This is a genomic window from Pseudomonas frederiksbergensis (assembly GCF_003732665.1).
GTDB classification, from domain to species: domain Bacteria; phylum Pseudomonadota; class Gammaproteobacteria; order Pseudomonadales; family Pseudomonadaceae; genus Aquipseudomonas; species Aquipseudomonas frederiksbergensis_G.
Window position 1 is genome coordinate 1 of sequence record NZ_MOBP01000002.1, and the last position, 224,801, is coordinate 224,801.

At 59.1% G+C, this 224,801-nt stretch carries 226 protein-coding genes, 1 tRNA gene and 3 pseudogenes (1 of these 230 running past the window's edge); 125 read left to right on the forward strand and 105 right to left on the reverse strand.

Going from position 1 to position 224,801, the window contains the following annotated elements:
• Nucleotides 1–298: 298 nt before the first annotated feature.
• The gene (locus BK665_RS02845; RefSeq protein ID WP_123402768.1) at nt 299–841 is read left to right on the forward strand and encodes a hypothetical protein; all 543 of its coding nucleotides are present in this window, start codon (nt 299–301) and stop codon (nt 839–841) included.
• 195 nt (nt 842–1,036) lie between these two features.
• Nucleotides 1,037–1,783 carry a hypothetical protein gene (locus tag BK665_RS02850; protein WP_123402769.1) on the forward strand — a complete coding sequence of 249 codons (747 nt, stop codon included), beginning with the start codon at nt 1,037–1,039 and terminating at the stop codon, nt 1,781–1,783.
• On the opposite strand, the gene BK665_RS02855 is transcribed toward BK665_RS02850, so the two are convergent.
• Nucleotides 1,775–2,710 carry a reverse transcriptase family protein gene (locus BK665_RS02855; protein ID WP_123402770.1) on the reverse strand — a complete coding sequence of 312 codons (936 nt, stop codon included), beginning with the start codon at nt 2,708–2,710 and terminating at the stop codon, nt 1,775–1,777. The genes BK665_RS02850 and BK665_RS02855 overlap by 9 nt on opposite strands.
• A 312-nt stretch (nt 2,711–3,022) precedes the next feature.
• On the opposite strand from BK665_RS02855, the gene BK665_RS02860 reads away from it, so the two are divergent.
• From BK665_RS02860 to BK665_RS02895, 8 genes are all read left to right on the forward strand, one after another.
• Nucleotides 3,023–3,979, forward strand: a complete 957-nt coding sequence (locus tag BK665_RS02860; RefSeq protein WP_259699566.1) for an endonuclease domain-containing protein — start codon at nt 3,023–3,025, stop codon at nt 3,977–3,979.
• Nucleotides 3,980–4,257: 278 nt separating this feature from the next.
• Complete coding sequence (locus tag BK665_RS02865) at nt 4,258–4,815, forward strand: hypothetical protein (RefSeq protein ID WP_123402771.1); 558 nt, start codon at nt 4,258–4,260, stop codon at nt 4,813–4,815.
• Between the two features lie 390 nt (nt 4,816–5,205).
• A complete protein-coding gene (locus tag BK665_RS02870; protein ID WP_123402772.1) occupies nt 5,206–5,478 on the forward strand; it encodes a hypothetical protein in 273 nt (90 codons plus the stop codon).
• Nucleotides 5,479–5,576: 98 nt separating this feature from the next.
• Nucleotides 5,577–5,978: a GFA family protein gene (locus BK665_RS02875; protein WP_123403109.1), complete on the forward strand. Its 402-nt coding sequence runs from the start codon at nt 5,577–5,579 to the stop codon at nt 5,976–5,978.
• A gap of 275 nt (nt 5,979–6,253) precedes the next feature.
• Nucleotides 6,254–6,691 carry a phage infection protein gene (locus tag BK665_RS02880; RefSeq protein WP_123402773.1) on the forward strand — a complete coding sequence of 146 codons (438 nt, stop codon included), beginning with the start codon at nt 6,254–6,256 and terminating at the stop codon, nt 6,689–6,691.
• Between the two features lie 146 nt (nt 6,692–6,837).
• Nucleotides 6,838–7,383: a PAAR domain-containing protein gene (locus tag BK665_RS02885; RefSeq protein WP_123402774.1), complete on the forward strand. Its 546-nt coding sequence runs from the start codon at nt 6,838–6,840 to the stop codon at nt 7,381–7,383.
• A gap of 10 nt (nt 7,384–7,393) precedes the next feature.
• Nucleotides 7,394–8,176: a hypothetical protein gene (locus BK665_RS02890; protein WP_123402775.1), complete on the forward strand. Its 783-nt coding sequence runs from the start codon at nt 7,394–7,396 to the stop codon at nt 8,174–8,176.
• Nucleotides 8,161–8,520: a DUF7079 family protein gene (locus tag BK665_RS02895; RefSeq protein ID WP_123402776.1), complete on the forward strand. Its 360-nt coding sequence runs from the start codon at nt 8,161–8,163 to the stop codon at nt 8,518–8,520. Before BK665_RS02890 ends, BK665_RS02895 begins: the two co-directional genes overlap by 16 nt.
• A gap of 225 nt (nt 8,521–8,745) precedes the next feature.
• Here the strand turns inward: BK665_RS02895 and BK665_RS02900 are convergent, their stop codons facing one another.
• From BK665_RS02900 to punC, 4 genes are all read right to left on the reverse strand, one after another.
• Entirely contained in the window at nt 8,746–9,111 is a 366-nt protein-coding gene (locus tag BK665_RS02900; protein ID WP_123402777.1) for an avidin-fold protein, read from the reverse strand.
• Between the two features lie 175 nt (nt 9,112–9,286).
• Nucleotides 9,287–11,872 carry a bifunctional diguanylate cyclase/phosphodiesterase gene (locus BK665_RS02905; RefSeq protein ID WP_123402778.1) on the reverse strand — a complete coding sequence of 862 codons (2,586 nt, stop codon included), beginning with the start codon at nt 11,870–11,872 and terminating at the stop codon, nt 9,287–9,289.
• A 322-nt stretch (nt 11,873–12,194) separates the two neighbouring features.
• Nucleotides 12,195–12,497 carry a hypothetical protein gene (locus tag BK665_RS02910; protein ID WP_123402779.1) on the reverse strand — a complete coding sequence of 101 codons (303 nt, stop codon included), beginning with the start codon at nt 12,495–12,497 and terminating at the stop codon, nt 12,195–12,197.
• Between the two features lie 101 nt (nt 12,498–12,598).
• On the reverse strand, nt 12,599–13,795 hold the full coding sequence (gene punC / locus BK665_RS02915; RefSeq protein WP_123402780.1) for a purine nucleoside transporter PunC: 1,197 nt from the start codon (nt 13,793–13,795) through the stop codon (nt 12,599–12,601).
• Between the two features lie 122 nt (nt 13,796–13,917).
• Here punC and punR point away from each other — a divergent pair, with 122 nt between their 5' ends.
• On the forward strand, nt 13,918–14,859 hold the full coding sequence (punR, locus tag BK665_RS02920; protein ID WP_123402781.1) for a DNA-binding transcriptional activator PunR: 942 nt from the start codon (nt 13,918–13,920) through the stop codon (nt 14,857–14,859).
• On the opposite strand, the gene BK665_RS02925 is transcribed toward punR, so the two are convergent.
• On the reverse strand, nt 14,828–15,148 hold the full coding sequence (locus BK665_RS02925; protein ID WP_123402782.1) for a DMT family transporter: 321 nt from the start codon (nt 15,146–15,148) through the stop codon (nt 14,828–14,830). The two genes, punR and BK665_RS02925, sit on opposite strands and share 32 nt — an antisense overlap.
• Before the next feature lie 58 nt (nt 15,149–15,206).
• A complete protein-coding gene (locus tag BK665_RS02930; protein ID WP_123402783.1) occupies nt 15,207–15,662 on the reverse strand; it encodes a carboxymuconolactone decarboxylase family protein in 456 nt (151 codons plus the stop codon).
• A gap of 201 nt (nt 15,663–15,863) precedes the next feature.
• Here BK665_RS02930 and BK665_RS02935 point away from each other — a divergent pair, with 201 nt between their 5' ends.
• The 3 genes from BK665_RS02935 to BK665_RS02945 all read left to right on the forward strand — a co-directional run bounded on the left by BK665_RS02935 (nt 15,864) and on the right by BK665_RS02945 (nt 18,566).
• Complete coding sequence (locus BK665_RS02935; protein WP_123402784.1) at nt 15,864–16,478, forward strand: FMN-dependent NADH-azoreductase; 615 nt, start codon at nt 15,864–15,866, stop codon at nt 16,476–16,478.
• Nucleotides 16,475–17,878 carry a MocR-like pyridoxine biosynthesis transcription factor PdxR gene (gene pdxR / locus BK665_RS02940; RefSeq protein ID WP_123402785.1) on the forward strand — a complete coding sequence of 468 codons (1,404 nt, stop codon included), beginning with the start codon at nt 16,475–16,477 and terminating at the stop codon, nt 17,876–17,878. Before BK665_RS02935 ends, pdxR begins: the two co-directional genes overlap by 4 nt.
• 94 nt (nt 17,879–17,972) lie before the next feature.
• Complete coding sequence (locus BK665_RS02945) at nt 17,973–18,566, forward strand: LOG family protein (RefSeq protein ID WP_123402786.1); 594 nt, start codon at nt 17,973–17,975, stop codon at nt 18,564–18,566.
• A gap of 121 nt (nt 18,567–18,687) precedes the next feature.
• Here the strand turns inward: BK665_RS02945 and BK665_RS02950 are convergent, their stop codons facing one another.
• Nucleotides 18,688–19,599 (reverse strand): LysR family transcriptional regulator, encoded by a 912-nt coding sequence (locus BK665_RS02950; protein ID WP_123402787.1) that lies wholly within the window; start codon nt 19,597–19,599, stop codon nt 18,688–18,690.
• A 133-nt stretch (nt 19,600–19,732) separates the two neighbouring features.
• Here BK665_RS02950 and BK665_RS02955 point away from each other — a divergent pair, with 133 nt between their 5' ends.
• From BK665_RS02955 to BK665_RS02985, 7 genes are all read left to right on the forward strand, one after another.
• A complete protein-coding gene (locus tag BK665_RS02955; protein ID WP_123402788.1) occupies nt 19,733–20,137 on the forward strand; it encodes a RidA family protein in 405 nt (134 codons plus the stop codon).
• 295 nt (nt 20,138–20,432) lie between these two features.
• Nucleotides 20,433–21,290 (forward strand): hypothetical protein, encoded by an 858-nt coding sequence (locus BK665_RS02960; RefSeq protein ID WP_123402789.1) that lies wholly within the window; start codon nt 20,433–20,435, stop codon nt 21,288–21,290.
• Between the two features lie 248 nt (nt 21,291–21,538).
• Entirely contained in the window at nt 21,539–22,915 is a 1,377-nt protein-coding gene (locus BK665_RS02965; protein ID WP_123402790.1) for a pyridoxal-phosphate dependent enzyme, read from the forward strand.
• Nucleotides 22,912–24,090: a cystathionine gamma-synthase gene (locus tag BK665_RS02970; RefSeq protein ID WP_123402791.1), complete on the forward strand. Its 1,179-nt coding sequence runs from the start codon at nt 22,912–22,914 to the stop codon at nt 24,088–24,090. The genes BK665_RS02965 and BK665_RS02970 overlap by 4 nt, the downstream gene beginning before the upstream one ends.
• Before the next feature lie 424 nt (nt 24,091–24,514).
• Nucleotides 24,515–25,294 carry a S6 modification regulatory phosphodiesterase RimA gene (gene rimA, locus BK665_RS02975; RefSeq protein WP_123402792.1) on the forward strand — a complete coding sequence of 260 codons (780 nt, stop codon included), beginning with the start codon at nt 24,515–24,517 and terminating at the stop codon, nt 25,292–25,294.
• A 61-nt stretch (nt 25,295–25,355) separates the two neighbouring features.
• Complete coding sequence (locus BK665_RS02980) at nt 25,356–25,715, forward strand: phosphonate transporter (RefSeq protein ID WP_123402793.1); 360 nt, start codon at nt 25,356–25,358, stop codon at nt 25,713–25,715.
• 2 nt (nt 25,716–25,717) lie between these two features.
• Nucleotides 25,718–27,007, forward strand: coding sequence for a sensor domain-containing diguanylate cyclase (locus tag BK665_RS02985; RefSeq protein ID WP_185076410.1), 1,290 nt, complete (start codon nt 25,718–25,720; stop codon nt 27,005–27,007).
• 116 nt (nt 27,008–27,123) lie between these two features.
• On the opposite strand, the gene BK665_RS02990 is transcribed toward BK665_RS02985, so the two are convergent.
• Complete coding sequence (locus BK665_RS02990; protein ID WP_123402795.1) at nt 27,124–27,639, reverse strand: winged helix-turn-helix transcriptional regulator; 516 nt, start codon at nt 27,637–27,639, stop codon at nt 27,124–27,126.
• A gap of 99 nt (nt 27,640–27,738) precedes the next feature.
• Here BK665_RS02990 and BK665_RS02995 point away from each other — a divergent pair, with 99 nt between their 5' ends.
• From BK665_RS02995 to BK665_RS03005, 3 genes are all read left to right on the forward strand, one after another.
• Nucleotides 27,739–28,377 (forward strand): cysteine hydrolase family protein, encoded by a 639-nt coding sequence (locus BK665_RS02995; protein ID WP_123402796.1) that lies wholly within the window; start codon nt 27,739–27,741, stop codon nt 28,375–28,377.
• Nucleotides 28,374–29,939: an aldehyde dehydrogenase (NADP(+)) gene (locus tag BK665_RS03000; RefSeq protein ID WP_123402797.1), complete on the forward strand. Its 1,566-nt coding sequence runs from the start codon at nt 28,374–28,376 to the stop codon at nt 29,937–29,939. Before BK665_RS02995 ends, BK665_RS03000 begins: the two co-directional genes overlap by 4 nt.
• Before the next feature lie 219 nt (nt 29,940–30,158).
• The gene (locus BK665_RS03005; protein ID WP_123402798.1) at nt 30,159–30,989 is read left to right on the forward strand and encodes an alpha/beta fold hydrolase; all 831 of its coding nucleotides are present in this window, start codon (nt 30,159–30,161) and stop codon (nt 30,987–30,989) included.
• 642 nt (nt 30,990–31,631) lie between these two features.
• On the opposite strand, the gene BK665_RS03020 is transcribed toward BK665_RS03005, so the two are convergent.
• Nucleotides 31,632–32,558: a Gfo/Idh/MocA family protein gene (locus BK665_RS03020; RefSeq protein ID WP_123402801.1), complete on the reverse strand. Its 927-nt coding sequence runs from the start codon at nt 32,556–32,558 to the stop codon at nt 31,632–31,634.
• Between the two features lie 114 nt (nt 32,559–32,672).
• Nucleotides 32,673–33,545, reverse strand: a complete 873-nt coding sequence (locus BK665_RS03025; protein WP_123402802.1) for a DNA/RNA non-specific endonuclease — start codon at nt 33,543–33,545, stop codon at nt 32,673–32,675.
• 478 nt (nt 33,546–34,023) lie between these two features.
• Here BK665_RS03025 and BK665_RS03030 point away from each other — a divergent pair, with 478 nt between their 5' ends.
• Together BK665_RS03030 and BK665_RS03040 are read left to right on the forward strand one after the other, a co-directional pair.
• Nucleotides 34,024–34,986, forward strand: coding sequence for a LysR family transcriptional regulator (locus tag BK665_RS03030; RefSeq protein ID WP_123402803.1), 963 nt, complete (start codon nt 34,024–34,026; stop codon nt 34,984–34,986).
• Nucleotides 34,987–35,441: 455 nt separating this feature from the next.
• Nucleotides 35,442–36,089 (forward strand): HD domain-containing protein, encoded by a 648-nt coding sequence (locus BK665_RS03040; protein ID WP_123402804.1) that lies wholly within the window; start codon nt 35,442–35,444, stop codon nt 36,087–36,089.
• A gap of 81 nt (nt 36,090–36,170) precedes the next feature.
• Here BK665_RS03040 and BK665_RS03045 read toward each other — a convergent pair whose 3' ends face one another.
• The 3 genes from BK665_RS03045 to BK665_RS03055 all read right to left on the reverse strand — a co-directional run bounded on the left by BK665_RS03045 (nt 36,171) and on the right by BK665_RS03055 (nt 38,711).
• Complete coding sequence (locus BK665_RS03045; RefSeq protein ID WP_123402805.1) at nt 36,171–37,208, reverse strand: GGDEF domain-containing protein; 1,038 nt, start codon at nt 37,206–37,208, stop codon at nt 36,171–36,173.
• 194 nt (nt 37,209–37,402) lie between these two features.
• Entirely contained in the window at nt 37,403–37,798 is a 396-nt protein-coding gene (locus tag BK665_RS03050; protein ID WP_123402806.1) for a RidA family protein, read from the reverse strand.
• Nucleotides 37,791–38,711: a LysR family transcriptional regulator gene (locus tag BK665_RS03055; protein WP_123402807.1), complete on the reverse strand. Its 921-nt coding sequence runs from the start codon at nt 38,709–38,711 to the stop codon at nt 37,791–37,793. Before BK665_RS03055 ends, BK665_RS03050 begins: the two co-directional genes overlap by 8 nt.
• A 105-nt stretch (nt 38,712–38,816) precedes the next feature.
• On the opposite strand from BK665_RS03055, the gene BK665_RS03060 reads away from it, so the two are divergent.
• Nucleotides 38,817–40,250, forward strand: coding sequence for an aldehyde dehydrogenase family protein (locus BK665_RS03060; RefSeq protein ID WP_123402808.1), 1,434 nt, complete (start codon nt 38,817–38,819; stop codon nt 40,248–40,250).
• Here BK665_RS03060 and souR read toward each other — a convergent pair.
• The 3 genes and pseudogenes from souR to BK665_RS03075 all read right to left on the reverse strand — a co-directional run bounded on the left by souR (nt 40,243) and on the right by BK665_RS03075 (nt 43,842).
• A pseudogene (gene souR / locus BK665_RS03065) lies at nt 40,243–41,225 on the reverse strand (transcriptional regulator SouR). The gene BK665_RS03060 and the pseudogene souR sit on opposite strands and share 8 nt — an antisense overlap.
• A 278-nt stretch (nt 41,226–41,503) precedes the next feature.
• Entirely contained in the window at nt 41,504–42,907 is a 1,404-nt protein-coding gene (locus BK665_RS03070) for an MFS transporter (RefSeq protein ID WP_123402809.1), read from the reverse strand.
• A gap of 476 nt (nt 42,908–43,383) precedes the next feature.
• Nucleotides 43,384–43,842: a metallophosphoesterase family protein gene (locus BK665_RS03075; protein ID WP_123402810.1), complete on the reverse strand. Its 459-nt coding sequence runs from the start codon at nt 43,840–43,842 to the stop codon at nt 43,384–43,386.
• 194 nt (nt 43,843–44,036) lie between these two features.
• Here BK665_RS03075 and BK665_RS03080 point away from each other — a divergent pair, with 194 nt between their 5' ends.
• The gene (locus BK665_RS03080) at nt 44,037–44,288 is read left to right on the forward strand and encodes a DUF6555 family protein (RefSeq protein WP_123402811.1); all 252 of its coding nucleotides are present in this window, start codon (nt 44,037–44,039) and stop codon (nt 44,286–44,288) included.
• Nucleotides 44,289–44,301: 13 nt separating this feature from the next.
• Here the strand turns inward: BK665_RS03080 and BK665_RS03085 are convergent, their stop codons facing one another.
• Complete coding sequence (locus BK665_RS03085) at nt 44,302–44,703, reverse strand: VOC family protein (protein ID WP_123402812.1); 402 nt, start codon at nt 44,701–44,703, stop codon at nt 44,302–44,304.
• A 17-nt stretch (nt 44,704–44,720) separates the two neighbouring features.
• Complete coding sequence (locus BK665_RS03090; RefSeq protein WP_123402813.1) at nt 44,721–45,464, reverse strand: SDR family NAD(P)-dependent oxidoreductase; 744 nt, start codon at nt 45,462–45,464, stop codon at nt 44,721–44,723.
• 138 nt (nt 45,465–45,602) lie between these two features.
• Between BK665_RS03090 and BK665_RS03095 the strand changes: the two genes are divergently transcribed.
• Nucleotides 45,603–46,517, forward strand: a complete 915-nt coding sequence (locus BK665_RS03095; RefSeq protein WP_185076412.1) for an AraC family transcriptional regulator — start codon at nt 45,603–45,605, stop codon at nt 46,515–46,517.
• 320 nt (nt 46,518–46,837) lie between these two features.
• On the opposite strand, the gene BK665_RS03100 is transcribed toward BK665_RS03095, so the two are convergent.
• Nucleotides 46,838–47,722 carry a manganese catalase family protein gene (locus BK665_RS03100; RefSeq protein WP_123402814.1) on the reverse strand — a complete coding sequence of 295 codons (885 nt, stop codon included), beginning with the start codon at nt 47,720–47,722 and terminating at the stop codon, nt 46,838–46,840.
• Nucleotides 47,723–48,105: 383 nt separating this feature from the next.
• Between BK665_RS03100 and BK665_RS03105 the strand changes: the two genes are divergently transcribed.
• A complete protein-coding gene (locus tag BK665_RS03105; protein ID WP_123403112.1) occupies nt 48,106–48,354 on the forward strand; it encodes a hypothetical protein in 249 nt (82 codons plus the stop codon).
• An 84-nt stretch (nt 48,355–48,438) separates the two neighbouring features.
• Here BK665_RS03105 and BK665_RS03110 read toward each other — a convergent pair whose 3' ends face one another.
• Together BK665_RS03110 and BK665_RS03115 are read right to left on the reverse strand one after the other, a co-directional pair.
• Nucleotides 48,439–49,038: an NADPH-dependent F420 reductase gene (locus tag BK665_RS03110; protein ID WP_123402815.1), complete on the reverse strand. Its 600-nt coding sequence runs from the start codon at nt 49,036–49,038 to the stop codon at nt 48,439–48,441.
• A gap of 71 nt (nt 49,039–49,109) precedes the next feature.
• A complete protein-coding gene (locus BK665_RS03115; RefSeq protein ID WP_123402816.1) occupies nt 49,110–49,844 on the reverse strand; it encodes an SDR family NAD(P)-dependent oxidoreductase in 735 nt (244 codons plus the stop codon).
• 112 nt (nt 49,845–49,956) lie between these two features.
• Between BK665_RS03115 and BK665_RS03120 the strand changes: the two genes are divergently transcribed.
• A complete protein-coding gene (locus tag BK665_RS03120; protein WP_123403114.1) occupies nt 49,957–50,319 on the forward strand; it encodes a winged helix-turn-helix transcriptional regulator in 363 nt (120 codons plus the stop codon).
• A gap of 260 nt (nt 50,320–50,579) precedes the next feature.
• Nucleotides 50,580–50,984 (forward strand): hypothetical protein, encoded by a 405-nt coding sequence (locus BK665_RS03130; protein WP_123402817.1) that lies wholly within the window; start codon nt 50,580–50,582, stop codon nt 50,982–50,984.
• Nucleotides 50,985–51,086: 102 nt separating this feature from the next.
• On the opposite strand, the gene BK665_RS03135 is transcribed toward BK665_RS03130, so the two are convergent.
• From BK665_RS03135 to BK665_RS03150, 4 genes are all read right to left on the reverse strand, one after another.
• Nucleotides 51,087–51,995 (reverse strand): LysR substrate-binding domain-containing protein, encoded by a 909-nt coding sequence (locus BK665_RS03135; RefSeq protein WP_123402818.1) that lies wholly within the window; start codon nt 51,993–51,995, stop codon nt 51,087–51,089.
• 155 nt (nt 51,996–52,150) lie between these two features.
• Nucleotides 52,151–52,630 carry a nuclear transport factor 2 family protein gene (locus BK665_RS03140; RefSeq protein WP_123402819.1) on the reverse strand — a complete coding sequence of 160 codons (480 nt, stop codon included), beginning with the start codon at nt 52,628–52,630 and terminating at the stop codon, nt 52,151–52,153.
• Nucleotides 52,631–52,725: 95 nt separating this feature from the next.
• Nucleotides 52,726–53,766: an alpha/beta fold hydrolase gene (locus BK665_RS03145; protein WP_123402820.1), complete on the reverse strand. Its 1,041-nt coding sequence runs from the start codon at nt 53,764–53,766 to the stop codon at nt 52,726–52,728.
• Between the two features lie 332 nt (nt 53,767–54,098).
• Nucleotides 54,099–55,328, reverse strand: a complete 1,230-nt coding sequence (locus tag BK665_RS03150; protein ID WP_123402821.1) for an MFS transporter — start codon at nt 55,326–55,328, stop codon at nt 54,099–54,101.
• A 126-nt stretch (nt 55,329–55,454) separates the two neighbouring features.
• Here BK665_RS03150 and BK665_RS03155 point away from each other — a divergent pair, with 126 nt between their 5' ends.
• The 7 genes from BK665_RS03155 to BK665_RS03185 all read left to right on the forward strand — a co-directional run bounded on the left by BK665_RS03155 (nt 55,455) and on the right by BK665_RS03185 (nt 62,447).
• Nucleotides 55,455–56,234: an AraC family transcriptional regulator gene (locus tag BK665_RS03155; protein WP_123402822.1), complete on the forward strand. Its 780-nt coding sequence runs from the start codon at nt 55,455–55,457 to the stop codon at nt 56,232–56,234.
• A 198-nt stretch (nt 56,235–56,432) separates the two neighbouring features.
• Nucleotides 56,433–57,356, forward strand: a complete 924-nt coding sequence (locus tag BK665_RS03160; protein ID WP_123402823.1) for a LysR substrate-binding domain-containing protein — start codon at nt 56,433–56,435, stop codon at nt 57,354–57,356.
• 132 nt (nt 57,357–57,488) lie between these two features.
• A complete protein-coding gene (locus BK665_RS03165) occupies nt 57,489–58,352 on the forward strand; it encodes an alpha/beta fold hydrolase (protein ID WP_123402824.1) in 864 nt (287 codons plus the stop codon).
• Nucleotides 58,353–58,573: 221 nt separating this feature from the next.
• Nucleotides 58,574–59,800, forward strand: coding sequence for an MFS transporter (locus BK665_RS03170; RefSeq protein WP_123402825.1), 1,227 nt, complete (start codon nt 58,574–58,576; stop codon nt 59,798–59,800).
• Between the two features lie 242 nt (nt 59,801–60,042).
• Nucleotides 60,043–60,789: an SDR family oxidoreductase gene (locus BK665_RS03175; RefSeq protein WP_123402826.1), complete on the forward strand. Its 747-nt coding sequence runs from the start codon at nt 60,043–60,045 to the stop codon at nt 60,787–60,789.
• A gap of 159 nt (nt 60,790–60,948) precedes the next feature.
• A complete protein-coding gene (locus tag BK665_RS03180; RefSeq protein ID WP_123402827.1) occupies nt 60,949–61,833 on the forward strand; it encodes an alpha/beta fold hydrolase in 885 nt (294 codons plus the stop codon).
• Nucleotides 61,834–62,123: 290 nt separating this feature from the next.
• Nucleotides 62,124–62,447: a hypothetical protein gene (locus BK665_RS03185; protein WP_123402828.1), complete on the forward strand. Its 324-nt coding sequence runs from the start codon at nt 62,124–62,126 to the stop codon at nt 62,445–62,447.
• A gap of 57 nt (nt 62,448–62,504) precedes the next feature.
• On the opposite strand, the gene BK665_RS03190 is transcribed toward BK665_RS03185, so the two are convergent.
• From BK665_RS03190 to BK665_RS03210, 5 genes are all read right to left on the reverse strand, one after another.
• Entirely contained in the window at nt 62,505–63,131 is a 627-nt protein-coding gene (locus BK665_RS03190) for a LysE family translocator (protein WP_123402829.1), read from the reverse strand.
• Nucleotides 63,132–63,198: 67 nt separating this feature from the next.
• Nucleotides 63,199–64,197, reverse strand: coding sequence for a bile acid:sodium symporter family protein (locus tag BK665_RS03195; protein ID WP_123402830.1), 999 nt, complete (start codon nt 64,195–64,197; stop codon nt 63,199–63,201).
• 103 nt (nt 64,198–64,300) lie between these two features.
• On the reverse strand, nt 64,301–64,576 hold the full coding sequence (locus tag BK665_RS03200; RefSeq protein ID WP_123402831.1) for a hypothetical protein: 276 nt from the start codon (nt 64,574–64,576) through the stop codon (nt 64,301–64,303).
• Between the two features lie 21 nt (nt 64,577–64,597).
• Nucleotides 64,598–65,536, reverse strand: a complete 939-nt coding sequence (locus tag BK665_RS03205) for a methyltransferase (protein ID WP_123402832.1) — start codon at nt 65,534–65,536, stop codon at nt 64,598–64,600.
• Nucleotides 65,533–66,942, reverse strand: a complete 1,410-nt coding sequence (locus BK665_RS03210; protein ID WP_123402833.1) for an iron-containing redox enzyme family protein — start codon at nt 66,940–66,942, stop codon at nt 65,533–65,535. Before BK665_RS03210 ends, BK665_RS03205 begins: the two co-directional genes overlap by 4 nt.
• Before the next feature lie 415 nt (nt 66,943–67,357).
• Between BK665_RS03210 and BK665_RS03215 the strand changes: the two genes are divergently transcribed.
• Entirely contained in the window at nt 67,358–68,020 is a 663-nt protein-coding gene (locus BK665_RS03215; RefSeq protein ID WP_123402834.1) for a glutathione S-transferase family protein, read from the forward strand.
• 133 nt (nt 68,021–68,153) lie between these two features.
• On the opposite strand, the gene BK665_RS03220 is transcribed toward BK665_RS03215, so the two are convergent.
• The 3 genes from BK665_RS03220 to BK665_RS03230 form a co-directional block, all read right to left on the reverse strand.
• On the reverse strand, nt 68,154–68,534 hold the full coding sequence (locus BK665_RS03220; RefSeq protein ID WP_123402835.1) for a c-type cytochrome: 381 nt from the start codon (nt 68,532–68,534) through the stop codon (nt 68,154–68,156).
• 66 nt (nt 68,535–68,600) lie between these two features.
• Nucleotides 68,601–68,804: a hypothetical protein gene (locus BK665_RS03225; RefSeq protein WP_123402836.1), complete on the reverse strand. Its 204-nt coding sequence runs from the start codon at nt 68,802–68,804 to the stop codon at nt 68,601–68,603.
• A 129-nt stretch (nt 68,805–68,933) separates the two neighbouring features.
• Nucleotides 68,934–69,254 carry a hypothetical protein gene (locus BK665_RS03230; protein WP_123402837.1) on the reverse strand — a complete coding sequence of 107 codons (321 nt, stop codon included), beginning with the start codon at nt 69,252–69,254 and terminating at the stop codon, nt 68,934–68,936.
• Between the two features lie 192 nt (nt 69,255–69,446).
• Between BK665_RS03230 and BK665_RS03235 the strand changes: the two genes are divergently transcribed.
• A complete protein-coding gene (locus BK665_RS03235) occupies nt 69,447–70,352 on the forward strand; it encodes a SphA family protein (RefSeq protein WP_259699568.1) in 906 nt (301 codons plus the stop codon).
• A 404-nt stretch (nt 70,353–70,756) separates the two neighbouring features.
• Here BK665_RS03235 and BK665_RS03240 read toward each other — a convergent pair whose 3' ends face one another.
• Nucleotides 70,757–71,845 (reverse strand): polyamine ABC transporter substrate-binding protein, encoded by a 1,089-nt coding sequence (locus BK665_RS03240; protein WP_123402839.1) that lies wholly within the window; start codon nt 71,843–71,845, stop codon nt 70,757–70,759.
• A gap of 51 nt (nt 71,846–71,896) precedes the next feature.
• Nucleotides 71,897–73,198 (reverse strand): NAD(P)/FAD-dependent oxidoreductase, encoded by a 1,302-nt coding sequence (locus BK665_RS03245; protein ID WP_123402840.1) that lies wholly within the window; start codon nt 73,196–73,198, stop codon nt 71,897–71,899.
• A 157-nt stretch (nt 73,199–73,355) separates the two neighbouring features.
• Here BK665_RS03245 and BK665_RS03250 point away from each other — a divergent pair, with 157 nt between their 5' ends.
• The gene (locus BK665_RS03250) at nt 73,356–74,240 is read left to right on the forward strand and encodes a LysR family transcriptional regulator (RefSeq protein ID WP_123402841.1); all 885 of its coding nucleotides are present in this window, start codon (nt 73,356–73,358) and stop codon (nt 74,238–74,240) included.
• A gap of 336 nt (nt 74,241–74,576) precedes the next feature.
• Nucleotides 74,577–74,891 (forward strand): annotated as a pseudogene (locus BK665_RS03255) (alcohol dehydrogenase); the annotation flags it as partial.
• A gap of 8 nt (nt 74,892–74,899) precedes the next feature.
• Here BK665_RS03255 and BK665_RS03260 read toward each other — a convergent pair.
• Complete coding sequence (locus BK665_RS03260; protein WP_123403116.1) at nt 74,900–75,430, reverse strand: MarR family winged helix-turn-helix transcriptional regulator; 531 nt, start codon at nt 75,428–75,430, stop codon at nt 74,900–74,902.
• A 107-nt stretch (nt 75,431–75,537) separates the two neighbouring features.
• On the opposite strand from BK665_RS03260, the gene BK665_RS03265 reads away from it, so the two are divergent.
• A complete protein-coding gene (locus BK665_RS03265; RefSeq protein WP_123402842.1) occupies nt 75,538–76,344 on the forward strand; it encodes an SDR family NAD(P)-dependent oxidoreductase in 807 nt (268 codons plus the stop codon).
• Nucleotides 76,345–76,384: 40 nt separating this feature from the next.
• Here the strand turns inward: BK665_RS03265 and BK665_RS03270 are convergent, their stop codons facing one another.
• The 4 genes from BK665_RS03270 to BK665_RS03285 form a co-directional block, all read right to left on the reverse strand.
• Entirely contained in the window at nt 76,385–77,317 is a 933-nt protein-coding gene (locus tag BK665_RS03270) for an alpha/beta fold hydrolase (RefSeq protein ID WP_123402843.1), read from the reverse strand.
• 50 nt (nt 77,318–77,367) lie between these two features.
• Nucleotides 77,368–77,979: a TetR/AcrR family transcriptional regulator gene (locus BK665_RS03275; protein ID WP_123402844.1), complete on the reverse strand. Its 612-nt coding sequence runs from the start codon at nt 77,977–77,979 to the stop codon at nt 77,368–77,370.
• A gap of 88 nt (nt 77,980–78,067) precedes the next feature.
• Nucleotides 78,068–79,045, reverse strand: coding sequence for a saccharopine dehydrogenase family protein (locus tag BK665_RS03280; RefSeq protein ID WP_123402845.1), 978 nt, complete (start codon nt 79,043–79,045; stop codon nt 78,068–78,070).
• 104 nt (nt 79,046–79,149) lie between these two features.
• Nucleotides 79,150–79,899 (reverse strand): glucose 1-dehydrogenase, encoded by a 750-nt coding sequence (locus BK665_RS03285; RefSeq protein WP_123402846.1) that lies wholly within the window; start codon nt 79,897–79,899, stop codon nt 79,150–79,152.
• A 154-nt stretch (nt 79,900–80,053) separates the two neighbouring features.
• Here BK665_RS03285 and BK665_RS03290 point away from each other — a divergent pair, with 154 nt between their 5' ends.
• Entirely contained in the window at nt 80,054–80,923 is an 870-nt protein-coding gene (locus BK665_RS03290; protein WP_185076422.1) for an AraC family transcriptional regulator, read from the forward strand.
• A gap of 98 nt (nt 80,924–81,021) precedes the next feature.
• Here BK665_RS03290 and BK665_RS03295 read toward each other — a convergent pair whose 3' ends face one another.
• From BK665_RS03295 to BK665_RS03320, 6 genes are all read right to left on the reverse strand, one after another.
• Nucleotides 81,022–81,360, reverse strand: a complete 339-nt coding sequence (locus BK665_RS03295; RefSeq protein ID WP_123402848.1) for a hypothetical protein — start codon at nt 81,358–81,360, stop codon at nt 81,022–81,024.
• 245 nt (nt 81,361–81,605) lie between these two features.
• Nucleotides 81,606–81,680: transfer RNA gene (locus tag BK665_RS03300), tRNA-Gln, on the reverse strand.
• An 89-nt stretch (nt 81,681–81,769) separates the two neighbouring features.
• Nucleotides 81,770–82,882, reverse strand: coding sequence for an agmatine deiminase family protein (locus tag BK665_RS03305; protein WP_123402849.1), 1,113 nt, complete (start codon nt 82,880–82,882; stop codon nt 81,770–81,772).
• Between the two features lie 14 nt (nt 82,883–82,896).
• Entirely contained in the window at nt 82,897–83,994 is a 1,098-nt protein-coding gene (locus tag BK665_RS03310; RefSeq protein ID WP_123402850.1) for an extracellular solute-binding protein, read from the reverse strand.
• Nucleotides 83,995–83,996: 2 nt separating this feature from the next.
• A complete protein-coding gene (aguB, locus tag BK665_RS03315; protein WP_123402851.1) occupies nt 83,997–84,905 on the reverse strand; it encodes an N-carbamoylputrescine amidase in 909 nt (302 codons plus the stop codon).
• Between the two features lie 4 nt (nt 84,906–84,909).
• Nucleotides 84,910–85,953, reverse strand: a complete 1,044-nt coding sequence (locus BK665_RS03320) for an agmatine deiminase family protein (RefSeq protein WP_123402852.1) — start codon at nt 85,951–85,953, stop codon at nt 84,910–84,912.
• Between the two features lie 134 nt (nt 85,954–86,087).
• Here BK665_RS03320 and BK665_RS03325 point away from each other — a divergent pair, with 134 nt between their 5' ends.
• Both BK665_RS03325 and BK665_RS03330 read left to right on the forward strand, forming a co-directional pair.
• The gene (locus BK665_RS03325; protein ID WP_123402853.1) at nt 86,088–86,942 is read left to right on the forward strand and encodes a LysR substrate-binding domain-containing protein; all 855 of its coding nucleotides are present in this window, start codon (nt 86,088–86,090) and stop codon (nt 86,940–86,942) included.
• A 146-nt stretch (nt 86,943–87,088) separates the two neighbouring features.
• Nucleotides 87,089–87,361 carry a DUF2790 domain-containing protein gene (locus BK665_RS03330; protein ID WP_123402854.1) on the forward strand — a complete coding sequence of 91 codons (273 nt, stop codon included), beginning with the start codon at nt 87,089–87,091 and terminating at the stop codon, nt 87,359–87,361.
• Nucleotides 87,362–87,408: 47 nt separating this feature from the next.
• Here BK665_RS03330 and BK665_RS03335 read toward each other — a convergent pair whose 3' ends face one another.
• From BK665_RS03335 to BK665_RS03355, 5 genes are all read right to left on the reverse strand, one after another.
• Nucleotides 87,409–88,341, reverse strand: coding sequence for a LysR family transcriptional regulator (locus BK665_RS03335; protein WP_123402855.1), 933 nt, complete (start codon nt 88,339–88,341; stop codon nt 87,409–87,411).
• A gap of 145 nt (nt 88,342–88,486) precedes the next feature.
• Nucleotides 88,487–89,437 (reverse strand): aldo/keto reductase, encoded by a 951-nt coding sequence (locus tag BK665_RS03340; protein WP_123402856.1) that lies wholly within the window; start codon nt 89,435–89,437, stop codon nt 88,487–88,489.
• Nucleotides 89,438–89,468: 31 nt separating this feature from the next.
• Nucleotides 89,469–90,932: an efflux transporter outer membrane subunit gene (locus tag BK665_RS03345; RefSeq protein ID WP_123402857.1), complete on the reverse strand. Its 1,464-nt coding sequence runs from the start codon at nt 90,930–90,932 to the stop codon at nt 89,469–89,471.
• 20 nt (nt 90,933–90,952) lie between these two features.
• Nucleotides 90,953–92,407 carry a DHA2 family efflux MFS transporter permease subunit gene (locus tag BK665_RS03350; protein WP_123402858.1) on the reverse strand — a complete coding sequence of 485 codons (1,455 nt, stop codon included), beginning with the start codon at nt 92,405–92,407 and terminating at the stop codon, nt 90,953–90,955.
• Nucleotides 92,407–93,534 carry an HlyD family secretion protein gene (locus tag BK665_RS03355; RefSeq protein WP_123402859.1) on the reverse strand — a complete coding sequence of 376 codons (1,128 nt, stop codon included), beginning with the start codon at nt 93,532–93,534 and terminating at the stop codon, nt 92,407–92,409. The genes BK665_RS03350 and BK665_RS03355 overlap by 1 nt, the downstream gene beginning before the upstream one ends.
• 226 nt (nt 93,535–93,760) lie before the next feature.
• On the opposite strand from BK665_RS03355, the gene BK665_RS03360 reads away from it, so the two are divergent.
• Both BK665_RS03360 and mug read left to right on the forward strand, forming a co-directional pair.
• Nucleotides 93,761–94,384 (forward strand): TetR/AcrR family transcriptional regulator, encoded by a 624-nt coding sequence (locus BK665_RS03360; RefSeq protein ID WP_123402860.1) that lies wholly within the window; start codon nt 93,761–93,763, stop codon nt 94,382–94,384.
• Between the two features lie 9 nt (nt 94,385–94,393).
• Nucleotides 94,394–94,939 (forward strand): G/U mismatch-specific DNA glycosylase, encoded by a 546-nt coding sequence (gene mug / locus BK665_RS03365; protein ID WP_123402861.1) that lies wholly within the window; start codon nt 94,394–94,396, stop codon nt 94,937–94,939.
• Here mug and BK665_RS03370 read toward each other — a convergent pair.
• Nucleotides 94,898–95,833 (reverse strand): Ppx/GppA family phosphatase, encoded by a 936-nt coding sequence (locus tag BK665_RS03370; protein ID WP_123402862.1) that lies wholly within the window; start codon nt 95,831–95,833, stop codon nt 94,898–94,900. The two genes, mug and BK665_RS03370, sit on opposite strands and share 42 nt — an antisense overlap.
• Before the next feature lie 190 nt (nt 95,834–96,023).
• On the opposite strand from BK665_RS03370, the gene ppk2 reads away from it, so the two are divergent.
• Nucleotides 96,024–96,941 (forward strand): polyphosphate kinase 2, encoded by a 918-nt coding sequence (gene ppk2, locus BK665_RS03375; RefSeq protein WP_123402863.1) that lies wholly within the window; start codon nt 96,024–96,026, stop codon nt 96,939–96,941.
• A 171-nt stretch (nt 96,942–97,112) separates the two neighbouring features.
• The gene (locus tag BK665_RS03380; protein WP_123402864.1) at nt 97,113–98,777 is read left to right on the forward strand and encodes a sensor domain-containing diguanylate cyclase; all 1,665 of its coding nucleotides are present in this window, start codon (nt 97,113–97,115) and stop codon (nt 98,775–98,777) included.
• 863 nt (nt 98,778–99,640) lie between these two features.
• Here BK665_RS03380 and map read toward each other — a convergent pair.
• The gene (gene map / locus BK665_RS03395; protein ID WP_375538923.1) at nt 99,641–100,441 is read right to left on the reverse strand and encodes a type I methionyl aminopeptidase; all 801 of its coding nucleotides are present in this window, start codon (nt 100,439–100,441) and stop codon (nt 99,641–99,643) included.
• A complete protein-coding gene (locus BK665_RS03400) occupies nt 100,438–100,689 on the reverse strand; it encodes a ParD-like family protein (RefSeq protein ID WP_123402866.1) in 252 nt (83 codons plus the stop codon). The genes map and BK665_RS03400 overlap by 4 nt, the downstream gene beginning before the upstream one ends.
• A gap of 24 nt (nt 100,690–100,713) precedes the next feature.
• Here BK665_RS03400 and BK665_RS34405 point away from each other — a divergent pair, with 24 nt between their 5' ends.
• Nucleotides 100,714–100,872, forward strand: coding sequence for a hypothetical protein (locus BK665_RS34405; RefSeq protein WP_185076414.1), 159 nt, complete (start codon nt 100,714–100,716; stop codon nt 100,870–100,872).
• A 244-nt stretch (nt 100,873–101,116) separates the two neighbouring features.
• Here the strand turns inward: BK665_RS34405 and BK665_RS03405 are convergent, their stop codons facing one another.
• Both BK665_RS03405 and ptrR read right to left on the reverse strand, forming a co-directional pair.
• Nucleotides 101,117–101,452 carry a hypothetical protein gene (locus tag BK665_RS03405; RefSeq protein WP_123402867.1) on the reverse strand — a complete coding sequence of 112 codons (336 nt, stop codon included), beginning with the start codon at nt 101,450–101,452 and terminating at the stop codon, nt 101,117–101,119.
• Between the two features lie 100 nt (nt 101,453–101,552).
• Nucleotides 101,553–102,431: a putrescine utilization regulator PtrR gene (gene ptrR / locus BK665_RS03410; protein ID WP_123402868.1), complete on the reverse strand. Its 879-nt coding sequence runs from the start codon at nt 102,429–102,431 to the stop codon at nt 101,553–101,555.
• A 100-nt stretch (nt 102,432–102,531) separates the two neighbouring features.
• Here ptrR and BK665_RS03415 point away from each other — a divergent pair, with 100 nt between their 5' ends.
• The gene (locus tag BK665_RS03415; protein WP_123402869.1) at nt 102,532–103,923 is read left to right on the forward strand and encodes an aldehyde dehydrogenase family protein; all 1,392 of its coding nucleotides are present in this window, start codon (nt 102,532–102,534) and stop codon (nt 103,921–103,923) included.
• Between the two features lie 24 nt (nt 103,924–103,947).
• Here BK665_RS03415 and BK665_RS03420 read toward each other — a convergent pair whose 3' ends face one another.
• Nucleotides 103,948–104,853, reverse strand: a complete 906-nt coding sequence (locus BK665_RS03420; RefSeq protein WP_123403120.1) for a bifunctional helix-turn-helix transcriptional regulator/GNAT family N-acetyltransferase — start codon at nt 104,851–104,853, stop codon at nt 103,948–103,950.
• Nucleotides 104,854–105,408: 555 nt separating this feature from the next.
• Between BK665_RS03420 and kdpF the strand changes: the two genes are divergently transcribed.
• From kdpF to BK665_RS03450, 6 genes are read left to right on the forward strand one after another with little or no spacing between them, the layout of a single operon-like run.
• On the forward strand, nt 105,409–105,501 hold the full coding sequence (gene kdpF / locus BK665_RS03425) for a K(+)-transporting ATPase subunit F (RefSeq protein WP_123402870.1): 93 nt from the start codon (nt 105,409–105,411) through the stop codon (nt 105,499–105,501).
• Nucleotides 105,498–107,270: a potassium-transporting ATPase subunit KdpA gene (gene kdpA / locus BK665_RS03430; RefSeq protein WP_123402871.1), complete on the forward strand. Its 1,773-nt coding sequence runs from the start codon at nt 105,498–105,500 to the stop codon at nt 107,268–107,270. Before kdpF ends, kdpA begins: the two co-directional genes overlap by 4 nt.
• Before the next feature lie 10 nt (nt 107,271–107,280).
• Entirely contained in the window at nt 107,281–109,359 is a 2,079-nt protein-coding gene (gene kdpB, locus BK665_RS03435) for a potassium-transporting ATPase subunit KdpB (protein ID WP_123402872.1), read from the forward strand.
• 12 nt (nt 109,360–109,371) lie between these two features.
• The gene (gene kdpC / locus BK665_RS03440; RefSeq protein WP_123402873.1) at nt 109,372–109,944 is read left to right on the forward strand and encodes a potassium-transporting ATPase subunit KdpC; all 573 of its coding nucleotides are present in this window, start codon (nt 109,372–109,374) and stop codon (nt 109,942–109,944) included.
• A 26-nt stretch (nt 109,945–109,970) separates the two neighbouring features.
• A complete protein-coding gene (kdpD, locus tag BK665_RS03445; RefSeq protein WP_123402874.1) occupies nt 109,971–112,667 on the forward strand; it encodes a two-component system sensor histidine kinase KdpD in 2,697 nt (898 codons plus the stop codon).
• Nucleotides 112,664–113,353, forward strand: a complete 690-nt coding sequence (locus BK665_RS03450) for a response regulator (RefSeq protein WP_123402875.1) — start codon at nt 112,664–112,666, stop codon at nt 113,351–113,353. Before kdpD ends, BK665_RS03450 begins: the two co-directional genes overlap by 4 nt.
• Before the next feature lie 1,003 nt (nt 113,354–114,356).
• On the opposite strand, the gene BK665_RS03465 is transcribed toward BK665_RS03450, so the two are convergent.
• The 4 genes from BK665_RS03465 to BK665_RS34410 all read right to left on the reverse strand — a co-directional run bounded on the left by BK665_RS03465 (nt 114,357) and on the right by BK665_RS34410 (nt 117,880).
• Entirely contained in the window at nt 114,357–114,836 is a 480-nt protein-coding gene (locus tag BK665_RS03465) for a VOC family protein (RefSeq protein WP_123402881.1), read from the reverse strand.
• Nucleotides 114,837–115,335: 499 nt separating this feature from the next.
• Nucleotides 115,336–116,187 carry an urea carboxylase-associated family protein gene (locus BK665_RS03475; RefSeq protein ID WP_123402885.1) on the reverse strand — a complete coding sequence of 284 codons (852 nt, stop codon included), beginning with the start codon at nt 116,185–116,187 and terminating at the stop codon, nt 115,336–115,338.
• Between the two features lie 15 nt (nt 116,188–116,202).
• A complete protein-coding gene (locus BK665_RS03480) occupies nt 116,203–116,844 on the reverse strand; it encodes a GntR family transcriptional regulator (RefSeq protein ID WP_375538924.1) in 642 nt (213 codons plus the stop codon).
• Nucleotides 116,845–117,163: 319 nt separating this feature from the next.
• Nucleotides 117,164–117,880 carry a hypothetical protein gene (locus tag BK665_RS34410; RefSeq protein WP_185076416.1) on the reverse strand — a complete coding sequence of 239 codons (717 nt, stop codon included), beginning with the start codon at nt 117,878–117,880 and terminating at the stop codon, nt 117,164–117,166.
• 173 nt (nt 117,881–118,053) lie between these two features.
• Between BK665_RS34410 and msrA the strand changes: the two genes are divergently transcribed.
• Complete coding sequence (msrA, locus tag BK665_RS03490) at nt 118,054–118,560, forward strand: peptide-methionine (S)-S-oxide reductase MsrA (protein WP_123402889.1); 507 nt, start codon at nt 118,054–118,056, stop codon at nt 118,558–118,560.
• A gap of 145 nt (nt 118,561–118,705) precedes the next feature.
• Entirely contained in the window at nt 118,706–118,999 is a 294-nt protein-coding gene (locus BK665_RS34715; RefSeq protein ID WP_123402891.1) for a hypothetical protein, read from the forward strand.
• A gap of 27 nt (nt 119,000–119,026) precedes the next feature.
• Here BK665_RS34715 and BK665_RS03500 read toward each other — a convergent pair whose 3' ends face one another.
• Nucleotides 119,027–119,410 carry a RidA family protein gene (locus BK665_RS03500; protein WP_123402893.1) on the reverse strand — a complete coding sequence of 128 codons (384 nt, stop codon included), beginning with the start codon at nt 119,408–119,410 and terminating at the stop codon, nt 119,027–119,029.
• A gap of 219 nt (nt 119,411–119,629) precedes the next feature.
• Here BK665_RS03500 and BK665_RS03505 point away from each other — a divergent pair, with 219 nt between their 5' ends.
• The 7 genes from BK665_RS03505 (at nt 119,630) to BK665_RS03535 (ending at nt 123,840) form a co-directional block, all read left to right on the forward strand.
• The gene (locus tag BK665_RS03505; RefSeq protein WP_123402895.1) at nt 119,630–120,082 is read left to right on the forward strand and encodes an Ohr family peroxiredoxin; all 453 of its coding nucleotides are present in this window, start codon (nt 119,630–119,632) and stop codon (nt 120,080–120,082) included.
• 73 nt (nt 120,083–120,155) lie between these two features.
• The gene (locus tag BK665_RS03510; RefSeq protein WP_123402897.1) at nt 120,156–120,608 is read left to right on the forward strand and encodes an Ohr family peroxiredoxin; all 453 of its coding nucleotides are present in this window, start codon (nt 120,156–120,158) and stop codon (nt 120,606–120,608) included.
• A gap of 128 nt (nt 120,609–120,736) precedes the next feature.
• Nucleotides 120,737–121,195, forward strand: coding sequence for a MarR family winged helix-turn-helix transcriptional regulator (locus BK665_RS03515; RefSeq protein WP_123402899.1), 459 nt, complete (start codon nt 120,737–120,739; stop codon nt 121,193–121,195).
• On the forward strand, nt 121,192–121,509 hold the full coding sequence (locus BK665_RS03520; RefSeq protein ID WP_123402900.1) for a DUF7693 family protein: 318 nt from the start codon (nt 121,192–121,194) through the stop codon (nt 121,507–121,509). The genes BK665_RS03515 and BK665_RS03520 overlap by 4 nt, the downstream gene beginning before the upstream one ends.
• Before the next feature lie 79 nt (nt 121,510–121,588).
• A complete protein-coding gene (locus BK665_RS03525; RefSeq protein WP_311198550.1) occupies nt 121,589–122,284 on the forward strand; it encodes a tRNA (adenine(22)-N(1))-methyltransferase in 696 nt (231 codons plus the stop codon).
• Between the two features lie 135 nt (nt 122,285–122,419).
• On the forward strand, nt 122,420–122,860 hold the full coding sequence (tspO, locus tag BK665_RS03530; RefSeq protein ID WP_123402904.1) for a tryptophan-rich sensory protein TspO: 441 nt from the start codon (nt 122,420–122,422) through the stop codon (nt 122,858–122,860).
• A complete protein-coding gene (locus tag BK665_RS03535) occupies nt 122,860–123,840 on the forward strand; it encodes an alpha/beta hydrolase (protein WP_123402906.1) in 981 nt (326 codons plus the stop codon). Before tspO ends, BK665_RS03535 begins: the two co-directional genes overlap by 1 nt.
• A gap of 17 nt (nt 123,841–123,857) precedes the next feature.
• Here BK665_RS03535 and BK665_RS03540 read toward each other — a convergent pair whose 3' ends face one another.
• Complete coding sequence (locus BK665_RS03540) at nt 123,858–124,766, reverse strand: LysR family transcriptional regulator (RefSeq protein WP_221179244.1); 909 nt, start codon at nt 124,764–124,766, stop codon at nt 123,858–123,860.
• 94 nt (nt 124,767–124,860) lie between these two features.
• On the opposite strand from BK665_RS03540, the gene BK665_RS03545 reads away from it, so the two are divergent.
• Nucleotides 124,861–125,523, forward strand: a complete 663-nt coding sequence (locus BK665_RS03545; protein ID WP_123402908.1) for a peroxiredoxin-like family protein — start codon at nt 124,861–124,863, stop codon at nt 125,521–125,523.
• Nucleotides 125,524–125,582: 59 nt separating this feature from the next.
• Entirely contained in the window at nt 125,583–126,686 is a 1,104-nt protein-coding gene (locus BK665_RS03550; RefSeq protein ID WP_123402910.1) for an NADH:flavin oxidoreductase/NADH oxidase, read from the forward strand.
• 277 nt (nt 126,687–126,963) lie between these two features.
• On the opposite strand, the gene BK665_RS03555 is transcribed toward BK665_RS03550, so the two are convergent.
• Nucleotides 126,964–127,617 carry a hydrolase gene (locus tag BK665_RS03555; RefSeq protein WP_123402912.1) on the reverse strand — a complete coding sequence of 218 codons (654 nt, stop codon included), beginning with the start codon at nt 127,615–127,617 and terminating at the stop codon, nt 126,964–126,966.
• 263 nt (nt 127,618–127,880) lie between these two features.
• On the opposite strand from BK665_RS03555, the gene BK665_RS03560 reads away from it, so the two are divergent.
• The 8 genes from BK665_RS03560 (at nt 127,881) to BK665_RS03595 (ending at nt 133,446) form a co-directional block, all read left to right on the forward strand.
• On the forward strand, nt 127,881–128,777 hold the full coding sequence (locus BK665_RS03560; RefSeq protein ID WP_123403124.1) for a LysR family transcriptional regulator: 897 nt from the start codon (nt 127,881–127,883) through the stop codon (nt 128,775–128,777).
• A 50-nt stretch (nt 128,778–128,827) separates the two neighbouring features.
• Nucleotides 128,828–129,130, forward strand: coding sequence for an ArsR/SmtB family transcription factor (locus BK665_RS03565; protein WP_123402914.1), 303 nt, complete (start codon nt 128,828–128,830; stop codon nt 129,128–129,130).
• A 63-nt stretch (nt 129,131–129,193) separates the two neighbouring features.
• Nucleotides 129,194–130,168, forward strand: a complete 975-nt coding sequence (locus tag BK665_RS03570) for a zinc-dependent alcohol dehydrogenase family protein (RefSeq protein WP_123402916.1) — start codon at nt 129,194–129,196, stop codon at nt 130,166–130,168.
• Nucleotides 130,169–130,209: 41 nt separating this feature from the next.
• A complete protein-coding gene (locus BK665_RS03575) occupies nt 130,210–130,545 on the forward strand; it encodes an antibiotic biosynthesis monooxygenase family protein (protein WP_123402918.1) in 336 nt (111 codons plus the stop codon).
• A 414-nt stretch (nt 130,546–130,959) separates the two neighbouring features.
• A complete protein-coding gene (locus BK665_RS03580; protein ID WP_123402920.1) occupies nt 130,960–131,283 on the forward strand; it encodes a hypothetical protein in 324 nt (107 codons plus the stop codon).
• Nucleotides 131,284–131,507: 224 nt separating this feature from the next.
• On the forward strand, nt 131,508–132,050 hold the full coding sequence (locus BK665_RS03585) for a DUF3455 domain-containing protein (RefSeq protein WP_123402922.1): 543 nt from the start codon (nt 131,508–131,510) through the stop codon (nt 132,048–132,050).
• Between the two features lie 107 nt (nt 132,051–132,157).
• On the forward strand, nt 132,158–132,724 hold the full coding sequence (locus BK665_RS03590) for a sigma-70 family RNA polymerase sigma factor (RefSeq protein WP_185076418.1): 567 nt from the start codon (nt 132,158–132,160) through the stop codon (nt 132,722–132,724).
• Nucleotides 132,721–133,446, forward strand: coding sequence for an anti-sigma factor (locus BK665_RS03595; RefSeq protein WP_123402926.1), 726 nt, complete (start codon nt 132,721–132,723; stop codon nt 133,444–133,446). The genes BK665_RS03590 and BK665_RS03595 overlap by 4 nt, the downstream gene beginning before the upstream one ends.
• A gap of 173 nt (nt 133,447–133,619) precedes the next feature.
• Here the strand turns inward: BK665_RS03595 and BK665_RS03600 are convergent, their stop codons facing one another.
• Both BK665_RS03600 and BK665_RS03605 read right to left on the reverse strand, forming a co-directional pair.
• The gene (locus BK665_RS03600) at nt 133,620–136,133 is read right to left on the reverse strand and encodes a sigma factor-like helix-turn-helix DNA-binding protein (protein WP_123402928.1); all 2,514 of its coding nucleotides are present in this window, start codon (nt 136,131–136,133) and stop codon (nt 133,620–133,622) included.
• Between the two features lie 5 nt (nt 136,134–136,138).
• On the reverse strand, nt 136,139–138,388 hold the full coding sequence (locus tag BK665_RS03605) for a DEAD/DEAH box helicase family protein (RefSeq protein ID WP_123402930.1): 2,250 nt from the start codon (nt 138,386–138,388) through the stop codon (nt 136,139–136,141).
• Between the two features lie 219 nt (nt 138,389–138,607).
• On the opposite strand from BK665_RS03605, the gene BK665_RS34195 reads away from it, so the two are divergent.
• From BK665_RS34195 to BK665_RS03625, 4 genes are all read left to right on the forward strand, one after another.
• Entirely contained in the window at nt 138,608–139,033 is a 426-nt protein-coding gene (locus tag BK665_RS34195) for a hypothetical protein (protein ID WP_148053190.1), read from the forward strand.
• A gap of 130 nt (nt 139,034–139,163) precedes the next feature.
• Nucleotides 139,164–140,300, forward strand: coding sequence for an FAD-dependent oxidoreductase (locus BK665_RS03615; RefSeq protein WP_123402934.1), 1,137 nt, complete (start codon nt 139,164–139,166; stop codon nt 140,298–140,300).
• A gap of 129 nt (nt 140,301–140,429) precedes the next feature.
• Entirely contained in the window at nt 140,430–141,290 is an 861-nt protein-coding gene (locus tag BK665_RS03620; RefSeq protein ID WP_123402936.1) for a CAP domain-containing protein, read from the forward strand.
• Nucleotides 141,291–141,434: 144 nt separating this feature from the next.
• The gene (locus BK665_RS03625; RefSeq protein ID WP_123402938.1) at nt 141,435–142,808 is read left to right on the forward strand and encodes an MFS transporter; all 1,374 of its coding nucleotides are present in this window, start codon (nt 141,435–141,437) and stop codon (nt 142,806–142,808) included.
• A 63-nt stretch (nt 142,809–142,871) separates the two neighbouring features.
• On the opposite strand, the gene BK665_RS03630 is transcribed toward BK665_RS03625, so the two are convergent.
• On the reverse strand, nt 142,872–143,912 hold the full coding sequence (locus BK665_RS03630; protein WP_123402941.1) for a gamma-aminobutyric acid-binding protein: 1,041 nt from the start codon (nt 143,910–143,912) through the stop codon (nt 142,872–142,874).
• A gap of 304 nt (nt 143,913–144,216) precedes the next feature.
• Here BK665_RS03630 and BK665_RS03635 point away from each other — a divergent pair, with 304 nt between their 5' ends.
• Nucleotides 144,217–144,732 (forward strand): GNAT family N-acetyltransferase, encoded by a 516-nt coding sequence (locus BK665_RS03635; protein WP_123402942.1) that lies wholly within the window; start codon nt 144,217–144,219, stop codon nt 144,730–144,732.
• A 15-nt stretch (nt 144,733–144,747) separates the two neighbouring features.
• Nucleotides 144,748–146,154, forward strand: a complete 1,407-nt coding sequence (locus BK665_RS03640) for a M15 family metallopeptidase (RefSeq protein ID WP_123402944.1) — start codon at nt 144,748–144,750, stop codon at nt 146,152–146,154.
• 1 nt (nt 146,155) lies between these two features.
• Here the strand turns inward: BK665_RS03640 and aepX are convergent, their stop codons facing one another.
• From aepX to BK665_RS03670, 6 genes are all read right to left on the reverse strand, one after another.
• Entirely contained in the window at nt 146,156–147,046 is an 891-nt protein-coding gene (gene aepX / locus BK665_RS03645) for a phosphoenolpyruvate mutase (RefSeq protein WP_123402946.1), read from the reverse strand.
• A 72-nt stretch (nt 147,047–147,118) separates the two neighbouring features.
• The gene (locus BK665_RS03650; protein ID WP_123402948.1) at nt 147,119–147,964 is read right to left on the reverse strand and encodes a hypothetical protein; all 846 of its coding nucleotides are present in this window, start codon (nt 147,962–147,964) and stop codon (nt 147,119–147,121) included.
• A gap of 55 nt (nt 147,965–148,019) precedes the next feature.
• Nucleotides 148,020–149,168, reverse strand: coding sequence for a pyridoxal phosphate-dependent aminotransferase (locus BK665_RS03655; RefSeq protein WP_259699569.1), 1,149 nt, complete (start codon nt 149,166–149,168; stop codon nt 148,020–148,022).
• A gap of 121 nt (nt 149,169–149,289) precedes the next feature.
• Entirely contained in the window at nt 149,290–150,528 is a 1,239-nt protein-coding gene (locus BK665_RS03660) for an MFS transporter (protein ID WP_123402952.1), read from the reverse strand.
• A 55-nt stretch (nt 150,529–150,583) separates the two neighbouring features.
• The gene (locus BK665_RS03665; RefSeq protein ID WP_123402954.1) at nt 150,584–151,408 is read right to left on the reverse strand and encodes a hypothetical protein; all 825 of its coding nucleotides are present in this window, start codon (nt 151,406–151,408) and stop codon (nt 150,584–150,586) included.
• A gap of 34 nt (nt 151,409–151,442) precedes the next feature.
• Nucleotides 151,443–152,654, reverse strand: coding sequence for an MFS transporter (locus BK665_RS03670; RefSeq protein ID WP_123402956.1), 1,212 nt, complete (start codon nt 152,652–152,654; stop codon nt 151,443–151,445).
• A 95-nt stretch (nt 152,655–152,749) separates the two neighbouring features.
• Between BK665_RS03670 and BK665_RS03675 the strand changes: the two genes are divergently transcribed.
• The 3 genes from BK665_RS03675 to BK665_RS03685 all read left to right on the forward strand — a co-directional run bounded on the left by BK665_RS03675 (nt 152,750) and on the right by BK665_RS03685 (nt 154,983).
• Complete coding sequence (locus tag BK665_RS03675) at nt 152,750–153,667, forward strand: LysR family transcriptional regulator (RefSeq protein WP_123402958.1); 918 nt, start codon at nt 152,750–152,752, stop codon at nt 153,665–153,667.
• Nucleotides 153,668–153,892: 225 nt separating this feature from the next.
• Nucleotides 153,893–154,498 (forward strand): SCO family protein, encoded by a 606-nt coding sequence (locus BK665_RS03680; protein WP_185076420.1) that lies wholly within the window; start codon nt 153,893–153,895, stop codon nt 154,496–154,498.
• Nucleotides 154,498–154,983 carry a copper chaperone PCu(A)C gene (locus tag BK665_RS03685; RefSeq protein WP_123402960.1) on the forward strand — a complete coding sequence of 162 codons (486 nt, stop codon included), beginning with the start codon at nt 154,498–154,500 and terminating at the stop codon, nt 154,981–154,983. The genes BK665_RS03680 and BK665_RS03685 overlap by 1 nt, the downstream gene beginning before the upstream one ends.
• 99 nt (nt 154,984–155,082) lie before the next feature.
• Here the strand turns inward: BK665_RS03685 and BK665_RS03690 are convergent, their stop codons facing one another.
• The 8 genes from BK665_RS03690 to BK665_RS03730 all read right to left on the reverse strand — a co-directional run bounded on the left by BK665_RS03690 (nt 155,083) and on the right by BK665_RS03730 (nt 163,143).
• On the reverse strand, nt 155,083–156,528 hold the full coding sequence (locus tag BK665_RS03690) for a SulP family inorganic anion transporter (RefSeq protein ID WP_123402962.1): 1,446 nt from the start codon (nt 156,526–156,528) through the stop codon (nt 155,083–155,085).
• Between the two features lie 266 nt (nt 156,529–156,794).
• On the reverse strand, nt 156,795–158,216 hold the full coding sequence (locus BK665_RS03700; RefSeq protein WP_123402965.1) for a sensor histidine kinase: 1,422 nt from the start codon (nt 158,214–158,216) through the stop codon (nt 156,795–156,797).
• Nucleotides 158,213–158,875, reverse strand: coding sequence for a response regulator (locus BK665_RS03705; protein ID WP_123402967.1), 663 nt, complete (start codon nt 158,873–158,875; stop codon nt 158,213–158,215). Before BK665_RS03705 ends, BK665_RS03700 begins: the two co-directional genes overlap by 4 nt.
• An 11-nt stretch (nt 158,876–158,886) precedes the next feature.
• On the reverse strand, nt 158,887–159,531 hold the full coding sequence (locus tag BK665_RS03710; RefSeq protein WP_123402969.1) for a tetratricopeptide repeat protein: 645 nt from the start codon (nt 159,529–159,531) through the stop codon (nt 158,887–158,889).
• Nucleotides 159,528–160,337 (reverse strand): SDR family oxidoreductase, encoded by an 810-nt coding sequence (locus BK665_RS03715; RefSeq protein WP_123402971.1) that lies wholly within the window; start codon nt 160,335–160,337, stop codon nt 159,528–159,530. The genes BK665_RS03710 and BK665_RS03715 overlap by 4 nt, the downstream gene beginning before the upstream one ends.
• Nucleotides 160,324–160,998 carry an iron-containing redox enzyme family protein gene (locus tag BK665_RS03720; protein WP_123402974.1) on the reverse strand — a complete coding sequence of 225 codons (675 nt, stop codon included), beginning with the start codon at nt 160,996–160,998 and terminating at the stop codon, nt 160,324–160,326. The genes BK665_RS03715 and BK665_RS03720 overlap by 14 nt, the downstream gene beginning before the upstream one ends.
• Nucleotides 160,995–162,476: an AMP-binding protein gene (locus BK665_RS03725; protein WP_123402976.1), complete on the reverse strand. Its 1,482-nt coding sequence runs from the start codon at nt 162,474–162,476 to the stop codon at nt 160,995–160,997. The genes BK665_RS03720 and BK665_RS03725 overlap by 4 nt, the downstream gene beginning before the upstream one ends.
• On the reverse strand, nt 162,466–163,143 hold the full coding sequence (locus BK665_RS03730; protein WP_123402978.1) for a thermostable hemolysin: 678 nt from the start codon (nt 163,141–163,143) through the stop codon (nt 162,466–162,468). Before BK665_RS03730 ends, BK665_RS03725 begins: the two co-directional genes overlap by 11 nt.
• Before the next feature lie 188 nt (nt 163,144–163,331).
• Between BK665_RS03730 and BK665_RS03735 the strand changes: the two genes are divergently transcribed.
• Nucleotides 163,332–163,904 carry a cytochrome b gene (locus BK665_RS03735; RefSeq protein WP_123402980.1) on the forward strand — a complete coding sequence of 191 codons (573 nt, stop codon included), beginning with the start codon at nt 163,332–163,334 and terminating at the stop codon, nt 163,902–163,904.
• 51 nt (nt 163,905–163,955) lie between these two features.
• Here the strand turns inward: BK665_RS03735 and BK665_RS03740 are convergent, their stop codons facing one another.
• From BK665_RS03740 to ggt, 9 genes are all read right to left on the reverse strand, one after another.
• Nucleotides 163,956–164,414, reverse strand: a complete 459-nt coding sequence (locus BK665_RS03740) for a GNAT family N-acetyltransferase (protein ID WP_123402982.1) — start codon at nt 164,412–164,414, stop codon at nt 163,956–163,958.
• Nucleotides 164,415–164,649: 235 nt separating this feature from the next.
• Nucleotides 164,650–166,467: an amidohydrolase gene (locus BK665_RS03745; RefSeq protein WP_123402984.1), complete on the reverse strand. Its 1,818-nt coding sequence runs from the start codon at nt 166,465–166,467 to the stop codon at nt 164,650–164,652.
• A 132-nt stretch (nt 166,468–166,599) separates the two neighbouring features.
• The gene (locus BK665_RS03750) at nt 166,600–167,610 is read right to left on the reverse strand and encodes a helix-turn-helix transcriptional regulator (protein WP_123402986.1); all 1,011 of its coding nucleotides are present in this window, start codon (nt 167,608–167,610) and stop codon (nt 166,600–166,602) included.
• 114 nt (nt 167,611–167,724) lie between these two features.
• On the reverse strand, nt 167,725–168,936 hold the full coding sequence (locus tag BK665_RS03755; RefSeq protein WP_123402988.1) for a multidrug effflux MFS transporter: 1,212 nt from the start codon (nt 168,934–168,936) through the stop codon (nt 167,725–167,727).
• On the reverse strand, nt 168,929–169,906 hold the full coding sequence (locus BK665_RS03760; protein WP_123402990.1) for a diiron oxygenase: 978 nt from the start codon (nt 169,904–169,906) through the stop codon (nt 168,929–168,931). Before BK665_RS03760 ends, BK665_RS03755 begins: the two co-directional genes overlap by 8 nt.
• Entirely contained in the window at nt 169,906–170,991 is a 1,086-nt protein-coding gene (locus BK665_RS03765; RefSeq protein WP_123402992.1) for a SagB family peptide dehydrogenase, read from the reverse strand. Before BK665_RS03765 ends, BK665_RS03760 begins: the two co-directional genes overlap by 1 nt.
• Before the next feature lie 691 nt (nt 170,992–171,682).
• Entirely contained in the window at nt 171,683–172,303 is a 621-nt protein-coding gene (locus BK665_RS03770) for a YajG family lipoprotein (protein ID WP_123402994.1), read from the reverse strand.
• Nucleotides 172,304–172,447: 144 nt separating this feature from the next.
• Nucleotides 172,448–172,981, reverse strand: a complete 534-nt coding sequence (locus BK665_RS03775) for a cysteine hydrolase family protein (RefSeq protein ID WP_123402996.1) — start codon at nt 172,979–172,981, stop codon at nt 172,448–172,450.
• Between the two features lie 69 nt (nt 172,982–173,050).
• Complete coding sequence (gene ggt, locus BK665_RS03780) at nt 173,051–174,778, reverse strand: gamma-glutamyltransferase (protein WP_123402998.1); 1,728 nt, start codon at nt 174,776–174,778, stop codon at nt 173,051–173,053.
• A 148-nt stretch (nt 174,779–174,926) separates the two neighbouring features.
• On the opposite strand from ggt, the gene BK665_RS03785 reads away from it, so the two are divergent.
• A complete protein-coding gene (locus BK665_RS03785) occupies nt 174,927–175,442 on the forward strand; it encodes a methylated-DNA--[protein]-cysteine S-methyltransferase (RefSeq protein WP_123403000.1) in 516 nt (171 codons plus the stop codon).
• 133 nt (nt 175,443–175,575) lie between these two features.
• On the opposite strand, the gene BK665_RS03790 is transcribed toward BK665_RS03785, so the two are convergent.
• The 4 genes and pseudogenes from BK665_RS03790 to BK665_RS03805 all read right to left on the reverse strand — a co-directional run bounded on the left by BK665_RS03790 (nt 175,576) and on the right by BK665_RS03805 (nt 178,650).
• Nucleotides 175,576–176,169 (reverse strand): NUDIX domain-containing protein, encoded by a 594-nt coding sequence (locus BK665_RS03790; RefSeq protein WP_123403002.1) that lies wholly within the window; start codon nt 176,167–176,169, stop codon nt 175,576–175,578.
• Between the two features lie 143 nt (nt 176,170–176,312).
• Nucleotides 176,313–177,314, reverse strand: a pseudogene (locus BK665_RS03795) (chitinase); the annotation flags it as partial.
• Between the two features lie 42 nt (nt 177,315–177,356).
• Entirely contained in the window at nt 177,357–177,992 is a 636-nt protein-coding gene (locus BK665_RS03800; protein WP_123403006.1) for a lytic polysaccharide monooxygenase auxiliary activity family 9 protein, read from the reverse strand.
• A gap of 220 nt (nt 177,993–178,212) precedes the next feature.
• On the reverse strand, nt 178,213–178,650 hold the full coding sequence (locus BK665_RS03805; protein WP_123403008.1) for a hemerythrin domain-containing protein: 438 nt from the start codon (nt 178,648–178,650) through the stop codon (nt 178,213–178,215).
• 144 nt (nt 178,651–178,794) lie between these two features.
• Between BK665_RS03805 and BK665_RS03810 the strand changes: the two genes are divergently transcribed.
• Complete coding sequence (locus BK665_RS03810) at nt 178,795–179,226, forward strand: GNAT family N-acetyltransferase (RefSeq protein ID WP_123403010.1); 432 nt, start codon at nt 178,795–178,797, stop codon at nt 179,224–179,226.
• A gap of 118 nt (nt 179,227–179,344) precedes the next feature.
• Here the strand turns inward: BK665_RS03810 and BK665_RS03815 are convergent, their stop codons facing one another.
• Nucleotides 179,345–179,695, reverse strand: coding sequence for a hypothetical protein (locus BK665_RS03815; RefSeq protein WP_123403012.1), 351 nt, complete (start codon nt 179,693–179,695; stop codon nt 179,345–179,347).
• Nucleotides 179,696–179,844: 149 nt separating this feature from the next.
• Between BK665_RS03815 and BK665_RS03825 the strand changes: the two genes are divergently transcribed.
• The 9 genes from BK665_RS03825 to BK665_RS03865 all read left to right on the forward strand — a co-directional run bounded on the left by BK665_RS03825 (nt 179,845) and on the right by BK665_RS03865 (nt 184,829).
• Nucleotides 179,845–180,090 carry a hypothetical protein gene (locus tag BK665_RS03825; RefSeq protein ID WP_054053620.1) on the forward strand — a complete coding sequence of 82 codons (246 nt, stop codon included), beginning with the start codon at nt 179,845–179,847 and terminating at the stop codon, nt 180,088–180,090.
• Between the two features lie 21 nt (nt 180,091–180,111).
• Nucleotides 180,112–180,441, forward strand: a complete 330-nt coding sequence (locus BK665_RS03830) for a DUF6388 family protein (RefSeq protein WP_123403014.1) — start codon at nt 180,112–180,114, stop codon at nt 180,439–180,441.
• 35 nt (nt 180,442–180,476) lie between these two features.
• The gene (locus tag BK665_RS03835) at nt 180,477–181,181 is read left to right on the forward strand and encodes a YoaK family protein (RefSeq protein ID WP_123403016.1); all 705 of its coding nucleotides are present in this window, start codon (nt 180,477–180,479) and stop codon (nt 181,179–181,181) included.
• 177 nt (nt 181,182–181,358) lie between these two features.
• Nucleotides 181,359–181,751 carry a sulfurtransferase complex subunit TusD gene (gene tusD, locus BK665_RS03840; protein ID WP_123403131.1) on the forward strand — a complete coding sequence of 131 codons (393 nt, stop codon included), beginning with the start codon at nt 181,359–181,361 and terminating at the stop codon, nt 181,749–181,751.
• Between the two features lies 1 nt (nt 181,752).
• A complete protein-coding gene (gene tusC / locus BK665_RS03845) occupies nt 181,753–182,115 on the forward strand; it encodes a sulfurtransferase complex subunit TusC (protein ID WP_123403018.1) in 363 nt (120 codons plus the stop codon).
• Nucleotides 182,115–182,408 (forward strand): sulfurtransferase complex subunit TusB, encoded by a 294-nt coding sequence (gene tusB, locus BK665_RS03850; RefSeq protein ID WP_123403020.1) that lies wholly within the window; start codon nt 182,115–182,117, stop codon nt 182,406–182,408. The genes tusC and tusB overlap by 1 nt, the downstream gene beginning before the upstream one ends.
• Nucleotides 182,405–182,740 (forward strand): TusE/DsrC/DsvC family sulfur relay protein, encoded by a 336-nt coding sequence (locus BK665_RS03855; RefSeq protein ID WP_123403022.1) that lies wholly within the window; start codon nt 182,405–182,407, stop codon nt 182,738–182,740. The genes tusB and BK665_RS03855 overlap by 4 nt, the downstream gene beginning before the upstream one ends.
• On the forward strand, nt 182,737–183,738 hold the full coding sequence (locus BK665_RS03860) for a glycosyl transferase family protein (protein ID WP_123403024.1): 1,002 nt from the start codon (nt 182,737–182,739) through the stop codon (nt 183,736–183,738). The genes BK665_RS03855 and BK665_RS03860 overlap by 4 nt, the downstream gene beginning before the upstream one ends.
• A gap of 89 nt (nt 183,739–183,827) precedes the next feature.
• The gene (locus tag BK665_RS03865; RefSeq protein WP_123403026.1) at nt 183,828–184,829 is read left to right on the forward strand and encodes a glutathione S-transferase family protein; all 1,002 of its coding nucleotides are present in this window, start codon (nt 183,828–183,830) and stop codon (nt 184,827–184,829) included.
• Between the two features lie 119 nt (nt 184,830–184,948).
• Here the strand turns inward: BK665_RS03865 and cysG are convergent, their stop codons facing one another.
• The 6 genes from cysG to BK665_RS03900 form a co-directional block, all read right to left on the reverse strand.
• On the reverse strand, nt 184,949–186,343 hold the full coding sequence (gene cysG, locus BK665_RS03870; RefSeq protein WP_123403028.1) for a siroheme synthase CysG: 1,395 nt from the start codon (nt 186,341–186,343) through the stop codon (nt 184,949–184,951).
• Entirely contained in the window at nt 186,344–187,624 is a 1,281-nt protein-coding gene (serS, locus tag BK665_RS03875) for a serine--tRNA ligase (RefSeq protein WP_123403030.1), read from the reverse strand.
• Nucleotides 187,625–187,640: 16 nt separating this feature from the next.
• On the reverse strand, nt 187,641–188,015 hold the full coding sequence (crcB, locus tag BK665_RS03880; protein ID WP_123403032.1) for a fluoride efflux transporter CrcB: 375 nt from the start codon (nt 188,013–188,015) through the stop codon (nt 187,641–187,643).
• Nucleotides 188,015–189,337, reverse strand: coding sequence for a replication-associated recombination protein A (locus BK665_RS03885; RefSeq protein ID WP_010458909.1), 1,323 nt, complete (start codon nt 189,335–189,337; stop codon nt 188,015–188,017). The genes crcB and BK665_RS03885 overlap by 1 nt, the downstream gene beginning before the upstream one ends.
• Nucleotides 189,338–189,492: 155 nt before the next feature.
• A complete protein-coding gene (lolA, locus tag BK665_RS03895) occupies nt 189,493–190,116 on the reverse strand; it encodes an outer membrane lipoprotein periplasmic chaperone LolA (RefSeq protein WP_123403034.1) in 624 nt (207 codons plus the stop codon).
• Between the two features lie 66 nt (nt 190,117–190,182).
• Entirely contained in the window at nt 190,183–192,588 is a 2,406-nt protein-coding gene (locus BK665_RS03900) for a DNA translocase FtsK (protein WP_123403036.1), read from the reverse strand.
• 307 nt (nt 192,589–192,895) lie between these two features.
• Between BK665_RS03900 and trxB the strand changes: the two genes are divergently transcribed.
• The 4 genes from trxB to infA all read left to right on the forward strand — a co-directional run bounded on the left by trxB (nt 192,896) and on the right by infA (nt 195,695).
• Complete coding sequence (gene trxB / locus BK665_RS03905) at nt 192,896–193,855, forward strand: thioredoxin-disulfide reductase (RefSeq protein WP_123403038.1); 960 nt, start codon at nt 192,896–192,898, stop codon at nt 193,853–193,855.
• 64 nt (nt 193,856–193,919) lie between these two features.
• Nucleotides 193,920–194,600 carry a leucyl/phenylalanyl-tRNA--protein transferase gene (gene aat / locus BK665_RS03910; protein ID WP_123403040.1) on the forward strand — a complete coding sequence of 227 codons (681 nt, stop codon included), beginning with the start codon at nt 193,920–193,922 and terminating at the stop codon, nt 194,598–194,600.
• A gap of 57 nt (nt 194,601–194,657) precedes the next feature.
• Nucleotides 194,658–195,365, forward strand: a complete 708-nt coding sequence (locus tag BK665_RS03915; RefSeq protein ID WP_123403042.1) for an arginyltransferase — start codon at nt 194,658–194,660, stop codon at nt 195,363–195,365.
• A 111-nt stretch (nt 195,366–195,476) separates the two neighbouring features.
• On the forward strand, nt 195,477–195,695 hold the full coding sequence (gene infA, locus BK665_RS03920) for a translation initiation factor IF-1 (RefSeq protein ID WP_002553999.1): 219 nt from the start codon (nt 195,477–195,479) through the stop codon (nt 195,693–195,695).
• Nucleotides 195,696–195,972: 277 nt separating this feature from the next.
• Here infA and clpA read toward each other — a convergent pair whose 3' ends face one another.
• Nucleotides 195,973–198,243: an ATP-dependent Clp protease ATP-binding subunit ClpA gene (gene clpA / locus BK665_RS03925; protein ID WP_123403044.1), complete on the reverse strand. Its 2,271-nt coding sequence runs from the start codon at nt 198,241–198,243 to the stop codon at nt 195,973–195,975.
• A 30-nt stretch (nt 198,244–198,273) separates the two neighbouring features.
• Entirely contained in the window at nt 198,274–198,657 is a 384-nt protein-coding gene (gene clpS / locus BK665_RS03930) for an ATP-dependent Clp protease adapter ClpS (protein ID WP_034146919.1), read from the reverse strand.
• 225 nt (nt 198,658–198,882) lie between these two features.
• Here clpS and BK665_RS03935 point away from each other — a divergent pair, with 225 nt between their 5' ends.
• A complete protein-coding gene (locus tag BK665_RS03935) occupies nt 198,883–199,170 on the forward strand; it encodes a cold shock domain-containing protein (RefSeq protein ID WP_123403133.1) in 288 nt (95 codons plus the stop codon).
• Nucleotides 199,171–199,234: 64 nt separating this feature from the next.
• Here the strand turns inward: BK665_RS03935 and icd are convergent, their stop codons facing one another.
• Complete coding sequence (icd, locus tag BK665_RS03940) at nt 199,235–200,491, reverse strand: NADP-dependent isocitrate dehydrogenase (RefSeq protein ID WP_010458895.1); 1,257 nt, start codon at nt 200,489–200,491, stop codon at nt 199,235–199,237.
• A 493-nt stretch (nt 200,492–200,984) separates the two neighbouring features.
• Between icd and BK665_RS03950 the strand changes: the two genes are divergently transcribed.
• From BK665_RS03950 to nuoM, 21 genes are all read left to right on the forward strand, one after another.
• The gene (locus BK665_RS03950; protein ID WP_123403048.1) at nt 200,985–203,210 is read left to right on the forward strand and encodes an NADP-dependent isocitrate dehydrogenase; all 2,226 of its coding nucleotides are present in this window, start codon (nt 200,985–200,987) and stop codon (nt 203,208–203,210) included.
• Between the two features lie 175 nt (nt 203,211–203,385).
• Nucleotides 203,386–203,832 (forward strand): NUDIX hydrolase, encoded by a 447-nt coding sequence (locus tag BK665_RS03955; protein ID WP_123403050.1) that lies wholly within the window; start codon nt 203,386–203,388, stop codon nt 203,830–203,832.
• Between the two features lie 59 nt (nt 203,833–203,891).
• Nucleotides 203,892–205,037 (forward strand): tRNA 2-thiouridine(34) synthase MnmA, encoded by a 1,146-nt coding sequence (gene mnmA / locus BK665_RS03960; RefSeq protein WP_123403052.1) that lies wholly within the window; start codon nt 203,892–203,894, stop codon nt 205,035–205,037.
• A complete protein-coding gene (gene hflD / locus BK665_RS03965; protein WP_123403054.1) occupies nt 205,034–205,657 on the forward strand; it encodes a high frequency lysogenization protein HflD in 624 nt (207 codons plus the stop codon). Before mnmA ends, hflD begins: the two co-directional genes overlap by 4 nt.
• A gap of 126 nt (nt 205,658–205,783) precedes the next feature.
• A complete protein-coding gene (purB, locus tag BK665_RS03970) occupies nt 205,784–207,154 on the forward strand; it encodes an adenylosuccinate lyase (RefSeq protein ID WP_123403057.1) in 1,371 nt (456 codons plus the stop codon).
• A gap of 86 nt (nt 207,155–207,240) precedes the next feature.
• On the forward strand, nt 207,241–208,410 hold the full coding sequence (locus BK665_RS03975) for a ribosomal protein uL16 3-hydroxylase (protein ID WP_123403060.1): 1,170 nt from the start codon (nt 207,241–207,243) through the stop codon (nt 208,408–208,410).
• On the forward strand, nt 208,403–208,828 hold the full coding sequence (locus tag BK665_RS03980) for a GNAT family N-acetyltransferase (RefSeq protein WP_123403063.1): 426 nt from the start codon (nt 208,403–208,405) through the stop codon (nt 208,826–208,828). The genes BK665_RS03975 and BK665_RS03980 overlap by 8 nt, the downstream gene beginning before the upstream one ends.
• A gap of 215 nt (nt 208,829–209,043) precedes the next feature.
• Nucleotides 209,044–209,805: a secretin N-terminal domain-containing protein gene (locus BK665_RS03985; RefSeq protein WP_123403067.1), complete on the forward strand. Its 762-nt coding sequence runs from the start codon at nt 209,044–209,046 to the stop codon at nt 209,803–209,805.
• Between the two features lie 475 nt (nt 209,806–210,280).
• The gene (gene aceA, locus BK665_RS03990) at nt 210,281–211,606 is read left to right on the forward strand and encodes an isocitrate lyase (RefSeq protein WP_123403070.1); all 1,326 of its coding nucleotides are present in this window, start codon (nt 210,281–210,283) and stop codon (nt 211,604–211,606) included.
• A 643-nt stretch (nt 211,607–212,249) separates the two neighbouring features.
• Nucleotides 212,250–212,663, forward strand: a complete 414-nt coding sequence (locus BK665_RS03995) for an NADH-quinone oxidoreductase subunit A (RefSeq protein ID WP_003223812.1) — start codon at nt 212,250–212,252, stop codon at nt 212,661–212,663.
• A gap of 10 nt (nt 212,664–212,673) precedes the next feature.
• Nucleotides 212,674–213,348 (forward strand): NuoB/complex I 20 kDa subunit family protein, encoded by a 675-nt coding sequence (locus tag BK665_RS04000; protein WP_008146035.1) that lies wholly within the window; start codon nt 212,674–212,676, stop codon nt 213,346–213,348.
• 72 nt (nt 213,349–213,420) lie between these two features.
• Nucleotides 213,421–215,205: an NADH-quinone oxidoreductase subunit C/D gene (gene nuoC, locus BK665_RS04005; RefSeq protein ID WP_123403071.1), complete on the forward strand. Its 1,785-nt coding sequence runs from the start codon at nt 213,421–213,423 to the stop codon at nt 215,203–215,205.
• Nucleotides 215,206–215,207: 2 nt separating this feature from the next.
• Nucleotides 215,208–215,705: an NADH-quinone oxidoreductase subunit NuoE gene (gene nuoE / locus BK665_RS04010; RefSeq protein WP_123403073.1), complete on the forward strand. Its 498-nt coding sequence runs from the start codon at nt 215,208–215,210 to the stop codon at nt 215,703–215,705.
• Nucleotides 215,702–217,057, forward strand: coding sequence for an NADH-quinone oxidoreductase subunit NuoF (gene nuoF, locus BK665_RS04015; RefSeq protein WP_123403075.1), 1,356 nt, complete (start codon nt 215,702–215,704; stop codon nt 217,055–217,057). The genes nuoE and nuoF overlap by 4 nt, the downstream gene beginning before the upstream one ends.
• 137 nt (nt 217,058–217,194) lie before the next feature.
• Nucleotides 217,195–219,909, forward strand: a complete 2,715-nt coding sequence (nuoG, locus tag BK665_RS04020; RefSeq protein ID WP_123403077.1) for an NADH-quinone oxidoreductase subunit NuoG — start codon at nt 217,195–217,197, stop codon at nt 219,907–219,909.
• Complete coding sequence (nuoH, locus tag BK665_RS04025) at nt 219,906–220,913, forward strand: NADH-quinone oxidoreductase subunit NuoH (protein ID WP_028623953.1); 1,008 nt, start codon at nt 219,906–219,908, stop codon at nt 220,911–220,913. Before nuoG ends, nuoH begins: the two co-directional genes overlap by 4 nt.
• 12 nt (nt 220,914–220,925) lie before the next feature.
• Complete coding sequence (gene nuoI / locus BK665_RS04030) at nt 220,926–221,471, forward strand: NADH-quinone oxidoreductase subunit NuoI (RefSeq protein WP_177331423.1); 546 nt, start codon at nt 220,926–220,928, stop codon at nt 221,469–221,471.
• 9 nt (nt 221,472–221,480) lie between these two features.
• The gene (gene nuoJ / locus BK665_RS04035) at nt 221,481–221,984 is read left to right on the forward strand and encodes an NADH-quinone oxidoreductase subunit J (RefSeq protein WP_123403079.1); all 504 of its coding nucleotides are present in this window, start codon (nt 221,481–221,483) and stop codon (nt 221,982–221,984) included.
• Between the two features lie 2 nt (nt 221,985–221,986).
• The gene (gene nuoK / locus BK665_RS04040; protein WP_007905077.1) at nt 221,987–222,295 is read left to right on the forward strand and encodes an NADH-quinone oxidoreductase subunit NuoK; all 309 of its coding nucleotides are present in this window, start codon (nt 221,987–221,989) and stop codon (nt 222,293–222,295) included.
• The gene (gene nuoL, locus BK665_RS04045; protein ID WP_123403081.1) at nt 222,292–224,145 is read left to right on the forward strand and encodes an NADH-quinone oxidoreductase subunit L; all 1,854 of its coding nucleotides are present in this window, start codon (nt 222,292–222,294) and stop codon (nt 224,143–224,145) included. Before nuoK ends, nuoL begins: the two co-directional genes overlap by 4 nt.
• 40 nt (nt 224,146–224,185) lie before the next feature.
• On the forward strand, nt 224,186–224,801 hold the start of the coding sequence (nuoM, locus tag BK665_RS04050) for an NADH-quinone oxidoreductase subunit M (RefSeq protein WP_123403083.1). Its footprint extends 917 nt past the window's final position; 616 of the gene's 1,533 nt are visible here — the first part of the coding sequence; its start codon is at nt 224,186–224,188; the stop codon falls past the right edge of the window.

Genomic DNA, 224,801 nt, shown 5'->3' on the forward strand with positions numbered 1-224,801 from the left:
CCCTGCAGTTAAAAACTGCAGGGAGAGTTGGCTTTTAGCCTTGACTGGAGACCGGCTAATGGGAGTCCCCTTTTCTTGTGGATTGCGGTCCTTCACCACAGACTTTTATCGGCCAGAAGCGGACTTCCGACTGCGTCCGTGGTAAAAAAGCATTCGGCAAGATCTGGAGCGCCAAGGCCCAAGCCATTTGGAAGCCGGCTCTCGACAGAATTGATGGTACTAAAAGTTGGTCAATTCGCGGCGTAGAAAAATCGGAATCATATAGAATTGGCCTTTTAAGCATCTAGATGGATCTATTATGTCTCAGTCAACCGAATTAACTGGTGGCGCCGGGTTTGTCTATGAAAGCCATGTTGCTGCATATTTCATGTCTGCCCTTCTTGCGGAGACCGTCAGGCCTCCATTGCAAAGTAAAATAAAGAGTGTACGTCTTCAACAAGCTGCTATGGGCGCTCCTCTTGATGATGTCATTATCGTATTTGATACTTTAATTCAGATGAAGGCGCACTTCCAAGTCAAGCGCAGCCTCATCATATCCTCATCTAAGACCAATGAAGATTTCAAGGGGATTGTTGTTAATTCCTGGAAGACCTACATTAATTCAAAAAAAGAAAATCGTAATGACATTTATGGAGCGCTAACGGACGAAATAGCAAGCTCATCCCTGAGAAATGTTCAAACTGTCTGTGAAAGCGCACGAAGTAGCGAGAGTAGCGACTCATTTTGGGCTATTGAAGCTCAGGCTAGCGTAAAATTCAGAGAGTTCATTGATGTACTACGTAATATCTTAGATGGCGCACAGATCCGGAGGACCCCGCACGAATTATATGAATTTCTCTAAGGGCTTCATATAGAGTCTTTAAGAGTCATGACATCGGGCTCTCCATTGCTCACGTCAGCGATAAACGAACTTAAGACAGTGCTTAGGGCAGAACATCGCGCGACCGACCTATGGGAAACTCTTAAAGGAATAGCAAGAGAAGGAGCGGGCCAAGCTGCCACTTACAACAAACGGTCACTTCAACGAAAATTGGTATTGTTTTCCTTCAAAGACATAGCTGTTGAGCAAGAAGTAAAGACGAAACTAGGACCGTCAAGAATTGGAAACTTGGAGGCCACCCCAATTACATGCTCTCTTGCCTTTTCGCACATTAGTATCGAGCAGAGCGATGTCGCGCTTACCGCATTAATTGTAACAGACGAACCTGAAGCGTTATCTAATCAGATACAGTCTTGGAAAGAGCTCGTTGCTCGGAGCGCATTAATCCCTGATGCGAATAGGTCTGAGATTGCTCGAGAACCACTAAAAAATATAGTCGCGCAGCCTGTATTAGCACATATCCTCCTTCAGAACTTGGCTGTGGCAGACTTTTCTGCCTATGTTTATTATGCGCGAAAGATAAATATTGAAAATTGGGATGAAACCAGATACGAACTTGAATTTAAGACACTGCCCTTGCTTCACAGATTGAGCAGCAAGCGCGAATTGATTGATGAGCTTCTCACTACTGAGGTAAACGCCAAACGATTTTCAGACGCTGCCATAAAACTTGTAGCTGAAAACTATCACCGTGAAATCGAAAGCCCAACACTAAAAACCAGTACTGGAAAAACTTCAGCAATTAAAGAGCTTGCGGATATTGTCGCTAAAATAACTGCTAGCTTCATCGCGGGTGATCAAGTTGCAGTTGCCCAGATTGGCTATATTAAGACGAGAATTAGATATGGCGAGAATGTTGTTACGAGGGAAAAACACTTGCGAGATCGTAATCCGCTAGCGTAACTGCCTCAAAAGTCTCCATAGCTTTTTAGCGAACTCTGGCTCAATTGAGTATGCATAAGCTATCATACCTTTCATTTGGGCCCAAGAAGGTGTAATTGCATCTACTCGTCGACTTCTTTCAAAGTGCTCTTTTCCATATTTGCTTGCGTAGTAGACTGCAAGCCTGAGCCTCCTTTTCAATTTTTTTGGAAGTCTTGGTTTTTCTCGATCAACTACGGATAGTCCTGTGACAAACTGTCTCGAACCACGTCGCTGGACATAACAGCCGCTGTCTCTTAGTTCAAAACCGTTGTATTTAACAATCTGGCTAATAGCGCTAATATCTGGCGTTTCCTCCCCTGACATGGTCATATTGTCCGCGTAGCGACTATATATGCAGTCATGGGTGGAGGCTAAATCTAGCATCGCTTGATCCAACCCCTTGCAAACTAGATTCGAAATTGTCGGACTGCAGCGAGTTCCTTGACGCAAGAATCCGTCAATGGTTGAAATCCGTGCTAGCAATTCTGAAATTTCAGGGGTCGCTCCAATTGTTAAAAAAGCTTTCGCAATTTGTTGTTCTGTAATTACGTTGAAAAAATTTCTTATATCCGCGTGAAGGATTAAGCTTTTACGGAGATGGAGCTCAGCGTTTGTTAGGGTCGAGCGTCCCTTGAGAAACCCTTGTACGTGCGCACCAAAGCTAGCGCTGTTCGTGACCAACATCGAAACAGATCGGTGGAGCTGGGTGACCCACTTATGGTTTGCCTTATAGACCTCTCTAAATTCCCCTTTACGGTTTCTTCCGCGTTTTGGGATTTCGAGCTTCTCGTAGAACCCTTCCTGGCAATCCGAAACTGCGTATTCGATTATTTTTGACTCGCTCACACCTACCGCGTGAGCTAGCTCTTGGGTGGAATGAATGTCTTTCAGGCGTCTTGTAGTCATTAGAGGCTGCAGAGAATGAGGGGCGGCTGGATGGAATATGTAAGACCTCAAAGATCGGGCACGGACTCATGCCCACGGACATAACCGCGGTCAGTCATCCAGCCGCCACGGTGAATCTACCATACCTTGACTGGAATGTGGATGTCGTCTCCGATTCGCTCTCCTTCTTTAGTCGTATGCCTCATAAGAAATGCTAGGAGACTGGCTCAAAAACGAAATCCTGAACAGATCCCAAAGCAACGCGTGAGCCTCAGCCACTAGACATTGATCACCTGAAAGTTGAAAGTGTGTTTTTCGCAATCGGAAAGCTACATGATGAAAAACTTGGGCCATCCCATGTCGACACCGCCGAGTTGGTTTCACGATCGAGGGCCATCCCCTATTGAGGACGAGTTCAGCAAGGCTGCTTCTGACTTCGCGGGCCTGATTGAAAGAGAACATTGGTTTGGTGACGCGGATAAGCACCATCGTTATCGGGTGGATTTCATATTAAAAGATGCGCGACTCATCATTGAGCTTGATGGTCATTCATCACATTCAACAAGAGATCAGTTAGAGAAGGATGCTGTCAGACAACGCTATCTAAGCCGAGCCGGCTACACTGTGATCCGTTTCACAGGACGAGAAATCGTCAGAGACGCGCAGGGGTGTGTTTCAGAGGTGCGTCAGATGTACGAAGAGCGCATGCAGCGCGCTCCTGCTAAGTTTCGAGTCATGTACATTGACTACTCATTTGTCAACAAGCAGATGAATGAGGCTCTAAAATTTTACCGGGGAATTCACCCTAGCAAGGAACTCACCTTCCAGCCGCTTGAAAAAATCATCCCTCATGCAATTGAGTGGTTGCATGAAAAGTCATTTGTCACGGCCTTCGTATTCTGTCCAGCTGAACTACGCAGTGAAATAGAACATTTGAATGCAACTATCTTGGAATATGACAAGGGTGAAATCAAATTCAGCATTTTGGCAAGTGAATTTTACTCGATGGACTTGGGCGAACACCTAGAAAGTTTTGCTCACTTTTTTGACGAGTTCATGGTGATCGCTGATGATCCAATCTATCGAGACCCCATTCGTGCCGTACTGCCAGCGAAGATTACTGAAAAAACCGTCGGAGCTTACACTCACAAATATCTTGCGAATGCCAAACTTTTACGTTTAGGCAATGACGAGACCTCCTTCGCCGGTACCGAGTTGGCTTACGTACGCTGGCAAGACATATTCTACCCAATCGGATTCGCTTTGGGGCTGAGCAGATACGAACTTTAGTTATTTGAACGATAGTTTTTCGAGGTGAATGGTACGCAGAGGATGGGGTAGTCATGAGCTGCTGGCTTATTCCGATCTCTGCAATAGCAGGCGACCGCTTTTGGCTCTTTCCAGACTATCGCTACCGTCAGCGTTTGGATGGAAGCAGCTCCCGGGTCGCAACTCCGTTTCTAAACGTAAGATGCCCTTTGCAAAAGTTAGGGGGGGCAAGCCTGAGTCGGCTAAAGCGTAATGCCGCAAGCTCTGCCATTCACTAATTGGAAAAGGAGAACAGCGCGATGGATATGGCCGGTAGTGGAGGAATCATGACCTACGTGAATGCAGCGATAGCTTTAGTGGCGCTGTACCTGAGTATACGTAACCGAAAAACTCAGATAGCGATGTATCGGCTGACTCAGTCGACGCACTGGAGCAGCACGAACGATTTTCATGTGATCAGCGCCGAGCAACTAGATGGCTCGGTTTTAGTTAAGTTGGTTTTCTTTAACCCCGGGTCGGTGTCAGCAGTGATACAAAGCTTAGCTGTTTATGAAATCCCCCGCCCAGTCTGGTGGTTACCACGCCGACTGGATTGGTTACGAAGGAAACGTCTAGAACTTGCAAAATGGTGGCCTACCAGAGACGAGGAGGAGAAAATACCTCGCTTATTTGCAGATAAGTATCAGGAGCTGATGGTGAAAGAAAATCGAGTAATCCTTGTGAGATTCCCTGGCATGATCAATCGGCTTACTCATGCGTTTGAACTGAAAACCAATCATGGTTTGATCACGACGTGGTATGCCCTTGACTTCGTAGAAAAGGGATTTGCGTATCAATCCCATCGAAATTTCAGATAATGATAAACGATGGTCAGTATTTGCTTGGAAAGGCAGCCGCGTCGATGATTAGAAATGCGCGTATGAAGTGAGGGATGTAGCTTGCGGAACGCTGAGCAACCCTTATTTTTCCCGAAGCGGACTATACGCGAACGTCCGCTATTGGCCGAAAGCAGTCGTTGCCGAGCGACCGATTAGGATCGAACACGAATTCCCGATCCTACGCTCCAGACCTGCCCACTCCAAACTCCTGCCTACAATCCATAACCGTCCTACAACAACCTCGGAAATTACGCCTATCCCCATGAGGCGATAAAATTTACAGTCATCCCGTCCCCTACAAAGCGACCAGGTTTGGCGACCTGCAGATCGGATCAGTCCTTTACTAAAATCTGATTCGGAGTTTCACCTATGGAAAGATACATGCCTATCACCGGAATCGACCTGGTCCCGGCGTCCCTACTCATCGACACCCAAGCCCCCCTCGACGTTTTGCAAGCCATGGCGGATTACCGCATTCGCACGGTCACGCAGGTGTTGGAGAACATCGCTTATCGCGCCGAGATTGGTTGTGACACGGTGGTGTTGGCGGATTTCTCCAAGTTGTTGGTCATTCCGTTGCGCGACGGGTGTGATTTGATGGATGTGATCGGTCGGCGCTTGCGGGCGCAGGTTAAGGAGTAGTAAGAGCGGGCGCTGTGATGGCGCCCGTTTTTTGTGTCTGTGATGCCGTAGGATTGCGGGCTTGCTTCTCCTCTTCTTTTTTTGAGTGACCGATGAACATGGATGAGTTTCATCAAGGCAGTTGTCTCTGCGGTGCCGTGACCTATGAGGTTTCGGGTGAGTTGAACGCGGTGTCGCACTGTCATTGCGCCATTTGCCGGAAGGCCCATGGGGCTGCGTTTGCGACGTATGCCAGTGCGCCGAGGTCGGCGGTTTCGATTGCGAGTAGCGTGGAGGCGCTCAGGCGTTTTCAGTCGTCGGCGGGGGTGACGCGGCAGTTTTGTTCTAACTGTGGCACTTCGTTGTTTTGGTCGGATTCCAATGGTGCGTTTGCGGATTGGATTTCGATTGCGGTGGGGACGCTGGATACGCCGTTTCGGGCGCAGAAGCAGCGGCATACCTGTGTTTCGCAGAAGGCTTTGTGGTTTGAGATTGGGGATGAGTGGCCGCAGGAGGGTTGAGGGTTTCGGCGGTGATGCGGTCGTAAACCCTGCGAATGGCTTTTCCTGTTGGATTGCGGTTGCAGGTTTTGGGGCTGCTTCGCAGCCCAACGGGGGCAAGCCCCCTCGCCACAGGGGGATCGAGTTGATGGCGGGATTATCAACCTTACCGATGGCCCATTCTGCCAACCATCATTGCTGTCGATGGTCACCATCACGTCAATGAAGTTCTCATAAAAAATCCCCGGCGTAACATCCGCTCCATACCCAACTAACAACACCCGGAGCACACGATCATGAAACGCCAACTCTTCCTCAGCATCGCTTTCTCGGTTTTCGCAGTTAACGCTTTTGCCGCTTCGTCTCACACCATGGTCGCTGAAGGCGGCTCGGATCGGTTGATTGAAAGCCGTGTGGCTGAGGGTGGTTCGGATCGCTTGATCGAGAATCGTGTGGCTGAAGGTGGTTCGGATCGTCTGATCGAAAAACGCGTCGCTGAAGGTGGTTCGGATCGTCTGATCGAAAAACGTGTTGCTGAGGGTGGTTCGGATCGTTTGATCCAGAATCGCGTCGCTGAAGGTGGTTCGGATCGTTTGCTGGAAAAACGCGTTGCCGAAGGTGGCTCTGATCGTTTGATCCAGAATCGCGTCGCTGAAGGTGGTTCGGATCGTCTGATCCAGAACCGCGTCGCTGAAGGTGGGTCTGACCGTCTGATCCAAAACCGCACCGCATGAATGAATGCCTCTAACGCAGTCCCTAACAAAGAGCCCGGCCTAATCAGCCGGGCTTTTTCATGCCGTCAATTCTAAAAGCTGTGGGCCACCTTTAAAAACAAGTCTGATACAGTCACCCGAATAAATTCTTTGACAGGAAGTCAAGCATGGCGAAGCCCGCTGCACGTATCACGGACCCCACCAGTTGCCCCGTGCCAGGGCATGGCCCCAAATCGATTGCCTCCGGTTCTTCAAATGTGTTCTTCGACGGCCTTTCAGCAGCACGCAAGGGCGACACCTGTACCTGCGGCAGCGCTCTAGCCTCGGAGGTTTCAGGAACGGTATTCATCAACGGTAAGAATGCCGCGCTGGTAGGCACCGTGGGTGCCCATGGCGATGTCGTAATCGCTGGTTCGGGTACGGTGATCATCGGCGATTCCCATACAGTGGCACCGTTTACTCCTCCTATCCCTATGATCCTCTACGGGAACTGGATCAGCTTCAAGATTCCCGCAGAAGAAAGCTATGAAGGGTTTGCTTGCACAGCTCACTTTGACGATGGCTCTTCCATGTCCGGCGTTTTCGACGCAAAGAACTCGGTCAAATTTTCCAATCCCACCGGAAAAACATGTCATACCTTGGAATTCGCCAGACACGAGGACACCTGCACAACGGCAGGTATCGACGGATTGCTGAACGACATTTTGGGATAAGGAGATTCTCGTGACAGAACCGAATCTGGTAACCGGAAGCTACGTCGTTAAAAATGAACATACGCTCACCCAGTCCCCACTTGAGATGGCGGTTGCGGGTATGGAAGGTGCTGCAACTCGTTTTTCCATTGATGCCATCAAGGACGAACGAGTCCGCGCGAGTTATGAGAGCAACATTCGGCGGATGTCGCAGCAGATTTTTGCAGACGTAAGGGCTGGCAACATCACTGTTGAAGACGGTACAAAGTTCAGCAATGAGATGCGTAACAAAATTATGTTCGAACACCGCAAGCTGACCTCTGCACAGGGCTTGGCCATCGTTCAAAAGAAGAAAAGGGCTGGCAAAACACACATCGACGTCTTGAACGAAAAATCACAAGCCCAGTTCAACAAGAACTACGAACAACTTTCAAAGCTTCAACAAAAAGAAGTCCTGTACAGAGCACTTGAGCGGTCCGGCAGCGCCAATACAAACTTCACCGCTGGCACCAAAATCATGACGGCGATGGGCAAAGTCGGCATCATCCTGACGGCTGTAATAGCCACCTATCAAATTCTGAATGCCGACGACAAACCCAAGGAAACGGCTCGTCAGGCCACCATCCTTGGTGGTGGCGCGGCGGGTGGTTTTTTTGCGGGTTTGGGTATATCGACTATTTGCGGTCCGGCAGCGCCCGCCTGCGCTATCGCTGTTGTGCTCATTGGCAGCATCGCAGGTGCCATTGCGGGCGGAGTCGCAGCTGATACTTTCGACGCAGAGCTAGAGGAGCTTGCCCATTGGGACATCTTCTAACCGCTACTGAAAGAGCGAGCGTTCAGATCGCGCTGGCGGAGGCGTTTGTGGATAGCGCTGTCGATTATGCCTATATAGCTGAACGAATCAGGGGCTACGACCTGAAAGTCGTGGAGGATATCCTGTACTCAGAAGTCGCACCTGTGTGCTTCAGTAACCTCGAAACGCCAGTCCCTCCCATTTGGACTGGCTTCAAAGATGAATGGCTACTGGATGAAATAGCCAAGGAAGTTGCAGCGCGAGAAAACAGTTGGTTACGACGTAATGTCGACTTACTAAAGGTCACGTGGCTGCGGTACAGCTACGGCTACATCTGGAAGGAGATTATGAAATTCATAAACTAGATGAAGCGGTCCCATCATAGAAAACACCAAATCCTTTCAAGCATTGTTTCCGCGGTTTTTTCGGTTGACGCTTATACCGCTTCTTGTGCTCAACAGGCTGTCGCTGAAGGTAGCTCGGGCTATCTGATCCAAAACCGCAACGCATGAATGAATGAATGCCCCTAACGCAGTCCCTAACAAAAAGCCCGGCCTAATCAGCCGGGCTTTTTCGTAGCTGAAGCACCACTACGCAACAACCTCAACATAACTAGACTCCCCACCCCCACTCGCCCCCGACAACCAACCCCAGACAAACGCCAGCGTCGTGCGCCCTGCGTGGTCTACACCAACCGTGCCGCGAGACCAGCCAGCCAGCATCTCCCCTTCCGTCGTCAAGCACTGAAACAGCAGTTCAATGGTATCGGCACCTGTCACGCGCCCGACTTGTTGGCCGGTGCGGATCCGGCCGCCCTGGTAAGTGCCCGAGATGGCATCGCCCTCGACTTCGTAATGAAACACAGTGCCCGCACCGGATACCCCATGGGTGTTGCCCGCTACGGTAAATCGGCGATTGTGCAAACGCTCGCTGATTTGAGAAAAGGGAGTTTCCATAAATGTCGCGTCCTTGAGTCGAGAGGTCTGTTCCTGCTTTCGAGGATCTTAATTGATTACGTTGGCTGCCACCGAAGCGACGCACTCCAGACGATAAAAGCCCGGCCTAATAAGCCGGGCTTTTTGATGCCGAGAGACAACCGTCGCCCGTTGAGGCGCGTTTGGGCGCTGGGATTTAAACGTTGCTTCGGGTGCCTGCAGACTCGGTGGCGTCCAGCAACGCGTCGAACGCGTCAATATCCAGCGGCCGGCTCAGGAAATAGCCTTGGCCTTCGTCGCATGCCACGGCTTTGAGCAGTTGCAGGTGTTGGCCGGTTTCTATGCCTTCTGCCGTCACGGTCAGCGATAACGCGCGCCCCAGGCCCACGATGGCCTGGACAATGGCTTTGTCATCGTCACTTTCCACCAGTCGGCTCAAAAAGCTGCGGTCGATTTTCAAACCGTCGAATGGGAAGGCGCGCAAGTAGCTCAGTGACGAGTATCCGGTGCCAAAATCGTCCATGCATATGCGCACACCGAGGCGTTTGAGCGTTTGCATCAGCTCAAGTGCGCCAGCGGCATCGTCGAGCATGACGCTTTCGGTGATTTCCAGCTCGACTCGGGTGGGGTCTATGCCAGAGTCATGGAGTGCTTTCTGAATGCGCCCAATCAGATTGCCTCGTTTGAACTCGATGGGTGAAAGGTTGACGGAAACGAACAGTTTTTCCGGCCACTGTGCGGCGCATCGGCAAGCGGTATTGAGAACCCAGTCGCTCAGGGAGAGAATCAGCCCGGACTCTTCTGCAATCGGGATAAACGTGTCGGGAGGTATCAGGCCGCGCTCTGGATGTTGCCACCGCACCAACGCTTCGGCACCGACCATTTGCCCGTCAGCGATACGATAACGGGGCTGGAAATGCAGGCGGAGTTCACCGTGTTTGATGGCAAAACGCAGGTCGCTTTCCAGACGACGGCGTTCAATGATCCTCGCGTTCATGTCCCCCGCGTAAAAACGCCAGGTGTTGCGACCTGCTGATTTGGCTTCGTACAGCGCTATATCCGCGTAGCGCAGCAACTCGGCGGCCTCGAACGCGTCCGTTGGCGCCATCGCGATGCCGATGCTGGCGCTGACGAACACTTCCTGCTCGTCGATGGCGATAGGCCGCTCGATGGACTCGATCAGGCGATGACAGAGTGCCTCGACTTCATCCTGAGAGTTCACGTCGGTGAGGATCAAGACAAACTCATCCCCACCGATACGGGCGACAAGGTCGCCATCGCGAACGCAGGCAGCCAGGCGGCTGGAGACTTCATTGAGTACCAGATCTCCGGCAGCATGCCCCAGTAAGTCGTTGACCGGCTTGAAACGATCCAGGTCCAGGCTCAGCATGATCAGCGGTTGCTCTACCGTCGGCAGCGCCTTGAGTTTGCCATCGAGAAATTCCTGAAGACGCGTCCTGTTGGGCAAGCCGGTCAAGGCGTCATGTTGCGAGAGGAATTCGATTCGCCGACGGGACTCAACCTCCTCCGTCACATCGGTCGCGGTGCCGCGGAATCCGCCCTGGGTCATTTCTCGCGCCGAAAGGCGAGTGATGCGCTCGCGATCCTGGGTGTCGATGTAGCGGCACTGGACGCTGATGTCCGGACGACGGTTCGGGATGCTGAGCCACTGGGATAAGGTGCCTAATTCGGTGCCCAACAGATCGTCGATCAGCGCACCGACCCACGCGTCCCTGGAAAGCCCCGTAACCACTTCAAATCGCTCGGACAAAAAGGTCAGGCGCCAGTCAGAATCGATTTCCCATACCCAGTCCGAGCTGGCTTCCACGACGTCGCGAAAACGCGCTTCGCTGATGGCCAGGGCGTCTTGACTGCTCTGCAGCGACGCATAGCTGGCGTCGAGTGCGAGTGCGCCAGCGGTCGTGCGCCGCAAAATGGCCCAGGTCATCAGCCACACCAGCAGCGCGGCGACGCCAATCAACGGCAGGCCAATTCCCAATAAGCGCAGGCCTGGCTGTGACGAACTCCAATGCAGGGTGCCGGCAGCACCGTTATCGCCCAATGGCAGAAGCGAAATCGCGTCCTTTTCGTCGGGGGTGGCGACATGCAAACGAGAGACGCCAAATTCATTGCCGATCAGTTCAAGTTTGGTGCTGTTCAACATATCCACGAAAACCAGCACTGAGGGCGGCCGGTCATCAGGCACCACGGTCGGATCAGTTCCCGGAGTAATCGCTGCTGCCGCGACCAGAACGGGGTTGCCTTTGACATTGATAAAGGCCGTTATCGGCGTTTCCGTTTCCGCACCGGTACGCGCCTTATCGAGAATGCCGACAATGGATTGATCGAGCCAATCGGCAACTTCTACGGGTTTGAGTTCACCCTTGATCACGGAGTAAACGGTGCGATTGACGTCGTTGACGACAAACACTCCCTGCATACCGAAATCTGCGTAAAGCGTTGAACCAATGTTTTGCCGGACGTAGGCCCAATCGGTGTCCACTTCAGCATGCAGGTGCTTGTAAGCATCCCCCCAAAATGCGTAATCCTTGACCGTCGAGCGCATAGACTTTTCCAGCGATTGCATAGCCTTCTTCGTGTAAAACGCACTTTCAATCTCTTCCGTGCGGTCGAGATCATGGGCCAAATAAATGAGTGAAAGGCTGGCCAGTACAAATACGGCAGCCAACAACGCCACAAACTTGAACAGGGAGCCGCGTGCCAGCGACAGGCTTGAGCGATTGGTGAAGGTATGGACGATAGTAGCGAGATTATTCGACATGGTTTCCCGCTTTTCTTGGAGGCGAGTCGGTTGCATATAACCCTATCGGCTGCGTTGACAGAATGGTGAGTACCCCGATTTTCTTGGCGCCGTTTATAAATACTCTCCAAGAGGCTAGCTCAGTATTTCCCCTTTACCTTGGGAGAGGTGATTTACGGTTTATCTGCAGACCGACCGATCAGCTCCCTGTCCTGAAGCGCTGCTAGGCGACAAGTTCAAGTTAGCTGGGCTCCCCGCTTCAGCCCGCGCCCCAATCTGTGAACTTGAGACGAAAAAAAGCCCGGTCTAAAGAACCGGGCTTTCTTGTGCCTGAAATCAGGTCTTAGTGCGCGTTGAACAACATAAATACACCCATCACCGCCCACAGCACGGACACGTACTGCATCGGCACAAAGAACAGTGTGTGCTTTTTGCGGAAGATGACTTCGCCACCGGTGTCTTTGTCGATGTAGGTTTTGCCCGGTTGGTTGTTCATGCGATGGCCAACGTAGGCGTTGGCAGCAGCGCCAACCAACAGGCCGACACCCAGCCCGAGCCCGTTGGGCAGTCCGGCGAAAGGGATGATGCACAGTAGCGGGATTACAACAGCGAGAAGACCCCATCCTTGCCAAATTACAAAAAACATAACGCGTCCCTGGTTAATTTTGAGGCGCGCAATCTAACAAAAAAACGGTTGCTGCGGTAACAATTTGAAATCAATTAGCCATCTACCGTAGCGAAAATAAATCAGTCCCCTTTTTGTAGTTCGAATCGTTTTGTTTCGGCCCGCTTGCGCCCTTGCATCCAATACCCCAGCGCCGCCACCGGCACTGTGCCCAACATCACCACCACCGCGATCTGCAACGGCTGTTCGATCCATGTCGACACCAGCAGGCTCGCGCCGAAACACGCGCCCAGTTGCAATGCGTTTTGCAGCGCTGCGGCTTTGCCGGAATTTTCCGCAAAGGGGGTCAGAGCGTTGGTAATGATGATCGGGAAACTGGCGCCGTTGACCAGGCCCATCAGGCAGAACGGGATCAGCAGCGTGGTCAGGGTCGGCGTGGTTAATGTTGCCACCAGGTACAGCGCGATCAGGCTCACGCAGTAGGCGAGGATCATCCACGGCAGCATGAGGTGGCCGCTGATCCGCTGCAGCAGACTGCGGCAACTGAAGCCGCCGATCAAAAATCCGAGGGTGGGCAATGCGTAGCTCAGGCCGATGTCGCTGGGGCTGTAGCCCATGCCGCCGAGGATGAAGGGGGATGCGGTGAGCCAGGCGAAGAACGCGGCAGAGCAGGCAGCGTAGATCAGGACGTTGCCGCTGAAGGCCGGGGATTTGAGGAGTTGTCCGAAACTGAGGCGGGAGCGTTCGCCGTTGGCTGTCAGGCGTTTCGCAGTGGTTTTGAGTAGCAATGTGGGAATCAGCAAAGCGACGCTGACGCCGAGCAGTACGGCAAAAATCGACAACCAGCCCCAGTGATTAAGTAGCAATGCACCCAGTAACGGCGCGAGTGCCGGTGACAGGGACATCAGCGGAATGATCCCGGCGAACAGGCGATTGGCCTGGTGCGGCGGATAGCGGTCGATCACCAGCGCTTGCCAACTGACCGCCGCCGAGCACACGCCGATGGCCTGGATAAAGCGCAGCACCCACAGTTGCACGTCGGTCTGGACCCAGAACATGCCCAGGCAGCCCAGGGCAAACAGGCTCAGGCCCATCAGCAACACCGGTTTGCGGCCGATGCGGTCGGACATCGGCCCCCACAACAACTGCCCGACGGCAAAACCGGCGAGGAAAATACTGAGGCTCGCGCCCACCGCGCCGGCGGACAAATGCAATTCGCCGCCAATAACACCGAATGCCGGCAGGTACATGTCCATGCCCAAATAGCCGAGCATGCTCAGCCCGATCAGGTAACAGGTGAAGCCAAACGAGTTTTTCATCAACGCCCTAACTGAATCTTCAATCAAATAATTTGTTAGCAGCGTGCCATTATGGGTGGTGAGCATTTCGTGTGAAGCGCTAATAATTGGACGCTCTTATCAATATTTTTGAAGGCAACTGAATGTGGTCTGAATATTCCCTGGATGTGGTCGATGCCGTGGCCCGGCATGGCAGCTTCAGCGCGGCGGCCCAGGAGTTGCACCGCGTGCCGTCAGCGATCAGTTACACCGTGCGCCAATTGGAGCAATGGCTGGCGGTGCCGTTATTTGTGCGCCGGCATCGCGATGTCGAGCTAACGCCCGCCGGCAAGCTGTTTATCGAGCAGAGTCGCGGGGTGATGAAGTCGATGCTCGACACTCGCCGTTTGTGCCAGCAAGTGGCCAATGGCTGGAGCGGTCAGTTGAAAGTGGCGGTGGATGCCATCGTCAAACAGGAACGCTGCCGGCAATTGGTGCTGGATTTTTATAAGCAGTTTCCTGACGTGGAACTGCTGCTCGGCTACGAAGTGTTCAACGGCGTGTGGGACGCCCTCGCCGATGAGCGCACCGATATTGTGATCGGCGCCACCAGCGCGGTGCCGGTGGCCAGTCATTACAGCTTTCGCGACATGGGCCTGTTGAACTGGTTGTGCGTGGCCAGCGCCGCGCATCCGTTGGCGGCAATGCCCGGACCGCTGGACGACGACCAACTGCGCCCCTACCCCGCGCTGTGCATGAACGACACCTCGCGCCACCTGCCGAAACGCGACACCTGGTCGCTGGATAATCAGCGGCGTTTGGTGGTGCCGAACTGGGCCTCGGCCCTGGACTGTTTGCGCGAAGGTCTGTGCGTGGGCATGGCCCCGGCGCACTTGATGCTGCCGCTGATCGAGCAGGGCGAACTGGTCGCCCTCAACCTGCAACGGCCGTTCGCCGCCAGCCCGTCGTGCGTGGCCTGGAATCAGAACAAGCATTCGCCGGCCATGGCCTGGTTGCTGGATTATTTGGGGGATGCCGAGACGATGAATCAGGAATGGTTGAATGGTGCACCGATCAATTCGCCGACACCAACTTCAACCCGATAACCCCACCCAGGATCAGCGCGATGCACAGAAGCCGCAGCGGTGAAGCGGAGTCGCCCAAGATCGCCATGCCGAGAATCGCGGTGCCCGCCGCGCCAATGCCGGTCCAGACTGCATACCCCGTGCCCACGGGCAATGAGCGAAGCGCCAGTGACAGCAGGAAAACGCTCGACACGCCGGTGGCGGCGGCGATGAGGCCGGGGGTCAGTCGGGTGAAGCCGTCGGAGCCTTTCATTGCGAAGGCGAAGGCGATTTCGAGAATGCCGGCGAGGCCCAAGAGTAACCATGCCATGGTGACAGTTCCTTTCGTTGAGTAAGTGAGCGCCCCATCGAGGCGCTCATCTGGAGGGTCAGGCCTGGGCAGCCGCCGCCGGGATCGAGCGGAAGGTGATGCCGAAACGGTTGAACGCGTTCATCAGGCCGATGGCGTAGGTGAGGTCGGTGAGTTCTTTGGCGTTGAACTCGGCGGCGGTGGCCTGGTAGTCCGCGTCTGGCACGCCGGTTTCGGCGACCAGGGTCACGGTTTCGGCCCAGGCCAGGGCGATGCGCTCACGGGTGGTGAACACGGCGCCGGAGTCGCGCCACACCGGCACCAACACCAGTTTTCCCACGCTGACGCCGAGTTTGATCAGGTCCCGGGAGTGCATGTCGATGCAGTAGGCGCAGCCGTTGAGTTGCGAGACCCGCAGGTAGACCAGATCGATCAGTTCGTGGGGCAGACCGCTTTTTTGCACGGCCATGTACACGCCGCCGAAGGCCTTGTAACCGTCGGGCGAAGCGCTGGCGTAGTCGATGCGATGGGTCATGATGAATCCTCGTGTTGATTGATTTGAGGACTCCATCGTGGGGCGTCATGGCCTAGCGAAGAAGGTCCATGATTTGGCTTTTGCAGTGGACCATGCTGCTGACATTCTTGGCCCAGTCGTTAAGACCATTCATGGATCTTTTGGCTAGGTCATGGGCTTCGTAGCATGGGGCCTCTTTCGATAACCTTGAAGTGAGCCACCATGAACATCCTCCACGTCAGTTGCAGCCCGCGCGGTAAGGCGTCCGAAAGCTATCGGCTCTCGCAATCCGTGATTGGCCATTTATTGAAGAAATATCCCGACGCTGAGTTGATCAACCGGGCGGTGGGCGCTGGCGGAATTCCCCATGTCGATGAGAACTACGCGATCTCCCAGCAATCGCTGGAGGACATTGCTGAGGAGGGTTCTTTTATCCCGTCCGACATGCTGATTAATGAACTGAAAAGCGCGGATGTGCTGGTGATCAGCACGCCAATGCACAACTTCACTGTGCCGTCGGCGTTGAAGGTGTGGATCGATCACGTCGCCCGGGTGCGGCGCACGTTTAATGTCGGCGCCCAGGGCAAAACCAGCTTGTTGAGTGATCGCCCGGTGTTTGTGGCCATTGCGTCGGGCGGGCGATTCTCCGGGGAGCGGGCACGTCAGCCGGACTTTCTGACGCCGTATCTCAAAGCCGTGCTAAACATGATCGGGTTGCATGACCTGCATTTCTTCACGGTCGAAGGCACCGCCCTTGGCCCGGACGCGGTGGCTGAGGCTCGCGCCGCAACCACTCTGGCGCTACAGGCACATTTCCAACCTCACGAGGCGCAATGACTGGCAAAGCTTTTTCACCCCTGGACCCAACGTCCAAGGAACCGATCTACCGGCAGATCTACTGGCGGTTTCGCGCCGCGATCACCGATGGCGCGCTGACACCGGGCGAACGGATTCCGGCGGCCCGGGCCTTGGCTAAAGAACTCGGCCTGGCCCGGGGCACCATCGACACCGCCTATTCGTTGCTGACCGCTGAAGGCTACATCCAGGCGCGCGGCCAGGCCGGCACGGTGGTGGCGCCGGGGATCAATGTGCGGGCGCCCTCTTCGTCTGCGCAGCGAACCGTCGCAAACACTTCGATCCGAGACAAAGCACCGATCCTGCCGTTTCAAATGGCTTTGCCGGCACTGGACGCGTTCCCCCGCAAAATCTGGGCGCAAATCGGCGCCCGTTGCGTGCGCGCCACGCAGGTGTCGGACATGGCCAACCCGTCGGTGTATGGGCTGGAATCGCTGCGCATCGCCATCGCCACTTACCTGCAAGTCGCCCGGGGCATTACCTGCGCACCGTCCCAGGTGTTTATCACCTCGGGCTACCGCAACACCCTGGCGCTGATCGCCCATTCGCTGCTCAAACCGGGCGACCGCGTTTGGGTGGAAGATCCGGGATATTTGCCTACCCGGCAGTTGCTCGGACATCTGCAAATTGAAGCCGAACCGGTCCCCGTCGATCAGGACGGCATGCGAGTAACTGAGGCCGTGAACAACTCGATGGGCGCCCGCGCAGCCGTGGTCACGCCGGCACACCAGAGCCCTTTGTGCGTGTCGCTTTCGCTACCGCGCCGCTTGGAATTGCTGGAGTGGGCAAGCCGCGAGCAGGCGTGGATTGTCGAGGACGACTACGACGGCGAGTATCGCTACGTCAGCCGCCCGTTGCCCGCGCTCAAAAGCCTGGATCAAGAGGGCCGCGTCCTCTATGCCGGCACCTTCAGCAAAGTGCTGTTTCCGGGGATCCGCCTCTCGTACCTGGTGGTGCCGCCGGCGCAGGTCGAGCGCTTTGAACACATCGGCCAGACCTTCCTCGGCGGCTGTCCGGAACTGACCCAGGCCATCGTCGCGACGTTTCTCACGGAGGGGCATTTCGCCCGGCATATCCAGCGGATGCGCAAGCTCTACGGTGAACGTCGGGAGGCGACGGCGCGGGGGTTGAAGGCTGTTCTGGGTGAGCGCATTCGCATTGATGCGCAGCCCGGTGGCATGCATCTGATCTTGAGATTGACGGATCACCAGTCTGATCGCCTGCTGGTCGAGCGGCTTCAGCAGGCCGGGATTTATGCCGAAGCGTTGAGCGATTTCAGTGTCCGTGGCCAGACCGATTCGGCGTTGTTGCTCGGCTTCGCGAATATCGATTCACAAGCTACTGCCGAGCGTCTTGGCCAGCGAATCCTGGAATTGTTGTAGCCCATGGCCCAATCAATCTTTTGATTCTTGGCGCTGTTGCCCCGAGCCCGCAAACCGCAGGATGGGGCGCTCGCTCTCAACCGGACCGTTTCCGATGCCCTCCTCACTTCGCAGCATTGCCGTTTTCTCCGGCTCCAACTTCGGCTTCAACCCCGCCTACGCCGAAGGCGCCCGCGCCCTGGGCCGGGAAATCGGCAGGCGCGGCTTGCAACTGGTGTATGGCGGCACCGACCGGGGTCTAATGGGCATCGTCGCCGACGCCGTGCTCGCCGAGGGTGGCGAAGTGGTCGGCATTATTACCCGCTACCTGCACGACCTCGGCCACCTGCACGGAGGCTTGACCCGACATGAAATAACCGCCGACATGCGCAGCCGCAAGACCCGCATGAGCGAATGGGCCGACGCCTTTATCGCCCTGCCCGGCGGCCTGGGGACCTTTGAAGAACTGTTCGAAGCCGCGACCCTGACGCAACTGGGCGAACACCGCAAAGGGGTGGCTTGCCTGAACATCGGCAACTTTTTCAACCCGGTGCGCAGCCTGCTGGAACACGCAGTTAAAGAGGGCTTCATGAAAACTGAGCACAGTGAAATGCTGATCTTCGACACGGACCCGGCGGCGCTGATTGATGCGCTGGAACAGTGGCAAGCACCCAGCGTCAATAAATGGATCGGCCCCGGGAAATCCTGAACCCACCACCTATCCCCCTGTGGGAGCGGGCTTGCTCGCGAAGGCGGAGTGTCAGCCGATGCAGATGTTGACTGACACTCCGCATTCGCGAGCAAGCCCGCTCCCACATTGGTTTTGTGTGTTAGCTGACGGGTGCATGCTCAGCCATCAACTCGGCCACCCAATCAATAAACACCCGCAGCTTGAGGCTGATATGCCGGTTCGGCGGGAACGCCACGTACAGCGGCATCGACTCCAGCCGCCAATCCCCGAACAACCGCACCAGTTCACCCCGCGCCTCTGGTTCCTTGGACATGTACTCGGGCAACCACAAAACCCCCATCCCCGCCAGGCCCGCCGCGAGGTAGGCATTGCCATCGTCGACCGCCAGCACGTAGCGGCCCTTGATCTGCAGCTTTTCGTTGTGGCGACTCATGGCATAGGGCAAGGCCCTGCCCGTGCGCGCCCAGAGGAAACCGACCACACGATGGTCTGACTCTTCCAGCTCCAGCGGATGCAGCGGCGTGCCAAGCCGTGCCAGGTAACTTGGCGCCGCAAACACCCCAAGCTGCAAATCACCGACCCGCCGCGCCATCAATGACTGATCGGTTAGCTCACCACCGCGCACCACGCAATCGACGTTCTCGCCGATGATATCGACGATGCGGTCGCTGACGCCCATGTCGATCTGGATGTCCGGGTAGCGCGCATGAAACGCCGGCAATGCGGGCATCAGGATCAGCCTGGCCAACGGGCTGGGTACATCCACCCGCAGTCGGCCCCTGGGCAGGACAGCGGCGCCGGACAGACTGGTCTCGGCGTCGTCCATGTCCGCCAGCAGCCGCACCACCCGCTCATAGAACGCTGCGCCGTCGGCGGTGACGTTGACCTTGCGCGTGGTGCGGTTGAGCAACTTGACCCGCAACCGCGCCTCCAGTTGCTGCACCAGTTGCGTCACGCTGGTTTTGCTCATGTGCAAAGTCTCGGCAGCCTTGGTGAAACTGCCCGTCTCCACCACCCGCGCAAACGCCTGCATTGCATCAAAACGGTCCATTCTCGCCCCGGATTGTTTGGGTTTTACAAACAGTGATAGCCAAGGTTGCTCGTTTATCGGGCCGGCGCAAGTCCTTACAGTCAGTTCATCGTTAATTGCGGGTCACTGTTGACCTGCCGATGGAGGCACTTTTATGACTCAGCGTGACGTGGTTTTCCCGCCTGGACGCCAGGCACTTTATGAACGCAATCGCTATTCGCCGGCGATCAAGTCCAATGGCTTTTTGTTTGTGTCGGGACAGGTCGGCAGCAAGGAAGACGGCTCGCCCGAGCCAGACCTTGAGGATCAGGTGCGACTGGCGTTCAACAACCTGAACGCGATCCTGAACGCGGCCGGTTGCACGTTCGACGACGCGATTGATGTAACGGTGTTTATCGTCAATCCGGAAGAACGGTTTGAAAAAATCTGGAAGGTCGTGCCGGAGTTCTGGGGCAATGCGCCGCACCCGACGATTACCTGCGTCGGCGTCACTTGGCTGTATGGTTTCCAGTTCGAAATCAAAGTCATCGCCAAGCTGCCCGAAACCACCACCAACTGACCCGTCCACCCCCATCAACTGTGGGAGCGGGCTTGCTCGCGAAGGCGGAGTATCAGCCAACATTTGCATCGGCTGACACACCGCCTTCGCAAGCAAGCCTGCTCCCACGGTAGTGATTAGCGGCGGGATAAATCAGCGGGTACAACTCCGTTGCCCCGTTTACGGACTACTGATTACCACCTGTCGGGACTGTCAGATCTGACAGGTGAATTGGACTGCGCAACCCCGTAAAAATCGGAACAGGTGAGCTACCGTCATCGTGACAATGCTTCCCGACACCGCAGGGGCAACCGCAATGAAAAATCTGATTTGCTGTCCAGTGACTGTTCTGCTTGCATCATTAGTTTTGTCGGGGTGCAGCACCCCGCCCAAAATCCTTTACACGGACTATAAAAACAACACCGGGAAGCTCTATCCGGATTACGAAGGCCTGGTTAAATACAACTTGGCGGCGTCTATTTTGTTAATCAAAGAGCAAGACAACGAGATAAAAATCGCTTCGATACCAGTGGAATCAGACAAATTGCTGGTCCTTCATCCGGCGGATACTTGGGGTGTCACCACACACTTGAAGGTCGCGAAGATTCCCAATACCAATCTTCTAAAGCAGGTTGATATTGAGGTTGAAGATAAGCGCAAGGCAATCATTGAACAGATTGGATCAGCAGGGGCAGCCCTCGTCGGAGCACTGGGGATCGCGTCTGCGACAGGGGTGAGTTTGCCGTTGGCCATCGATACCCAAGTATTTTTGCAGCCCCCGAAGCCGGAAGCTTTAACGGTCACGGGTAGCGTCGAAAATCCCTCCAACGCGTTTGATATGAAAATCGACCCTGTCCCTATTGGTTCAATACCCTATGACGACTTTATAAAAAAAGCGTCCGTGGATAAACAATCGGTACTGGCCTATTCGGCCTGTCGTCATGCGACGGTGACTATTACTGTCGCAGGTTCCAAGATGAAGTTTTCAACCATAGTTGCCGATCCAAACTTTGTGCAACTGGCCGCACTGCCCACCAAGGGTTCCGTGACCATGCACTCTGAATGTGGCGTGGACACCTCAGACGTGCCCGGTTCGGCTTCGACATCTACAGAGCTGATCAGCACTTTCATCAACCAGGCAAAAGCAGTTCGAGACGCACGGCCGACCAAATAGACGAATTGGACGCTACAGAGCCAGTTCTTGGTCCACACAAGCAGCGAACAGACGCTAAACATCGACGCCGCGTTCCCGATCTGGGGCCGCGGCGTTTTTCGTTGAGCGAACTTCGTCGCGTTGTTACCGAATGGCGACACTTGGTTGCGGTCGGCGCTGGCCCGGCCTATGGTCGAAGCGAGTTTTTTCACTACTGACGGGCGTGCGATGACTCGCAGCCCATCGCTGTCAATCCAGGAGGTGACGACATGCCCACCAACACCCGCCCCGCCGTGCTCGAACTGATCGGCAATACGCCGCTGGTCCGCGTCAGCCGCTTCGATACCGGCCCGTGCACGCTGTTTCTCAAACTTGAATCGCAGAACCCCGGCGGTTCGATCAAGGACCGTATCGGCTTGGCGATGATCGACGCCGCCGAACGCGACGGTCGGTTGAAACCCGGTGGCACCATCGTCGAAGCCACCGCCGGCAACACCGGTCTGGGCCTGGCGCTGGTGGGTCGCGCCAAGGGTTATCGCGTGGTGCTGGTGGTGCCGGACAAGATGTCCACCGAGAAGGTTTTGCACTTGAAGGCCATGGGCGCCGAAGTGCACATCACCCGCTCCGATGTCGGCAAGGGCCATCCCGAGTATTACCAGGATGTGGCCGCACGCTTGGCCAAGGAAATTCCCGACGCGTTCTTCGCCGATCAATTCAACAACCCGGCCAACCCCTTGGCCCACGAATGCAGCACCGCGCCGGAGATTTGGGCACAGACCCAGCATGACCTGGATGCGATTGTGGTCGGCGTCGGTTCCGCCGGGACCCTGACCGGACTGACCCGTTTCTTCAAGCGTGTGCAGCCAAACCTGGAAATGGTCCTGGCCGATCCGGTCGGTTCGGTGATGGCCGAATACAGCCGCAGCGGCACCCTCGGCAAGCCCGGTTCCTGGGCGGTGGAAGGCATTGGCGAGGACTTTATTCCGTCGATCACCGACCTCTCCAGCGTGCGTCACGCTTACTCGATCAGCGATGAAGAAAGCTTCGACCATGCGCGCCAATTGTTGCGCGCCGAAGGTATTCTGGGTGGCTCGTCCACCGGCACCTTGCTCGCTGCGGCGCTGCGTTATTGCCGCGAGCAAACCGAACCGAAACGGGTGGTCACGTTCGTCTGCGACACCGGCACCCGCTACCTGTCGAAGGTCTACAACGACCAATGGATGAACGACCAGGGCTTGCTGCAATACAAACGCTACGGCGACCTGCGTGACCTGATTTCCCGGCGCTTCGAGGATGGCCGGGTGATCAGCGTCGGCCCGGACGACACGCTGCTCACCGCGTTCCAGCGCATGCGCCTGGCGGATGTGTCGCAACTGCCGGTGCTGGTGGACGGGCAAAAACTGGTCGGCGTGATCGACGAATCCGATATTCTGCTGGGCATGCAGGAAGACGCCTCACACTTTCGCTTGACCGTGGCCAGTGCCATGACCGACAAGGTACAAACCCTGCCGCCCGGCGCCAGCCTGGCTGAACTGCAAGCCGAGCTCGACCGCGGACTGGTGGCGATCATCGCCGACGCCTCGGGCTTCCACGGCTTGATTACCCGCGTCGACCTTCTCAATCATCTACGGAGATCCCTTACATGAGTCAGCACGATGAAACCGGTGCGCCACGCGCCTTCGCCACTCGGGTGATCCACGCCGGGCAGGTGCCGGACCCGTCCACCGGGGCGCTGATGCCGCCGATCTACGCCAACTCCACCTACTTGCAATCAAGCCCCGGCGTGCACAAGGGCCTCGACTACGGCCGCTCGCACAACCCGACGCGTTTTGCCCTGGAGCGCTGCGTCGCCGACCTCGAGGGCGGCACCCAGGCCTTCGCCTTCGCGTCCGGGCTGGCGGCGATTTCCACCGTGCTCGAACTGCTCGACGCCGGCTCGCACATTGTCTCCGGCAATGACCTGTACGGCGGCACCTTCCGCCTGTTCGACAAAGTACGCCAACGCAGCGCCGGGCATCGCTTCAGCTACGTCGACCTGACCAACCTGGCGAACCTCGAAGCCGCGTTGCAGGACGACACGCGGATGGTCTGGGTCGAAACCCCGAGCAATCCGCTGCTCAGCCTCACCGACCTCAGCGCCATCGCCCGCCTGTGCCGCGACCGCGGCATCATCTGCGTGGCCGACAACACCTTTGCCAGCCCATGGATCCAGCGTCCACTGGAACTGGGCTTCGATATCGTCGTGCACTCGACCACCAAATACTTGAACGGTCACTCCGACGTGATCGGCGGCATCGCCATCGTCGGGCAAAACCCGGAACTGGCCGAACGCCTGGGCTTCCTGCAAAACTCGGTCGGCGCCATCTCCGGCCCGTTCGACGCCTTCCTCACCCTGCGCGGCGTAAAAACCCTGGCCCTGCGCATGGAACGCCACTGCAGCAACGCCCTTGAACTGGCGCAATGGCTGGAAGCCCAACCGCAAGTGTCCCGCGTCTACTATCCGGGCCTGCCCTCGCACCCGCAGCACGAACTGGCACGCCGGCAGATGCGCGGTTTTGGCGGCATGATCTCCATCGACCTGAACACCGATCTGGCCGGAGCCCGACGCTTCCTGGAGAACGTGCAGATTTTTGCTTTGGCCGAGAGTCTGGGCGGCGTGGAAAGCCTGATCGAACACCCGGCGATCATGACCCATGCGAGCATTCCAGCGGAAACGCGGGCGCAGTTGGGGATTGGCGATGGGTTGGTGCGGTTGTCGGTGGGGGTTGAGGATGTGGAGGATTTGCGGGCTGATTTGGCGCAGGCATTGGCGCTGATTTGAAGGATGGGCCGAAAGTCGCCGGTTGAGACTGGCGGCTTTCGGCCCAGCAACGCTCGCGACCAGGAACACGTCAACGCTGTTTTTACAGCCTCTGGGCTCATAGCGGCCCGTCATTTTTCCCAAATTCCGCCGCATAGCCTCGCCCTTATCGACTAATAGTTCTCTCTATTAAAAAAGTTTAGCGGCGTGGATTTAGGTTAAGTGTCTAAGCCATAACCTTTTTTGACCTCACCACGTTTTTTCAAAGACTAAATATCGTCAATTATCGGTCGATGAGAAGCAACATAAGAATAAACTGCTATAGTAAAAACGCCCAGTCGAGTCATTACAAACCCCTCCACAGTTAATTTGTTGTTTATTTCGATGCCTAGACCTTAATTAGAATACCCAACATAAAAACGGCAACTAATTCTTGGAGCTCGACGTGACAACTTTCCCACGCTCATTGACTTCGCCCAACGGTTGCCAAGGTTGCAAAAGCACTTCTGAGCAGGATTTAGATTTTACGTTCGCTTTTCAGCCGATTGTGGATGTGCGCGATCAATCGGTTTTTGCACATGAGGCGTTGGTGAGAGGCATTAATGGTGAGGGGGCGTTGTCAGTACTGGAGAAAGTAAACGATAACAACCGTTATCGGTTCGATCAACTTTGCCGCCTACGGGCTATTTCCACTGCGGCGCAACTTGGAATGACGCAACACCTGTCGATTAACTTTCTTCCTAACGCGGTCTACCGTCCAGAACTGTGCATTAGAAGCACGCTGGACGCCGCACAATTTCATAACTTCCCACTTGATCGGCTGATATTCGAGACTGTTGAAAGCGAATACGTTGATAACAATCACCATCTGACCAACATTCTGCGCGAGTACCGGGAGTTGGGATTCAAAACAGCCATTGATGATTTTGGCTCAGGTTATTCAGGACTCAAGCTGCTGGCAGACTTTCAACCGGATCTTATAAAGCTCGATATAGAGCTCGTGCGTAATATCCATCGTGATCGTTCCCGACAGTCAATAATCCGAGGTGTTGTCATTATATGTGCAGAACTGGGTATTGAAATCATTGCAGAAGGCGTCGAACATGCCGAGGAACGGGATTTTCTCACCGACTGCGGAGTTTATTTAATGCAGGGATTCTGGTTCGCCAAGCCTGCATTTCAAGCAATGGCTGTGGTCGCTCCCAAGGCATGGCATAAAGCATAGATTACACCGCCCAGCGGGGGCGTTCTCAAATCGATATTTTACTGTGTGAGAGATTAGGGAAATGAATCTTAAGTTCGAAGAAACATCGATACAAGCATTGCTGGACGCGCCTGACAAACTGGACACTCTGAACTACGGCATCATTGGCTTTAACGACGCTTCAGAGGTGGTCATCTACAATACTTTAGAAGCTTCACGCGCGGGTTTACGACAGGCACGGGTCTTGGGAAAGAATTTATTTTTGGAAATTGCACCTTGCATGAATAACGCCATGGTCGCTCAAAGATTTGAGAATGAGCCTGAGTTGGACGTGATCATTTCTTATGTTCTGGCGCTTAGAATGCGGCCTATCCCTGTCAGGTTAAGACTGCTTAAAAAAACCAATAACAACACCCGCTTCCTGCTGGTTGAATGGGCATAAACATGAGTGACATCGAGCAGGATAATGACTCCCTCGAGTCAGAGTACGAAGCGTTACTCTCATTTATGTATCTATCACCCGTAGGCCTGGTTAGAACTAACCCCAGCGGAAAAATTGATATGCTCAATCCCATGGCAACACAACTGATGATGCCATTGGTTAAGGCTATTGGCCTTGAGAATCTGTTCGAAACACTTGCGTGCGTTGCGCCTGAACTACGTAACCTTGTGACAAGTTTCAGGGAATCATGCGGATCAATCTGTGTAAACCATAGAATTCATGTGACGTCCGCCGCCGACGGAGGCGTTGTACTGGCCTGTACTATCGTGAAGGTCAACGACGATGTTTTGATAACAGTTCTGACTGATATCTCTTGCCAAGTCGCAACTGAACGGAGACTAAGACAAACCGATTCATGGCTTGACGCCATTTATACTGTTGTTAACGATTTCGCAGTCCTCGGTTTGACCAAGCAAGGAGAGATTAATAGTTGGAGCCCCTCAGCGGAGCGTTTGACGGGGTACTCGGAATCCGAGGCTATAGGTGAGACGTTGCGCCACTTCTGTAATCTTTCCGCCTTGGATGCGCACGTATTAGGTGAACATCTGGCCTTCGCACGTGAGGAAGGTTGGCATTCACGGGACTATGATTGCCAGCACAAATCAGGACACCATTTTTTTGCTCAGGCAATGATTGCCGTTTTGCGTGAAGAGGATGATGAGTTTTCTGGCTATACCGTGGTGTTCAGGGATATTACCGAGCGAAAGGTGTCGAGCGAGAATCTGGCCGACTTGTTAACTAAAGACCACCTCACAGGTGCAGTTAACCGCGCTCATTTTTTCAACCTTGCGGAGAAAGAATTTGCGCGAGCGACTCGATACAGGCAGTCGATATCGATAATCATGTTAGACGCCGACCACTTCAAACTGGTCAATGATAGTTGGGGGCATCCGATTGGCGATGACGTTCTGAAGTCGATTGTTAAAATTATCCAGGGAATTCTTCGGCCCGCAGATACTGTAGCCCGGTTTGGCGGAGAAGAGTTTGTAATTATGCTGCCTAATACCAACAGCCTCGAGACGTCCATTATTGCTGAGCGACTCAGAAGCAGCATTGAGGCATCAGGCGTCGATGCGGGTGGTGAGGAAGTTAAAATCACAGTCAGTATTGGGTGTGCGTCAATGACCGAATCGCGGCCCACTCTCAAGCAGTTATTAGTCTCCGCAGACAGTGCGCTCTATCAAGCAAAATCCAAGGGTAGAAACTGTATCGTTGATATTGGTGACATCTAATTAATGGCGTCTCGTGGGGTAACACGAGACAGGCAAGTGAACTACCAATATTCCTAGAGGGCTTTGTATTTCTCTCGACCTGGCTGCCTGGTGTTTCCCGCCCACCGCATCAAGCCTCATCCTGACGACTTGATTCGATTTCCCTTGAAGGCCTCCCCCCGTGCCTTTCGTTCTGCGGTGTAGGCCGCACCGGGTTCGCTGATCAACTCTTCACGGCGCAAGTACTCACCACAGTGTTCGCAAAGCGGCCCCAGCCCGGCCGGTTCGCCACAGGTTTTGTGGGTATACACGACCGCCAACCCCTCCTCTTGCGACTTGCACCAGGTTTCTCCCCAGGCGCGCAGTGCCATGACCACAGGATAGAAGGCTTCCCCTTTCGCCGTGAGGTGGTACTCGTAGCGCAGCGGCCGTTCGCTGTAGGGGCGGCGTGCGACGAGACCGTCTGCCTCCATGTTTTTCAGACGCGCGGCGACCATCTGCGGGGTCCCTGCGGTCTGCGCCTGGATCTCGTCGAAGCGATGGCTGCCCATGAACAACTCGCGCAAAACCAGCACGGTCCAACGGTCGCCTACGATTGCCTCGGCCCGGGAAATCGGGCAAAGGGTTTCGGGAGCACTTGTGTTTACCGACATAAGGACTTGCCTCTTTTACAGTTACTATGATTATCATATCAGCAAGGCATCAAGACAAGCTCACGACGCCGATCACCTAAAATCCCTGGAGAAATCGCGATGTCGAACACCCACTATCCCCTGGACAGAACCGCCTATCTGCTGGTCGATCCTTACAATGACTTCCTCTCGGAAGGCGGGAAAGTCTACCCGTTGATCGAACCGATCGCCGAGCAAGTGGGCTTGCTCGATAATCTTCGCGCCCTCGACCGCGCCGTCCGTGCCCTGGACATTCCGGTGGTCATCGTACCGCACCATCGCTGGGAGCAAGGTGACTACGAAAACTGGGATCATCCAAGTCCCACGCAGTGCAAGATCATGCACATGCATCACTTCGCACGCGGGGAATGGGGCGGCGAATGGCACCCCGATTTCGCGCCAAAGGACGGTGACATCGTGGTTCAGGAGCATTGGGGCTCAAGCGGTTTTGCCAATACCGACCTTGATTTTCGCCTCAAGCAGAAAGGCATCACCCACGTGATCATCGTTGGCCTGCTGGCCAATACGTGCATCGAGGCCACGGCCCGTTACGCGGGCGAGCTGGGCTATCACGTGACATTGGTGCGTGATGCGACCGCCGCCTTCAAACCGGAAATGATGCATTCCGCCCATGAACTGAACGGCCCCACCTTCGCCCACGCGATTGTGACAACTGACGAACTCATCGCCACCCTGACTCAGCCGCAGGTGAAGCCATGAAACTGACAGGACATCTGATCATCGGGGCAAGCGATGTCGGCGCCACCGAAGGCACGATGAAGGCGCTCAACCCGGCGACCAACCAGTTGATCGAGCTGGATTTCGCCCTGGGCGGAGCGGCGGAAGTCGACCGGGCCGCGACACTCGCCGACGAGGCTTTTGACGCCTACAGCCATACCTCGCTCGCCCGGCGTGCGGCGTTCCTCGACAGCATTGCCGACAATCTCGACGCCGTCCGTACCGAGCTGGCCGCACGCGCCGCCCTCGAAACAGGTCTGCCCGAGGCCCAGCTTGAGGGCGAGGCGGCAAAAGCGGCCACGCAGTTCCGCCAATTCGCGGATGTCGTGCGCAAAGGGCGATTCCTGCAACTGGCCGTCGATCCGGCACAGCCTGATCGCCTGCCCCGCCCCCGCATGGATCATCGCCTGCAGAAGATCGCCATCGGCCCGGTGGCCATATTTGGTGCGAGCAACTTTCCCATTTCATACTCGGTCGCGGGTGGCGATACCGCTTCGGCGCTGGCAGCAGGCGCAACCGTTATCCTGAAGGCACACAACGCGCATCCCGGCGCATCGGAAATTCAGGCTCGGGCGATTCGCAAAGCGGTGCAAGAGCACGAACTGCCCGAAGGCGTGTTCTCGATGGTGCGCGGCAGCGGTAACGCCATTGGGGAAGCGCTGGTCGATCATCCGCTGGTCCAGGCGGTGACGTTCACCGGCTCGGAACGGGGCGGCATGGCGCTGTATCGCCGCGCCCAGCAGCGCCCGGACCCCATTCCGGTGTTTACCGAGATGACCAGCGTCAACCCGACGTTCATCCTGCCCCACGCCCTGGCCACACGCGGCGCACAGATCGGCGACGGGTTTGTCGAGCGCATGCTGGTCAATGTGGGGCAAGCCTGCCTGAAACCGGCCATCCTGATCACGATCGAGGGTGATGGCTTTGAGGCGCTGCGAGCCGCGATGGTCAAGCGCGTGAACGAGGCACCGGCGCGCACGATGCTGGCTCCGGGTATTCATGCGTCCTATCGCAGTGGTCTTGCCGCCATGGAAAACGCCGGCGCCCGTCGCATCGCCGAAGGCGCGGCACCTTCTGGGGAATGGGAGGGTCAATCGGCGTTGCTTGAGGTTGAGGGCGCTCATTTCCTGATTGAAACGGTACTGGCCCATGAGGCATTCGGTCCGTCCGCGTTGTTGGTGAAGGTCAGGGATGAGGCTGAATTGCTCGCGGTTGCTCGCGCATTCAAAGGCCAGCTCAGCGCCGCGATGCATCTTGAGGACGGTGACAGGGCACTGGCTCATCGCTTGCTGCCTGTCCTGGAGCGGCGTACCGGACGCATCGTCGTCAACGCCTTCGCCCATCCGCAGGAGGTCACGTTTGCCACCGTTCACGGCGGACCGTTTCCAGCCACGTCGGACAGCCGCTTCACCTCGGTCGGCATGACATCCATTGAACGCTTCCTGCGCCCGGTGGCCTACCAGGGCTTTCCTGATGCGCTACTGCCCGAAGCCCTGCGTGATGCCAACCCATTGAAGCTGCCGCGCATCGTGGATGGCCAATAAAAAAAGGGGACGGATTTATTTTCGAAGGTAGATTTGTCCCCTTTTCTTTTCCCCGAATTGACCGCTTAGGTAGCGGCAAGCTCCACCCATCGTTTGAACGTGTCGCCTCTTGTGCGTCTTCTACACTGACCAAGTTCGCTCGTGTCCCGTCGGTCGCGGCCTCGAGCCAGCAACCTGTTGCACGCCCCACACCCACCTGATCACGAGGGGACACACGCCATGAACACCATCACCACCAAAGACGGAACGCGGATTTTCTACAAGGATTGGGGACCGAAGGACGCAACGCCTATTGTGTTTCACCACGGCTGGCCATTGAGCGCGGACGACTGGGACAACCAGATGATGTTCTTCCTGCTCAAAGGCTACCGGGTGATCGCCCACGACCGCCGCGGTCACGGACGCTCGACCCAGACCTGGGAGGGCAACGAAATGGACACCTATACCGCCGACGTCATCGAACTGACCGATGCCCTCGACCTCAAGGGGGCGATCCATGTCGGCCATTCGACTGGTGGCGGTGAAGTCGCCCGCTACGCCGCCCGAGCCAAACCGGGGCGCGTGGCCAAGGCTGTATTGATCAGCGCGGTGCCGCCGATCATGGTCAAGTCGGAAAAGAACCCCGGCGGCTTACCCCTGGAAGTATTTGATGGTTTCCGCTCGGCACTGGTCGCCAGCCGCGCGCAGTTTTACGTGGACGTGCCGGCGGGGCCGTTCTATGGCTTCAACCGACCCGGGGCCAAGGTCTCCCAAGGCGTCATCGACAACTGGTGGCGTCAAGGCATGATGGGCGGCGCAAAAGCGCACTACGACTGCATCAAGGCGTTTTCCGAAACCGATTTCACCGAAGACCTGAAGGCAATTGAGGTGCCGACACTGGTCATGCATGGCGAGGATGATCAGATCGTACCGTTCGCCGATTCGGCGCCGTTGTCGGCCAAATTATTGAAACATCCCACGCTCATTACTTACCCCGGCTTCCCCCACGGGATGCCCACGACCAATGCGGACCAGATCAACGCTGATTTGCTGGGGTTTATTCGCGGTTAAACACGACGCGACACCTTCGCGAGCAGGCTCGCTCCCACAATGGATTGGCGTCCTACACGACCTCTGTGTATACCGCCGATCAAGTGTGGGAGCGGGCTTGCTCGCGAAAGCGGTGTGTCAGTCAACATCAATGCTGAATGTGAAATAGCTTTCGCGAGCAAGCCCGCTCCCACAAGGATCAGGGCCAAACGCAAATTTTGTGTTCGCCGACAATCCCCTGTAGGAGCAAGGCTTGCCCGCGATGGATTGGCGCCTTACACGACCGCTGTGTATACCGCCGATCAAGTGTGGGAGCGGGCTTGCTCGCGAAAGCGGTGTGTCAGTCGACATCAATGCTGAATGTGAAATAGCTTTCGCGAGCGAGCCCGCTCCCACAAGGATCAGGGCCAAACGCAAATTTTGTGTTCGCCGACAATCCCCTGTAGGAGCAAGGCTTGCCTACTATGGATTGGCGCCCTACACGACCTCTGTGTATACCGCCGATCAAGTGTGGGAGCGGGCTTGCTCGCGAAAGCGGTGTGTCAGTCGACATCAATGCTGAATGTGAAATAGCTTTCGCGATCAAGCCCGCTCCCACAAGGATCAGGGTCAAACGCGAATTTTGTGTTCACCGGCCCTGACGGCCAACATCGCCTCTTCGTCCTAATCGTAAAACGGCTCTACCGTCGCCCGACTGCCGACAAAAAAACTATCCGCCACCAGCCGCAACGGTTGAAGATCCAGGTCACTGGCCTTGTCGGCGATCAGTTGCTGGAAATGCCGATACACCGCCGCGTACTCGCCCTCCTCCGACACCGCTTGGGGCACGCCGTCGATGCTCAACCGTGCGCCACCGTTGTCCAGTCGCAGCACGCCTTCGGCGCAGCGAATTTCGATGCTCCAGAGTTCGTCATGACCGTGGTCGAAATCGAATTCCGCACGAACGTCGAGGTGGCGTGCGTCGGACATCTTGATGGACGCGGCAATCGGTGACTGGCAGTTGCTGGGGACGCGCAGTTCCGCGGACTCGACAAACAAAGGCAGCGCCAGCAAGTGGGTGGCAATCGACAAGGCATTGATGCCCGGATCGAACACGCCCAGGCCGCCGGGTTGCCAGATCCACGCCTGGCCGGGGTGCCACTTGCGCACGTCTTCCTTCCAGTCGATCTGCACGCTTTGCAAGGTGCGGCTGGCCAGCCAGGCGCGGGCCGCCTCGATGCCGGGCGCGTAGCGTGAATGCCAGGCGAACAAACCACTGACACCCTGCTCCGCAACTTGATTGACCAACGCCATCGCCTCCCCAAGCGTGGGGCACGGCGGTTTTTCCACCAGCACGTGTTTGCCCGCGGCCAGCGCTTGCTGCACCAGGGCGAAACGTCCTTGGGGCGGTGTGCAAAACGCGATGGCGTCCACGGGCGGGCCGTTTTTCAGCAGCTCGCCCAAGGACTGAAAGTTCTCCACCCCGGCACAAGGCTGCCCTTGGGTGGCGACAGACACCAACTGGAACCCGGGGTTGGCGTTGATAGCGGGAACGTGTTGATCCTGGGCAATCTTGCCGTAGCCCACCAGACCGAGACGAATCGGTTGCATCAATGACTCCTGATTTATTGTTTTATCTTGGTCAGCGAATCGACGAGATTACGTTTGTATTGGCAAAAAGGGGACTGATTTATTTTTCGAAAAAAATAAATCTGTCCCCTTTTTTCAGGAGCGGCCGACGGAACCGCTGATGGGTAGATTTCCCAGCAACTTGAGCCCGGTACTCTTCACGAAAGTGTCGTAGTCCATCGGTCGTTCGATCCGGGTTTCAGCGTTGGGCAGGACGTAGGCCCAGGCACGCTTGGACGAGGCGTCGTACACCAGTTTGAACAGGCGGGTCGGGACCCAGACCTTGTTGTCGCCGATGGTGCCGTGGCCTGAATCAAACAGCGGGCCGGTGAAAACAAACACATTGCCATCGGCGCGCTTGGCAAACTTCCTGACATCCGCCTCGACCTTGCTCCAGATCTTGCGGTTGTTGGTGGGGTCTTGCGGCACCATGTTCGACAGCGCAAAGGATTGGGCCATGGCGTTGGGACTCGGCGCATCGGCAGCCGGGGATTGATGGCCACGGTCCACGGCCGGGTGTTGGCTGCGGTAGTCACTCAACTCTGCCCGTCCCCCCTTGGGAATGCGCGGGTCCGGGTAAAACTGGTTGGTACGTTCCTCGCCTTTGGCATCCTGCAACTGGGCGGCATTCAGGCGTTCGACCACCACCAGCGGGGTCTTGCTGGTTTGTGAGTAGAGCACCGCGAAGTTGTCGGAACACAAGGCCAGGGGTTTCATGGTGGCCGGCACAGTGGCCGTGTTGATCGGGTTCGCCGCCGGGAACAGATCGGCGCAGCCATCAAACGAGGGCTGTTTCTGTTTGGTGGAATAGAGGTCCAGGGCCGCGTTCTGGTTGATCGAGCCCGAGTGCGACGTGTGGGCCTGAGACTCGGTTTGCGGCTTGAGCAGGTCCAGCAGACTGCGCGCTTCGGCGCCGTTGGAGAGCAAAACAAGGGCCGACAGCCCAACTGCAATTTTGCGTAGGTGCATGCTTTAAATTCTTCGATTTGGATTGAGGGTCAACGTACGGCGAGTTCCGATTGACGGAACCAAAGGGAGGCGTTGCTGGTTAGAAAGCGGCGAGCATGCTGACACGTTCCTTGATCAAAATACCGATGCGGATTCGGGCGGCACGAGCGCTGGCGGCCGTGCGGGGGTTATTGACCCTTTAAAGTCATTTTAGTGCTGGGCTTTTCTGGAAGTCAGTATTTCAGGCCGGGAAGATTGCCACGATCAACGCCTGGAATCGCTTTGGCGTTGGCTTCGCAATGCAGCCGGAGTAAACATCATGAACTTGCTAGTACGCTGCAACGTTCGTAGGCATGCTCAGTACGGTTGCCCTGGCTCATGGCGGTGGCGCTTGCGCAACGGAGAAACTGACTAGAATTTTTATCGGGCTCGTACCAACAAAATGTTCAGCTACGGCAGGATGGAATGTAGGTAGGCCGCAAAACGTGGTGAATTGGAAATGCGAAATCTGGACTTGAATTTGCTACGGGTGTTCGACGCAATCATTCGGGAAAAAAATGTCCTGCGGGCGAGTGAAGTCGTCAGTCTCAGCCCGTCGGCGGTCAGTCATGCACTTTCACGACTCCGGGCGCTGCTCAACGATGAGTTGTTTGTGCGCACGACGAACGGGATGGAGCCGACCGTTCGGGCACTCGAAATGGCACCACTGGTGCGAGACGCCTTGGTAGCGATCGAACGTGCGGTCGGTCCCAGAGAGTTTGATGCAAGTCATACCAATCGCCAGTTCTGTATTGCCGCAACCGACCATATGACAGCAGTGATACTGCCGAACTTTTTGCGGGCGATTTCAACCATCGCGCCTTACGCGAATTTCACAGTATTGCCTGCCAGCCGAATCGACCTGACTGCGCAGATTGACGTAGGTCGTGTGGACATTGCCCTTGGCTCGTTCTCTGACATTCCTCACCGGCTGCGCGAACAAATGCTGTTCAAGGAACACGACATGATGGTGATTGACAAAAATCACTCACTCGCCGACAGCAAGATAGGATTGGACGCTCTATCAAACCTCCCTCTTCTGGTTGTATCCACAGGCAGCTCGGAAGATGGCGAATTCTCCGAACGCGGTCTGACGCGGCGCACTGAAATGTTTGACCGGAACGCTCTGACAGCCGCGTTTGCTTCGATCGGAAAACACCCCGACATCAAGATGGTGCAACCGCATTTCCTGGCCGTCCCAAGCCTGCTCTCCGGCACCGAAATGGCCGCGATCGTTCCAAGCACTCTGGCGAATCTGTTCCACCAATCAGGCGTAGCGTGCGCTTCGCAACTGCCTTGGCAAGCCCCGCCACGTGCCGTGCAAATGGTCTGGCATGAACGACATACTCACGACCCAGGGCATAGCTGGCTGCGCAGCATGCTATCCAATGCGGCACCGTCTTCGCAGATTGTGGAACCGTAACCCACGCCCACAGTAATTGCAGACTGAATGCACGGTGTGCATTTTCATGTGATGAAAATTGCACTTCAGAGACATCAAGTCCGAAACGTAGGGTAGTCAGTGCCTTAATACGTTAAATGACTGGACGTGAATCATGCCTGACACCCAAACAGAGACGATGCATGAGCTGACTGAAGTCGAGCAGATCATGGTGGGCCGCAAAATCGCGAGGACTGGACACCTGCACGCAAGAGTTCCTCGCTCGCTACCACACCGTTTTTCGTCGCTGCTTGCCGCTGGCTTCTGAAGAGTTGGTGGTGTGCGGCATGGCGATGGGCTTTGGTGATCCGCAATGGGCCCGGCGGCGTCCGCAAATGCCCAAGGCTTCAATCGAAGCGTTTGCTTCGCTTCACGGCTTCTAAACTTTTGTTAAGACCGACCAACATCTGTTTTGGCGTATTCGAGAGATAGCACTCATGCCACTGACCGAACGTTTCGATGTAAGCATTCCCGACAGCCAACTGGCCCGGGAAGTGACTCAACTCATTCGCGACACCGAAAGTGATTTACTGTTTTCACACTCCACACGCGTCTACTTTTGGGGGGCGATGACAGGTAATCGCAAGGACCTGATTTTTGACCCTGAACTGCTCTATACCGCGGCGATGTTCCATGATGTCGGCCTGACGTCGAAGTACAACAACAGCCAGCTGCGCTTTGAGGTAGACGGCGCCAATGCAGCGCGTGACTTTCTGCGCAGTCATGGGATTTGCGCCACGGACGTGGAAAAAGTCTGGAACGCTATCGCGCTTCACACCACCCCGGGCATTCCGGAACACATGCATTCCGAAATCGCCCTTCTACAGGCGGGTGCAGGAATGGACGTAGCCGGACGTGGCTTTGAAGAGTTTACCGACGACCAACGAAATGAGGTGATTTTGGCCTATCCGCGGGAAGCCGGATTCGCTCACAAGATGATCGACGAATTTTACCTTGGCATGAAACATCGTCCCCAAAGTACCTTCGGCACTTTCAACGATGACTTCCTCGCCTATAAGGACCCGGATTTCAAGCGCACAGATCTGTGCAGCATCATCCTCTGTTCACATTGGGAACATCGATAAGCAACCTGTTTCGCTAATAGAAACTCAACACAGTGCGCCCATCCGCCATATTGCAACCGACTAATAGTCCTACTCATCCAATCAAACAACCCGATTCCGCCCACTCCGCTTCGCCTGATACAACGCATCATCCGCCCGCACCACCAAACTCTCCACGGTATCCCGCGCTTCAGCCATGGCAACTCCAAACGAAGCCGTCACCGTATCCAGCACTTCATTGGTCCCCCGCGCCTTGATCCGCAGCGCCTGAATCTTCTGTCGCAGGACCTCGGCGAAATCACGGGCGGCGCTGAGGTCGGCGCAATCGCGCAAGATCACACAAAACTCTTCACCACCATAACGAGCGGCAACGGCTTGAGGTGGAAGTGCGGTGCGCAACACTTGGCCGACGTGTTCAAGCACGCGGTCGCCCAAGGGATGGCCGTATTGGTCGTTGAATTGTTTGAAGTGGTCGATATCCAGCATGACCAGCGCGACGCCTTGCGCGTCGGTGCTCAGTGCCTGTTCCAACAGGCGCGAGAAGGTGTTGCGGTTGAGGACTTGGGTCAGGCCGTCGAGGGTGGCGGCGAGTTGGGCGCGTTCGAGTTTGTCGCGCAGGCTTTTGATTTCGTTTTGCGCCGAGTGCAGTTGCGAGAGGAATCGCTCTTGCTGGTCGTGCATCACCTGGGTGCTGTGTTGCAGTTCGCTGAGCAGTGTCGGCAAGCGCTCATCGACGGGTTCGGCGAGCATTTGCAGGCAGTGGCCGAGGCTGGTCTGGAAGTTAAGGCTGCCGTTGACGCTTTGGGTGACGTGGCGCTCCATGCCGTCGACCAGGTTGATCGCTTGCAACTGGCCGGCGCGAGCATCTTCCAGTTCGTCGCGGATGATGTAGTCGCGGAACAGCTTGGACGCGGAGTCCGGTGGGAAGTAATCGAAGTCTTTGACGACCCGGTCCAGGTGGCGATTGAGTTCCGGTTCCAGGCCTTTGCTGTAGGTGTACCACAGCGCGTAGTGCACCGGGTTGGGCGCGATGTTGTGTCGGACCATGAGCGGCACTGCCTGTTTGAGCAGTGCGGCCGCTTCGCGGTAGTCCTCGGGATACAGTGCTAAAGCAGTCGCATGCAGCTGTGATTGGCTCATGGCATCACTTTTTTTGGATTGTTATTGGCGATTTGCGCGGGAGCATAGCGGTACGTGCATCAAACGGCCATCTCAGTCTTCAACCTGTGGGAGCGGGCTTGCTCGCGAAGGCGGTTTGTCTGTCACATTGCTGCTGAATGTGCCGACGCTTTCGCGAGCAAGCCCGCTTCCACTGGGGTATGCGGATATCTGGATTATTGGCGTCGTACCGCGATGCACTTGATCTCAACCAGCAATACGGGATGGGCCAGTTCGCTGACGCCGATGCAGGTCCAGGCGCACAGGCCTTTGGGGAACAGGCGGTTTTTCACCTCACGAAACACGGCCATGTGCTGCGCCATATCGACGTGGTAGGTGGTCATCTCGACCACATCCTCAAAGGTACAGCCCCCCGCCTCCAGCACTTGGTTCAGGTTTTCCCAGGCGCAGATGAATTGCTGCTCTGGGTCTGCGATCACTTGCAGGTCAGGCGTGCGGCCCACTTGGCCGGCGCAGTACAGGGTGTCGCCGACCTTGACCGCCGGGGCATAACCCGCGCGTTCGACGATGGGCCGCATGGCTTCGGGAATGATGATTTCACGATCAGGCATTGCTGAGTCTCCGAGTGTGGGTGTCGCCCACTTCATGAATCACGCCGATCAGGGCGCGCAGCCCGGCGGGCAGGTGTCGATGGCCGGAATAATAGAGGGACAATCCCGGCGACGCTGCCGACCATTGCTCCAGTACCTTGACCACCCGGCCACTGGCCAGGTCATCGGTAACGTACCACTCGGGCAGTTGCGCCAGGCCCAAGCCCTGCCGCACCGCTTCGAGCATAAGGATGGGCGTATCCAGCACCAACGGGCCTTGCACTTCAACCCTCAATGCCTGGCCGTCCTGCATGAATTCCCACGGTGATGGCACGCCGCTGGGCAGTCGGGCGCGCACGCACGGGTGGCTCGCGAGATCGTCCGGGGTGACGGGTGCGGGATGCTGGCTCAAGTAATCCGCCGAAGCCACCACCACCATCGGCACGTCATCGCTGATGGGCACGCGAATCATGTCCTTGGGCACTTTTGAACTCACCCGCAGACCCGCATCGAACCCCTCGGCGATGATATCCACCATCCGCCCCTCGGTCGAAATGTCCACCGTCATGGCGGGATAACGCCGCAGGAATGTCAGCAGAATCGGCTGGAAAATCATCAACGCCGCCCCGAGGGAACTGTTGATGCGCAGGGTGCCGCTGGGCATGGACGGGTGTTCAAGCAGGGTCGCCATCGCGTCCTGGATATGCGCGACCGCCGGCCCGATCTGGTCCACGAATGTTTGTCCCGCCTCCGTCAGGGAAACGCTGCGTGTGGTGCGATGGAACAATCGGGTGCCGAGCCTGGCTTCCAGCCCGGCCACGGCATTACTGACGGCGGTGGTCGACATGTCCAGTTCCACCGCCGCCGCCCGGAAGCCGTTGCGCCTGGCCACGGCCAGCACCACTTCCAGCTCTGTCAGGCCACTTTTATACATAGTTCCGTTTTCCGAAATAACTCATCCGCATTTGATCACATTATCAAAACAGTAGTGAGCGCTTAGATTGTAGGTCTACCGCCACAACACAGCCGGAGCCTCACCATGCACACCCTCCATCAAGCCTACATCGACGGCGCGTTCGTTCCCGTGATGGGAAGTGAAGTTGTCGAGTGCATCAACCCGGCGACGCAAGCGCTGATCGGCACAGTCACCCTGGCCAACCGTGAAGACGCCAAACGAGCGATCGCTGCCGCGCAACGTGCTCAAGTGGCGCTGGGCCGCACCACCAAGGCCGAGCGGATCGACATGCTGCTGCGTCTGCAAGCAGCCGTGCTGGCGAGCACCGAACAGATTCGTGACAGCGCTATCGAGGAGTACGGCGCGCCTTTTGCCCGTGCGCAATGGGTCAGCCAATATGCCTCGCAGTGTTTCGCCAGCGCCGCGCAAACCCTGCGGGACTATGAACTGGTTCGGCCGATGGGCAGCGCCACTGTCTTTATGGAAGCCGTGGGCGTCGCCGGCCTGATAGCCCCGTGGAACAGCACCGCCGGCACGATTTGCAGCAAACTGGCCTCCGCGATTGCCGCCGGGTGTGCGTCGGTGATCAAACCGAGTGAGCTGAGCGCCCTGCAAACCCAGGTGCTCGCTCAAGCGCTGGATCGTGCGGGTTTGCCCAACGGCGTGTTCAACATCCTGCTGGGACGCGGCAATGACGTGGGCGACGAAATCAGCACCAGCCCGCACATTGCCAAAATCTCGTTCACCGGTTCCACCTCGACCGGCAAGTTGATTGCTCACGCCGGCATCGAAACCATGAAACGCGTGAGCCTGGCGCTGACGGGCAAGTCCGCCTCTATCGTGCTCGACGACGCGAACCTCGATACAGCGATCCCCCTGGCACTGAATGCCGCCTTCATGAACAACGGCCAGGCCTGCGTCGCCGGCACACGTCTGCTGGTGCCGCGAGCAGCCTTGAACAACGTCATCGAGCGGGTGAAAACCTTCGTCGGCGCGATGGTCGTGGGCGATCCACACGACCCCGCCACCGCCATCGGACCTCTGGTCAATCAGGCGCAATACGACCGCGTCCAGGGTTTTATCCGGCGCGGCCTGGAGCAAGGTGCAACCCTCGTCATCGGCGGCGAAGGCCGGCCCGCCGGGCTTGAAAAGGGTTACTTCGTCAAGCCAACGGTGTTTGCCGACGTCAGCAATGAGATGGACATCGCACGGGAAGAAATCTTTGGCCCGGTGCTGTCAATCCTCGTCTACGACCACGAAGAACACGCCATCGACATCGCCAACGCCAGCCCTTACGGCTTACAAGCCTATGTGTTTTCTCAGGACCAGAAACGCGCCGAGCGCATCGCCTCCCGATTGGAGGCTGGCACGGTGTTGATCAACCGAATTGTTCCGGAGCTGCTCGCCCCTTTCGGCGGGGTCAAGCAGTCCGGGGTCGGCCGAGAGTTCGGGGTCTTTGGCCTGGAGGCGTTTCTCGAAGCCAAAACGGTTGCAGCGGACGCGCCCTTGCTTACTTGACCAGCCGCGTTTCCTTGGACGGTCGATAGCCAAAGTACGAGCTGTAGCACTTGCTGAAATGACTCGGCGACACAAAACCACAGGCCACCAACACATCGACCTGGGACAGTTCTGTGTGTTGCAGCAGGCGCCGCGCTTCGGTGATGCGCAGTTCCATGTAATAGCGTTGCGGCGTGGTGCCTAGTTGCTCCTTGAACAAACGCTCCAGTTGCCGACGGGAACGGCCGGCGTAGACCGCCAGTTGTTCCAGCTCCAGCGGCTCTTCGAGGTTGGCGTCCATCAGCTTCACCACCTCGCGCAACGGTGCGCTGACGCAGATGTTTTCCGTCGGTTTGATCCGCCGGTAGCGTGATTCTTCGAACGCCAGGATGTCTTCGATGCCTTCGACCAGGGCCTTGTCGTGCAGGCTTTTGATCCAGTCCAGCGCCATGTGGAAAGCCCCGGAAGGACTGGACGCCGTGAGCCGGTCGCGGTCAATAACGTAAGGCTCGCTGGTGACTTGCGCGGCCTTGGCGATTTCCGCCAGTGCCGGGCGATGTTCCGGGTGAATGGCGCAACGGTAGCCGTCGAGCAGACCGGCGCTGCCGAGGAACCAGGCGCCGTTCCACAATCCGGCCAGGATCAGGCCATGATCGGCCGCATTTCTCAGCAGATGGATCAGCTCTTCGTTGGCTTTGAGTTCGGTGCGGTAGCCACCGCAAATGACCAGCAGGTCCAGGTCTTGAATCCCGACACCGTCAAAACGCGCGTCGGGACGAATGACCAGGCCCAGGTCGCTGATGACTTCGCCATCGCTCAGGCCGAAGGTGCGGGTGGAGAACAATCCGGGGCGCAGCAGGTTGGCGGTGACGATGGTGTCCAGCGCCTGGGTGAAGGCCGGCAGGGAGAAATGCTCCAACAGCAAAAACCTGTGCGCGCCACGGGCACGGGCGCGTCGGGTTGCTCATTCAGATAGCGGAGATTCTTGCCTTTCATGCCTCCGCTGAATTGCCGTCGTTCGATCAAGGTCTGGGTCACTCGGTTACGTTAACGAACAGGTGCTTTGATAAGCACCATGCTAACCGGCAGCCGCGTAAAAAGCGCTTCTCTCTTTTTTTTGCTTGAACATGTTTAGGCGGTGCGACAGCTGACGCCTTCGCGAGCAAGCCCGCTCCCACATTTGATCGCATTCCCATGAAAGGACACGGTCACCTGTGGGAGCGGGCTTGCTCGCGAAGACGGCGGCACAGCCACCATCAATCCACCAACCTATCTCACAGGTCAGTGATTTCCTTGTGCTGCGGCACCAGCGCTTTCATCACGCTCCACGCCACCAGGTAGGCCATTGCGCAGATGGCAAACATGATCATGTAGCCGGTATGAATGTCGTTGATCGATTTGTAGTAGTCGAACACCCAACCACCGATCTTGGTCATTACCACACCGCCCAAGCCGCCGGCCATGCCGCCAATCCCCACCACCGAAGCGACGGTTTTTTGCGGGAACATGTCGGACACGGTGGTGAAGATATTGCACGACCACGCCTGGTGCGCCGAGGCGCCAATACCGATCAGCAACACCGGCACCCAGAAGCTGATGTAGCCGAACGGCTGCGCCAGCAACACCACCAGCGGGAACAGCGCGATCACCAGCATGGCTTTCATGCGACCGTCGTACGGCTTATCGCCCCGCGCCATGAAGTAACTCGGGAACCAGCCGCCGCCGATGCTGCCAACCATGGTCATGCTGTAAAGCACGGCCAGCGGAACCACGATATCCGGGCCTTTCATGCCGTATTGCGCCGACAGGTAGGTCGGCAGCCAGAACAGGAAGAACCACCACACGCCATCGGTCATGAACTTGCCGAAGGCAAAGGCCCAGGTCTGGCGGTAGGTCAGCAACTTGAACCACGAGACTTTCTTGACCACTTCGCCCGCCACCGGGGTGGCGATCACTTGCACCGGTTCATCGCTGCGGATGTACGCCAGTTCCGCCGCCGACAGGCGTTTCTGCTGCTCCGGCTTCTGGTACAGCGCGATCCACACCGCCACCCAGATGAAGCCCAACATGCCGATGACGATAAACGCCGCTTCCCAGCCCCACAGGCCGGCAATCAACGGCACGCAGATCGGCGCCAGGATCGCGCCGACGTTGGCACCGGAGTTGAAGATGCCGGTGGCGAACGAGCGTTCTTTCTTCGGAAAGTATTCGGCGGTGGCCTTGATCGCGATCGGGAAGTTACCCGCCTCGCCAATCGCCAGCACCGCCCGGGACAGCATGAAGCCGGCAATCGAAACCGGAATGACCGCCAGGCCGAACGCGCTGCACACCGCAGCGATCCCCTCGCCCATCGGCACCGCAAACGCATGCATGATCGCGCCCGTCGACCAGATGCCGATCGCTACCACGAACGCGGTTTTGGTGCCGATCTTGTCGACCACACGCCCGGCGAACAGCATCGAAATCGCATAGACAAACTGGAACACCGAAGCAATGTTGGCGTAATCAGTATTACTCCAACCAAATTCCGTCGACAGGCCAGGCGCCAACAGGCTGAGCACCTGGCGGTCGAGGTAATTGACGGTAGTCGCAAAGAACAACAGCGCGCAGATCGTCCAGCGGTATTTGCCTACGGCCTGGCCGACGCGTTGCGCATTGATGGGCTCATTCAGATTCATGGCATCACTTTATTATTGGATTAGGGTGATGAACTCTCGACAACCTTGTGAGAGTGCAGGTGCACGTGCTCCACGCCCGGCGGCTGGAGTGAGACCTGTCAGTGCTATGAGGCGTTGGGCGGAACTGTCGCCTGCAAGGGACCGGACTGTGCGTTAAGGCAAACAGTCAGGATCGAACCATCGGAGGCGGCATTCGGGGAGGCGAGTACGCAGGTTGGATTCATGATGGGGTCGACACTCTTTTTTATTTTTAGGGTTCAACAGTCGATCTATCGTCTGTCGTCGTACAACTGTGCCTTTTATAACGAGGCTGATACCGGGCTGTCAATCTGAAAGATGGCCGTTCGTCATGACAACGCTTGTGCTGTTATTGGCCGGATGCGCTGATCGGCGCTGCTTCAGCTTGCGGATTATTCAAAGACTGAGCGCAACAAGGATAAATGAGCACCGTTGTACGACGACTCACATCCAAAAGATTATTCCACCAACGAAACCAGATGCGGCTCGATTGAAGTCGCCAGCACTTCAGCAAGCGCCAGTGTCACCGGCAGTTTGAAGCGCCGCCGCCCTGCACTGCCGGGGTTGAGATAAAGCCGCTCGCCCCGCCACTCGATCAGCGGCTTATGGGAATGGCCGGTAATCACCATCCTGACGTCCGCATCGAGCTCAACGGGGACATCGGCGATGTCATGCAACAACAGCGTCTTCCAGCCATTGACCTCGAAATAAAGAAGATCTGGAATCTGATGGGCCCAAGGCGCCTCAAGGTCGTTGTTCCCGCGCACGACATATAACGGCGCGATGGCCCTGAGTTGATCAAGGATTTGCGCGCTACCGATGTCGCCCGCATGAACGATCCGCTCACAGCCCTCGAGCGCCGCCACCGCTTCGGGACGGAGCAAGCCATGGGTGTCGGAAATCACGCCGATTTTCATGTAAGGCTCCAGATAGATGAATGACCGCGCCGTCGGTCATTGCCATTGAACTCTCGCCCCAGGGCCACCGTCCAGCGCGCCCTGAGACCCGCAATCTTCCCCACTTAAATCAATAAGTAACAACGCCTGAAAATGCTTTGAATTTTTTTCTGGCGCCACCACTCCCTTGTCTATGAGCAAATGGAGGGGGCCTCATGAAGACCGGACTTTACATCATCGAATACATGCTCCACGGACAGACGAAGTCCTTCATCATCCGCGCGCCAAGCATGAGCAACGCTCAGGCCTGGCACTGGGCGAGTTGTGACGCCGGTATCGCGCCCATCCCCAAGCCCGGGAGGCCGCCGCTTAAAGTCGTGTCCAAACCGCAGGCTGAAAAGTACGGGCTGACCGAGGTCAAGTGGCGTGAATCGGCGACGTTGAACTGGACCGAAGTATCCACGTGATCAGGGCGCTGTTTCAGTGCGCGTGCTGCCAGTTCTTGTAGACGAATTCGAGGCTGTAGCCGTCCGGGTCAAGAACATTGGCGGCGTAGTAGTTGGGGTCGTAGTGCAGGCGTGCGCCGGGTGCTCCGTTGTCGGTGGCGCCGTTTTCCATGGCCGCCGCATAAGCCGCGTTGACCTCGGCCTGGCTCTTGGCGACGAAGCCCACGTGCACGGCCCGCCCTTCCACCACGCCTTCGCGCAACCAGAAAAACACCCGGCCATTGGCCCCGAAACCCTTGAGGTCCGGATGGCCGGGTGGCGCGTCCTTGCCGTCGTAATCGAGGCGTCCGGTGATGCCCAGCGGGGTCAGCGCGGCGGTGTAGAAACGGATGGAGCGGTCAACGTCGCTGACCGAGAGAAAAATATGATCCAGCATGTTGATGGCCTCGCTGTTTAGATGATGTAGCCGCCAGACACATCAATGGTTTGAGCATTGATCCAGCCACTTTCTTCGGACAACAACAGGGCGATAACCCGTGCGACATCCTCGGGTTCGCCGACCCGGCCAAGTGCGGTTTGCGAGGCGAGCAGTGCCTCGAATTCATCATTCAAACCGCCCCCCAGTTCGGTGCGAATGGCACCCGGCGAAACGGCATTGGCCCGGATGCGCCGAGGCCCGAATTCCTTGGCCATGTAGCGGGTCAGGACATCGAGTCCGCCCTTGAAGGCCGCATAAGGCGCAACGCCCGCCGTGGCGACGCGGGTGGTGGCGCTGGTCAGGTTGACGATGCTGGCGCCCTCTTCCATCAGCGGCAGCAAGGCCTGGGTCAGGAAAAACGGTCCTTTGAGGTGAACGTTCAGCAAGCCGTCAAACTGCGCCTCGGTGACCGATTCCAGGGGATTGAACAAGCCATGGCCAGCGTTATTCACCAGGCCACCGAGGATGGCCACCTCCCAGTTTGCTTGCAAGGCCAGTTGCACCGCGTCGCGGAAGCTGTGGAAGCGGCTGACGTCGGCCACGTCCAGCTCAAGCGCTACGGCCTTGCCCCCCGCTGCCTGAATTCGCTGGACCACGGCCGTCGCCGAGTCGGCATTGCTTTTGTAGGTGAGGATGACCCCCATGCCGCGCCGGGCACAGAGTTCGGCCGTGCAGGCGCCGATGCCACGGCTGCCACCGGTGATGACGATAACGCTCATTTGTTGCTCCAAGGTCGCTGGGTTGAGCCACCACAGTAACCATCGCCTGCACCACGGGCGCAGCCGTTCCTGCTGCAATCCTGCCTGTTTCTGCTTTTTGCTTGCCGGGGCCTATGCGCCTGGGGTCAGATGGTCGCCATGAACAATCAACTGAATGAACTGCGTGCCCTGGCGGCGCGGGCCGAAAACCGCCGCACCGAGACGGGTATCCCCCGTGTGGCGATGGTGCAGGGCAAAATCCCCGAGCACCTGCTGGCCGCCGTGTATGACCCGATGATCAACCTGATCCTGCAAGGCAGCAAATCCATGACCGTCGGCGAGCGCACATTGCGCTACGACCCGGCGACCTATTTCGTGATGTCCATCGAGCTGCCGGCGGTCGGCCAGGTTCACCCTGCGGCATCCGGCGAGCCCTACCTCGCGATCAGCCTGACCCTCGACCCGACGGTGCTGGTGAACCTGCTGGCCGACCTGCCCCAACCCGTCGGCCAGTACGACAAGGACGCCGGTTTTTCCGTGGCGGCGGTCACACCTGACCTGATGGACGCCTGGGTGCGCATGCTGCGCTTGATGAACCGGCCCGAGGACATCGCGGCCCTGGCGCCGGTCTATGAACGGGAGATCCTGTACCGCGTGCTGCAAGGCCCCCACGGCTGGATGCTGCGCGATATCGCCGCGCCCGACAGCGCCATGGCCCGGGTCAGTCTGGCGATCCAGTACATCCGGCGCGCATTCGCCGAACCCATTCGCGTAGAGCGCCTGGCGCAACAGGCGACGATGAGCGTGTCAGCCTTCCATCGCCATTTCAAAGCCGTCACCGCGTTGAGCCCGTTGCAATACCAGAAAAGAGTGCGCTTGCTGCAAGCCCGAACGCTGCTGGTGGCCAACGGCAAAAACGTGACCAGTGCCGCGTTCGAGGTCGGCTATGAAAGCCCGACGCAATTCAGCCGCGACTATGCGCGGGTGTTCGGCCTGCCGCCGGCGCGGGATGCGGCTAGGATTCTTGGGGAAACCCGTGGCCAGGTGAACGTGACGGGCGCTGGCGCTGTCTAGCCCGGCACCGTGTCGAGCCCCCAGTGACTCGCAACACCAATGCCCCAGAACAGTAGGCTCAGCCAGCCGTCGAAAGTTCGGACATGAGCCCCCTATTTGCCATGGCTGCGCTGGGTGGTTGCTCTCGGTGTGGCGGTGTGGATCTGTCTTGATAATCGCGAAGCCTCACGTTCGAATGCCTCGGCGGTGGCACTGAACAGACGGGAAAAACCTTTCGTTGAATCGACAGAGGAAATGCTTGTTTGAGAAATCATCAGGTTCACCTCAACGCTTGGGCCACATAAAAAAACCGCACGCCCGGAAGGCATGCGGTGTACCCGTCAGACATCGGCTCGCACCTGCATCCCCGCGCCCAAATCAGCGCCGGTCACCGGGTCGCTGTCAGGGTCGGACATCGTGCGCACCTTCATGTCCAGCAGCAGCTCTTCTTCCTCTGCGCTCAACTGCACACTGGCGCTGCCATCTCCGCCATCAACGGCGGGCATCGGCTCTTCCACGTACTCCCACTCCTCGCCTTCGTTCCATGGACCACGGGTACTGCCTTCGCCCTGAGACATGTTGAAGTAGACGTTGGTGAACTCTGGCATGCCTGGGAGCTTGCCTTGGGGGAAGTTCGGCTGGATCGCATGCAAGGCTTTTTCGAACGAGAGTTGATGGGCGATTTCCCGGGTCATGAGAAAACCCAGCGCCTCTTTCACACCGGGATCGTCCGTGACGTTCATCAAGCGTTCGTAGACGATTTTTGCCCGTGCTTCGGCGGCGATATTGGAGCGGAAATCCGCAGTTGGCTCGCCGATGGTATCGACGTAGGCAGCCGACCACGGCACACCGGCGGAGTTGGTCAGTGGCGCGCCGGCGCCGTACAGCAGGCTGGTGATGTGTGAGTCATTGCCGGCGCCATTAATGGCGCGGTACAACTCGCCCTCTTCTTCCACGCCTTCGGCCATGCGTCCCTTGGCGCCTTTGTTGAGCATCACGATGATGGAACCGACGATCTCCAGGTGGCTGAGTTCTTCGGTGGCGATGTCCATCAGCAGATCCTTTCTTCCAGGATCGTCCTCGGCCAGCGCCTGGGTGAAGTACCGGGACGCCGCGGCCAGTTCGCCTTGGGCGCCGCCGAATTGCTCCAGTAAAAGATTGGCCAACCCGGGGTTGGGTTGAGCCACGCGTACGGTGTATTGAAGTCGTTTGTTGTGTAGGAACATGACGAATCTCCTCAGACCTAAAGGCGCCGATGCTCATCCGACGATTGACCGAATGCGGCTCCCACAGTCATCTGAAGTCGATGCGCCGGGGAAGATTTTATTAAGATCGATTGCTCGCGACAGGCGGTTTTTGGCCGTGCAAATTACCCGTTTTTTCGCCAGTCGTCGGTGGCTGTACAAACACTTCAAACTTTTATCGGGTGGGTGATTTCAACCGCTGTCACTGCTGTTTCCTGGTGCTTGGACCGGCGCTAGGGGTGACCGTAAGGCTAGGAGTCCATCACCCAATACCCCTTTCGACACAGCAAAAAATTTTGAACCGCCACTGGACGCGCTCGCCTAATGATCAGCGTGTGGAAAATCCCACAGGCACATTCCTAGAGGTGGTCAACGTGGCTAAAGACGAGAAGAAAAGTAAAGGTGAGTCTTCAAAAGCCAGCAAGGATTTGAAAGACAAAAAGTCATCACCGGCAAAGAAATCAGCGGCGGCATCGGCTCTTTCGAAAGCTTCCGAAAAGAAAGACAAGAGCAAAGACGCGGCACCCAAAAAATCTGCAGAAAAAGCTGATAGCAAGCCCGAAAAGGCCAAGAAATCAGAGAAGGCAGACAAGCCGGCGAAAAAGAAAAAGTGACATCGGCGATTGGCTAGGGCGTTACGCCCTAGCCTCCCCTTTTTTCATCGGCTGGACCGTCTCAACATTTGCGATCGCGATTGATCAGTCGAACTTGACCAAGTCCTTGAAGATCAGGTGTCCCCAGCTATTTCCGCGCGCCTGCACAAGCAGTCCACCTTCTGAAAGCCCGCCCAGTTTGATCGGCGAAAAACCGAGATTTTCCGCAAGCGCACCAATTTCCGCTGCGGCGCTGTCATCGTCGCTCGCCAGGAACACCACTCTTTTGCCACCCTTTATGGCCGGATCCTGGTCAAGCACGCCAGCGACCAAATGGTTGAAACCCTTGACCAGTTTCGCACCCGTAAAGGCCTGCGCGACGACGCTGGAAGAAGGCTGCCCTCCCAGCTCCTCGGGCGGCACGCCGTAGGCATTGGTCACATCGATGATGGTCTTGCCCTTCCAGGTCGGCAGCGCCTTCGCGACATCCCGGTGCGACTCAAAACGCACAGCCAAAAAGATGATGTCCGCCTTGACGGCCTCTGCCAGTGTTTTGGGAATGATCCCGGGGCCGATCGCCGCCGCAGCGGAGGCAAAGCTTTGCGGGTCGCGAGTGGTTGCAACGGATACTTCAATGCCGCTGCGGGCAAACGCCTTGGCCAAGGCTTGGCCGAGCTTGCCGAAGCCGATAATTGCGTAGCTCATAGATGTTCCTCAGGTTTGCCACGCCCAACAGGCTCCGAATATCGATGGAGTGACTGGCCGGGCGCAGGGAATCAGATTTGCGCCAGGCCGCCGTCGACGGCGACCTCGCTGGCGGTCATGAAGCTGCTGTCCTGCGACGCGAGAAACGCGGCCGCCGCTCCGATCTCCGCCGGATCGGCCATACGCTGGAGCGGGTTCATCGAAGCGAAGACTTTCATGCCTTCTTCGCCCAGCGCTGCCTTTGCAAGTTCGGTCGCCGTCGGGCCGGGCGACAGCACGTTAACCCGGATGCCGGTGCCCTTCAGGTCCTCGGCCCAGGTCCGCGCGAGGTTGCGCACTGCCGCTTTGCTTGCGCTGTAGACACTGAATGCCGGGGCACCCGTGGTGCCGGCGCTCGACCCGGTGAGGATGATCGAACCACCCTGGCCCATCAGCGGCAGCGCCTTCTGGACCGTGAAGATCAAGCCTTTCACGTTGGTGTCGAAGATTTCGTCAATGTGCTCGGGGGTGATCTTGCCGAGCGCAAGCGGGCTTCCCGCCCCGGCATTGGCGAAAACGATGTCGAGGGTTCCGCGCTCGGCCTTCACCGTCGCGTAGAGGCGGTCGAGGTCGGCCGGATCAGAGACCGAGCCCTTCACTGCGCGGGCGTTGGGTCCGAGGTCGGCCACAGCGGCGTCGAGCGCCTCCTGTCGACGGCCGAAGATGAAGACAAAGGCACCCTCCTCGATAAAGCGCTTAGCTGCGGCAAGGCCGATGCCGGTCGCGCCGCCGGTGATCACGGCGGTCTTTCCATTCAGTCTGGTCATGTCGTGCATCCTTCGTTGGAGTTGTACCAAGCAGAAAATTGCTTGCTTGAGACGAGGATGCAGCGCTGATAACCTAAGGACAAGTATGCACCTTTTGGTAAGTATCAAAAAAATGACGAAGAATTCTGAAATCTGTGACACCGGCTGTGGGCTCAACGCCACGCTGCGCATCATCTCGGGCAAGTGGAAACCGCTGGTCCTGTTTTTCCTGCGCGACGGCCCGAAGCGTTACGGCGAGCTGAAGCGTTTGATCCCCGGCGTCAGCGACAAAGTGCTGATCCAGCAGTTGAAGGACCTGGAAGCCGATCGTGTGCTTGCACGGACCGACTACAAAGAAGTGCCTCCACGCGTGGACTACACGCTGACCCCGCTTGGCCGCAGCCTGGCTGAGGCGATCGTCCCGCTGTGCACCTGGGGAACCGAGAACGCGGCGCAAATGGCGAGCATCTTTGCCCAGCGCGACGCGCTGGCCTAACGGGATGCTGAAGCACTGCTGAGTCGGCCGACTTTGCGCAGCGCGAGCACCTGAGCCACCACGCCAACAACGAGCGCAAGGGCTATGAAACCCAGCGCACCTTTGAGCAACGGCGAATTCGGGTCAGTGACGATGGGGTGGCCATCAGGGACACGACGCAACGTCTCCGAGACGGTCGGGACCATCAGGAAGCACGGAAACACCCTTCACAAACGCCTTCACGCCTAAGCTGTGACTACACACCTAAGGAGTATCCGCTCATGAATGCGACCAAAGATCCAGCAAGCGTGCTGTTCATCGGGCAACTGCCTGAAACCGTGGACTTCTCCGACCCTGCCCTGCCACCTGGCTTTGACGCGGCGAAAATACAGGCCGGCATCGCTTCAGGCATGCAACAAATGGCCGACCGCGGCTGGAATGCGGACCTGTTGCTGGTACAGCCAGACATCAGCGCCGCGACCGCCGAAGTACAGCGCCAACTATTGGCAAGTCACTACGATTGCGTGGTGATTGGTGGTGGACTGCGCATACCGGCCAAAAGTTTGTTGTTGTTCGAAGCATTGATCAACGCGGTGCACAGGGCCGCTCCGGATGCTGCTATTGCGTTCAATACTTCGCCACAAGATACGGCGGATGCGGCGGCGAGATGGTTGAAAGTGGGTTGAGTAAGGGGTTGCAGGGGGGTGGATGATCTGGGGGTGCAGCTAACGGCCAGAAGCGGTAATTCTCTCTCCAAGCAAAGGCCTGTATGAGATAAGTTACTGAGGTTAGTTCTGGGCGACCTGCTCTAGTAGCCAATGCTTGAAAGCGGCGGCGGCAGGCTCTGGCTCCACGCCTTCTTTCTGCACAATGTAATAAGCAAAATCGCAGCTTTGAGCATCCCCAAACGGTCGAATTAAGCGCCCTGCCTCAAGGTCTTTACTGACAAGGCTACTTCGGCCTAGGGCAACACCACTTCCGGAAATAGCAGCCTGGATGACTGCTGCAGAATCGTTGATTTGTAGCCCGCGTTCAGCGTCGCTGAAATCGTAGCCAGCACGCTGTAGCCAGATACGCCAAGTCGGGAAAGTTGTGGCGTATCGCATTGAGACATCGTGAATCAGCGGAAAGTGTTTCAGGTCCTCAGCACTATTGAGTGGCTGAGCAGCGCTAGGAAGATTGGGACTACACACGGGAAAAAACTCATCTCCCATCATCTGGGTAGCCGTGAGTCCTGGCCAATGACCGTTCCCAAAGCGAATGCCCAAATCAACCCTTTCGGTATTGAAATCCACCAGTTTACCGTTGGTATCAAGGCGGAGTTCATAGCTAGGATGTAGGGCACGAAACCCCTCAACACGCGACAACAGCCACTTGTCAGCAAATGCAGGCGGTACAGTAACCGTGATCGTTGCACCACCCTCCGCTTTCAATCGCTCAACAGCTAGTGAAAGGAAATCAAAACCAGTCTGCAGATCTGGTAAAGCTGCGAGCGCCTGATCAGTCAACACCAAACGCGCCGGGCCGCCGCGTGAACGATGAAACAGCACTACACCGTGGGCTTCTTCCAACCCGCGCACAAGTTGTCCAATTGCTGCCGGGCTGACGTTAAGCTCCTCGGCAGCACGTACATAACTCATATGCCTAGCTGCAGATTCGAACGCCCGTAGGGCATTCAGATGATTGGGCGCTCGCATAGGGCTCACTGAGACTTAGAGGAAGATGAAATCATCGTCCCAGCATGTTGACTTGGTGGCAACGGAAATAACCTCATTGCGTCCCGGATCAGTGGTTATAGGTCAATACTCCCTGAAGGAAGCGTCATCGGACGCCTCCACCAATGTGTGCAGATTTAAAGACCCAACTCCGACAGCCCTGGATGATCTTCAGGCCGTTGTCCCAACGGCCAATAATATTTGCGATCCGAGGCCTTAATCGGAAGGTCGTTAATGCAGGCATATCGCTCGCGCATCAGTCCATTGTCATCGAACTCCCAATTCTCGTTCCCATAGGATCTGAACCAGTTTCCCGAGTCGTCATGCCATTCATAAGCGAAACGGACGGCAATGCGATTATCCGAGAATGCCCACATCTCTTTAATCAATCGGTAGTCGTGCTCTTTGGCCCACTTACGCTCCAAGAAGACCATCGCTTCGACACGCGAGTGCGCAAATTCCGCCCTGTTGCGCCAATACGTATTAGTCGAATACGCCAAGGAAACCTTTTCGGGATCACGGCTGTTCCAACCGTCCTCGGCTCCACGCACTTTTTGAATTGCGGTCTCACGAGTAAACGGCGGCAATGGCGGACGTGTTTCTGATTTCTGTTCCATTAGACATTCCTCAAAAAATCATCGTGCATACGATCAAATGCGGCGAGCGAACAACGACCGTCGCTCCAGCCGTTTATTCAACAATCGTTAGGCGTTTATGCCTTGGCAAGCTTTCGCGCGAGGAATTCACGCATCAGGCCTGCGACTTCTAGAGAATGTGTTTCCAGGGCGAAATGTCCGGTGTTCAGGAAATGCACTTCTGCCTTGGGTATGTCGCGGCTGTAAGCGACCGCGCCTGGTGGAATGAACGCTGGATCGTTCTTACCCCATACAGCCAGAAGCGGCGGCTGGTGTGTCCGAAAATACTTTTGGAACTCTGGGTACAGCGCGACGTTGGTTCGATAGTCCAGGATCAAATCCAGTTGCTTTTCTTCGGCATCGGGGCGCGCCATATAGGCGATGTCCAGCGTGTAGCCGTCAGGAGCGACCAATGATGGATCAGCACCGTGTAGGTATTGGAAATTGATGATCGTGTCTGCGCTCAGCGACGCTCTACAAGCTTCGCGTGTTTGCGCTGATGGATTGCGCCAGTAGTCCTGCCAGGCACCCCATTGATCGCTGAGCCCTTCAACGTAGGCATTACCGTTTTGGCTGATAATTGCAGTGACACGTTCGGGATGGGCCATCGCCAGTCGGAAGCCGGTTGGAGCACCATAATCGAACGCGTAAATCGCGTAATGCTTCAAACCTAACGCTTCAGTGAAGCCACCTACGACTTTCGCGAGGTTGTCGAAGGTGTAAGCGAACGCTGAACGATCTGGAGCTTTGGTGTTACCGAAGCCAGGCAGGTCGGGAGCAATCAATCGGTACTTGTCAGCCAACAGAGGAATCAAATTGCGGAACATATGGCTGGAGGTCGGGAAACCGTGAAGCAGCAGAATGACCGGCGCATTCGCAGGCCCCGCTTCGCGATAAAACACCTCAACGTCACCCACCTTCTGAGTCTTGTATTTGACGTCTTTCAGTGTGTTTTCATCGCCTGTTCCAGCTACAGATTTCGCATTCACTGGTGTGGCTGCCATGCTCAGTTGGGGAGCTAAAAGCGCTGCTGCACCGACCGCTACTGCAGCCAAAGTTTGGCGCCGCGATACATTGATTGTGATTGCAGTTTCTTGAATCGGCGTAGTCATGACCATTCTCCAACGGCACTTAGTGCCCTAATAAGTTTATTGATCAAGCACACAACGAAGCCGAAAGAATTCACCAATCACAGTGAGCTGATCGTTCCGCGTGGCTTCAAAATTAGATGTCGCTGTATTGGGAGCGCCTCGTCTTGCTCCGAGATGAGCGTCGAAACCGACAACGGTGCTGAGAGCGCCTGATGTTTGGTCGCCTCCCTGCCTGGAAGAACTATCGGCTCAAAGGAAATTCGAGCCAAACCATAAGAACTGTTCCGCCCGCAAAGAAAAACTATGCTGAACGTTTTCTATTCAGATTTTTGCGGTACTGAGCACAACGTCTGTAACCATCAGCCAAGGCCGGGAATCTTTGCGGCGCATACTTTTCCTGAGTGCGGTTCGGTCGCAGGTTTCAACAAGGGAGTCAGTACAAGCATCAGCACTGCTACCGCTGTTAAAAGCAGGTATGGCATGGCAAATCCGCCGGAAAGGTCTCGCAATGCACCAAACCCGAAGGGTCCCACTGCCGCGATCAAATAGCCGATAAACAATGTAAATACAGTCCAGGCGTTCGCTTGCTGAGCAGAGTGAGTTTGATCCAAAGGCAACGTCATCCCCAGGGTAAACGCTGCCCCCAGGCCAACTGCCGTTGAGGCGATGAAAACGATGGAGGGAATCGTAGAGATGAACGCTAATCCTGCGAGCCCGAGCACAGTAAGTGACGACGACACGGCAATCAGTAAGCGCCGGTCCGTGGACTTTCCAGCGATAGCGCCCGTGCCGAAATTAGCGACCGTAAAAATCAAGGTGAAGGCACTCAGCAGATAGCTTGGGGCAATCGCCGATGTGTGCATCTGGAACATTGACGAAGCAAGCCATGCGAGCATGGCGTAACCCAGAAACTGACTGCAACCGAAGTACAATGCAATAAGCCAGGCTTTCGGATTACCCCAGGGAAGCCTTACTCGGTCTTGAGTTTGGGGACGATCTATTGGAGATGTGTGCGATTTGGCCAGACAAAGCCAACTGAAAATTCCGGTGACACAAAGGATCACCCAAATTCCCGCTCCCATCCGCCATGACCCCGTTGAAGATGCCAGTGCACCAGTGCCTGCCGCAGCGGCAGTCGCCCCCAAGCTCAAACCAGTGGAGTAAATGCCCATGAACATGGGAGCGTGAGCGCTGTAGAACTCTTTAATCCAGCCGCCAATCAATGAACCGGCTACAGCAATACCTATCCCGATGATGAAGGTGGTGAGCAGCAAGCCCGCCACAGACTCCATCCATGACCGAAGGACGACACCCAGTCCCAGCAACACCAGAGAACCAATAACGGTGCCATTAATGCCAAAGCGTTTTGCCAACAATGGTGAAGCCAGTGCCAGAAACCCCATGCACAAATCGGGAATTGAGGTCAGCAACGACGCCTGTGTGAAGCTGAGATTGAAAGCCTGCCGGATATCCAGAAGTATCGGCCCGATCGAAATGATGGCCGGACGCAGAGCAAGCGACAGTATCAAAAGACCCACGGCCGCCATAAAGTGGGATGGACGTTTCGTTACCTGATGTTTGAGTGTCATTTCAGAAGCTCCGGTACATTCTGGACGCAACTGAAAGCTCGTCCGTATGCTCATCAGCCTATCGAGGCATATCGGATAAATTGAGACATTATTCGTCGCCTATGTGACAAGAGGCTGTTGTTCGCTATGACCGACTCGAAGAGCAGCGAGCCCGAGGACTATCAACATGTCCCTCGGGATATCAGTGGGATGCCACGGGACCAGCCCGCCGGGAGCTATAACGCCCCTCATCAGCATTTTCGCGGACAACTGCTGTATGCCATATCCGGCTTGATGAGGGTCAAGACTGAGCACGGACTATGGCTGGTTCCTCCAAACAAAGCGCTTTGGATTCCTCCTGGCATCGTTCACGACCAACTCATGGTGACGTCAGTCCAAATGCGGACGTTGTACGTTTCCCCAGAGAAGTCAAAAGAGATGGGCAGCGCCTGCAGGCTGCTTGAGGTATCGGCTCTTCTGCGCGAATTGATTGTTGCGTTTGTTTCCGAGCCAGTCGAATACGATACAGACGGTAAAGGCATGCATCTGGCCGCACTGATACTGCTGCAAATGGAGGGTGCTGCCACGGTCCCGCTCGTCATTCCCTGGCCGAGTGACCGCAGGCTCCTGGTCGTCTGCAGCGCGATCCTTGCTCATCCCGAAAGCCCCAGGACGATTGAATATTGGGCGGATGAAGTAGGCGCGAGCTCTCGCACACTCATCAGACTTTTTGTCAAAGAAACCAAACTCAGCTTCAGGCAATGGGTACAGCAAGTCCACCTAGCCGAGGCGCTTCATAGGCTCGAACGCGGAGAGGCTTTGGGAAGTGTTGCTCACGCTCTCGGCTATGCGAGTTCGAGCGCGTTTACCGCACTGTTTAAAAAAATCATGGGGGAATCGCCCAGGGCTTATAGGAGCCGAAAATAAACAATCTCCCCTGGCCGGGCGTAACCAGCAGGGTTTGTTTTCTGATGGTGTAATCCTGTCAAAACCAACAAGTCGAAGGATTAACGCTGACATATCACCCACTATTTCATCCCTTTTTCCTTGAAAAGGACTACATTCGTCTGATTGTTTTTCTCTCATAGACCGCTGGGCAAGAGGCCCTACCGTAGAGTCCTTCCTATGCGTGCGCCGGGTCATCTCAACGCTTTAAGAGCCTTCGAGTCTGCAGCACGTCATTGCAGCTACATTCGAGCGGCAGAGGAGCTCAATGTTTCACCTGCTGCTGTGGGGCAGTTGATCAGGGGCTTGGAGGATTCGTACAACGTCATCCTCTTCCATCGTTCCCGCAGCGGCCCCGCTCGTCTCGTGCTTACAGAAGTTGCCTTGTCAATTCTGCTGGAGTTGCAAGGCGGCTTTGACTTACTCGGCGCAGCGGTCGAAACGTTGAAAACCGGGGGCGCAATGGTATGTCTCAACGTGACCTCGTCCCCGGCGTTCGCAGATAAGTGGTTGCTGCAGAGGGTGGAGAGCTTTCAGATTCTGTTCCCTCAGTATGAGCTTCGTTTAGACAGTAATATCCGGCTCGTGAACTTCGCAACGGAGCGAGTCGATCTGGGAATCCGGTTTGGATGCGGTCAATGGCCAGGCCTCGTCTCTACGCATTTGATGAGCGACGAATTTTTCCCGGTCTGCAGTCCCTCGCTGCTACTCGACGAACACCCACTGACATCAATTGAGGCACTTGCATTTCACCCACTGCTGCATGATGTCTCGATGCGTGATTCGCCAGAGTTTTTAACTTGGAAAACCTGGCTTCAGAACATTGGCCGTGTTCATGAAGGTGTGGAACGCGGCTTGCAAATCAATAATTCCGCAACGGTTATTCAATCAGCTATTTGTGGGTGCGGTGTAGCGCTGAGCAGGCGTTCACTCGTTGCGGCAGATCTTGCTGCGGGGCGCCTGGTCAGGCCATTCGGAGAGGCGCAACCGAGTATTTTTTCGTTCTACATCGTGGCCAGAGAAGGCACTCCGATCAGCGCCGCCGCACAGGCATTCAAGGATTGGCTTTTAGGGCAAGCTTCAAACGATGGGCTCTTGAATTGACTGGAACGGAGCAGGAAAGTTTTTCTATCCGACTGGGACAGATCTTCTGATTTGTCGTGCAAATCCCGTATGGCGATAGTGAATCACCGAAAGGCACTCATGAACTCCCGCCCATACAGGAAGCTGAACACCATGAAATTTTCATCCGTCACTGAAGGTTTTAAAATCGCTTACGAACGCTCAGGCACAGGTGATCCTGTCGTGCTGCTGCACGGTTGGCCGGGCGATCACACAGACTACGACCACCTAGTCCCACTGCTTTGCGACTATGCCGATGTACTGGTGCCCGACCTGCGCGGTTTCGGTCAGTCGGACAAACACGAGGCTGATCCAGAGCAGATCTATTCCGGCCAGGGTCAGGCACGTGCCGTCATTGCCTTGATGGACGAGCTAGGCATCAAAAATGCGATTGTTTGCGGATACGACGTGGGTAGTTTCATCTCCCAGACCATTGCATCAATGCGCCCTGATCTGGTTAAGGCGCTGGTGGTATCTCCTCCTCTGCCGGGTGCCGGCGACCGTGTTCTTGAGCTTAAAGAGGCGATGGAATTCTGGTACACCAGTTTCCATAATCTCGAACTCTTCGGAACACTCGTCGATGGCAAGCGTGATGCAGCTCGCGCCTACCTTCATCACTTCTGGTCTCACTGGTCGGGCCCAAGCTACGTCGTCGATGAAAAGCGTATCGATCACCTGGCAGACGTTTACTCACCGCCTGGTGCGTTCAACGCCTCGATCGCCTGGTATCGCTCTTCCGGTAACCCTGTGACCGCCTATGCCACGGAAGTCGCGCCAGCCGCCGCCGATCGACTGAAAACTCCGACCACAATTCTATGGCAGGAAACTGATCCCATCTTCCCGATCACATGGTCTGACCGTTTGGACGATTTCTTCGTCAACTACACACTCCAGCGCTTGCCGGGTGTGGGTCACTTCACACCGCTTGAAGCGACCGAGACCTTCGCCGCGGCCATCCGCGAATGGCTCAACAAGTAACGTCAGTACACCGTCGTAGATCGCTAAAACCGAAAAGCTCGGCTGGCTCATTGAGCCCGCCGACGCTGATCGCTGATCGCTGATCGCTGATCGCTGATCGCTGATCGCTGATCGTTATTCGAGGCTGAGGGGTGAACAACCCGAGTCAAGAAGAACCAGCGAAACCGCTACTTTCTGGAAGAAATTCGTCTGATGGATCAGCAAACATCGGAGCGTGTCAGATGACAAAGTCTTCTGCTGTAGCCAAGCCACCCTCACCGCTTCTGGCGGGTATTGGCTTAATAATCCTTGCCCTGGCCTTGCGACCGGCAATCATGTCCGTTGGCCCCATTCTGACAAGCATCCAACAGTCCTTTGGGCTCAGCTACACGCAAGCTTCCATGCTTACGTCGATTCCGAATTTATGCATGGGGTTTCTTGCACTGCTTGCTCCGTTTCTTGCCAAACGCTTTGGTACGAACTCAACCATCATTGCCTCGCTCGTGCTGTTGGGGCTTGCTACTGCATGGCGAGCAACTGTGGGCACCACCTCAGCCCTTTTGCTCAGCACTGCGATCATTGGCGCTGGAATTGCTATCGCCAACACACTCGTGGCTGGGTGGATCAAGCAAAACTATGACAGTCGCGCAGCCTTGTTTATGGGCATCTTTTCGACAGGACTCAGTGCCGGCGCACTCATCGCCACCTCAAGCACTCTGGCCATTTCTAACGCCTCAGGTTCCTGGCGAACTGGGGCCGGTATATGGGCAGTCCTTAGCCTGTCCGGCACACTGGCATGGGTACTCATGGCCAAGGCGCACCCTGCGCCGACTAGCGTTAAAGGCGCTGGCACATCGGTGAAACTCCCATGGGGAAGCTCCAAAGCCTGGCTGGTCGCGCTTTACTTCGGCTGTAGCCAGTTTCTAAGTTATGCCGTATTTGCCTGGCTTGCTCCCTCGATGCTTGAAATGCAGACATCCACGCTCAAACCCGAGTTCTTGTTGAGTGGGTTTACGTTGGCATTCACAGTGGCGAATTTTGTGATGGGGCTCATAGCGGGCAGCTCCCCTGACCGAAGAGTCTGGATCGCAATCAGCACGGTCATTACGATCGTGGGTATTGCAGGCTTGGCATTTGTCAGTTCGATCTCAGCCGCTATTTTTATCCTGCTTATTGCCGTTGGTTTAGGTGCCGCACTCACTTTAGGACTGACGCTGCCTCTGGATCAAACGAGCTCGGCAGAAGAAGCAAACGCATGGACAGTCTTCAGTAGCCTCATCGGCTACCTCATTGCAGCCATCGGGCCCTATGGGTTCGGAGCGCTTCGAGACTTGTCAGGGGCATTCACTGCCCCGTATGTGCTTTTGTTTATCGTCTCGTTGTTGATGCTTGCACTGACTCCATTGCTAGGACCACGATCCGTGCCCGCCAGTAACTTTGCACGCTCACCAGACAACGAGGTGAGCTGAACACCGTCAATTTTTCGCAAAAACCAAGCCCGCCGGTCTGACCGTCGGGCTTTTTTTTGTCCACTAACAGCGGGCTGGTCGGGCACTCAAGGCGCCAATCTGCCCACTTACCGACCACCCAAGTTTTTCTTTGCATGTGGCACAGATCTTCTGATTTGGCAGTGTTCATGATCGCGCCGATAGTGGGTCCATGCAGTCAAAACCGCCTGCACTCAACCAGCCCTTACCAATGGAGCATCATCATGAAACTGACCAATAAAGTAGCTTTGATCACTGGCGGCACCTCAGGTATCGGCCTCGAAACCGCCAAGCGTTTTCGTGATGAGGGGGCTCACGTCATCGTCACGGGTATCAATCCAGGTCGTTTGGAAGAAGCCAGGAAAGAGCTTGGCCCGGACGCGATGGTCATCTCCGCCGACCTTCGCCAAGTTGCTGAAATGGATCGTGTGATTAAAACCATCCGCACCCGCTACGACCACATCGACGTGTTGTTCGCAAACGCCGGCGCAGGCACGGCGGCTCCTCTGGAAGCGGTCACCGATGAACAGATCGATGAGCAGTTCTCGCTGAACTTCAAAGGCATTTTCTTTACCGTGCAGAAAGCTTCGCCGTTGTTGGTCAAAGGCAGCAGCGTGATCCTCACCACTTCATTCCTCAACCGAGTGGGTGCGCCAGGGCTGTCGATTTTGTCCGCTAGCAAGGCAGCAGTTCGCTCCCTGGCATTGACCCTGGGGGCTGAGTTGGCTCCACGTGGTATCCGCGTCAACGCCATCAGCCCGGGCCCGATCAGCACTCCATTCCACGGCAAACTTGGCTTGTCGGACGCTGACCTGAGCGCAGTGGCAGCCAGCATCGAGGCGCAGGTTCCATTAGGCCGCTTTGGTGAGGCGAGCGAGATCGCCAACTCGGTTGTCTTCCTGGCCAGCGATGATTCGTCTTTCATGACGGGCTCAGAACTTATCGTTGATGGCGGCATCTCGCACTTCTGATACACGTTTAAAACGTTTGAGGCTGCAAAGGTCCCACATCCGGATTTTCGACTGAACTCAGATTCCTTCTGAATAGAGTTTGACGATGGATTGTGGGTGCCTGTAGCTGCTTATAAGTTGATTAAAAAACCCACTGATCATGCTTAAAGAGGCTTTCACATGACTACTTCAGTTCTAACCAACAGCGTTGTCACTCAGTATGTCGAAGCGGACGGAGTGAAGGTCTTCTACCGCGAAGCTGGCGACATCAACGCTCCAGTGATTCTGCTGGTGCATGGCTTTCCATCGTCGTCTCACCAATATCGTCAGTTGATTCCGTTGCTGGCAAAACACTATCGGGTTATCGCTCCAGACCTGCCTGGCTTTGGTTTTACCGAAGTCCCGGCGGCCCGCGAGTACGTCTACAGCTTTGACACTTTGGCCAAAACCCTCGGTGACTTCGTCGACGCGTTGAACCTAAAACGTTACGCCTTGTATTTCTTCGACTATGGCGCACCGACCAGCCTTCGCTTGGCACTCGCTCATCCAGAACGGGTAACGGCGTTGATTTCCCAAAATGGCAATGCTTACCTGGAAGGCCTCGGCGATGCCTGGGCTCCGATCAGAGCTTATTGGGCCGACCCAACGGCTGAAAACCGCAAGGTGATACACGACAACGTCTTGAATCTGGAAGGCACGCGCTGGCAGTACCTACACGGAGTTTCCAACCCTGATGCGGTCGCACCAGAGTCGTATCTGTTGGACGACCTCCTGATGCAGCGTCCAGGCAACAAGGAAATCCAGCTCGACCTTTTCCTCGATTACGCCAACAACTTGAAGCTCTATCCTGCGTTCCAGCAATTCTTCCGCGACACCGAATTGCCAACACTGGTTATCTGGGGCAAGAACGATCCGTTCTTCATTCCGCCGGGCGCAGAAGCGTTTGCCACCGATAACCCGAACGCAGTAATCGAGCTTCTGGATACTGGGCATTTCGCGCTGGAAACCCATGTGGATTACATCGCAGAACGCATCATCAAAGTCGTTGGCGACGCCATCGTCTGATATCTCTCCCTATGGGTTACCACTCGTCTTGAATGACGAGTGGTAACTGAAGGGGTAGCGAAACATTTATCTATTTTCCATGCGGCCACAGACCACTTTGAGTCATTTTCCACCCCTGGCAATTACCCACCCACCTCGCCAGCAATCAAGCATCCACCGCCTCCTCCCACCCATTTCGCATCCACCATTGACTGCATCAATAACAACCATTAACGCAATGAAGTTCTCATATCAGCATCGCGGCGTAAGATCGGCTCCATTCCAACCCACTACACCCGGAGCACACTCTCATGAAACGCCAAGCCATCCTCAGTATCGCGTTCTCGATCTTCGCATTGAATGCTTTTGCCGCTACGTCTGCTCAACCGGTAGTCGCTGAAGGCGGCTCGGATCATCTGATGCAGAATCGTGTCGCCGAAGGTGGCGCTGATCGTCTGCTGGAAAAACGCGCTGTTGCCGACATTCAGGATCGCCTTTTCAGCGACGCGGTTGCCGCTACCGAAACCGACCCGCTGTTCAGCGACGCCGTTGCATCTGATGGTTCTGATCATCTGAAAGGCAACCAGGTTGCCGAAGGTGGTGCGGATCGTCTGCTTGAACGCCGCGCAGTGTGAATGCAGGGTTCTACCGCAGGACTCGACGAAAAGCCCGGCCTAATCCGCCGGGCTTTTTTATCGCTGTTGAAAAGCGACTTTCACTCCAAGCCCGACAAACATCGTCCCGATGATTTTTCCTTCCCAGCGACGCAGCGTTGACAGGCCTTTGATCAACTGGCCCAACGGGCGAATGGTGATGACAAGGAGGCTGGTATAGGTCGCGCTGAGTGCCGAAAAGATCAAGCCCAGCACTGCGAATTGAATCAAGGATGAGCCTGATTCCGGGTGAATGAATTGGGGCAGGAAGGCCAGGAAGAAGATGGCGGTTTTCGGGTTCAGGACTTCGGCGCCGATCGCTTGGAAAAAGGCCTGGGTCGAGGTCACGTCGGCTAATTGTGTTCGTGTAGCGGCGCTTGGCTTGGCGAAGAATGCGCGCACGCCGAGATAGATCAGGTAGCAGGCGCCTGCGGTTTTCACCACGTTAAACGCGAGCGCCGAGGTCATCAGGATGGCCGACAACCCCAGCGCAGCACTGAGGGTATGGATCAGGTCACCAGAGGCCACGCCCAGTCCGGTGGCGATACCGACTTTGCGCCCACCCTGAAGGGTCCGTGTGATCACTAACAGCACGGCGGGGCCTGGGATCAGGAACAGACCGATCACCACGGCGACGTACGTCACGATAGAGGGCAGATCAAACATCGCGAGTCACCTCAAGGCAGGACAGCTCCACAGTTATCCCGATATGAGGTTCGAAAGCAACCCGCCCTCAAGGATCGACCTGCCCCATCATCTCGGCCACGGTTTCCTGGCGATTGGCATAGCGCTGCGCCAACACGGCACACACCATCAGTTGAATCTGATGGAACAACATCAACGGCAGAATCAACACCCCCAACGTGCTGCCGGCGAACAGCACTTGTGCCATCGGCACCCCGGTGGCCAGGCTTTTCTTTGAACCGCAGAAGAGGATGGTGATGCGGTCTTCCTGATTGAAGCCAAAGGCCTTGCCCAGCACCGTGGACGCGACCAGGACCAAGCCCAGGACGACGCAGCAGGCGACCACCAGCCCCGCCAGTTCCCAGAGTGGAATCTGGTGCCAGATGCCTTCGTTCACCGCTTCGCTAAAAGCGCCGTAGACCACCAACAGAATCGAGCCCTGGTCGACGAATTTCAGCCAGCTCTTATTGCGCCCCACCCAGGCGCCGACCCAACGCCGGGCGATCTGCCCGGCCACGAACGGCAGCAGCAGTTGCACGCTGATTTTCAGGATCGCATCAAGGGTCGAGCCGCCATCGCCGTGCACATCCAAAAGCAAGGTCACCAGCAACGGCGTAAGGAAAATCCCGAACAGGCTGGACGCCGCCGCACTGCAAATCGCCGCCGGGACGTTGCCCCGCGCCAACGAGGTGAAGGCAATTGCCGACTGAACGGTGGCCGGCAGCGCGCAGAGGTAGAGCATGCCCATGTACAGGTCGTTGCCGATCAGCGGCGACAGCACTGGCTTGAGCGCCAGACCGAGCAACGGAAACAGGATGAAAGTCAGGCTGAACACCAGCAGATGCAGGCGCCAATGGCCGGCGCCGGCGATGATCGATTCGCGGGACAGCTTGGCGCCGTGCAGGAAAAACAGCAGGGCGATGGCGATGTTGGTCAGCCATCCAAAACCGACCGCTACCTGGCCGCTGGCGGGCAGGAAACTGGCGAGGATCACCACGCTGATCAAGGTCAGGGTGAAGTTGTCGGGTAAAAAACGAGGACGGGTCATCAGGTTATCCAGGCGCCAGAAACAGTGGCCCCACTCTAACGCGCTGGTCATTGACCGACTAACGCCAACAAGCCAGTGAATGTCGGCAAAAGGACATAAAAGCTTACATCTGTAGCGCCTGGCTCAAACCCGGGTGGTAATCCCCTCCCGCCACCGCCCGCAAATAAGCCTCATCCGCCGCCCTGCGCAGGTCCCGCCACTCCTCCCAATTCACAATCCCCCGGCGATCCATCTCATCCGCCTGGCGCAGCAACTCCTCATGATAAACATCCGGGCACTCCATACGCAGCGAGCAGTCGTCGAGCGCACGGTGCCAGGCATCCAGCGCGCAGAGTCGCTGTTCTTGAGCCGGGGTCAGCAGGTTCTGGAATGATTTCATGACGGTATCCTGCAAAAGGAACTACGCCGGCAGACGTCGCGTGACGATCAGCTCCACAGCGGCAATTCGATCAACATTTTCGTACCCGGATTCCAGCAACTCTTCGCCGAAGACGTCCGGGTCGAGTTCCCGGTAGTGCCAGTCCAGGCCCGGGTTATCCAGCGTTTCTTTCACGGCGGCGAGAAACGGGTCCTGGCCCTCAACGATGGCGACGCCGGTGTACAGCAGCAGCGAACCGCCAACGGACAAACGCTCAATCGATTCCTGAGCGATTCTGACGGACAGGTCCGCACCCAAGGCATCACCGCCATGTCGGTAGGCGCGTTGCTTGGAATCCTTCATGTACGGCGGGTTGGCGACGATCAAGTCGAAGCGCCCTTCCACGTCGTTGAGCACGTTGCTGGTATGGCAGGTTACGTTTTTCAGGCCTGCCAGTTCAGCATTGATCCGGGTGAAATCCAGCGCCTTGGGGTTGATATCAACCGCTAACACTTCAGCCTGGGGATTCGCCTGGGCAATGAGCATCGCGCCAGCGCCCGTGCCACAGCCGATATCGACGGCGCGTTTGATCACGCAACGGCTCGAGCGCAAATGCCGCTCGATCGTTTGCGCAAAACGGTAGGTGTCGGGGCCGAAGAACACCGAATCTTCCTGGGTGGTCGGGAAGGCAGAATGCGCGAGCAACAGGTTATCCAGCGATGACCACCGGACTGTGCTTTTGAGGCGCTCATCGTTACGTTCCAACAGTCCGTTTTCGATCAATTGACCCTCGTCGTTCGCAGGCAGCAGGCCCGCCTCGAATGGCCTGTTCCAGCCAAATGCATCACGCAACGTTCTGCCGATTGCGTTACCCGCCCGCTCGTTAACCCGTTGATGGGTGATGGGCGTTGGCGTCACGAAGGTGTAGCCGCTCTGGCGCAGCAGATTACCCAATTGCAGTAGTGCGCACGGTCCACTCATGCTGGTTGCCCCTCGCTCATCAGCTTGACGAATTCCCGCGTGGCGAATAGCCCGGCCGGCGTGGCGTGCATCGCTGGGCACATGAAATCCTTCAACAAGGACATCTTTTCAGCGGCCGCACAGCGTTCAAGATCGCTGATCAGCCCTTGCAAATCCGGGTCGGTTTGCACGATCGAATCCGGTAAACCCACGGCACCCGAGGTCTTGCTCCGGAACTGAAACCGGAAGGCATTGGCCGCGCTTTCTTCCACGATCCGCTCGCCGGCAATCCAGTCCCACAACAACTGTTTTTCATAGCCCGAGAACACCCCGAACATCGGCGCGCCCGCGCCATCGATCAACTTCCAGAAACGGCTGTTGGCCGGGTCTTCATCGCGTTTGATCCAGCCTTTTTTCAGCAAGGCGTCGAGGAAGGCCGGAATCTGATCCGGCTGGGCCAGCCACTCATTGATGGTCAGGCCTTCCAAACGGCAATAGTCGGAATGCATGTGCTGGCCGAACGTCCGTTTGCGTTCGAGCATGGTGATGACTTCCTGCTCCAGGTCGAAGGACTTGATGACCGCCGTAGAGCCAATCCCCAGCTCATTGAGTTTGTAGCCTTGCACCACCCGCCGATAAAACTCATCCCGCTCCGCGCCCATGGGCATCAGCGACAGCACGCTTTGGGCCGCCTTGCGTGCATGGCCGGTGCTGGCGTTGTCGATGGTGACGTGCAGTGTGAAGTAGTGCGGATCGATGCCCAACTCGTTCAACTCGAACGAGGTGATCAGCAGGTGCAACGGCAACTGTTCATAGCCCAGGTTGTAGCCGATCACCTCGGGCAAAAACGCCGCGCCATGCTGACCCAGCGCCAGTTGGATCGCGCCCTGGAGGTAATAGACATCCGCCAGCGTATCGCCGGGGTCGCAGTCCAGATCGGCGATGAGTTTTTTGTACAGACACACATGGTTGAGCGCTGGCTCGCCATCGCCCAACTCTTCCAGATAGGTGCGAATCAGCCCGTGAAACCGATAGTCCGCCCAATGGGGAAGCAGGCCATACAGCCAGGCACCGTCGACTAACTTGGTCGGCGCGACATGCTGCAGGAAATACAGCGCGTGGCTGCGCCCGGTGAAATAGCGTCGGGGACCGCCGGCATGGCGTTCTTGCAGATACGCCGAATACTGTTCGGCTACGTTCGCCACACCCTGGCCGATCCAGGCTTCGAGCTGCTCAGGGCGGATGGGCACCTCGCAGCTTGCATGCTTCGCCCGGGCCAGTTCTCGATGCAGAAATGCCACCGCATCGACTTGTTGCAGCTTTTCACTCGGCTGCAGCAAGGCGTCGTAGACGCTCTTGGCCTGATTACCGTCTGTTACCGCCGGGCCACCGATTGGCGTGCCGGTCAGGGTCTGAAGGAGTGTCATAGGGTGTACCTGGCAGTCATCTCAAAAAATCTCGGCGTTGTGCCGCTCTAATTCTTACGATTCACCCCTCTGCGGAAGATTCATTGAATTTCATGGCGGGCCGGTGGACGGCAATTTACGCGGGCCGAGCTACCCTTTCATGGGGCCGCCTGTCCTTTTTGAGGAACTCTCAGGAACCGTGCTCTCCACCTCCCGAATTTTTGCGTCGATCTGCAATGAGGCCGTGCCGCCCTCCTCTGCGTCCGTTGCCTTTTTCATGCGTGGCATTTCTAGTGTGGGTTGCCGACTGTTGAGTATTGCCGATGGCCGATTTTTCTCCAGGCGCCACGACCGCTGGGCCTGTCGCCTCGCGCAACCCGCAACCTCGGTCGATAATTCAACGTCGTGCGCTGCACAGGTTCAGGAGGACTGAAAGATGCCGCTGACTCTCTACTACCATCCCCTCGCGTCGTTCTGCCACAAAGTGCTGATCGCGCTGTACGAAAATGGAACCGAGTTCGAGAAAAGGATCGTCGACCTGAGCGCCGAGGCTGACCGGGCGCAGCTTCGGGCGCTGTGGCCGATCGGCAAGTTTCCGGTCATCCATGATCACGCTCGCCAGCGTGACGTGCCGGAATCGACCATCATTATTGAGTACCTGGATCGGCTCTATCCGGGTCCGCACCGTTTGGTTCCCGAGGAGTGGGAGACGGCGCTGGAGGTGCGTTTGTGGGATCGGTTTTTCGACCACTATGTGCATGAGCCGATGCAAAGGATCGTGGCGGATCGGCTGTTCGCCGCCCATGGGGATTTGACCAGGGATCGCGATCTGCTGACGACGGCGTACCAGATGCTGGAGCGGCGGATGGCGTCGAGGATCTGGGTCGCCAGCGCGGCATTCAGCCTGGCTGACTGCGCGGCAGTCCCGGCGTTGTTCTATGCCAGCACGCTGGTGCCGTTTCCCGCCGACTGCGGGCACTTGAGTGCCTATTTTGAGCGGTTGATGCAGAGGCCGTCGGTGCAGCGGGTGATTGATGAAGCCAGGCCTTATTTTCAGTTTTATCCGTTTGCGGAGGCGATACCGTTGCGGTTTCGGTGATCCCCGTCGCACCGCAAAATAACCGTAGGAGCGAGGCTTGCCCGCGAAAGCTATGTAACAGCCACCCTAGAGGTTGGAAGTTATGACGCTTTCGCGGGCAAGCCTCGCTCCTACAATGAGTTTTGCGCTGCAGCTACATGGTCTGAAGGTACGCCAACAGGTTTTCGATTTTTTCCGGGTCGCTGATGCCCCAGAAGATCATGCGGGTGCCGGCCACCACGCTTTTCGGGTCTTCGATGTACTTGGCCAGGGTTTCCCGGGTCCAGACCACGCCGGAGGATTTCATCGCCTCGGAGTACTGATAGCCCTCGGTGCTGCCGGCGGTGCGCCCGATCACGCCGTTGAGCACAGGGCCAAAACCCGGGCGGGCGGATTCGCCGACTTGATGACAACCGCCACAGGTGCGGCTGAACAGTTTGCCGCCCGCCTCGGCATCGCCGGCGGCGTTCGCCTGAGTGCCGAACAATCCAGTGGTAAGCATTAAAGCCAAGGTCAGTACGCCAGCGTGGTTCATGTAACGGCTCTCGAAAAAACGAGCGGCTATTTCATCACGACCGGCGCCCGGACCGAAGCTTTCAATTTAATCGTGCAACAAGCCAGAGCTGTACTCGTTGAAGTGACTGCCGATGGCGCTGCCGCCGAAGTTCAGCTTGTTGGCGCTTTGGCCGTCAAACTGCTGGCAACCATCGGAGAAACAGGTGCTGGTGCTCATGCCGGAACCGGAACACGCGCTCAGGAGCAACGCACCGGCGATCAATACGACTTTGACGAGATTGGTTTTCATTGTTCTGTCCCTTTGGCTGCAAGCCTGGCCACGCGCCACCCGAAGCCATCATGCTAAGCCGCCGGCCCGCCGGAAACATAATGAAACATCGAAGCTCGACAGCGTTGGTTCAGCAATGTGGCCGGCGCGTTATTTACGGGCCAATTTGTAGCGCACGCAATCCTCATAAAAGCTCTTGCGGATCGCTTCGGGCTTGAACCGTGACTGGCTATCGTAGGTTTGCTCGGTAATGCCCATGGCCATCATGTGCATCCACGGTTTGTTGAATTTATAAACCTGGATCTTCTGGCGCGCGGCATACAGGGAAACACCCTGCAGCTTGAGTTCCTGAGCCCTGGCCGCCGTCCCCGCGCCCCAACTGCACATATACCGATCATTGGGCTTCAACTCCTTGGCCTCGACCGAGACGGCCACGCTCGCCAGTGCCAGCGAGATCACTAAATTGCGCAATTGGAGTTCACCTAAGCATCTGAAAGTGCGGCGATTCTGGCGATAACGCGAAGTGTTGTGGGCCAGCAAAATGCCTTATCTGCGACAGCCAAATCCACACGGTCGCCTACACTTGGCTCCGGTGCATGGATTATTCATGGGAAGTCGAGAAATGAGGCCCCAATGACAAAAACGAAAACACTGATTGGGCTCATGGCCTTATTGCCGGCGATCACCGTGCAAGCGGATGACGGCGGCATCAGTTTCTGGCTGCCCGGCCAGTTTGGTGCGCTGGCAGCGGCGCCAACCGAGCCGGGTTGGAGCATGCCGCTGATTTATTACCATGTCAGCGCCAGCGAGGGCGGGAGCAAGCCGTTTCCACGGGGCGGTCGCACGACCGTGGGGCTGGATGCGAAAGCCGATTTGCTGTTCGCCAGCCCCACCTACACCTTCGCTGAGCCGTTCCTGGGTGCGCAAGCGGCGGTGTCGATGGTCGCGGCGGTGGGCCGCTCCGAAGCCAGTGTCGATGCCACGCTGACCGGCCCGCGTGGGCGGACGTTCTCCGGGGGCACGGACGATAGCCTGAAAGGCGCGAGCGACATTTACCTGCTCGGCACCTTGAAGTGGAACCACGGCGTGCACAATTTCATGGCCTACAGCATGGGCAACCTGCCCGTCGGCGCCTACGACCCGGATCGGCTGGTCAACACCGGGCTGGGCCATGCCTCGATGGATGCCGGCGGCGGCTACACCTATTTCGACAAGACCAACGAGTTTTCCGCCGTGGCGGGCATGACCTACAACTGGGAAAACACCGATATCGATTACAAAAACGGTATCGACGCCCACCTCGACCTGAGCGCCTCGCACTTCGTCACCAGCCAGACCCACCTGGGCCTGGTCGGCTACGTTTACCACCAGATCACCGGGGACAGCGGCAGCGGCGCCACCCAGGGCGATTTCAAATCCAAAGTCAGCGCCGTCGGACCCCAGGCCGGGCATTTCTTCAAAGTCGGCAAAGAACTGTGGTACGCCAACCTCAAGGGCTATTACGAGTTTGATGCCGAGAATCGCGCCGAAGGCTGGAACACCTGGGTGACGTTGGTTGTTCCGCTCTAGGAAAAAGGGGACGCATTTATTTAATGAGTTTGATGTTGGATGGAAGGACCTCTTCGCGAGCAAGCCCGCTCCCACAAGGGATCTGCTGCGTACACACATTACGTGCTCGACGATGATCCACTGCGGGAAAAAGGCGACGCATTTATTTAACGGGTTTGATGTTGGATGGAAGGACCTCTTCGCGAGCAAGCCCGCTCCCACAAGGGATCTGCTGTGTACACACATTACGTGCTCGACGATGATCCACTGTGGGAAAAAGGGGACGCATTTATTTAACGGGTTTGATGTTGGATGGAAGGACCTCTTCGCGAGCAAGCCCGCTCCCACAAGGGATCTGCTGCGTACACACATTACGTGCTCGACGATGATCCACTGTGGGAGCGGGCTTGCTCGCGAAAGCGGTTCTAGGTGTTGGTCTTCAGTTTGTTCCACAGGCGCGTTGTCAGCCGTGCGATGGCGGGCGGCAGGTCCTCGACGGTGAACAACCTGTCCAACACTGTTTTAGGCGGGTAAATCGCCGGGTCTTGCTTCACCTCCGGCACCACATCGGCGTCCGCCGCCAGGTTAGCGTTGGCGTAATGCACGCTGCTGCTGATGTTGGCGATCACCTTGGGCTCAAGCAGGTAGTTCATGTAGGTGTAGCCATTTTTCTCGTGGGGCGCCCTCTTGGGCATGACCACCATGTCCATCCACAGGGTCGAGCCTTCGTCCGGAATCGAATAGGCGATGTCGATGCCGTTCTTGGCTTCCTTGGCGCTGGCGGCGGCTTGCACGATGTCGCCGTTGAAACCGATCACCGCGCAGATGTTGCCGTTAGCCAGGTCGCTGACGTATTTGGAGGTGTGGAAGTACTGGATGTAGGGCCGGATCTTCAGCAACGCCTGTTCGGCCTTGGCGTAATCCGCAGGCTCGTGGCTGTGGTGCGGCAGGCCCAGGTAATTGAGGGTGATCGGCAGGATCTGCGTCGGGTTATCGATGATCGCCACGCCGCACTGGCTGAGTTTCTTGATGTTGTTTTCATCAAAAAACAGGCTCCAGGAATGGGTGACGTCGGTGGTGCCGAAAATCGCCTTGATCTTCTCGACGTTGTAGCCGATCCCCGCCGTGCCCCACATGTAGGGATAGCCGTACTGGTTGCCCGGGTCGTTGACTTCAAGTTTCTTCATCAGCGCCGGGTCGAGGTTTTTCCAGTTCGGCAACTGGCTCTTGTCTAGCTTCTGGATCGCCCCGGCCTTGATCAACCGCGACATGAAATGGTTCGACGGGCTGACCACGTCGTAACCGGTGTTGCCGGTCATCAATTTCGACTCCAGGACTTCGTTGCTGTCGTGGATGTCGTAGGTCGCCTTGATCCCGGTGGCCTTGGTGAAACCGGGCAGGGTGTCGTCGGCGATGTAGCCGCTCCAGTTGGAGATATTGACCTGTTCGTCAGCGAAAGCGCCTGCCGAAAATGTCGTGAGTAGGACCGCCAGGGAAACAGGATGGACGCGCATGTTCAATCACCTAGTCTTGAAGATTTTTGTTTTGTCGTGATGCCTGGTTTTCTAGATTTCTGTTCTGGCCCTGACCGCCTCCACGCGCATGCGAAGCATGGCACCGATATCGAGGAAAGGTTTGGGCGGCAGCCAGCCTGGCTCGGCCCGATGCATGACCGAGGCCAGCAGCGGCGAGTCGGCGCCCGAGGCCAATTCGGCGAGCAAGCGGCCCCAAAGCGTGCCCCGCGCAACGCCCGAACCGTTGCACCCGGCCACGGCAAACACGCCCTCCTCGACCTTGGCGAAAAACGGTTGCCCGGAACGCGAAGCGCTCAGGTGGCCGGTCCAGGTGTAGCGAATGTCCTGCTCGGTCAGCCATGGGAAGCGCCGTTGCAAACCCAGTACATGGTGTTTTCTGCGGACCTGAAGATCGCTGTTGGACAGATCCCGGGAGCGGTATTCGGCGGTGTTGCGGATCATCACGCGACGATCCGGCGTTAACCGTACCGTGGCGCCAAGCGGTCGGGTGGACAGCACGCCCCAGGGCTCGACGCTGCCCATTGCCTGGAATTCCTGCTCGGTCAACGGCCGGGTGAGGCTGGCGCTGAGTTCCATCGCGAAGGTGCCGCTGTCGGCGATACCCGAGCGCGGAATGAACGCGTTCAGGCACACCAGCACTTGCGCGGCCTCGATGAGGCCCTCGATGCCTCGGGCGCGAACCCGTCCCTGAGCCGCACGTTCAAGACCGGTGATATCGGTGTTTTCGTAGAGGGTCACATTCGCCGGCAATGCATCGAGCAGGCCCTGCACGTATTTGGCCGGTTGCAGTAAGGCGTTGCCGTTACCGCACCAGATCGCCGCTTGATAATGGTCGATCCCGAGTTTTTGCTGGAGTTGTTCACCTTGCAGAAACTGCGCCGAGGCACCCACCGCTTGCAGGGTTTGCAGCTTGGCCTCGACATGGGTGAGCTTTGCGGGATCGCTGACGGCGAAGAAGTAGCCGGCATCCCGAAAATCGCAGTCGATGCCGTGACGGGCAATGCGCTGGCGCACTTCGATGCTGGCGGCGCGGGAGATCGAGGTATCCACTTCATAACCGGCGAAACCTTGATGGCTCAAAAGCTCATCCGTGGTCGGGTGTTCATGGGCCACCACGAAACCGGAGTTGCGCGCCGACGCACCTTGGGCCGCACGCTGGCGGTCGACAATCACGATGCGCGCCTGGGGGTGCATTTCGGCCAGGGAATGAGCGGCGCACAACCCGGTGATACCGGCGCCGATGATCAGCCAATCGGCTTTTTGCAGACCACTCAGGCGATCACGAACCGGGGTGCTTTCGGTTTGAGCGATCCAGCCACATTCATTCTTCACACATCACCTCATTGGACTGTCGTTCGGCGGGCCGTCCCTCGCACTGCATGCGGTAATCGCATGAGCCGTTTTAGATGAAGACAGCCAGAACTGGAATCTATAAGGTCTGTAGTGATACAACCAACGTTTTAAAATCATCGACCTATTCGGAAAACGCATGGATAAGATTCGTCACGTTCCGTCCTTGCAGGGGCTTCAGGCGTTGGTGGAAGTTGCAGATTCCGGCAGCTTCACCCAAGCAGCGCAGAAGCTGTGCCTGACCCAAAGCGCAGTCAGCCGCAAAATCCAGCAGTTGGAGAGTCACTTCGGTGTGCCGCTGTTCGTCCGCAGCAGCCGCAGCCTGCAACTGACCGCTGAAGGCGAACACGTCCTGGCCAGTGCACGCACGATCCTTGAGCAACTGAAAACCCTTGAGGATCGGCTCTCGCCACAAAAACGCCCGTTTCGCATCCGCATGCACGTCTCGCTCGCGGTGCGCTGGTTGTTGCCGAAACTGAGCGATTTCTACCTGCGTCACCCGGACGTTTCCCTGTCGATCGAAACCGTGGCGACAGAGATCGTCGAACCGGCCAGCGACAGCGATGCCTACATCCTTTACCTGCCCGAACCGTCGAACGATCCCGCCAGCCTGACCCTGTTCGAGGAAGCGTTGGTGCCGGTGTGCGCCCCGGGCCTGGGGCCGCTGGCGTCGATGGATGACCTGGTGCGCTTCGCCCTGCTGCATCGCTCGGCGGACAAGCAGGCGTGGATCGAATGGCTGGCGGCCAATGGCGGTAAATCGTTGGAGGATTACCGGCACATCCCCTTCAACCTCGACGAGTTGGCGCTGGATGCGGCGGCGCGAGGCTTGGGGGTGGCGATGACGGATTTGACCCTGGCCCAGGAATCGCTGGATCGCGGGGTGCTGGTGGTGCCGTTCGGGCAGCCGTTGAAAACCCGAGGGATTTATTCGCTGTGCCCGCAACCTTCAGCGGCGGGTCATCCGGCGTGTGGGGTGATCATGGCGTGGTTTGCGCAGCAGGCGGAACAGATTGCCGGGTGATCGCATGGAGACGCACAAAGAGGGACACGAAGAAATGGAATGTCACGTCAGCCATGGGTAGCTGACGGGCTCTCCTTTAACTGCTGCCTCACTGCATTCAATCGCGAGGTTTGGTTCCGATTTTTCCGTTGTACGGATTCACATTTCCCCTCGTGCTGTAGTTGTTGTTCCTCGTGGTATCTGGATTTGTTGCATGGGAAGGTTGGACATACGTTCCATTACTCCGGGTGTATCCACTGATACTGTGATCAGAGCGAGTCCCGTAAGAACTACTTGATTTATAGGAAGAATGGCCGCCGAAGCTACTACCTCGCGCATAAACATTTCCTGAAAGAACTACTCACCGCCAACGCCAACCTTGATTGGACGGCCATACTCGGCACCTTGCGCGGCAAGGGTCGCCTGCATTTTGTAGGCATCGTCCCCAGCGCCATTCCCGTGCATGTGTTCGACCTGATTCCTCAGCAAAAAACCCTGTCTGCTTCACCGGTGGGCTCGCCGAGCAACACGGCGACGATGCTGGAATTCTGCGCACGGCATCAGATCCTGCCGCAAGTCGAGATGTTTGCGATGAGCCAGGTTAACGAAGCCGTCGAGCATTTGCGCAGTGGCAAGGCGCGTTATCGCGTTGTGCTGGATGCCAGCAAATAAGCGCCGGATCAATCCGCGCTGTAAGCCGCAAGAAACTCATCCGAGGCCACAAAATCGGCGGCCGCCCGCAGGGAGGCTGCCGCTTCGGCCCCCAATACGTCCTCAACCCGCTGATTCGCGGTGTTCCAGTGCGTGATTGCCTGATGCAACCGCTCAACCCCGGCCGGGGTCAGGACCGCGCGTTTGGTGCGTCGGTCCTGCTCGTCCGCCTGCAGTTCGACCAGCCCATCGCGCATCAGCGGTTTCAGGGCATGGGTCAGGGCTGAAATCTGGATCGCCAGTTTTGCCGCCAGATCCTGCAAGGTCGGTGCCCTGCCCTCGTTGGCTGCCGCCATGCGCGTTGTTTCCGTCAGCAGTCCCACTTGCGTCGCCTTCAATCCCACCGGGGCGAGGGCTTCGTCGTACAGATTGCCCAGGCGGCGCGCCGCTCGTCGCAGTGCCGTGTTGGTACACACCAGGTTGTCGAAGGCGTTTAGCTCCTCGATTGAGTCCTGGGGTGCGTCGTTTATTGCTGGGAAATGACTGGAAATGTTCTTCATGGCGGAATAATGGTTGAGCACAACACTATTGACAACCCCCATTCTCCCGGACATACACTTGCGGCCTCAACTATTAGCTTGAGCACTAAACCTAAAGAGGCAAGATCATGACTGCATCAAAGAAAACCGCTGTTGTAACGGGAGCATCTTCAGGCCTCGGCGCCGTCTACGCGGATCGCTTGGCTGCACGGGGGTATGACTTGGTTTTGGTGGCGCGCCGCGCGGATCGTCTGGCCGCACTGGCAGACAAACTGAGCACCACGTATGGCGTCAACGTCCGGAGTCTGGTGGCGGATCTTGAGCAAGAGGCGGATGTGGCCAAAGTCGAGCAAGTCCTGACCAGCGACAGCAGCGTACAACTGCTGGTCAACAACGCCGGGCTGGCGAAGTTGCGCGCCCTGGCCGAGTCGTCCGCCGAAGACGCCCGGACGCAGATCGCACTGAATATCGTGGCGCTGACCCGCCTCACGCAGGCTGCGCTGCCGGCATTCGTTTCGCGGGACGCGGGCACCATCATCAACGTGGCGTCGGTGCTGGCGGTTCACTCCTGGGCGATCAGTTCGGTGTACAGCGGCACCAAGTCTTACGTGCTGGCATTCAGCCGTGGCATTCAGGATGAACTGGCCAAGGCCCATTCGAAGGTGAAGCTCCAAATCGTTCTGCCCGCCTCGACCGCCACCGAAATCTGGACCGAAGGCGTCTCCGGGGTGCCGTTGTCAGCGCTGGGAAAAGACACGGTCATGAGCGCGGAGGATTGCGTTGACGCCGCCCTGGCCGGCCTCGACAACGGTGAAGCCATCACCTGGCCTTCGGTGGAGGATGAAACCTTGTGGAACCAGTACGCCACCGCCAGCGCGACTCTCTTCGCCGCCACGCAAACCGGCACGCCTGCTTCGCGTTATCGCATTAAATGATGCGTCCAAGCGGCCCTGGCACCCGGGGCCGCTTCACCGCTTACTCGCCGAAGAACGCCAGCAGTTCTTGGGCCACACGATTGGCCGCCTCTTCCGGCAGGTAATGACCGGCATTCTCGATCACCCCGCCCTTTACATTGCCCGCCACTGCACGCAAAGCGTTGACGATGTTGTCGCCAACGCCCCGCTCGGCGCCCAGTGCCAGCACCGGAATGTCGAGCGGCACTTGCGCCCGTTGGCGACTGGCGGCGAGGCCTTCGGGCGATAAGGCGGATTGGTAATAGCTGCTGGCGGCGCGCAGAGCGCCCGGTGCCGCGAGTTGTCGAGCGTACACGGCGATGTCGTCGGGAGTGACGGTCCAGGACTGAATGGATTTGGCGCGCAACAGCCACGTCAGGAACACCTGCTCGCGACCGGCGATCAGCAGCTCCGGCAGGCCATCGAGTTGGTTGAACGCAAAGTGCCAGGTGCGCAAATTGGCTTCGGTGTGGGACAGGTCCGTGCGCGGGGTGGACAGGCCCGGGATCAAGGCGTCCAACACAGCAAGGCGACGAATATCTGTGCGCCAATCCGCCGCGAGTGCGTAGCCAATCCAGGTGCCGACGTCATGCCCGGCCACGTCGATCGGGCCGTTATCGAGCAGGCCGATCGTTTCGGCGAAGGCGTGGATTTCCGCGGCGACGGTGCGCATGTCGTAACTCCCCGGGGGTGCATCACTTTCCCCCATGCCCCGCGGATCAAGCGCAATCACGCGCCGCCCCGCCGCCACCAGTTTCGGCATCACGTAGCGCCACGCATACCAACTCTGCGGCCACCCCGGAATCAACAGAATCGGCGCGCCGGTCCCGCCCTCGACGTAATGCAGGTTGACCTCGCCCACCCGCGCACTGGCGTGGCGGAACGTGCCCCAGAAATCGGCGCGGTTAAAAAACTCCGTACCGACCTGTTCCGGCTGTTGCCATTCGCTGTTCATCAGATTTTTCCTCTCGTTAGGAATCAAGCGTTTCCTATCTGGACAAAACTTCAATCGAAAAGCCGCATGGCCTCAGGCACCAATCGCTGCATGTCGTCGCCGATGGCGCCGGTTTTGCCCAGGATGCGCATGCCTTGCTGGATCGCCATTAACAGCTTGGCGGTGAGTGCCGCGTCCAGGTCGGTGCGCACCGAACCGTCGCGCTGCGCCTCTTCGATCAAACGCCGCAACTGCGCTTCCCGTTGCTGCTGCTGGGCGGCGATGCGTGTGGCGATTTCTGCGTCGGCAACCGACAGCTCCACCGCCGTTTCGATGACCAGGCAACCGGTACGGCCAGCCGTCTCGCTGCTCATCTGCGCGTAGTGCTTCAACACGGCTTCAATTTTGCCGCGCCCGGTGTCTGCACTGGCGATGCATTGGCGCAAGGCTTCGGCGCGCAATTCCATGTAGCGCCCGAGCGCTGCCAGAAACAGCCCGCGCTTGTCGCCCCAGGCTTTGTAAATGCTGCCCGAGGTCAATCCCAGCACCTTGTTCAGGTCTGAGATCGAGGTGCCGTGATAGCCGAATTCGCTGAACCGGGTGATGGCCTTGTCCAGCACGGCATCACTGTCGAATTCACGGGGACGCCCTAGGCGCGCTGAGAGGTGGGATGTATTTTCCATGGGCCACTATAGGAAATGATTGATCCCGAATGCAACACCCCATTGCGGATCGGCAAAAATCATTTCGACATTGAGGTGTTTTAGCGTTCTAAAAATCGGTAATGGTAGTCCCGGCAATCGTCTCGGCGAACCCCATGCCGAACACCCGCCCAGGCGTTTCAAACCCGGCTCGCCGTTCACCGCCCAACACCCTGCGCGCCGCTTCCACGGCAGCCAGCGGCGTGTAGCTGTAGCCGTTGACCGTTTCGATGATTGAGCGGGCAATGCTGCCGTCCGACCCGGTCACCTCAGCCACCGCGCGGGCGCGATGGGTTTCGCGCTGTTCGGCGCTGGGCCCGTCGGGCATTTGCGACAGATCACCGTCGGGAAAGGCTTCACCCGTGAAGTGCACGAACATGGCGATGTCAGGAATGCCGGTGGAGTGCCAACCGGTGACCAAATCACCAAACGACAACGGCGCGCAGAGTTCAGGGCCGTCGCCGAAATCGAATGTTTGCGGCTGCGCGTCGGGCGTCGCCACCAGTTGCCCATCGATCCTGGCCAACAGACCCGCGCTGATGATCTCGCCGACGCTCATGGCCGAGCCCCGGGACATGGAGCCCGCGACTTGCAGCGCCACTTTCAATGACTGCGGGTTCTGCACCCGGCGCGCCACATGCAGCGCCAGGCAGTCCGTCGGCACCACGTCCCAACCAACACCCGGCAGCAACATGACACCGGCCTCGGCTGCCTGTGCGCCCAACCGTTCGGCCAGCCGATAGACATTGATCTCGGCGGTGATGTCCAAGTAATCGGCGCCCGTTTTGATGCAGGCATCCATCAATGCTGGCGCCGTGTGGGCGAACGGTCCGGCGACATTCAGCAGGACGCTGACGCCGGCCAGGGATTCTGCGGTCGTGGCCTCCGCGTTGAACACACGAAAAGCAACATCCAATTGCGCCGCCAGAGACGCCAACCTGTCGGCATTGCGCCCGGCGATGACAAGGTCCAGCCCCAGCGCCTTGGCATGCTCGGCCGCCATGCGCCCGGTGTAGCCCGTTGCGCCGTAGATCATTAACGTTTTCATTGAGTCTCGCTGATACAGGTGCTGATTGAGTGGTGTCACCACAGTAGCCCTCGCCTGCTCAGCGGGCGCCGTCGTTTCTGGCAGAATCCTGCCTGTTTGTGCTTTTAGTAACCGACCCCGCGCACCCCGCCCGACGCCCGTATCGATTCCCCGGTAATCCAATGCGAGTCCGCGGAGGCCAGGAACACCGCCAGCGGCGCAATGTCTTGCGGCTCGCCAAAGCGGCCCAGCGGCGTGCCCGCAATCAGCTTTTCGCCAAACTCACCGGCAAAGTTACCGTCCGTGGCCGGCGTATTCGTGTGACCGGGCAGGATCGAGTTGACCCGGACCCCGCGTGGCCCAAGCTCCCTGGCCAAGGCGAAGGTCAAGGTATCGACCGCGCCTTTGGTGGCCGAATAGACGCTGGAAGCCAGGTACGGATCGGTGCTGAGAATCGAGCTGATGTTGATGATGCTGGCCGACGGGCCGAACAGTTTGACCGCTTCCCGAACCGCCAGCAGATAGCCGAGCACGTTGAGGTTGAACTGCTGGTGGAACGCCGATTCGGTGAGGTCTTCGATCACCTGGAACACCGCGACACCGGCGTTGTTCACCAGAATATCCAGCGTTCCATATTCGGTCTTGACGGTATCAAACAAACGAATCACGTCGGCGGACTGGCTCATGTCTGCCTGAATGCCCACGGCGTTGCCGCCCTGGGCTTGAATCTGTGCGACCACCGCGTCGGCATCGACTTTGCTCGACGCATAGTTCACGACAACGGTCGCGCCGGCCGCGGCCAGTGCCTTGGCGATGCCGGCACCGATACCTTTCGATGCGCCGGTGACCACGGCAATTTTTCCTTTGAGTTTCATGGGATGACCTTGGTAGATGAGTGAAGTGTGGCCCTCAGTATTCGGGCAACCACCGCTCAAACGGTTGCCGGTTTTTCTCCGATGATTGCCTATTCTTCTCACAGTCTTGCGTTGCGCCCAGCACTGCGCCATGTTCAACCCCATGGACGAAGCGATGGATGAACTGCGCAGCATCGTGATGCGCGCGCAAAACAAGTGGACGGACACGGGCCTGGCGCGGGTGGCGATGGTGCGCGCCGAGGCCTGTGCGAATCAGGTCTATCAGCCGATGCTGCACCTGGTGCTGCAAGGTTCGAAGAAATTGACCATCGGCGATCAGGTGATTGAGTACTCGCCTAACACCTACTTCGTGGTGCCCGTGGACGTGCCCGCCACCGGCGAAATTTATCCGAACGGCCCGGACGAGCCTTACCTCGCGATCAGCCTGACCCTGAACCCCTGCGTCATCGCCACGCTGCTGGCTGACGAGGTCAAATCGGCCGAGCAATCGATCGCCAACCGCTTTAGCCCGGTGATGGCGCCGGTCGAATTGATCGATGCGTGGCTGCGCATGATGCGGCTGATGGATCGCCCCAACGAGGCGGCGGTGCTGGCGCCGATGATCGAGCGCGAGATTCTGTTCCGGGTCTTGCAAGGACCGCTCGGGAGCCTGCTGCGGGAAATCGCCCGGCCCGATGGCCGACTGGAACAGGTGCGGCGCGCTACCCAGTGGATACGCGAGCACTACACCGAGCCCTTTCGTGTGGAACCGCTGGCGGCGATGACAGATATGAGTATCGCGGCGTTCTATCGTCACTTCAAAGCCATCACCGGCATGACGCCCATCCAATACCAGAAACGCCTGCGCCTGATTCGGGCGCGCTGGTTGCTGTTGTTCGATCCTCGCGACGCCGCGTCCATCGCCTTCACCGTGGGTTATGAAAGCGCATCGCAATTCAGCCGCGAATATGCACGGCTGTTCGGCATGCCGCCGGTGCGGGATGCGGCCAGGTTCAAGTCACCAGTGGCGGCGGCGAGCCCGTAAACCTGCGGCAAAAAAAAGCCCCGCGACCCAATGGGCGCGGGGCAAAGAATTGGTTGGTTGCGGCCAACCAAAGGAGCATCGTTAAAAACGCTGAGCGGTTACAGGCATTCCTGAGCGGCACGCTCGAAACTGGACGGGATGAAGTTCGACGCGAGCAGGTGGCGCTCATACAGAAACACTTTGCCGCCGCCGTTCGGGGCTTTGTAGGCTTCCAGTACGTTGTCCGCCGAAACCTTGCTCGGCACCACGATCCGGTAGCTGCGCTGGGTTTGCGAAACCGTCGGGGCCAGGGCACTGCCCTGAAGCTTGGGCACGACGCAATCGGCGTACTGGGCCGGGGTCTTGTGGGTTTGCAGGGTCAGCGTCGGGTCATTAGGCGCGGAGGCGCAACCGGCTAGCAGCAACGGCACAACGGCCAGTCGGATCAATGTCTTCATCGCACAAGTTCCAGGGCAACGTTTTCGATGGAGGCGATTCTCGACGTTTACCCGACGAAGTAGAACTTGCGTTTGGTGATGGTCACTATTGCTTGAACCGATAGTTGCGCCTGTTTGATCCGCAGGCACGCCCGAGCCCACCGCACAGGCGGCATGACGTGTGCGCCATCGGACTTTTTCGTCGGGAACGAAAAAGGGGACAGGTCCATTTTGTGAAAAATAGTTCTGTCCCCTTTTTGGGAATATGGCAGGGGCGGCTGGATTTGAACCAACGCATGGCAGGATCAAAACCTGCTGCCTTACCGCTTGGCGACGCCCCTGCAAGAGCGGGCGGAAATTTATCAACTTTCGCTCGCTCTGGGAAGCCCCCAATGCAAGTTAAATGTGTTTTAAAACAGCCACTTGTCCGTTACACCAACGGTTGATGACTGGTAACGCAGTGAATACCGCCTCCTCCGGCGCTGATGGCGTCGATATTGAGCTGCACCACCTCACGCTCCGGGTAGAGCCGGGACAGCAGCGTAAAGGCCTTGGCATCGGCGACCGCATCGCCAAACTCCGGCGCAATGATCGCCCCGTTGATCACGAAATAGTTGATGTAGCCCGCGGCAAAATCCGGGTTTTTGCGGTTGAATTTGCTCCGGCGCGGCTGCAGCGGCGGCGACACAGTGTGCACCTGTAGCTTGCGGCCATCGGCGTCCGTGGCGTTCTTGAGAATCTCCAGATGAGCGCGGGTGACCTTGTAGTCGAATGACTCGGGGTCGTTGTCGAGATTGGCGATCACCACGCCTGGCTTGGCGAAACGCGCATAGAAATCCACGTGGGCATCGGTGATGTCCTTGCCCTTGATGCCCGGCAGCCAGATGATTTTGCGCAGGCCCAGTCGGGCCTTCAATTCTTCCTCGACCTCGGCCTTGCTCCAGTCGGGGTTGCGGTTGGCATTGATCCAACTGCTTTCGGTCATGATCCCGGTGCCGTGGCCATCCACTTCAATCGCCCCGCCCTCGCCCACCAATTCGCTGCGCAGGTGATCGGCCTTGGCACCGCGCGCGACCAAGGCAGCCAGTTTCGCATCCTTGCCGTGCCGCTGTTTGTTGCCCCAGCCATTGAAGTTGAAGTCCACGGCGCCCAGCCCACCCTGCCCGTCGACCACAAAATTGGCGCCGATATCACGCATCCAGATGTCGTCGAGTTCGGTGGTGACGTAAGTGATGTTGCCCGTGCCGCAGTGTTGCTCGGCCAGTTGCCGCTCGCGCTGGCGACAGAACACGGTCACCGGCTCATAGCGGGCGATCGCCCGGGCGACCCGGCCAAGGGCCGCTTGCACGTCGGCGGTGAAATCCTCCCAGATTGCCTCCTGCGCACCGAATGCGATGAAGGCCCGCTGGTGTTTGTCGCCCTCATCCGGCATGTGCCAACCCTGAGCGGCAGCCACTTGCACGGGCGTCAAACCCAAGGACGCCGCGATGCCTGCACCGGCGACCACCGATACCTGTTTGATGAATTCCCGACGCGTCGACATGTAGGGTTCCCTGATCATTTCGCAGTGGCTGTCTTGAATTTGGTCCAGGTACGCATGCGCGCTCGCATGTCTGCCTGGGGAATGTCCTTGCCCGGAATCAGCCGTGCATAGGTCGCCTCATCGAGGTAGATATCCGGGTTATTGCGCATCGCCGCATCGACGCTCGGACGGGCCTTGGCATTGGAAGTCGGGTAGCCGGTGAAGTTACTGATGGCCGCCATGTTCTCCGGGCGCATGACGAAGTTGATGAACGCGTAGGCATATTCCGGATGCTTGGCATCGACCGGAATGGCCATGGTGTCCATCCACACCGTGGTGCCCTCGCGGGGGATGCGGTACTGGAACGAGGTGCGCTTGCCGGCGCTGTCCGAGGTCCGTTGCGCCTGGGTCATGTCGCCGCTGTAGCCGAGGGACAGGCACAGGTTGCCGTTGACCAGATCGGTGACCGGTTGCGACTGAAACTTGCGAATGTACGGTCGCAGTTTCATCAGCAAATCACTGGCCGCCGCCAGGTCTTCAGGCTTGGCGCTGCGCGGCTCGCGACCGAGGTAGTTGAGCACCACCGCCAGCACTTCGTCCGGGGAGTCGATCATCGAGATCCCGCAATCGGCGAATTTGGCCGCCAGTTCCGGTTTGAACAACATATCCAGGCTATTGACCGGTGCATCCAGCAGGCGCTGCTTGATCTGTTCGGCGTTGTAGGTCAGGCCGATGGTGCCCCAGGTGTAGGGCACGGTGGCTTTCCTGGAAAATTCGTACTGGGATCGCAGCTTCTGCAAACCGGGCTCGATGTCATCCACAGCAGTGAGTTTGGCTTGATCCAGCGGCATCAGGCTGTGGGCGCGCATCAAGCGCTCCGACACGGTGTCCCCGGGAAAGATCAGGTCATAACCACTGCCGCCGGCGAGCATTTTCGCTTCCAGGGTTTCGCTGCCATCCATGACGTCGTAGATCACCTTGATCCCGGTTTCGGCGGTGAATGTGCTCAAGGTGTCTTCAGCAAAATAATCGGCCCAGTTGTACAGCCGCAGGGTCTTCTCCTCGGCGTGCAGCGAAGGCGCGGCACACGCCAGGGTCAGAGTCGCGAGCAACAGTTGGTTGGCAATACCCATGATCAAACCCCTTGAGTGGCCCAGCGTGAATGGAGGTGACGGCCGTCCTGGCTCAGCAGCGCGCCGTACATGTCCGGGCGACGGTCGCGGTAGATGCCCCAGCTCAGGCGCTCTTCACGCATCGCCGCCAGGTCCAGGCTGTGCACCAGGACGACGGTGCTGTCGCGGTCGGCCTCAGCGAGCAATTTTCCCTTGTGGTTGCAGATGAACGAGGAACCGTAGAAACCCATTTGCAGGCTCGGGTCAGTGGTCGCCACTTCGCGCCCGACGCGATTGGCCGCCACCACCGGCAAAATGTTCGCTGCTGAATGGCCGCGCATGGTCATCTGCCAGTGATCCCGGGAATCGAGGGTCGCGCAGCCCGGCTCGGAGCCGATAGCCGTGGGAAACAGCAAGACTTCGGCGCCCATCAACGCCAAACAACGGGCGGTCTCGGGGAACCACTGGTCCCAGCAAATACCCACGCCGAGGCGCCCGAACGCGGTGTCCCAGACCCGGAAACCCGTATCGCCGGGGCTGAAATATTCTTTCTCCTGATAGCCGATGGCGTTGGGGATGTGGGTCTTGCGATACACCCCCGACAAGCGCCCGTCGGCGTCGGCCACGCTCAAGGAATTGAAGTACGCATTGCCGGCCTTCTCGAACCAGCTAAGGGGCAGCACCACCCCCAATTCCTTGGCCAACGCAGCGAAGCGTTTGAGCACCTGGCTGTCGCGATATTCTTCGGCGAGCGCCAAGTGTTTGTGGCTTTGCTCGATGCAGAAATACGGCGTGGCAAACAGCTCTTGCAGCAGGATCACTTGCGCACCTTTGGCTGCCGCCTCGCGTACCAATTGCTCGGCCAGATCGAGGTTATTCGGCAAGTCCCAGGTGCACGGCATCTGGGTGGTGGCAATCGTTAACAGGGTCATGGCCTCAACCCTCCACTGGCCAGGCCGGCTGTTGCTGGGTGATGCAATGCACCCCGCCGCCGCCATGGGCCAAATGGTTGATCCGCACCGGCACCACCTCGCGCCCAGGGAAGGCTTGAGCCAGCACCTCGGCCGCCGCGTGGTCGGCGTCGATGCCATAGGCCGGCATGATGATCGCGCCGTTGGCGATGTAGAAGTTGGTGTAGGAAGCGCAGAACACTTCGGCTTCGGTGTCCACGGCGTCGGTGGCTTCGAACAGTTCGATCAGCTCGAATTTGCGGCCCTGGGCATCGGTGGCCAGTTCCAGGGCACGCCGATTTTCCCGAGCCACTTCGGCGTACACCGATTGCTTGTCGTGGGTCGCGTCCACCAGCAACACGCCGGGACGGGCGAAGGCGCAGACGCCATCGACATGGCCATCGGTCATGTCGCCGGTCACGTAGTCCGGATCGCCGGGCAGCCAGATGGTTTTCTTCACCCCAAGCAATCGGCTGAAAATGTCTTCCATCTCGGCCTTGCTGATGTCCGGGTTGCGATTGGCGTTAAGCAGCACTGACTCGGTAGTGATCAGCGTGCCTTCGCCATCGACGTGAATCGCGCCGCCTTCGTTGCTTAGCGGCGTGCCAAAGCACGGCACGCCGAGGTGATTGAGGGCGCGGCGTGCCAGGCTTTCGTCGAGGTCGTGGGCCGATTTGCCGCCCCAGGCGTTGAACCGCCAACTCACACCCGCCAATCCCTGTTGAGGGTGGCAGACGAAGCTTGGGCCGGAGTCGCGGCACCAACTGTCGTTGACCGCCAACGGGATCAGCTCGATGTCAGGTCCGCACAGCGCTTTGGCACTGGCGATGGCCGAAGGATCGACGACCATTTTCACCGGTTCGAACCGGGCGATGGCATTGGCCACGCCGGCGAAATCCTCTTGCACCTGCGCCAAGGTAACGCGCCAACCGGACTCCCACAGCGCCTGATTGTGTGGCCACACCATCCAGGTCGCGGCGTGTTTGACCCACTCTGCGGGCATCATCCAACCCTTGTTGTTCTGCTGCATGATCAGTACCTTTTAGTTAAGACATTGTGTTCAATGAAAACTGTCTCGAAAGTCTTGGCCTGAATGCTACGGCGGGTAAAACGGGCAAACAAACGATGGATTTAGTGGAAAACTGATTAGAGGAACTTATCGATATGCTCAAGCACTGGCCCCCGCTCAGCACCCTTCGCGGGTTTGAAGCCGCCGCCCGACTGGGCAGTTTTCACAAGGCGGCCGCCGAGCTGAACCTCACTCAATCGGCCATCAGCCAGCAGATTCGCAGCCTTGAGGCGTACCTTGAGCAACCGTTGTTTTTCCGCAGCGGCCGCAGCGTCGCCCTGACCGATGCCGGGCACGATTTGCTCAGCACCACTCAGGCGCTGCTACAACAACTGGCCGTGGGCATTCGGCGTCTCGGGCAATACCAGAAACCCAATCAACTGGTGCTCAACACCACGCCGGCGTTCGCCCGGCATTGGCTGCTGCCACGTCTGGGGGATTTTCGCCGCCAGCATCCGGAGGTGGATTTGTGGATCTACAGCACCGATGAAGTCCCGGACATGACCACCCAGACCATCGACGTCGCAGTGCGCGACGACATCAGTTCCCAGGCCGAATGCAGCTTCAAAGTGCTGCACGCCGACCGCCTCTACCCGGCCTGCCACCCGAGCCAATTGGCGCTGCCCCAGGCACAACGCACGACCCTGCACGGCGAGCGGGAAATGGACTGGAGTCATTGGGCGGTGGAGGCCGGGATCGATGTCGGTCAGCAGGATCAAGGGCTGAACTTCTCCGATCCCGGCCTGTTGCTGGACGCGGCGTGTGCCGGGCTTGGAATCGCTCTGGTCAGCGAACTGCTGAGTTGCCAGGCCCGGGCCAATGGCCTGTTGCAACCCTTGGTGGAGCAAACCATTCGTGGGCCGAACTGGGCGCTGCTGACCCATCGTGACAGTGAAACCAATGCGCGCAGTTTCAGCGAGTGGCTGCTCAGTCAGTTGGGGGCGATCTGACGGTTTTATTCATGCGCGATCTGGCAACAGTGTTTGTCCGGTTGCCGGCTATTTGAAGGAAGAACAAACACCTAGCATCGTCTCTACCCGCTGAGCAAAGGGCCTGGCGGGTCAAACAACTCACTTTGAACGAGACGGTGAACATCATGAAACTTTCAAGCATTGCGCTGTTTTTTGCTCTTGTCGGTGTTGGCGCACACGCCGTTGCCGATGACGCCAACGCCCCTGCCGCCACCAGTCAACCGCCGGTGGAAAGTTATGCTTACGGCATGAAACTCGACATTCAGAAAATCATTTCAATCACCGATACCGCTGATCAATGCGGCCCGGTGCCAACCCAAATGACCTATGAAGATTCCCAGGGCAAGCGCCATGTGATGCAGTACCAAATCATGGGCACCGGCTGTTCGAACGGTTGATCCCGTGTGGTCAATGGAGGGTCGACACTCCATACCGACGGGCATCACTACTGGACTGAACGCACTATTTTTTCATCGGCAGCCAACACGCCTGGAATGTAGCTTTTCAAGAAATCCACCCAGGTCTTTATTTTTGCATCGACGAATTTGCGTGAAGGGTAGATGGCAAACAGGTTGAACTCTTCAAGATGATAATCAGGCAATACCCGCACCAGACTCCCCGACTTCAGCCCGCCGACGGCTGAAGCAATCGGCTGGATACCAATCCCCATCCCGGTACTGATCGCCACGGCCATGCCATCTGCGGTGTTGATATGGAAGGGCGATTCAGGGATGTTGATTGTCTCCACCCCCACCGGCCCTTCAAAGGCCCAATGCTCGACCGGCATCACGGTATTGACCATTCTCAGACAATCATGGGCCCCCAGCGCACTCGGCGATTCGGGGGTTCCGCGTTTTTCCAGGTACGCAGGCGACGCGCACAAAATGCTGTAGGTGATGCCGAGCCGCTGGGCGACAAAGCCCGAATCGGGCAGATCCCGCGCCAGCACAATCGACATGTCATAGCCCTCCTCCAGCAAATCCGGCAGCCGATTGGTCAGGGTCAAATCAAACATCACCGTGGGATGCGTCTCGCGGTATTTGGCAATGGCATCGATCACGTAATGATTGCCGATGGCGGACATCGCGTGAATCTTCAGCCGGCCCACCGGCATCACCTGGGCAGTGCCCGCCTCCTCATCCGCCTCCCGCACCTCATCGAGGATTTTCTCGCAACGTTGCAAGTAGCGCGTGCCGGCCTCGGTCAACGCCAGGCGTCGGGTGGTGCGGTTGATCAGGCGCGTGTGCAGCCGGGCTTCGAGGCTGGAAACGGCTTTGGAAACGTTGGTTGTGGTGGTGTCCAGTAACTCTGCGGCTGCGGTGAAGCTGCCGCTTTGCGCGACGGCGACGAAGAAACGCATGGTCTGGAAAACGTCCATCAATGGCACCTCAGAGGCTACGAATAAAAATCGTCACCGTATTAAATGTGGGAGCGGGCTTGCTCGCGAAAGCGGTGTATCAGACAACTATGATGCCGACTGACACGCCCTCTTCGCGAGCAAGCCCGCTCCCACAGGTTTTGCGTTATTGCTTGCGTGGGATAAACCCTGGCACGCCGGTTTCCACCACGGAGTTGAATCGCACCCGGGTAGTAATCTCTTCCTTGATCTCGCGCATGGCCCGTTGCGGCAAGGTAGCAATATCGATGTTCTCCTGGATATGGCTTGGTGTGGCAGATGTCGTCAAAAACGCCACGCCACGCTGTACCGACCAGGCCAACGCCACTTGCGCCGGGGTTTTCTGCACGCGCTTGGCGATGCCGGTAATCACCGCGTCTTCCAGCACGTTGGGCTCCATGCCATGACCCAGTGGCGCAAACGCCAGGACGATGATGCCGTGCTCCTGGCAAAACTCCAGCAGTTCCCATTCCGGCAGATACGGGTGGGATTCCACCTGCACCACGGCGGGTTTGATCCGCGCCTGGGCGACAATCGCCTTCAAGGCCGGCAACGTGATATCCGACAGACCAATCGACTTGCACCGGCCTTCATCCACAAGGCGCTCCAGCGCTCGCCACGTCTCGATCAAGGTCACGTCAGAATCGTAGATAACAAACCCCAACGCGTCTCGCGGATCCTGGTTATCACCGGGCTGGAAGGCAAACGGCGTATGGATCAGGTAGCAATCGATGTGATCGACCTGGAGCCGTTGGCAACTGGCTTCGAAAGCCGCCTGAACACGCTCGGGACGATGGTTGGTGTTCCACAGTTTCGTGGTGATGAACAGCTCCTCGCGCCGGATCTTGCCCGCATCCAGCACCTCCTTCAAAGCAACGCCGACCTTGTCCTCGTTGCGATAACGTTCGGCGCAATCGAAATGCCGGAACCCGGCGTCCAGCGCATCCTTCACGGCTTGCGTGGTCGTGCCGAGATCGCGAAACAACGTACCAAACCCAACGGCCGGAATCCGACCTGTGCCGTGATTCAGCGCGAATGTGGTATCGCGAAGTCCATCGTGAAAGGCTTCATATGACATGTCTTTACTCCACAACTTGGGGCCGCAGCCGTTATTGATACGAATGTTTCGGTGCTTCGCCAGACGCCACTTTCTGTTCGAACACACCGACGGAATTACCACCCAGGGCCACGTACAACCGCACCGTGTCGAGGTATTGCGCGGTCTTCACGCGGATCTGCCCCAGCAACGCCTGCTCATAGGCCCGCTCGGCTTCCAGCACTTGCAGGATGCTGTTCTCGCCTTGGGCGTAGGCTTGCTGATTCAGGCGAAAACTGCTGTCGGCGGCGCGCAACGCGTCTTCCTGGGCAAGGTTTTGCTCGGCGTCATGGTTGATCGCTTGCAGCGTGTCCGCGACCTGACCGAACGACTTGATTACCGTTTGCTGATAGCCCGCGAGGGACGCCTGGTAGCCATCGACCGCAGCCTGGCGTTCAGCCTTGAGCGTGCCGCCATTGAAAATCGGCGCGGTCAGCCCGGCGGCAAACCCCCAGAGCGCGGCGCCGCCATTGCCGGACGCGGCTTGCGCCAGCGACGCGGACAGCTCGATGCGGGGATAGAGGTTGGCGGTCGCCACACCCACCGCCGCACTGGCCATGTGCAACTCGGCTTCGGCTTGCAGGACGTCCGGCCGGCCGTGGGCCAATTCCGAAGGCAGGCTGACCGGCACGTTGGACGGCAAGGCAAACTCGGCGAGCTCGAACTCCGGCGCAACCCAGTCACCCGGGCCTTTACCGGTGAGGATCGCCAGCGCGTGCCGCGCCGAATCACGCTGCTGCGCCAAGGGCGGCAACAACGTGCGGTCCTGGGCCAGACGCGTTTCGGCCAGGGACACATCGATCTGAGTCGTCGCGCCACTGGCGTGGGCCGCTCGCACCAGGTCGAGGTTCTTGGCGTCGTTGACCAGCAGTTTTTCCACCGCTTGCATCTGCGCGTTGGCCGACGCCAGCAACAGCGCCTGACTGGCGACATCACCGGTCAGGGTCAAGTACGCCGCCTCGTAGCGATGGGTTTGCAGTTCGGTGAAGGCTTGTTGCTGTTCGACCAGACGCTTGTTCCCGCCAAAGGCGTCAAGGTCAAAACCGACTCGCGGGCCGATGGCATAAAAGTTGGAAACCGAAGCCTCGGGGGCATTGTGGGTTCGTTGACGGCCAGCCTGGGCGCCGAAATCGACCTGCGGATACAACGCGCCCTCCGCCGCCGCGACCGAGGACGCCGCTTGCCGGATGGTTGCGTCCGCCGCCACCAGCTCCAGGTTGCCGTCGATGGCGCGCCGCACCAAGGCGTCGAGCTTCGGCGAACGGAACGCCGTCCACCAGTCGCCATTGATCTTCTTGCCGATGTCGATATTCCGGGCGAGGCGCTGTTCGGCCTGTTGGTCGTAGTGCTGCGACCCGTTTGGCGCAGGGGTTTGAAAGTTCGGGCCGACGGTGCAGGCGGACAGGAACACCAGGAATGACATCGCGCCGACCAGGGTGGGCATGTGTCTGTTGAATACGAGCGAATGAGTGTTCATTGGGCAGACTCCACGACAGATCAGTTGGTCGGAACAGGTTTGCGAAGCAACAGAATCAACGGGCTCACCACCAGCATCGCCAGCAGCAAAATCTTGAACTGATCAATCACCGCAATGAACGCGGCTTGGCCGGTGATCATTTCGTTGAGCCCGCCCAGGGCTTGTAGGGGCAGGCCCTGCACCGAGGCGTGATAAGGCGTGACGTGGCTCGCCAGCGCCAGGTGCATTGCCTGGGTGTTGTTGAAGAAAAAGGTCTGCACCACCGCCACGCCAATCGTGCTGCCGTAGACCCGGGCCAGATTGAAGAAACCGGTGCCTTCGGGTCGCAGCTTAGGGTCGAGGGTGTTGAACGCGACCTTGCTGATCGACGGCATCAACACTCCCAGGCCAATACCCTGGAGAGCACCGGCAATCGCCACCGGCGGCCAGTCCATCAACGGCGAATAACCGAGCATCAGCCAGTTGGCATACGCCACCAGCGCCACACCCGCGGCGACGAAAATTCGCTGGTCGATGTGCGCGGGAACGCGGCCCATCAGGATGAAAGCGCCGACCAGTCCGGCACCCCGTGGAAGCGTCAGACAGCCGGTCAGGACCGGTGGGAAGCCGAGGATTTCATCAAGCATCGGCGAGGTCAGGGCCATGGTCGACAGCAGCACAAAACCGAGGGCGAAGAAGATGATCGTCGACAACACAAAGTTGCGATCCCGGAACAAATGCTTGTTGAGGAAATGCACTTTCGCGGTGAACACGTGCACCACAAACAGGTACAACCCCAGCCCGGCGGCGCAAGCTTCCAGCCAGATCTCCGGCGAAGCGAACCACTCCAGGCGTTCGCCCCGGTCGAGGAACATTTGCAGGCCGATCATGCCCAGGGTGAAGGTGCCGACGCCGAAAAAATCAAACGGCGAACGTCGCTCGGCTTTCTTCTCGGCCAGCAACAACGTCGCCGCGAGGAGGATAAATGCCAGCAGCGGCAGGCTGATATGGAACATCGAGCGCCAGCCGTAATGCTCGCTGAGCCAGCCGCCGATACTCGGCGCGGTGGCGATGCCCAGCAGCACGATGGCGGTGAACGTCGCGCCGAATGTCCCTCGCTTCGCTGCGGGCAATGTCTCCAGGGCAATCGCCATCGACAGCGGTGCGAGCACGCCACTGGCCACGCCCTGCACGATCCGCGCACCGATGAATTCCAGCGACGTGGTTGCGTGGGTGGCGAGCAGCAAGCCGAGGGCGAACACGGCAATCGCGAGCTGAAACATAAAGCGCAAGCCGAAACGCCCGGCGAGCCACTGCGCCACCGGCAGCGTGATCGCGCTCGCCGCTAGGTAGGCGGTGAAGATCCACCCGGCCTGATCGTCGGTCATCGACAGGCTGCCCTGGATAAACCGCAGCGCCGAGTTCGGCAACGGCAGGTTCGCCGATTGCAGGTAGGTCGTCAGCAACGCGGCGAACCTCAATGTGCGCGTATTCATCAGAAGATCCCCACGGTCAGCAACGACTTGAGCGGACGCCACCACGGCGTGCGAAAACCGGTATCGACCTTGACCGTGGCGCTGGTCCCCGAGAACAGCGGCAACGCGGGGTCCGTCTCGTCGAGCTCAAGCCGCACCGGTACGCGCTGTACCACTTTGACCCAGTTGCCGGTGGCGTTTTCCGGCGGCAACAGGGCGAAATCCGCACCGGCGCCGGGGCTCATGCTGGTGACGTGGGCCTTGAACACGTGATCGGGGTAGGTGTCGATGCTGATCGTCGCTTCCTGGCCGGGGCGCATGTGCGTCACTTCGTTTTCGCGGAAGTTGGCTTCGACCCACACCTTGCGCGCGGACAGCAGTGCGAAGGCTGGGCTGCCGTTATTGACGAAGTTGCCCACCTGCAAATCGTCGACCTTGGCCACAATGCCGTCGTCCGGCGCATACACCGTCGCGTAGGACAGATAGAGCTGCGCCTCATCGAGCTGGGCCTTGGCCTCGTGCACCGTCGGGTGGCGATCGGCGTCGATATCGGGATCACCGTTCAGGGCAACCACGGTACTGGCGATCTGTTGTTCGATCGAGGCGATGCGTTGCCGCGACACTTTGAGGTCGGTGTCGGCACGCTCATAAATGGCGCGAGAGACGAACTCGGTGGCCACCAGCGCTTTCTTGCGGGCAAATTCCTTTTGATCGAAACCCGCCGACTCCTTGGCCGATTGCAATTCCGCCTGTTGCTGGCGATAGCTGGCCTTGAGGCCGTCGATGCGCAACCGTGCGACGCTCAATTGGGCCTGAGCTCGATCAACGGCAATCTGGAACGGTTTAGGGTCGATGCGAAACAGCACCTGGCCCTTTTTCACGGGCTGGTTGTCCTCAACTGCAATATCGATGACTTGCCCTGACACCCGCGCATTGATCGAGGCCTTCGCTACCCGGGCGTAGGCGTTATCGGTGGTGACGAAGGGCTGCCCCGCCACGTAGTGGGCATAGCCGACGGCGGCGAAGATGACCGGCACACCGATCATCAGCAAGGGACGCAGTTTTTCCTTGAGCGGCTTCTTGATGGGCGCGTCCGGCCCTGGATGCTCGACGGCGGGTGACGCTGAGAGATCGAACTGTTTGGTCATGATCGAATGCACCTGTAACCGGAAAATTGGGGAAAACATCCGCAAAAAACAGCCATACCGTGTGCGGTCGGGAGGATCGCTCCACCGCACCTGTTTCGTCGCCGCAACACCCCGTTCGAGCTCCGCTACAACAAACCTTCAAGGCAAGGAATTTTTGGTTCCTTAATTTTGTGCGATGATGTAAGAATATCGACGAACCCAAATTCCATCAAGGATTTTGTACGACATGGCACAAAAAAAGATTACCGAAGGCAAAGGACGTGGCCGTCCCCGCGCTTATGACCCGCAAACCGCGCTGCAGCAGGCGCTGGGCGTGTTCTGGAACACCGGTTATTCCGGCGCCTCCCTGGACAGCATCGCCACGGCGGCCGGCATGAATCGCCCGAGCCTCTACGCCGCGTTCGGCGACAAACACGCGCTGTACATCAAGGCACTTGAGCAATATTGGGAGTTCGCGGCGGCGGCGATGCACGAAGCGCTGACCGACAGCAGCCTCACCTTGCGCGAGGCGCTGATGCGCTTTTATGAAGGGCAGTTGTCGATTTACTTCTCGGGTGAAGGCCAGCCACGGGGTTGTTTTGCGATTGGCACGGCAACCACCGAAGCGGTTGAGGACCAGGAAATCCGCGACGTGCTGTCAGACCGCTTGAGCCGACTCGATACCGACCTGGAAACCCGCCTGCAAACCGCCGTCAGCGCCGGCGAATTGAAAGTCGATGCCGACCCTGCGGCCCTGGCCGTGCTCGCATCGTCCCTGCTGCACAGCATTTCAATCCGCGCACGGGCCGGCAAATCCCGGGCGGAACTGACCGAACTGGTGCGCAATGCGGTCAGCGTGATCTGCGGATAAGGGGCTTTTATGGAGGGACTCGAAGACATTCTGGCCGAGCATCTGGCGGTGATTTTCTGCGGCATCAACCCGGGCATGATGGCCGCCGCTCAGGGTCATCATTTTGCTGGCAGAAGTAATCGCTTCTGGCGCACGTTGCACCTGGCCGGTTTCACGCCAGAACAGGTGCAACCGGAAAACGACCGGACGATCTTGCAGTACCGCTGTGGACTGACGGCTGTGGTTGACCGTCCGACAGCGCGGGCGGATCAATTGTCTCTGGAGGAGTTCACGACCGCCGCCAAGGCCTTCGAACAGAAGATCACGCGTTATGCGCCGCGCTTCGTGGCGTTTCTCGGCAAAGCGGCGTATTGCGCGTTATCCGGGCAACGGGATATTGCGTGGGGGTTGCAGCCAAAGACCTTTGGCGGCGCGGCGGTGTGGATCTTGCCCAATCCGAGCGGGAGGAATCTTGCCTTCTCGCTGGATCAACTGGTCAGCGCCTACCAGCAACTGCGCACGGCGCTAGACGAGTCAGTGCCGATTCATCAACCCATGCATGACCCCAAAGCGTAACCCCGGCTCGGAGGGTGTCATGTGCGAGATGCCAAACACCTTGAACGCCGCCAGCATCACCACCAGGCCGCCGGGCAGAATGCTCAGGCGATGGGTTTGCAGCCCGGCCAGTTTCAGTTGTTTGACGTGCCCCACTTCCAGCAGCCGCAACGACAAGCGCAACAACCCGCCGTAGGTGATGCCGCTTTGGCCATCGTCGTTGAGGCCATTGGCCTTGAGCACTTTGGCCAGCATCCGCGCGGTGCCGGACGAACCGATGGTCTGCTGCCAGCCCAATGCACGATAACGCCGGGCGACTTTTTCGAATTGCAGCGAGGCCACACGTTCGGCTTCAAGCAGCGCCTGGGCGGTGATGCGGCCGCCATGAAAGTAGCGTGAACCGAAGGTGCCGCTGCCGATGGCGATGCTTTCGGTGACCAGCGGCTGGGTGCCGCGCCCCAGGATCAACTCTGTGGAGCCACCGCCGATGTCCACCACCAGGCGCTGACTCTCGACACCCGGCAGCGTATGGGCGACACCGGCGTACACCAGGTGCGCCTCTTCCTGCCCGGTAATCACGTCGATGCGAAACCCCAGGTGGCGCTCGGCGCTGGCGAGGAACAGTTGCGCATTATCCGCTTCGCGCACCGCGCTGGTGGCCACGGCCCGCACCCGGCATGACTCAAAGCCACGCAGTTTCTTGCCAAATCGCGCCAGCGCCTGCCAGCCGCGATCCAACGCCAGTTCGTCAAGCGCCCCACCCTGGAATCCCTCGGCCAAACGGACCGGTTCACGCAGGGTTTTCACTTCCTGGATCGCCCATTGCTGGTTTCGTTTGACCGACTGGCCAATCATCATGCGAAACGCATTGGACCCAAGATCAATGGCCGCAAACAGGGAGGCGTCTCCTTTCATGGTCGGGATTCCTGGCAGATTCATCAGCCCGCAAACGGAGCCTTCAAGACGGTTTGCGAAGATCTTGCCATGGCTTAGGTGACACGAAGATGACACCGCCCTATGCAATGTCCTACAGCCTTTTCGTCACCACTTCGTCATATCTCCCGCAATACCATGTCAACGCCACCTTCCACGGGAGCCTCCCACCATGCTTGCGAATAACGACACCCTGATACAGCGAATCCACCGCGAGCTGCTCGATCACAGCGACGAAGAACTGGAACTGGAACTGCTGGAGGACGGCCACAACCTCGACGAGCTGTTCGACGGCCACGTCAACGACGGCAGCGAGAAAGAAGAACGACGCCGCTATTTCAGCGAACTGTTCCGTCTGCAAGGCGAACTGGTGAAGCTGCAAAGCTGGGTGGTCAAGACCGGCGCCAAAGTGGTGATCCTGTTCGAAGGCCGCGACGCCGCCGGCAAGGGTGGCGTGATCAAGCGCATCACCCAGCGCCTCAACCCAAGGGTGTGCCGCGTCGCCGCCCTGCCCGCGCCGAATGATCGCGAACAGACCCAGTGGTACTTCCAGCGCTACGTTTCGCATTTGCCGGCGGCGGGGGAAATCGTGCTGTTCGACCGCAGTTGGTACAACCGCGCCGGGGTCGAAAAGGTCATGGGCTTTTGCAACGATGATCAGTACGAAGAGTTTTTCCGCACCGTGCCAGAGTTCGAGCGCATGCTCGCCCGCTCCGGCATTCAGTTGATCAAATATTGGTTCTCGATTTCCGACCAGGAACAGAACCTGCGCTTCCTCAGCCGCATCCATGACCCGCTCAAGCAGTGGAAACTCAGCCCCATGGACCTGGAATCCCGCCGGCGCTGGGAAGCCTATACCAAGGCCAAGGAAATCATGCTCGAACGCACCCACATCGCCGAAGCGCCGTGGTGGGTGGTGCAAGCCGACGACAAGAAGAAGGCGCGCCTGAACTGCATCAGCCACCTGCTCAAGCAAATGCCCTATGAAGAAGTCGAGCAGCCGATGATCGAACTGCCCCAGCGTGTGCGCCAGGAAGACTATTCCCGCAACCCGACGCCACCGGAGCTGATCGTGCCGCAAGTCTACTGATCGTCATCATTCTGTCATCTGACAGGGTCAATACTCAGGTCATACAACGCGTGTTTTTTTATTGCTGCCTTAACCGGCGGCATTTTTTTTGCCTGATGATTTCTCCCATTGGCTTTTCCAAACCAGTCATTGCGCCTACCATGCCGCCAACCCCGAACGGCAGTCATTCTCATGTTTAAAGCAAGCCTGCGTAGCCACCTGACCCTCTGGTTTGCCGGTTTGTCGCTGCTCACGTTAATGAGCGTGGGTTTCTACGTCGGCCATATCGCCACCGAGCAGATGAAGCAGGCGAGCGGCAATGCGTTGTTGAGCACCGCCAAGTCGGCCGCTGAACTGCTGGGGGCGCAACTGCGTGAGCGCCAGCTCGAAGTATCCCTGCTCAGTCGCGCGCCGTTGTTCAAGCGCGGCAACCTCGACGATCCAGACATTTTGACCTCGATGGAACTGCGCACCCAGTCCCGCGCCGAATACGCCTGGATGGGCGTGGCCGATGCGGATGGCCGGGTGCGCCAAGCGGTGAACGGGCTGTTGGTCAATCAGTCGGTGAAGGAGCGTCCGTGGTTCCAGGCCGGGTTGCGCAGTGACTACACCGGCGATCCGCACGAAGCGGTGTTGCTGGCCAAGCTGCTGCCGGGCAACCCCGGTGGCGAGCCGTTGCGCTTTATTGATTTCGCCGCGCCGATCCGCAATACCAAGGGTGAAGTGGTGGGTGTCCTGGGCGCCCACGCGCACTGGAGCTGGGTGACCAGGATTGTCGATGCCGCTGTGTTGCAAAAGGGCACGCCAGACGTCGAGGCGTTGATCGTCGATCACGACGGCAAAGTGCTTTACCCGGAACAACTCGCCGGGGAGCAGTTGCCCAATCTGCCCGGCACATCGCAAAAACCCGGCGCTGGGCCGGGCTGGTCGGTGGGCCATGGTTACCTGACCAGTGCGGTCGCGGTGCCGACGCCGTCGAGCGCGGGCCTCACGTGGTACATCGCGGTCAGGCAACCGCTGGACATCGCCCTGCAGCCGGCGCGGATCCTGTTTTACAAGTTACTGGCGCTGGGGGTTTTGGCGGCGGTGATTTTCGGTCTGGTGGCGTACTACCTGGCGCTGTACCTCAGCCGCCCGATCGAACAACTGGCCCGGGCCGCCAAGCAGGTGCGCGAGCAGCAACCGGACGTGGTTTTTCCGGTGCATCACTCCGTGCGGGAAATCGCCCAACTGGTGCAGTCGATCCAGGGCATGACCCAGTCATTGCTCGGCAAGGAGCGCGAACTGCAAGACGCCAATGCGTCCCTGGAAGCCACGGTCGCGCAACGCACCGCCGCCCTCACCCAGGCCAACGCCGATTTGCTGAAACTGGCGATCCACGATGGGCTGACCGGCGTGTTCAACCGTCGCCGATTCGATGAAAAACTGGCCGAATGCAGCCTGTTGTTCCAGCGCACGGGACGTCCGTTCGCGTTGCTGTTCATCGACGTCGATCACTTCAAGCGCATCAACGACACGTACGGCCATGCCATCGGCGACGAGGTGCTGAAACACCTGGCCCGGCTGATCCAGGGCAGCACCCGCGCCACCGATTTTGTCGCTCGCTACGGTGGCGAAGAGTTCGCCGTGCTGTTACCGGAAATCGAAGAGCCGGAAAGCCCCGACGTCGTGGCCGAGAAAGTCCGTGCAGCCATCGCCGGGGCCTCCTTTGCCACGGTTGGCCGGGTCACCGTGAGCATCGGCGTGGGCCTGGCCGAACTCTCGGACAGCAACACCTCAGCGCTGATCAAACGCGCCGATCAGCAGTTGTACCAAGCCAAGGGCGCGGGACGGAATCGGGTTTGCAGCACCGCCTGAATCCCCAAGACGGGCTCAAATCCCCTTGTGGGAGCGGGCTTGCTCGCGAAGAGGCCGTGTCAGTCAACATCATCGTCGACTGACATACCGCTTTCGCGAGCAAGCCCGCTCCCACAGTTGATCGTGTTGAAAATAAGCTCTTCGTCCCCACACAAATCCCTTGTGGGAGCGGGCTTGCTCGCGAAGGGGCCGTATCAGTCGACGTCATCGTTGACTGACACACCGCTTTCGCGGGCAAGCCCGCTCCCACCGTTGATCGTGTTGAAAATAAGCTCTTCGTCCCCACACAAATCCCGTGTGGGAGCGGGCTTGCTCGCGAATAGGCCGTGTCAGTCGACATCATCGTTGACTGACACACCGCTTTCGCGAGCAAGCCCGCTCCCACCGTTGATCGTGTTGTGAATGAGATCCTCGTCCCCACACAAATCCCTTGTGGGAGCGGGCTTGCTCGCGAAGGGGCCGTGTCAGTCGACATCATCGTTGACTGACACACCGCTTTCGCGAGCAAGCCCGCTCCCACAGTTGATCGTGTTGAAAATAAGCTCTTCGTCCCGACACAAATCCCTTGTGGGAGCGGGCTTGCTCGCGAAGAGGCCGTGTCAGTCAACATCATCGTTGACTGACACACCGCTTTCGCGAGCAAGCCCGCTCCCACCGTTGATCGTGTTGAAAATAAGCTCTTCGTCCCGACACAAATCCCGTGTGGGAGCGAGCTTGCTCGCGAAGGGGCCGTGTCAGTCGACATCATCGTTGACTGACACACCGCTTTCGCGAGCAGGCTCGCTCCCACCGTTGATCGTGTTGAGAATGAGATTCTCGTCCCCACATAAATCCCACAGGGGCATCGGTTTATCCGGGAGTGGTTACGGCGCCGGATAGCCTTCTACCTGATCCGGCCATGAGGTCAGGACTTCGAAGCCGTCGTCGGTGACCGCCACCATGTGCTCCCATTGCGCCGACCAGGACAGGTCCTTGGTCACCACGGTCCAGCCATCGGCCAGGGTTTTCACGTGGCGCTTGCCGGCGTTGAGCATCGGCTCGATGGTGAAGATCATCCCGGTCTTGAGCGTCATCCCCTGGCCCGGAAAGCCGTAATGCAGAACCTGCGGCTCATCGTGATAGACCTTGCCAATGCCGTGCCCGCAGTACTCGCGCACCACACTGAAGCCGTCGCGCTCGGCCACGCTCTGGATCGCGTGGCCAATATCGCCCAGCGTTGCACCGGGGCGCACCACGCGGATCCCGGCGCACATGGCTTCATAGGTGGTCTGCACCAGGCGACGCGCCTCCGGGCTCGGCTCGCCGACGAAATACATGCGGCTGGTGTCGCCGAACCAACCATCCTTGACCACGGCAATGTCGATATTAACGATGTCGCCGTCCTTCAGGATCCGGGACGACGGGATGCCGTGGCACACCACTTCGTTGACCGATGCGCACACGGTTTTCGGAAAGCCGTGATAGCCGATGTTGCCGGGAATGGCCTTCTGCACATTGACGATGTAGTCGTGGCACAGCCGATCAAGGTCGTCGGTACTGACCCCGGCCTTGATGTGCGGCGTGATCATCGCCAGCACTTCAGCCGCCAGTTTGCCCGCCACGCCAGACTGAGCGATTTGCGCCGGGGTGTTGAACGGGACGTTGGCTTTCACAGCACGGTTCATTGCACGGCTCCCGCGACGACTGGCGACTCATCGGCCAGTGCGCACACCTGTTGCAGATCGAGGCCGCCGGCCTGTTCAGCACGGATCAGCAAACGGCAGATCGCGTTGTGATCGAGGTCCGGGTGCAACTCGGCGAGCATGCCGATGCGCATCCAGTGCTCGGCCTGGGCGTTGATCGAGCGGCTCAGCGCATTGCTGGCGACGCGCAGATTCTCGTGCATGTCTTCTGAAATTTTGACGATTCCCACAAATCCATCCGATATGAAATGCATATGAAACGTATACTACTTCAACAAATCGCCGGGCCGCAAATCTCGATAGCTTTTTTCCGTCCTGCGCAGCTTTTGCTTGGGCACAATCGATCTAAAAAGACCGGCCCGGACCTTGGATTTATTGGCTATTCTGAAGTTGTAGGTGAAGACGCAGACTGATGCGCAAGAGGATAGCGAGAACGCGTGGGGCGCGCTCCGAAGGGTACACGGTTAGAAAGATCTCCGCGCTGAGATCCAGCCCTTATGCCGTGTGAGGCAGCAACGCACAAAACGTTACTGTGAGAGGCCTGATAAATCTCGTAAGCCGGAGACCAGCACCGGCCACCTACTCAAATTTAAAAGCCCGCTTCGTGCGGGCTTTTTCATGCCTGCGGACTCTCAGGGCATGACCTCCCACAGGGGCTTACTGAACGGTTTTCAGCTTGATCACATCACCCGAAACCTTGGTGGTGTAACCGGTCAGGACGTAAGCCCAGAACCAGTTTTCCTGCACCTGGGTGTTGATCATGGCATCGCCGCCCTTGGCCTTGATCGCTGCATCTTGTGCGCGAACAAAACGGTTGTTGTGCTTGATCGGGATGCAACCGAACAGCAGCAGGCCCGTGGCGGTGGCTTCGCTGTGGCCCAGGACGGTGTATTGGTTAGCGTCGTAGTGCTGGGTCGTCATCGGGGTGCCAGTGCAACCTGCCAAAACCAGACCGAACAGTGCAACGGCAACCATCTTGCTGAGGTAATTCACGGTGTAACTCCATTTAGAGAACGCTCCGGATCCATCTCCCGAGCGGCGCGCACTCTACCGGAAATAGTGGCCAATTGGTATCAGCACTGCCAGCTCTTTTTCAGGCCGCTGCTTGCACCACGCCCCGCTCCTCCAGTAAACGCACAAACATGGTCAGGCTTTGCGACACCGTGCCCCGGCGCCAAACCAGCCAGGTGCGCAAATAACGGAAAGACTGCGACAGCGGCCAGACGCTCACCGTGGTGCAGCCCGGCATGCTGTCGAGCATACTGCGGGGCATCAGCGCCAGGCCCGCACCGGCACTGACGCAGGCGAGCATGCCGTGGTAGGACTCCATCTCGAAAATCTTGCCCGGCACGGCGGCGTCCTTGGTGAACCAGCTTTCAAAATGATGCCGGTACGAGCAGTTGGAGCGGAACGCATAGATGTTTTCGCCGTTGACGTCCCGCGCGCGGTGGATCGGCGCATGGTTGAGCGGTGCGATCACCACCATCTCCTCCTCGAACGCCGGCACGCCTTCCAGGGCCGGGTGTAGCACCGGGCCGTCGACGAACGCGGCGGCCAATCGCCCGGAAAGGACGCCGTCAATCATGGTGCCAGACGGCCCGGTGGACAGGTCCAGCTCAACCTTGGCGTGCTTTTGATTGTAGGCGGCCAGCAACTCGGGAATCCGCACCGCCGCTGTGCTCTCCAGCGAACCGAGGGGGAACGAGCCTTGGGGCTCTTCGCCCGCCACGGTGGCCCGGGCTTCCTGGACCAGGTCGAGAATGCGCCGGGCATAGTCGAGAAAACTCCACCCCGCCGGTGACAGGCGCAAGCGGCTTTTCTCGCGGATAAACAGATCGACGCCCAGATCCTGCTCCAATTGCTTGATCCGCGTGGTCAGGTTCGACGGCACCCGGTGGATGTGCTGAGCCGCCGCACTGATGCTGCCGTGCTCGGCGACAGCCTTGAAAATTTCGAGCTGGACCAGATCCAAGTCATTCTCCAAACGTGAACGATACGCTCAGTATTATTCAGTTTCCAGAAAACAACCACCCCAGTAACCTGAGCCCATACCCACCCAGCAGGACGGTGCCATGACCCAGGTTTCCAGTCACACCCACGCCATCTCGATCAACCCCGCCACCGGCGAGCAGATCGGCAACTACCCTTTCCAATCCCCGGCCGCACTGGACGCCGCCCTCGCCCGTGCCGCCAGCGGCTTCTCCGTGTGGCGCCGCACGCCGCTGCAAAAGCGCTCGCAGTTGTTGACCGCCCTGGCCAACGCACTGCGTGAAGACGCGCCGAAACTGGCGCGCATGATCACCCTGGAAATGGGCAAGCCCATCACCCAGGCCCGGGGTGAAATCGAAAAGTGTGCGCAACTGTGCGAGTGGTACGCCGAACACGGCCCCGCCATGCTCAACGCCGAGCCAACCCTGGTTGAAGGCGGCAAGGCACGCATCGAATACCGCCCGCTGGGCCCGATCCTCGCCGTGATGCCGTGGAACTTCCCGATCTGGCAGGTGCTGCGCGGCGCCGTCCCCGCATTGATCGCTGGCAACACCTACGTGCTCAAGCACGCACCGAACGTGATGGGCTGCACCTATCTGCTGCGTGATGCGATCCAGCGCGCCGGGTTCGCCGACGGTGTGTTTGAAGTGATCAACGTCTCGCCGGAGGGGGTTTCCACCGCCATCGCCGATCCGCGCATCGCCGCCGTAACCCTCACCGGCAGCGTGCGCGCCGGCATGGCCATCGGCGCCCAGGCCGGTGCCGCGTTGAAGAAGTGCGTGCTGGAACTGGGGGGTTCCGATCCGTTCATTGTGCTCAACGATGCCGACCTCGACGACGCCGTAAAAGCGGCCGTGATTGGCCGCTACCAGAACTCCGGACAAGTCTGCGCGGCGGCCAAGCGCTTGATCATCGAGCAAGGCGTGGTCGAGGAATTTACTCGCAAATTCGTCGAAGCCACCCGCCAACTGGTGATCGGCGATCCACTGGCCGCCGAGACCTACATCGGTCCGATGGCGCGTTTTGATCTGCGTGAGGAACTGGACCAACAAGTGCGCGCCACCCTGGAAGAAGGCGCGACCCTGCTGCTCGGCGGCCACAAAGGCGATGGCCCGGCCAACGTCTACGAGCCCACCGTGTTGGGTGACGTCACCGACCAGATGACCTCGTTCAAGCAGGAACTGTTTGGCCCGGTGGCCTCGATCATCACCGCCCGGGATGCCGACCACGCGCTGGCCCTGGCCAATGACAGTGAATTCGGCCTGACGGCCACGATCTACACCCGCAACCTGGAACGGGCCAAACACCTGGCCGATGAACTGGAAACCGGCGGTGTGTTTATCAATGGCTACAGCGCCAGCGACCCACGGGTGACCTTTGGCGGCGTGAAGAAAAGCGGCTTTGGCCGTGAACTGTCGCACTTTGGCGTGCGGGAGTTCTGCAACGCGCAGACCGTGTGGCTGGATCGCCGCTGAGTGCATCGACCTGCCTGGGAGCCTTTAGCTCCCAGGTGGGTTGCCCGCCCCGGGCCGAACAAACCACTGACCCGTAATCCGCCCTCCCCAGTGCTCCCCCTCTTCCTCCCGCGCCAACGTAAATCCCACGTCTTCATACAGCTTGCGCGCCGCATCCAGACCTTTGAACGTCCAGAGCTTCGTCGCCCGAAAACCCCATTCGTCGCAGAACCTGATCGCTTCAGCCAGCAGGCGCTTGCCGGCACCCTTGCCCCGGGCGCTGTCATCGAGAATAAAACAACGCAGCACCGCATCCTCCCCTTCGCCATCAATGGCAATCGAACCGACAATCCGCTCGCCATCCAGCGCCACCCATACCTCGTTGCGCGGGTTATGCAGGCGCCCCATCAACTCGGCCATGTCGCTGGCCACCAGGCTTTCGAACGGCTGGCCGAAGTTGGCGTGCCTGGCGTAATAGGTGGCGTGCATTTCGACCATGCGCCCGATGATGCCGGGGCGATAACCCCGAGCGATCTGCAACGGGGTATCCGGTGGTGGCGCACCGAGCCGCTGGGTGCGCAGGGCTGCCGCGTAGTGGCCGAGCCCATCGCTGACCGTTTGCTGCTGCGTGCGGGTCAAGTGCGTCATGGCCGCGCTGACCCGCTCAATAGCGAAGGCATCCACCGCGCGCAAGGTTTGCCGGCCTTGCTCCGTGAGTTGCAGCTTTTTCGAGCGCGCATCCTGCTCGTTGGGGACCTCTTCAATCTCCCCGGCCTCGATCAGCTTGCGCACCATGCGGCTGACACTGGATTTCTCCAGCCCCAACAGCGCCACCAGTTCCACCGCCGTCAGGGAATCGCGATTGCCCAACTCGACGATGGTGTGCACTGAGGACGGCGGATAGTCCGTTGCCGCCAGCGTGGCTTGCATAAAACCCAACTCGCGCACCATCAGGCGCGACGCCGAGCGAACGTGGTTAATCAGGTTGGAATCGATCACGGCGCGCACCTCGTGTGTAACGTTGATTTAGTTGTATCGCACAACAAAATAATCGTCAACGCACGGCGGGATTTTGCTGATCGGCGTGCAGGTTGTAGGAGCAAAGCTTGCTCGCGATGAACGATAACGCGGTGTGTCAGGCCTGACGCCTTCGCGAGCAAGCTCGCTCCCACAGGGGGCCTGGGCCGCCCACACACCCTGCGAACAACACAAGACAAAATGTGGGAGCGGGCTTGCTCGCGAAGGCGGTGTGTCAGGCGACATTGTTATCGACTGGGCCGACGCCTTCGCGAGCAAGCTTTGCTCCTACAGGTTTGCGTGGGTCTTTATGAGATCTTTATTCCCCCACCTTCAATCCTGATAACAACTTACCAGGCATCTCTCTAGGCTTTTGCTCATAGCAGGAGGGAACGCCATGGACTTCATTTTTATCATCCTCGGTGCCGTGTTTGTCATCAGTCTGATCGGCCTGGCCTATGGCTGCGCGGCGCTGGACAGGAGACGGTCATGACCGGTTTTTATCTGTTCGGCGGCATCATCGCGGCCGGGTTGCTGGTGTACCTGGTCGCCGCGCTGTTTTTTCCGGAGGACTTCCTATGACCACTCAAGCCTGGATCCTCCTCGGGGCCTTTTTGCTGGTGTTGGGTCTATTGGCCTGGCCCCTCGGGCGGTGGTTGACCACGGTGATGGAGGGCCGCTTTGCCCTCGGCACGCGGATTGAGTCGCCGCTGTATCGCCTGGCCGGGGTCACGCCCGAAGCGCAGATGAGTTGGCTGCAATATGCCCTCGCCCTGATCCTGTTCAACGCCCTGGGATTGCTCTTCGTCTATGCCCTGCAACGCTTGCAAGGTTTTCTGCCGTTCAACCCGCAAGGCTTCGGCGCGGTGACGCCGGACTCGTCGTTCAACACCGCCGCCAGTTTCGTCACCAACACCGACTGGCAAGGCTATGGCGGTGAATCAACGATGAGCTACCTGACGCAGATGCTCGCGCTCACCGTACAAAACTTCCTCTCGGCCGCCACCGGCATCGTCGTGGCCGTGGCGCTGATTCGCGGCTTCGCCCGCCACAGCGCCAGCAGCATCGGCAACGCCTGGGCCGACCTGACCCGCATCACGTTGTGGGTCCTGCTGCCGCTGTCGCTGATCTTCGCGCTGTTCTTCGTCAGCCAGGGCGCGATCCAGAATCTGGATCCCTACAAAGACGTGACGACGATGGAAGTCATGCAGTACCAGGCGCCAGTGCTCACAGACGCCGGCCAACCCAAGCTCGACGCCCAGGGCAGCCCCGTCACCGTGGCCGCCAGCACCGACAAGCAAACCATCGCCATGGGCCCGGTCGCCTCGCAAGAAGCGATCAAGATGCTCGGCACCAACGGCGGCGGTTTCTTCAATGCCAACTCGGCGCACCCTTATGAGAACCCCACCGCGCTGACAAATTTCCTGCAACTGATCGCGATTTTCCTGATCCCGACTGCGCTGTGTTTCGTCTTCGGCCATGTCGTCGGTGACATCCGCCAAGGCTGGGCGCTGCTGGCGACGATGAGCATTATTTTTGTGGTCGCAGTGATCGCCGTCACCCACTACGAACAACTGGGCAACCCGCAGTTTTCTGCGCTGGGCATCGATACGACGGCAGGCAATATGGAGGGCAAGGAACTGCGCTTCGGCATCAGCGCCTCCAGCCTGTTTGCTGCCGTGACCACCGCCGCGTCCTGCGGGGCGGTCAACGCCATGCACGACTCGTTCACCCCGCTGGGCGGCGCGGTGCCGCTGGTGTTGATGCAACTGGGTGAAGTGGTGTTCGGCGGCACCGGCTCGGGGCTGTACGGGATGTTGGTGTTCGCAATTCTGGCGGTGTTTATCGCCGGGCTGATGATCGGCCGCACCCCGGAATACCTGGGCAAGAAGATCGAAGCCTACGAGATGAAAATGGTCGCCATCGCGATTCTGGTGACGCCGCTGCTGGTACTTTTCGGCACCGCCATCGCGGTCATGGCCGAGGCCGGACGGCTGGGGATCGCCAACCCGGGTGCCCACGGGTTTTCAGAAATCCTCTACGCCTTCAGCTCGGCCGCCAACAACAACGGCAGCGCCTTCGCCGGGCTGTCGGCCAACACGCCGTTCTACAACACCATGCTGGCGATCGTCGCCTGGTTCGGCCGCTTCGGCGTGATCGTCCCGGTGCTCGCCATCGCCGGCAGCCTGGCGGCGAAGAAACGCCTGGCGGTCACCGGCGGCACCATGCCCACCCACGGCCTGCTGTTCGTGGTGCTGCTGATCGGCACGGTGCTGCTGGTCGGTTTGCTGAACTACGTGCCGGCGCTCGCGCTCGGACCTGTCGTCGAACACCTCAATCTGATCAAGTGAGATCACGGACATGACACGCAAAGCGTTCTCCTTGTTCGACCCCAAACTCATCACCCCGGCCATCGTTGAGTCAGTGCGCAAACTCAGCCCCAGAATCCAGTGGCGCAACCCGGTGATGTTCGTCGTCTACATCGGCGCGATCATCACCAGCGCCCTGTGGGTCCAGGCCCTGCGCGGCCAGGGTGAGGCCAGCAGCGGATTCATCCTGGCGATTGCCCTGTGGCTGTGGTTCACCGTGCTGTTCGCCAACTTTGCCGAAGCCCTGGCCGAAGGGCGCAGTAAGGCCCAAGCGGCTTCGCTGCGGGACCTGAAAAAGGAAACCTGGGCCAAGAAACTGCGCGAACCGCACTACGGCGCCGAATGGCAATTGGCGCAATCGAGCGGCCTGTGCAAAGGCGATGTGGTGGTGGTCGAGGCCGGCGATCTGGGCGACTCAATCATCCCCGCCGACGGCGAAATCATCGAAGGCGCGGCGTCGGTGGACGAATCAGCGATCACCGGTGAATCGGCGCCGGTAATTCGCGAATGTGGCGGCGATTTCTCCGCCGTGACCGGCGGCACCCGCGTGTTGTCGGACTGGATCGTGGTGCGCGTCACCACCAACCCCGGTGAAACGTTTGTCGATCGCATGATCGCCATGGTCGAGAACGCCAAACGGCAAAAAACCCCGAATGAAATCGCCCTGTCGATCCTGCTGGTGGCGCTGACCATCGTCTTCCTCGGCGTCACAGTGACCCTGCTGCCCTTCTCGCTGTTCGGGGTCTCGGTGGCCCAGGTCGGGACGCCGGTTTCCATCACCGTGCTGATCTCGCTGCTGGTGTGCCTGATCCCTACCACGATTGCCGGCCTGCTGTCGGCGGTCGGTGTCGCGGGCATGAGCCGCATGATGGAAGCCAACGTCATCGCCACCTCCGGCCGCGCCGTGGAGGCGGCCGGTGACGTGGACGTTCTGTTGCTGGACAAGACCGGCACCATCACCCTCGGCAACCGTCACGCCTCGGCGTTTTTGCCCGCGCCCGGGATCAAGGAAGCGGACCTGGTAGACGTGGCGCAACTCGCCTCCCTGGCCGACGAAACCCCCGAAGGCCGCAGCATCGTCGTGCTGGCCAAACAACGCTTCAACCTGCGCGAACGGGACATCGGCGCACTCGACGCCCACTTCGTGCACTTCTCGGCGCAAACCCGCATGAGCGGCGTGGACATGGGCACTCGCCAACTGCGCAAAGGCGCCGGCGAGGCGATCCTGCGCCATGTGCAAAGCCTGGGCGGCCACTTCCCCGACGCCGTGCAAACCATCGTCGAAGACGTCGCGCGCCGGGGCAGCACACCGTTGGTGGTAGCCGACGGCGCCAAGGTCTTGGGGGTGATCGAGCTCAAGGACATCGTCAAGGGCGGGATCAAGGAACGCTTCGTCGAACTGCGCCGCATGGGCATCAAGACCGTGATGGTCACCGGCGACAACCGCGTCACCGCCGCCGCCATCGCCGCCGAAGCCGGGGTCGATGACTTTCTGGCCGAAGCCACGCCGGAGCAGAAACTCGAGCTGATCCGCCGCTATCAGGCTGAAGGTCGCCTGGTGGCGATGACCGGCGACGGCACCAACGACGCCCCGGCGCTGGCCCAGGCCGATGTCGCGGTGGCGATGAACTCAGGGACCCAAGCGGCGAAGGAAGCCGGGAACATGGTCGATCTGGACAGCAACCCGACCAAGCTCATCGAGGTGGTGGAAACCGGTAAACAAATGCTGATGACCCGGGGCTCGCTGACCACGTTTTCGATTGCCAACGACGTGGCCAAGTATTTCGCCATCGTCCCGGCGGCGTTCGTCACCACCTATCCGTCCCTGGCGGCGCTGAACATCATGGGGCTGACCAGTCCGAATTCCGCGGTGCTGTCGGCGGTGATTTTCAATGCGCTGATCATCATTTTCCTGATCCCGCTGGCGCTCAAAGGCGTGAAATACCGTCCGGTCGGCGCCGCCCTGTTGCTGCGGCGCAACCTGCTGATCTACGGCTTGGGCGGGGTCATCGTTCCATTCATCGGCATCAAAATCATCGACATGGCGTTGGCCGCTGTCGGTCTGGTTTGAGGGAGCACTGTCATGACCACTCAATTGCGTCCGGCGTTGACCCTGTTGATTGTCTTTTCCCTGCTCACCGGCCTGGCTTATCCGTTGGTGACGACCGGCATTGCGCGGCTGGTGTTTCCCCATCAGGCCGCCGGCAGCCTGATCGAGCGCGACGGCAAAACCGTCGGTTCGCTGCTCATCGGCCAGGGCTTCAGCGATCCGAAGTATTTCTGGAGCCGCCCGTCCGCCACCAGCCCCATGCCCTATAACGCCCAGGCCTCCAGCGGTTCGAACCTCGGCCCGCTGAACCCGGCGCTGATGGACGCGGTGAAGGGCCGGATCGAGGCGCTGCACGCGGCCGATCCCGGCAACAACGCCACGGTGCCCGCCGACCTGGTCTACAGTTCCGCCAGTGGTCTTGATCCGCAGATCAGCGTGGCCGCCGCGCTGTATCAGGCCGGGCGGGTGGCGCGGGTGCGTAACGTGCCGGTGGAGAAGGTCCGGCAACTGATCGGCGAGTATGCTGAAGGCACGCTGCTCGGGTTCCTCGGCGAGCCTCGGGTCAACGTGTTGGCCCTGAACCTGGCGCTCGACGCCGCCCACTGAGCGGCAACTCACACACGGTGAGGGTGATGGCCGAACAACGTCCTGACCCGGACCAGCTACTGGCCCGGATTCGCGAAGAGGAAGCGCAAGCCAAACGCGGTCGGCTGAAGATTTTCTTTGGCGCCAGCGCCGGGGTCGGCAAGACCTACGCCATGCTCGCCGCCGCTCATACCGCGCAGTTACAGGCCATCAACGTGCTGATCGGCGTGATCGAAACCCACGGCCGCGCCGAAACCCACGCCCTGATCGAAGGCCTCGAAATACTGCCGCTCAAACGGGTCATCGACAAGCAGCGCACCGTCAGCGAATTCGACCTCGACGCCGCCCTCGCCCGCGCACCGGGGCTGATCCTGATCGACGAACTGGCCCACTCCAATGCCGTCGGCTCGCGGCATCCGAAACGTTGGCAAGACGTGGAAGAACTGCTCAGCGCCGGGATCGACGTTTGGTCAACGATGAACGTCCAGCACCTGGAAAGCCTCAACGACATTGTGGGCGGCATCACCGGCATTCGCGTGTGGGAAACCGTGCCCGACCATGTGTTCGATACCGCCGACGAGGTGGTGATCGTCGACTTGCCGCCCGACGATCTGTTGCAGCGCTTGAAGGAAGGCAAGGTCTACCTGGCGCAACAGGCCGAGCGTGCGGTGCAGAATTTCTTTCGCAAAGGCAACCTGATCGCCCTGCGCGAACTGGCGCTGCGGCGCACCGCCGACCGGGTCGACAGCGACATGTTGCAGTACCGCCAAAGCAGCGCGGTGAAACCGGTGTGGGGCACCCGCGACTCGCTGCTCGCCTGCATCGGCCCCCATGAGCAAGCGGAAAAAACCGTACGTTCGACGGCGCGCCTGGCCGCTCAGTTGAATGTGCCGTGGCACGCGGTGTATGTCGAAACCCCGGCCTTGCAGCGCTTGCCCGAAGCCAAGCGTCGGCGGGTGCTGGCAGCCCTGAAACTGGCCCAGGACATGGGCGCGCAAATCTCTACCCTGGCTGGCCAGGACATTGCCGAAGCCCTGGTGAAATATGCGCGGCTGCACAACCTGTCCAAGGTGGTATTGGGCCGGGATGAGCATCCAAAGCGTCGATTCTGGCGTCAGGTGCTGGCGGATCGGATTGGCGCGTTGGGCGCGGATCTGGATGTGATTCAAGTGTCGTTGCCAGCCAACAGTCCGCGCCCCGAGACCGCGACTGAAACCCGCGAAAGTCCAATCCTGTGGTCAACGTATCTGTGGAGCGCCGGGATCTGCGCGGTGACGACGCTGATTGCCTTGCCGCTGGCGAGCGTTCTGGAACAGGCCAATATCGTCATGCTGTTTTTGCTCGCGGTGGTCGCCGTGGCGGTGCGTTTCGGTCGCGGCCCGGCGGTAATGGCGGCGTTCGTGTCTGTGGGCGCCTTCGATTTTTTCTTTGTCTCGCCGCGTTTTTCTTTTGCCTTCGCCGATGTGCAGTACCTGGTGACCTTCGTGGTCATGTTGGTGGTGGCGTTGGTGATCGGGCAGATGACCGCCGGCCTGACGTATCAAGCGCGGGTGGCGCAACGGCGCGAAGACCGCATGCGGGCGCTGTATGACATGTCGCGCTTGTTGTCCGCCGCGCTGATCACCGAGCAGGTCGCCGAGATCAGCGCGCAGTTTCTGTCAGCCGAGTTTGGCGCCCGCTCGGCGTTGCTGGTGGCCGATGACAACAACAAATTGCTGGCGCCGATGTTCACCGGTGACGCCCCGCAAGTCGATCTGGCAATTGCGCAGTGGTCATTCGATAAAACCGAACCGGCCGGTTACGGCACCGACACCCTGCCCTCCAGCACCACGCTCTATCTGCCGCTGTCGGCGCCGATGCGGGTGCGTGGCATCCTCGCCGTACAGCCTCGGGATACGACGCGGCTGGTGGTCCCGGAACAGCGGCGCCTGCTCGACACTTGCGCGTCGTTGCTGGCCATCTCCCTGGAACGAATCCACTACATCAACGTGGCCCAGGACACGACCGTGCAAATGGAATCCGAGCGCTTGCGCAACTCGCTGCTCTCGGCGATTTCCCATGATTTGCGCACGCCGTTGTCGGTGATGGTCGGGCTCGCCGAAGCGCTCAAACTGACCCAGCCAGCCTTGACCGGCGAAGCCGCTGAAATCGCTACGGCGGTGGGTGAATCGGCGCTGCGCATGAACACCCTGGTCAACAACTTGCTGGACATGGCGCGGCTGGAGTCCGGCAAAGTGGTGCTCAATCGCCAGTGGCAACCGGTGGAAGACGTGGTCGGCAGTGCGTTACGTGCCGTGCAGCCGATCCTCGGCGGGCGCAGCGTGCACGTCGCCCTGGAGGATGACTTGCCACCGGTGAGGATCGACGCGGTGCTGATCGAACGCATCCTGATCAACCTGATCGAAAACGCCGTCAAATACACCCCGCCTGCCACCACTATCCATCTGGGTGGCTCGGCCACGGCGGACACCATTGAGGTGTGGGTCGCCGACGAAGGGCCGGGGCTGCCCCACGGTCACGAAGAGGCGATCTTCAGCAAATTCATGCGCGGCAAGAAGGAAAGCGCGATCCCCGGCGTTGGCCTGGGCCTGGCCATCTGCCGGGCCATCGCCCAGGCCCACGACGGCAGCATCGTCGGCATCACCCGGCCCGAGGGCGGCGCCTGCTTCACCTTGCGCCTGCCGCGAGAAACACCGCCCATGATCGAATCCTTTGCCCCGCAGACTGACGAGGAACAGCCATGACCGAATCAGTGCCCCACGTCCTGATCATCGAGGACGAAAAGGAAATCCGCCGCTTCGTGCGCATGGCCCTGCAAGCCGAAGGCCTGGAGGTGCATGAAGCCGACACGTTCCACCGCGGCCTCATCGACGCCGGCACCCGCCGCCCGGACCTGATCATCCTCGACCTGGGCCTGCCCGACGGCGACGGCATCGACCTGATCCGTGATGTGCGCAGTTGGTCGCCGGTGCCCATCATCGTGTTGTCGGCACGCGGCGCCGAATCCGACAAAATCCTCGCCCTGGACACGGGCGCCGACGACTATCTGGTGAAGCCGTTTGGCACCGGGGAACTGCTTGCCCGCGTCCGCGCCCTGCTACGCCGGCAGGCGAAGGATGCCGACAATAATTCGGTGCTGAGCTTTGGCGATGTGCGCATCGACATCGAACGCCGTGTCGTGGAACGCTCCGGCGCGCCGCTGCATTTGACGCCGTTGGAGTATCGGTTGCTGGTGCACCTGTGCTCCCACCCGAATCGGGTGTTGACCCATTTGCAGTTGTTGAAAGCGGTGTGGGGGCCTTCCCATACGACGGATACGCCGTACCTGCGGGTGTTTATGGGCGGGTTGCGCAAGAAGGTCGAGGTCGACCCTTCACAGCCGCGGCATCTGGTGACGGAGACAGGGGTTGGGTATCGGTTTATTCCCTGACCCCGCAGGAACAAAACTTACTCGCGATGAACGGCAACGTGGCGCGCCAGACCTGACGCCTTCGCGAGCAAGCCCGCTCCCACAGGGGACTTGGGTCGATCACATACTCTTCTAACAACATCAAACCAATGTGGGAGCGGGCTTGCTCGCGAAGGCGGTGTGTCAGGTGCCATGGTTTTTGACTGTGCCGCCGTCATCGCGAGCAAGCTCGCTCCCACAGAGGACTTGGGTCGATCACATACTCTTCTAACAACCTCAAACCAATGTGGGAGCGAGCTTGCTCGCGATAGCGGTGTGTCAGGTGCCATGGTTTTTGACTGTGCCGCCGTCATCGCGAGCAAGCCCGCTCCCACAGGGGACTTGCGTCGATCACATACTCTTCTAACAACATCAAACCAATGTGGGAGCGAGCCTGCTCGCGATAGCGGTGTGTCAGGTGCCATGGTTTTTGACTGTGCCGCCGTCATCGCGAGCAAGCTCGCTCCCACAGGGGACTTGCGTCGATCACATACTCTTCTAACAACCTCAAACCAATGTGGGAGCGGGCTTGCTCGCGAAAGCGGTGTGTCAGGAGGCATTGTTTTTGCCGGTGCCACCGTCATCGCGAGCAAGCTCGCTCCCACACGGGACTTGGGTCGATCATAAATTCTGCGGACGACACCAAACAACTGTGGGAGCGAGCCTGCTCGCGAAAGCGGTGTGTCAGGTGCCATGGTTTTTGACTGTGCCGCCGTCATCGCGAGCAAGCTCGCTCCCACAGGGGACTTGGGTCGATCACACATTCTTCTAACAACCTCAAACCAATGTGGGAGCGGGCTTGCTCGCGAAAGCGGTGTGTCAGGTGCCATGGTTTTAGACTGTGCCGCCGTCTTCGCGAGCAAGCTCGCTCCCACAGGGGACTTGGGTTGGCCACAAATTTTGTGAACAACACCGAACAACTGTGGGAGCGAGCCTGCTCGCGAAAGCGGCGGCACATCCAGCATCCCTGTCACTGACACACAGGCTAACCCCGCACAGCCGCCTCTATCGCCGCTATATCAATCTTGCCCATGGTCATCATGGCCTCGAACGCTCGCTTGGCCACCGCTTGATCGGGGTGGGTCACCGCGTCGGTGAGGACACGCGGGGTGATTTGCCACGACAGCCCCCATTTGTCCTGGCACCAGCCGCAGACGTTTTCTCTGCCGCCGTTGCTGATAATCGCGTTCCACAAGCGGTCGGTTTCGGCCTGGTCATCGGTCGCCACCTGGAACGAAAACGCCTCGTTATGCTTGACCCCCGAGCCGCCGTTCAGCCCCAGGCAAGGGATGCCCATCACCGTGAATTCCACCGTCAGGACATCGCCCTGCTTGCCCGCCGGGTAGTCGCTGGGGGCGCGATGCACAGCGCCCACCGCGCTGTCCGGGAAAGTCTTGGCGTAGAACGTCGCAGCTTCCAGCGCGGCGCCGTCGTACCAGAGACAAATCAGGTTTTTGCTGACCATTTTGGTTCTCCAGAATTGGGAGTGACCCGGTCATTCTAGCTGGCCCCTCTGACGCCATCGCGAGCAAGCTTTACTCCTACAGGGAACGGTGCCGACCACCGATCTTGCAAACGACACCAGACAAGTGTGGGAGCGGGCTTGCTCGCGAAAGCGGTGTGTCAGGCGACATGGTTTTCGACTGTGCAATCGCCATCGCGAGCAAGCTTTGCTCCTACAGGGGTCGGTGCCGACCACCGATCCTGCAAACGACACCAGACAACTGTGGGAGCGGGCTTGCTCGCGAAAGCGGTGTGTCAGGCGACATGGTTTTTGAATGCGCCATCGCCTTCGCGAGCAAGCTTTGCTCCTACAGGGAACGGTGCCGACCACCGATCCTGCAAACGACACCAGACAACTGTGGGAGCGGGCTTGCTCGCGAAAGCGGTGTGTCAGGCGACATGGTTTTTGAATGCGCCATCGCCTTCGCGAGCAAGCTTTGCTCCTAAAGGGTTCCGGGTGTTTACTTTTCCCAGTCAGCCTTGGGAATCACTAACCCGTGGTTACCGTTATAGGCCGCACGCTCCGGCTGTTTCCAACCCTCCAGCAGCGACTCATCGAGACGATAGATTTCCACCCCCAACGGCCGGCAAACCTTCAACGGATCTTGCGCATCAGGCCCCCACATCGGCAACGACAAATCCCCACCCGGGCACGTCGACAGTGCACACAGCAGATCAATTTCTGCAAAGAATTCCAGATAGTCCCCCTGCTTCGCCGGGCACGCTTTCATGAAGTACATGTCGTCGTGGTTGAGGCCGGTGCACTGGAAGATGTTCAGCACGTCGTGCACATCGAATTCGGTGAGGCCGTGGGGCAATACGGCGCGGGTCAGGTTGGAGTGGCAGTGGTGATGGAAGTCCTCGCCGGTGAGCATTTTGTTCACGTAAGGGTCGCAGCGGGTGCCAAGCAGGTCGTGCAAGCGCCCGCCGTGTTCGTCGATGCCGTAGGCGGCCAGGCTGTCGTCGGTGATGGTGACCATCGGCCGCAGGAACGGCAGGTTCGACCACAAACGGTCATAGGTGGTGACGTGGGCGCCTTGCAACTGGCGGGTGCGCGCAGCCCACATGCGTTCCCGGGGATCGTTGGCGTTCCACACGTTGAAGTCGCCGACCTGCGGCCCCACCGGCGTGGTCACGCGAAACACATGCCCTGCGGGCACTTTCCAGGCGCGACCGGTGCGGATCGGCACTTCGAATTGCTCGACCAGGGTGCGGCCGTCCTGGCTGTCGCGCACGCGGTCATAGAACGCCTTGTCGACCTGCAACGCGGCGCCTTTGCTGACTTGGTAGGCCGCTGGATAATCCTTGTACATGATGAATCCTCTTTTTCAGTGTTTTGGGAGGCTGCTCACAATGTCCAGCAGCACGCGTTCGGAGTCGTTGAGGTAGCGGCTCATGGCGTCCTCGGCGTCCTTCTTGCGGCCATCGCCCAGCAGGTCGTGAATGTGTCGGTCACGGTCGAGCCAGGGTTTCTGGAAGGTTTCTTCGTTGGGTGCATTGGAAAACACCAGGCGCATCTGGGCCGCGACCTGGGTGAAGAATTCGTCGAACAACGGACTGCGCATCAGGCCGACGATATGCTGGTGAAAACGCAGACTGTGGGTGCCGACGGCTTGCCAGTTTTCGCGATCCTGGGCCAGTTGCGCGGCCTCGATGGCGTCGAGCATCAGGTCGGACTGGTACTCGCGCAGCGGCTTGCTCGCGACGATCGCCTGCAACTCCAGGGTGCGGCGGACCTTGAACAGATCCCGCACATCGTCCAGCCCCATTCGCCGCACTATCACCCCTTTGTTGCGCACATAACTGGTCAGGCCTTCGCGACCCAACTGGTGCAACGCTTCGCGCACCGTATTGCGCGAGGCGTTGTAGGCGTTGACCAGTTCGCTTTCCACCAGTGGCATGCCTGGCAACAAGCGCCCGCCGATGATGTCTGCGCGCAACTCGAGGGCGACCTGGTCCGGCAGCGACAAGCTTGTTTCCTTGGATAGGTTCACTGTGGCGCTCGCATCGGTGGTGATTGTTCAACAATCTTTAATGAACAGACATGCGTTTACCGTGCCAATCATTGACCCAGGGCCGAGTGAATTCTGGCCGTCGACACCGATGGTCACCGGGTCTGGCCCGTCGACAGCGGCGATCTATACTCAAAAGTTCGTTATGCAACACGTCGACACCTGTGCGCCGTGCGACGCACCCGTGCCAATCGCCAAAGTAACCAGCCCGAGTCCCGAAAACGACTGTGCTCAATGGCTGATGGTTATGGAGAACATCATGAAATATAAGCTTCTTTCAGGCGTTGTACTGGCGCTCGCGGCGACCGTGGTCATGCCCGGTGCGTGGGCGGCAAAGGCACAAGCAGTGGCGTCGGATGGTGCTGATCACGTTGGCGCCGGGGCAGTCGCTTCCGATGGTGCTGATCACGTTGGTGCTGGGGCAGTCGCCTCCGATGGTGCTGATCACGTTGGCGCTGGGGCAGTCGCCTCCGATGGTGCTGATCACGTTGGCGCTGGGGCAGTCGCTTCCGATGGTGCTGATCATGTCGGTGCTGGGGCAGTCGCCTCCGATGGGGCTGATCACGTCGGTGCTGGGGCTGTCGCCTCCGATGGTGCTGATCACGTCGGTGCTGGCGCAGTCACCTCCGATGGTGCAGATCACGTTGGCGCTGGGGCAGTCGCATCCGATGGCGCCGATCACGTAGGCGCTGGGGCAGTCGCTTCCGATGGTGCTGATCACGTTGGTGCTGGGGCAGTCGCTTCCGATGGCGCTGATCATGTCGGCGCCGGGGCAGTCGCCTCCGATGGTTCCGATCACGTCGGTGCCGGGGCAGTCGCCTCCGATGGTTCCGATCACGTCGGTGCCGGGGCGGTCGCCTCCGATGGTTCCGATCACGTCGGCGCTGGGGCAGTTGCTTCTGATGGTGCTGATCACGTCGGCGCTGGCGCAGTCGCTTCCGATGGCGCCGATCACGTAGGCGCTGGCGCAGTCGCTTCCGATGGTGCCGATCACGTAGGCGCCGGTGCACTCGCCTCAGACGGCGCCGATCACGCCAACGCCGCCCGCCTCGCCTACTCGCGCAGTGGCATTGGTTCGGATCGAGTGGCATCCTCACTGATGGACGGCAGTTATTCCGACCAATTCAACAGCCCAATCAATCAGTGACCCGAGGGGAATGACCATCCATGACGACGCAAACCGAAACCGCCATCCTGGCCGGTGGCTGCTTCTGGGGCATGCAGGATCTGCTGCGACGCTACCCCGGCGTGCTGTCCACACGGGTGGGCTATTCGGGCGGCGATGTGCCGAACGCGACCTATCGCAACCACGGTAACCACGCCGAAGCGATCGAGATCGTGTTCGACCCGCAGCAAATCAGCTACCGCCAGATCCTCGAGTTTTTCTTCCAGATCCACGACCCGACGACCCAGAATCGCCAGGGCAACGACATCGGCGCCAGCTACCGCTCTGCCCTGTTCTACCTCAGCGAAGAACAGAAACGGGTCGCCGAAGACACCGTCGCCGACGTCAACGCTTCGGGGCTGTGGCCCGGCAAGGTGGTCACCGAAATCACCCCGGCCGGACCGTTCTGGGAAGCCGAACCGGAACACCAGGACTACCTCGAACGCCTGCCCGACGGCTACACCTGCCACTTCATCCGCCCAGGCTGGAAACTGCCACGACGCGGCTAAGTACAAAAAAGAGGCGGCTCGAAGGAGCCGCCTCTTTTTTTGGCTGACTGACAGCCCGTTGCCAAACCGCCCGAGGCCTGGCGCAAACCAGCTAATCTGAATAGAGCACGACCACAACCACGCCTCTTGCTACAGGGGACCCGGGATGACCAGGAAAACAGCACGCCAATGCGCGTCATGGCTCCTTCCCTCCCTGATCGCCATCAACCTGGCGCTGACGGCGGGATGTGCAAGCAAAACGACTCGCTATTCGGCTTCGAACAGAGGCTCAAGTTGCTACGCCAAAGCGCTTCCCTCTTCCGGCGAGGGTGGCCTGGCCTGGGGCGATACCTTGAGCATGGCGCGCAAAAAATCCCTGGATAACTGCATGCGCTATGCAGGCCGATCCGGTGGTACGCCTGATACTTGTCAGGTCGTGTTGGCGCAGTGCAGGCACTGACCAGCACCACCGAATCAACCCACAACCTCAGCCCTTCCTGGCCGCCATCGCCGTCACTTCCACACGCATGCCTTCAACCGCCAGCGCAGCCACGCCCACCGCTGCACGCACCGGCCACGGTTTGGCGAAGTAGCGTTTGTAGACTTCGTTGAACGCGGCGCGGTCGGCCATGTCGGTGAGGTAGATGGTCAGGTGCAGGACGCGGTCCATGGAACTGCCGGCGCGTTCGAGTGCGACTTTCAGCGCTTGCAGGGTGCATTCGCTCTGCTCGACGATGCCGCCCAGTTCCAGGCTGCCGTCGGCGCGGGTCGGGATTTGTGTGGAGACCAGCAGGCCGCCGAAACCGGCGACGTCGGAAGAGATGGAATCGGTGTCCGGGTCGGGGGTGAAGGTGATGTCTTGGTTTGCCATGGGGATCTCGTGTCTGGAGTACGTGGCGGGCAGTTTACAGGCCCATGGCGGAGTTGTTGGTGTGTTGGCTGAAAAACCTGAGCTTCAACCACTCGTCGGCAAGGCATCCCCTCCCCCATTGACACCAATAGGCACCTGCGTAATTTTTACTTAAATCGCATACGATCTAAACGCATACGACAACAAACCCAACCCAACGCAATTCTGAGGATTCATCCCATGAGCAAGATCGAAAAAGTCCTGGCCAGCGGCAAAACCCACACCACTCTGAGCAGCACCGGCATCACATCCCGTGGCCATAACGGCAGTGTCGATATTCAACTCTCGTCCCCCGGCAGCGCAAAACCGGCACACGTGTTCTCGGCCATCCAGCCGCACCCTACCGCCGAGCAACTGTTCGCCGGTGCCTGGTCAGCCTGTTTCATCGCCGCTGTCGGCCTCGCCGCCAAACAATTGAATGTCGAATTGCCGGCAGATCACGCCGTTGATATCGAAGTGGATCTGGGCCAGACCGGTTCGGCCTATTTCCTCCAGGCTCGCCTGACCCTGCGCGTACCGGGCCTGGCAGAAGACGTCGCCACCGCACTGGTCCACGCCGCCGACAGCATCTGCCCTTACTCGAAAGCGATCAAAGGCAACATCGACGTAGCCCTGAACGTGCTGACGGCTTGATCGCTTAAAAATCCTATATATCGCATGCGATACAAGCGCATGCGAAAACAACCAGAACATTGAGACCCCCATCATGAGCAAGATCGAAAAAGTCCTGGCCACCGGCAAAACCCACACCACCCTCAGCAACACGGGCAGCACCGCGCGCGGCCATACCGCCGACGTCGATATCCAACTCTCGTCCCCCGGCAGCGCGAAGCCAGCGCACGTTTTCACTGGCACTCAACCGCATCCGGCCGCCGAGCAATTGTTCGCTGGCGCCTGGTCAGCCTGCTACACCGCCGCCGTCGGGTTAGTGGCTGGTGAGATGAACGTGGTGTTGCCGTCAGACTTTTCCGTCGATATCGAAGTGGATCTGGGGCAGACCGGCCCGGCCTACTTCCTCCAGGCTCGCTTGACCCTGCGCGTGCCGGGAATGGCGCAAGACGTGGCGACGACCCTGGCGCACACCGCCGACCAGATCTGCCCGTACTCGAAAGCAACACGAGGCAACATCGATGTGGCGTTGAATGTCCTCACGGCGTGATGATTGCCGGCCGGTTCGATAAGCGTCGAACCGGCCATCCTTCGCCATTTTGAGCACTTCCGACACCATCGCACACGAGGTATATTTCACGGGTTCGCGCCATCCACCCATGGCGCAAGAGGCTCCTTATGAAATCCACTGACACCACACCCTCCACCGACCTGAAACTCTCGGACTTCCTGTGTTTCGCGGTCTATTCCACCAACCTGGCATTCGGCAAGGCCTATAAGCCGGTCCTCGAACGCATCGGGCTGACGTACACGCAATACATCACCATCGTTGCGCTGTGGGAGGAAGACAACCAGACCGTCGGCAGCCTGGGCGAAAAGCTGTTCCTGGAATCCAACACGCTGACGCCGATCCTGAAAAAACTCGAAGCCATGGGCTATCTCCAGCGCCAACGGGACCCTGAGGACGAGCGCCAAGTGCGGATCAACCTGACCCAGGCCGGCCGCGATTTGCGTGAAGACCAGCCGAAACTGGCCCCGAATACCACCGGCCTGACCCAAGACGAGTTCACGCAATTGCAAAAAGCGATCGTGCGGTTGCGCAGCAATGTCATCAAGTCGACGAAAGACGCGCAATGAACCCGCACCGCCCTGCCCTGACCGCCCGCGAGGTGTGCCAGGTATTGCGCGATGCTGCGTTGGGCATTCGCCCGTTGCAGCGCCTCGACCTCGTACGAATCGAAATCGAAGGCTGGCGCCTGACCCTCGACCTGGACGGCGAGCGTTTGCGGCACTGCCAGAGTTGTCAGAGCCCGGACGGTCGCGAAGGGTTTTTTGAGAGTTGGCAGCGTTACGGCACTGATCCGGTGAGTTTGCTCAGCACTTGGGAATTGGCGCAGGTTGAGCGGTTGATTTTTCGCCCACTGGCCACAACCCCGGTCACCGGGATTTGACACACACGACGTTGCTCGACACAGTCACGCCCCGATCCGGCCAAGGGTGCCGGACGTTCGTGGTGAAAAGGGGCGGCAGTTGAACGAACACACATTGTCCATGCGTCTGGAGCGCGTGGCGGCGCATGTGCCGGCGGGTGCGCGCCTGGCCGATATCGGCTCGGACCACGGCTACCTGCCGGTGGCCTTGATGCGTCGTGGCGCTATCGTCGCAGCGGTGGCTGGCGAGGTGGCGTTGACGCCGTTTCGCGCGGCTGAACGCACCGTTCGCGAGAACGACCTGGAGCAGCACATCACCGTGCGCCTGGCCAGCGGCCTGTCAGCCATCGAACCGGTCGACGGGATCACCGCGATCAGTATTTGCGGCATGGGCGGCGAAACCATCCGCGACATCCTCGACCACGGCAAGGCCCGACTCAGCGGCCAGGAACGCCTGATTCTGCAACCCAACGGCGGCGAACAGCCCCTGCGCCAATGGCTGATGGAGCATGACTACCGCATCCTCGTCGAGGAACTGCTGCGGGAAAAGCGCTTCGACTACGAAATCATCGTCGCCGAACGCGCCGGGCCGGTGGCTTACACCCCTGAAGAACTGTACTTCGGCCCGCTACAGATGCAGGCACGCAGCCCGGCGTTCCTGGCCAAGTGGCAGCGTATCCTTCGCGAAAAGCAAAAGACCTTGAACAGCTTCGCCCATGCGCGTGAAGCGGTGCCCGAGGAGAAGCTTCAGGAGATCGCCCGACAGGCGCGGTGGATCGTCGAATTGCTGGGCTGAGTTTGGCGTTCGTGCGCCTGTCGAGCGCGAAAATTGTCATCCCTTTCAAACTTTTCGCTTCACCGGGCGTCCCTGCTGTATACCGCCGACATGGCGTGGTGACTTCACACAACTGAATTCAGCTAAGGAACGGTGATGACCTTTTTTATTTTTCTTCTGGCCTGCGCTGCAGCGGCGAGCACCGGGATTCTGTTCAAACCAGGTCAATGGTACGAAACCCTGGTCAAACCTAGCTTTACGCCACCCAACTGGCTGTTTCCGGTCGCGTGGTCGGTTATCTATCTGTTGCTCGCCTGGGCCGGGTATCGGTTAAGCCTGATCCCTGGCAGTCAGACGGTGCTGGCGTTATGGGCGGCGCAGATTGCGCTTAACACACTGTGGACACCGGTGTTCTTCGGCGCGCACCAGGTGTTCGCCGCCATGCTGATTCTGACGCTACTCTGGCTGGTCGTCGCGGCTATGGTGGTGATGGCCTTGCAGCTCGACGTGATCACGGGGCTGATCCTGTTCCCCTACCTGGCGTGGTTGTGTGTCGCCGCCGCGTTGAATTTTTCCATTCTGCGCAACAACCGCTGATGGTGAAGCCTCCTGACGTGCCCTGGCCTGCCACCGAGCAGGACTGGGAACAGGTGCGCAACTTCAATAAAAAACTCGCCTGGTTACCGCGCTTCCGAATCCGCAATCGCTTCACGCCCCGGGTGATTCAGGCGCTGCTGCGCGCCAGTCAAATCGGCGGCGCGGGTCAATTGCGCCAGCACGGGCTCAAGGCTGAAAGCAAAGTGATTGAGGTCGGCGGCGTTCCCGTGGCCGTGCGGATCATCAGGCCCCGAGGCAAGGCCAAGGGCGTTGTGCTGGATATCCATGGCGGCGGATGGGTCATCGGCAATGCGCAAATGAATGACGGCTTTAACGTGGCCATGGTCAATACCTGCAATGTTACGGTCGTCTCAATCGATTATCGGTTGGCAGTATCGACGCCGATTGAAGGCCTGATGGAAGACTGCCTCACCGCTGCTCGCTGGGTACTGAAAGATGACCGTGGAGAGTTTGCGAAGCTGCCCGTTATCGTCGTCGGCGAATCGGCAGGCGCTCATCTGGCGGTGGCAACGATGCTGGCCCTGAAACAATGGCCCGACTTGCTGCAACGGGTGAGCGGCGCGCTGCTGTATTACGGCGTCTACGATTTGACGGGGACGGCAAGCGTCCGCGCAGCGCCCGCGGATACGCTGCTGTTGGACGGCCCGGGGATGGTCGAGGCATTGCGCCTGCTGACGCCGCACTTGAACGACCAGCAACGCCGGCAGCCACCGTTGTCACCGCTGTACGGCGACTTCACCGATTTCCCACCGGCGCTCATGTTCGCTGGCGAGCTGGATCCCCTGAAAGACGACACCCTGGAAATCGCCGAGCGATGGCAGACCTCGGCACCGGTTGAGGTGCACCTGTTACCGTTTTCGCCCCATGGGTTTATTCATTTTCCAACTGTGGTTGCGCAAAGCGTGCTCGCCTACAGTCGCGAGTGGATAACGGCGCGGATCGAGGCGACGACCCGGTAATCGCCGATCAGGCCCGCTTACCGGGCCGCCATCAAAACCGGCCCGTCCAGTTCCTCGATTAAAAAATCCGCGAAGGCACGGGCTGACGGTTTCGCGGCTCGGCCTGCGGCGAAAACTGCATTGAGCTCTATCGTGCCCATGTCCCACTCGGACAGGATTCTCACCAATGAGCCGTCCTCAATCTCCTTGAGGCAGCCCGCCAGGCTCATCGAGACAATCCCCAAACCCGCTACCGCGGCCACTGTCGACACCTCGTTCACCGAAACCGACAGCTTGCCGTCCACACGCACCGAAAAAACTGTGCCCTCATGCCGGAACGACCAGACATGACCGGCAATGGACGGGCCGACGATGACCGAATGCGTAGCAAGGTCGGCGGGCAGTCGCGGCGCCCCGGCGCGGGCCAGATAGCTGGGGGCGGCGGCGATCACCCGGGGCGTGGAGCCTATGCGTTTGGCCAGTGCGTTGGAGTCCGGCAAGGAGCCAAAGCGTAAGGCGACATCCACGCCTTCGGTCACCAGGTCCTGGCGCTGGTCATCCATCAGCAACTCCACTTTCAACTCAGGATGACGCTGGAGGAAAACCGGGAGTCGTGGCACCACGGCGCGAATGGCCAGACTCGACGACAAGCCCACTCGCAAGATGCCCCTCAACTCGCCATCCCCCCTGGCAGCCTGCTCGGCCTCTTCCAGTGCGGCAAGGATCGGCTCAAGCCGCGCCATGAAATCCGATCCGGCCTCCGTCAGGCTGACGGCGCGGGTCGTGCGGATCAACAGCGCGGCACCCACCTCTTTTTCAAGCTGTGAGATGACGCGCGAAACCGTCGGCTGGGGGATATTCATCTCGCGCCCGGCCGCCGAAAAACTGCCCTTGCGCGCAACCCTCAGGAATAGACGCAGGCCGAACAGGTGATCATTCATGGTCATGGTGAATAACTGCTACTCAAATAAGGCGTCTACTGGCTGGATTTTGCATGGGACATAGTTGGCGCATCCCCCGCCCAACGCAAGGAAATACGCCATGACACTGCAATCGAAACTCGACGCCCTGAAACACGAATTCGAAACCAGGATGGCACCGCCACCTGTCGTGGAAGCGCTGCACCGCGCTGTCGCGGAGCTGATCGCCAGCGGTGCGCCAGACCGTGCGCTGAAGGCAGGGGATGCAGCGCCTGCTTTTTTGCTGCCCGACCCGGACGGTGAAATGGTGTCTTCCAAAGAGCTTCTGGCCAAAGGACCGCTCGTGCTGACGTTTTACCGCGGCGTGTGGTGCCCATACTGCAATTACGATTTGCAGGCGATGGAAGAAGCCCGCCACAGCATCGAAGCGCTCGGCGCCACCCTGGTTGCCGTGTCGCAACAAACCGCCGCCAACAGCCGCAAGTCCCGGCGCGACAACAAACTCGGCTTCCCGATCCTTGGCGACAAGGGCGGTGACCTGGCGGCTGCGTTCGGTGTGCGCTGGAACGTTCCCGATTACCTGCAACCCATCCATAAAGCCGTTGGTGCCGACATCTCGGTGTTCAACGGCGAAGACAGCTGGACCCTGCCGATGCCAGCCCGTTATGTGATTGGTCAGGACGGCATCATCCAATACGCCGAAGTAAACGCCGATTACACCTTGCGCCCTGAACCGTCGGAGGTGCTGCCTACCCTGGAACGCCTGATGACGAATGCAGCCTGAGGCTGACATCCGCTAATCGCCCCATCCCCACCCTTTTCTTACTGTCGAGAGGTTCAACCATGTCAGCCTTATTCCAGACCTTCACCCTCAAGAGCGTGACCCTTCGAAACCGCATCGTCGTGACACCGATGTGCCAATACTCCTCTATCGACGGCGTGGCCAACGAATGGCACTACAGCCATTACGCATCATTGGCACGGGGCGGTGCCGGTCTGGTGGTGGTTGAAGCCACCGCCGTGTCCCCCGAGGGGCGAATCACCCCCGGTTGCGCCGGCCTGTGGAATGACGAGCAGGCACAAGCGCTACTGCCGATCGTGCAATCGATCAAGTCCGCCGGCGCCATCGCCGGCATCCAGCTTGGCCATGCCGGGCGCAAGGCCAGCGCGAACCGTCCTTGGGAAGGTGACGACCATATCGCTGTGGATGACGCGGCAGGCTGGGAGACGCTGTCGGCATCCGCCATCGCATTGGGCGGCGGCCTGCCGAAGGTTCCCAAAGCCATCTCCACCAGCGAAATCGAACGCGTCAAAGCGGACTTTGTCGCCGCAGCGATCAGGGCCCGGGATGCCGGTTTCGAATGGCTGGAACTGCACTTTGCCCACGGCTATCTGGCGATGGGTTTTCTCTCGGCGCACTCCAACCAACGCACCGACCAATACGGTGGCAGCTTTGAAAACCGCAGCCGCTTTATTATCGAAACCCTGGGCGCCATCCGCGAAGTCTGGCCAGACAATCTGCCGTTGGTGGTACGCCTGGGCGTGATCGAATACGACGGTCGCGATGAAGAAACACTGCTGGAGTCCATTGAACTGGCGAAAACCCTGAAGACCATGGGCGTCGATCTGCTGGATGTCAGCATGGGATTCTCGACGCCCACCCCGGATGTGCCATGGGCCACGCCCGCGTTCCTCGCACCGGTTGCGCAGCGTTTTCGCGATGAAACGGGTTTGCCCGTGACGGCATCCTGGGGTATCGACACACCCGAGCTGGCCGAGCAAGCCATCGAACAAGGTCAATTGGACCTCGTGAGTCTGGGACGCGCCATGCTCAGCAACCCGCATTGGCCTTACCACGCCGCCCGCAAATTGGGGGTCGACAAAGCCTCCTGGACGCTGCCGGCGCAGTACGCACATTGGCTGGAGCGCTATGCTGTCGGTGCCTGACACACCTGGAAAACAAAGGGGATGGATTTATTAAAGCGCTCAGAAAGCTGTGATGTGCTGGATGTGATTGGCCGGCGATTGCAGGCGATGCCGTCGCAGTAACGTGATGACCCTTCCCGCGCTCTGCGTGGGAAGGGTCAACGGGACGTGAAATAGATCTGCCCCCTTCCCACCCTCAGGATGGCGGTTGGGCGAGAAGGAAGACAGGATGAAGGCTCGGTAACGAATCAGGTGTCAGACAACTCGCCGCGCACGCGCTTTTTCATTCCCGTCCGGATCAGCCGACGGTGGCCGGCACTGGCGTGTTGAGCAATTGCTGTTCCCACAGATACGCAATGCCGCTACCGGCGGCATGCTGCTGGAGCACCTCCGTCAGTGCGCCAGCGGTTTCGGCCCGAGCCCAGTCGCGTTGCCATTCGGCGGCCAGCGCCAGCCACGTCATCATGTTCGCACCGGCCGCGATCATGCGCTGGATGGCGACCTGATGAGCCTCGACGGAAACAGCGCCCGAGGCGTCGGTAATCACTGTCACGTCCCAGCCTTCCCCGAGCGCCTGGATCACCGGCATGGCGACGCAGATTTCGGTCCAAAGGCCCGCGATGACCAATTGCTTGCGGCCGGTCGCTTTCACCGCGTCCACGACCTTCGGATCTTCCCAGGTGTTGATGAACGTTCGATCAATCACCTCCTGGCCGGGAAACACATCGGTGATTTGCGGGAAGATAAAACCACCACGCTCGGCAATCACGCTGGTCAGGATGGTGGGCACGTTGAAAGCCTTGGCCGCTTTTGCCAACGCCGTCGCATTGTTGACCACCATCTGCGGTTCATGGCTGTTGAGGTTCGTCAGTTGGTACGGCTGGTGGTCAATCAACACGAGTACTGAATCTTCCGGACGAAGCAGCGAAGCAAGGCCGTTACGAAAAGTCATGAATGCATCCTTTATTGTCATGATGAGCGGGATTGGTTTTCGGGCAACGTTCACCGGCAGTGACGTTGCCTGAGGCCGACACTGTGCTGTTCCCCTGTTCGATCCGGTAGTAGCGTTCGGTGGTTAGCTGTGTCGCCGAATGGGGAACGCCCCATAAACCCGGGCACACTCAAGACGGCCCGCCTGACACGAGTGCTGTTCCCCTATTGGCATCGGGAGTAGCATCGCCGGGCGTGCCATGTCGCGAAATGGGGAACACTGATTTGGATATCGAAGAGCTTCGGACATTCGTAGAAGTGGCTGATGCCGGTGGCGTTTCACCGGCGGCGTTGCGGCTTGGCGTGTCCAAGTCCATCGTCAGTCGCCGGTTGGCGCGGCTGGAAACGGAGCTTGGCGTACAACTGCTTGCACGGACCACTCGCGGCGCGGCGCTGACTGAAGCCGGCGTCACGTTTCGCGAGTATGCCGCCAGGGTCTGCACCGAAATGGATGTCGCACGGGAAGCGATCCTGCCCGCCGGAGCGCTGCGCGGTCGCCTACGCGTCGCCGCGCCGCTTTCGTTTGGCCCGACTCATTTCGCACCTGTGCTGGCGGAAATGGCCCGACGTCACCCCCAGCTTCATATCCATACCTGCTATAGCGATCGCTTCGTTGACCTCATCGCGGAGGGTTACGACTGTGCGATACGGGTTGGCTACCTTCAGGATTCAAACCTGATCGCCAGACGCATCGGCCCGATCAAGGGCAAGCTGGTCGCCAGCCCGGGTTACATCAGCGCCCATGGTTCACCGGACAAACCGGAGGAGCTTATCGCCCATCCAGCCCTGATGCAGAGCACGGAAGCCTGGCAATTTCTGGATGGCGACAACGTCATCTCGGTTCGTCCGCAGGGACGTTTCAAGGCCGACAACGGCGTCGCGCTGGTGGCTGCCGCCGTAGCAGGACTGGGGATTGCCTACCTGCCCGATTGCCTCACCCATGACAGCGTGACCGCCGGGGCGCTCGTGCCGATCATGACGCGTTATCCGCCACCTCCGGCGGGCGCCTATATGGTCCGACCGGCAGGTCAGCATCCCGCGCAGAAGATTCGGGTTCTGACCGAACTCCTGATCGAGTATTTCGGCACGTCTCCGCACTTTGCAGGAACCGCTTCTTCGTGATCACGCCAATGTCGCATTGACATATCGAAAAATCTCGATATCCTCGCGCCATGGAATTACTCGAAATATTCAAAGCCCTGTCAAACCCTACACGCCTTCAAATCCTGAAAGGCTTGAAGGACCCCGCAAAGAACTTCCCTCCGCAGGATGAGGGTGACGTTCTCACGGTAGGCGTCTGCGTCAGCAGTATTCAAGAAGGTATCGGGCTGTCGCAGTCCACGGTGTCTGGTTATCTCGCGACGCTGCAACGAGTGGGCCTGGTCGAAGTCAGGCGCATCGGTCAGTGGACCTACTACAAGCGCAATGAAGCAACCATCAGCGCCCTTTCCGAGATCATCGGCAAAGACCTGTAGTTTTTTTTACCACAGAATATCGAGATATCTCGATATCCCTTTTTATCGATACGAGGATTAACAATGAAAGCCATGACGCTTAAATCATTTGGCGGCCCGGAATCGTTTGAACTCTGCGACGTACCCAAGCCCGTGCCGCGTGCGGGACAAGTCCTGGTCCGGGTACACGCCACCTCCATCAATCCATTGGATTACCAGGTTCGCCGTGGCGATTATCCCGACCTGGTGCAACTGCCAGCCATTACCGGACACGACGTATCGGGCGTGGTTGAAGCCGTCGGGCCGGGTGTGACGACCTTCGCGCCAGGCGACGAAGTCTGGTACACCCCGCAAATATTTGACGGCCCGGGAAGTTATGCCGAGTACCACGTGGCTGCCGAAAGCATTATCGGGAAGAAGCCGCCCTCGCTGAGCCATCTTGAGGCGGCAAGTTTGACCCTGGTTGGCGGGACGGCGTGGGAAGCCCTCATCGTGCGTGCGGCGCTCAGGGTGGGAGAAAGCATCCTCATACACGGCGGCGCGGGCGGCGTCGGTCATGTGGCGATCCAACTGGCAAAAGCCATGGGCGCAAAGGTGTTCACGACGGTGCGCGAAGCGAACGCTGAGTTCGCACGAAGCATGGGGGCCGATGTGGTCATCGACTACGAAAAGGAAGATTACGTCGACGTCATCATCCAGGAAACCGGTGGCCACGGAGTCGATGTCGTGTTCGACACCATCGGCGGCAACACACTGTCACGTAGCCCCGACGTGCTCGCACAACTTGGCCGCGTGGTCTCTATTGTGGACATTGCACAGCCACAAAACCTCGTTCAGGCCTGGGGCAAGAACGCGAGTTATCACTTCGTTTTCACCAGACAGAACCGCGGCAAGCTTGATGAATTGAGCGCATTGGTAGAGCGCGGCCAACTGCGACCACACATTGGCGCCGTCTATTCGCTGGCCGACATCGCGCTCGCCCATGCCCGGCTGGAGAGCCCCAACAACGGTGTCAGAGGAAAAATCGCGATTGCCGTCGAGCCATCGCTCATCTCGTAAATGCGCACTTTTAACCGTTTGACTCATTTTCGAGGTACGCCATGATTTATGAAATCGCCCTGCTCCCCGTCCACCAGGAACGCACTGAAATGTTCAGACGTGCATTTGCCGAAGTCGCTCCTTTGCTCACCCGCGCAAAGGGTTACGAAGGCCATTTGCTCGCGCAAGGGATCGAAACGCCCCAGTTATTCAACCTGATAGTGCGCTGGGCTTCACTTGAGGATCACACGCCGGGCTTCGAAGAGAGTGAAGACCATCGGATGTTCATGCTGGGCCTGGAGGAGTACTTTTCGGAAGAACCGCGGGTTTACCATATCGATCCGGACAGCAGCGTTGGCATGGGTGATGCTGGTGCTTTGAACGGTTTTTGGCTTTAAGGCACAGAGCACAGGGGACAGATTTATTAAACGTGATTAGTAAATAAATCTGTCCCTTTTCTCTGGTCCCCTTCTTGGAAGTGAAATTTCCGGGCAAGGTCTTCGGAAGTTTCCTTCAAGTTGTGGCGACTTTGGTGAACTGGTGCGCGTTGAGTTCGAACGGTAGGCTTTGGGGGTCGCTGCATATTCAGTGACAGGGTGTAGGAACCCTTCCGACCATGAGAAACGCTTTGGCGTCGATACCGATTTGCGGCCGTTAACGTACGCCCGTAATATCAGCAGCGGCGGCTGTGCGCGGGCACACTTCGGTGTGGTCGGGTTCTCTGGTCTCGATATTCCTACCCCGCGTATGGCTGCCACCCAAGCCTGTAGGAGGGCTGTTGGTAGCTTCATTTACTACCAGAGGCAAAAAGCATGAAAAATCTTCACACCGACCCACCCTACGAAAAACCAACACCCCACCCCAAAAGCCGCTTCATGGCGCTCACCAGCAACTGCGACGACATGCCCACGTTGTTCGTCGATACTCACGCGCCGCTGGACGTTCTGCATGACACCGCACTCTACCGAATCCGCGCGGTCACCCAAGTGCTGGAAAACCTGTCCATGCGCGATTCAATCGAATGTGAATCCTTCATCCTCAGCGACTTTGCCTTGCTGTGCGCCATCCCGTTGCGCGATGGCTGTGATGTGCTGGATGTGATTGGCCGACGATTGCGGGCAATGCCGTCGGAGTAGCGGGACGACCCTTCCCGCGCTCTGCGTGGGAAGGGTAAATAGATTTGTCCCCTTCCCTTCTGTCCCCTCAACCGCCATAGCAGTTCGCAAGCAGCTTCTGAGGCTTTGTACTGAGCTGCCGCGCTGAAATTTTTTCAATTGGCTGCATCCAGTCCGTCCTCTGGTGGGTAGTACAGGTAGTAGCCACAGCGCTGCTGAACTGATCACCTTTCTGGAGAGATTGCATGAACACTAAACGATTGCTCTGCATTGTCAGTACTACGCTTGCAGCTACCTGCTTGTTGGGCACAGTGCCGGCTGCCTACGCGCAAACGGATCTGCCGGACAGCATCAAGGTCCCGGACGGTCATAAGATCGCGCTGGAGACCGTCGGGACGGGCGAAATCACCTATGAGTGTCGCGACAAGGCTAACTCCGTTGGCCAGACTGAATGGACTTTCGTCGGCCCCAAAGCGGTACTGAATGACCGCAGCGGCAAGCAGGTTGGCACTTACTTCGGCCCGCCTGCTACATGGCAAGCCAAAGACGGCTCGAAAATCACCGGGACGCAACTGGCGGTTGCCCCCTCAAGTACCGGTGACCTCCCTTATCAGTTGGTCAAGGCCAACCCCGCTGAAGGTAAAGGCGCGATGAGCGGCGTCAGTTATGTACAGCGGGTGGCCGTTAAAGGCGGTGTAGCGCCCATGACCGAGTGCTCCGCCGCAAATAAAGGCAAACGGGAAGTAGTGAAATATCAGGCCGATTATATTTTTTGGGCCGCCAATTAAGTCTACGACTCAGAGCAGGTTGTCAGCGCACAAAGTCGTCTACGCTGCTCCGATAGAACCCCAGCCTTCGGGCTGGGGTATTGACCACCTGCTGACGGCTGAAAACCTTGTCCTTGCCTGAGCCCCTTTTTGACTATGAAGCCTGCCTGATTGCTTGTGCCCGAGGCGAGCAGCAAGCACTGCGCAACTTGTATGAGCAGGAAAGTGCGCGTCTTCTGGGTGTTGCCAGGCGAATCGCTCGCGATAACGCCCTGGCCGAAGATATCGTGCACGATGTCTTTATCAGGATATGGACCCGTGCCGCCAGTTTCGATCCAGCGAGAGGCTCTGCGCGTGGCTGGATCTTCAGCGTTACGCGGCATTTGGCGCTCAACTTCATGCGTGATAACGCCAGAGAAGTACACGTCAGCGAGCAAAGCGAATGGGCGCAGCAAGCGTTGGCGTCCATGGAGACATCGCTACAGAGTGTGGACAGCTTCGATTTTCGAGTTCGGTCAGGGCGTATTTATAGGTGCCTTGAACAACTAGAGCCAGTGCGGCGCAACTGCATACTTCATGCGTATGTAGACGGCTATTCGCATTTGGAAATATCGCAAAAACTGGACGCCCCGCTGGGGACTGTAAAAGCCTGGATCAAACGCAGTCTGGCGGCATTGCGGGAGTGCATGGGATGACCATAAGCCCAGAGGGTGACAGCCACGACCGCATTGACGAACTGGCGAGTGAGTATGTGTTAGGCACGTTGCCAGCCGAACAACGCATCGAGGTACAAAAGCGTCTCGCTCAGGAAGCCGATTTGCGCGCAGCGGTGGATGCGTGGGAACAACGGTTGCTTGCATTGACCGAACTGGCTGAACCGCAAACACCTACTCCACTGCTCTGGGGGCGAATCGAGCGCAGCTTGAACAGCAATGACCGGCGAGCACCACGGGCGACGACCGCTGCGCAGCCAATCCCATGGTGGAACCTTGTACCTTTATGGCGTGGGCTCGCGGCAGCAGGCCTTGTCTCAACGTTGTTGCTCGGAACAATCCTGCTGACACGAGCCGCACCGGTGACTACCTACTTGGTCGTTCTGGTGGCTCCGCAGAACCAGGCGCCCGGCTGGGTCATTCAGGCGAGCAACCCAAAGGAAATCCAGCTAATACCGTTAGGGGTTGCGCAAGTCCCAAGCGACAAAGCACTTGAGTTCTGGACCAAAGCGGACGACTGGCAAGGACCGGTATCCCTTGGATTGGTCAAACCCGGGCAAACGCTTTCAGTCCCTCTGAATAAGTTGCCGCCGCTGGAATCCAACCAACTCTTTGAACTGACCTTGGAAAACCCCAACGGCTCGCAAACTGGCAAACCCACAGGGCCAGTGCAGTTCATAGGTCGCGCCGTGAAAGTGATCTGACGAACACGTCATGACTTGGTTTTTGATGTTCACTTTGGATTAGTTTCGGTTAATGCGACTGGCCGAAATCGGCCATAAGCGGCCAGTCATCACTCGCTGCTATCAGCCAAAAGCGGACAGAAAGTGAGGCTTATTTGGGTCCTGAAGGTCTCTAGAGTGGCAGGGTCTACTCATCAGCCGATTTCCAGCTCACCTTCTAATTCATCCTCCAATTCAGGTACTGCTACACCAGAGGCCAGTCGTGCCTTCGCTGCTTTCCAGTTATAGATGGATACTCTGGCGGCTTCCTCACTGATTGCGATATGCAGCCTTAGAGATGCGAAGTTTTTATCAACGCTATCCTCTGCTTTACAAAGCGTATCGATTGCATCAGTCAAGCTGCCAAAGGAAATTGGCTGCAGAGCGAACAGACTGTGGCGGCGCTGCCAATGCCCGAGCTGAGCAAAATAACGCGCCAGCGAACTATAGAAGTATTTTGAGTAGGCTTCGCCCTGCAGCGCATTCAATTCATGTTGAATGACTGAAGGATCTACAGGCTTGTCGTGGCGTCGTAAAACCGACTCTATCGTATGTTGCATTGCGTCCAGATCAATATTTTTGTAAGCATTCTCCGAGGTGGTGTAAAGCATACGATCGATCTGAACGACTTGGTTGGCGTCCATTAACTGTTTGAGATACAACTTAGCATGTCGCAAACTACGGCTCTTCAATAATTGCGCCACCTCGTTCGTGGTCAAAGGAGCTTGTCTTTGTCGCATAGACTGCAGAATTACACTTTTTTGCGAGAATAAGTCGAATTCCGGATTCAGGCTGATGGAGTCGGTTTGTGACTTACCGTTAAAGTAAATTCCGTGGCCTTCTCCGTGCATCTTCACTACATAGCGAAGGATGTAGTAGTCATGCTTACGCAGCTCCGGTAACCCCGCCTGAGCCTCACTTAAGTGCGCCACCTCCCGTTCAGCAGTAGCGAAGTAGGAACGCAGGGAGTGGAAAATGTCGGCCTCGTCGACGGTGGAAAAGTCGACGAAGCGGGTGTGCCGGTACACACCTTTGCCGGCAACATACATCAGGGGGGAGTCCTGCAGTGCATGGCCACCGGTCTGTTCCGAAAACGAGCTCCTGGAGATACCGCGCCTGTTTGCGTGTCGTGCAATATCCAGCCACGGCAGGCCATTCGCATGCTCAGCAAGCACCGCCGCCGCGGCCTCGCGCTTTCCTAGATTCAACGGGCGTACTAGCGCGCTTTCAAGTGCCACTTGACTTTGCTCATAAAGGAATTGCAGCGCATTGGATGCATCCTTTTCATCGCCGCCCAACTCCTGCTGCAGGTATTGAAGAATAACCGGCCGTTCAATAGCCGTGCCATGCAGGGCAAAGTAGCTATCAAGTACTGTCAATGGCGGGTGCGCCAAAGAGCCCGTAAAGGCGATACGGCCATGACTAATGAATGCCAAAAATTCATGGAAATGGGCCAGTTCCGCGAAGCATTCGGACAGATCAGCCATCTCCAGGCGCAGCGCTTCATACGACATACTTGTGGCGGCGTGCCAAATCTCGGCAGAATTTAGTGCGAGATAGTTATTGAGCCGCTCGTTAATCTTGCTTTCCAGTTGGCGGATGCGCTCTCGTGAGACGTCATATCTTTTGCCAATTTCTGAAAGCGTCAGGCGCTCATCCACGAATCCCCATCGGTGCTGGAAGATCAGCTGGCTTTTCTCATCGAGGGTCGCCAGAAAAATATCCACACGCTCGATTAAAAATCTGCCTAATGCCGCCGCCGATACGAACGGTTGTGTGGTGGCGGTAATCAACGAGGATGGGGCCGCATAGTAGTCCAGAGTGCCAGCCGCAATGAGCAGGAGCTCGGCAGCCAGACGTGCCCGCACCTGCATTAGTTGGCTTCTTGTGCGACCACCCAGCCCTCTTGCCGCCTCCTCCTTCAATGAGTCGAAGCTCAAAATCGTCCTGATGTCAGCGCGCCCGATTACGCGCTCAAGTTTGGCGACGACTTTTAGGTCGGCAGCGTCCAACTGCGTTAGATTGAGTCGCATGTCATCTCGAACGAGCTCGAGTGGTTCAACGACGTCTGACAAGTCTGGTGGCACAGGCAGAAACTCGGTTGCCTGGAAATACAGGACTTTAAGCTCCTGCCAGTCTTCTCTGTATGACGTACCGACGCCATCGAGCTTGAGCAGACTATCAATTGGCAGGTTCAAAATATCCTCAAGCCGCTCGAAATTGACCGTGATTCCGGCGCTACTGCTTGCACTCCGGCACAGTCGGGCAACCAATTTATCGAACCGGCCACCGAGTTGCACCTCACCGACCAGGGTCTGAGGATGTGGGAGAAGATGAGGAACGTCAGTTGCCGAAGGCTCTGCCTTCACGTTCGTGTGAGAGCCAAGCGGGGACATAGGGGGTAGAGTATTGCTGTTTATATGTGGGCGTAAACACTCCTGTTCCTTCAGCGACACAGCCGTTTGCTCGATATTAGCCGGCATTTGCCAAAGAGCCAGCAGCTCCCAGAAAGCTGGAAGCGCGCGCAGACTAAGGAAGCCTTCAACATCCAGTTTGGCGATCAGGATATCCAGGCGCCCCGATGTCTCGCTGGCGGAAAGCAGACCTGCTGCGATCATCTGCACTTTCAGCGAACGGGCAGCTGTCCTAATTTCGGTTACATCGTGCATTTCTACTAGCCTCTCAACCGCACCAAAAACACGGATGTAGAACGGAATACCGCGGTTATCTGGTCGAGTTGCTCTTTTGGCAGCGTCAACAGATCTGCGCGGCTGCTGACTACTCCGCGATATTTTGCGAGCAGCTCGAGCTTAGCTTGATCCTCAGTCAGCACAGCTGATACGACAGGCGGAACGACTGGCTTGGCCTGCGCTGTAATTGCCTCTGGTTCAGCAGCCCCTAGCCGGCCATGAGCAATGGTATCCAGCAACTGTGTCGGTGCTAACCCGGCGATCAAGCGCGCTATTTCCGCTGTAGTGAACCACGGCAGCGTCTTGTACTGGAACTCCAACGACAACGCCTTGGGGCTAGGTGCGACCCCGTGCTTGTCCTGATAGATCCTGTAGGAACGAGAGACTTCGCTACTGATGGCTGCGGTATCAATGTCCCAGCCGAACGCGGCCTGAAGATACCCTTGATAGGAGTCAAAGTGCGTGGCTACCTGGTCCAAAGAGACGTCCTCCAAACTACTTTCCAGTGCTTCAATTGACGGTACGGTGCCGGTGACGTTCTGGTGGCGCCTAAGCTGCTCGACCATTTCTTCACGGCTATTGAGTCGATACTTCAGGCGCTCGATAAGCTCCAGCACACGAGCCGCCGACTGGCTGTAAGTCACTTCAATAGTGTCATCGTGTAGATCGTGTTGATCATCGCGAACCTCATCCAGATCGCCCTCACTCAGCTTTTTCCTTGGTTTGCTGCGTACAACAGCTTGGACCAACTGTTGAACATCCTTGATACGATCCAGAGATCCCACAAAGTCGAGCACATGAACACAATCTTTGTTGTTCGTTTTGCGCAAGCCGCGGCCCAGCTGTTGCAGCCATACGGTTTTCGAACCCGTATAGCGCATGAACACGAGCAGATTGGTTTCAGGGATATCGATCCCCTCATTGAACAGGTCGCACACCAAGATGTACTTGAGATCGCCTTCGCGGAACTGCCGGATGTTTTCCCGCCGCTCACCATCCTGCATCCGTGAATGCACACTAGTAGCGGTGCCAGGGTGGAAGAAACCGAGCAGGTGTCGCAGATGTCGGATGTTCCGACAGAAGACGATTCCCTTTACGTTACTCAACTGCTTCTGCTCGACCGTAGCCTCGATCAGGCGGACGACTTCCTGATCCTTCTTATGCAGGAACAGGCGTTTATCCAAATCCGAAATCGACAGACCACTTTCCAGTTGGTCAATACGATCCTGGTCAATGTCGTCGAGCAGAACAAGGTACTTGGGAAACGCCAGTTTCTTATGCTGCAGTCCCCAAATCAGGTCATAACGGCCAATATGGCTGTCCGCGCCGCCGAAGAAGCCGCTAACGCTTTTGTTGTCGGAGCGCCAAGGCGTTGCGGTAAGGCCAATAAGCAGACGGGGCTGGAAGTGCTCCACAACGCTCGCATATGTTCTGGCTGGGGTGTGGTGCGCTTCGTCAACGATTACATAATCGAAGCTACCGGACGCCAGTTCGGCCAGTTGGCCGTACAGCGTGTCAAAGCTGGCAAAGACCAAGTCAGTATTTTCAGGTCGAGAACCAGCAAAGCATGCAGAAAAGCTGTAGCTCCCCAAACCCAGCACGTTCTTGAAGGCAGTCACCGACTGCAACAGGATCTCAATCTGGTGAGCAATAAATAGGACACGCTGCCCCCCTCCGGCACGCTCAAGTAACTGTTTTATTAACAACGCAACGGTGTAGGTTTTACCCAGGCCAGTTGCCATCTCAATCAGCAGTTTTCGTTTGCCTGCGTCGAATTGCTCCAATGCCTGTTGAATGACCTCAACCTGATATTCACGTGGTTTGATCCTTCGGCCGATCTCAGAGCCGCGAACCACAAACAAGTTCTTCAAGGCGTCCCGGTCAATCAGTTCAACGCCAAGGCGCAACGCGCGTATTTTAACCTCGGAGGTGAAGTACGAGTTGGTGACCAAGATCATCTGCTTCACGTCTGCGAGCCGAGCCCCGGTGACCAATTGGTTTAGGGCGCTGACGTCCACTGTAGTGTCCCGCTTGCGTTGTTTGACCTCTACGGCAAACTTACGTCCTTCGCGGTAGGCAAAGATGTCCACCCCACCATCACCATAGCGATATTCGCTGCCAGTCTCTGTGACCACCGCGTCCTGCCAGCCCGACGCAAGCAGCAGGTCCTTCACAAAGTGCTCAAAATCTTTATGGCTCAGGTCATCCACCAACCTGAAATCTGGAATTTGCATCGCTTCCCCTAGCTATCCATATCATCACGTAATGCGTGCATTGCCCTAGGCGTGTCGGAGCAGATTATTAAGCCTCTCAGGTAAAGGGGACAGATCTATTTCTCCACTACTATAGACGTCGCTTTTGGACAGTAACCGACGCTGTGTGGACTATCCCCCGCTCCGGAAGGCATCTACGGCCTATGCTGTGTGAGTATTGCTTGGCGGCAGTGGCCGCTCATGGACATTAACACCCCTCCACAAAATCAACCCTTTGGTCACTACTCAGCCTCTATCAACCACTCGCATCGCCTCATCAGCCCACACCCCACCACCTGCTATATTCACCCCACCCGCTCCTCACCTCGCCAAGCCGTCGCACCAAAGGAAATCATGCTTGAATTCCTCTCAGCCCTCCTGGACGCCATATCTCTCGTGGATACCGAGGCGCAAAAGGAAGGCAACTCCACATGGTCTCAACGCCATCGCAAGCTGATCCGGGGGTTGTACACCTTTTGCTTGATATCGTTATGCGTCGCGGCGTTGGTGCTTTTGATCCAATGGCTGATTAGCCTGGGGCCAGTGGGGCAGAAAGTGGCGATGGGCATAGGCGCAATTCAGTTAATTGGCTTGTTGGCATTCCTGGATCGTCGGCGCAAGGCTTAGACGCTAGAGGTTTTCAGACCCAACGCCAGTCAGGCTCGATCATTTCCTCTGAACGCTCATCCCTGCATTTAACGCCAACGCCTGCCTGTGATAGATACTCACCGCACACTCCAATCACACAGGTAACCGGATGAACACTCCCATCGCAATCATCGGCGCCGGGCTCGGTGGTTTGACCCTGGCGCGGGTGCTGCATGTCCACGGGATCGCGGCGACGATCTACGAGGCGGAACCTTCGGCAGGCTCGCGTGCCCAGGGTGGCCTGCTCGATATCCACGAATACAACGGGCAGCTCGCGCTCAAGGCGGCGGGCCTGTTCGAGCAGTTTCTGGGCATCATTATCGAGGGCGCCGATGCCAAGCGGATTTGCGACAAGCACGGCACTGTGCTGCTGGATTGGCCGAGCCCGGACAACGGCGGTCGGCCTGAGGTGGAGCGCGGGGAGTTACGCCGAATTCTGCTGGAATCGCTGCCGGCCGACACCGTTCGCTGGGGGCACAAAGTCACTGCGGTAACTTCGCTCGGTGGTGGGCGGCATGCGGTGACTTTCGCCAACGGTGCAACCGTGACCACCGATTTGTTGGTGGGGGCCGACGGTGCCTGGTCGCGGGTTCGTCCGCTGCTGACCGACGTGAAACCGGCCTACGCCGGCCTGTCTTTTGTCGAAACCTTCCTGTTCGACGCCAGCCGTCGCCACCCGGCCAGCGCCGAGGTCATCGGCGACGGCACCCTGATGGCGGTCATGCCGAACCAGGGCATCCTTGCCCATCGCCACGGCAACGGTACGCTGCAATCCTACGTGGCACTGAACCGGCCCGAGGAATGGTTCGCCCGCCTCAACCTCGCCGATCCGGTAAACGCCATGGCCCGTGTTGCCGAGGAATTCGACGGCTGGGCGCCGGCACTGATCGCGCTGATCACCGATTCGGACACTACCCCGGTGCTGCGTCCGATCCATGCCCTGCCGGTCAACCACCAATGGGACCGTGTCCCCGGCGTGACCCTCCTCGGCGATGCCGCGCACTTGATGTCGCCGTTTGCCGGCGAAGGCGCCAACCTCGCCTTGTATGACGGCGCTTTGCTCGCGGAGGCGATTGTCGCCAACCCGGGCCATGTCGAAGCCGCGCTGACCGCGTATGAGAACGACCTGTTCCCGCGCAGTGCGCAAACGGCAGCGGAAACGGACAACAACCTGAAGTTGTTTTTCAACGAGACCGCGCCCCAGGGCATTGTTGATTTGTTCACTCAGTACCTGTCCGACAAATGACCGCCCTCCCCGCCGCCAGGCCCTGAACCAGATTCAAAACCCGCAGTCTCAGACCTGCCCTGAAATGCGCTCGCCCTCGGCAAGCGCACCTCAGCCCCATGGTCGTCTTTCATCAGAGCCGTTCGCCTCATGCGCCAACCCCTCGTGTCCTTTCGCGTTGTTTCGCTCTGCCTCATGCCTTTGCTTGCCCTGTTCGCCCTGCCCACCCACGCCAGTGAGGAACGGCAACTGGTGTCGGACATCAACGACTATCGCGCCCATCCTCGCCGCTGTTCGGTGCGCCCGGTCCAGGGCTTGAGGCCCTTGGTGCTGAAGTCGAACCTGGCGTTGCCGGTCGGTTATGGCGGCGCGTTGCGCGAGGGCTTGAAGCAAAACGGCTATCAAGCGGTGACCGTGCGCACCATCCGCCTGGTGGGCGCGCAAGATGCCGAGGACGCTTTCGATATGCTGCAAGACCGCTACTGCGGTGCGCTGCTCGACGGGCAGTACGCCGACATCGGCATCAGCCGCGCCCGCAGCGAATGGCAAGTGGTGCTGGCGCGACCGCTGCTCGACAATCAGATCGGCGACGGGCGAGCGGCGAGCAAGACCTTGCTGGCCGAGGTCAACGCGGCTCGGGCCAGGCCACGGATGTGTGGTCGCCAGCGTTTCGCCGCGGCTCGCCCCTTGAGCTGGAATGCCGCACTCGGCGCCGCCGCCCAGGGCCACAGCAAGGCCATGGCCTACGGCAATTACTTCGCCCACCAGGACCCCGACGGCGAGACGCCGGCGGACCGCGCCAGGGCCGCCGGTTATCGTGGCCGGCAGATCGGCGAAAACATCGCCGCCGGCCAGGGCTCACCGAGCAAGGCCATGGCCGGTTGGCTGGCCAGCCCCGGGCACTGCGCCAATCTGATGAACCCGATGTTCACCCAGGTCGGTGCGGCGTTTGCCACGGATGCGCGCAGCGACGAAGGCGTCTACTGGACGATGCTGTTCGGGGCGAATTGACGCGACAGCCGTCTACAGAACCCCGACGGATTTAGGTAGAGTGAGGGCCTTGCGCAACGCCTGCACACGGGGAATCACCATGATCAGTCTTTCAGTCCTTGCGCTGTTTTCCGGCGCCGGCCTTGACCTGGCCAGTCGCACCTGATGACCACGCCAGCCGCGCCACTCCCGAACCCCGCCACCGGCAAACTCACCTCACGCGAGCTGCGCGGGCTGGTGGCGATTCTGATGTCGATTGCCCTGGCGGTACTGGATACCGCCATCGCCAACACGGCGCTGCCCACCATTGCCGCGGATTTGCAGGCCTCGCCCGCCGCATCGGTGTGGATCATCAACGCCTATCAACTGGCGGCCGTGGCCACGTTGCTGCCGTTCGCCGCTTTGGGTGCAATCGTCGGGCATCGCAAGGTGTTCCTCGGCGGGATCATTCTGTTCGTGGTGGCGTCGGGGTTTTGTGCGCTGGCGTGGTCGCTGCCGACCCTGACCGTGGCCCGCGTGCTCCAGGGCGTTGGTGCCAGTGCGATCATGAGCGTCAACGCTGCGCTGATCGGCTTGATCTTCCCCCCGGAACGCATCGGCCGTGGCCTGGGCCTGAACGCCCTGGTGGTCGGCACTTGCTTTGCCGCCGGCCCGACCATCGCTTCGCTGGTGCTGTCGGTGGCCAATTGGCTGTGGCTGTTTGCGATCAACCTGCCGCTCGGTTTATTTGCCCTGACGTTTGCCTGGAGTTCACTGCCCACCAGCCAACCGAAAGCCGTGGTGTTTGACGGGCTGACGGCATTGCTCAATGTCATCACCTTCGGCGCATTGATCTTTTCCCTGAGCCAGGCTGCGCAGTTCGGTTCGATGAGCAGCGTGTTGATTGCGTTGGCGGTGTTCCTGGCCGCCGGGGCGTTGATGTTGCGCCGCGAGGCCGGGCATCCGGCGCCGATGTTTCCCCTGGATTTGCTCAAGCGACCGATGTTTGCCTTGTCGACGCTGACCGCGTTTTGTTCGTTCGCCACCCAAGGCTTGGCGTTTGTCTCGCTGCCCTTTTTCTTCGAAACCACCCTGGGACGCGATCCGATCCAGACCGGGTTCCTGATGACGCCCTGGTCCATCGTGGTGGCGATGATCGCGCCGTTTGCCGGACGCCTTTCAGACACTTATCCGCCGGGGCTGCTGGGCGGGATCGGGTTGGCCATTCTCTGCGCGGGCATGGTGTCACTGGCGTTGATGCCGAGCGATGCCGGCGCATTGGGGATCGGGATTCGCATGGTCATCTGTGGGATCGGTTTTGGATTCTTCCAGGCCCCCAACCAGAAAGCCCTGATGACCAGCGCGCCTCGGGAACGCTCCAGCGGCGCCAGCGGCACCATCGCCATGGCCCGGTTGATCGGCCAGGCGACCGGCGCGGCGTTGGTGGCGTTGAGTTTCGGGATATCGGGGACGCATGGGCCGGTGCTGGCGCTGAGCATTGGTGCCGGGTTTGCGGCGGTGGGGAGTGTGGCGAGTGCGTTGCGGTTGGTGGCGCGCTAAACCTTAACGCTGATCCCGTGGCGAGGGGGCTTGCTCCCTCGCCACAGATTTCCAGCGTCCGCTCTAACGAGCCGCCCACGCATTAAACCGCTCTTCCAGCTCCTCGCCGTGGTCCACCCAGAACTCCGCATCCACCGCCCGGGCCTTGGCCATGTTGGCTTCGGCGGTCGGCAGTTGATCCTGCACTGGCTTGGGCAGCAGGGCCAAAGCCTGGCGGTGGACCGGGCCGTATGGGATGTTTTCCGAGAACACTTTCTGGGTCTGCGGCTGGCTGGCGAAGGCAATGAAACGCTCGGCAAGGGCCTTGTTTGGCGTGCCTTTGACCACGGCCCAGTATTCCGGGTCGTAGAGGCTTTGTGGCCAGACGATGCTCAGGTTCATGCCTTCTTTCTGTGCCGAGGCAATCCGACCGTTGTAGGCGGCGCTCATCACCACGTCACCGGCAATCAACCACTGCGCCGGTTGCGCGCCGGCCTCCCACCACTGGATGTTCGACTTGATCTTGTCGAGCTTGGCAAAGGCGCGGCTCACGCCTTCAGGCGTACCCAGCACTTTGTACAGTTGATCCGGCGCGACGCCGTCGGCCAGCAACGCGATTTCCAGGGTGTACTTCGCGCCTTTGCGCAGTCCGCGCTTGCCCGGGAAGTCGCTGACGTTCCAGAAATCCGCCCAGGACGTCGGGGTCTTGGTCAGCTTGTTCTGGTCGTAGGCCATAACCATCGACCACACGTAGGTGGCCACGCCGCACTCGGTAAACGTCCCCGGGACGTACTGGCTCTGGTCGCCAAAACTGGCGGCGTCCAGTTTCTCGAACAAACCGGCGTCACAGCCGCGCAGCAGTTCCGGGCTCTCGACCTCGACCACGTCCCAACTGGTGTGGCCCACATCGACCATGGCCTTGATCTTCGACAACTCGCCGTTGTATTCGCCGGCGACGATGCGTCCGGCGCCGCTGGCGTTGAAGGGTTGGAAGTAGGCTTTGTCCTGGGCCTGCTTGGTCACGCCGCCAAAGGAAATGACGGTCAAATCCTGCGGCGTGGCGAATACGCCAGTGCACAACAGGGCCAGGGAAAAAGGGATGCACGTACGTAAGGTTAAAGACATGGAACGCTCCCGCAGCTGTTTTTTAAAATTAGGGTAAAGCCGGGCAGTGCTGGTCAGAGACCAATAACAGTTCCATCGTGCTGGCCTCCTGGGACCGACATCGTTTTGAGCAACGGCTTCCATCCGGGAACGCCGAACCACGCAGGGTGTGGCTCGATAGTGCGACATCCCTGTGCAGAGGAAAATTATTAAAAATATGCTTGGGAGCGATAAAAAAGCTCATCAATGCAGGCGCCCCGGCCCCTATCGCCGATACACTCCAGCCATCGTTCTCCCCGATGCGCCGACAAGGACTGACCGGACCATGCACCGAACCACCGCGCGATTGATCTTGCGGCCACCGCAAGCCGAAGACCTGCCTCGACTGTTTGCGATCTACGGCGATCCCGCCACCCACCAGTTCAACCCCGCCGGGCCGCTGACCGAACTTCATCAGGCTGAAACGTTGCTCGATGGCTGGCTGCGCCACTGGCAAGACCACGGTTACGGACAGTGGGCGATTGCCCGCCGTGAAGCACCGGAGCATGTGATCGGCTTCGGCGGTATCGCGCTGTACAACTACCTCGACGTCCAGCGCCTGAACCTCGGCTACCGCTTTGACACGGCCGCGTGGGGCCAGGGTTTCGCCACGGAGTTGGGAAACGCAGCGCTGGCGTTCGCCTTCGATGCGCTGAAAGCCGAGCAGGTTTTTGCGCTGGTGCGGCCGAGCCACCAGGCCTCAATCGGCGTGCTGGAAAAAATCGGCATGCAGCGCTTCGGCGAGCTCGACGATGTACCGGGGCAACCCCAGAGCCTCGTGTACGTGGCCCATCGCACCTGACGCTGGAGGCATTTAATGCGCGCACTCAACACACTCATCGCGATCCTGTGCCTTATCGTGCCCTGCCTGGCCAGTGCCGAGCCACGCCCAGAGCACATGGTCTACCTGCGTTCGGTTGCCCCGAGCATCGAGCAAGACATTCGCTACGCCACGGCCCACAACTTCACCGGCCACCCTCTCGACGGTTACGAGGCGCCCGAGTGCCTGCTGTCAGTGGATGCCGCCAAGGCCCTCGCCCGGGTGCAAAGTGCATTGCAGGCGCAAGGCTACGGTTTGAAAGTGTTCGATTGTTATCGTCCTGCCCGTGCGGTCGCCGACATGGGTCATTTCGCCAAAGTGCCGGGCGATCCCACCAAAGCCGAGTTCTATCCACGGCTGGACAAGCAAGACTTCTGGCGCCTGGGTTATGTGGCTCGGGTCTCGGGGCATTCCAAGGGCAGCACGCTGGACCTGACCCTCACCGGCCCCAACGCCCTGCCCGCTGCCACGTGGTCGCCCTCGATCAAACAGGTCGATTGCACCGCGCCTTATGCCCAGCGCTGGCAGGACGGTGCGCTGGACATGGGCACCGGTTTTGATTGCTTCGACGAGCCGGCCCACGCCGACAGTTCGGCGATCAACGCGACCGCCAAAGCCAATCGCCAATTGCTGACCAGCGCCATGGCAAAGGAAGGATTTGTCGGTTATTCGAAGGAGTGGTGGCACTTCACCTACACCGGCAATCCGGCGCTGAATCAGGTGATGGATTTCCCGATTACCCCTTTCGCATTAGCGACCAGCAACCAACTGATTGTGGTCACCACAAAAAACTGGACCACCATCCAGGGCACCGCCCAGCGCTACGAGCGCCATGGCCAGACCTTTGAGAAAACCGGCAAGCCGTTTGCGGTGGTGGTCGGTAAAAGCGGACTGGCCTGGGGCAAAGGGCTGACCGTCGTTGAGCAGCGCGATGGCCCGGTCAAACGCGAGGGCGACGGCAAAGCCCCGGCCGGGATCTTCAAACTGGGCACCGCGTTTGGCTACGACAACAGCGCCGACACAAAACTGCCCTACCTGCCGCTGACCCCTACGGTCGAATGCGTGGATGACAGCCAGTCCAAACGCTACAACCAACTGGTGGACGGCGCGACGGTGGCCAAGGACTGGAACAGCTCCGAACGCATGCGCCGTGACGATGACATGTATCGCAAAGGCATTTTCATCGAACACAACACCCCGGCGTCGGCCAGTTCAGGCTCGTGCATTTTCTTCCACATCTGGCGTGGGCCGACGTCGGGGACATTGGGGTGTACGGCCATGGACCCGGCGGATATCGCGGGGTTGCTCGGTTGGCTTGACCCACGGCAGCTGCCGCTGCTGGTGCAGTTGCCCGAGGCGCAATATGAGCAGCTTCGCCAAGACTGGAGCCTTCCGCCACGGTGAACTACCGGGTGCCGGGCACCAGATCGAGGATTTCCTCGATCCCGAGGCAACGCGGTTCCATCTCCAGGGTTCGACCGTTGGCCAAGATGCCATTGGCGATATCACGCATGGCCAGGTACGCGCTGCGCAGCATGTGATTGGCGTAGATCACCGCGTTGAACCCGGCTTTCTCCAGGACCTCGAAACGCAGGTGGGAATAACTGGTCGGCACGCAAATCAGCGGTACGTGTGCGCACTGGCGCCGAAACAGTCGGGCAAATTCGAGGATTTCCAGACCGTCCTTCTTGCGGCTGTGGATCATGATGCCGTCGGCGCCGGCCTCGACGTACGCCAGGCACCGCGCAATGGCGTCGTCCATGCCCCGGTCGAGAATCAGGCTTTCACACCGAGCAATAATCATCAGCCCCCGGCTGCTGCGGCTGGCACAACCGGCACGGATTTTCTCGCAGAACTCTTCGATGGACTCTTGCTCCTGGCTGACGGCATTGCCAAACAAGGAGTTCTTCTTCAACCCGCATTTATCTTCGATGACCACCGCCGAGACGCCCGCCCGCTCGAGCATTTTGATATGAATCGCAAAATGCTCCGGTTTGCCGCCGGTATCCCCGTCGAATATCAACGGCATCGAACACACATCAAAAATCTCGCGAATGCCGTGCAAGCGGTTACTGGGGGAAAGAATTTCAATGTCCGGCAAACCCCGTTGTGTCGAATCGGTCAACGAACTCGACCAAATGGCGTCATAGGACACGCTGTGCCCCGGGGCCAGTTCAAGTCTGGCGCGCTCGGCCAACAAGGCGGATATCGGGCTATGGGCTTCAAGGACGCGAAGGCAGCGTTTGCTGTCGAACAACGCGGCCAGGTTAGTGCGGCGGGTTTGAGTATCCATCATGCAAGTCCAGCTCCATTTTTATTATCAGGCGAGCGACGGCGCAGCAACCGAGGATGTCCAGCGGCATCAGGGTTAATCCCAGGCCGGTACTTCGCTTCTCAACACGGAAGCCATTTTCCCCAGATGGTCACAGGCCCTGGCCACGTAATCCTTGGACAGACGCTCGATGCGTGAGTAGTTGATCGGCTGGCCGGTCGCACTGGCATACAGTTCCAGCGCCTCTGCCGCGTGCTTGAAATGACGGGCCTCGACAGCGCCGCAGTGAACACTGAGGAACGCCGCGACGCGATTGGCCTCGCCCGACGGATAGCCCCGGACTTCGCGCAGCCACTGCTTCCACATGGGGGTCATCAAGTTGTATTCGCCGGTGTTGAACAACTCGGTCATGGCCATCATTTCCAGCGCTTCAATCAGCTCCGGCGCCAAAGGTCTTTTCTCGCCGACCCAACTGGAAAACTCTTTGGTGATCGGGTCCAGGAACCGGTCCTGGAGACGCCAGTCATCGGAACCACAAATGGCGGACGCCATGCGGTAATACAACTTCGAATGGTGCGGATGCCCGTGCATTTCGCCGAGCCCCACATCTTCAATAATGATTTCCCCACAGTGGCGCGCCGCGGCCAGCATCTTCAACTTGGCATCGTCGCTTAAAGACTCGGACTCCTGGAGTATCCGCACAATAATGCTGGACACTGCATGGGCCGCCCCGTCCGGGCTGCGCCAGCCACAAAAGAAGGTGCACAGTGAAGACTCGGTCCAGTTGCTGGACGTCATGTCGACGTAGGTCTCGCAATACTTATCCAGTTTGTCGGGGTGGCTGTGAAAACCACTCAGCAGCGCCTGGACAAGATTGCGGTCCTCGACATCAATCAGGGCCTGATTGACGAACCCGATAAAGTTACGGCTCAACTGTTCCACGGTTAATCTCCTTATTAGGTGGGGCATTGCGCGACGACAAGATGAATACCAGCCGTCAATCCGCGACGACTTCAGACATGAATTGCCCGAAGCGCGTCAGCCCTTCGATCAACTCTTCACGTTCAACAGCGTAGGAAATCCGGATGCTGTGGGGATCGCCGCAACCCGAGCCTGGAACAACGGCGATATGTGCCTCGGTCAATAACAAATCGGCGAGATGATCGACGTCGCGGATCTTCGTGCCGAGGTAACGGCAGCCCAATTTGCGAGACACATCGATAAAGAGATAGAACGCGCCTTCCGGCGGCGCGCAGGTAATGCCATCGACATAACCGAGGCACGTACACGCGGCCAGCAGTTGTTCATCGAGAAAGACGTTTACCTGGTGGCCAAAGTGCGGTGAATCGGCAATCAAGGTGTTCAGCGCCGCATATTGGGCAAGGCTGCTGGGGTTCGATGTCGTATGGCCCTGCAAGTTATGCATGGCCGCAATGACCTCGGCCGGAGCGCAGGCGTAACCCACGCGCCAACCGGTGACCGCTTGGCTCTTGGAGAATGAATCGACCAATACCGTCTGGTTTTTCAGCGCCGGGAACAGCGACACAATGTTGTGATGTTCATGGGGCCGGCGCACCAGTTTGCGATAGCACTCATCGAACACCACCCAGAGTTGGTGATCGAACGCGAGTTGGGCAATCAGGCGCAACTGCTCTCGTTGATAGACCGTTCCCGTGGGATTGTTCGGGGTGTTGATCAGGATCATTTTAGTGCGGGGCGTCAATGCTCTTTCGACGGCCTTGCAGGTCAAGCGATAGTCATCGGCTTTGGTATCGACAAACACCGGAATGGCGCCGGCCAGCACGACTTGCGTCGGGGCGGTTTCCCAGTAAGGCGTCGGGATAATCACCTCGTCACCGGGATTGAGCAGCACCATGGCGGTGTTGTAGAGCGCTTGCTTGGCGCCGGCAGTCACGGCCACCTCATTGGCGGCGAACGGGACGCCGCAACGCTGGCTGACATGCTGCGCAAGTCTGGTGCGAAGTTGGGGCAAGCCAATGGGCGGCGTATACCGATTACGCGCGCCGTTAATCGCGTCGATGGCCCCCGCCTTCATGTCCTGGCAGGCATCGAACGATAATTCCCCCGCTGCAAAGTTGATCACCTTGATGCCACTTTCTTTCAAGGCATTGGCTTTACTGCGCATGCTGGAAGTTCCCGGCGCGCTGAGATTTTGAGCGCGATGGGATAACGACAATCGGATTGCAGAGGTCTGGCTGTTATTCATTGTTCTACCTGCGAAAACGATTTGGAAACACAAACGCTGCTCAACGGGCGCTCGGATAAAGCCGCGCATCCGCGTCCAGGCCACGTTGCACAAACCAGGACAACGGCAGCGTCAACAACAGGGTGGCGGCCAACAGGATCACCGCAACGGGCACGCCGGTGACGTCGCCCAGACTGCCAAACAACACCGGCGCCAGCGCACCGCCGCCGATGGTGCCGGTGTAAAACACCGCGAACGCCTGCTCGCGTTTCCCCGGCCCCGCCAGATCCGGTACGGCGCCGTACAACACCGACGACGTGCCGTTCAACGCCAGCCCCAGCAGCGGCAACATCACCATCAAGCCGAAAAACGGCAGGTACACCGCCATGACGATCAGCACCGCCGTGGTGAATTCGGTCAACCACACCGTCTTCACCATGCCGATGCGCGCACCCAGATAGCCACACAGCAACTTGCCGAACGCGCCGCCCACGAACAGCATCGTCAACGCCAGACCGATGCCGGCGGTGCCAGCGCCCTTGTCTTTCAACAGGAAGGGCAAAAAGGTCAGGAAGCCCATGCGCACCGCACTGTCCAGCGTGCCGGTCAGGATCAGTGCGCGCAGGCCGCTGGCCGAACCCTGCCCCTTGATCGCCTTCGATGCCTTGCCGGGAGCGGACACAACCTCGGCACGGGCCGGGATCAACCACCACAGCAGGCCCGCCGCCGCCAGCCCGAGCAGCCCCAGCAACGTGACACTGGCGCGCCAACTGATGACCGTCAGCAACAGGCCGATCAGCCCGGGGATCAAGGTTTTGCCGATATCCCCGGAAAAGTTGTACTGCGACAACGCCTGTTTGACCCCGCCGCCCGCCTCGTAACTGTCGGTGATCAAGGACGACGCCAGCGGGTGCTGGGTGCTGGCGCCCAACCCGCCCAACAGCAGCGCCAGCAGCAACACCGTCAACCCGCCCGCCTGCCCCGCCAGCAAATAGGCCAGGCCCGCCAGGGCCGTTCCGCCCACCAGCAGACGCTCGCGCCCCCAGCGCTTGGCGGCCCGGCTCGCCAACAGTTGGAAACCGGCCATCATCCCGGCATAGGCCCCGCGCAACAGGCCAATCTGGGCGAAACTCAGGCCGAACTGCGCCTGCCAGATCGGCAACAGCACATAGATCACGTCGGTCAACCCGTCATGCACAGCGTGCGCGCCGCAGCCTGCCATCAGGGATCGGCGACGCACCGAAGCCTCGGCAAGGTGCGGCGTGTGGGGGGAAGCGACTTCGAGTTTCAAATCATTCATCGTCTTCAACGGCTGGTCAGTGGACGTGGATAGTCAGGCAGTAATGAACCTGTGATCACTGCAACAACTGCGAGCAATCCTTCATCACAGTGGCTTTGCGGCGCAGGTATTCAGAAAAAATCTCCCGTGCGGTTTCGTGGTCGACCGCAATCTGCATCGCCTCGACAAACTCATTGACCGCCGCCACGGCGTGGGCGAAATGGTTGCTCTCGGTGCCGCCGGTGTGCACGGTGACCCAGGCGACCGTGGCGCGGGCCTTGGCCTCGGGCACGCCCATGTCGCGCACGAACCATTGCTTGTACAACGGGTGGATAAACTCCACTTCGCCGTGGGTGTAGACCTCATGGATCAAGGTCGTCAGCAGGCCTTGCAACAAATCGCGATCGCGCAGGCGGCGGGTGTCGGTCCAGTCCTTGAAGGCCTGGGCCGAAGGCAGGCAGTTTTCCTTCAACAGCCACTGGTCATCGCCGCACAACGGCGTCGCCATGTTGTAGAACAGCTCCGAGTGCACGATGTTGCCCAGCGCGCCGAGGTCTTCGTCGGTGATCCGTTGCAGACTGCCGCAGGCCCGATACAGCTGCTCGGCAGCCTCGGAACCCGCTTCGGAGCGCGCCAGCAAGGTAATGCGGTTGGCCAGGCCAGAGACGCTGGTGGCCGAGTTGTTGGTCTTGGACCAACTGGCGAAAAACTTGCGCAAGGCGACCGGCGGATGGCGACGGGAGGTGAGTTGTTCGAACGCATTTTCGATGTCCACCAGTGCCTCTTCTTCCTGCCAGAACGCCTCGAACAGCGCATGTTTCAACACACTGGCCGGCATGTCGTTCAGCACTGGCTCGACGATCTTCAACAATTGGCTGTGGCGGGTCAGTACGTTACTCATGGTCACCTCTTATATTCCCTTATTGGATGATGAATCAGGCAGGTTCGCCGGTGCGGCCGGGACCGTTGCGGCCGCGTGCGACCGGTGTATCGGGTTTGAGGGGTTTCCAGCCGGTCAAGGCGATCAGCAGCGACAACAACTGGAAGCCAATGATCAGCGCCACACAACCTTGCCAGCCCCAGCGACTCCAGATCATGGCCGGGACAATGGCGCCGAAGCTGCCCCCCAGGTAATAGCCCGTGAGGTACAACCCCACCGCAGCGGCCTTATTGTTTCGGGCCGTGGCGGTGATGAAAGCATTGGCGGACGCCTGGGCCAGAAACACCCCGGTGGAACTCAGGGCCAGGCCCAGGACGATCAGCCACAGCGACGGCAACAGGGTCAGGATCGAGCCGCAGACCCCGAGCAACACCGCGCCCGTCAGCAATTCGGATTGCGGTCGCGATTTGCTCAAGCGGCCGGCAATCGGAATGACCACCAGCGCCAGCAGGAACACCGCATAAATCGTTCCCAGTGCCGCCGCGCCCAGATTGAACGGCGCCTGGCTGAGGTACAGCCCCGCGTAAGTAAAGGTCGCCACTTGGGAAAACAACACACAAAAACCGACGCCATAGGCAGCCAGCAAAGGCTTGCGGCACAACTCGCGAAACACTTGCGCACGAAGGGGCGCAGCCCTGGGCGCCAACACTGGATTGGCCGGCAACAGAAAGTGGATGGCAACGCCGACGAACAGGCTGATCGCCGTCAGCAGCTCGAAGGCTTCACGCCAGCCCACATACTCCGTCATGATCCCCGACACGAAGCGCCCGGCGAAACCGCCCAACACCGTCCCCGCCACATACAGGCTGGTGATTTCAGTGACGGTGCCACCGCTCCAGCGGTCGCCGATGTAGGCTACGCTGGTGGCGAATACCACCGGGATCAACATGCCTTCGATAAAACGCCACACCAGCAACTCGGCAAAGCTGCCGGCATGGGCGGTCAACAGCGCCGGCACCGCCAGCAACAGCGCCGCGACCACAATCACCGAGCGTTGCTCGAAGCGACGGGTCAAGCGGCTGACAAAGGGCGCCGTGAGGGCGACTGCCAGTGTGGTGACCGTGATGCTCCAGCCAGCCTGGCGAGCGCTCACCTGAAAACTCAGGGCAAACTCCTGGAGGATGCTCTGGGTTGAATAGAGGTTGAGAAAAGCCGCACAGCCACACAGGAACAGGGCGACGCGAGCACTGTGCAGGCGCGAATTCATGAGACCTCTCGTGTTATCCCCGGAGGTCTTTATAGAATACGCAGCCGGCCGAGCACCAATACCGAATTCGGACCGATCAATACCCAAGGAACAGGATGCTTGACCTCCGCAAGTTACGTTACTTTTTGACGGTCGCCGAAGAGTTGCACTTTGGCCGCGCAGCGTTGCGCCTGCACCTGGCCCAGCCACCCTTGACCCGCCAGATTTCGGCCCTGGAAACCGAGCTGGGCTTTCGCCTGTTCGATCGCACCAGCCGCACGGTGACGCTCACGGCACAGGGCCGGCATTTCCTGCCTTACGCCCGGGCCGTCCTCGACCAGGCCAGCCTGACCGAAGTCATCGCTGGCAAACTGGCCGCCGGGGCGGCCGGTCAGTTGGCATTGGGTTACGCCAGTTCGATTGCGCTGTCGGACCTGTTCAGCCAGACCATCCAGGCCTTTGCCCAGCGCTTTCCGGACGTGCAACTGACCCTGGTGGAAAGTGCGTCCGGCACGCTTTACTCGCAAGTGGTCGATGGTCGCATCGATATCGGCATGAGTCGCCTGCAACCCGAGCGCGGGCAAACCGATGTCCAGGTGTTGTCGCTGGGTGGCGAACCCCTGGTGGCGGCGCTGTCCAGCGACAACCCGCTGGCCAGCCAGGACGAAGTCACCCTGGCACAGCTCAGCGCCTATCCCTTGATTTTGTTTCCGGCCGATTATGGCTCCGGGCTCAACGAATCCATCGCACACCTGTACCGCCACAACGGCCTGCCCATGCGTCCGGGGCCTTCCGGGCGACAGATCACCTCGATCATCGCCCTGGTGGCCGCCGGTCAAGGCGTCGCACTGGTGCCCCAGTGCACCAAGACCCTGGCCAAAAAAGGCGTGACCTACCGCCCGCTGGCCGACCCCGAAGCCTGCGCGCAACTGCTGATACTCACGCGAACCCAAGGACGCAGCCTGCTCGTCGAAGCGTTCATGGGCGTGGTCGATGAACTGCTGCAAAGTAGCGGTAGCCCTACAGCGCAATGATCAGCCTCACCTTTGCCCTCAGGCTATTGGCTGCGGCTGCGCCAAAATGTCGCAGATGACTTGAAGTGGCCGGCATCATTAGGCTGTTAGGCTCCCGGGCAAGGCGACGACCTATCCTCCAATTGAGGAATCGATCCTCGTCACTTTGATACCATGTCCGACTTTTACAGCGGGTCTGACGGTCGGATCTATCAGGTCTGCCAGTCTGCGAACAGGCGGTAACGAATGAGTGTTTTGTTGAATCGCCGCCAGGTGATTGCCGGTATGGGGCTGTTCAGCCTGGGCATCCTGGCTGGCTGCGACACCCGAGGTGAACTGTCGTACAAATACGGCAAGGACCTGAGTAATCAGATCCTCGGGCGTACGTTCAAGTTAAAAGATACCGACGGCGACGTGAAACTGCTTTCGAGCTATCGCGGCATGATGCCAATGGTGTTCTTCGGCTTCACCCAGTGCCCGGCAGTCTGCCCCACCGCCCTGGCTCGTGCGGTGCAGATCAAGAAATTGATGGGCAAGGATGGCGATCGCCTTCAGGTCATCTTCATCACCCTGGACCCCGAACGGGATACGCCGGCGGTGCTCGACGCCTACGTCAAAACCTTCGACCCTTCATTTGTCGCCCTGTACGGGACACTTGAAGAAACGGCAGCGACGGCGAAAGAGTTCGGTGTGTTCTACGAAAAAATCCCCAGCGGATCAACTTATACGCTGTCCCACACGGCGACGAGCTATGTTTATGACTCCAGGGGAACCCTGCGCCTTGGATTGTCTCCCTCGCTTTCCGCACAAGAGTGTACGGAAGATTTGCTCACTGTCATGGAGGTCTGCTAATGAACTCAATCCTCAATCAAACCGGCATTACCCAACGCGTCAAACAAATCGTACTGGGGTTCACTCTGCTGGGACTGGCTTTCCAGGTGTCGGCCCAGACACAGGTCGACGACGCGTGGGTTCGCGCAACCGTCGCAGGCCAACAGGCCACCGGCGCGTTCATGACCATCACGGCAAGCAGCGACAGCAAGCTGCTCAGTGTGCAGTCGCCGGTGGCTAAAACCGTGCAGATTCACCAGTCGACCATGAAGAACGACGTGATGAGCATGCAACCGGTTGAGTTCGTTGCCTTGCCTGCCGGCAAAGCGGTGGCCCTGGATCCGCACAACTATCACGTCATGCTCATTGACCTGGTTGGCCAGGTCAAAGAAGGCGACAAGGTGCCGCTGACGCTGGTTGTAGAGAATGCCAAAGGCGAAAAGGAAACCCTAAAAGTCGAAGCCCAGGCACGGCCATTGAATATGCCTGATCACAAGATGAACTGAAGGCCTGGCCTGTACACCCGTGACGCTGCACCCGGCAGGTGGGCGTCACGGTTCATTGCAATGTCCCCCCACGTTCCTGGCCACCTGCGAACGTCAGAATCAGCTGTAATCTCCCCCCGCCCGCTTGAGCATCTGCTTGCACCGCTCCGACAAGTGAAACACCCGCAGATGTTTGCCAGCCTTGTCATAGCGTTCACGCAAGGTCTTTAACGCAGCGATGGCCGAGTAGTCGACGAAGCTCAGGTGACGGCAATCAAGTGTCACTTGCGCCGGATCATTCGCCGGATCGAACTGGTTGAGAAACGGCGCCGTTGAAGCGAAAAACAACGTGCCGTGCAGACGGTAGAGTTTGCTGCCATCGCTTTCCAGATGCGTGTCGGCGTACAACTCCCGGGCCTGGTGCCAGGCGAAGTTGAGCGCGGCAATGATGATGCCGCAGAGCACGGCGGTGGCCAGGTCGGTGAACACGGTGATAGTGGTCACGGCGATGATCACCAGCACATCGTTCAGGGGCACTTTGTTGATCACCCGCAGCGAGGCCCAGGCGAACGTCTGCTGCGACACCACGAACATCACCCCCACCAGCGCAGCCAGGGGAATACGTTCGATCAGCGGCGACAGGAACAACACGAACAGCAGAATCATCACCCCGGCGATCACCCCCGACAGCCGCCCTCGCCCGCCGGAACTGAGGTTGATCACCGTCTGGCCGATCATCGCGCAACCGCCCATGCCGCCGAACACCCCCGACACCACATTCGCCGCCCCCAGCGCCATACACTCGCGATCCGGGTAGCCGCGGCTCTCGGTGATTTCATCGGTGAGGTTCAGGGTCAGCAGGGTTTCCAGCAGGCCCACCAGGGCCATCAAAATGACGTAGGGCGCGACGATGCGCAGGGTGTCCAGGGTCCACGGAATGTCGGGCAAAGCGAACGTCGGCAAGCCGCCGGCAATGTGCGCCATGTCGCCCAACGTGCGGGTTGGCAAGCCCAGCAGATACACCGCCAACCCGACGCCAAGGATCGCCACCAACGCCGGTGGCACCGCCCGGGTCAGGCGCGGCAGCAGATAGACGATGGCCATCGTCAGCAGCACCAACCCGCTCATCACATACAGCGGCGTGCCACTGAGCCAGCTATCGCCGCTTTTGAAATGCTCCAGTTGCGCCAACGCAATGATGATCGCCAGGCCATTCACGAAACCGAGCATCACCGGGTGCGGCACCATGCGCACCAATTTGCCCAGCCGCAACAGCCCGAACGCCATCATGATCAACCCGCCCAACAACACCGTCGCCAGCAAATACTGCACACCGTGCTGCACCACCAACGCGACGATCACCACCGCCATCGACCCCGCCGCACCCGACACCATCCCCGGCCGCCCGCCGAACAGCGCGGTCAAGGTACAAATGATAAATGCACCGTACAGGCCCATCAGCGGATTGAGATGAGCGACCAGGGCAAACGCGATGCATTCGGGCAGCAACGCGAACGATGTAGTGAGCCCGGCCAGGGTATCGGCGCGCAGACGTTGTAGTTTCATGACTTACCTGAAAATGCGAGCCGCTGACAGGGGCTGCGGGAGTTGCGGGGAATGAGGGGTGGGGATGTTACGGAAATGGGGATGGTTGGGCCACCTATGAAGGTGGCCTTTTACAGGTTCCAAGTCGTTTTGGTTACACCTCGCCGTGAGCTACGGCAGAACACGAGTAATAGCCTGATATCCGTTGGCGGCATTGAAGCAGTGTATTGCTGTGCCGGGAATGCGATCCAGGTAAGGGAGCGTGCTCCCTCGCTGCTCATCGGGCCTCAATAACCTTCCGGTGTGTCCGCCAACGGCGAGTTCGCCAGCGTGCTGCGGTTCGATCCATCGGGAATATCGAGGGTCGCCCGCAGGCCGCCTTCCGCCCGGTTCACCAGGGTGATCCGCCCGCCCAGGCGAGTGGCGATGGTATGCACGATGGTGAGCCCCAACCCCGCGCCCTGGGCATTGCCCCGGCTGTAAAACCGTTCAAACAAGCGCTCTTGATCCACTTCGTTGATGCCTGGTCCCTGATCTTCGACACTCAGCGAATAGAACCCGCCAGCCTGACTCAAGCGCACGGTGATGACCCCGTGTTCCGGAGAAAAATTGGCGGCGTTGGTGATCAGGTTGTTCAGGGCGATGTCGATCGCGGCCGCATCGGCGGCGACCTGGAACGAACCGTCATTGACGTCGAAGGCCAGCTCCAGATCCTTGCTCAGCAACCACGGTGTGAGCTGCACCAGGCTGTCACGCACCGCACTGGTCAGGTCGATAGTGTTCAGCAGCGGTGCCGAGGCCTTGGGTTCGAGGCGGGCCATGGTCAGCAATTGGTTGACCAGACGACTGGTGCGGTCCACCCCTGAAATCAGAAACTCCAGGGACTCTCGACGCTCCTGTTCCGTGCCGGCCTCCAGCAGGTTTTGCGCATGCACCCGCAGCACCGCCAGGGGCGTGCGCATTTCGTGGGCGGCGTCGGCAATGAACCGCCGCTCGCGGCCCAGCAGTTCCTGGATTTGCGCGAGCATGCGATTAAGCGCCGCTTGCATCGGTTCCAGTTCGCTGGGCAACGGTGCCAGTTGCAAGGGTTCCAGCGAACCGCTGTGCCGCGCCCGCAAAGTGGCGGCCATATCCGCCAGGGGCTTGAGCCCCCAACCGATGGCTAACCAGATCAGGAACGCCAGGATCAGGCTGCCCAGCACATTGGGCCCCAGGGTATGGCGCAGGATGCGGTCCACCAAGTCCGAGCGCACGTCGTCCCGCTCACCGACCCAGATCCGCAACGCGTTCTGTTTGTCTTCCAGCACGAAGGCTCGCCAGTGCCGCCCGTTCACGTCCACCACGTCGCTGAAACCGGGGATCGAGGGCGGCGACTTGAAGGACGGTGCGCTCACGGTGTGCACCAGGACTTCGCCCTGATGATTCCAGACTTGAAAGGCAATCTTGGTTTCGTAGGGATGGCCATCGACCCTTGGCTCGGCTTCCCCCAAAGCCTTGTTGAAGGCCTGATACAGCTCAACGCGCTCTTTGCTGGCCAGCGGCATGCGCATGACGCCCTGCAACAAGCGAGCGTTCTGCGCCAGTTGGGCGTCGTAGACCTCGGCGATTTCATGGTTGCTGTCATGCAGGTTGAGCACGCTGATCAGCGCCAGCCCCGCGAGCAACAGACCGATGATCAGCGTCAGGGTCCGCCGCCGGATCGAGTTCATCGGCGCTCCTCTACCAGATAACCGACACCGCGAATGGTGCGGATCAGGTCACTGGAGAATTTCTTGCGCAGGTGATGGATGTGCACTTCCAGGGTGTTGCTTTCAGCTTCCTCGTTCCAGCCGTACAGCAATTGCATCAAGTGATCCCGGGTGATGACCCGGCCCGGTGGCGAGAGCAATTCGTGGAGCAACTGATATTCCTTGGGCGTCAGCGCCACCGGTTCACCTTGGTAACTGACTTGCTGGGTGCCGGGGTTGAGCCTGATGCCGGCGTGTTCGATCAGCATCTGTGCGCGCCCGGCACTGCGGCGCAGCAAGGCACGCAACCGGGCCTTCAGCTCCGCCAGGTCAAAAGGCTTGATCAGGTAATCGTCGGCCCCGGCATCCAGCCCGGCGATGCGCTCTTCTGTGGCGTCCCGGGCGGTGAGGATCAGCACTGGCAGGTTGGAACCGCTGTCCCGCAGACGGCGCAGCACTTGCAAGCCGTCCATGCGCGGCAGCCCGAGGTCGAGCACGGCCAGGTCGAAGGTTTCACTGAGCAGCGCGTGCAAGGCGCTGCTGCCATCCTGCAACCAGTCGACCGTGTAGCCCTCGCGGCCCAGGGCCTGATGGATGCCCTCGCCGAGAGCCACGTCATCCTCGATCAGTAATAAGCGCACACGGACTCCTGTCAGTTGAGTTTTTTGTTCACGTCCACCAGCAACGCGTCGATCTCTTTGCGGCGTCCCGCATCAGCGACTTCCCGACCAGGACGAGGGGCGGCCTGCAGGGCTTTTTGCAGAGCGTCCTTGGCTTCACCGTAGCGCTTTTGACGGTAGAGGTGATCGCCCCAGAAGTACAGACTATCGATGCCCGTCGGGTTCAGTTGCAAGGCTTGCTTGAGCAGTTGTTCGGCCTTGTCCGAGTCGCCGAAGCCGATGGGCCAGCCCGGCACGCGGTCGTAAAGTGCCGCGAGGCTGGTGTAGGCCGAGCCCTGCAAGGCATTGGGGTCCAGAGAAAGGGCTTTTTCCAGGTCGACCTTCGCCGCTTTCACTTTGCTCAAGGCACCCAGACCACCCTGGGCGCCGGCCCAACTGCTGGTGACAATCCCGGACCAGATCCAGGCTTCAGCCAGCGTCGGACGCTCCCGTGTGAACGCCGATGCCTGATCGGCGAGTTTTTCGAAGGCGGCGGTACGCTGCTCGGCCGGGACTTCGTACTGAATGTGCCCCCAATTTTGCTGGATGCCGCTGAGGCGTTGCTGATCGGCGGCGTCCAGGGCCCAGACACTCTGGCTCAACGCGCCCAGCAACAGGCAGGCGATTAATTTTTTCATGGCTTGAGGTTCTCGTTGTCGGGTTTCTGGCTCAGGCGACGGATCAGCGGCAACTGCTTGCGCAGCCCCTTGTCCACCACGGTGGGCAGTAAGCTGTTGAGGCGCACGAAGAAACGCTCCGGCCAGCCCAGATAGAGATCGCGGCGGTCACCGGCAATCGCATGGATCACCGCCGAGGCGACGGTTTGCGGATCATCGACATTGGCCTTCAGCGCATCATTCAAGGCCTGGGCCGCCGGGCTGTTCATCGTTGTGCGAGTCGCCCGGGGCGCGACGTAGAGCACGCCGACCCGGGTGTCCGCCAATTCCCGGCGCAGCGCTTCGGAGAAACCGCGCAGGGCAAACTTGGTCGCGCAATAACTGGCGTAACCGGCGTAACCGATGGAGCCATAGGTCGAGCCGACGTTGACCACCATCGCGCTGTCGGCCTGTTTGAGCAGCGGCAGCAGGAGTTTGGTCAGGCAGATCGGTGCGCTGATGTTCACCGCCAGCATCGCGTTGATTTCACTGTCGTCCAACTGTTCAAGCATGGCGAAGTGATTGATCCCGGCGGCGTTGATCAACAGGTTGATGTCGCCGATGGCCTCGGCGGCGACCAGGACTTTGCGGCGGTCGGCGAGGAACGTCAGGTCGGCAGCGACCCAGGCCAGATGCTGTGGGTAGCGCTGCATCAACGGTTCCAGCACTTCCCGGTGCCGGGACACGGCCAACACCCGGGCACCACTGGCGCACAGGGCGCTGGCGATGGCCAGGCCGATGCCGCCACTGGCGCCGGTCAAGACAACGCGAGCCTCAGTCAGGCGCATGCAGGTTCTCCCCATCACGCGGCAAGCCGCGGAACATGTCGGTGTAGAGCCGATAGACCACTTTCGAGGCGTGGATAACGGCAGCCTGGTCGGCAGGGTCATCCAGGGTGTTCATCAGGCGGCGGTAAGTCTGCATATGCTCCACATCAAGGGCACCGTGGGAGCTGAGGTAGCTGAAAGCGTTTTCCGGCAGGTCCAGGCGCTCGCGAATGCTGCCGGCCGCGTGGGTGGCCAGGGCGATGCTGGTGCCTTCCAGCACATTGACCATGCCGAACAGGCCCACGGGATTGTCCCGGGCAATCAGGTCGTAGAGGTAACTGACCATCAGTTCAATCGGCATCGACGGACGTCCGTCGCGCACCGCCTCCTTGTCACCGCCGCAGACGTCGATATCGTTCAGCACCCATTGCTCATGGCCGTATTCGTCCTCGATGTACTCGCAGACGGCTTTGCGCAACCATTCCAGGCGTGACGGCAAACGCGCACCACACGCCATCATCAACGGCACGGTATGGCGCACGTGGTAGTAAGCCTGGATCAGGAAGGCGCGGTAGCTTTCGAGGCTGACGTTGCCTTCGAGGGCGTCGCGGATGATGGGCAGATTGAACAGCTCATGGCGTTCCTGAAGAGTGGCTTCTTGCAGCGTGTCGAAAAAGGTCATGATGCGGGTCCCTCGGAAAAAGCGAATTCAGTGAGTTGCGCCCGGTAGCGCTCGACAATGGCGTCCCGGCGCGGTCGGCCATTGGCGGTCAGCAAGCCGTTGGCGGGAGTGAAAGGATGCTCAAGGCGGGACCAGTGATGGACCTGCGCGTAATCGGGCAAGGCTTCGTTGGCTTCGGCCACGGCGGCGGCCAGTTCGGCGTCGGTGCAGTCCGGGCGATGGGGCCAGAGCAAGGCGTGGTTGCGGGGCATCGCTTCGCCGTAGACGAACGCCTGGGCGATATACCGACGCTGGGTCAGTTCAGCCTCGACCCACTCGGGGTTCACGTTGCGCCCGAAACTGGTCACGAATTGGTGCTTCTTGCGCCCCTTGAGGTACAGAAAACCTTCAGGGTCGAACTCGCCGAGATCGCCACTGGGCCACCACTCGTCGGCGTGTGGCACGTCCCCTAAATAGCCCAGCAGGGTCGAGCCCTTGATCAGCACTTCATCGTCATCGGCCAAGCGGATTTCCACATGGGGCAAGGGCTGGCCGACACTGCCGGCACGGCGTGCGCCCGGCCGGTTGAGGCACACCACTGAGGCGCATTCCGACAGCCCGTAACCTTCGTAGACCGGGATGCCAATGCGTTGCGCCCGGTGCAACAGCTCCTCGGCCACCCGCGCACCGCCCACGGCGGCAAACCGCAAGAATTGAGGGTTGAAGGCCTTTTGCTCGGCGGCGTTGACCAGCATCAGCAGCAATTGCGGCACCAGGATCAGGCTCTCCGGCGCGCGGTTGGCCAGGCAAGCGAGCAACTTGGACGCATCGACGCCACTGGCGCCCTGGATGCCCAGGGTTTGCTGGCTGGGCAGGCTCAACGTCGCACCGGCGTACAGCGCGGCGTAACAGCCGATGTTTTCCAGCAGGATCGCCAGGGGCAGCAGCGCCAGGTGATGCTGCGGATCGGTCGGTTTACTGGCCTGATCCAGCTCACGGGCGACCTTGATAATGCTCTCGGCACTCAGGCATACCCCTTTGGGCGTACCGGTGGTGCCCGAGGTGAAGGTCAGCTTGGCCGTGCCTTCGGGCATCCGGGGCGGGCCATCGAAAGTGCGGCGCCAGAATTCACCGAGCGACTCGTACCCGGCCGCTTCCAGTTCGGCATGCAGTCCCGGCTCGGCAATCACCCGCTCTGCCTGGCTTTGCTCCAGGCAATGACGGCGTTGGGCGGCGCTGAAAAAGGGTGGCAGCGTCAGGCAGGTCACGCCTTCGAACAGCGCGGCCAGGTCCCAGAGCATGGCCTCGACGCCGTTGTCCAGCGCCAGCGCTACAACCCCGACGTGTTCATCGCGAAGACGCTGCTGGCGGTACATCACTTCGGCGTAAAGCGTGGCGTAGTCCAGTTTCAGCCGATCCCCCCATAAGGCGGTGGCGTTGGTCTTACGTTCGGCATGGCTGCGCAAGGTCTGTTTGAAACGCTCGACTTCAGGCGACATGGCTGGCGCCCTCGATGGAAGACGGCAATCCCAGGCGGTTGAACATCCCGATGTTGCGCAAATGAATGAACCCGGCGCGGATGTTGCCGACATGCACCCAAGGCTTGCTTTCGTAATAACTGCCCCAGTGCTGGCGCTCGTCGCCCAGCCGCGCAGGGTCGGCGGCACAGAGCGTCACCGGTTTCAAACCGAGGCGATGGAAGCTGTTCACCAGGCCGACGTTGCCGGTGAACGCCACCCATTCCAGGCCGCCCATGGCCAGCAGGTAGGTGATGGCGATGATGCTCAGGCGCGCACTGCCGGTGTCGCTGGCAGCCAGGTTGCCCACCTCCACGATACCGGCGCGGTCTACGGGACGATCGGCAGCGGCGCTGATCAGCGGGTCGATGGATTCGTCCAGGTAACGCTCCAGGAACAGCGGCTCGTCATTCGCCCGACGCACGCCGGCCACCGCGCAGAGATCGCCGGTCGCGTTGCTCATGCCGAACAGTTCGGGCATGAAATGCCGGATATCGGCGCCGTGGGCCGTGCGGAAACGTTGCTGGATATAGGCTTCGAAGACTGGACGCTGGGGCTCGTCCGGCAAGGCTCTGGCCAGACTCATCTGCGGGGTTTCGGCTTGGCCGAACTGCAGGGGCAAAGGGATGTTCCAGTCGAAATCGGGCATTGCAGGACACCTCCCGGGGTCAGTTTGGGAGGAGTATCGGGGGCCTTTCTTAACGGAGTCTGAAGGTCACAAAAAGCAGGCGGGCGCGCCACCTTCAGATTGCCTTAAGGCTGTACAGGCACGGTGGCGCCGGCCAAACCAGGCTGCGCGAATGAGTCGCCAGCCCTCCAGACTTCACGAGGCCCGTTATGACCCGCGATTCAGTCGCTCACCGCTATGGAAAACTGTCGATCACCTTGCATTGGCTGATGCTGGCACTGTTTGTTGGCGTCTACGCCTGCATCGAAATCAAAGGGCTGCTGCCCCGTGGCAGCACTGCTAAAAGCCTGTTCATGGGGCTGCATGGCGTATTCGGTATCAGCATTTTTGTGTTGGTCTGGGTCCGATTGCTCGGACGCCTGACACCACGTCCGCCGATCACCCCGGCCCCGCCGGGCTGGCAAACCGGCGTGTCGCACCTGATGCACTTGGCGCTTTATGTGTTGATGATTGTTACGCCCGTGTTGGGCTGGTTGACCCTGGCCGTCGCCGGCAAATCGATGCCTTATTTCGGCTTCCCGTTGCTCTCGCCGGTGGCCGCTGATCCGGACCTGGCCAAGCAGATTAAGTATTGGCATGAACTGCTCGGCAGCAGCGGTTACTGGTTGATCGGTTTGCACGCCGCAGCGGGGTTGTTCCATCACTACTGGGTGCGGGACAACACCTTGATGCGCATGCTGCCAGGGCGTTCCGGCGTCGTTGTCAAACAGCGTCAGCGTTGACCGAGCATCACCCGTCAGGGTAACGAGGGGCTTGCCGCTTTCGCTGCGCGATCAACCCCGCGTCAAATCCAGGCAATAGGTGTAATACCCCGTATCCCGCACATACCCCAGCGACTCGTAGAGCCGCTGTGCCCCGACGTTATCCGTCGCCGTTTCCAGCACCAAACCCTTCGCCCCCGTGGACAACGCAAAGTCGCGGGCGGCGTTCATCAGCAATCGCCCTACCCCACGCTCCCTCACCGCCGGTGCGGTGAAAAGATCACTGAGCAGCCAGGTGCGGTGGGCGTCGATGGAGGAAAACGTCGGGTACAACTGGACGAAACCCAAGGCATCGCCGTTGTCGTCCAGGGCGAGAAAAATGGCGGACTCACCCTGGGCAATGCGCTCGGCGATGAAGGCTCGGGACTGCGCCAGGTTTGAGGGCTGTTTGTAGAAGCCTCGGTAGGCGTCGAAAAGAGGCGCGATTTGGTCGAGGTGGCTGGCGTCGGCGCGTTGGGCATGCAGTGTCATGGAGGTTCCCTTGCGTAAGGTTTGGTCCGGGCGAAGCGAATAGCAAAACACAGTCCGGCAGACACTCACCAGACCTGCACCGGGTTTCAGCACTGGGGGGCTGGCGACTTGCCCGATGGCAGCCAACCGGTGACGGCTATGGTTTTGGCTGGCAGCACAACAGGGTCAGGGGGCGAGTCGTACCGTGTGGCAAGGGAACCCGGTTCCCTCGCCACCCTTCTGATGCCAGTATTTTTTATAGTTGTTGAACGCCAACAAACGGTGCCTTGGCCCACACCACTTTGCCGCCGACCATGGTCAACAACACGTTATTGCGCGCCAGTTCAGCCTCGGGCACTTGCATGAAGTTCTTGTCCAGCACGATCAAATCCGCGAACTTGCCGACTTCGACCGAACCCACCACTGCGTCCAGCTTCAACTGCTCGGCGGCGTTGAGGGTGATGGTGCGCAGCACTTCCTCCCGGGACAGCGCCGGCTCAGCGTTCAGCCTGCCCGCATAGTTGGGGCCGTAGCTGTGGGGGTTCTGCGGATCGCCGGAGCGGGTGACGCCGATTTTCAACGCGAGGAATTCGTCGAGCGGGTCCACCGGCCAGTCGCTGCCATAGGCTACGCGACCGCCCGCCCGGGCGATGCTGCCCGACGGTTCCATGCGGGCAAACCGCGCAGCGCCGAGGTGATCGCTGGTGCCATCGACGGTGGACGGTGCCTGCTGCGCCCACTGGAACGACATGTTGGCGGTCACGTCCAGTGCCTTGAAACGCGGATAGTCCGCCGGGTCCACTTCCTCATTGTGAGTAATGGTCGGGCGAAAGGCGTTGCCCGGCAGTTGATGGCGCACGTATTCGATGCTGTCCAGGGAATCGCGCACCGCCCGGTCGCCAGTGGCATGCAGGTGCGGATCGAAACCGGCCTCAACCGCTTTCAGCAGCAGCGGATTGAGCACTTGCGGCGGGAAGTACAGTTCGCCGACGTTCTTGCCGGCGGTCCACTTCGGCGCCTTGTCGGTGCCCGAGTTGTGCAAGTACGGCGTCAACATCGCCCCCGTATCCGCAGGGGCGTTGATGATGCCGTCCATAAACAATTTGACGTGACGCATGCTCACGCCCGGCGCGACTTTGGTTTCGCCCTGGTCGTAGGTAGTGGCCAGGGTCTTGGCGTCGGCGATGGTTTTTGCCGGGTCGGTGGCTGCGGCGGCCGGGTCGAGTTTGATGGCCAGCAACGCCCGGGCGGTCAATTCGCCGGACTGCTGCAAGGTCGTGAAGGCCTTGCCATTCTCCGGCCCCGACAAGGCGTCGAAGAAACTGGTGATGCCTTGCTGACGCATGGCGTCGAGTGCGGCGCGGGTCTGGGTCAGTTTTTCGGCGTCGGTGGCGGGCGGCACCACGGCGGCCATGGTGTCGGCGGCGCCGTCCTCGCAAATACCGTTGGGGTTGCCGGCGCTGTCACGCATGTACTTGCCGTCACTTGGGTTGGGCGTGTTTTTAGTGATGCCGGCCACTTCCAGGCCCCGGGAGTTTGTCAGCACGGTATGGAAATCGGTGGAACGCACCTGAATCGGGCGTTTGGTCTTGAGCGCATCCAGGGTCGATTTGTCCGGGTCGCCGTCGAGGCCGTCCATGCCCATGCGATCCCAACTGCCGACCTCCAGCCACACGTCGGGGCCTTTGTCCTTCTCGGCATCGAGGCAGGCTTGAATGGTGTTCTGGAATTCCTTGCGGGTCATGGTCTGGTATTTCAGGTCGCACAAGGTCATGGCGCGGCCGCCGTCGCCGGGATGCATGTGTGCGTCGATGAAGCCCGGCATCAGCATGCGCCCGGCCAGATCAATCAGTTGGGTCTGTTTGCCAATGTAGGCAGCAACCCCTTCATCGCTGCCGACATACACGATCTTGCCGCCGGTCACGGCAATCGCCTGTTGCACCGAGTTCTTGCCATCGACGGTGTAGACGTAGCCATTGCGCATGACCATATCGGCGCCGGTCGAGCCGTTGCTCTGGCACCCCACCAACGCCGTCGTCGCCGCAACCGCGATAAATAGCCTGGAAAATTTCAACTGCCTCACCCCTGTTCTTATTAGTTTTGGAAGTGCCCGAACAGACTGTCGCGCCAGCCCGTGGCAGGCAGGGCCTACCCTATAGCGCGCAGTCGAAATCCGGACCTCCACAAATGAGGAGGGGTCAGGCAATTAGTGGGAAATACGCCGGGTATCGTGGGGCGGCGAACGCAGGACCGAACCCAGTTCCACCTTGCTCTTCACGCCGAGCTGCAAATAGCAGTTGCGCAAGTAAGTGCGCACCGTCGCCGGGCTCAGGCCCAGGGTCTTGGCGATTTCCTTGTAGGAATGGCCGGCGGCGAACAGCATCGCCGCGGTGCGTTCCCGTGGCGCCAGCACCGCACCCCGGGATTGCGCTTCGAGGGACAGAATCACCTGCTCGGCGTTCGGGCTCAGGGTCAGCGCGCAACGACCGAAGCGGATCACGCACGGCGCCTTGGCCAGTTGCGCGATCACCTCACAGGGCAACATCGAACCGCTCCACCCCGGCAGTTCACGCTGGATCGCAGCACACAGGCTGGCGCCCACATACAGCAGACTGCCGTCGAGTCGGGCGATGCCGAAGTCGGTCGCGCCGCTGCCGGTGTCGAAGCGAATCATGTCCTGCACCTGGAACCGCCAGAGTTGCAGCAAATGATCGCAGAACGCCGAAAACAACTGAGCCTCATTGTCGCTGAACCCCAGCGCATCCACGCCACGGTACAGGCAGACGAAAAACAGCAAGCCGCTTTCGGGCAATTCGAAGGTGATGCACATCGGATGGTAGAGGTCGTGACGACGCGCGAAGTCGTTCACTTCTTCACTCGGGTCGGTATAGCCGCTTTCACGCACCACCGCGCCGAGCTGGCTGAGGGTGTCGTTGGAAAACTTGTCGATGGCCGCACACAAGTGCCATTCCGCCGCGAAGGACTCCGGCAGATTGATGCGCCCGTGCATCCAGCTTTGGGGCGGTGCCTCGGCGTCCGCCGCCGACATCTCGCCCCACCAGGCGGAAGCGAACGGCACCAGTTCGCTGAACGCGTGCAGGCCGTCCTCGATGAATTGCGAGTCACCGCGATCCCGGGCGAGGCGACCGAGATGCAGCACGCAGCGGTTGAATGCGCTGAGCGCGGCCATGGCACCGACGTCGTGACCCTCCCCCATTGTTCTTGTCCTGTTGGCTGCATGGCGTATCCGCTGGACGATGCCACAGGCACCACAATCGCGTCCATTCAGAACGTCATCGAACCACCGCGAACAGAAACGCAGCGGAAACGATCAGTGAACATTGCCTGGCAACCTGGCGTCACGATTAACGCGCTGGATGATGAGCAGACCAATGGCGCTCAAGACAATAAAGCTCATGGCCAACGTCATTTGCAGATCAAAGGGGCTGAGGTTGACCAAGGCACTGATCAGCCCGCCACAGGTAAAGATCAAGGTATTGCCCACCGAGGCCGAGGCCCCGGCATTTTCCGGAAACAGCTCCATCGCCCGGGAAGTGGCGGCGGGTCGCGTGATGGTCGTGCCCGCCGTGCAAATGATCATGGGCACCAGCACCGTCACCGGGGTCAGGCCGTACTCGTTCGCCAGCAGCGCCATGACGATCCCGGCGAAAAAAATCAGGCATAAGCCGGTGATGATTTGTGTTCCGCTGGCCATGCGCTTGTTCAACACACCGGCGATGACTCCGCCAATCACGTAGGCCGCGCCATACAGCAGCAGCGTCAGCGAGAATTCATAGCTGCTCATGTGCAACTGCTCCATGAACACCAGTGGCGACACCACGATGAACGAGAAGTGGCAGGCAAAGACGATGGCTGAGATCAGCCAGTAGGCCATGAACCGGAAGTGACTGCAGAGCTGCCGGTAAGCTTTGAAAATATTGACACGCCGCCCTGCGGGGGTGGGTGGCGGGTTGTCCAGTGACCTCAGCGCCTTCAAGAACACCAGCGCAGCAATGACGCTGAACACATAGAAGCTGCCCTGCCAGTCCATCAACTTCTGCAACAACGTACCCGCCAGGGGTGAAATTGAAATGAAGATCCCGCTGGCTGTCACCATCAGTATCCGCAAGCGATCGCGTTCTTTGCCGACAAACAGGTCCTGGACCAGCGCCTGAGACAGGACGAAGCAGCCACACCCCACCGCCTGAACCACACGAAACACCAGGAAATACCCGTAGCTGCTGGCCCAGACACAGCCCAAGGCCCCGAAGATCGACACCGCCATACCGGCCAGGAGCAGATTCTTGCGCCCGAACGCATCCGATAAGGGGCCGATCAGCAATTGCGACAGGGAAATACCGATCGCAAAAAGGCTGACGGACAAGGCGATGTCTGACGTCGTGGTACTGAAGTGCTGCGACAGGGAGGGAAAAGAAGGCAGGAGTACGTCAATCGGGAACACGCCCAGCATGACCATCGTTATCAGCAGCACGACGGCACCGACCTTGGTGGTCGTGGTATTGCGTTCCTTGACTTCAAGCATCGATGAGTCCTGATTGGCTGAACAATGTCCGGTGGGCATCCTGCTCGAAAAAACCGGCGCGCTTCATGGCTTGCAGTGTCGCGGCAGCACTGGAGCGAGCACGCTGGGCGCGGGCACCGGGCGCCTGTAACTGCTGGATGATGTCAGTTGCCTCGAGCGCACAAATGCCAGCGCTGGCCAGGCTGGCGCCCAACCACTGCTCATCCACTTCGGAAAAAACGAAGATGATGTCGATCAGATGCCTGGCCGAGTCTTGTTGCAGCTCTGGCGACAATCTTGGCCACAGGTATTGGAACACCTCGGAAAAATAGCGGCTGTGCCGGGCTTCATCTTCCAGATGCTCCCGGAACATCTGGTACACCGTGCAAACCAGCGTGTTGCCCGTAAGGTCCAGCAGTTCCTTGGCAATAATGGTCTCGGAAACAAAGCCGACAAAAAACCACATCAGCGGACGGTATTCATCTGTGCATGTGCCCAGCAGGTCAAGCAGCAGGCGGATACGTTTTGGCGGTGCGTCCCACACGGGCATGTCATAAAAGCGTGCCACTTGTTCAGCCAGTTTGAAGGAGAACAGCGCGTGGTAACCCTCGTCGGTATACAACTGCAAGGCTGCAATTTTCATTGCATGGGGCAGCTCGATTCCCAATTCGTCATGAATCAGGGTTTCGACCGAACGGTTGACGATCTTATGTTCCAGGATCGTCGTGTAGTTCAGAAAATAGACCAGATGATTCGCCGCCAAACGATGCCGGGTTTGCTGCGAAGACTGCCGAATGACGGGATGTTTGAAGTAATGAATAAACGAGGGTGGAAACCAGTCTTTGCTGTGTAACTGCTGTTGGACTTCAGCGACAGGCGGCAATAGATAACTGGTTTTCTTACTGCGAACAGCCGAACGATTATCCCAATCACCCAGTGTGTATTGACGATTCGCGCCGGGCACGGTGGTTGAAGTGCTGGAAGTCGGCATTATTGTTGCCGCTCCCGAAGTTCTATAAGCGCCTTGAGTTCCTTGCACTGTGTTTGTCCATCGCCGTAGCCACTTCCCACGAAAAACAGTGGTTGTTCTGCCGTACCTTCCAATCCCAACAACTGCTCTACCTGTTCGTCACACAGTGCACCGGTTAACCAAGTAGCCAATCCCAGGCTTGTGGCTGCTAGTTGAAAGGTTTGTGAAATATGCCCGGCCTCGACATACGCCATGCGATAAGCACGCGAGTGTTCGTACTTCCACCATAACTTGTCAAAACGTGCGGTCAGAAACAGCCCCAATGGCAACTCATTGATGAAGTGTTGCCCGGCCAGAAGTTGCCCCAACGGTTCGGATGAGAGCGAATGGACCCGTCTCAAGGCATGGCGGTCCGGGTGGTAATAATAGAGGCCTGGGTCCAGCCCCTCGATCCTCGCGGCGTAGACATAACCTTCGCAAGCATTCAGACCTCCGCCGGAAGGACTGCTGCGTCGCGACCGAAGTGCTGCGGGGACGCAAGCATCCGTATCGCCTTCGCGCTCCTTGAGGTAGCCCAGCGACAGGTAAAGCAGCACGCTCAAATCGTCCAGGGTGATGGCCTGTGGTGAAAACGAGCGTGAGGTTTTTCTGTCAAGCAGGACTTGCGTGAGGGCATTGCCAGTCCTCTCCAGCTCAGGTGCCGGCAAGCAGATCAGCTCATCGCTGGAGTAGTGCCCGGCAAAGCGATCGGCCGGTGGCTGGGTGTCGAGCACCTGTTCGCAATGGTCCAGGTATTGCGCGGACCATTCGTGAATATCACGGGGGACTTGTTCCAAAGGCAGGTTCTTGGTGCCGACATGAAAGATCTTCGACAGTACGTCCCAACCCCATTCGGCTTGGGGTCTTTCATCGTGGGAAAAGAGTCCGGCTGCCAGGAAGGCCGAGTCGATTTCGAGGGTGCTGTCAAACGAAGAGGGGTCCTCGACAAGTTGTATCAGTCGAGTGGAATATTGTGAGTCCAGTTCAAACTGAGTGTGGTCCTTGTAGTTCCACACAACGATAAAAGGCGATCGAGCAATAATAAAAATGTCTGGGTTTATATGCATTGTTATCGGTAACCCTGAGCTTAATAGCGATGAGCTGGGCAATGAAACGCCCAGCCCATCAATCACTTCACTTAACGGGCTTTAGCCGCAGTGAGGCAGTTCAGGTTGGCGATTTTTTTCGATTCTAGTTGGATAGCTTTCATGAGTCTTACTCCTAACTGATTGAGAGTGATGCCGCTTCAATGCGACGCCCCAGAGTCTAGCCAACAATACTGAGCATGCAAGCGGGATGTTTAATTCTCTTCCTTCGCTGCGAACGAACATACAACGAGAACAAAGTTCACCGAAACTAAAATTTGATGAGTGCACCTCTGCTGCAGATGATCAACCTGCCCTTTTCACCCGTGATGTAGGGCCCCCATTCATTACGCTTTACTCGCTACCGAAGTGGAATATTTATAAATTAAATACAACTTTAAAAATTCAATACATCAACTTTCCGCGATCACCTCTCGCGGATTGTTGTTGTGTTTCAGGATGGGGCAAACGCAAAACAAATGTGGGAGCGGGCTTGCTCGCGAAAGCGGTGTGTCAGGCAACAGTGTTATCGACTGGGCCGACGCCTTCGCGAGCAAGCTTTGCTCCTACAGGAGATGGGGCAAACGCAGAACGACTGATCCCCTCTTCAGGCGAGCACTGCCCCTAATAAAAACGGGCGCCTCGTAGGCGCCCGTTTTGTTTAACCGATGGCTTACAGATTCTTGGCCATGGTGTCAGTGACGGTTTTCAACGCTTGCTCAGTGCTTTGTTTCCAGTCGTTGTCGGTCACGGCCTGCACGCCTTCACGGTTCTGGCCAAAGATTTCCACCGGTGGCGCCGAGGTGCCGGTGTCGACTTTCAGGTGCACTTTGTTGTTCACGCCGACGGTCAGGAAGCCCGGTGACATCCACGACCAGAACTCGATGACATGCACGGTGACCGCTTGGGTGTCGACGGTTTTTTCGCTGCTAGGCACTACGCGGTAACCCGCCTGACCGTAGGCTGCGGCGATGCTCTTGGCGATCAGGTCGCTGAGTTTGGTGCCTTCGGGCAGCAACACGTCGCCCAGCCCTTTGCCGTAGCCGTTGCGTTTACGGGCAATGGCGCGCTCGGTGATGGATTTATCGTTGATCTCGCCTTCCTTGAGGGACGGGATCTCCGGGAGCTCAGGCTTGAGTTCGAAGCGGCGCTCGTCGAGCACGCTGATGAAGACTTTCTGGCCATTGCCATTCGCCGCTGGCGGCGTGGTGATGTCCACCACGGAACGGCTGGTTGCGCAGCCAAACAACGCGGTGCTCGCCAGCAACAGGCAGGCGAGTTTGAGGTGTTTCATGACGACTCCGGTCATTGTGATCAGTCCACTTTTCGGTTCGGGAAGGCAAACGTGTCTCGCGCTCTGGCGCGATCACTAAAGATCGGCCGCAGGGCGACTTTCATGAGTCGCCGCGGCTGCTTTTTGCGGGGAAGCGGACGTGGATTAAATGCGGATTTCAGCCGTCGGCAGCACGTCGATCCGCGCAACAGGGCCTGTCAGGTGCGCGAGGTCGGCGTTGTGTTCGGCGATGATGTCGGCGGCGGCGAGGTTGCCGTTGTCGACGGTGGAATGGGCGTCGGCGGCGAGCACCACGTCAAAGCTCAGGTTCAGGGCCTGGCGCACGGTGGCGTTGACGCAATAGTCGGTTTGCAGGCCGCAGATGATCAGGCGATCCGTGCCCTGGTCTTGCAGCAAGGCTTGCAGGTGAGTGTGGTAGAACGAATCCCGGGTGGTTTTACGCACGCGCAGGTCTTGCGGTGACGTCTCCAGGCCGTCGGCCAACTGCCAGCCCTTGGAGCCGTGTTGCAGCAGGTCACCCTTCTCTTCGTGCTGGATCAGGACCACCGGTATCCCGGTTTCCCTGGCTTTGGCGCTCAAGTCATTGATGTTCTGGATGACGCGTTTGATGTCGAAGCACTCGTATTCACCTGTGCACAGGGCCTGTTGTACGTCAATGATCAGCAGTGCGGTGCTCATGGGTTCCTTCCTTGTAAGACGTCGGGTCAGGGGACGAAAAATAGATCCGTCCCCTTTAAAACACAACCCTTAATAGCCCAACGACAACCCGGTATTGCGCCGTGGATCATTCGCGCCGTAATAGCGGTTTTTGCCCACCGGTTTGCCCCCCAGCGAAGGGGCGCCGACCAGGATCGCCGCGACGTGGTTGGCATCCTGCGGTCCGGCGAATTTATGGCCCCAGCTTTCGAGCAGTTTCACCGTGTCCGGGCTGGTGGTGAAGGTCTCCAGGTTGGTTTCTTCCGGCAACCATTGCTGGTGGAAACGCGGCGCGTCCACCGCTTCCTGGATGTTCATGCCGTAGTCGATCACGTTGAGGATGGTCAGCAAGGTGGCGGTGATGATGCGGCTGCCACCCGGCGTGCCGACAACCATCACCACTTTGCCGTCCTTGGTGACGATGGTCGGGCTCATTGAGGAAAGCGGTGCCTTGCCGGGCGCGATGGCATTGGCCTCCCCTTGCACCAGGCCGTACATGTTCGGCACGCCGATCTTCGAGGTGAAATCGTCCATTTCGTCGTTGAGGATCACCCCGGTCTTGCTCGCCATGACCCCGGCGCCGAACCAGTCGTTGAGGGTGTAGGTCATCGACACCGCGTTGCCCCATTTGTCGACAATGGAGAAGTGCGTGGTGTTGCTGCCTTCATGGGGCGCAACGCCGGGTTTGATGTCCCGCGACACGCCGGCCTTTTGCGGTTCGATGGCGGCGCGCAGTTTGGTCGCGTAGTTTTTATCCAGCAGGTGGTCGAGCGGGTTCTTCACGAAATCCGGGTCGCCGAGGTAGCTGTTGCGGTCCACATAGGCGTGGCGCATCGCTTCAATCTGGTAGTGCATGCCCTGGGCCGAGTGGTAGCCCAGGTCTTTCATCGGGTAGCCGTCGAGGATGTTCATGATCTCGCAGATCACGACCCCGCCGGAGCTTGGTGGTGGCGCCGAGACCACGTGGTAGCCACGGTAGTCACACTCCACCGGGGCCAGTTCGCGGGTCTTGTATTTGTCGAGGTCGGCCTGGGTGATGATGCCCTTGTTGGCCTGGCTGGAGGTGACAATGGCGTCCGCCACCCAGCCTTTATAGAAACCGTCGGCGCCCTTCGCGGAAATTTCCCGCAGGGTTTTGGCCAGGTCCTTTTGCACCAGTTTTTGCCCGACCTGCATCGGCTCGCCTTTGTTCAGGAAGATCGAGCCCGAATCGCGCATGTCCTTCTTGAACACGTCAGTGGCGTATTCCAGCAGATCGACATCGCCCTGCTCCAGCTCGAAACCGTCTTCAGCCAGCTTGATCGCCGGGGCGATCACTTCCTTGCGCGGCTTGGTGCCGTATTTGCTCAGGGCCAGTTCCATGCCGGACACGGTGCCCGGCACGCCGACGGCCAAGTGACCACGGGTGCTCAGGTCCGGGACGACGTTGCCGTCCTTGTCCAGGTACATGTTCGCGGTGGCGGCCAGGGGGGCTTTTTCGCGGAAATCGAGGAAGGTTTTGCGCCCGTCCGCCAGTTGAATGGTCATGAAACCGCCGCCGCCCAGGTTGCCCGCCGCGGGATAGACCACCGCCAGTGCATAGGCCACCGCGACCGCGGCATCCACGGCGTTGCCGCCGTTTTTCAGTTCATCCACGCCCACATGGGTGGCCAGGTGCTGGGCCGTCACCACCATGCCGTTTTCCGCCGCGACCGGGGCCACGGAGGCTGCGAAAGCACTGAGGCAACTGAGGGCCAAGGAGGTCGCTATCAGCGATTTGGCAAAAGGTTCGAACTTCATGATTCGGTCTCTTTTTTGTTTTTAGGCTCTGCCATAACAGAGGGAACGCTTCAAGAGCAGTAGCCAGTATGGCTGGGATTGCGCATTGCGCCTCCCCGATGAAGCAGTATGCTGGGCGCCCGTTCAGCCTTTTGCGGAGTTCGCCGGCATGAGTTTTACCTTCATCACCCTGCCCTCCCCGGTGGGCGAGTTGAAGCTGGTCGCGAACGGTTCGAGACTGGCGGCCATCCTCTGGGAAAACGACAAACCGAACCGTGTGCGCCTGGGTGCGATGACCGAGGCGCCAGACAATCCGATCCTGCTGCGCACTGCTCGACAATTGCAGGAATACTTTGCCGGCACGCGCATTCAGTTTGACCTGGAGCTGGATTTCGTCGGCACGGCGTTCCAGAAAAAGGTCTGGCAGGCGCTGCTGACCATCCCGTTTGGCCAGACTCGCAGCTACAGCGAGATTGCCCAGCAGATTGGCAACCCCAGCGCCGTGCGGGCGGTTGGCGCGGCGAATGGCAAGAACCCGATCTCGATTGTGGCGCCGTGCCATCGGGTGATTGGGGCGTCGGGGAAGTTGACGGGGTTTGCCGGGGGGCTTGAGGCCAAGGAACGGCTGTTGACGCTGGAGGGTTGTGAGTGGGCGGGCGCTCGCCGGACGGGTGAGCTGTTTTGAGCTGACGGGCACAAAACCTGTGGGAGCGGGCTTGCTCGCGAAGGCGGCGTGCCAGTCGCCATCCATGTTGGATGTGAAGGCGCCTTCGCGGGCAAGCCTCGCTCCTACAGGGGTCGTTGTGTGCCAGTTGCCTTCAGGCAGGTTCGAAGATGTTTTTCATCGCCGCGTATTGCAGCAGCATGATGGTCTTCGCATCGCAGACCTCACCGCGATAAAACGCCTCAAGTGCCGCGTCGAACGACCACTCCAGCACTTCCAGTTCCTCGGTCTCTTCCTCCAGCCCTCCGCCTTCGCTGACTTTGGATGCCGCGTCATATTCGGCAATGAAGAAGTGCAGCTTTTCGGTGACCGAACCCGGGCTCATGTAGGACTCGAAGACTTTCTGCACATGGTGCACGCGATACCCGGTTTCTTCCTCGGCCTCCGCACGAATGCGTTCTTCGGGGTCGGCGCCCTCAAGCAATCCGGCCGCCACTTCGATCAGCAATCCATCGTGACCATTGACGAACACCGGCAGCCGAAACTGGCGCGTCAGCACCACGGTTTTTTTCTCGCGGTTGAACAACAGGATCGCCGCGCCATTGCCACGGTCGTAGACCTCACGGGTCTGGCGCTGCCATTCGCCGTTGTTGCGCTGGTAGTCGAAGGTGATTTTCTTCAGCAAGTACCAGTCGTGGGACAACACCTGGGTTTCAATGAGGTTGACCCGCTCGGCTGTTTTCACCATGACACCACATCCTTTTTTCGTCAGAAGAACCCCATGGTAGGCGAAAACCAAAAAGCCCGGCACCTCTGCCGGGCTTCTTTTTACGGCTGGCTGGCGACTTCAGGTGCCACGCTTGCTTCCTCGTGGGAAGAAAGACGCGTGCCGTTGATCAACGGCCCGTAGCGACGGCTGAACTCCCAGTTGTAGGGCACGTGGTCTTTGTTGACCCCGTTGTCCCAGTTCACCGACCAGGTCATCAGGCCTTTGATCGACAAGCCTTTGGCGTCGAGACGCTTGAAGGCGTTCACCACCGCCGCCGGGTTGATCACGTAACCGGTGGCCGCTGCGTCGACGTTGGCCGGCAGGCCGATGACGAACTTGTTCGCCGGGATTTTGGTGAAGCCGCGAGTCCCGCTCACCAGGCTTTCGGTCAGGTAAAACAGGAAATCCTCCTTCATCCCGTCGTTGTTCTGGGCGATCCACGCACCATTGCCGTTGTTGGCTTCCTGCACCCAGATGCCATCGCCGCCCTGGTTGTAATACTGCGGGGCGATGAAGTCGTAGTAGCCTTCCAGGGCCTGGATATAACCGACGTATTTGCCGGTGGTGGTCAGGTAAGGGAACTCCGGGGCCATGCTGATGATGAAGTGTTTGCCTTCCCCGGCGTAATGGTCCTTGACCAGTTTCAGCGCGGCAGGCAGGACGGTCTTGTTGTCGGCGAAATCAATCGCGCTCTGTTCAAGATCAATGTCCAGGCCATCGAAGCCATAGGTTTCCACCAAACGAATGATCTCGTTGGCCAGGGGTTGTTCGTTGCCTTTGTGCAACTCGATATGCGCATCGGCGCCACCGAGGGAAATCAGCACCGCCCGGCCCTGGCTGTTGAGCACGCCGACCTGGCGGCGAAACTCGGCATCAGTCAGGTTGTACGGCTTGAAGGTCGGGATGCCGTTGCCCTTCATGAAGGCCACGGCCACCACGTTGTAATCCTTCGGCACATCCTGCAGCGCGATGTTGGCGAACTGGCCACGCTGATAGCCGTCACTCGGGCCGGCAGGCCAGTTGTGCCAGAAGCCCATCAGGATTTTTTTGCCGGCAATGCTCGGCATCAACGAAGCGGCGTCGCTGAGTTGGGATTTGAGCAGCGTAAAGTCAATCTTTGACATGTTCTATTCCTTCAGAACGTGTGGAGGGTTAACGCAGGGGGCTTACTTGAAGTCCACGTCGAACGCTTGGTAGAAGGCGTTGCCGGTGTTGGCCACGATCCACATCAGCACGATCACGTGGTGGCCTTTTTTGTTGGCCGGCAATTTCACTTCGTGGTTGACCTTGGCCACCATCTCAGCGGAATGGCTGTAGTACGGGACCTGGGTGTAGAAATCGTCGGAGAACGATTTCGGCTCCAGTTGCGCGCGGCTGATGCGCTGTTTCGGGTCCCAGCCGTCCTTGGTAATGAACCAGCTATAGCCACGGGTGACGTGGGGGGCGGTGTATTTCCAGGTGACCTTGAAGGTCTGGCCCGGGTCGACGTTCAACAGCGGCCAGGCGAATGGACGGCCAAGTTTTCGGCTCAACTCTTCGTTGGTGAAGTTGACGCAATCACGCTGATCGACTTTGCCACCACTGAGGATATGGCCGTCGGCGGGAGGGGTAACGCTGTCGCTGTCGGTTTGATATGGGGCCTGGAACGGGCCGGCGGTCAGCGCAGGGAAGTTCTTGCCGCCCTCCATTTCGTTGACCTGCCAATCACCCAGCAGCCCCAGTTCGATGGCGACTGCGCCACGGCTGGAAGGGGACGTGACACGACCGTGTCGCAGTTGAGCCTGAGTCTCTGGTTTGTTCATTTTTTTCACTCCATTGATTTAAGAACTCTCCTTCGAGGAGAGGCCTTCAACCTAACGGAGCTGCTTTTTTTGTCCACCGACCCCTTTATCGCGTCTGGCGGTGTCGACTTGGCGAATCGCCAGCAAATACTGGATGGATAAACAGTATCTGGAGCCAAGTCCTACGCCTCCTGTAGCAGAAGGCCTACACCGCGAGGCAGCAATCGGAACCATTCTCAGCTCAGGGAAGCTGCGCTTTGTATTCCTTTTCGTACTGGCCGGCGAGGAATTCTTTCTGCTTGTCATTGAGCAATTTGCCGGCCATCTGGAAGAACTTCTGCTCTTCTTCCTTAAGGTGGTGATGGACCTTCTCGGAGAGCTTTTTCGCCGTCACCAGCCAGGTCGGATCAGACATCTCGGTCTCGTCCAGGGTCTCCATCATTTCGTCCATTTCATGGTGTTCGGAAATGGCATGGCGGCTCAGGTCGACACCGTTGTCGAACTCCATCAGCGGAATGTAGAAATGCCGCTCTTCCGCGGTTTCATGGGCCTGGAGTTCGGCTTTGAGCTGCTTGTAGGCCTCGACCCGTTCCGGGGTGTCGCCACTGGTCTTGATCAGGGCATCGGCATAACCGCGCTGACGGTCGTGGCTTTCGCGCAGGGCTTCGAAAATGTTCATGGGCTCTCCTCATGGCCGCGTTCTGGAAATGACGCTCTAGAGGCTAGACATCTGCGCGCTGGCGGCGGTTCCACCGGCGTTCGGGGATGGAACAATGGCGGCGGGCCAGATAGTCTGCGGGGTCACCGCCATAAGGACGTAGCCATGACCTTGCATATTGAACGCTCGCTGGACCCCACCCACGAAGAACGCGAGGCCATCCTCGCACCGCTACGCGTCTACAACGCGGCGCATGCGGGGCCTGCCAAGCCGGAGCCGGTTGCCTTGCTGGTGCGCGACGACCACGGCGAGATTCTCGGCGGGTTGTATGGCCGGGTGTTAGATCAGTGGCTGTTTATCGAATTGCTATCGGTGCCGGAACAGGCCCGGGGCCAGGGCATGGGTTCCCGGCTGATGGCGATGGTCGAGGAGTTGGCGCGAGAGAAGGAATGCGTGGGGATCTGGCTCGACACCTTCAGTTTCCAGGCGCCGGCGTTTTACACGAAGCTGGGATACAGCGAGTTCGGTCACATCGCTGACTACCCGCCTGGGCATAAGCGCCACTTCTTCCAGAAGCGCCTGATCAATCTCGAATAAATCCCCCCTGTGGGAGCGGGCTTGCTCGCGAAAGCGGTGGATCAGCCAACATCAATGTTGAATGAAAAGCCGCCTTCGCGAGCAAGCCCGCTCCCACAAGGGTCGGTGGTGTTCTTGCTTACAAACAAGTCGCCAACGCCGCCAACCGGCGTTTGGTCACGAAATCATCGTGCTGCGAGTAGAAATCCAGCTGCGTACCGGACGCGTCGCTGCTCAAGTCCACGAACACTTCTGCCGACCGGGTGTACACCGTCGAACCGCCCTTCTTGCCCGGTTGCAGGTAAGCCCCGGCATCCACGCCGAACACCGCTTCGTCCTGCCAGGCGAATTGCACGCACTGGGCGACGACTTTTTCCGGTTTGTTCGAGGTCAAGGTCTTGGTCGGGGTCTTGGTGCGGGAGTCGTCCATTACCGAGCCCGCGCAGCCCGCCAGCAGGGTTGCGGCCAGCGCCACCATCAAAATTCGCATTGTGTTCGCTCATCGAGAAAAAGCGGACTGTATCACCGTGGCGCGGCCTATCGTTCTGCTTTACTTCATTTATAGCGCGACACCGCGTGACGATTCGCGCACCCTGTCGCGCAATTAACAGCGCATCACCTCTTTTTCTGGAAAGCCACATGACACCTAACGCCGAATTCTACAAACCCACCGCCGAATACGCCGACAAGCTAATCAGCCAGATCGGCCAGACCCCGTCCTGGATTGCCAAGCGCATTGGCGTCACCGACAAGCGGATTCGCTACATCCTCGACGGCGAACGCACCGTCAAAGGCGAAACCACGCCGATCCAGATGACCTACCCCGAGCAGTTCGCCCTCGAATGCCTGGCCGCCGCAGCCAAGGCCAAGAAGCAGTCTTCGTAACCCGGCCTTCAAGGAGCGACCATGGCAGCCACCGAACAGCAACACGAACAGGCCCTGAAGAAGTTTCTCGATGAGCACCCGGAGTTGCGCCACGACCTCGACAATCTCAATCCGCTGCTGGCCCAGGCCAAGGGCGAAACCGCCGCGCAGTATCGCGACGAGCGCCTGCACGAAGCCTTCGAAGCCGAGGCCGAGCGCCTGGGGTTGTTTGCCTGGGAGCTGACGCTGCAACTGACCGCGCCCACCGCCGAGGACTACCAGGCCCAGCGCATGGAAGTGCACAAGGAAGTCGCTGAAATGGCCGGCATGGACTGGCTGGAGTATTGCGAGTTATATGGATTGAGCAAGTGACCACCATGGTCACTGCCTGAGGACGATTTACGCCGATGCTGCCATCCGCCTCGACTCACCGGGCCAGCCCTGGCCACCTGCATATCCAGAAATGGCGCGGGCGCATCGGCATGACGCTGGTCGCCACACTTTCGGTGCTCGCCGGCATGACCGATGCCATCGGCTTCATGGCCAGCGGCGATTTCGTGTCGTTCATGAGCGGCAACACTACCCGGCTCGCCGTGGCTATCAGCGATGGCGACCTGGGGCTGACCCTGCGCCTGTTGATCCTCGTAGCCACGTTCATCATCGGTAATGCGTTGGGTATTGTGGTCAGCCGACTCGGCGGACGCCGGGCGCTGCCGTTGCTGCTGTGCATCGCCACCCTGCTCTGCGGCGCCGCGGCGTGGCCCTATGACGAACAACTGCCGGCGCTGCTGGCGGCGATCATTGCCATGGGCATGCTCAATGCCGCCGTGGAAGAAGTGAACGGACTGCCGGTCGGCCTGACCTACGTCACCGGCGCCCTGTCGCGCTTCGGCCGGGGCCTGGGGCGCTGGATGCTGGGCGAGCGGCGCAATGGCTGGCGGGTGCAACTGATTCCCTGGACCGGCATGTTCGCCGGCGCGGTACTCGGCGCGGTGCTGGAACATCACCTGGGGCTCAAGGCGTTGTTTGTCAGCGGTTTGCTGGCCGGGGTGGTGGGATTGCTGTCGCTGAAGATTCCGCGGCGCTGGCAGTTGGGCTACATGCCGCGCTAATCGCCGGGCACCGCTCCCACAGGGATTTGTGGTGGACTTCAATGTAATACCTGAAGCAAAACCCCTGTGGGAGCGCGCCTGCTCGCGAAGGCAGCGACCCGGTCCGCGAGCAAACGCCCTTCGCCGCTCCGGCGATAAAGCTTTATCATGGCCGCAGTTTTGCTGATCGAGTCCGTCATGAAGTTCGCCATCGCGCTGTTTTCCGCTGCCCATGCGCCCTCCTCGCGCCGTGCCTTGCTGTTCGCCCAGGCGGCACTGGCCGGCGGGCATGAGATTGTCCGGCTGTTTTTCTACCAGGATGGCGTCTATAACGCGTCCGCCAGCGTGGTCACGCCCCAGGACGAACAGGACTTGCCCAAGCAATGGCGCGCGTTTGTCGCCGAGCATCAATTGGACGGCGTAGTCTGCATCGCCGCCGCCCTGCGTCGAGGCGTGTTGAACGAAGAAGAAGCCAAGCGCTATCAGCGCGAAGCCGTAGCGGTCAGCGCGCCGTGGGAATTATCCGGCCTCGGTCAATTGCATGACGCGGTGCAAGACGCCGACCGCCTGATCTGTTTTGGAGGCGCGTGAGATGGCTAAATCCTTGTTGGTGATCAGCCGTCAGGCGCCATGGTCCGGTCCTAGCGCCCGGGAAGCGCTGGACATCGTGCTGGCTGGCGGCGCATTCGATCTGCCGATCGGCCTGCTGTTTCTCGATGACGGCGTATTGCAGCTCGCTGCCCGTCAGGACGCCAAGGCCCTGCAACAAAAAGACCTGAGCGCCAACCTGCAAGCGCTGCCGATGTTCGGTGTCGAAGACCTGTTTGTCTGCGCCGACAGTGCCGCCGAACGGGGCCTGGACCCGAGCGCTCTGGCGCTTGAAGAGGCCCAGGTGCTGGCCGCCGATGAAATCACCGCCCTTATCGACCGTTATGACCAGGTGATCACCCTCTGATGTCGACTTTGCATGTGTTGTCTCACTCCCCCTTCGGCGACGATCGCCTGAGCAGTTGCCTGCGGGTGATCGGCGCTAATGATGCGCTGCTGCTGTCCGGCGACGCGGCGTATGCCTTGCAACCCGGCACCGCGCCGTTCAATGCGCTGCACGCCCGCAACCTGAAACTGTTCGTGCTGGCCGAAGATGCCCAGGCCCGCGCACTGAATGTTCCGGACTGGGCCGAAGCCATCGATTACCCGGCCTTCGTCGAGTTGTCGATTCACTACGACAAGGTCAACAGTTGGCTATGAATTCCCTGACGGTCGGCGCCCGCGCCATCGAGCTGGACAAGGACGGTTTCCTGGTCGAACTGAGCGACTGGTCGTTTGAGGTCGCCAGTGCTTTGGCCGCTGCCGAAGACATCGAGTTGAGCCCCGAACACTGGGAAATCCTCGAGCTGCTGCGCAGTTTCTACGACGAATTCCAGCTGTCTCCGGCGACGCGCCCGCTGATCAAATACACCGCGTTGAAGCTCGGTCCGGAAAAAGGCAACAGCCTGCACCTGAACCGACTGTTCAAAGGCACCCCTGCCAAACTCGCCGCGAAACTGGCGGGCCTGCCCAAACCGACGAATTGCTTATGACCAACTTCCCAGCGCTGACCCTCGAAACCCCCGCCGAGCACCCGTTCGCCCAGTTCGTGCGAATCCTCGGCAAAGGCAAGCGCGGCGCCCGCGACCTGACTCGCGAGGAAGCCCGGCAAGCCATGGGTTTCGTGCTCGACGATAAAGTCGAGGACACTCAGCTCGGCGCGTTCCTGATGCTGTTGCGGCACAAGGAAGAAAGCGCCGAGGAGATGGCCGGGTTTACCGAAGCCTTGCGTGAGCGCTTGCAGGCGCCGGCATTGAAGGTCGATCTGGACTGGCCGACCTATGCCGGCAAGAAGCGTCACTTGCCGTGGTATCTGCTGGCGGCCAAGTGCCTGGCGCAGAACGGCGTGCGGATCTTTATGCATGGCGGCGGCGCGCACACGGCCGGTCGCTTGTACAGCGAGCAACTGTTGGAAGGCTTGAAGATCCCATTGTGCCGCGACTGGCAACAGGTCGGCGCAGCCCTGGATCACGGTGGCCTGGCGTTCATGCCACTGGTGGATTGGGCGCCGCAATTGCAGCGCATGATCGACCTGCGCAACACCCTGGGCCTGCGTTCACCGATCCATTCCCTGGCGCGGATTCTCAATCCGCTGGGCGCTCGCTGCGGGCTGCAAAGCATTTTCCATCCGGGCTACCAGGCTGTACACCGCGACGCCAGCGGCTTGCTCGGCGACACCGCGATTGTGGTCAAGGGCGATGGTGGCGAAATCGAGATCAACCCGGACGCCGACAGTCACTTGTACGGCACCACTGGCGGCGCAAGCTGGGATGAGGAATGGCCGCAACTGTCGACGCAACGCCACGTCAAACCGGCGTCCCTCGACCCTGAGCATCTGAAAGCCGTGTGGCGCGGGGATGTGGTCGACAGCTATCCGCAAATGGCCCTGATTTCCACCATGGCCCTGGCCCTGCGTGGCCTCGGCCAGACCCGCGAGCAAGCCTTCGAAACCGCCCAGCAGTATTGGGATGCGCGGGATAGATCGATTTAACCGATCATAACTGCCCAACCTTTGCGCTATTTAATCGAACCTATGCGCATAGACTCCTCTCCAACGCTTATTGGTTGAGGAGTCTTGAAATGGGTTTGTTAGTTGAAGGCCGCTGGCACGACCAGTGGTACGAAAGCAGCAAGGACGGCGCGTTCCAGCGCGAACAGGCGCAACGCCGCAACTGGGTCACCACTGACGGCCAGCCGGGCCCGAGCGGTGTCGGTGGCTTTGCCGCCGAGGCCGGGCGCTATCACCTCTACGTGTCCCTCGCCTGCCCTTGGGCGCACCGCACGCTGATCCTGCGCAAACTCAAAGGTCTTGAATCCCAGATCGATGTGTCGGTGGTCAGTTGGTTGATGCTGGAAAACGGCTGGACCTTCGACCAGAGCCTCGGCTCCACCGGCGACAAGCTCGACCATTTCAACTTCATGCACCAGCGCTATACCGCTGACACTGCCGACTACACCGGTCGTGTCACTGTGCCGGTGCTGTGGGACAAACAGCAGCAGCGTATCGTCAGCAATGAATCGGCGGAAATCATCCGCATGTTCAACAGCGCGTTTGATGACCTGACGGGCAACGATCTGGATTTCTACCCGGCACCGCTGCGCAGCGAAATCGATGCGTTGAACGAACGGATTTATCCGGCGGTGAACAACGGTGTGTACCGCGCCGGGTTTGCCACGTCGCAAAAGGCCTATGAAGAAGCGTTCGATGATGTGTTTGCCGAGCTGGATCGACTGGAATCGCTGCTAGGCGAGAACCGCTATCTGGTGGGTGAATACCTGACGGAAGCGGACATTCGGTTGTTCACCACACTGATTCGTTTTGACGCGGTGTATTACGGACACTTCAAGTGCAACCTGCGGCGGATTGCCGATTATCCGAATCTGTCGAACTGGCTGCGGGAGTTGTATCAGTGGCCGGGGATTGCCGAGACGGTGGATTTCGAACACATCAAGAATCACTACTACGGCAGCCACAAGACCATCAACCCGACGGGTATTGTGCCGAAAGGGCCGGCGCAGGATTTCACAGCGGCCCATGATCGGGCGCGGTTGAGTGGGAAAGGGGTTTGGCGTAGGGCCTGATATATGTGTGCGGGTTTGGAGGGCCTCTTCGCGAGCAAGCCCGCTCCCACAGGGGATTTGTGAACGACACAAATCAAATGTGGGAGCGGGCCTGCTCGCGAATGCAGGCGACGCGGTGTTCAGACCTGCGCCTGAGCCCCTTCAAACCACGCCAGTTTCTCGCGCAGTTGCACCACTTCCCCAACAATCACCAATGTCGGCGCATGCACTTCATGCTCCGCCACCAGCCGTGGAAGATCGGCCAACGTGCCGGTAAACACCCGCTGATTGACCGTGGTGCCCTGCTGGATCAACGCCGCCGGGGTGTCCGCGCCGCGACCGTGCTTGATCAACTGCTCGCAGATGATCGGCAAGCCCACCAGCCCCATGTAAAACACCAGGGTTTGCGCCGGGGCGACCAGGTCGGCCCAGGGCAGATCGGTGGAACCGTCCTTCAAGTGCCCGGTGACGAACCGCACGGACTGCGCATAATCGCGGTGCGTCAGCGGAATCCCGGCATACGCCGCGCAACCACTGGCCGCCGTAATGCCCGGCACGACCTGGAACGGGATGCCATGGGCCGCCAGTTCTTCGATCTCTTCGCCGCCACGGCCGAAGATGAACGGATCGCCACCCTTCAACCGCACCACACGTTTGCCAGCCTGGGCCAGATCCACCAGTTGCTTGTTGATCTGATCCTGCGGGACCGCGTGATCGGCGCGACGCTTGCCGACGTAGATCCGCTCGGCATCACGACGGCACAAATCCAGAATCGCCGGCGCCACCAAGCGGTCGTACAGCACCACATCGGCTTGCTGCATCAGGCGCAAGGCGCGGAACGTCAGCAGGTCCGGATCACCGGGGCCTGCGCCGACCAAATACACTTCGCCGGTTTTTGTCGGCGGCTCGCCAGCGATTTTCGCCAGCAGCAAGCGCTCGGCTTCAGCGCCCTGCCCGGCCAGTTGCCGGTCAGCAATCGGACCCTGGAATACATCTTCCCAGAACGCCCGACGCTGCTGCACATCCGGAAGCAGGTTTTTGACCTGAGTGCGAAAGCGCGCCGCCAGACCGGCCAGTTGCCCGTAAGTGGAGGGAATCCAGGTTTCGATTTTGGCCCGGATCAACCGTGCCAGCACCGGCGCATCGCCGCCGCTGGAGATGGCAACGATCAGCGGCGAACGGTCGACAATCGCCGGGAAGATCACGCTGCACAGGGCCGGCGCATCCACCACGTTGACCGGCACACAACGCCGATGGGCATCGGCGGAGACTTGCGCGTTCAGCGGTTCGTCGTCGGTGGCGGCAATGATCAGCCCGCAACCGTCCAGATCCGCCTCGACGTAGCCACGCAACAGGCACTCGCCACCGCTGCCGGCAACCAGTTCGCGCAATTGCGGCTCTATTTCAGGTGCGACCACCCGCAGCAGCGCACCGGCTTCGGCCAGCAGGCGGGACTTGCGCAAGGCAATCTCCCCGCCGCCGACGACCAACACACGACTGCCGCGCAGGTTATGAAACAGCGGCAGATAGTCCATTTAGCCGATGACCTCAAGGCCACCCATGTACGGTTTCAGTACGGCTGGCACACGGATCGAACCGTCGGCCTGCTGGTAGTTTTCCAGCACCGCCACCAAGGTACGACCGACCGCCAGGCCGGAACCGTTCAGGGTATGCACCAATTCAGGTTTGCCGGTTTCCGGGTTGCGGAAACGCGCTTGCATGCGCCGGGCCTGGAAATCGCCGCAGTTGGAGCACGACGAAATCTCGCGGTACTTGTCCTGGCTCGGAATCCACACTTCCAGGTCGTAAGTCTTCACGGCACTGAAGCCCATGTCGCCGGTGCACAGCGCGATGGTGCGATACGGCAGCTCCAGCAATTGCAGGACTTTTTCCGCATTGGCGGTCAGGCTTTCCAGTGCGTCCATCGACGTCGATGGCTCAACAATCTGGACCATTTCAACTTTGTCGAACTGATGCTGGCGAATCATGCCGCGGGTGTCGCGACCCGACGCGCCGGCTTCGCTGCGGAAGCATGGCGTGTGGGCGACGAACTTGATCGGCAACAACTTCGAATCGAGGATTTCGCCGGAAACGATGTTGGTCAGCGACACTTCGGCGGTCGGGATCAGGTACAGATCGGCTTCGCCTTCGCGGCTGATCTTGAACAGGTCTTCTTCGAACTTCGGCAACTGGCCAGTGCCTTGCAGGGCTGGCGCTTGAACCAGATAAGGCGTGTAGGCCTCTTCATAGCCGTGTTCGCTGGTGTGCAGGTTGATCATGAACTGCGCCAGAGCGCGGTGCAGACGGGCGATCGGGCCACGCAGCAGGGCGAAACGGGCGCCGGACAGCTTGGCGGCGGTTTCGAAGTCCAGCCAGCCGAATTTCTCGCCCAGGGCCACGTGGTCCTGAATCGGGAAATCGAATGCTGTCGGGGTGCCCCAGCGGCGCACTTCGACGTTGCCGTCTTCATCGGCGCCGACCGGCACAGATTCGTGGGGCAGGTTCGGGATGCCAAGCAGGATCGAATCCAGGTCGGTCTGGATCTGGTCCAGCTCTACCTTGCCGGCACTCAATTCGTTCGCCATGCGCTCGACGTCGGCCATCAACGGCGCAATGTCTTCGCCGCGCTGTTTGGCCTGACCGATGGATTTGGAGCGCGCATTACGTTCAGCCTGCAGTGCTTCGGTGCGGGTCTGGACGGTCTTGCGCTGTTCTTCCAGCGCTTCGATGCGCGCAACATCCAGCACAAAGCCACGGGATGCCAGGCGGTCCGCTACGTCCTGAAGGTTGCTACGTAACAGTTTGGAATCGAGCATGTCGGTCTCTCGTTTATCAAAGTTTGGTCAAGGATAGGCCAGCCCACGTGGCGAGCAGCCCGCCGAATACGCTAATGGCCAGATAACCGAAGGCTATCGGTGCCTGCCCGCTTTCCAGCAGGCGCAGCGTATCCAGTGAAAAAGATGAAAAGGTCGTCAGACCGCCGACAAAACCGACGATCAGGCCAGCGCGAATTTCGATCGGCACTTCCGGGCGCGTCAGAAACAGCCCGTACAGCAAACCGATGATCAGGCAGCCCACCAGATTGACGGCCAGCGTCGCCAGGTAAAAATGCCGGGGCCAATTGGCGCTGACCCAAGTGCTGGCGGCGAAACGCAGTAATGTACCAGCGATACCGGCCACGGACACCGCAAGAATCGTTCGAATCACTATTTTCTCCGCTGTCGGGGGCTCAGACGATCAAGTTGCGCGAGGTGGTTGAGCTTCTCGCCGATCTTCAGCTCCAGGCCGCGAGGCACCGGCTGATAGAAGGGTTGTGGCTCGAGCTCTTCCGGAAAGTAGTCTTCGCCAGCGGCGTAGGCGTCCGGCTCATCGTGGGCATAACGGTATTCGTCGCCATAACCCAATTGCTTCATCAGTTTGGTCGGTGCGTTGCGCAAGTGTAGTGGCACTTCCAGCGAACCGTGTTCGGTGGCGCTGCGCATCGCGGCTTTGAAGCCCATGTACACCGCGTTGCTTTTCGGCGCGCAGGCCAGATAAGTGATGGCCTGGGCCACCGCCAATTCGCCTTCGGGGCTGCCGAGGCGTTCCTGCACCTCCCACGCCGCCAGGCACAGGCTCAGGGCGCGAGGGTCGGCATTGCCGATGTCTTCGCTGGCCATGCGCACCACGCGCCGGGCCAGGTACAGCGGATCGCAACCGCCGTCGATCATACGGGCGAACCAGTACAACGCGCCGTCGGGGTTGGAGCCGCGCACCGATTTGTGCAGCGCGGAAATCTGGTCGTAAAACGCTTCGCCGCCCTTGTCGAACCGCCGACGGGTATCGCCAAGCAGGCTTTGCAGCAGATCGATGCCAATCTCGCTGTTGTCTTCGGCCAGATCGGAGGCGTTTTCCAGCAGGTTGAGCAGACGCCGGCCATCGCCATCGGCGGCGGACAGCAGCATCTGGAAGCCTTCGTCACTGAGGGTCAGTTGCCGCTTGCCCAGGCCCCGCTCTTCGGTCAGCGCACGGTGTACGAGTTTGCGCAGGGCCGCTTCGTCGAGGCTTTTGAGCACGTAGACGCGGGCCCGGGAGAGCAAGGCGTTATTGAGTTCGAAGGAGGGGTTTTCGGTGGTCGCGCCGATGAAAATCAGCGTGCCGTCTTCAACGTAAGGCAGGAACGCATCCTGCTGGGACTTGTTGAAACGGTGCACTTCGTCGACAAACAGGATGGTGCGTTTGCCGTACTGCCCGGCCTGTTGCTTGGCGATTTCCACCGCCTGACGGATTTCCTTCACCCCGGCCAGCACCGCCGACACCGTTTCAAAATGCGCATCCGAGACTTCCGCGAGCAGCCGCGCCAGGGTGGTCTTGCCCACCCCCGGCGGGCCCCAAAAGATCATCGAATGCAGGGCACCCTGCTCCAACGCTTCGCGCAATGGCTTGCCGCGAGCGAGCAGGTGTTCCTGACCGACATACTCATCCAGATTGGCCGCACGCAGGCGGGCGGCCAAGGGTTGAGCGATCGGGGCACTGCGAAACAGGTCCATCACGTACGGTTGAAACCTCGCTTTATTACGTAGCTCTCAAATCCTGTGAAACCCTGTGGGAGCGGGCTTGCTCGCGAATGCGGTGTGCCAGGCAACATTGATGGCGACTGGCATGCCCCCTTCGCGAGCAAGCCCGCTCCCACAGGTTCTGCGTTTTATTCCTGGATCACGTCCGCACCCTTTGGGATGTCGAACTTGAACTTGGACGCCGGGATCGGCTCGTTGGCCTTCACGCCGGTAAACAGCAGGTTGGTGCGCTGACCCACGCTGTCGATCATTTGCATGTCATTGACCAGGCCATTGCGGAACGACAGGCGCAGGCTGTCGAACAGGGTGTCCTTGGTTTTCGGCTTCAGGGTGAAGTCGATCACGCCGCCGGCTTCCTTGGCGCTGATGTCGAAGCTCTCTTTGATCTTGGACACGTCACCGGACAGCAGCAGGGCCGGGGTCTGGGTCAGGCGCTGGTCGAGGGTCTTGATGGTGACCTGTTCCAGATCCGGGTCCCACAGGGTGACCTTCTTGCCATCGGAGACCATGGTTTGTTCGGCAGGCGCTTCGGTGTGCCAGTAGAACAGGCCCGGCCGCTGCAACGACATTTCACCAGACGTTTCCTGCAACTGGGTGCCGCTGCCATCGAGGGTCAGCTGGGAGAAACGCGCGGTCAGGGTCTTGGATGTTTCCAGCAATTGGGTCAGACGCGCCACGTCCTTGTCATCGGCGTGGGCCGAGAGCGTGGTCAAAGCCAGAACCGGCAGCAACAGCATGCGGATAAGACGCATGGGAGTCCTCTTGAATATTCGTGGGGTTCAGGCGGCGCGTCACTGCGCCACCCTTTTTAATTCAACTCAGTCGCGCACCGGGCCGGGGGCCAGGACTTCGCGCGAACCGTTGGTGTTCATGGACGTCACGACCCCGGCCATTTCCATGGCTTCGATCATGCGTGCGGCGCGGTTGTAGCCGATCTTCAGCTTGCGCTGCACCGCCGAGATAGATGCACGACGGCTTTCCAGCACGAACTGCACAGCTTCGTCGTAGAGCGCGTCGGATTCGCTGTCTTCATCGCCGCCGCTGCCGCCTTCAAAGCCGCTACCCGGCTCTTCGACACCGGCCAGGATCTCGTCGTTGTATTCCGGCGCGCCACGCAGTTTCCAGGCTTCAACCACCCGGTGAACCTCGTCATCGGAGACGAAGGCGCCGTGGACACGGATCGGCAGGCTGGTGCCCGGCGGCATGTAGAGCATGTCACCGTGGCCCAGCAATTGCTCGGCGCCGCCCTGGTCGATGATGGTCCGGGAGTCGATCTTGCTCGAGACCTGGAACGCCATGCGCGTCGGGATGTTGGCCTTGATCAGACCGGTGATCACGTCAACCGACGGACGCTGGGTCGCGAGGATCAAGTGGATACCGGCGGCACGGGCCTTCTGGGCGATACGGGCGATCAGTTCTTCAACCTTCTTGCCGACGATCATCATCATGTCGGCGAATTCGTCGACGACCACGACGATGGTCGGCAGCTTGTGCAGCAGCGGCGCTTCGTCGTGAATGCTTTCGCGCTTGTACAGCGGATCGGACAGCGGCGTACCGGCCTCTTGCGCATCCTTGACCTTCTGGTTGAAGCCGGACAGGTTACGCACGCCCATCTTCGCCATCAGTTTGTAGCGACGCTCCATCTCCGCCACGCTCCAGCGCAGGGCGTTGGCCGCGTCCTTCATGTCGGTGACCACCGGGCAGAGCAAGTGCGGGATGCCTTCGTAGATCGACAGCTCAAGCATTTTCGGGTCGATCATGATCAGCTTGGCGTCTTCCGGGCCGGACTTGAACAGGATCGACAGGATCATCGCGTTCACCCCCACCGACTTACCGGAACCGGTCGTACCGGCCACCAGCAAGTGGGGCATTTTTGCCAGGTCGGTGATGACCGGCTTGCCGCCGATGTCGTGGCCCAGGGCCAGGGTGACCGGCGATTTGAAGTTGTCGTATTCGGGCGATGACAGCACTTCGGAGAAGCGCACGATCTGCCGGTCTTCGTTGGGAATCTCAATACCGACGGTGGTCTTGCCCGGGATCACTTCAACCACCCGCACGCTGGTCACGGCCAGGGAACGCGCCAAATCCTTGGCCAGGTTGGAGATGCGGCTGACCTTGACCCCGGCGGCCGGCTGGATTTCGTAACGGGTGATCACCGGGCCTGGGTGAATCGAATCCACGGTGACTTCGACGCCGAATTCCTTGAGCTTGATTTCCAGCAAATGGCCAACCGCAGCCAGGGATTCGGGCGAGTAATTGAGTTGTTTCTTTTCCGCCGGGTCGAGAATCGAGATCGGCGGCAAGGTGCCTTCCACGGCGCTGTCGACGAACAACGGCGCCTGCTTCTCTTTTTCCACTCGCTTGCTCGGCGCCGCGGGCTTGGACGGCGCGGGCGCAATCACCGGCGGCACCTGCTTCTCGCGCTCGGACATGTGCTTGCTCAGGGCCTGTTCGCGCTCGATCAGGCGTTCCTTGACCTTGGCCTGTTCGCGTTTGTCGGTGACGGTCGGAGCAACCACGTCATGCACCCGGTCGTCGACTTCACGCAACTGGGCGACCAGTTGTTTGCGCTCGACACGGGCCGCCCACCAGCGATTGGCCGCGCCCTGGAACAGTTCGAACAGGTCGAGGGTGATCTTGCCGGTGAGGTCCATCACCTTGAACCACGACAGGTCGGTGAACACCGTCAGGCCGAACAGGAACAGGGCGATGAACAACAACGTGCTTCCCTGGATGTTCAGGGCGTTCCTGGCCAGGTCGCCGAGGCTTTCGCCCAGCGCGCCGCCCGCGCCGGCCGGCAAACCGGTCGCCGCGTGGAAATGGATGTGGGCCAGGGCTGCGCCCGAGAGCACCAGGAACACCAGGCCGATCAGGCGCCAGGAGAACAGCCAGCCGCTCCACTGCCACGGTTCATGGCGTTGACGGAAGATCTGGTAGATTTTGACCGCCAGTAACAACGGGAAGATGTAGGCGAAGTAACCCAGCACCATGAACAGGATATCGGCGCTGTAGGAGCCAACCGGACCGCCGAAGTTCTGCACATCGTCGATCTTGCTGTTATGGCTCCAGCCCGGATCGTCCTTGCCGTAGGTCAACAAGGCCATCATCAGGAACAGGCACAAGGCACCGATGGCGATCAACGCACCTTCCTTGAGTCGGTAGTGCAGATGCTGGCGCCAGAGCGGAACGACGGCTGGTTTAGGTGCTGCGGTGGATTTCTTCAAAACGCTTCTTTTCCTGCGCCTGTGGCGCGTCCATCTGTTGAATGACTATAAAAACTGCCCAATCCAGGCAGGTAAAAAAAGTGAACAGGCGTAACCGGGACTACTTTTAACACTGCACCCCTATGTTTCAAAACAGGGCACGTAACGCTTTTTTGCTACAAGTGCTGTTACAAGCGGGCATTGTACGGGTTTGTTCGGCCGATGCCATGCTGGCAACCCTTGGGTGTAGCATAGCCAAAGGCACAACACAGACGGTTCAATTTGAGCACGCATTCTCTTTTGTGACAAAGGCTTATGAGGTGTTTTTATGAGCGAGTCCAAGCATTCACGCCTGATCATTCTGGGTTCCGGCCCTGCCGGGTACAGCGCCGCCGTTTATGCCGCCCGGGCCAACCTCAAACCGGTGGTCATTACCGGGATACAGGCAGGTGGCCAGCTCACAACCACCGTCGAAGTCGACAACTGGCCCGGTGACGTCGAAGGCCTCACCGGCCCGGTGCTGATGGAACGCATGCAAAAACACGCCGAGCGCTTTGCCACAGAGATCGTTTACGACCACATCCACACCGCCAAGTTGCAGCAGCGCCCTTTCGAACTCATCGGCGACAGCGGCACCTACACCTGCGACGCCCTGATTATCGCCACCGGCGCCTCCGCGCAATACCTGGGGCTGCCCTCGGAAGAGGCCTTCGCCGGTAAAGGGGTTTCGGCCTGCGCGACGTGCGACGGCTTTTTCTACCGCAATCAGGTGGTCGCAGTGGTCGGCGGCGGCAACACGGCGGTTGAAGAAGCGCTGTACCTGTCGAACATCGCCAAGGAAGTCCATCTGGTGCACCGGCGCGACAAGCTGCGCTCGGAGAAAATCCTGCAGGACAAACTGTTCGAAAAAGCCGCCAACGGCAATGTCCGCCTGCACTGGAACCAAAACCTTGATGAAGTGCTGGGGGATGCCAGCGGCGTGACCGGCGCCCGCCTGCGCGACAGCCATACCGGCGAAACCCGCGAACTGCCGCTGGCTGGCGTGTTCATCGCCATCGGCCACAAACCCAACACCGACCTGTTCCAGGGCCAGTTAGCGATGCGTGACGGCTACCTGCTGATCAAGGGCGGTAGCGAAGGCGATGCCACCGCCACCGAGATCCCGGGCGTATTCGCCGCCGGTGATGTGGCCGACCACGTTTACCGCCAGGCCGTCACCTCTGCCGGGGCCGGTTGCATGGCCGCGCTGGACGCCGAGAAATACCTCGACGATATTCCCACCGTTTGACACGCTACTTCATGGCGGGCCGACACGCCCGCCACTGCCCTCCCCTTCTGTAAGCCCGAAGACCATGCTGACTTGGCTACAACGCAACACCCTGACTTTTCCGCCCCTGGAAAAAGCCATGCGCGATCCTAATGGACTGTTGGCGGCCGGTGGCGACCTGTCCGCCGATCGGCTGATCCAGGCCTATCGCCACGGCTGCTTTCCGTGGTTTTCCGAGGGCCAGCCGATTCTCTGGTGGTCGCCGGATCCGCGCACGGTTCTGTTTCCCGACGAACTGCACGTTTCCCGTAGCCTGAACAAGTTGCTGCGCCAACAACGCTATCAAGTGACCTTCGATCAGGATTTTGCCGCCGTCATCCGCGCCTGCGCCGCGCCACGGGACTACGCCGACGGCACCTGGATCACCGAGGCCATGCAGGACGCCTACCTGGAACTGCACCGGCGCGGCTACGCCCATTCGGTTGAGGTCTGGGACCAGGGCGAACTGATAGGCGGCCTGTACGGCCTGGCCATGGGGCAGTTGTTTTTCGGCGAGTCGATGTTCAGCCGCGCCGACAACGCGTCCAAATTTGGCTTTGCCACCCTGGTGCGCCATCTGAAAGACTCGGGTTTTGTGCTGATCGATTGCCAGATGCCCACCGACCACTTGCACAGCCTCGGCGCCCGGGCGATTCCCCGCAGCGAATTCGCTGGCTACCTCGCACGGCACCTGGATCAACCCAGCGTTGCCACCTGGGTTTGCTGAGCGACTTTTGCCCGCGTGGCTTACACTTAATTCAAAGCTTATTCCCGAGGGTTGATCATGACCGAGTTGGCGCGTTTGAAGTTCTATGCCACTCAGCCCCACTCTTGCAGTTATCTGCCTGAGGAGCAGGCCACGACCCTGTTTCTCGACCCTAGTCAGCCCATGGATGTGCATGTCTACGCAGACCTGTCGGAAATGGGCTTTCGTCGCAGCGGCGATCATCTTTACCGGCCACATTGCCAGAACTGCAATGCGTGCGTCCCGGCGCGCATTCCTGTCGCTCAGTTTTCCCCGAATCGTCAGCAGAAACGCATTTTCAAGCGTAACGCCGACTTGCAGGTGCGTCCGTCCCGGCCGAAATTCAGCGAAGAATATTTCGACCTCTATCAGCGCTACATCGAACAGCGTCATGCCGACGGCGACATGTACCCGCCGAGCCGTGATCAGTTTTCGACGTTCCTGGTGCGTGATCTGCCATTTTCCCGGTTCTACGAATTCCGTCTCGACGGACGGCTGGTGGCCGTGGCGGTAACTGACTTGCTGCCTAACGGCCTGTCGGCGGTGTACACCTTCTACGAGCCTGCCGAAGAGCATCGCAGCCTCGGGCGCTACGCCATTCTCTGGCAGATTGCCGAAGCCCAGCGGCTGGGACTGGAAGCGGTCTACCTCGGCTACTGGATCAAAAACTGCAAAAAGATGAACTACAAGACCCAGTATCGCCCCATCGAACTGCTGATTAATCAGCGCTGGGTCGTCCTGAACTAAGGCAATCGGTAAACCCCTTGGCGTAAACACCATTTTTCGGGCACAATGCACGCCGCTTTTGCCTGGCGCAGTTGCACCGGGCCATTCATTGGATACCGAGGGCTTTACTGCATGTCGAAAGAAGACAGCTTCGAAATGGAAGGCACTGTCGTCGACACCCTGCCCAACACCATGTTTCGTGTGGAGTTGGAAAATGGGCACGTCGTAACCGCGCATATTTCCGGCAAGATGCGCAAGAACTACATTCGTATTCTTACCGGTGACAAAGTGCGCGTCGAGCTGACGCCCTATGACTTGAGCAAAGGGCGCATTACTTACCGCGCTCGTTAATCAAGTCAATACAAAACGCCCGGTTATGCCGGGCGTTTTTGTGTGTGGATCGTTCCCACGCTCTGCGTGGGAATGCCTCTACGGACGCTCCGCGTTCGGCTCTTGAGGGGACGCAGAGCGTCCCGGGCTGCATTCCCACGCGGAGCGTGGGAACGATCAAGAGATGCAAGCTGACCCACCGCTTTCGCGAGCAAGCCCGCTCCCACCTTTGATCTTCGGAGTTCTCCGGACAGCAAAAAGGCGCCTTTCGGCGCCTTTTGCTTTGTTGCGGTTAACGTCAGGCCATTTCTGCCGTGGTTTCGAACTCGAAGGTCAGCTCGCCGTCCTTGAGATCGATGTGCACCACACCACCATGGTCGGCCAGTTCGCCAAAGAGGATCTCTTCGGCCAGTGGACGCTTGATCTTGTCCTGGATCAAACGCGCCATTGGTCGAGCACCCATGGCCGAATCGTAGCCTCCCGCCGCGAGCCAACTGCGTGCGGCATCGGTCACTTCCAGCTGCACGCGCTTGTCTTCCAGCTGCGCCTGAAGTTCGGTAAGGAACTTGTCCACCACGCTTTTGATGACCTCATGGCTGAGGCGACCAAACTGGATAATGGTGTCCAGACGGTTGCGGAACTCAGGCGTGAAGCTCTTCTTGATCACTTCCATCGCATCGGACGAGTGGTCCTGATGGGTGAAACCGATCGAAGCACGGGCTGCAGTTTCGGCGCCGGCGTTGGTCGTCATGATGACGATCACGTTACGGAAATCCGCCTTGCGCCCGTTGTTATCGGTGAGCGTACCGTGGTCCATGACCTGCAGCAGCAGGTTGAAGACTTCCGGATGCGCCTTCTCGATTTCATCGAGCAACAGCACGCAGTGAGGCTGCTTGGTGATGGCTTCGGTCAGCAGACCGCCCTGATCGAAACCGACATAGCCTGGAGGTGCACCGATCAGACGCGATACGGTGTGGCGCTCCATGTACTCGGACATGTCGAAGCGAACCAGTTCGATGCCCAGCGCCTTGGCCAACTGACGCGCCGCTTCGGTTTTACCGACACCGGTAGGACCGGCGAACAGGAACGAACCGACTGGCTTGTCAGGCGACTTGAGGCCGGCACGGGACAGTTTGATCGCGGTCGACAACGAGTCGATCGCGGCATCCTGGCCAAATACGGTCAGCTTCAGGTCACGCTCAAGGTTACGCAGCAACTCTTTGTCGGAGCTGGTGACGTGCTTAGGCGGAATCCGCGCGATTTTCGCCACGATGTCCTCGACCTGAGGCACTTCGATGCGTTTCACGCGCTTCTCGATCGGTTGCAGGCGCTGGTAGGCACCCGCTTCGTCGATGACGTCGATGGCCTTGTCCGGCATGTGCCGGTCATTGATGTAGCGCGAGGCCAGTTCAGCCGCCGCACGCAACGCTTCATCGCTGTATTCGATGCCGTGGTGCGTCTCGAAACGCCCTTTCAGGCCGCGCAGGATGCTGATGGTGTCTTCGACCGAAGGCTCGGACACATCGACCTTCTGGAAGCGCCGTGCCAAGGCACGATCCTTCTCGAAGATCCCGCGGAATTCCTGGAACGTGGTCGAGCCGATGCAGCGGATATCGCCCGACGACAGTAAAGGTTTGAGCAGGTTCGAGGCATCCATGACACCACCCGACGCAGCACCTGCACCAATAATGGTGTGGATTTCGTCGATGAACAGGATGGCGTGCGGACGTTTTTTCAGTTCATTGAGCAACGCCTTGAAGCGTTTCTCGAAATCGCCACGGTATTTGGTCCCGGCCAGCAAGGCGCCCAGGTCGAGGGAATACACCACGGCGTTGGCCAGAAGGTCCGGCACCTGGTTGTCGACGATACGCTTGGCCAGGCCTTCGGCAATCGCAGTTTTACCCACGCCCGCCTCGCCCACCAGCAGCGGATTGTTTTTGCGACGACGCGCCAGAATCTGCGCGACACGCTCGACTTCGAGCTCACGGCCTACCAATGGATCAATTCGACCCTGGCGTGCGAGTTCGTTGAGGTTACTGGCATAAGCATCCAGAGGATTGCCTGAAGAAGAAGACTCACCGCCCTCGTCGTCCTGCATATCTTGCTCACCTTCAGAGTGATCGCCGTGCCCCGGTACTTTGGAAATGCCATGGGCGATGTAGTTGACGACATCAATGCGTGCAACGCTCTGCTGTTTCAGCAGGAACACTGCCTGGCTTTCTTGCTCACTGAAGATGGCGACCAGCACGTTGGCGCCAGTCACTTCGCGTTTGCCCGAGCTCTGTACGTGAAAGACAGCACGCTGCAGAACACGCTGGAAGCCCAGGGTGGGTTGGGTCTCGCGATCCTCGTCATGGACGGGGATCAACGGCGTGGTGGAGTCGATGAACTCCTGCAGGTCATGCTTGAGTTTGTCGAGGTTTGCGCCGCAGGCACGCAAAACGGTGGCGGCAGCCTCATTATCCAATAGGGCCAACAGGAGATGTTCGACGGTCATGAATTCATGACGTTTCGAACGAGCCTCCTTGAAGGCTAAATTGAGGGTGACTTCGAGCTCGCGGTTTAACATAGCTTCACCTCATACCCAAGTGGTCGGCGATTAACCGTCCTTCTCGATTTCACAGAGTAGCGGATGCTGGCTTTCCCTGGCGTACTGGTTGACCTGCATGGCCTTCGTCTCGGCGATGTCGCGGGTAAACACTCCACATACTGCCCGTCCTTCTGTGTGAACGGCCAGCATGACCTTGGTCGCCAGCTCGCGATTCAGGTTAAAAAACACCTCGAGCACTTCGACGACGAAATCCATCGGTGTGTAGTCATCATTAAACAAAACCACCTTGTACATCGGCGGCGCCTGTAAAGCAGGCTTAGCCTCCTGAACAGCAATGCCTGCGGAATCGTCGTCGTGTTCCTCCGGGTGATCTTTCTGGAGAGTCGGGCGATCCTGATTGAATGTTAGTCGAATCTGGCTGATTGCATGCATGGAAAGAAAGGTTCGTCAGTTGTGCAAATACAGTGGTGGGGGCGGCTATCAACGATTTCAACTCCGACTGCCCAGTCACCTTGACTATCGGGAAAACGGTGTTACAACCAATAGAGCCCACAGTGGGTAAAAAAGGTCCGCGGAGTCAATCTTATTTATGAGATTCGACTGCGGATGAACTGGATGATACTCCAGTGATGGAGTCTGTTGCAGAGGGATATGAGCATGGTTGTCGGTAAGGTGAAATGGTTCAACAATGCCAAGGGATTCGGTTTCATTAACACCGACGCCAGAGAAGGCAAGGACGAGGACGGCAAACCTATCGATTTTTTTGCCCACTACTCGGCCATTGAAATGAACGGCTACAAGACCCTTAAGGCTGGACAAGCCGTCAACTTCAAGATAGTCCAAGGACCTAAAGGCTTGCACGCCGTGAACATTGTGGCCGTCGCACAACAGACCGAGACCGGACAGACCTCACAGCCCTCTCAAACAGAACCGGTATCGAACTGAGCTAACTCGTCATCCAGTCATGAAAAAACCGCCCGAAGGCGGTTTTTTTATGCCGGCTCGCTTCTTACATATGCGAGATCAGCGCATCACCAAACGCGGAAGAAGACAGCAACTTCGCGCCTTCCATCAAACGGTGGAAGTCATAGGTCACGGTCTTGGCGGAAATCGCGCCGTTGGTGCCCTTGATGATCAGGTCGGCCGCTTCGGTCCAGCCCATGTGCCGCAGCATCATTTCGGCGGACAGGATCAGCGAACCCGGGTTGACCTGGTCCTTGCCAGCGTATTTCGGCGCAGTCCCGTGGGTCGCTTCGAACATGGCGATGGTGTCGGACAGGTTTGCACCCGGCGCGATACCGATACCGCCCACTTCGGCCGCCAGGGCGTCGGAGAGGTAGTCGCCGTTCAAGTTCAGGGTCGCAATGACATCGTACTCAGCCGGGCGCAGCAGGATCTGCTGGAGCATGGCGTCGGCGATGGCATCCTTGACGATGACGTTCTTGCCGGTTTTCGGGTTCTTGAACTGCATCCACGGACCGCCGTCGAGCAGGGTCGCGCCGAATTCTTCAGCCGCCACCTCGTAGGCCCATTCCTTGAAGGCACCTTCGGTGAACTTCATGATGTTGCCTTTGTGCACGATGGTCAGCGAATCGCGGTCGTTGTCGACCACATATTGCAGCGCCTTGCGCGCCAGACGCTTGGTGCCTTGCAGCGAAACCGGCTTGATGCCGATACCGCAGTTTTCGTCGAAACGGATCTTGGTGACGCCCATTTCATCTTTAAGGAACTTGATGACCTTGGTGGCTTCCGGCGAACCGGCCTTCCACTCGATGCCGGCGTAGATGTCTTCCGAGTTCTCGCGGAAGATCGTCATGTCGACGTCGCCTGGCTTCTTGACCGGGCTCGGTACACCTTCGAACCAGCGCACCGGGCGCAGGCAGACATAAAGGTCGAGTTGTTGACGCAGGGCCACGTTCAGCGAACGGATGCCGCCGCCGACCGGGGTGGTCAGTGGGCCCTTGATGGAAACCACGTAATCCTTGACTGCGTCCAGGGTTTCCTGAGGCAGCCAGGTGTCCTGATCGTAAACCTGAGTCGCTTTTTCCCCGGCGTAGACTTCCATCCAGGAAATTTTGCGCTCGCCGCCGTAAGCCTTCTTAACAGCAGCATCGACAACCTTGATCATGACCGGGCTGATATCAACGCCGATGCCATCGCCTTCAATGAAGGGGATGATCGGGTTGTTAGGAACATTGAGAGAATGGTCCGCGTTGACGGTGATTTTGTCGCCGACTGCTGGAACCTGAATCTTCTTGTATCCCATGCTGAACTCCATTGTTTGGATTGAACATCTGGCTTCGTTCGAGCGTACCCCAGTTAAATCGGCGCGCAAACCCTATGTTCCACCCATCTGCCGCAAAGCTGTGCAGTTCGCGATCTACAAGCCTGAAACCAAAGGGAAAAGCGCCAAACTCAAGCACGGTGCAAGACTCTACGCTCCACCCTGCCCTGCGACCTTTAGACCAATGGACGATATTCGTTGCGTATGAACCATCGGCAGATTGCCAGCTACCTATGTATAATGCCGCCGCTGACCGAAGGGTCACAAAGGCCAAGCTCTCTATTACGAGACTTTCAGCCAGATTGAAGCCGGGTTGTTACCGCAGCCCACCCGCTTGACGCTCGACTGATGCACCCAACATCACCGCGAAGAAACCTCGACATTCGGCTCATGGATGACTTTGAACGAACGCGCTTACCCGGCGCCCCTCGAGTTTTCTGCGCATGCTTTAGCAAAGAAGAGAGTTAATCCGAATATGCCCACCCGCTCGAAGATCATCTATACCTTCACCGACGAAGCCCCAGCCCTCGCCACCTATTCACTGTTGCCTATCGTAGAGGCCTTCACCGCCTCCGCTGATATCGCCGTGGAAACCCGCGATATCTCTCTTGCAGGGCGCATCCTGGCCAGCTTCCCCGAGCAATTGGGTGACAAAGCCGTAGCCGACCACCTCGCCGAACTGGGCGACCTGGCCGTTACGCCTGAAGCCAACATCATCAAGCTGCCGAACATCAGCGCCTCGGTGCCACAACTGCAAGCGGCGATCACCGAGCTGCAATCCCAGGGTTTCGCCCTGCCGGACTACCCGGAAACCGTAACCACCGAAGCCGACAAAGAAGCCAAGTCGCGCTACGACAAGATCAAGGGCAGCGCCGTGAACCCGGTCCTGCGCGAAGGTAACTCCGATCGTCGTGCCCCGCTGTCGGTTAAAAACTACGCTCGCAAGCACCCGCACAAAATGGGTGCCTGGGCTGCGGACTCCAAGTCCCACGTCGCGCACATGAGCACCGGTGATTTCTACGGCAGCGAAAAAGCTGCCCTGATCGACGCCGCTGACGCCGTTAAAATCGAACTGATCGCTCAAGACGGCACCACCACCGTCCTGAAAGAAAAGACCACCGTGCAAGCCGGTGAAATCCTCGATTGCGCGGTACTGAGCAAAAACGCCCTGCGCAGCTTCATCGCCGCCGAAATCGAAGACGCCAAGCAAAAAGGCGTGCTGCTGTCGGTTCACTTGAAAGCCACCATGATGAAGGTCTCCGACCCGATCATGTTCGGCCAGATCGTTGCCGAGTTCTATAAAGACGCACTGACCAAGCACGCTGACGTGCTGGCGCAGATCGGCTTCAACCTGAACAACGGCATCGGCGATTTGTACGCTCGCATCAAGGCTTTGCCGGCTGAGCAACAAGCGCAGATCGAAGCGGACATCCAGGCGGTCTACGCCGACCGTCCGTCGTTGGCCATGGTCAACTCCGACAAAGGCATCACCAACCTGCACGTGCCGAGCGACGTGATCGTCGACGCCTCGATGCCGGCGATGATCCGTGACTCCGGCAAGATGTGGGGCACTGACGGTCAGTTGCACGACACCAAGGCTGTGATCCCGGATCGCTGCTACGCCACCATCTACCAGGCGGTCATCGAAGACTGCAAGGTCAACGGCGCTTTCGATCCAACCACCATGGGCAGCGTGCCAAACGTTGGCCTGATGGCGAAAAAAGCCGAAGAGTACGGCTCCCACGACAAGACTTTCCAGATCAAGACAAACGGCGTGGTTCGGGTTTCCGACAGCGCTGGTCGCACTCTGCTGGAACAGTCGGTTGAAGCCGGCGACATCTTCCGCATGTGCCAGACCAAAGACGCGCCGATCCAGGACTGGGTCAAACTGGCCGTCAACCGTGCTCGCGCAAGCGCCACGCCAGCGATCTTCTGGCTGGACCCGATGCGCGCCCACGACGGCGTGGTAATCGAGAAAGTTCAGGCCTACCTGAAGGATCACGACACCGCCGGCCTGGATATCCAGATCATGGCGCCAGTTGACGCGATGAAGTTCACCCTGCAGCGCACCCGCGAAGGCAAGGACACCATCTCGGTGACCGGCAACGTATTGCGCGACTACCTGACCGACCTGTTCCCGATCATGGAACTGGGCACCAGCGCCAAGATGCTGTCGATCGTGCCGCTGATGAACGGCGGTGGCCTGTTCGAAACCGGCGCCGGCGGTTCGGCACCGAAGCACGTTCAGCAACTGCTGGAAGAAAACTTCCTGCGCTGGGATTCCCTGGGCGAGTTCCTGGCCCTGGCCGCGTCCCTTGAGCACCTGGGTGTTACTTATAAAAACCCTAAAGCGCTGGTTTTGGCCAAGACCCTGGACCAGGCCACCGGCCAGTTCCTGGACAACAACAAGTCGCCATCGCGCAAAGTCGGCAACATCGACAACCGCGGCAGCCACTTCTACCTGGCGCTGTACTGGGCACAAGCCCTGGCCGCCCAGTCCGAAGACAATGCACTGCAAGCGCAGTTTGGCCAACTGGCAAAAACCCTGACCGAGAACGAAGCAACCATCGTTGCCGAGCTCAACGCCGTTCAGGGCAAGCCAGTGGACATCGGCGGTTACTACCACGCCAATGCCGAGCTGATCAGCAAGGCCATGCGCCCAAGCAACACCTTCAACGCCGCGATCGCTGCGCTGGTTTAAGGTTGTAAGGATGCAAAGAAGCCCCGGCCCAGTGCCGGGGTTTCTGTTTCCACCCATACCTGTAGGAGCGAGGCTTGCCCGCGAAGGCGGTGTGTCAGTCGACATCATTGTTATTTGACACACCGCCTTCGCGGGCAAGCCTCGCTCCTACAAGTTGACAACCGGAGGATATTTCATGACCTGGCTACCCCACATCACCGTCGCCACCATCGTCGAGGACAATGGTCGCTTTCTGATGGTCGAAGAAACCAAGGGCGGACGAGCGGTACTCAACCAGCCCGCCGGCCACCTGGACCCGGATGAAACCCTGATCGAAGCCGCCGTGCGCGAAACCCTTGAAGAAACTGGCTGGGATGTCGAGCCGACCGGCGTGGTGGGGATTTACCTCTATACCGCCCCAAGTAATGGCGTGACTTACCAACGGGTGTGCTTCATCGCCAAAGCCCTGAAACACCATCCCGACTATCAACTGGACGACGGCATCGTCGGCGCCAAATGGCTGACCCGTGGCGAACTGATCGAACAGCGCGCAAACTGGCGCAGTGAGCTGATCATCCGCTGCATCGATGATTATCTGGACGGTAAACACTTCGGCCTCGAACTGATCCGCCCTTCTCTTTAGCCTTGCGGGCTTCGGCCTGTTAGAATCGCGTCCTTTTTCAAGACACTCATTGAATCCCTATGCGTGATCCAGCCCCTTCTGACATACAAAAGAAGCGCGTCATTGTCGGCATGTCCGGCGGCGTGGACTCTTCCGTTTCCGCTCTCCTGCTGATCGAGCAGGGTTATGAGGTGGAAGGCCTGTTCATGAAGAACTGGGAAGAAGACGATGGAACGGAATACTGCACCGCCATGGACGACCTGGCGGATGCGCAGGCTGTGTGCGACAAAATTGGCATCAAGCTGCACACCGCCAACTTCGCCGCCGAGTACTGGGACAACGTGTTCGAGCACTTCCTGGCCGAATACAAGGCCGGTCGCACGCCGAACCCGGACATCCTGTGCAACCGCGAGATCAAGTTCAAGGCGTTCCTCGACTACGCCATGATGCTCGGCGCCGACCTGATCGCCACCGGCCACTACGTGCGTCGCCGCGACATCGATGGCCGCACCGAACTGCTCAAGGGCCTGGACCCGAACAAGGACCAGAGCTACTTCCTGCACGCCGTGGGCGGTGAACAGATCGCCAAGACCCTGTTCCCGGTCGGCGAACTGGAAAAGCCCGAAGTACGGGCGATTGCCGAGAAGCATGAGCTGGCGACCGCGAAGAAAAAGGATTCCACCGGGATCTGCTTTATCGGCGAACGCCGCTTCAGCGATTTCCTCAAGCAATACCTGCCGGCCCAGCCAGGCGAGATCAAGACCACCGAAGGCGAAGTCATTGGCCGTCACCACGGCCTGATGTACCACACCATCGGTCAGCGCCAGGGTCTGGGCATTGGCGGCTTGAAAGACGCCAGTGACGAGCCGTGGTACGTGCTGATCAAGGACTTGGTCAACAACGAACTGATCGTCGGCCAGGGCAATGATCATCCGTATCTGTTCTCCCGCGCCCTGCTCGCCTCGGACATCTATTGGGTCAACCCGATCGACCTGAGCGAACCACGCCGATTGACCGCCAAAGTCCGTTATCGCCAAAGCGACCAGCCGTGCACGCTGGAAAAAACCGCCAGCGGTTACCGCGCCACTTTCGATGATCCGCAACGGGCGGTCACTCCAGGCCAGTCCGTGGTGTTCTACGACGGTGAAATCTGCTTGGGCGGCGGCGTGATCGAAATTGCCGAGCCCTGGACCAGCAAAGGCACTGCTCAAGGCGAGCCACAATGACCCCGACTCAGGAGCAACTGACGGCACTGGGCGGCGTGTTTCTCGCTGCGGTGCTGGTGGACAAGATCGCCAAGAGCGGCCAGACCAGCGAAGCCGGCCTGACCTGCATGCTCGGCAGCTTGCTGATCCGCGACCCCAAGGACACCCTGGAAGTCTACGGCGGCGACGACATCAATCTGCGCGAAGGCTATCGCGCCTTGATCGGCGCCCTGGAACGCGACCCGAGCACCCTGCAGCGTGAGCCGCTGCGTTATGCCCTGGCGATGCTGGGGCTTGAGCGTCAATTGGCCAAGCGCGACGACATGCTGGGGGTGATCGGCAAGCGTCTGCCGCAGATTCAATCCCAGGTCGAGCATTTCGGGCCGGCCCACGAGAACGTAATCGCAGCCTGCGGCGCGCTCTACCAGGACACCCTAAGCACCCTGCGCCAACGGATCCAGGTGCACGGCGACATGCGCAACCTGCAGCAACCGAGCAACGCCTCGAAAATCCGCGCCCTGTTGCTGGCCGGGATTCGTTCGGCGCGCCTGTGGCGGCAGTTGGGCGGTCATCGCTGGCAGTTGGTGATCAGCCGTCGCAAGTTGCTCAAAGAGCTTTACCCGCTGATGCGCAGCAGCTGAACCGCGCCCGCCACACCGCTTTAGATCTGTAACGCGTAATACGCCGGTCAGTTGGCAACGGACCGGCGGATTTTTTCATGTATGATACGCGCCCCATTTCGTTGCCCGACTGTCCGAGAACACCCCATGCAGCTTTCTTCGCTCACTGCGGTTTCCCCTGTTGACGGCCGCTACGCCGGCAAAACCCAGGCCCTGCGCCCAATTTTCAGCGAATACGGTTTGATCCGTGCTCGCGTTCTGGTTGAAGTGCGCTGGCTCCAGCGCCTGGCCGCTCACCCAGGCATCAGCGAAGTGCCGGCGTTCTCCGCCGAAGCCAACGCGGTGCTCAACGCCTTGGCGGACAACTTCGCTCTGGAGCACGCCGAGCGTGTCAAAGAGATCGAGCGCACCACCAACCACGACGTAAAAGCCATCGAATACCTGCTCAAAGAGCAAGCGGCCAAGTTGCCGGAACTGGCCAAAGTCAGCGAGTTCATCCACTTTGCCTGCACCAGCGAGGACATCAACAACCTGTCCCACGCCCTGATGCTGCGCGAAGGCCGTGATGACGTGATGCTGCCGCTGATGCGCCAGACCGCTGAAGCTATCCGCGAACTGGCGATCCGTTTCGCTGACGTGCCGATGCTGTCGCGCACCCACGGTCAACCGGCCTCGCCGACCACCCTGGGCAAAGAGCTGGCGAACGTGGTTTACCGTCTGGAGCGTCAAATCGCTCAAGTCGCTGCCGTGCCGCTGCTGGGCAAGATCAATGGCGCTGTCGGCAACTACAACGCACACATCTCGGCCTACCCGGAAATCGACTGGGAAGAAAACGCCCGCGCCTTCATCGAAGACGAGCTGGGCCTGGGCTTCAACCCGTACACCACGCAGATCGAACCCCACGACTACATTGCCGAGCTGTTCGACGCGATCGCGCGCTTCAACACGATCCTGATCGACTTCGACCGCGATATCTGGGGCTACATCTCCCTGGGTTATTTCAAACAGCGCACCATCGCTGGCGAAATCGGTTCGTCGACCATGCCGCACAAGGTCAACCCGATCGACTTCGAAAACTCCGAAGGCAACCTGGGCATCGCCAACGCACTGTTCCAGCACCTGGCGAGCAAGTTGCCGATCTCCCGCTGGCAGCGCGACCTGACCGACTCCACCGTACTGCGCAACCTCGGTGTCGGCTTCGCCCACAGCGTGATCGCGTACGAAGCCAGCCTCAAAGGCATCAGCAAACTGGAGCTCAACGCTCAGAAAATCGCTGCTGACCTCGACGCTTGCTGGGAAGTATTGGCTGAGCCGATCCAGACCGTGATGCGTCGCTACAACATCGAAAACCCGTACGAGAAGCTCAAAGAGTTGACGCGCGGCAAGGGCATCAGCCCAGAAGCGTTGCAAACTTTCATCGACGGCCTGGACATGCCAGCCGCCGCCAAGGCCGAGCTGAAATTGCTGACGCCGGCAAACTACATCGGTAACGCTGTAGAGCAAGCCAAACGCATCTGATAGACCGCTTGACCCTTTTGAGACGCCCGGCAGCGCCGGGCGTTTTTATTCCCGTCTGAAAAGTGCTTTTTTTCAATAGGTTACACATGAATCCTGACATTCCTCTTCAACTTCTGGGCGGTATCACGGCCCGCGAATTCCTGCGCGACTACTGGCAGAAAAAACCGCTGCTGATCCGCCAGGCGATCCCTGATTTCGAAAGCCCGATCGATCCAGACGAACTGGCCGGCCTGGCGCTGGAAGAAGAAGTTGAATCGCGCCTGGTGATCGAACACGGCGAGCGTCCTTGGGAAATGCGCCGTGGCCCATTCGCCGAAGACGAATTCAGCAAATTGCCGGAAACCGAGTGGACCCTGCTGGTGCAAGCGGTTGATCAATTCGTGCCGGAAGTCAGTGAACTGCTGGAAAACTTCCGTTTCCTGCCGAGCTGGCGCGTCGACGACGTGATGATCAGCTTCGCCGCCCCGGGTGGCAGCGTCGGTCCGCATTTCGATAACTACGATGTGTTCCTGCTGCAAGGTCACGGCAAGCGCAACTGGAAGATCGGCCAGATGTGCGATTCCGAGAGCAAGCTGCTGCCACACGCGGACCTGCGCATCCTCGCCGACTTCGAAGCCACCGATGAGTGGGTTCTGGAACCGGGCGACATGCTCTACCTGCCGCCGCGCCTGGCCCATTGCGGCGTTGCGGTGGATGACTGCATGACTTACTCGGTCGGCTTCCGCGCCCCGAGCGCCTCTGAAGTGCTGACCCACTTCACCGACTTCCTCAGCCAGTTCCTGACCGACGAAGAGCGTTATACCGACGCCGACGCCCTGCCGGCGGTCGATCCGCACCAGATTCAACACGACGCGCTTGATCGCCTGAAAGCCTTGCTGGCCGAGCACATGAGCGACGAGCGCCTGCTGCTGACCTGGTTCGGCCAATACATGACCGAGCCGCGCTACCCGGAACTGGTGGTCGGCCCGGAAGAAATCGAAGAAGAAGACTTCCTCGCCAGCCTGGAACAGGGCGCCGTGCTGATTCGCAACCCGAGTGCGCGCATGGCCTGGTCCGAAGTCGATGACGACCTGCTGCTGTTCGCCAGCGGCCAGAGCCGTTACCTGCCAGGCAAACTGCGTGAGCTGCTGAAGCTGATCTGCGCCGCCGACGCCCTGCACACCGACAACCTCGGTGACTGGCTGAACGACGAAGACGGCCGCGGCCTGCTGTGCGAGCTGGTCAAGCAAGGCAGCCTGGGGTTCGCTGATGAATAAAATCCACGTTCGTGTCGCAGACTGGCAGAAGGATATCGCCGAGATCCGGCGCATTCGTGAGACGGTATTCATCGCCGAGCAATCCGTTCCACCTGAACTGGAATGGGATGCCGATGACGCGACAGCGGTGCATTTCCTCGCTTTCGAAGGCGACTTTCCAATTGGCACCGCCCGCCTGCTGCCCGACGGGCACATCGGCCGGGTATCGGTGCTCAAGGACTGGCGCGGCTTGAAAGTGGGCGATGCGCTGATGCAAGCAGTGATCAGTGAAGCCGAGAAACGCGGGCTGAAGCAACAGAAGCTGAGTGCGCAAGTGCAGGCCACGGCGTTCTATGAGCGTTTGGGCTTCAGCCTGGTCAGTGAGGAATTCCTGGAAGCCGGGATTCCCCATGTGGACATGGTTCGGCATTCGGTTTAAAACCGCGGCGCGGCCTTCGCGAGCAAGCCCGCTCCCACATTTGGAATGCGTTCCAATGTGGGAGCGGGCTTGCTCGCGAAGAGGCCCTAAAGCACACCACAAAACGCCCCGCCATCCTCGGATGCCGGGGCGTTTTGCTGTCCAGGATTCAACTTGCCCCACCCCGGGCCGACAAACTGGCAATATCAAGCCTTTCGAAAGCGGAGATAACGGACATGTCCCTACGCACCTTGCTCACCACGCTGCTGCTGACCTGCAGTTTTTCGGTCATGGCCGCCACCGAGATCGTGCCCCTGAACTACCGCACCAGCGCTGACATGCTGCCGGTGGCGCAGAATTTCATCGGCAAGGATGGCCAGGTCAGCGCCTATGGCAATCAACTGATCGTCAACGCCGATCAACGCAAGATCGACGAACTTAAAGCCTTGATCAGCCAGCTCGACGTGGCCGCCAAACGTCTGCTGATCACCGTCGACACCAACGAAAACAACTTCCAGGGTGACCAGGGTTATTCGGTGAACGGCGCCAAACCGAGCCAGACCCGCATCATCAACCGCAGCACCGACAGTCGCGACGGCGGTATCCAGCAGGTCCAGGCCAGCGAAGGTACGCCGGCGCTGATTCAGGTCGGCCAGAGCGTGCCGCTGACCAGCACCCAGACCGACACCTACGGTCGCCTGCAAAGCCAGACCGAGTATCGCAACGTCACCCAGGGGTTCTACGTGACTGCCAGCGTCACCGGCGACATCGTTCATCTGGCGATCAGTACCAATCGTGACCGTATGAGCCAGGAACGTCCCGATGTAGTGAATGTGCAAAGTACCGACACAACTGTCACAGGGCGCCTGGGCGAGTGGATCACCCTGGCCGGCGTGAATCGCCAGACTCAAGCCGACAAACAAGGCACAACCCGCAGCTACTCTACTCAGGGCCGGGATGACATGACCTTGCGGGTGAAAGTCGACACCCTGGACTAAAGCACCAAAAACTGACTGATTAGTCGTATTAGACTAAAGATGTAGTGCTTGAAAAAAAGCACTACAAAATGTTTGACGATCCAAAAAAGCAAAGGCATGATGGCCTCGCTCCCGCTAATCAGGGGCCCTGGCAAGGGCCTTCGAGGCGACGCTCGCATCTACCCCGCGAGCCGCTTCGTGTCTGTACCGCCCACAAGGTGTGTTTGACGAGGTTGCCGACTGGAACGAAGTTGTCCCGAGGGACGGAAGCGTAATTAGGTAACCCGGCACCACTCTGATGTTCGCACCACGGCCCACGATGCCCGAATGCGCCCGCCAGTTCGCCCTTACCTGCTCACTTCCCCTCGAGCCCATCGTTCATCCCGTCGCCTTCCCCGCCGAACCCGACTTGACCACCTAAGCTTCTGGTCAGCGAGCGCATACATTTTCCACCGCAGAACAACTTTCCGTTAAAGACGCGACGAGGTTTATCTCCATGGCACTGACACGCGAACAGCAAATTGCAGCCCTCGAAAAAGATTGGGCTGAAAACCCACGCTGGAAAGGCGTGACACGCGCTTACTCCGCTGCTGACGTCGTCCGCCTGCGCGGCTCGGTTCAACCTGAGCACACCTTTGCAAAACTGGGCGCCGAGAAGCTGTGGAACCTGGTCACCCAAGGTGCCCACCCGTCCTTCCGTCCTGAGAAAGATTTCGTCAACTGCATGGGCGCCCTGACCGGCGGCCAGGCTGTACAACAAGTCAAAGCCGGTATCCAGGCGATCTACCTGTCGGGCTGGCAAGTGGCTGCGGACAACAACTCCGCCGAATCGATGTACCCGGACCAGTCGCTGTACCCGGTGGACTCGGTTCCAACCGTGGTCAAGCGCATCAACAACTCGTTCCGTCGTGCTGACCAGATCCAGTGGAAAGCCGGCAAAGGTCCGGGCGACGAAGGCTACATCGACTACTTCGCACCAATCGTGGCTGACGCCGAAGCCGGTTTCGGCGGCGTTCTGAACGCTTACGAGCTGATGAAAAGCATGATCGAAGCAGGCGCCGCCGGCGTTCACTTCGAAGACCAACTGGCTTCCGTGAAAAAATGCGGCCACATGGGCGGCAAGGTACTGGTTCCGACCCAGGAAGCTGTACAGAAGCTGACCGCTGCTCGCTTGGCTGCTGACGTTGCCGGTACACCGACCATCATCCTGGCTCGTACCGACGCTAACGCCGCTGACCTTCTGACTTCCGATTGCGACCCGTACGACCAGCCATTCGTGACTGGCGAACGTACCCAGGAAGGCTTCTACAAAGTGCGCGCTGGTCTGGACCAGGCCATCGCTCGCGGCCTGGCCTACGCGCCGTACGCCGACCTGATCTGGTGCGAAACCGCCAAGCCGGATCTGGACGAGGCTCGTCGCTTCGCCGAAGCGATCAAAAAGGAATACCCGGACCAACTGCTGTCGTACAACTGCTCGCCTTCCTTCAACTGGAAGAAAAACCTGGACGACGCGACCATCGCCAAGTTCCAGCGCGAACTGTCCGCCATGGGTTACAAGCACCAGTTCATCACCCTGGCCGGCATTCACAACATGTGGCACAGCATGTTCAACCTGGCGCACGACTACGCCCGCAACGACATGACTGCCTACGTGAAGCTGCAAGAGCAAGAGTTCGCTGACGCTGCCAAGGGTTACACCTTCGTGGCTCACCAGCAGGAAGTGGGCACCGGCTACTTCGACGACATGACCACTGTGATTCAAGGTGGCTCGTCTTCGGTGACCGCGCTGACCGGTTCGACTGAAGAAGAACAGTTCCACTGATCTGCTTCACCTGAGCAAACGGCCGTTGCGGACCCGATAGAAAGCTAACCGCAACGTCGCACAACTAACGCCCCGACTGGTTCGGGGCGTTTTTTTTGCCCGCGATTCACCATCCACCACCAATCCCCTGTGGGAGCGGGCTTGCTCGCGAATACGGTTGAACATTCAACATTGATGTCGACTGACCCACCGCTTTCGCGAGCAAGCCCGCTCCCACAAAGGGACGGCGCCACCATGAGGCAAAACATTGATCCAGAGCGCCACCCCGATCAAAAAAACGCGGTAAAACGAGCGCCGCTGCTACTTGCAGTAACGGCTATATAAGACAACTTCCCACTCACCCACCCGTTAAACAGTTTAAAAACCGACTCAAACAATATTGATTATCATTTAGACGCAACTATGTTCGTTACATTCCCTACAAAACATAATTGATAAAAAGCCGGCTAATGCCCGCGTGGCATGGGCTACAGGGCTGTGGAGGTGGGCTATGTCCTTATTCCCATAAATAATTTCGCTATAGGAATTTTACTTGCACGGTGTTGTGCCATAAAATCACCGCGATTGATTGCTGCGACATATCGTCACTGCTTTGTTTCTTTTCAAGCTCAGAGACCTTTGCTCTCTGTTAAGGATTACCAGCATGCCCGAAGCGACAGGACTCATGGCCCACAACTGGGGCTTTGCCATTTTCCTTCTGGGCGTTGTCGGCCTCTGCGCCTTCATGCTCGGCGTCTCCAGCCTCCTCGGGTCAAAAGCCTGGGGCCGCAGCAAAAACGAACCGTTCGAGTCCGGCATGCTACCTACAGGTGGCGCCCGCTTGCGGCTCTCAGCCAAATTCTATCTGGTCGCGATGCTCTTCGTGATCTTCGATATCGAAGCCCTCTTTCTCTTTGCCTGGTCTGTGTCCGTCCGCGAAAGCGGCTGGACCGGATTCGTCGAAGCTCTCGTTTTCATAGCAATTCTGTTGGCAGGTCTTGTCTACCTGTTCCGAGTGGGCGCCCTTGACTGGGCTCCGGAAGCTCGTCGCAAGCGGCAGGCGAAGCTGAAACAATGAGGCTTTGGCAATGCAATACAATCTCACCAGGATCGACCCCGATGCTCCTAACGAGCAGTATCCGATTGGCGAGCGGGAAACCGTTTCCGATCCGTTAGAAGATCAAGTTCACAAAAACATCTTCATGGGCAAGCTCGAAGACGTGCTTAACGGCACGATCAACTGGGGGCGCAAGAACTCCCTGTGGCCGTATAACTTCGGTCTTTCGTGCTGCTACGTGGAAATGACCACCGCCTTCACGGCGCCCCACGACATCGCGCGCTTTGGCGCCGAAGTTATCCGGGCATCGCCGCGTCAGGCGGATTTCATGGTTATCGCCGGGACCTGCTTCATCAAGATGGCGCCGATCATTCAGCGTCTCTACGAGCAAATGCTCGAACCGAAATGGGTTATCTCCATGGGTTCGTGCGCCAACTCCGGTGGCATGTACGACATCTACTCCGTCGTTCAAGGGGTGGACAAGTTCCTTCCCGTGGACGTCTACGTGCCTGGCTGCCCGCCCCGTCCTGAAGCTTTTCTGCAAGGACTGATGCTCTTGCAAGAGTCGATTGGACAGGAGCGTCGTCCGCTTTCCTGGGTCGTCGGTGATCAAGGCGTTTATCGCGCCGAGATGCCTTCGCAAAAGGAACAGCGCCGCGAACAGCGAATCGCAGTCACCAACCTGCGCAGCCCCGACGAAGTCTGATCCAGCTCTGCTTCTTCTATAGAACGAGACACTGGCTTCATTCTTTACGTTGACCGAAAGCGATAAATAACCATGACTACAGGCAGTGCTCTGTACATCCCGCCTTATAAGGCAGACGACCAGGATGTGGTCGTCGAACTGAACAACCGTTTTGGCCCCGAGGCGTTCACCGCCCAGCCTACCCGCACCGGCATGCCGGTGCTTTGGGTTGCCCGCGCCAAACTCGTCGAAGTCCTGACCTTCCTGCGCAACCTGCCCAAGCCGTACGTCATGCTCTATGACCTGCACGGCGTGGACGAGCGACTGCGCACCAAGCGTCAAGGGCTGCCAAGCGGCGCCGACTTCACTGTGTTCTATCACTTGATGTCGATCGAACGTAATAGTGACGTGATGATCAAGGTCGCCTTGTCCGAGAGCGACCTCAGCTTGCCGACCGTCACCAGCATCTGGCCGAACGCCAACTGGTACGAGCGTGAAGTCTGGGACATGTACGGCATCGACTTCAAAGGTCACCCGCACCTGACCCGCATCATGATGCCGCCGACCTGGGAAGGTCACCCGCTGCGCAAGGACTTCCCTGCCCGCGCCACCGAATTCGATCCGTTCACCCTGAACCTGGCCAAGCAACAGCTTGAGGAAGAAGCCGCGCGCTTCAAGCCTGAAGACTGGGGCATGAAGCGTTCTGGCCCGAACGAGGACTACATGTTCCTCAACCTCGGCCCTAACCACCCTTCTGCCCACGGTGCGTTCCGCATCATCCTGCAGCTGGACGGTGAAGAGATCGTCGATTGCGTGCCGGACGTCGGTTACCACCACCGTGGTGCCGAGAAGATGGCCGAGCGTCAGTCCTGGCACAGCTTCATCCCGTACACCGACCGTATCGACTACCTCGGCGGCGTGATGAACAACCTGCCGTACGTGCTCTCGGTCGAGAAGCTGGCCGGCATCAAGGTGCCTGAGAAGGTCGACGTCATCCGCATCATGATGGCCGAGTTCTTCCGGATCACCAGCCACCTGCTGTTCCTGGGGACGTACATCCAGGACGTCGGCGCCATGACCCCGGTGTTCTTCACTTTCACCGACCGCCAGAAGGCGTACACGGTGATCGAAGCCATCACCGGTTTCCGTCTGCACCCGGCCTGGTATCGCATCGGTGGCGTCGCCCACGACCTGCCACGCGGTTGGGAAAAACTGGTGAAAGATTTCGTCGAGTGGATGCCAAAGCGTCTGGACGAATACCAGAAAGCCGCCCTCGACAACAGCATCCTCAAGGGCCGGACCATCGGCGTCGCTGCCTACAACACCAAAGAAGCCCTGGAATGGGGCGTCACCGGTGCAGGCCTGCGTTCGACCGGTTGCGACTTCGACCTGCGTAAGGCACGTCCATACTCGGGCTACGAGAACTTCGAATTCGAAGTGCCGCTGGCGGCCAATGGCGATGCCTACGACCGTTGCATCGTGCGCGTCGAAGAAATGCGCCAGAGCCTGAAGATCATCGAGCAGTGCATGCGCAACATGCCGGAAGGCCCGTACAAGGCGGATCACCCGCTGACCACGCCGCCACCCAAAGAACGCACGCTGCAGCACATCGAGACCTTGATCACGCACTTCCTGCAAGTTTCGTGGGGCCCGGTCATGCCGGCCAACGAATCCTTCCAGATGATTGAAGCGACCAAGGGCATCAACAGTTATTACCTGACGAGCGATGGCGGCACCATGAGCTACCGCACCCGGATTCGTACCCCAAGCTTCCCGCACTTGCAGCAGATCCCTTCGGTGATCAAAGGCAGCATGGTCGCGGACTTGATTGCGTACCTGGGTAGTATCGATTTCGTTATGGCCGACGTGGACCGCTAAGCATGAACAGCACGCTTATCCAGACAGACCGTTTCACCTTGAGTGAAACCGAGCGCTCGGCCATCGAGCACGAGCTGCATCACTACGAAGACCCGCGCGCGGCGTCGATCGAAGCCCTGAAGATCGTCCAGAAGGAACGTGGCTGGGTGCCTGACGGCGCGCTCTACGCCATCGGCGAGATCCTCGGCATCCCGGCCAGCGACGTGGAAGGGGTGGCGACGTTCTATAGCCAGATCTTCCGTCAGCCGGTCGGCCGTCACATCATTCGCGTCTGCGACAGCATGGTCTGCTTCATCGGCGGCCACGAGTCCGTGGTCAGCGAAATCCAGAGCAAGCTCGGCATCGGCCTGGGTCAAACCACCGCCGACGGTCGTTTCACCCTGCTGCCGGTCTGCTGCCTCGGCAACTGCGACAAGGCGCCGGCGTTGATGATCGACGACGACACATTCGGTGACGTACAGCCTGCTGGCGTCGCCCAATTGCTCGAGGGCTACGTATGACCCTGACTTCCTTCGGTCCTGCCAACCGCATCAAGCGTTCGGCCGAGACTCACCCGCTGACCTGGCGCCTGCGTGACGACGGCGAGGCCGTGTGGCTCGACGAGTACCAGGCCAAGAACGGTTACGCGGCAGCGCGCAAGGCTTTTGCCGACATGGCCCAGGACGACATCGTCCAGACCGTGAAAGACGCCGGCCTCAAAGGTCGCGGCGGTGCAGGCTTCCCCACGGGCGTGAAGTGGGGCCTGATGCCCAAAGACGAATCCATCAACATCCGCTACCTGCTGTGCAACGCGGATGAAATGGAGCCGAACACCTGGAAAGACCGCATGCTGATGGAGCAACTGCCCCATCTGCTGATCGAAGGCATGCTGATCAGTGCTCGCGCGCTGAAAACCTACCGTGGCTACATCTTCCTGCGTGGCGAATACACCACCGCCGCCAAGCACCTGAACCGTGCCGTGGAAGAAGCCAAGGCAGCCGGCCTTCTGGGCAAGAACATCCTGGGCAGCGGCTTCGATTTCGAGCTGTTCGTCCACACCGGCGCCGGGCGTTACATCTGCGGTGAAGAAACCGCGCTGATCAACTCCCTCGAAGGCCGCCGCGCCAACCCGCGCTCCAAGCCGCCCTTCCCTGCCGCCGTTGGCGTGTGGGGCAAGCCGACTTGCGTGAACAACGTTGAAACCCTGTGCAACGTCCCGGCGATCATTGCCGACGGCGTGGACTGGTACAAATCGTTGGCCCGCGAAGGCAGCGAAGACATGGGCACCAAGCTCATGGGCTTCTCCGGCAAGGTCAAGAACCCGGGCCTGTGGGAGTTGCCGTTCGGCATCACCGGTCGCGAGTTGTTCGAAGACTACGCCGGCGGCATGCGCGACGGCTTCACGCTCAAGGCCTGGCAGCCAGGCGGCGCCGGCACCGGTTTCCTGTTGCCGGAACACCTGGACGCACAAATGTACGCCGGCGGCATCGCCAAGGTGGGCACCCGGATGGGTACTGGCCTGGCCATGGCGGTGGACGACAGCGTCAACATGGTGTCCCTGCTGCGCAACATGGAAGAGTTCTTCTCCCGCGAATCCTGCGGTTTCTGCACCCCGTGCCGTGACGGTCTGCCGTGGAGCGTCAAGCTTCTGCGTGCGATCGAGAACGGTGAAGGGCAAGCCGGCGATATCGAGACCCTGCTGGGTCTGGTCGGCTTCCTCGGCCCTGGCAAGACCTTCTGTGCTCACGCACCGGGCGCCGTGGAGCCATTGGGCAGCGCAATCAAATACTTCCGCCATGAGTTCGAAGCCGGCATCGCGCCCACCAGCGCCGTCGTCCCGCCTCTGGCAAGGCCGATCGTAGTCGGCGCGTAAACGCTTAAAAAGGCGAAGGGTCCGTGCCCTTCGCCTTCTCGTGTGATGACGCCTTCAACGGCTGTGTTGATTCACGCGAATAACAAGATTCCATTAGCCACGCCCGCTGACACCGGGCCAACGAAGAACTTTGAACCATGGCCACTATCCACGTAGACGGCAAAGAGCTCGAAGTCGATGGGGCAGACAACCTGTTACAGGCATGTCTGTCGCTAGGCCTCGATATCCCTTATTTCTGCTGGCACCCCGCCCTTGGCAGCGTTGGCGCTTGCCGCCAGTGCGCGGTCAAGCAGTACACCGACGCCAACGACACCCGTGGTCGGATCGTCATGTCCTGCATGACCCCCGCCACCGACGGCAGCTGGATCTCCATCGAAGACGAAGAAGCGAAAGTGTTTCGCGCCAGCGTCGTCGAATGGCTGATGACCAACCACCCTCACGACTGCCCGGTCTGTGAAGAAGGCGGTCACTGCCACCTGCAAGACATGACGGTAATGACCGGCCACAACGAGCGCCGTTACCGCTTCACCAAGCGTACCCACCAGAACCAGCAACTGGGCCCGTTCATTTCCCACGAGATGAACCGCTGCATCGCTTGCTACCGCTGCGTGCGCTTCTATAAGGATTACGCCGGCGGCACCGACCTCGGTGTGTTCGGCGCCCACGACAACGTGTACTTCGGTCGCGTTGAAGACGGCACCCTGGAAAGCGAGTTCTCCGGCAACCTCACCGAGGTCTGCCCGACCGGCGTGTTCACCGACAAGACTCACTCCGAGCGCTACAACCGCAAGTGGGACATGCAGTTCTCGCCGAGCATCTGCCATGGCTGCTCCAGCGGTTGCAACATCTCCCCGGGCGAACGCTACGGTGAACTGCGCCGGATCGAAAACCGTTTCAATGGTTCGGTCAACCAGTACTTCCTGTGCGACCGTGGCCGTTTCGGCTATGGCTACGTCAACCGCGAAGATCGCCCGCGTCAGCCATTGCTGGCCAACGGCGCCAAGCTGACCCTCGACGAAGCGCTGGATAAAGCCGCTGACCTGCTGCGCGGTCGCAACATCGTCGGTATCGGTTCGCCCCGCGCCAGCCTTGAAAGCAACTTCGCGTTGCGCGAACTGGTCGGCGCCGAGCACTTCTACTCCGGTATCGAAGCCGCCGAGCTGGAGCGCATCCGTCTGGTCATGCAAGTGCTGAAAGACAGCCCGCTGCCGATCCCGAACATGCGCGACATCGAAGACCACGACGCGATCTTCGTCCTCGGCGAAGACCTGACCCAGACCGCTGCGCGCATGGCCCTGTCCCTGCGTCAATCGGTCAAAGGCAAAGCCGAAGACATGGCCGACGCGATGCGCGTCCAGCCGTGGCTCGACGCTGCAGTGAAGAACATTGGTCAGAAAGAACTGAACCCGCTGTTCATCGCCAGCCTGGCTGAAACCAAGCTCGACGACATCGCTGAAGAATGCGTTCACGCCGCTCCAGACGACCTGGCCCGCATCGGTTTCGCCGTGGCTCACGCCCTCGACGCCAGCGCGCCAGCGGTTGAAGGCCTCGATACTGAAGCCCTCGACCTGGCCAAGCGCATTGCCGACGCCCTGCTCGCCGCCAAACGTCCGCTGATCATTGCCGGTACTTCGTTGGGCTCCAAAGCCTTGATCGAAGCCGCCGCGAACATCGCCAAGGCCCTGAAGCTGCGCGAGAAGAACGGTTCCATCAGCCTGATCGTGCCAGAGGCCAACAGCCTCGGCCTGGCCATGCTCGGCGGCAACTCGGTCGATGACGCGCTGCAAGCGGTGATCGATGGCAAGGCCGACGCCATCGTCGTGCTGGAAAACGATCTGTACACCCGTACCGACAAAGCCAAGGTTGATGCTGCCCTGAACGCCGCGAAAGTGGTGATCGTGGCGGACCATCAGAAAACCGCCACCAGCGATCGCGCGCACCTGGTTCTGCCAGCCGCCAGCTTCGCTGAAGGCGACGGTACGCTGGTCAGCCAGGAAGGCCGCGCCCAGCGCTTCTTCCAGGTGTTCGACCCGACTTACCTCGACGCGAGCATCCTGGTTCACGAAGGCTGGCGCTGGCTGCATGCCCTGCGCGCCACCCTGTTGAACCAGCCGATCGACTGGACCCAACTGGACCACGTCACCGCTGCCTGCGCCGCGAGCACCCCGCAACTGGCGCGTATCGTCGATGCCGCACCGTCCGCCGCGTTCCGCATCAAAGGCCTGAAACTGGCCCGCGAACCGCTGCGTTACTCCGGTCGTACCGCCATGCGTGCTGATATCAGCGTGCACGAACCGCGTACTTCCCAGGATAACGACACCGCGTTCTCGTTCTCCATGGAAGGTTACTCGGGCTCGGTCGAACCGCGTCAGCAAGTGCCATTCGCCTGGTCTCCGGGCTGGAACTCGCCGCAAGCCTGGAACAAGTTCCAGGACGAAGTCGGTGGTCACATCCGCGCTGGCGACCCGGGCACCCGCCTGATCGAAAGCACCGGTGACTCGCTGAACTGGTTCGCCAGTGTGCCTCGCGCCTTCAACCCGGCACCGGGCACCTGGCAGGTCGTGCCGTTCTTCCACCTGCTCGGCAGCGAAGAGAACTCTTCCAAAGCCGCGCCGGTCCAGGAACGCATCCCGGCCGCCTACGTCGCTTTGGCCAAATCCGAAGCCGATCGCCTGGGTGTCAACGAAGGTGCCCTGCTCAGCGTGAACGTCGATGGCCAGACCCTGCGTCTGCCGCTGCGTATCAACGAAGAGCTGGGCGCTGGCCTGGTGGCATTGCCTGCGGGTATCGCCGGCATTCCAGCGGCGATCTTTGGCAAAACCGTTGACGGTCTGCAGGAGGCAGCTCAATGACCTGGTTCACGCCTGAAGTGATTGACGTGATCATCGCGGTCCTCAAGGCCATCGTGATTCTGCTCGCCGTGGTGGTGTGCGGCGCGCTGCTGAGCTGGGTCGAGCGTCGTCTGCTCGCCCTCTGGCAGGACCGTTACGGTCCAAACCGCGTCGGCCCGTTCGGCGCGTTCCAGATTGCGGCCGACATGATCAAGATGTTCTTCAAGGAAGACTGGACCCCGCCGTTCGCCGACAAGATGATCTTCACCCTGGCACCGGTAGTCGCCATGAGCGCGCTGCTGATTGCCTTCGCGATCATCCCGATCACCCCGACCTGGGGCGTGGCGGACATCAACATCGGCATCCTGTTCTTCTTCGCCATGGCCGGTCTGTCGGTCTACGCGGTGTTGTTCGCCGGCTGGTCGAGTAACAACAAGTTCGCCCTGCTGGGCAGCTTGCGGGCCTCGGCGCAAACCGTGTCGTACGAAGTGTTCATGGGCCTGTCGTTGATGGGCATCGTGATCCAGGTCGGCTCGTTCAACATGCGCGACATCGTTGAATATCAAGCGCAGAACCTGTGGTTCATCATCCCGCAGATCTTCGGTTTCCTGACCTTCTTCATCGCCGGCGTCGCCGTGACTCACCGTCACCCGTTCGACCAGCCGGAAGCGGAACAGGAACTGGCCGACGGTTACCACATTGAATACGCCGGCATGAAATGGGGCATGTTCTTCGTGGGTGAGTACATCGGCATCGTGTTGATTTCGGCGCTGTTGGTGACCCTGTTCTTCGGTGGCTGGCACGGTCCGTTCGGCATTCTGCCGCAGATCCCGTTCATCTGGTTCGCGCTCAAAACCGCGTTCTTCATCATGATCTTCATCCTGTTGCGCGCCTCGATTCCGCGCCCACGGTATGACCAAGTGATGGATTTCAGCTGGAAGTTCTGCCTGCCGCTGACCCTCGTCAACATGCTGGTGACCGCTGCGATCGTGTTGCTAAACACGCCCGCCGTCGCGGCTCAGTGAGGATAGAGAATCATGAAGTACATATTTGACATCGTGCATGGCTTCTTCACCCAGCTTCGCAGCCTGGTGATGATCTTCGGCCATGCCTTCCGCAAGCGCGACACGCTGCAGTACCCGGAAGAAGCCGTGTACCTGCCGCCGCGCTACCGTGGCCGTATCGTCCTGACCCGCGACCCGGATGGCGAAGAGCGTTGTGTAGCTTGCAACCTGTGCGCCGTGGCGTGCCCGGTCGGTTGCATCTCGCTGCAGAAAGCCGAAACCGAAGACGGTCGCTGGTATCCGGACTTCTTCCGCATCAACTTCTCGCGCTGCATCTTTTGCGGCCTCTGCGAGGAAGCCTGCCCGACCACCGCGATCCAGCTGACACCGGATTTCGAGATGGCCGAGTTCAAACGTCAGGACCTGGTTTACGAGAAAGAAGATCTGCTGATCTCCGGCCCCGGCAAAAACCCTGATTACAACTTCTATCGTGTTGCAGGTATGGCGATTGCCGGGAAGCCGAAAGGCGCCGCGCAGAATGAAGCCGAACCGATCAACGTGAAGAGCTTGCTGCCTTAAGGAAGAAAGATGGAATTCGCTTTCTATTTCGCATCGGGTATCGCTGTTGTGTCCACGCTTCGCGTGATCACCAACACCAACCCTGTGCACGCCCTGCTCTACCTGATCATTTCGCTGATTGCCGTGGCGATGACATTCTTCGCCCTCGGCGCACCGTTTGCCGGTGTGCTGGAAGTGATCGCCTACGCCGGCGCCATCATGGTGCTGTTCGTGTTCGTGGTGATGATGCTCAACCTTGGCCCGGCCTCGGTTCAGCAAGAGCGCGTCTGGCTCAAGCCCGGCATCTGGCTCGGCCCTGTCGCGCTCGGCGCCCTGCTGCTGGCTGAATTGCTGTACGTGTTGTTCAGTCATTCCAGCGGTCAGGCCATCGGCCACACCACCGTAGACGCGAAGGCCGTGGGCATCAGCCTGTTCGGCCCGTACCTGCTGGTGGTCGAACTCGCCTCGATGTTGCTGCTTGCCGCAGCCGTCACGGCGTTCCACTTGGGCCGCAACGAAGCCAAGGAGCAATGACGATGCCTGCTATCCCTTTGGAGCATGGTCTGGCGGTCGCCGGCATCCTGTTCTGCCTCGGTCTGGTCGGCCTGATGGTCCGGCGCAACATTCTCTTCGTGCTGATGAGCCTGGAGGTCATGATGAATGCCTCCGCTTTGGCGTTCATCGTTGCCGGTAGCCGCTGGGGTCAGCCGGATGGACAGATCATGTTCATCCTGGTGATCAGCCTGGCAGCCGCCGAGGCCAGCATTGGCCTGGCGATTCTGTTGCAGCTGTATCGCCGCTTCCACACTCTCGATATCGACGCTGCCAGCGAGATGCGCGGATGAATCTTCTCTATCTGACTTTCGTATTCCCTCTCATAGGTTTCCTGCTGCTGTCGTTCTCTCGCGGCCGCTTCTCGGAAAACCTGTCGGCGCTGATTGGCGTCGGTTCCATCGGCCTGTCTGCCATCGTCGCGGCTTACGTGATCTGGCAATTCAACGTCGCCCCGCCGGAAGGCGGCCACTACACCCAGGTGTTGTGGCAGTGGATGGCGGTTGAAGGCTTCACGCCGAACTTCGCGCTGTATCTGGATGGCCTGTCGGTCACCATGCTCGGTGTGGTGGTCGGCGTCGGCTTCCTGATCCACCTGTTTGCGTCCTGGTACATGCGCGGTGAAGACGGTTACTCGCGCTTCTTCGCTTACACCAACCTGTTTATCGCCAGCATGCTGTTCCTGATCCTGGGCGATAACCTGTTGTTCCTGTACTTCGGCTGGGAAGGCGTGGGCCTGTGCTCGTACCTGTTGATCGGTTTCTACTACAGCAACCGCAACAACGGTAACGCAGCACTCAAAGCCTTTATCGTGACCCGGATCGGCGACGTGTTCATGGCCATCGGCCTGTTCATTCTGTTCCAGCAACTGGGCACGTTGAACGTCCAGGAACTGCTGGTGAAGGCGCCTGAGCACTTCAAGGTCGGCGACTTCTGGATCGTTCTGGCGACCCTGATGCTGCTGGGCGGCGCTGTCGGTAAATCCGCGCAACTGCCGCTGCAAACCTGGCTGGCGGATGCGATGGCCGGTCCTACTCCGGTTTCGGCACTGATCCACGCCGCCACCATGGTAACTGCTGGTGTCTACCTGATCGCCCGGACCCACGGCTTGTTCGCCCTGGCGCCGGATATCCTGCACCTGGTCGGCGTTGTCGGCGGTGTGACCCTGGTTCTCGCCGGTTTTGCTGCCCTGGTTCAGACCGACATCAAACGTATCCTCGCCTACTCGACTATGAGCCAGATCGGCTACATGTTCCTGGCCCTGGGCGTTGGCGCATGGGATGGCGCGATCTTCCACCTGATGACCCACGCGTTCTTCAAGGCGCTGCTGTTCCTTGCTTCCGGTGCGGTGATCGTTGCCTGCCACCACGAGCAGAACATCTTCAAGATGGGCGGCCTGTGGAAGAAACTACCGCTGGCTTACACCAGCTTCATCGTCGGCGGCGCGGCACTCTCTGCCCTGCCACTGGTGACCGCAGGTTTCTACTCCAAGGACGAAATCCTCTGGGAAGCGTTCGCCAGCGGCAACCACGGTCTGCTCTACGCAGGTCTGGTTGGCGCGTTCATGACTTCGCTGTACACCTTCCGCCTGATCTTCATCGCGTTCCACGGTGAAGCGAAGACCGAAGCCCACGCCGGTCACGGCATCGCTCACTGGCTGCCACTGTCGGTGCTGATCGTGCTGTCGACCTTCGTCGGCGCGATGATCGTGCCACCGCTGCACGGCGTGTTGCCAGAGAGCGTCGGCCATGCCGGCGGCGAAGCCAAGCACAGTCTGGAAATCGCCTCGGGCGCCATCGCCCTGGCCGGTATCCTGCTGGCCGCGCTGCTGTTCCTCGGCAAGCGTCGTTTCGTCACTGCAATCGCCAACAGCGGCATCGGCCGCTTCCTTTCGGCCTGGTGGTTCGCTGCCTGGGGCTTCGACTGGATCTACGACAAACTGTTCGTCAAGCCATACCTTGCGATCAGCCACGCACTGCGCAAAGACCCGCTCGATCAGACCATCGGTTTGATCCCGCGTATGGCCAAAGGCGGCCACACCGCCCTGAGCCGTACCGAAACCGGTCAACTGCGTTGGTACGCGGCCTCGATGGCAGCCGGCTCCGTGCTGGTCATCGGCGCCATCGTGCTGGTAGCGGTCTGAATATGAACCTTGCGAACTTGCGAAAGGAATTGAGCCCGTCATGATTCTGCCTTGGCTAATCCTGATCCCCTTCATCGGCGGCCTGCTGTGCTGGATGGGTGAGCGCTTCGGCGCCACCCTCCCCCGCTGGATTGCGCTGTTGACCATGACCCTGGAACTCGCTCTCGGCCTCTGGCTGTGGGCCCACGGTAACTATTCATTTGCTCCGGCGCCTGGCGCCGATCCGGTCTGGGCGCTTGAGTTCAAGCACATCTGGATCCAGCGCTTCGGCATCAGCGTGCACCTGGCCCTCGACGGTCTGTCGCTGCTGATGATCCTGCTGACCGGCCTGCTGGGTATCCTCTCGGTACTCTGCTCGTGGAAAGAGATCCAGCGTCACGTTGGCTTCTTCCACTTGAACCTGATGTGGATCCTGGGCGGTGTCGTCGGCGTGTTCCTCGCCCTCGACCTGTTCATGTTCTTCTTCTTCTGGGAAATGATGCTGGTGCCGATGTACTTCCTCATCGCGCTCTGGGGTCACAGTTCTTCGGACGGCAAGAAAACCCGGATCTACGCGGCGACCAAGTTCTTCATCTTCACCCAGGCTTCCGGCCTGATCATGTTGGTGGCGATCCTGGGTCTGGTGCTGGTCAACTTCAACAGCACCGGCGTGATCA

Excerpts from the sequence above, each read along its gene's own strand:
- BK665_RS02845 (WP_123402768.1), top strand. The coding sequence starts at position 299 with ATGTCTCAGTCAACCGAATTAACTGGTGGCGCCGGGTTTGTCTATGAA.
- BK665_RS02855 (WP_123402770.1), bottom strand. The coding sequence starts at position 2,710 with ATGACTACAAGACGCCTGAAAGACATTCATTCCACCCAAGAGCTAGCT.
- BK665_RS02860 (WP_259699566.1), top strand. The coding sequence starts at position 3,023 with ATGATGAAAAACTTGGGCCATCCCATGTCGACACCGCCGAGTTGGTTT.
- BK665_RS02865 (WP_123402771.1), top strand. The coding sequence starts at position 4,258 with ATGGATATGGCCGGTAGTGGAGGAATCATGACCTACGTGAATGCAGCG.
- BK665_RS02870 (WP_123402772.1), top strand. The coding sequence starts at position 5,206 with ATGGAAAGATACATGCCTATCACCGGAATCGACCTGGTCCCGGCGTCC.
- BK665_RS02875 (WP_123403109.1), top strand. The coding sequence starts at position 5,577 with ATGGATGAGTTTCATCAAGGCAGTTGTCTCTGCGGTGCCGTGACCTAT.
- BK665_RS02880 (WP_123402773.1), top strand. The coding sequence starts at position 6,254 with ATGAAACGCCAACTCTTCCTCAGCATCGCTTTCTCGGTTTTCGCAGTT.
- BK665_RS02885 (WP_123402774.1), top strand. The coding sequence starts at position 6,838 with ATGGCGAAGCCCGCTGCACGTATCACGGACCCCACCAGTTGCCCCGTG.
- BK665_RS02900 (WP_123402777.1), bottom strand. The coding sequence starts at position 9,111 with ATGGAAACTCCCTTTTCTCAAATCAGCGAGCGTTTGCACAATCGCCGA.
- BK665_RS02905 (WP_123402778.1), bottom strand. The coding sequence starts at position 11,872 with ATGTCGAATAATCTCGCTACTATCGTCCATACCTTCACCAATCGCTCA.
- BK665_RS02910 (WP_123402779.1), bottom strand. The coding sequence starts at position 12,497 with ATGTTTTTTGTAATTTGGCAAGGATGGGGTCTTCTCGCTGTTGTAATC.
- punC (WP_123402780.1), bottom strand. The coding sequence starts at position 13,795 with ATGAAAAACTCGTTTGGCTTCACCTGTTACCTGATCGGGCTGAGCATG.
- punR (WP_123402781.1), top strand. The coding sequence starts at position 13,918 with ATGTGGTCTGAATATTCCCTGGATGTGGTCGATGCCGTGGCCCGGCAT.
- BK665_RS02925 (WP_123402782.1), bottom strand. The coding sequence starts at position 15,148 with ATGGCATGGTTACTCTTGGGCCTCGCCGGCATTCTCGAAATCGCCTTC.
- BK665_RS02930 (WP_123402783.1), bottom strand. The coding sequence starts at position 15,662 with ATGACCCATCGCATCGACTACGCCAGCGCTTCGCCCGACGGTTACAAG.
- BK665_RS02935 (WP_123402784.1), top strand. The coding sequence starts at position 15,864 with ATGAACATCCTCCACGTCAGTTGCAGCCCGCGCGGTAAGGCGTCCGAA.
- pdxR (WP_123402785.1), top strand. The coding sequence starts at position 16,475 with ATGACTGGCAAAGCTTTTTCACCCCTGGACCCAACGTCCAAGGAACCG.
- BK665_RS02945 (WP_123402786.1), top strand. The coding sequence starts at position 17,973 with ATGCCCTCCTCACTTCGCAGCATTGCCGTTTTCTCCGGCTCCAACTTC.
- BK665_RS02950 (WP_123402787.1), bottom strand. The coding sequence starts at position 19,599 with ATGGACCGTTTTGATGCAATGCAGGCGTTTGCGCGGGTGGTGGAGACG.
- BK665_RS02955 (WP_123402788.1), top strand. The coding sequence starts at position 19,733 with ATGACTCAGCGTGACGTGGTTTTCCCGCCTGGACGCCAGGCACTTTAT.
- BK665_RS02960 (WP_123402789.1), top strand. The coding sequence starts at position 20,433 with ATGAAAAATCTGATTTGCTGTCCAGTGACTGTTCTGCTTGCATCATTA.
- BK665_RS02965 (WP_123402790.1), top strand. The coding sequence starts at position 21,539 with ATGCCCACCAACACCCGCCCCGCCGTGCTCGAACTGATCGGCAATACG.
- BK665_RS02970 (WP_123402791.1), top strand. The coding sequence starts at position 22,912 with ATGAGTCAGCACGATGAAACCGGTGCGCCACGCGCCTTCGCCACTCGG.
- BK665_RS02980 (WP_123402793.1), top strand. The coding sequence starts at position 25,356 with ATGAATCTTAAGTTCGAAGAAACATCGATACAAGCATTGCTGGACGCG.
- BK665_RS02985 (WP_185076410.1), top strand. The coding sequence starts at position 25,718 with ATGAGTGACATCGAGCAGGATAATGACTCCCTCGAGTCAGAGTACGAA.
- BK665_RS02990 (WP_123402795.1), bottom strand. The coding sequence starts at position 27,639 with ATGTCGGTAAACACAAGTGCTCCCGAAACCCTTTGCCCGATTTCCCGG.
- BK665_RS02995 (WP_123402796.1), top strand. The coding sequence starts at position 27,739 with ATGTCGAACACCCACTATCCCCTGGACAGAACCGCCTATCTGCTGGTC.
- BK665_RS03000 (WP_123402797.1), top strand. The coding sequence starts at position 28,374 with ATGAAACTGACAGGACATCTGATCATCGGGGCAAGCGATGTCGGCGCC.
- BK665_RS03005 (WP_123402798.1), top strand. The coding sequence starts at position 30,159 with ATGAACACCATCACCACCAAAGACGGAACGCGGATTTTCTACAAGGAT.
- BK665_RS03020 (WP_123402801.1), bottom strand. The coding sequence starts at position 32,558 with ATGCAACCGATTCGTCTCGGTCTGGTGGGCTACGGCAAGATTGCCCAG.
- BK665_RS03025 (WP_123402802.1), bottom strand. The coding sequence starts at position 33,545 with ATGCACCTACGCAAAATTGCAGTTGGGCTGTCGGCCCTTGTTTTGCTC.
- BK665_RS03030 (WP_123402803.1), top strand. The coding sequence starts at position 34,024 with ATGCGAAATCTGGACTTGAATTTGCTACGGGTGTTCGACGCAATCATT.
- BK665_RS03040 (WP_123402804.1), top strand. The coding sequence starts at position 35,442 with ATGCCACTGACCGAACGTTTCGATGTAAGCATTCCCGACAGCCAACTG.
- BK665_RS03045 (WP_123402805.1), bottom strand. The coding sequence starts at position 37,208 with ATGAGCCAATCACAGCTGCATGCGACTGCTTTAGCACTGTATCCCGAG.
- BK665_RS03050 (WP_123402806.1), bottom strand. The coding sequence starts at position 37,798 with ATGCCTGATCGTGAAATCATCATTCCCGAAGCCATGCGGCCCATCGTC.
- BK665_RS03055 (WP_123402807.1), bottom strand. The coding sequence starts at position 38,711 with ATGTATAAAAGTGGCCTGACAGAGCTGGAAGTGGTGCTGGCCGTGGCC.
- BK665_RS03060 (WP_123402808.1), top strand. The coding sequence starts at position 38,817 with ATGCACACCCTCCATCAAGCCTACATCGACGGCGCGTTCGTTCCCGTG.
- BK665_RS03070 (WP_123402809.1), bottom strand. The coding sequence starts at position 42,907 with ATGAATCTGAATGAGCCCATCAATGCGCAACGCGTCGGCCAGGCCGTA.
- BK665_RS03075 (WP_123402810.1), bottom strand. The coding sequence starts at position 43,842 with ATGAAAATCGGCGTGATTTCCGACACCCATGGCTTGCTCCGTCCCGAA.
- BK665_RS03080 (WP_123402811.1), top strand. The coding sequence starts at position 44,037 with ATGAAGACCGGACTTTACATCATCGAATACATGCTCCACGGACAGACG.
- BK665_RS03085 (WP_123402812.1), bottom strand. The coding sequence starts at position 44,703 with ATGCTGGATCATATTTTTCTCTCGGTCAGCGACGTTGACCGCTCCATC.
- BK665_RS03090 (WP_123402813.1), bottom strand. The coding sequence starts at position 45,464 with ATGAGCGTTATCGTCATCACCGGTGGCAGCCGTGGCATCGGCGCCTGC.
- BK665_RS03095 (WP_185076412.1), top strand. The coding sequence starts at position 45,603 with ATGAACAATCAACTGAATGAACTGCGTGCCCTGGCGGCGCGGGCCGAA.
- BK665_RS03100 (WP_123402814.1), bottom strand. The coding sequence starts at position 47,722 with ATGTTCCTACACAACAAACGACTTCAATACACCGTACGCGTGGCTCAA.
- BK665_RS03110 (WP_123402815.1), bottom strand. The coding sequence starts at position 49,038 with ATGAGCTACGCAATTATCGGCTTCGGCAAGCTCGGCCAAGCCTTGGCC.
- BK665_RS03115 (WP_123402816.1), bottom strand. The coding sequence starts at position 49,844 with ATGACCAGACTGAATGGAAAGACCGCCGTGATCACCGGCGGCGCGACC.
- BK665_RS03120 (WP_123403114.1), top strand. The coding sequence starts at position 49,957 with ATGACGAAGAATTCTGAAATCTGTGACACCGGCTGTGGGCTCAACGCC.
- BK665_RS03130 (WP_123402817.1), top strand. The coding sequence starts at position 50,580 with ATGAATGCGACCAAAGATCCAGCAAGCGTGCTGTTCATCGGGCAACTG.
- BK665_RS03135 (WP_123402818.1), bottom strand. The coding sequence starts at position 51,995 with ATGCGAGCGCCCAATCATCTGAATGCCCTACGGGCGTTCGAATCTGCA.
- BK665_RS03140 (WP_123402819.1), bottom strand. The coding sequence starts at position 52,630 with ATGGAACAGAAATCAGAAACACGTCCGCCATTGCCGCCGTTTACTCGT.
- BK665_RS03145 (WP_123402820.1), bottom strand. The coding sequence starts at position 53,766 with ATGGTCATGACTACGCCGATTCAAGAAACTGCAATCACAATCAATGTA.
- BK665_RS03150 (WP_123402821.1), bottom strand. The coding sequence starts at position 55,328 with ATGACACTCAAACATCAGGTAACGAAACGTCCATCCCACTTTATGGCG.
- BK665_RS03155 (WP_123402822.1), top strand. The coding sequence starts at position 55,455 with ATGACCGACTCGAAGAGCAGCGAGCCCGAGGACTATCAACATGTCCCT.
- BK665_RS03160 (WP_123402823.1), top strand. The coding sequence starts at position 56,433 with ATGCGTGCGCCGGGTCATCTCAACGCTTTAAGAGCCTTCGAGTCTGCA.
- BK665_RS03165 (WP_123402824.1), top strand. The coding sequence starts at position 57,489 with ATGAAATTTTCATCCGTCACTGAAGGTTTTAAAATCGCTTACGAACGC.
- BK665_RS03170 (WP_123402825.1), top strand. The coding sequence starts at position 58,574 with ATGACAAAGTCTTCTGCTGTAGCCAAGCCACCCTCACCGCTTCTGGCG.
- BK665_RS03175 (WP_123402826.1), top strand. The coding sequence starts at position 60,043 with ATGAAACTGACCAATAAAGTAGCTTTGATCACTGGCGGCACCTCAGGT.
- BK665_RS03180 (WP_123402827.1), top strand. The coding sequence starts at position 60,949 with ATGACTACTTCAGTTCTAACCAACAGCGTTGTCACTCAGTATGTCGAA.
- BK665_RS03185 (WP_123402828.1), top strand. The coding sequence starts at position 62,124 with ATGAAACGCCAAGCCATCCTCAGTATCGCGTTCTCGATCTTCGCATTG.
- BK665_RS03190 (WP_123402829.1), bottom strand. The coding sequence starts at position 63,131 with ATGTTTGATCTGCCCTCTATCGTGACGTACGTCGCCGTGGTGATCGGT.
- BK665_RS03195 (WP_123402830.1), bottom strand. The coding sequence starts at position 64,197 with ATGACCCGTCCTCGTTTTTTACCCGACAACTTCACCCTGACCTTGATC.
- BK665_RS03200 (WP_123402831.1), bottom strand. The coding sequence starts at position 64,576 with ATGAAATCATTCCAGAACCTGCTGACCCCGGCTCAAGAACAGCGACTC.
- BK665_RS03205 (WP_123402832.1), bottom strand. The coding sequence starts at position 65,536 with ATGAGTGGACCGTGCGCACTACTGCAATTGGGTAATCTGCTGCGCCAG.
- BK665_RS03210 (WP_123402833.1), bottom strand. The coding sequence starts at position 66,942 with ATGACACTCCTTCAGACCCTGACCGGCACGCCAATCGGTGGCCCGGCG.
- BK665_RS03215 (WP_123402834.1), top strand. The coding sequence starts at position 67,358 with ATGCCGCTGACTCTCTACTACCATCCCCTCGCGTCGTTCTGCCACAAA.
- BK665_RS03220 (WP_123402835.1), bottom strand. The coding sequence starts at position 68,534 with ATGAACCACGCTGGCGTACTGACCTTGGCTTTAATGCTTACCACTGGA.
- BK665_RS03225 (WP_123402836.1), bottom strand. The coding sequence starts at position 68,804 with ATGAAAACCAATCTCGTCAAAGTCGTATTGATCGCCGGTGCGTTGCTC.
- BK665_RS03235 (WP_259699568.1), top strand. The coding sequence starts at position 69,447 with ATGGCCTTATTGCCGGCGATCACCGTGCAAGCGGATGACGGCGGCATC.
- BK665_RS03240 (WP_123402839.1), bottom strand. The coding sequence starts at position 71,845 with ATGCGCGTCCATCCTGTTTCCCTGGCGGTCCTACTCACGACATTTTCG.
- BK665_RS03250 (WP_123402841.1), top strand. The coding sequence starts at position 73,356 with ATGGATAAGATTCGTCACGTTCCGTCCTTGCAGGGGCTTCAGGCGTTG.
- BK665_RS03260 (WP_123403116.1), bottom strand. The coding sequence starts at position 75,430 with ATGAAGAACATTTCCAGTCATTTCCCAGCAATAAACGACGCACCCCAG.
- BK665_RS03265 (WP_123402842.1), top strand. The coding sequence starts at position 75,538 with ATGACTGCATCAAAGAAAACCGCTGTTGTAACGGGAGCATCTTCAGGC.
- BK665_RS03270 (WP_123402843.1), bottom strand. The coding sequence starts at position 77,317 with ATGAACAGCGAATGGCAACAGCCGGAACAGGTCGGTACGGAGTTTTTT.
- BK665_RS03275 (WP_123402844.1), bottom strand. The coding sequence starts at position 77,979 with ATGGAAAATACATCCCACCTCTCAGCGCGCCTAGGGCGTCCCCGTGAA.
- BK665_RS03280 (WP_123402845.1), bottom strand. The coding sequence starts at position 79,045 with ATGAAAACGTTAATGATCTACGGCGCAACGGGCTACACCGGGCGCATG.
- BK665_RS03285 (WP_123402846.1), bottom strand. The coding sequence starts at position 79,899 with ATGAAACTCAAAGGAAAAATTGCCGTGGTCACCGGCGCATCGAAAGGT.
- BK665_RS03290 (WP_185076422.1), top strand. The coding sequence starts at position 80,054 with ATGGATGAACTGCGCAGCATCGTGATGCGCGCGCAAAACAAGTGGACG.
- BK665_RS03295 (WP_123402848.1), bottom strand. The coding sequence starts at position 81,360 with ATGAAGACATTGATCCGACTGGCCGTTGTGCCGTTGCTGCTAGCCGGT.
- BK665_RS03305 (WP_123402849.1), bottom strand. The coding sequence starts at position 82,882 with ATGTCGACGCGTCGGGAATTCATCAAACAGGTATCGGTGGTCGCCGGT.
- BK665_RS03310 (WP_123402850.1), bottom strand. The coding sequence starts at position 83,994 with ATGGGTATTGCCAACCAACTGTTGCTCGCGACTCTGACCCTGGCGTGT.
- aguB (WP_123402851.1), bottom strand. The coding sequence starts at position 84,905 with ATGACCCTGTTAACGATTGCCACCACCCAGATGCCGTGCACCTGGGAC.
- BK665_RS03320 (WP_123402852.1), bottom strand. The coding sequence starts at position 85,953 with ATGCAGCAGAACAACAAGGGTTGGATGATGCCCGCAGAGTGGGTCAAA.
- BK665_RS03325 (WP_123402853.1), top strand. The coding sequence starts at position 86,088 with ATGCTCAAGCACTGGCCCCCGCTCAGCACCCTTCGCGGGTTTGAAGCC.
- BK665_RS03330 (WP_123402854.1), top strand. The coding sequence starts at position 87,089 with ATGAAACTTTCAAGCATTGCGCTGTTTTTTGCTCTTGTCGGTGTTGGC.
- BK665_RS03335 (WP_123402855.1), bottom strand. The coding sequence starts at position 88,341 with ATGGACGTTTTCCAGACCATGCGTTTCTTCGTCGCCGTCGCGCAAAGC.
- BK665_RS03340 (WP_123402856.1), bottom strand. The coding sequence starts at position 89,437 with ATGTCATATGAAGCCTTTCACGATGGACTTCGCGATACCACATTCGCG.
- BK665_RS03345 (WP_123402857.1), bottom strand. The coding sequence starts at position 90,932 with ATGAACACTCATTCGCTCGTATTCAACAGACACATGCCCACCCTGGTC.
- BK665_RS03350 (WP_123402858.1), bottom strand. The coding sequence starts at position 92,407 with ATGAATACGCGCACATTGAGGTTCGCCGCGTTGCTGACGACCTACCTG.
- BK665_RS03355 (WP_123402859.1), bottom strand. The coding sequence starts at position 93,534 with ATGACCAAACAGTTCGATCTCTCAGCGTCACCCGCCGTCGAGCATCCA.
- BK665_RS03360 (WP_123402860.1), top strand. The coding sequence starts at position 93,761 with ATGGCACAAAAAAAGATTACCGAAGGCAAAGGACGTGGCCGTCCCCGC.
- mug (WP_123402861.1), top strand. The coding sequence starts at position 94,394 with ATGGAGGGACTCGAAGACATTCTGGCCGAGCATCTGGCGGTGATTTTC.
- BK665_RS03370 (WP_123402862.1), bottom strand. The coding sequence starts at position 95,833 with ATGAAAGGAGACGCCTCCCTGTTTGCGGCCATTGATCTTGGGTCCAAT.
- ppk2 (WP_123402863.1), top strand. The coding sequence starts at position 96,024 with ATGCTTGCGAATAACGACACCCTGATACAGCGAATCCACCGCGAGCTG.
- BK665_RS03380 (WP_123402864.1), top strand. The coding sequence starts at position 97,113 with ATGTTTAAAGCAAGCCTGCGTAGCCACCTGACCCTCTGGTTTGCCGGT.
- map (WP_375538923.1), bottom strand. The coding sequence starts at position 100,441 with ATGAACCGTGCTGTGAAAGCCAACGTCCCGTTCAACACCCCGGCGCAA.
- BK665_RS34405 (WP_185076414.1), top strand. The coding sequence starts at position 100,714 with ATGAAACGTATACTACTTCAACAAATCGCCGGGCCGCAAATCTCGATA.
- BK665_RS03415 (WP_123402869.1), top strand. The coding sequence starts at position 102,532 with ATGACCCAGGTTTCCAGTCACACCCACGCCATCTCGATCAACCCCGCC.
- BK665_RS03420 (WP_123403120.1), bottom strand. The coding sequence starts at position 104,853 with ATGGTGCGCGAGTTGGGTTTTATGCAAGCCACGCTGGCGGCAACGGAC.
- kdpF (WP_123402870.1), top strand. The coding sequence starts at position 105,409 with ATGACCGGTTTTTATCTGTTCGGCGGCATCATCGCGGCCGGGTTGCTG.
- kdpA (WP_123402871.1), top strand. The coding sequence starts at position 105,498 with ATGACCACTCAAGCCTGGATCCTCCTCGGGGCCTTTTTGCTGGTGTTG.
- kdpB (WP_123402872.1), top strand. The coding sequence starts at position 107,281 with ATGACACGCAAAGCGTTCTCCTTGTTCGACCCCAAACTCATCACCCCG.
- kdpC (WP_123402873.1), top strand. The coding sequence starts at position 109,372 with ATGACCACTCAATTGCGTCCGGCGTTGACCCTGTTGATTGTCTTTTCC.
- kdpD (WP_123402874.1), top strand. The coding sequence starts at position 109,971 with ATGGCCGAACAACGTCCTGACCCGGACCAGCTACTGGCCCGGATTCGC.
- BK665_RS03450 (WP_123402875.1), top strand. The coding sequence starts at position 112,664 with ATGACCGAATCAGTGCCCCACGTCCTGATCATCGAGGACGAAAAGGAA.
- BK665_RS03465 (WP_123402881.1), bottom strand. The coding sequence starts at position 114,836 with ATGGTCAGCAAAAACCTGATTTGTCTCTGGTACGACGGCGCCGCGCTG.
- BK665_RS03475 (WP_123402885.1), bottom strand. The coding sequence starts at position 116,187 with ATGTACAAGGATTATCCAGCGGCCTACCAAGTCAGCAAAGGCGCCGCG.
- msrA (WP_123402889.1), top strand. The coding sequence starts at position 118,054 with ATGACGACGCAAACCGAAACCGCCATCCTGGCCGGTGGCTGCTTCTGG.
- BK665_RS34715 (WP_123402891.1), top strand. The coding sequence starts at position 118,706 with ATGACCAGGAAAACAGCACGCCAATGCGCGTCATGGCTCCTTCCCTCC.
- BK665_RS03500 (WP_123402893.1), bottom strand. The coding sequence starts at position 119,410 with ATGGCAAACCAAGACATCACCTTCACCCCCGACCCGGACACCGATTCC.
- BK665_RS03505 (WP_123402895.1), top strand. The coding sequence starts at position 119,630 with ATGAGCAAGATCGAAAAAGTCCTGGCCAGCGGCAAAACCCACACCACT.
- BK665_RS03510 (WP_123402897.1), top strand. The coding sequence starts at position 120,156 with ATGAGCAAGATCGAAAAAGTCCTGGCCACCGGCAAAACCCACACCACC.
- BK665_RS03515 (WP_123402899.1), top strand. The coding sequence starts at position 120,737 with ATGAAATCCACTGACACCACACCCTCCACCGACCTGAAACTCTCGGAC.
- BK665_RS03520 (WP_123402900.1), top strand. The coding sequence starts at position 121,192 with ATGAACCCGCACCGCCCTGCCCTGACCGCCCGCGAGGTGTGCCAGGTA.
- tspO (WP_123402904.1), top strand. The coding sequence starts at position 122,420 with ATGACCTTTTTTATTTTTCTTCTGGCCTGCGCTGCAGCGGCGAGCACC.
- BK665_RS03535 (WP_123402906.1), top strand. The coding sequence starts at position 122,860 with ATGGTGAAGCCTCCTGACGTGCCCTGGCCTGCCACCGAGCAGGACTGG.
- BK665_RS03540 (WP_221179244.1), bottom strand. The coding sequence starts at position 124,766 with ATGACCATGAATGATCACCTGTTCGGCCTGCGTCTATTCCTGAGGGTT.
- BK665_RS03545 (WP_123402908.1), top strand. The coding sequence starts at position 124,861 with ATGACACTGCAATCGAAACTCGACGCCCTGAAACACGAATTCGAAACC.
- BK665_RS03550 (WP_123402910.1), top strand. The coding sequence starts at position 125,583 with ATGTCAGCCTTATTCCAGACCTTCACCCTCAAGAGCGTGACCCTTCGA.
- BK665_RS03555 (WP_123402912.1), bottom strand. The coding sequence starts at position 127,617 with ATGACTTTTCGTAACGGCCTTGCTTCGCTGCTTCGTCCGGAAGATTCA.
- BK665_RS03565 (WP_123402914.1), top strand. The coding sequence starts at position 128,828 with ATGGAATTACTCGAAATATTCAAAGCCCTGTCAAACCCTACACGCCTT.
- BK665_RS03570 (WP_123402916.1), top strand. The coding sequence starts at position 129,194 with ATGAAAGCCATGACGCTTAAATCATTTGGCGGCCCGGAATCGTTTGAA.
- BK665_RS03575 (WP_123402918.1), top strand. The coding sequence starts at position 130,210 with ATGATTTATGAAATCGCCCTGCTCCCCGTCCACCAGGAACGCACTGAA.
- BK665_RS03580 (WP_123402920.1), top strand. The coding sequence starts at position 130,960 with ATGAAAAATCTTCACACCGACCCACCCTACGAAAAACCAACACCCCAC.
- BK665_RS03585 (WP_123402922.1), top strand. The coding sequence starts at position 131,508 with ATGAACACTAAACGATTGCTCTGCATTGTCAGTACTACGCTTGCAGCT.
- BK665_RS03595 (WP_123402926.1), top strand. The coding sequence starts at position 132,721 with ATGACCATAAGCCCAGAGGGTGACAGCCACGACCGCATTGACGAACTG.
- BK665_RS03600 (WP_123402928.1), bottom strand. The coding sequence starts at position 136,133 with ATGCACGATGTAACCGAAATTAGGACAGCTGCCCGTTCGCTGAAAGTG.
- BK665_RS03605 (WP_123402930.1), bottom strand. The coding sequence starts at position 138,388 with ATGCAAATTCCAGATTTCAGGTTGGTGGATGACCTGAGCCATAAAGAT.
- BK665_RS34195 (WP_148053190.1), top strand. The coding sequence starts at position 138,608 with ATGGACATTAACACCCCTCCACAAAATCAACCCTTTGGTCACTACTCA.
- BK665_RS03615 (WP_123402934.1), top strand. The coding sequence starts at position 139,164 with ATGAACACTCCCATCGCAATCATCGGCGCCGGGCTCGGTGGTTTGACC.
- BK665_RS03620 (WP_123402936.1), top strand. The coding sequence starts at position 140,430 with ATGCGCCAACCCCTCGTGTCCTTTCGCGTTGTTTCGCTCTGCCTCATG.
- BK665_RS03625 (WP_123402938.1), top strand. The coding sequence starts at position 141,435 with ATGACCACGCCAGCCGCGCCACTCCCGAACCCCGCCACCGGCAAACTC.
- BK665_RS03630 (WP_123402941.1), bottom strand. The coding sequence starts at position 143,912 with ATGTCTTTAACCTTACGTACGTGCATCCCTTTTTCCCTGGCCCTGTTG.
- BK665_RS03635 (WP_123402942.1), top strand. The coding sequence starts at position 144,217 with ATGCACCGAACCACCGCGCGATTGATCTTGCGGCCACCGCAAGCCGAA.
- BK665_RS03640 (WP_123402944.1), top strand. The coding sequence starts at position 144,748 with ATGCGCGCACTCAACACACTCATCGCGATCCTGTGCCTTATCGTGCCC.
- aepX (WP_123402946.1), bottom strand. The coding sequence starts at position 147,046 with ATGATGGATACTCAAACCCGCCGCACTAACCTGGCCGCGTTGTTCGAC.
- BK665_RS03655 (WP_259699569.1), bottom strand. The coding sequence starts at position 149,168 with ATGCGCAGTAAAGCCAATGCCTTGAAAGAAAGTGGCATCAAGGTGATC.
- BK665_RS03660 (WP_123402952.1), bottom strand. The coding sequence starts at position 150,528 with ATGAATGATTTGAAACTCGAAGTCGCTTCCCCCCACACGCCGCACCTT.
- BK665_RS03665 (WP_123402954.1), bottom strand. The coding sequence starts at position 151,408 with ATGAGTAACGTACTGACCCGCCACAGCCAATTGTTGAAGATCGTCGAG.
- BK665_RS03670 (WP_123402956.1), bottom strand. The coding sequence starts at position 152,654 with ATGAATTCGCGCCTGCACAGTGCTCGCGTCGCCCTGTTCCTGTGTGGC.
- BK665_RS03675 (WP_123402958.1), top strand. The coding sequence starts at position 152,750 with ATGCTTGACCTCCGCAAGTTACGTTACTTTTTGACGGTCGCCGAAGAG.
- BK665_RS03680 (WP_185076420.1), top strand. The coding sequence starts at position 153,893 with ATGAGTGTTTTGTTGAATCGCCGCCAGGTGATTGCCGGTATGGGGCTG.
- BK665_RS03685 (WP_123402960.1), top strand. The coding sequence starts at position 154,498 with ATGAACTCAATCCTCAATCAAACCGGCATTACCCAACGCGTCAAACAA.
- BK665_RS03690 (WP_123402962.1), bottom strand. The coding sequence starts at position 156,528 with ATGAAACTACAACGTCTGCGCGCCGATACCCTGGCCGGGCTCACTACA.
- BK665_RS03700 (WP_123402965.1), bottom strand. The coding sequence starts at position 158,216 with ATGAACTCGATCCGGCGGCGGACCCTGACGCTGATCATCGGTCTGTTG.
- BK665_RS03710 (WP_123402969.1), bottom strand. The coding sequence starts at position 159,531 with ATGAAAAAATTAATCGCCTGCCTGTTGCTGGGCGCGTTGAGCCAGAGT.
- BK665_RS03715 (WP_123402971.1), bottom strand. The coding sequence starts at position 160,337 with ATGCGCCTGACTGAGGCTCGCGTTGTCTTGACCGGCGCCAGTGGCGGC.
- BK665_RS03720 (WP_123402974.1), bottom strand. The coding sequence starts at position 160,998 with ATGACCTTTTTCGACACGCTGCAAGAAGCCACTCTTCAGGAACGCCAT.
- BK665_RS03725 (WP_123402976.1), bottom strand. The coding sequence starts at position 162,476 with ATGTCGCCTGAAGTCGAGCGTTTCAAACAGACCTTGCGCAGCCATGCC.
- BK665_RS03730 (WP_123402978.1), bottom strand. The coding sequence starts at position 163,143 with ATGCCCGATTTCGACTGGAACATCCCTTTGCCCCTGCAGTTCGGCCAA.
- BK665_RS03735 (WP_123402980.1), top strand. The coding sequence starts at position 163,332 with ATGACCCGCGATTCAGTCGCTCACCGCTATGGAAAACTGTCGATCACC.
- BK665_RS03740 (WP_123402982.1), bottom strand. The coding sequence starts at position 164,414 with ATGACACTGCATGCCCAACGCGCCGACGCCAGCCACCTCGACCAAATC.
- BK665_RS03750 (WP_123402986.1), bottom strand. The coding sequence starts at position 167,610 with ATGGGGGAGGGTCACGACGTCGGTGCCATGGCCGCGCTCAGCGCATTC.
- BK665_RS03755 (WP_123402988.1), bottom strand. The coding sequence starts at position 168,936 with ATGCTTGAAGTCAAGGAACGCAATACCACGACCACCAAGGTCGGTGCC.
- BK665_RS03760 (WP_123402990.1), bottom strand. The coding sequence starts at position 169,906 with ATGCCGACTTCCAGCACTTCAACCACCGTGCCCGGCGCGAATCGTCAA.
- BK665_RS03765 (WP_123402992.1), bottom strand. The coding sequence starts at position 170,991 with ATGCATATAAACCCAGACATTTTTATTATTGCTCGATCGCCTTTTATC.
- BK665_RS03770 (WP_123402994.1), bottom strand. The coding sequence starts at position 172,303 with ATGAAACACCTCAAACTCGCCTGCCTGTTGCTGGCGAGCACCGCGTTG.
- BK665_RS03775 (WP_123402996.1), bottom strand. The coding sequence starts at position 172,981 with ATGAGCACCGCACTGCTGATCATTGACGTACAACAGGCCCTGTGCACA.
- ggt (WP_123402998.1), bottom strand. The coding sequence starts at position 174,778 with ATGAAGTTCGAACCTTTTGCCAAATCGCTGATAGCGACCTCCTTGGCC.
- BK665_RS03785 (WP_123403000.1), top strand. The coding sequence starts at position 174,927 with ATGAGTTTTACCTTCATCACCCTGCCCTCCCCGGTGGGCGAGTTGAAG.
- BK665_RS03790 (WP_123403002.1), bottom strand. The coding sequence starts at position 176,169 with ATGGTGAAAACAGCCGAGCGGGTCAACCTCATTGAAACCCAGGTGTTG.
- BK665_RS03800 (WP_123403006.1), bottom strand. The coding sequence starts at position 177,992 with ATGAACAAACCAGAGACTCAGGCTCAACTGCGACACGGTCGTGTCACG.
- BK665_RS03805 (WP_123403008.1), bottom strand. The coding sequence starts at position 178,650 with ATGAACATTTTCGAAGCCCTGCGCGAAAGCCACGACCGTCAGCGCGGT.
- BK665_RS03810 (WP_123403010.1), top strand. The coding sequence starts at position 178,795 with ATGACCTTGCATATTGAACGCTCGCTGGACCCCACCCACGAAGAACGC.
- BK665_RS03815 (WP_123403012.1), bottom strand. The coding sequence starts at position 179,695 with ATGCGAATTTTGATGGTGGCGCTGGCCGCAACCCTGCTGGCGGGCTGC.
- BK665_RS03825 (WP_054053620.1), top strand. The coding sequence starts at position 179,845 with ATGACACCTAACGCCGAATTCTACAAACCCACCGCCGAATACGCCGAC.
- BK665_RS03830 (WP_123403014.1), top strand. The coding sequence starts at position 180,112 with ATGGCAGCCACCGAACAGCAACACGAACAGGCCCTGAAGAAGTTTCTC.
- BK665_RS03835 (WP_123403016.1), top strand. The coding sequence starts at position 180,477 with ATGCTGCCATCCGCCTCGACTCACCGGGCCAGCCCTGGCCACCTGCAT.
- tusD (WP_123403131.1), top strand. The coding sequence starts at position 181,359 with ATGAAGTTCGCCATCGCGCTGTTTTCCGCTGCCCATGCGCCCTCCTCG.
- tusC (WP_123403018.1), top strand. The coding sequence starts at position 181,753 with ATGGCTAAATCCTTGTTGGTGATCAGCCGTCAGGCGCCATGGTCCGGT.
- tusB (WP_123403020.1), top strand. The coding sequence starts at position 182,115 with ATGTCGACTTTGCATGTGTTGTCTCACTCCCCCTTCGGCGACGATCGC.
- BK665_RS03855 (WP_123403022.1), top strand. The coding sequence starts at position 182,405 with ATGAATTCCCTGACGGTCGGCGCCCGCGCCATCGAGCTGGACAAGGAC.
- BK665_RS03860 (WP_123403024.1), top strand. The coding sequence starts at position 182,737 with ATGACCAACTTCCCAGCGCTGACCCTCGAAACCCCCGCCGAGCACCCG.
- BK665_RS03865 (WP_123403026.1), top strand. The coding sequence starts at position 183,828 with ATGGGTTTGTTAGTTGAAGGCCGCTGGCACGACCAGTGGTACGAAAGC.
- cysG (WP_123403028.1), bottom strand. The coding sequence starts at position 186,343 with ATGGACTATCTGCCGCTGTTTCATAACCTGCGCGGCAGTCGTGTGTTG.
- serS (WP_123403030.1), bottom strand. The coding sequence starts at position 187,624 with ATGCTCGATTCCAAACTGTTACGTAGCAACCTTCAGGACGTAGCGGAC.
- BK665_RS03885 (WP_010458909.1), bottom strand. The coding sequence starts at position 189,337 with ATGGACCTGTTTCGCAGTGCCCCGATCGCTCAACCCTTGGCCGCCCGC.
- lolA (WP_123403034.1), bottom strand. The coding sequence starts at position 190,116 with ATGCGTCTTATCCGCATGCTGTTGCTGCCGGTTCTGGCTTTGACCACG.
- trxB (WP_123403038.1), top strand. The coding sequence starts at position 192,896 with ATGAGCGAGTCCAAGCATTCACGCCTGATCATTCTGGGTTCCGGCCCT.
- aat (WP_123403040.1), top strand. The coding sequence starts at position 193,920 with ATGCTGACTTGGCTACAACGCAACACCCTGACTTTTCCGCCCCTGGAA.
- BK665_RS03915 (WP_123403042.1), top strand. The coding sequence starts at position 194,658 with ATGACCGAGTTGGCGCGTTTGAAGTTCTATGCCACTCAGCCCCACTCT.
- infA (WP_002553999.1), top strand. The coding sequence starts at position 195,477 with ATGTCGAAAGAAGACAGCTTCGAAATGGAAGGCACTGTCGTCGACACC.
- clpA (WP_123403044.1), bottom strand. The coding sequence starts at position 198,243 with ATGTTAAACCGCGAGCTCGAAGTCACCCTCAATTTAGCCTTCAAGGAG.
- clpS (WP_034146919.1), bottom strand. The coding sequence starts at position 198,657 with ATGCATGCAATCAGCCAGATTCGACTAACATTCAATCAGGATCGCCCG.
- BK665_RS03935 (WP_123403133.1), top strand. The coding sequence starts at position 198,883 with ATGGTTGTCGGTAAGGTGAAATGGTTCAACAATGCCAAGGGATTCGGT.
- icd (WP_010458895.1), bottom strand. The coding sequence starts at position 200,491 with ATGGGATACAAGAAGATTCAGGTTCCAGCAGTCGGCGACAAAATCACC.
- BK665_RS03950 (WP_123403048.1), top strand. The coding sequence starts at position 200,985 with ATGCCCACCCGCTCGAAGATCATCTATACCTTCACCGACGAAGCCCCA.
- BK665_RS03955 (WP_123403050.1), top strand. The coding sequence starts at position 203,386 with ATGACCTGGCTACCCCACATCACCGTCGCCACCATCGTCGAGGACAAT.
- mnmA (WP_123403052.1), top strand. The coding sequence starts at position 203,892 with ATGCGTGATCCAGCCCCTTCTGACATACAAAAGAAGCGCGTCATTGTC.
- hflD (WP_123403054.1), top strand. The coding sequence starts at position 205,034 with ATGACCCCGACTCAGGAGCAACTGACGGCACTGGGCGGCGTGTTTCTC.
- purB (WP_123403057.1), top strand. The coding sequence starts at position 205,784 with ATGCAGCTTTCTTCGCTCACTGCGGTTTCCCCTGTTGACGGCCGCTAC.
- BK665_RS03975 (WP_123403060.1), top strand. The coding sequence starts at position 207,241 with ATGAATCCTGACATTCCTCTTCAACTTCTGGGCGGTATCACGGCCCGC.
- BK665_RS03980 (WP_123403063.1), top strand. The coding sequence starts at position 208,403 with ATGAATAAAATCCACGTTCGTGTCGCAGACTGGCAGAAGGATATCGCC.
- BK665_RS03985 (WP_123403067.1), top strand. The coding sequence starts at position 209,044 with ATGTCCCTACGCACCTTGCTCACCACGCTGCTGCTGACCTGCAGTTTT.
- aceA (WP_123403070.1), top strand. The coding sequence starts at position 210,281 with ATGGCACTGACACGCGAACAGCAAATTGCAGCCCTCGAAAAAGATTGG.
- BK665_RS03995 (WP_003223812.1), top strand. The coding sequence starts at position 212,250 with ATGCCCGAAGCGACAGGACTCATGGCCCACAACTGGGGCTTTGCCATT.
- BK665_RS04000 (WP_008146035.1), top strand. The coding sequence starts at position 212,674 with ATGCAATACAATCTCACCAGGATCGACCCCGATGCTCCTAACGAGCAG.
- nuoC (WP_123403071.1), top strand. The coding sequence starts at position 213,421 with ATGACTACAGGCAGTGCTCTGTACATCCCGCCTTATAAGGCAGACGAC.
- nuoE (WP_123403073.1), top strand. The coding sequence starts at position 215,208 with ATGAACAGCACGCTTATCCAGACAGACCGTTTCACCTTGAGTGAAACC.
- nuoF (WP_123403075.1), top strand. The coding sequence starts at position 215,702 with ATGACCCTGACTTCCTTCGGTCCTGCCAACCGCATCAAGCGTTCGGCC.
- nuoG (WP_123403077.1), top strand. The coding sequence starts at position 217,195 with ATGGCCACTATCCACGTAGACGGCAAAGAGCTCGAAGTCGATGGGGCA.
- nuoH (WP_028623953.1), top strand. The coding sequence starts at position 219,906 with ATGACCTGGTTCACGCCTGAAGTGATTGACGTGATCATCGCGGTCCTC.
- nuoI (WP_177331423.1), top strand. The coding sequence starts at position 220,926 with ATGAAGTACATATTTGACATCGTGCATGGCTTCTTCACCCAGCTTCGC.
- nuoJ (WP_123403079.1), top strand. The coding sequence starts at position 221,481 with ATGGAATTCGCTTTCTATTTCGCATCGGGTATCGCTGTTGTGTCCACG.
- nuoK (WP_007905077.1), top strand. The coding sequence starts at position 221,987 with ATGCCTGCTATCCCTTTGGAGCATGGTCTGGCGGTCGCCGGCATCCTG.
- nuoL (WP_123403081.1), top strand. The coding sequence starts at position 222,292 with ATGAATCTTCTCTATCTGACTTTCGTATTCCCTCTCATAGGTTTCCTG.